Raw genomic sequence first — 179512 nt, forward strand, 5'->3', positions numbered from 1 at the left:
GTTCATCCGGCGGCGGGGGCGGTGGCTCCTCAACGTCGAACGTATTTAACTTCTCCGACACCTTTTTCACGTATTGGTACGCGAGGCCGGTGACGAAGGCATAGCCGAGCGCAAGGTGAATCGCCGCGACGATAACGATCGCGACTACCTTGCTCCCGCTCATCTTCTGGTCAGCGTAGGCCATTCAGCAGTGAAACTCCCTCATCCCTAGGGCCACTAGGGCCAGATCACCCATCCGGCGCATCGAACCGGCGACCCAGTACGTCCGTTGGCTAGAACAAGCCCGAACGCGCCACGAGTCCTATCGTGCCGTTTCCGGGCGTGCAAACGCTTTGTCTGGCGCAACAAACGTACAGTCTCCGCATGGCAGAATTATTTCTGTATCGAAAGCTCTCAATCGCGTAATCGAAAACGCATGAGATCGATTACGTTTCCTGGCGCGGTTGCGCTTGCCGCGCTTAGTTTTTCGGTAGGTTTTCCGGGTGTTGCGCAGCAACGCGCGGCCGCGGTGGAGGAAAATTCCGCGGCGCCGCCCTATGCCGACATGGCCGATCTGGTGATCGCCAGTCCGCTCGTCATTGACGCGACGATTCGTTCGACCGCCAAGATAAAGCCCGCCGAAGCACTTGGTGTCGCTCCTGGCGCAACGCGATTTTACGTCGAGGCGGACGTCAACGCGCTCGTCCGGGGGCCAGGAGCGATTCCCCCGCGCGTCGGCTATCTGCTCGACGCCGCCCCCGATCCGCTTGGCCGCGTTCCCAAATACAGGAAATCGCGGGTTCTTTTGTTTGCGCGCCCCGTGCCTGGGCGCGCAGATCAGGTTCAGCTTGTGACCCCAGGGGCGCAACTCGGCTGGTCGGCAGCGAGCGATGCGCTGGCACGGCGAATCGTCGGCGAGGTGCTGGCGAGCGATGCCCCCCCGGCAGTGACCGGCATCGGCAGCGCCTTCCATGTCGCCGGCTCACTGCCCGGCGAAGGCGAGACGCAGATATTCCTGCGCACAGCCGATCATCGCCCCGTTTCGCTATCGATCCTGCGCCGCCCGGGAGAGCAGCCACGCTGGGCGGTCGCGCTGTCCGAGATCATTGATGATTCCGCCGCCCCGCCCAAGCCGGATACCTTGCTCTGGTACCGGCTCGCCTGTGGCCTGCCGCGCGATCTTGGCGACGACAGCACAGCTTCACTCTCGGCAACAGACGCTGCGCAGGCGCGGGAGGATTATCGATATGTGCTGGAGCGACTGGGGCCGTGCCGTCGCCAGCTCAACGGCGGTAGCGCACCAGGGTGATTCCGATGGATTCGCCTGCCTCGGCAATCGCCAGCTTGACGATCTTGACCGTGACCCGCCGCACCCGCCGATCCTGAATGAACAGGGTTTCGGCGATATGATCGGCCACGCCCTCGATCAGCGTGAAATGGACGCCGGGCGGCAGCGCGGTGGTCGCGGCACGCTTCAGGTCGAGATAGTTTTTTGATGCGCTTAGCGGCGTATCCGGGGCGAAATGCGCGGACACATCAAGCTGCACGCCGATAGAGATGCGCAACGGCTGCGGAAGATGGGTTTCCTCGGAATAGATGCCGGTCAGCACCGGCACCTCCAGATCGTGCACTTCCAGTTCGAGACTATCGTCCATCGCGCGCTCGCAAGAGGTTGATCCGCCGGCGCGGATGAAGCGGCGCCTCTAGGCTCGCCGCGACATCGGGGCAAGCGAATCAGGCAGCGACGCTGGGCCGCACGCTCGCTGCGATGTGCCAGCGGCGCAGGCCGGCCGCCGATTCGGGCACCGAAAGTGTCGCCGTTCGCGCGCAATCGACTGTCGCCGGCGCGGTCATGTCGGCGAAGCGATAGATCTCGCCCGCTATCAGGGACGGGTGGCGAGATCGCTATCCCGCGCATCGACGAGTGCGAGACCGCCGGGATCCGCGCGATTTCAAACGGCGTGCCGCCGAGCGGCGCGGGATGCGGCTGCACCCCCTCGAAATAGCGGCAGATGGCCGCCGACTCGCAGATCACCTCGCCATTATCGAGCTGCAACGCCGCCGCCGCTCCCCCCGCGGATTGATCGCCAGTTATGGCTCGCCGACTTGCTCGTCCTCACGCAGCTCGATCGCTACGCGCTCGACCGTGATACCCTTCTCGGCAAGGAATATTCGCACGCGTCTGGGGCTAGGCGCCCGAACAGCATCATGAAGCTTCACGCCATCATTCCATTTGCGTTCAGCCGCACTATCGCTAATCCGCGCCGCCCTTGGCATCCATTGGGGAATAAGGCGGGTGATCGAGATTACGGCACTGGAACAGGCGGGAACGGACGCGATCGAAGCGCTGCTCGATCGAGCCTTCGGCAGTGATCGTCACAGCCGCACCGCTTATCGTCTCCGCGCCGGCACCGCCGCGATCCCGGCGCTGAGCCTCGCTGCGCACGACGGCGGCGTGCTGATCGGGACGATACAATGCTGGCCGGTCACCTTCACCGCTGACGACGGCCGTGCCGTTCCGCTCACCCTGCTCGGCCCCGTCGCGGTTGAGCCGGCGCGCCAGCGCGACGGGGTCGGCAGGCTGCTGATGTCCGCCTGCCTCGACGCGGCGGCACGCGCGGGGCTGGATGGCGCGATCATGCTGATCGGTGACCCCGAATATTACGGCCGCTTCTTCGGCTTCTCCGCCGAACGCACCGCCGGCTGGCGCCTCCCCGGGCCGGTCGAGCGCCACCGGCTCCTCGCGCGCGGCGAGCGGGTGCCGGCGGCGGACGGCACGATCGGACCGCGCATCGCGGTTTCCGCCTGACCTTTACGGGCGCCGCGCCCTCCCCTACGCGCAGGCAATGCCGATGGCGCCGCCACCCGATTTCGAAACGCTGACGATCGCCGACATCGCGCGGCTGGCGGAGGGCGATCGCCTGCCGCCGGTCGAGCGCTGGCACCCGACGCATTGCGGCGACAGCGAGATGCGGATCGCGCGCGACGGCACCTGGTATCATCAGGGCTCGCCGATCGGGCGGCAGGCGATGGTGCGCGCTTTCAGCCGCATATTGCGACGCGAACCGGATGGCGGCTATGTGCTGGTGACCCCCGCCGAAAAGCTCGACATCGCGGTGGAGGACGCGCCGTTCGTCGCCGTCGAGATGAAGGCCGAGGGCGAGGGGCGCGATGCCACGCTCGCCTTTCGCCTGAATACGGGCGATCTCGTCACCGCGTCGGCCGATCACCCGCTGCGCTTCGTCGAGCACGACGACGGCCCCCACCCCTATCTGCTCGTCCGTGGCGGGCTAGAGGCACTGGTGACGCGCGCGGTCTATTACGATCTCGCGGAGCGAGCGCTGGCCGGTGACGACGAACCGCCCGGCATCTGGAGCGCGGGAAGCTTCTTCCCGCTGATCGCTTGAGCTCGCTTGCCGATCGCCTTCACCGCGCGCTGATCGCTGGTCAGGGCGAGCATCCGGTATTGCTGACCGGCGACCGCGCGGAACTGGATCTCGGGCCGGACGATCGGATGAGCCCCGCCGCCGTGCTCGTACCCGTCACCGATCGCCCACGCCCCGGCGTTATCCTGACGCGTCGGCCCGAAACCATGCGCCGCCATGCCGGGCAGGTCGCGTTTCCCGGTGGCCGCGTCGATCCCGGCGAGGATGTGATAACGGCGGCGCTGCGCGAGGCGGAGGAGGAAATCGCCCTGCCCCGCGCCGTGGTGTCGGTGATCGGCACGGTGGACAGCTATCGCACCGTAACCGGCTATATCGTCACGCCCGTGATCGCCGTTGTCCCGCCCGATCTGCGGCTGGTGCCCAATGCGGCCGAGGTCGCGGCGGTGTTCGAGGTGCCGCTGGATTTCCTGCTCGATACCGCCAATCACGTCGAGGCGACGGTGGAGTGGCAGGGGCATGAGCGCCATTATTACGAGATCAACTGGGAAGGGCACCGTATCTGGGGCGCGACCGCTGCGATGATCGTCAACCTCGCGCGACGGCTGAGATGGGCGAGCTGAACCACGAACCGGGCACCCTGCCGCCGGCCGCATGGCGCGACCTGCCGGGGCTTGACCGAATTGCCGACGCGCTCGGCGCGAACGACGGCGAGGCGCGGTACGTCGGCGGCGCCGTGCGCGATACGTTGCTCGGCCTGGCCGTGGCGGACATCGATATCGCCACGCGCCACGCGCCGGACGAGGTGATTGCGAGGCTGGAGCGGGCGCGAATCAAGGCGATCCCCACCGGCATCGATCACGGCACGATAACCGCCGTCTCGAGCGGCACTGTGGTGGAGGTGACGACGCTGCGGCGCGACCTTGCCACCGACGGCCGACGCGCCACTGTCGCCTTCACCGACGACTGGCGCGAGGATGCTGCCCGCCGCGATTTCACGATGAACGCGCTCTATGCCGATCCGCGCACAGGCGAAATCTTCGACTGGTTCGGCGGGCTCGACGATCTTCGTGCCGGACGCGTGCGCTTCATCGGCGATCCCTACCAGCGGATCGCCGAGGATCACCTGCGTATCCTGCGCTTCTTCCGCTTTCACGCGCGTTTCGGCGATGAGATCGATGCGGCGGGGCTGGCCGCCTGCACCGATCGCGCCAACGATCTGATGGCGCTGTCGCGCGAGCGGATCGCGGCGGAGCTGCTACGGCTGCTGGTGGCGAAGAATGCGGTGCCGGTGATCGCGCTGATGATCGAGCGTGGCATCTTCCGCCCGGTCCTGCCGGAGATCACGGACGTCTCCCCGCTGGCGGCGCTCGCCGCGCGCGAGAAGGCCGAAGGGATCGCGCCGGATGCGATCCGCCGGCTCGCCGCGCTGCTGAAGCCGGGCGAAACCGAAGATGTGGGCGCGCGCCTCAAACTCTCGAATGCCGATCGCAAACGCCTTCGCGCGGCGCACGACGGCCCCGGCGACGAAGGCCCGCGCGCGCTTGCCTATCGCGTCGGCCCGGTGATCGCGACCGATCGGCTGCTGCTGGCGGGGCGAAGCGTCGCGGCGCTGACAGATTGGGAGCCGCCGCGATTGCCGATCGGCGGCGGCGAGATCGTCGCGCGCGGCGTGGCTAAGGGGCCGGAGGTCGCGGGCCTGCTCCGCGCCGTGGAGAGCGAATGGATCGCGCGCGGCTTTCCGGATGAAGCCGCCACCGTCGCGATACTCGATCAGTTGTTGCTTTCGCGCAGCAACTGATAAGCCGCGTCCCCCTCCAGCGGTCGCGAATAGGCATAGCCCTGCCCGCAGGTGCAGCCCAGCGCGGCGAGCGTCTGGCCCACTTCTACCGCCTCGATCCCTTCCGCCACGGTGCGCATATTGAGCGCGGCCGCGAGGCCCAGCACTGCGCGCACGATCGCCACCTTGTCGCGATCGGCCAGCATGCCCGTGACGAAGCTGCGGTCGATCTTGAGGATGTCGATTGGCAGCTTCTGGAGATAGGCGAGATTGGAATAGCCGGTCCCGAAATCGTCCATCGCAATCGTTGTGCCCAGCGCCTTCAGCGCGTGCAGCACCCGCGCGATCCGGTCCGGCTCCGCGACGAGCGCGCTCTCGGTCAGTTCCAGCCGCAGCCGGTGGCCGGGCAGCCCATGTTGATCGAGCGCGGCGGCAACGATCGGCGCCACCGCGTCGCGCTGCAGCTGGATCGCGGAAAGATTCACCGAGACGGAAACGCCGCAATCCCCGCCGCTGCGCCGATCCCACGAGGCGAGCGTCCGTACCGCCTCGTCAATCGCCCAGCGGCCCAAAGGTACGATCAGCCCCGATTCCTCGGCAACAGGGATGAATGTCGAGGGCGACTGTGGCACCCCGTCGCGATCCGTCCAGCGTGCCAGGGCCTCGAAGCTGACAATTCTTCCCGTCGCAAGGTCGCATATCGGCTGATAGTGCAGCGTGAGCTGAGATTCCTCGATTGCCCGCCGCAACGCCGTCTCCAGCGCAAACTCCTCGCGCGCGCGCACGAACGCCTGATTCTGATATGCCTCCGCCTGACCGCTGTGTTTCGAGCGCTTCACCGCGAACTGCGCGTGGCGGATCACGTCTTCCGCCTCGTTCACGGTCTCGTCGACGAAGGCGATGCCGATCGAGCAGGAAACATGGATTTCATAATCGCTCAGGCGGAAAGGTGCCGAAAGCACCGCGCGGATGCGTTTTGCGACATGCTCCGCCTCATCGCGGCTGTCATCGAGCGACAGCAGAATGCCGAACTCGTCGCCCCCCGTCCGCGCCAGCATGTCTCGCACGCGCAATGCGCCCTTGATCCGGCGCGCCAGCGCCATCAGCAACTCGTCGCCGGCCATGCTGCCGAGGCACGCGTTGATCCGGCTGAAGCGGTCAAGATCGACCACCATCACGGCATAATTGCTGTTGCCCGACGCGATTACCGTTTCGAGCATGTCGCCGAAACCGCTGCGATTGGGCAGGCCGGTGAGGCTGTCGGTCGCCATCTCGCGACGGAGATTCTGCTCCGTGCGCAATTCGCCGGTGTGATCGACGAAGGTGACGAGACACCGGGGCTCGGCCCGAAACGCGATGCGCGCCAGCGTCACCGTGAAGTGGCGCTGCTCAACCGAATCGCCGATGTCCCAGGTGAATTCCGCGCGGTGCTCGCCCAGATCAAGAAAGGCGGCGACCCGTGGCCCGATTTCCATGAGCGCGCGATCAAGCCCAAGGCGGCGATACGCCGTGTTCGGCATCTCGCGCACCATGCGCCCGTCGTCGAAGCCGACCATCACCGCCGCGATCGGCAGCAGTTCAAGCGCCCCCTCGGCCGCCGTCATGCCCGCGGGCATCACAGCGGGCATGGCGTTCGCAAAGGCTGCCCCGGTCAACATTCACGATCGATGTGGCACACCGATCGTTAAGGATGACCTAAATTTACAATGCGTCCCCGCTCGATGCGCTGAATTCCGATGGATCTAAATATAATTCAATAATTTGACCGAGAATTCTGAAGGACGCCTCAGAATCGGTTGTTGCGCGGAAAGCCCGTCGGCGGCATCCGGCCGGCCGCACCCCGCGCGGTGCGCCAGGGGGAGAGATCGCTCTCGGTGCGCACGCGTCCGCTCTCGCCCCCCATGGACCAGCTCAGGCCATCGGCGTAGCGGAACGCAACCGCATCGGAGAGCCCGCCGTCGCGGTAACGCTGCAACTGCACGCCCTGCCCGCGCGTCATCTCTGCCAGTTCGGAAAGCGGGAACACCACCATCTTGCGATTGTCCCCGATCGCAGCGACATAATCCGCACCGTCCGGGATCGGCCTGACCAGCATCAGCTTCGCGCCCGGGCGCGGTGTCATCACCGTCTTCCCTTTGCGCGTTTCCGCGATCACATCGCTCGCGGCGACGGCGAAGCCGCGACCGTCGCTCGCCGCGATCAGCAGCTTGCCAAGCCTTGTCGCGCTCATGAACGCCACGATGCCGACATTGCCATCCAGGTCGATCGTGGCGCGCACCGGCTCACCAAATCCGCGACCGCCGGGAAGCTTGTCCGCCGCCAACGTGTAGAAGCGGCCGTTCTCAGCCGCCAGCAGCAGCTTGTCGGTAGTCTGCGCGTGAAAGGCATAGGCCGGGCCGTCGCCTTCCTTGAACTTGAGCGTATCGGCGGAAGCGAGGTCGACATGGCCCTTCATCGCCCGGATCCAGCCGCGCTGCGACAGGATCACCGTGATCGGCTCGCGCTCGATCATCGCCTCGAGCGGGATCTCGCGCGCGGGGGCGGCCTCCTCGATCGTCGTCCGGCGCTTGCCAAGCGCCGTTTCGGGCCCGTAGCGATCGCGGACCTTCGTCAGCTCCTTCTTCATCCGCGTCCGCTGCCGCGCGTCGGAGCCGAGCAGCGCCTGCAACTCGCTCTGCTCCTTCGTCAGCGCATCCTGTTCGCGCTTCAGTTCCATCTCCTCCAGCCGACGCAGCGAGCGGAGCCGCATGTTGAGGATCGCCTCCGCCTGCCGGTCGGTCAACTGGAATTCCGCCATCATCACCGGCTTTGGCTCATCCTCGGTACGGATGATCTCGATCACCCGATCGAGGTTGAGAAACGCGATGATATACCCGGCGACCAGTTCCAGCCGGTCGGCGATCTTGGCGAGACGATGCTCGGTGCGGCGGCGCAGCACGACGAACTGATGCTCGACCCACGCCTCCAGCGCCTCCGTGAGGCTCATCACGCGCGGCGTGCGCGTCCTGTCGAGCACGTTGAGGTTGAGCGGGACGCGGGTTTCGAGATCGGACAGGCGGAACAAGCCGTCCATAAGCACCTGCGGATCGACGGTGCGGCTGCGCGGCTCCAGCACGAGGCGGATGACCTCATCGCTTTCGTCACGCACATCGGACAGAATTGGAAACTTCTTGTCGTTGATGAGCGCGGCGATCTGCTCGATCAGCTTGCCCTTCTGAACGCCATAGGGAATTTCGCTCACGACGATCTGCCAGCCGCCGCCCTTCTCGCGCTCCACCGTCCAGCGGCACCGCACCCGGAAACTGCCCCGCCCGGTGGCGTAAGCCTCGCGAACCGCCGCCGCCCCGTCGACCATCAGGCCGCCGGTGGGGAAATCCGGGCCCTGCACATAGGTAAGCGGATCGGTCGCCGGATTGTCGACCAGCGCGATCGCGGCGTCGAGCAGCTCGGCGGCGTTATGCGGCGGGATCGAGGTCGCCATGCCCACCGCGATGCCGCTCGCGCCGTTCGCGAGCAGATTGGGGAACATGCCGGGAAACAGCTCGGGTTCCTGCTCCTCCCCGTTGTACGTCGGGCGGAACGCGACAGCGTCTTCGTCCAGCCCGTCCATCAGATCGATCGCGACCTGCGTGAGCCGTGCCTCGGTGTAGCGATAGGCGGCGGCGTTATCGCCGTCGATGTTGCCGAAATTTCCCTGCCCGTCGACGAGCGGATAGCGCAGCGCAAAGCTCTGGGCGAGCCGCACCATCGCGTCATAGACCGACTGGTCGCCATGCGGATGATATTTGCCGATCACGTCGCCCACGACGCGCGCGCATTTCTTGTAGCCGGAGCTGGGATCGAGCCGCAGCAGCCGCATCGCCCACAGCAGGCGACGATGCACCGGCTTCAGCCCGTCGCGCACGTCCGGCAGGGACCGCGCCGTGATCGTGGAGAGGGCATAGACGAGGTAGCGTTCGGAAAGCGCGCTGTCGAACGGCGCGTCGAGGATGCCGATCGGCGGTTCTGCGAAGTCGGTGGCCATGAGGGAGCAGGCGTTAGCAGCGCCGTCGTTGCGATGCCAGCGCGCGACGCACGCACGTTCGCCGGCTTGCCCGCGCGACAAACGCCGCCGGATCGTTATGGTCCGGCCGGACATGCCCTCGCCGCGACTCCTGACCTGGCCCGATCTCGTCGCACGCCCGCGCCCCGCGCCGGATGCGACGATTGCTTATGGTGCCGATCCGTTCCAGAAAGTGGACCTGTGGCTGCCTGCTGACGACGGGCCGCACCCGGCGGTCGTGATGGTCCACGGAGGCTGCTGGCAGACGTCGATCGCCGACCGGACCCTGATGGACTGGATCGCCGCCGATTTGCGCGCCGCCGGCATCGCCGTATGGAACATCGATTATCGCGGCGTGGACAGGCCCGGCGGCGGTTATCCGGGCACATTCGACGATGCCGGCCGCGCCGTCGATCTGCTCCGCGATCACGCGGCGGCGTATTGTCTCGATCTGCGCCGGGTTGTGGCGGTGGGTCACTCGGCCGGCGGCCATCTCGCGCTGTGGCTCGCCGCTCGACCGCGGCTCTCCCCGGCGAGCCCGCTTCATCGAACCGAGCCATTGCCGATCGCGCATGTCATATGCCTCGGCGGCTTGCCCGATCTGGAAGCGACTGCCACCAGCCCGGACAATGGCTGCGGCGTGGAGGTGATCGAGCGGCTTGTCGGCTCCGATCGCGCCGCCCCCTTCGCGGACACCTCGATCCCGCCACTGTTGCCGCTGGGTGTGCCGCACGATCTCGTCAACGGCCGCGAAGACGCGATCATCCCCTATCGTTTCGCCGCGGACTATGTCGCCCGCGCCGCTGATGCCGGCGATCGCGTCGCGCTGCACACGATTCCGGCGACTGGCCACGTCGAATTGATCGCCCCGGAATCCGCCGCCTGGGGCGCCGCGAAGCGACTGATTCTCGCCGCCCTTTGAGCCAGGCACGCGCAGGCGCCGGCGGGCTGATTGCGCCCGCTAACCCCTTCCCCTATAGCGCGGAACGGATTCCCGCCCCGGCCGCGCGGCACGCGTCGCCGGGGCTGTTTATTTTCGAGGAACTGGCGATGGCGCGGCGGCGGCAGATCTACGAGGGCAAGGCGAAGATCCTGTACGAGGGCCCGGAACCGGGCACCCTCATCCAGTATTTCAAGGACGATGCCACCGCCTTCAACGCGCAGAAAAAGGGCACCATCAACGGCAAGGGCGTCCTGAATAACCGCATTTCCGAGCATATTTTCACGCTGCTCGATCATATCGGCGTGCCGACCCACTTCATACGCCGTCTCAACATGCGCGAGCAACTTATTCGTCAGGTTGAGATCATTCCGGTCGAGGTGGTGGTGCGCAACGTCGCCGCGGGCTCGCTGAGCACGCGCCTGGGCATCGAGGAAGGCACGCGCCTGCCGCGCACGATCCTCGAATATTATTACAAGGACGACGCGCTGGGCGATCCGATGATCACCGACGAGCATATCGCTGCCTTCGGCTGGGCTAGCCAGGAAGAGATGCACGACATCGCGGACCTGGCGATCCGCATCAACGATTTCCTTTCCGGCCTGTTCGCAGCGGTCGGCATCCGGCTGGTCGATTTCAAGCTCGAATTCGGCCGCATCTGGGACAATGATTTCGGCCGCATCATCCTGGCCGACGAGATCAGCCCGGATGGGTGCCGCCTTTGGGATATGACGACCAACGAGAAGCTCGACAAGGATCGCTTCCGCCGCGACCTGGGCGGCGAGGCGGAAGCCTATCAGGAAGTCGCGCGTCGGCTCGGCCTTTTGCCGGAGGGCGAGGATTCGGCCGTGCTGGATCTGGAATCTCACCGCAAGCGGCGCGGGAAATAGCTGTTCCGCAAATGCGCCCGACGGCATTCGATAACAGACGGCGTTGACCTTCTCTTAACCACGCACGGTTACCTTCCGCCCGAACCAATCTTGGGGGGACGGCCCGTCACCATGCGCAAATTCATCGTTCTTGCTTCCGCCACCGCGCTGACCGCTTGCGGCGGCGCCGGACCGCAGTCTGCTGGCAGTGTCGGCGCCGTGAACGCCGGCGGCTCCGGCTCGGGCACCACCGGGACTTTCGTCAATCCGGTCGACACCAAGACCTATGACGCGATCGGCGGCGCGCAGCATTTCGAATACAAGACCCGTTCGGACGGCAATTCCCAGTATAGCGAGCTTTACGCGGGCGACGCCAACAGCGCGCGCGACAGCGGCATCACGGTATCGTACAATCCGCGGGACGCGATCTTCGAAGTGACGGTCAACCGCACCAAGGCAAGCGTATCGACCGGCACGAACCGTTTCCAGGATCCCGCGCATCGCACCAATTTCGGCGGCCTGGTCCAGCCCCAGAACGGCGTGCCGCAATTGCCGGACGCCGCCGCGATCCAGTATCTTCAGTCCGGCTCGAGCAGCGGACCGATCCTGAATCCCGGCGACACGAGTCACTATGTCGTCGGCAATGACGGCTTCAGCTCTCAGGTACAGACCTTCTTCTATCAGAAGCCGGGCACGACAACCCAGTACGTCACCTATGCGGGCTATGTCCGCAACACGCTCGGCACCACCAAGATTACCGATTCGGCCACCAACGCAACCTATCTCGAGAACAGCTATTCGCTTGATCGCGCCGTCTTCGCCTATGGCGAACGAAGCGATAATTCGGTCGTCCCGAAAACGGGCAGCGCAAGCTACGCCGGCGACATGCTGGCGACGATGGTGTTCAACCCGCTGATCGATAACGATCCGCTCGCCTCCACCTATTTCCAGTGGATCACCGGCTCGCACACCACGACCATCGATTTCGCGAAGCTCTCGGTAAGCTCGACCTTCAACGGCACCGTCTCTGCCGCGGCGCTCGATGCCTATACCAATGGCAACACGGTGTTGCCGGCGGGCACGACGTTTGTCGCCCATGGTTCGGGAACGATCGATCTGGTCAACAAGGGCGGCTTCACCGGCACTGTGGGCGACGCCAAGTTCACCACGCCCGGCGGCACGGCCTATGCGGTGTCCATCGCAGGCTCCAGCCTCGACGGCGCGTTCTTCGGGCCGGCGGCGCAGGAAATTGGCGGCGGCTTCCGCATCGTTGGCGGCACGCCGGATCAGCGGATCGATATTCTGGGCGCCTACACGGGCAAGAAGTGATGCATAAGCCAGCGGCGCTTGCGCTGCTGGCGACGGCCCTCGCCCCGCTCCCGGCGGCCGCGCAGGCGCTGATCGACCAGTGCGTCGCGCATACCTGCAAGGCGCGCCTTTCGCCGGGCGAATTGCTCGACGAGGTGCAGAAGCTCGTTTCGGCGAAGCGCTATGCCGAGGCGAAGCCGATGGTGGAGGCGCTGGCGGGCATCCCGCAGCTTACCTTCCACTATCGTTTCCTTACCGGCTATATCGCGGAGCAGACGGGCGACCTGCCGCGCGCGGTGGAGATGTTCCGCGCCATTCTGGTCAATGATCCAAAACAGACCCGCGTCAGGCTGGAACTGGCGCGCGCCCTGTTCGCGATGGGCCAGACGCAGTCGGCCGACCGGGAGTTTCGGCTCGCCGAGGCGGATCGCGATCTGCCGCCGGACGTCCTGCGCACAATCCGCCTGGCGCGCAACGTGATCCGCTCGAAACGGGCGTGGACGCTCAATATCGACGGCGGCTTCGCGCCCGATACCAATATCAACAATGCCACAGGCGCGGACAGCGTGACCGTCCTGTTCGGCCCGCTCGCGATCCCGCTCGCCCTCAGCCCCGACGCGCGCGCTCGCTCCGGCACCGGGCATTTCGCGACGATCGAAAGCGGGCTGAAGCTGCCGGTTGGCGGGGGCGTCAGCATCCTCGGCGATCTGGATGCCTCCAAGACAGTCTATAGCGACAGTCGTTTCAACGACTTCTCTTATGAAATTGCAGGCGGCGCTGAAGTGGCGCTCAGCCAGACCCTCAGGGTACGGATGCAGGCTGTGGGCGCCGATCGCGTTTTCGGCCAGCATCTCATCACCCGCCAATTCGGGGTCAAGGGCGGCGCGGAGATCGATCTCGATTCCGCCTCGCGCGTCGGCGTGCAGCTCGACATCCGCCACACCGCGTCGCCTTTCGACAATAATTACAATGGTTGGCAATCGGGTCTTTATGCGACGTATGAACGCGTCGTCGCACGGTCGATCGTCGCGTCGGGCGGTGTGTTCGTGCGCCGCGATTCCTTCCGCGCCGCCCCCTATTCCAGCGTCGAGGTGGGGCTGCTCACGGGCATCGGCGGTGAACTTCCGGCGGGTTTCAATGTCGCTTTCGGTGGATCGCTCAGTCGTGCGCTCTATGATGCACCGATAACGATCTTCTCGCCCGATCCGCGCCACGACTGGCGCTATTCGCTACGCGCGACCGTCGGAAACCGGGCCTTCAACTGGAAGGGGTTCTCGCCAACGATCGGCGTGACCTGGAGCCGCATGGATTCGACCCTGCCGCTCTACGCCAATAACCGCACGCGCTTCCGTTTCGCGATCGCGCGCTACTTCTGACGAGGCGGCGCGCTTCCGGCAGGGAGCGCGCCGCCGATCATCACTTACTGGTGCGCCGGCGCCGCGCCGGGATGCGCCGCCTGCGCCTGCTTCTGCGCGGCGACATTGGCCTTGTGCTTGTAGTAATAATGCCCGGCCGCGCAGCCCGCCATCGCGCCGGCGATGGCATGGTGGCCGGCATAATGCCCGGCGACGCCGCCCGCGACCGCGCCACGGATACAGCCCTTGGCCAGCGCCGGCGAGCCACTGAGCGCGAGCGCTCCGGCAGCCGCCGCGAGCATGATCTTCGATTGGGTCATGACTTCCTCCTAAAAAAGGTGCCGTGCTTTTGCCCTCCGGCGCCTGACGCGATCGCGTCCGGCGGATGAAATCGCGGTAATCGTTACGTCGACTTCTTCGTGCCGAACAGTCGATCGAGCACCACCTCCGCTACATCGCCCACCTTGTCGGCGACACGCTGCGGATCGAAGATGCCCGGGTCACCCGGCTTGACTGCCTCGGCCTTCGCCCGCTGCTTCATCGCGGCCGCTGCCGCTGCGGCGGCGGCCATCGTGAGCCCGGAGGCGAGCAATTCCCGCCCCGCGGGCGAATTAGCCTTGTCGAGCAGCGCCTCGCCCGCGTGTCGCAGTTCCTTGGGAATCTTCACTCCGCCAATTTTCTTGGGGATTTTCTTTCCCTTCTTGCTGTCCTTCTTCGCCATGATACGATCCTGCGCCAGCCCTGTGTGCCACCAATATAATACACATTGGCCGATGCACCAGCCCCGCGGCGCGCCTTGTCGCGGCCGGCCGCCGCCCCCATCTCGCCGGGGCTGGAAAGCTTCCCCGAACAGAAGTAGAACATCCTTCATGCTGACTCATATCTCCGTCCGCGGCGCGCGCGAGCACAACCTGAAGGACGTCGCGGTGGATATCCCGCGGGATACCTTGACGGTGATCACGGGGCTCAGCGGATCGGGCAAATCGAGCCTGGCCTTTGACACGATCTATGCCGAGGGTCAGCGCCGCTACGTCGAGTCGCTCTCGGCCTATGCGCGCCAGTTCCTGGAACTGATGCAGAAGCCGGATGTCGATCATATCGAGGGGCTGAGCCCGGCGATCTCGATCGAGCAGAAGACGACGAGCCGCAACCCGCGCTCCACCGTCGCGACCGTCACCGAGATCTACGATTACATGCGCTTGCTGTGGGCGCGGGTCGGAGTTCCCTATTCGCCCGTTACCGGCGAGCCGATCGCCGCGCAAACGGTCAGCCAGATGGTCGATCGGGTGATGACCCTGCCCGAAGGCACGCGGCTGTATCTCCTCGCGCCGGTCGTGCGCGGGCGAAAGGGCGAATATCGCAAGGAGCTGGCCGAATGGCAGAAGGCCGGCTTCACCCGTGTGCGCATCGATGGCGAGATGCACGAGATCGACGAGGCCCCGGCGCTCGACAAGAAATACAAGCACGACATCGAGGTGGTGATCGATCGCCTGATCGTGCGCGACGACATCGCGACGAGACTGGCGGACAGTTTCGAAACCGCGCTGAAGCTGGCCGACGGGCTCGCCTATATCGATCTTGCCGAGGGGGTGGTGCCGGGGCGCGAGGATGAGGCCGCGGCCGGCGGTCAGATGAAAAACGCCGGCATCCCGGCCAACCGCATCGTCTTCTCCGAAAAGTTCGCCTGCCCCGTCAGCGGCTTCACGATCCCGGAGATCGAGCCGCGCCTGTTCTCCTTCAACGCGCCGCAAGGCGCCTGCCCCGCGTGCGACGGATTGGGAGAGAAATTGATCTTCGACGAGGATCTGGTCGTCCCGAACCATGACCTCAGCCTGAAGAAGGGCGCCGTCGTGCCCTGGGCGAAATCGAACCCGCCCTCGCCATATTACATGCAGGTGCTGGGCAGCCTTGCGCGTGCCTACGGTTTCAGTCTCGAGACGCCGTGGAAGGATCTGCCCGGGGAGGTTCGGCTGATCATCCTGCACGGCACCGGCGGAAAGCCGGTCACGCTTACCTTCGTGGACGGCAAGAAGTCCTACGACGTGAAAAAGCCGTTCGAAGGCGTGATCGGCAATCTCAATCGTCGCTTGCTCCAGACGGAAAGCGCATGGATGCGTGAGGAGCTGGGCAAGTATCAGTCTTCGCAGCCGTGCGAAATATGCCACGGCGCGCGCCTCAAGCCCGAGGCGCTGGCGGTAAAGATCGCGCACAAGGATATCAGCTATGCGACGCGGCTGTCGGTGGTGGATGCGCTGGCATGGTTCACCGCGTTGCCGGAGCAGCTCGGCGAGCAGCAGCGCGCGATCGCCGAGCGCATATTGAAGGAGATTCTGGAGCGGCTCGGCTTCCTCAACAATGTCGGGCTGGATTATCTCAATCTCGATCGCACGTCCGGCACGCTGTCGGGCGGAGAGAGCCAGCGCATCCGCCTCGCCAGCCAGATCGGCAGCGGGCTTTCCGGCGTGCTTTACGTGCTGGACGAGCCGTCGATCGGGCTGCACCAGCGCGACAATGACATGCTGCTCGCCACGCTGCGCCGGTTGCGCGATCTGGGCAACACCGTGCTGGTGGTGGAGCATGACGAGGATGCGATCCGCACCGCCGATTACGTGATCGACATGGGGCCGGGCGCGGGCGTGCGCGGCGGCGAGATCGTGGCGCAGGGCACGCTTCAGGAATTGCTGGAATCGACCGGATCGGTCACCGCCGATTATCTCAACGGCACCCGCGCGGTGCCCGTGCCGGCGAAGCGGCGCAAGGGATCCGGCAAGAAGCTTACCGTCCACAACGCCGCAGCCAACAATCTACGCGGGGTGACGGCGAGCATCCCGCTCGGAACCTTCACCTGCATCACCGGCGTCTCCGGCTCGGGCAAATCAAGCTTCACGATCGACACGCTCTATGCCTCGGCCGCGCGTCAGCTCAATGGCGCGCGCATCCTGGCCGGCAAGCATGACAGGATCACCGGGCTCCAGCATCTCGACAAGGTGATCGACATCGATCAATCCCCGATCGGTCGCACGCCACGATCGAACCCGGCGACCTATACCGGCGCCTTCACCCAGATCCGCGACTGGTTCGCCGGTCTGCCGGAATCACAGGCGCGCGGCTACAAGCCCGGCCGCTTCAGCTTCAACGTGAAAGGTGGCCGGTGCGAGGCGTGCCAGGGCGATGGCGTGTTGAAGATCGAGATGCACTTCCTGCCCGACGTCTATGTCACCTGCGACGTGTGCCACGGGGCGCGCTACAATCGCGAGACGCTGGAGGTGAAGTTCAAGGGTCTTTCGATCGCCGACGTGCTGGACATGACGGTCGAGGACGCCGCCGAATTCTTCAAGGCGGTGCCGCCGATCCGCGACAAGATGGCGATGCTGGCGGAAGTGGGGCTGGGCTATGTCAAGGTCGGGCAGCAGGCGACCACGCTGTCGGGCGGCGAAGCGCAGCGCGTGAAGCTGGCCAAGGAACTGTCGCGCCGTGCCACCGGCAATACCCTATACATCCTCGACGAACCAACGACGGGCCTGCATTTCGAGGATGTGCGCAAGCTGCTGGAGGTGCTCCACGCGCTGGTCGAACAGGGCAACACCGTGGTGGTGATCGAGCACAATCTGGATGTCATCAAGACGGCGGACTGGATCATCGATCTCGGCCCCGAGGGTGGCGTGAAGGGCGGCGAGATCGTCGCGGAGGGGACGCCGGAGACAGTGGCCGCGGCGAAGGGCAGTTTCACCGGCCATTATCTCGCCCCGCTGCTGGAGCGCCGCACCGCGCGCGAGCCGGAGATGGCGAAATAGGCGCGACCGCGATCAGCACGATCGGGTGAGCGCCTCCTCAAGCAGCCCGCGCCCGATCACTTTCAGTGCCAGCGTTTCCTCCGCGCCCTCGAAGATCGACAGCACGCGCGCATCGATCCAGTAGCGGCTGACGGCGCTTTCCTCGGCATAGCCCATGCCGCCGTGGATCTGCAGCGCCTCGCGCGTCACGATCTCTGCCGATCGGCACGCGATCAGCTTGGCAAGGCTGGCCTCCATCTGGCCACCGCCTTCGTCCAGCGATCGCCCCACAGCGTAGGCGAGGCTGCGGCAAGCCGCGAAGCGCGCCGCCATCTGCGCGATCTTCACCAGGGTAAGCTGATAATCGGCCAGTGGCGCGCCGAACACCTTGCGATCTCGGGCGTAATCAATCGCCGCTTTGAGCGCCGCGCGCATCACGCCGAGCGCGCGACCTGCGGTCTGGATGCGGCCGCCGGTCATCCCCGCCATCGTCAGGTAGAAGCCGCGCCCGAGACCTTCCTCGCCGCCAACGACATTCGCATCGGGGACGAAGAAATTCTCGAATGCCAGATCGAATGAATGCATCCCGCGATAGCCGATCGTCGGGATCGCACGTCCGCGCAGCACACCGCCGGCGGGTTGCTCGACCACGAATTCATGCCCGTCGAACGCGGGCTTTTCGACCAGCAACAGGCTCAACCCTCGATGCCCGAGCGAGCGGTCCGGATCAGTGCGGGTGACGACCATGAGCAGGCCCGCCTTGCCCGCGAAAGTGCACCACGTCTTTGCGCCGTTGAGCTGCCAGCCGCCGGCAACTCTCGCGCCGCGCAGGGTGAGCCCGGCGACATCCGATCCGTGGTCAGGCTCGGTGATCGCGATGGCGCAAAGCGGGTCGCCGGCGGCGATGCGCGGCAGCCAATGCGCCTTCTGCTCGGCAGTGCCGCCAGCCATCAGCGCGCGGGAAAGAATTTCCGGCCGGGTGATGAGGCTCCCCGCCGCCGCAAGCGACGCTTCGGACAAGGCCTCGGTAACAGCTATCATAAGCGGCGTATTCTCGCCCGTGTCCGGCGCGGAGCCGCCGAACCGCTCCGGGATCGACAGGCCGAAGACTCCCATTTCGCGCATCGGCCGCAGCAACGATTCGGGCACGGTCAGGTCGCGGCGGTGAATGTCCTCGGCCAGCGGCGCGACCACGTCCTTCGCAAAGCGGCGAAAGGCATCCCGCGCGATCACGGTTTGGTCATCGAGCGCGACATCGCCAAGCTCGCCGGTGGCCGCTATTACCTCTCGTCCGATCTCAGCCACCCCCCCCGGGCGCCCCGCCTCGGCGCGCAGCACCCTCACGTCCCCGGTAACCGCATCCAGCGGTTCAATGGAAAGCCCGATCGAAAGATAGGCGCCTTCCAACCGAACGAGCACCGCAGGCGCGACCTCCGCCGCGAAAGCATGGCCGAGCGCTCTATCAAGCGCAGACCGCCCGTCCGCCAGCGCCTCACGCGCGGCAAGCAGGTCAGCGTGGCACAGGGCGAGATCGTAGATCACCGACTGTTGGGCATCGAGCGCCGCGCCGTCGAGCCGCCCGCCCGGCGCACATGCCACGGCTACCGCGCGCACCACCGCCGCCAGCGCCTGCTCAAGTGCCGCCAGTGCCACGATTTTCGCCATTGGCCGCTTTCCCTCTCCGCCGCTGCCGCTCCCCGATATGGCGAACGATGGCAGAGCGCCAGTCACCAGCGCTTAGCGCGGTCTGGCGTTAGGCCGGCTCTGCCTTGGCTTGCCGCCCGCGCGCGCGCCGCTGCGCGGATAGGGCGCGCGCGCCTGACCGTGCGTCTGGGGCGCGCCGCCATGGCGATCCCCGCGCGCGGCGGGATGCGGTGGTCCGTCGGAGGGGGCGATGCGTACATCCTGCTCCTCGCCGCCGCTGCCCGCCGTTCTTGCCAGCGCGGCGTTGAACTTTGCGGCAATCGCACGTGGAATCTGGAAGTGCGTTTCCGAAGGGCCGATGCGGATCGCGCCGATCTCGTTGCGCGAGATATGTCCGCGCCGGCACAGCAACGGCAATATCCAGCGCGGATCGGCGTTCTGCCGCCGCCCCACATCCATGCGGAACCACACCACGTCGTCAAAGCCCGGGCGGTGCCGCTCCTGCTGCGCCGCACGGCGGGCATCCGGCGTATCCTCGATCATCTCCTCGGGCTCGGGCATCGCGGCGCGATACGCGCGAACCAGCGCGGCGGCGATATCCTCGGCCGACCGCTCGGCGAGCAGCTTGGCGCCGAGCAGACGGTCATCCTCGTCGAACGCCACCGGCTCCAGCAGTGTGGCGAGCAAGCGTTCACGATCTTGCGCGCGGATCGCCTCGGGCGTCGGAGCAGCAATCCACTCCGCATTTATCCGCGCCCCACGCAGCATCGCATCGACCCGGCGACGCGCTGGATAGGGCACCACCAGTACAGCCGTTCCCTTCTTCCCCGCGCGCCCGGTACGGCCGGAGCGATGCTGCAACGTTTCCGCATCGCGCGGAATTTCCACATGGATGACGAGGCTGAGGCTGGGCAGGTCGATTCCGCGAGCCGCCACGTCCGTCGCCACGCAAACCGCAGCGCGGCGATCGCGCAATTCCTGTAGCGCGCGGTTGCGCTCGGATTGCGAATGTTCACCGGAGAGCGCCACGGCGGTAAAGCCGCGCTCCAGCAGGGTGGCATGCAATCGCCGCACATTATCCCGCGTCGCGCAGAACAACATCGCCGTCTCCGCGGCGTGGAAGCGCAGCAGATTGACCACCGCCGCCTCGATCTCCGACGGCGATACCGTCACCGCCTGATAGGCGATGTCGCCATGCCCGCGCTCTTCGCTCGTCGTCGCGAGCCGCAGCGCATCGCGCTGGTAGCGTTTGGCGAGCGCGACGATCGGGCGCGGCATCGTGGCCGAAAACAGCAAGGTGCGCCGGCCCTCCGGCGTCGCGTCGAGAATCTCCTCCAGATCCTCGCGGAAGCCCATGTCGAGCATCTCGTCCGCCTCATCGAGCACCGCGACGCGCAGCGCCGACAGATCGAGCGCGCCGCGTTCGAGGTGATCGCGCAGACGTCCCGGCGTGCCGACGACGATGTGTGCGCCGCCACGCAGCACGCGCCGCTCCTTCGACGCATCCATGCCGCCGACGCAGGTAGCGATCCGCGCGCGTGCCTTGCCGTAAAGCCATTCAAGCTCACGGCTCACTTGCAACGCGAGTTCGCGGGTCGGCGCGATCACCAGTGCCAGCGGCGTTTCGGCGAACGGCATCGCCGGTTCGCCGCCCAGCAACTCATGCGTCATGGCCAGGCCGAAGGCGACCGTCTTGCCGGAGCCGGTCTGTGCGGAAACGATCAGGTCGCGCCCCTCCGCTTCGGGCGCTGTAACGGCCGCCTGCACGGCGGTAGGTGCGTCATAGCCACGGTCGGCCAGCGCCTCGGCGATCACGGGCGGAAGATTGGAAAAGGTCATTGAACTCACGGACAATCTGGCCGCGGACACGGCCTGGGGACGAAATCAGCGGCGGTCGAGGCAGCTGTGCGGCTGCTCACAAACCCGTTGAAGCGGGGTCGATTCCAGCGGGAGCAGCGCGACCACTCGGACGAGGGGCGCCAGCAGTTCGGGCTTCATCGATCGCGGCGCTTTATCACGATTGCCGCGCGCGCGCCATCGTCGATTCGCCACCACCCGGCGTTGTAGCCCGCGCGGCATAGCGGCGCGCGAGAATCGAGCAGACGATTAGCTGCATCTGGTGATAGAGGATCACGGGCAACATTATCATGCCCAGTGCGGGGCTGCCGGCGAACAATATCTTGGCGATCGGCGCACCGTTGGCGAGGCTTTTCTTCGATCCGCAGAACACCGTCGTCACTTCGTCGGGCAGGGAAAATCCCCATGCGCGCGCCAGCGCGGCGGTGAGCCACAGCACCAGCGCCAGGAGCGCGGCGGCGAACAGCGCGATCTCCGCGATCACCCACGGTGAATACTGCCGCCACAGGCCGGACGCGGTGGATTCGCAGAACGCCGAATAGACAATGAGTACGATAACGCCGCGATCGAGCAGGTTGATGATCCGCTTGTTCGCCACCAGCCACGCGGCGATCAGCGGGCGCATTGCCTGGCCGATCGCGAACGGAAGCAGCAGCGTCAACGCGATATCGAGGATCGCCGGCAGCACCGGGAAAGATGTCCCGCCCACCGCCACCACGGTGGCGATCAGCATAGGCGTGACGATCATGCCGATGATGCCCGACAGCGACGCGTCGAACACCGCCGCCGGCACGTTGCCGCGCGCCAGGCTCGTCATCGCCACCGAGGAGGAAATCGTTGACGGCAACGCGCACAGGAAGAACAGGCCAAGCCGCACCTCGTACGTCAGCAGCAGCGGCAACCCGAAGAAGATCGCGAAACCGATCAGCGGAAAAAGAACGAACGTGCTTCCCTGCACCGCCGCGTGGATGCGCCAATTCGCCGCCCCGGCCTTCAGCGCATCTCGCGACAGGTTCGCGCCATGGAGAAAGAAAACGAAGCCGATCCCCAGCGTCGTCACCAGGCCCATGTGCAGCGGCCCGCCGGGCGCGCCGAGTTCCGGCGCGACGAACGCCAGGAAGATCGCGCCCAGCATCGCCAGCAGGAAACCGTCGATCTTCATGGCTCATTCCCCGATACGCAAACTCGATGAACGGCGTTCACCTAAACCGTTGCGCGCGGATCCAAAAGCACCGGCTCGAGCGGTATCTGGACTTTCGATGAACAAATCATGCACATCTGCGTTTTGTTGGTTCCCGACGGGCTTGATGATGGCACGACGGGGGTGTGCAGTCGAACGGCGTAGCAGTTCGTCGTCTTATCAATCCCACGGATGCAAGCAAGATGACGATCGAAAGCTCGGGTCAGAATATGCGCGCCGCGCGATCCGGCTCCCGCCTTTCCGATAGCCAACTCGCCACCCGTTATGCGTCCACGCGCGCGCTAACAATGGCGTTGGCCGAGCCGCTGTCCGATGCCGATGCCACAGTCCAGTCCATGGACGATGCTTCCCCGGCCAAATGGCATCTTGCGCACACCACATGGTTTTTCGAGACCTTCGTGCTGCGCGATTTCGTGACCGGTTATCGCCTGCACGACGATCGCTTCCCCTTCTTGTTCAACAGCTATTATGAAGCGGAGGGCAAGCGCCACAGCCGCGCAGCCCGCGGGATGCTTACGCGCCCCATGCTGGACGAAATCCGCCGCTACCGCCACGCGGTGGACGAGGCGCTGCTGGCTGCGTTGCCGGCCCTTCCGGATCAGGCGCGCGAGATCGTCGAACTGGGCTGCCATCATGAAGAGCAGCATCAGGAGCTGCTTCTCACCGATATCCTGCACCTGTTCTCCCAAAACCCGCTCGAGCCCGCGATATGGCCTGTCGCCCGTCGCCGCCCGGTCGCCCTGCCCGCTAAGTCTGGCTGGATCGAGCATCCCGGCGGCGAGGCATGGATCGGGAATGACGGTGCCGGCTTCGCCTTCGACTGCGAAGGGCCGCGACATCGCACCTGGCTGGCGCCATATGCTATTTCGGATAGACCCGTCACCAACGGCGAATGGGCGGCCTTCATCGCCGACGGCGGCTATAAAAACGCCGCGTATTGGCTGTCCGACGGTTGGGCGTGGGCACAACGCGAGGGCATCGGCGCGCCGCTCTACTGGGAAAGCGGCGATGGCGTTTGGTCCCGTTTCGGATTGGACGGCCGCCAGCCGGTCGATCTCGCCGCACCCGTGACGCATATCAGCTTCTTCGAGGCGGATGCCTATGCGAGCTGGGCGGGGGCGCGCCTGCCGACCGAGGCGGAATGGGAAGTCGCGGCCGGGCGCCATGATCGTGCGGTTGGAAACCTGCTCGATGCTGCCGGCCCGGTCGAACCGCGCCCGCCGAGTGACCCTGGCTTTTTCGGCGATGTATGGGAGTGGACCGGCAGCGCCTATCGCCCCTACCCCGGCTTCCGCACTGCGCCCGGCGCGGTGGGGGAGTATAACGGCAAGTTCATGAGCGGCCAGTTCGTGCTGCGCGGCGGATCGTGCGCAACGGCTCGCGGCCATGCACGGGCGAGCTATCGCAACTTCTTTTACCCACATCAGCGCTGGCAGTTCACCGGCGTGCGATTGGCAACGGACCTTCCATGCTGAAACGCGACGACGAAATACTGGTTACGCTGAACGCGCCCGACGCGGCATTTCGTGCCGACGTCATCGATGGCCTCATGCGTCGGCCACGCGCGATCCCCGCGCGATGGTTCTACGATCATCGCGGCTCGGAACTGTTCGAGGATATCACCGCGCTGCCCGAATATTACCCCACGCGGACCGAAACAGCATTGCTCCAGACGATTGGCCAGGATGTCGTACGACACACCGGGCGTGGCCGGGCGGTTATCGAGTTCGGCTCGGGCTCGTCCGCCAAGACCCCGACGGTACTCACCGCCGTCGAAGCGTCCGCTTATGTCCCGATCGATATATCCGGCGATTTCCTGCACGAATCCGCCCGCGATCTGGCACAACTCTTTCCCGCGCTACCGGTCCATCCGCTGGTCGCGGACTTCATGACGCCCGTGACTTTGCCGTCGGAGGTTCGGGCGTTACCGAAGCTTGGCTTCTTCCCGGGTTCCACGATCGGCAACCTCATCCCATATGCGTCGACCGATCTGCTGCGGATGATGCGCCGAGCGCTCGGTGAAGGAGCGATGCTGTTGATCGGGATGGACCGAATCAAGGATCAGGCGACGCTCGAACGCGCCTATGACGATGCCGCCGGCGTCACCGCTTCCTTCAACCTCAATCTGCTCACACGGATCAATCGCGAACTGGGTGGCACGATTCCGGTCGACGCCTTCCACCACCGCGCGATCTGGAACGCCGAGCGTGCGCGGATCGAGATGCATCTGGAGGCGACGCGCGATATTGCCTTCTCGGTTGATGGCCGTGCATTCTCGATGGCGCGCGGTGAAACGATCCACACCGAAAACAGTCATAAATACGGCCCGCGCGATGCGCGGCTATTGCTCCGCGCTGGTGGATGGACACCGATCGCCGAATGGACCGATCCTGACGAGCAGTTTGCGATCTATCTCGCCGAAGCGCAGCCCGCCCGCCCCGCACCCTGAGCCGGTGCGAGCGGTGGCGCAATCGCGGGATGGGCTGTAGAGCGCGCAGGACATAACGACTGTCAGCCGGGTTTTTACGTGACCGATCCCCATCTGCCGATCTGCGTGGCGGCGCTTTATCGCTTCGCCGCCTTCGATGACTGCCCAGCGATCCGCGCGTCCCTCTACGACCGTTGCGTCGCGCTCGGTGTGAAGGGCACGCTGCTTATCGCTCCCGAAGGCATCAACGGCACGGTGGCTGGCAGCGACGATGCGATCACGCAATTGCTCGCGCTTATCCGCACCTTGCCGGGCTGCGCCGCGCTGGAGCCCAAGTTCTCGCGCGCTGCCGTGCTCCCCTTTCACCGGCTGAAGGTCCGCATCAAGCGCGAGATCGTGACGATGGGGAAGCCGGATATCGATCCGCTCGGCGATGCCGGCCACTACGTCGCCGCCGCCGACTGGAATGCGCTGATCGCTGAGCCGGGCACGATCCTGATCGACACGCGCAACGATTATGAGGTCGCGATCGGAACGTTCACAGGTGCGATCGACCCGGAAACGCCCACCTTCCGCGATTTTCCGGCGTGGTTCCGCGCCAATCGCGACACGCTGCTCCGCGGCGAGACGCAACCTAAAGTGGCGATGTTCTGCACCGGTGGCATCCGCTGCGAAAAAGCCACCGCCTTCCTCAAGTCGGAGGGTGTGGAGCAGGTCTATCACCTGGATGGCGGCATTCTGAAATATCTGGAAACGGTGCCGGCGGCGGAAAGCCTGTGGCAGGGCGAATGCTTCGTATTCGATGAACGCGTGGCGGTATCGCACGGTCTCACGCCCGGCTCCCACGAGTTGTGCCGTGCATGCCGGATGCCGCTGAATGCCGCCGACCGCGCCTCGCCGTTATACGAGGAGGGTGTCAGTTGCCCGCGCTGTCATGCCGAGCGCAGCAACGACCAGCGCGCCCGCTATGCCGAGCGGATGCGCCAGACGCGCTTTGCGGAGAAGCGTGGCGTCGCGCATATCGGCGCGTCATTCGATCCCTCAAAAGCCGGTTAGGGTATCGTGCCGTTTGGAGAAACTGAGAGATCATGCTTCCCGCACGCACGTTCAGCATCTCTATCCGCCAGGCGTCGCGCGCGTTACGAGCGTATCTGACAACCGGACTTTTTTCAGCGCTGAGCTTCGGGCCTGGTGGAATCTAATCCCCGCCGCGATCGGAACGACTAGCTCGCGAACGGCTCCGACGGCCTGATCCGCATCCGCTTCACCCCGCACACCCCTTTGGCATCATGGATAACCGGGTCGAGACGGGCGGCAATGCGCTGATTGACGTGCCGCTGCGCGTGACTGAGAAACGTGACGGCGCGGAGGTCAAGATGCCCCTGTTTAGGCAGCCGGAGACGGCCGACGCGAAATTCGCCGCCGATGCGCGGGGGTCAATCGCGACCTGAGGAAGTTCAAGGTCTTGATCGCCCGATGAGGCATCTTCCCGCCGCCAGTGCCCACCAGCAGATCAACGGCTGAACGAACAGTCGCGGATAATGATAGGCCCAACCAAGGCCCGTGCCGGTCGACAGATCGTGGACCGCGTGGGCGATGTTCGCAGGGTAGACGCACACTGCATAGAGCGCGAGCATCATGCCTGCCAGGGCGCGCGTTCGCGGCACGAAAAGGCCTACGGCTCCCAGAAGTTCGGCCACACCCGTAAGAAGCACGGCCTCATAGGGATAAGGGACGAACGACGGTGTAACCGCCACGAAGATGTCTGGCCGCGTCAGATGCAGGGCGCCCGCCAACAAGAAGAGCGGCGCGATCGTCACTCGTGCCAGATTACCGCGCAAATCCTTCACGAAGGATGATCTGCGCGCGTTCATCGCTTGGCGTTCGGGGATGAAAACAAACCCATCGCGTTATCGTTCATGGAGATATGACGGCGATCATTCGGTACACTGCGGCCATCGAACCGCAGATCGGGCCGGCACCCTAATTTTATGGCGCCGGCCCATACTACAATTACGGGATCATCACCGTATCGATCACGTGGATGACGCCGTTCGACTGCATGACGTTCGGGATGGTTATACGGCCCTTGTGGCCCTTGTCGTCAGCGACCCACCAGCCCTTGCCCGATTTGGTGAAGGTCAGCGTCTCGCCCTGCACCGTCGCATAGGTCGCCTTGCCCATATTCTGCGCTGCCTTCGCGGCGATATCGGCTGCAGTGATGCGGCCGGGCACGACGTGATAGGTCAGCACGGCAGTGAGCTGCGCCTTGTTCTCCGGCTTCAGCAGGGTGTCGACCGTGCCCGCCGGCAGCTTGGCGAAAGCCTCGTTCGTCGGCGCGAACACCGTGAACGGGCCGGGGCCGGACAGCGTATCGACCAGACCGGCAGCCTTAACTGCAGCGACGAGCGTCGTGTGATCCTTTGAATTGACCGCATTCTCCACGATGTTGTTGGTCGGATACATCGCGGCGCCGCCCACCATCGGGTTCGTCGTTGCGGCGATACCGGCGGTCGCACCGGCCGCGAGCGCGGTTGCCAACATCAGCTTACGGATTGCTTTCATGTGCCTGCTCCTGGAACACGCAGATCGCGCGTGCATAGGCAGATACGAACGTCAGCGACGATCGGATGCACTTCAGGCGAGAGAAAGTTTGCCGCTGGCCACCACTGGCCCGGTCGGCCTGCCGGTCGGCGATCCGCCATTCGGCTCGATCGAGATCGCGAGCGTGACGCCCGCGCCAAGCCGTGCGCGCGTCGCGACCGGAAGCGTCATACGCGATGGTCCGGTCGCCGCAAGCACCCCCATCGCCTCCGGCACGCCGTCGCCGCCGATCATCCAAAGCTGCGCGCTTTTGCCGCCCCGCGCTACGGCGGCCTCGCCAACACGCATCTCCCCGGTCGCCATATCGATGACCGCCGGCACCGCCGCCGTCTTGTCGTTCAGCAACAACGAGGCCGCCATCATCTGATGCGGCGCAACGGGCGAAAGTATCGGCCGGACGACGAAAAACAGCGCCAGTGCCGCTGCCATTGCGGCGAGCGTCGCGACGAACGGCCATGATGCGCGCCGTCGCGGCGATCGTGCGGCCAGTCGCTCGGCCACCCATTCGGGCGCGGGAACCTCCGCATACTCATCGAACAACCCGGCGAGGCGATGGCGCCACTCCTCCACCTCGCGCGCGAACGCGGGGTCGGACAGCGTGAGACGCAGCGCTTCCGCGCGCTCCGCGCCGTCCAGCAGCCCAAGCGCGAGTTCGGCGGCAGTCATGTCGGGGCCAGAACCGGGCGCGTCAGTCGACATCGACACACCCTCTCAGTTGCAGCAGACCCCGGCGCACGATGCTCTTCATCGTGCCCAGCGGCAGCCCCTTGCGCGCGGCGAGTTCGGCATAGGTGACGCCGTCGAAGAAAGCGGTTCGGATCGCGTCGCGCGCGCGCTCGTCCAGTGCGTCCATGCAATCACGCAGGCGCCGGGATTCCTCATCGCGCTCGATGAGCGTCAGTTGATCGGGCGATGCGTCTGCCACGTTGTCGGCCTCCTCAATCGGGTTGGATGGCCGCGCGCCGCGCGCACGCACCCAATCGATCGCCCGGTTGCGTGCGATCGTCGCCAGCCAGGAAATGGGGCTCGCCCGTCCAGGTTCGAACGCGCCAGCCCTTTTCCAGATCGTGAGATAGACTTCATGCAACACATCCTCGGCACTGCTGCGGTCTCCACAGATACGCAGGCAGATGCCGAATAGCTTCGCGGATGTCAGCCGATACACTTCCTGAAGCGCCGAACGGTCCTCCGCGCCGGTGCGCAGCAACGCCTCGGCCAGTTGCGCCCGCGCATTCGGCTGATCGGAGGAGGTTGCCACGAACGTCTCGTAACGCGGACACAGTGCGGCGGCAATCGCGTCGCCGTCTCGTTGACCTTCGGACGATATTTTGACACTGTCAGTGCCATAATATGGAGGGGCTGCATGCGCGTACTGCGAACGCCGGATGAGCGATTCGAAAATCTGACCGACTATCCGTTCGCGCCGCGCTATCTGACGGTTACCGACGCGGACGGCACCGAGCTCAGGATCCACTATCTTGACGAGGGGCCGCGCAGTGCGGCGCCGATCCTGCTCATGCACGGCGAGCCGAGCTGGTCATACCTTTACCGCAAGTTCGTTGCCTGGCTGACCGCCCGCGGACATCGCGTGATAGCGCCCGACCTGGTCGGTTTCGGCCGATCGGACAAGCCAGCCGAGCGCACCGACTATACTTACGAGCGCCACGTGGCCTGGATGAGCTGCTGGCTCGCTGCGCTCGATCTTCGGGGCATTACGCTGTTCTGCCAGGATTGGGGCGGGCTGATCGGCCTGCGGCTGGTCGCGGCATTCCCCGATCGCTTCGCGCGCCTGGTCCTGTCGAACACCGGGCTGCCGATCGGGAAGGGATCGTCCCAGGGCTTCGACGCGTGGCTTGCGTTCAGCCAGAACGTGCCTGTGTTCCCGGCTGGCGCGATCGTCAACGGCGGCACGACGCGCGAGCTTACCGCCGCCGAGATCGCCGCTTACGATGCGCCCTACCCCGATGAAAGCTACAAGGCCGGCGCGCGGCAGTTCCCTGCGCTGGTGCCGATCACCGCCAATCACGCGTCCGTCGCGGAGAACAGGGCGGCGTGGCAGGTGCTGGAACGTTTTGATCGCCCGGTCCTCGCGGCGTTCGGCGACAAGGACGCCGTGACCCGCGGCGGCGAGCGCTTGTTCATCGAAACCATCCCCGGCGCGTGCGGGCAAGATCATGTCATTATCGAGGGCGGCGGGCATTTCATCCAGGAAGACGCGCCCGAGCAACTATGCGCGCTGATCGACGGGCTGATCGCACACGATATTGGAGCGGTGCGATGAACTGCGAGAACGCTGTATTTCCGCCGGCCGAGCAGGCGGCGGCATTCTTCAGCGCCGCCGATGACGGCCCGTTTGTCATGCTCAACCTCCTGAAATTCAGGGAGCGCGCCGAATATCCGGACGGCAGTGAAGGGCATCTTTCCGGCCGCGAGGCCTATGCGCGATATGGCGCAGGCGTGCGGGCGTGCCTTCAGGCGGTAGGCGGCGAGGCACTATACGCTGGTGCCATCACCGAAATCATGATCGGCGCGGTGGACGAACTATGGGATATGGTTGCGCTGGCGCGCTATCCCTCCCGTGCGGCGATGATGGCGATGATCCAGCTCCCCGAATATCAGGCAATCGAGAAGCACCGGATCGCGGGGCTCGCAGGCCAGCTCAACATTCGAACCACCCCGGTGGCACGCGCCTGATCTTGGTCAGTCGTTTGGCGGTGTGGTACGGCGCGATGTGCCGGATGCAAAGAGCGCACCGCTTGCATCCCGATCGGGGCCTGAAACGTTAGCGTCCTGCCCGCCGGATCGCCGATCGGGAATATCCCGCCCTGCGGAGTCAGCCTGATGCCGAAGCCTACCATTGCCGATCTGTTTGCCGAAACGCTCCATCTCGCCGGGGTGCAGCGCATCTATGGCGTGGTGGGAGACAGCCTGAACGGACTGACTGACAGTCTGCGCCGCCAGGGCCGGATCGAATGGGTGCACATGCGTAACGAGGAGGCTGCCGCATTCGCCGCCGGAGCAGAAGCGCAGATAACGGGCCGGCTGGCGGCGTGCGCGGGATCTTGCGGGCCGGGCAACATGCACCTCATAAACGGATTGTATGATTGTCACCGAACGCGCGTACCGGTTCTTGCGATCGCCGCGCAGGTTCCGAGCGCGGAAATCGGCTCGAACTACTTTCAGGAAACCCGGCCGGAGGCGCTCTTCCGCGAATGCAGCGTTTATTGCGAGACGATTTCCGACGCGGACCAGATGCCCCGGACGCTCGAAACCGCGATACGCGCGGCGGTCGGCCATCGCGGCGTGTCGGTCGTGGCGATGCCCGGTGACGTGGCATTGCGCGCCGCGACTGGCACGCCCACACGATCAGCGGCGGCGTTGCTGCCGCCGGTCGCCTGCACGGTGCCCGCTGCGGCAGAAATAGCGGCGCTTGCAGCGCTGCTGAACGGTGCGGGAAAAGTGACGATTCTGGCCGGTCGGGGCTGCAAGGGCGCGCACGCCGAGCTGCTGCAGGTCGCCGAACTGCTCCAGGCCCCGATCGTCCATGCGCTGGGTGGCAAGGAGTTCATCGAATACGACAATCCCTACGACGTGGGCATGACCGGACTTATCGGTTTCTCGAGTGGCTACGACGCAATGATGGGGTGCGACGTGCTGCTGATGCTCGGCACGGACTTCCCCTACCGACAGTTTTATCCAGAAAAGGCCAAAGTCGCGCAAATCGACCTGCGGCCGGAAAATCTCGGTCGGCGCGCCGCCATTGACCTGGGGCTGGTTGGCGACATCGCGCCGACGTTGGCGGGGCTGATCCCCTCTCTGAAAGCCGGACGCGATGGCGCGTTCCTGCAATCAGCCCGCGCCGATTACGCGCAAGCGCGCAAAGGGCTGGACGAGCTGGCCCACGGCAAGGCCGGCACCGGCATAATTCATCCGCAGCATGTGGCGCGCGTCGTGAGCGCGCTGGCCAGCGAAGATGCGGTGTTCGCGTGCGATGTCGGCACGCCGACAATCTGGGCGGCGCGCTATCTGAAAATGAACGGGCGCCGCCGACTGATCGGCTCGTTCAATCACGGCTCCATGGCCAACGCGCTGCCACAGGCGATCGGTGCTCAGTCAGCCTGTCCCGATCGTCAGGTCGTGACGCTGTCTGGCGACGGCGGGCTGGCGATGTTGATGGGTGAACTCCTGACCGTTCGCCAACTTGGGCTGCCAGTGAAGATCATCGTCTTTAACAACGGCACGCTCGGGTTCGTGGAAATGGAGATGAAAACTGCGGGGCTGATCGAAACCGGCGTTTCGCTCGACAATCCCGATTTCGCGGCGATGGCGCGGGCGATCGGTCTGCACGGCGTGCGCATCACCGATCCGGGCGAGGTGGAAAACGGGGTTCGCGCGGTGCTGGAGCATCCAGGCCCCGCGTTGCTGGATGCCGTGACCGCGCGCGACGAACTGTCGATGCCACCCAAGATCACGCTGGAGCAGATGAAGGGGTTCACTCTCTATATGGCGAAGGCGATCCTGTCCGGCCGAGGCGACTCGGTGATAGAGCTTGGCAAAACAAACGCGGGACTTCTGAAGCGGCTTTTCTAGCGGCATCGGATACGGGCGCAGTGGCGCCATCTTGCCTGCCACCGCCCTAGCCGCAATCCCGATCGCTGCGCGTACCGTTATTCCCTTCCCGACGGATATACCTCCCGAGTACGGATCCGGAGGCTGTTGAGAATCAACGCGCCCAGCCTTCAGCCGCCGGTTCAAGGCTTTCGAGAAACGACGCGGCGCTCGCGCGATAGGCGTCGCGCTGCCCGGACGCCATCCGGTCCCAGTTCGCATACATTTGGGTCATCCGCCTGTTGCGCCGAAAGCGGCGCTCATGGCGCGCGAGGAAGTCCCAATAGAGCGCGTTGAAGGGGCAAGCATCTGCCCCCGTCTTCTGCTTCACGTCGTATCGGCAATGCCCGCAGTGGTCGGACATTCGATTGATGTATGCGCCACCGCCCGCATAGGGTTTTGTCGCCAGCCGCCCGCCATCTGCATGCTGGCTCATGCCGATCACATTGGGCAGCTCCACCCATTCATAAGCATCGGCATAGACCACCAGAAACCAGTCAGCGACATCCTGCGGCCGAACGCCCGCCAGCATCGCAAAATTGCCGAGTACCATCAGGCGCTGGATATGATGCGCGTAGCCATGATCGATCGTGTTGCGTATCGCCTCCGCCATGCAGCGCATGTCGGTATCGCCGGTCCAGTACAACTCTGGCAACGGCCGTTTCGCCTTTAGCGCGTTGGCGTTCGCGACATCGGGCATTTCCATCCAGTAATAGCCGCGAACGTACTCGCGCCATCCGATGATCTGGCGGATAAAGCCTTCCGCGGCGTTGAGGGGCACGTCGCCGGCGGCGTAGGCGTCGGCGGCCGCCTGCGCCACATCGAGCGGCGTCAGCAGGCCAAGATTCAGCGCCGGGCTGAGCCAGCTGTGATATAGCCAATCCTCACCGGTCACCATCGCATCCTGATACGTGCCGAAATCGGGCAGCGCGGTACGGATGAAATGATCGAGCGCACGACGCGCCTGCCCGGCGGTGACTGGCAGCGCAAACTTGTCGAGGCGCCCGAAATGCCCGGAAAAGCGCTTCGCGACCATCGCCAGCACCTCGCCCGTGATATCGTCGGGCGCGAAGTGCATCGGCGCCGGATACTTGATCCCCCGCCGGGGCGGCGCGCGGTTTTCCTTGTCGAGGTTCCACCGCCCGCCTTCGGGCTTGCCATCGGCGCTCATCAGCAGCCCGGTTTTACGGCGCATCTCGCGATAGAAGAATTCCATCGTGAGTTCGGTGCGGGCCTGTGCCCAGGTCTGAAACTCCAGAATACCGCAAACGAAGCGGTCGTCGGGCAGGATATCGACCGGCAGATCAAAGTGCGTCGACCAGCCGTCGATCATCTTCTTCACGCGCCATTCGCCAGGCTCGACGATGCGGATGGATGCCGGCCGGTGCCGTTTGATCGCCCGCGCGACCTCTCCCGTGAAGCTGCCGCTGTTGCCGGGTGCGTCAAGCTGGACATAATCCACGCTCCATCCGGCATTCCGCAATTCCTTCGCGAAATGTCGCATGGCGGAAAGGATCAGCGCAATCTTGCGTTTGTGGTGACGAACGTAGGTCGTTTCGTCCGCCACCTCCATCAGCAGTATCACGGCGTCAGCCTTGGCGACGTCGTGCAAGGAGGCAAGGCTGTGCGAGAGCTGATCGCCAAGCACGGGGATAAGGACGGTCATACGTCGGCTTCAACGTCCAGCCGGACGTGTGGATGCCTCGCAGCGAACAGCTTCGTCGGTGGGACGTCGGCCGGCATGGTCAATCCCCGCCGGCACCGCAAGGCCGTCGTCGGTGGCGCTGTTATCACTCTATTCGGCACCCGATCGGCGCGCGTGTCCGCGCCCATGTCGCACAACGCCATCTCGGCCGTGGCGGCCTAGATTTAGGTAGCTCGGGCATCAAGCGGCGCCCCTTCGTCGCGAGTGCTTTTCGCGAGCACCTTTTTTACCAAAATCGTGGTCCCGGCCAGCGCGGCGATCGGGGCCAGAAGCATGTAGAACGCCGTCGCGCCATGCGCTGCGGCGAACACATGGCCGACGATGAACGAGCCAGTCGTTCCGCCGAGCGCGGAGAATACCACGATCAGGCCCACCATCGGCGGCTGCTCGCTCGCGGGCATGGCGGAGAGAATGGCGGAATTGAGCGCCGGATAGATCGGTGCCATCGCCAGCCCGATCATCGGAAACACGAATGCGGCGATCGGGGCCCGGCTCCAGGCAGTCACCTCGCCATGATGCGCCTCAGCGAGCGGAAGGACCGCGACGATCAATATGGCCATCGCGACGAGGCAGCCGCAGACCAGCGGAAACCAGCCCGTGCGCCGTACGATCACGCCTGCGGCCAGGCGCCCCGCCGCCAGGCTCACCGCGAAGATCGAGGCCGCCTGCACGCTCATCGGCGCAGAGAGACCCAGCAACTCACGGTTGAACGTCGGAAGCCACGAGCCGATGCCCTGCTCCACCAGCACGTAGCAGAAGATCGCGGCGATGAAGCTTAACGAAAGCGGCCGCCAGGCGAGGCGAAGCATCTCGGCGAAACGGCGCTCGGGCGCGGCAGCCTTTTCATTTTGCAGCGCCCGTTCCTCGAACGGCGTTACGACAAGCAGCATCACCACAAGCAGGCAGGCGCCGGCGAGCACATAATATACGTTGAGCCACTGCAGGTTCCCGGGCGCGACCGGATCGATGAACGCGGCGAAGATCCAATAACCGCTCAGCACGCCGAGCATGAATATTCCCTCGATCAGATTGAGGAGCGATGCATGCCGCGCGCTGCCTTGCGTGAGGAGTCCGACGAAACTGTACACTGATACCTTCGCGAGCCCGAAGCCGATCCCGATCGCCAGGAAAACGAGCCGCGTTGTCCAGAATCCCGGTGCCAGCGGCATCGCGAGACAGGCGAGACCAACGCCGCTCAGCGCCACGATCAGCGCGCGACGCAAGCCGAAGCGCGGCAATTGCGCCGCCAGCAGGAAGCTTGTGGCGGCGATCGACAGATCCTTGAACCCTTCAAGCGAACTGGCGGCGCCCTTGGTCACACCGAACGACTCGATGGATTGCAGGATCACCGTCCCGACGCTGTTGAGCAGAACCGCGAAGATGGCATAGCTGAGCGCGAGCGCGATCGTGAGCCGTGTCCTGTTCATCATCCTCCCCTGCCCGGATTGCCCGGACTATGTCTTGACCATTTCCTATTATGAAATGCATATCATAAGCAAATCGGGCGAACGGTCGCCATCTTGCGGAGAGCAATGCAGTGGCGCGATCATTACCGGAAACGTCATTCGCGTCGCTCCGGTTCGCTGACGACGGCTGGCATCTTTCCGCAATAGCCGAGCGCGAGCGCCCCGGCCATGTCGCGGCGATTTTCTCGATCGGCAACGGATTCGTCGGCGTGCGCGGTCCGGGGGACGCGCCGGGCGATCCACGAGTGTATCTCAATGGCGTCTATGAGCGGGTGCCCATAGCCTATCACGAAGCGGCGCACGGCTTCGCGCGCGAGAGCGACATGCGGCTGGCGGTGGCCGATGCGACACGGCCGGCGATCCTGATCGACGGCTCGCCCCGGCGCGCGGCGGACAAGGTGGCGCTGGATCTTTCACGGGGACTGCGAACCGAGACGATCGCCGTCGACGGCGCGACGATCACGATCGAGCAGTTCGCGTCGGTGACCCGCCAGGGGCTGGTGCTCACCCGTGTTCGCCACACTGCGGGCCATCAGGTGACGGCGCTGCCCTGTGTCGCGCCGCCGCCCGGTGCTGGCGAGCCGGCGCCGCCGCCCGCCGATGCGGTCTATGACCCACGGATCGCACCCGCGCTGAAGCGCAGTCCGTGGATCGAGCAGAAAGTGCACGACGAGGCTGGGCTGGCGCTGCGCGTCGATCGACTTGATCGCAGCGGTTTCCTTGTGGCGGCGGCGATGAAGCTGATCGATCGACGCTCCATCGGCGACGATGTGCAGATTGATTTCGTATCGAGCTATCACGCCCTGCGCGATGCCGATCCGGAAAGCGGCGCGATCGAGGCCATCCGGTGCGCGAGCGCCGACGGATACGATGCGATCCTGGCCGAGCACGAGCGCTGGTTCGCTGGTTTCTGGGCCGACTGCGATGTCGCGGTCCCGGCCGATCCCAAGGCGTCGCTGGCGATCCGGTTCGCATTGGCGGAACTGGTGATGGCGGCGGGGCGCGACGGCAAGACCTCGATCGGGGCCAAGGGGCAGACCGGCGAAGGCTATGAGGGGCATGTCTTCTGGGATGCCGATCTTTACGTCCTGCCGGTGTTCGCCTTCACCCGGCCGGAGATCGCGCGCGCGATGCTGGCATGGCGGATTTCCGGGCTGGATGCCGCGCGGGACAACGCGCGGGCAATGGGTCAGACGGCGGGCGCGCTCTATCCCTGGCGAACGATCGGCGGGCACGAATGCTCGTCCTTCTTCCCGGCGGGATCGGCGCAATATCACATCAACGCGGATATCGCCTTCGCGCTGGAAACCTATGTCGCGGCCAGCGGAGACCGCACGATCCTGGCGGCCGGCGGCGCGGCGCTGCTGGTGGAAACGGCACGGATATGGCTGCAGATCGGCTTCCACGATCCGGCGCGCGACGGCGCATTCGTCATCAACCGGGTGACCGGGCCGGATGAATATTCGGCGATCGTCAACAACAACCTCTATACCAACATGATGGCCGCGCGGCACCTGCGCTTCGCCGCGCGCGAGGGCGAAGCTGCCGGGCTGATCGACGCATCGGAGGCGGCGCGGATGATCCGCGCGGCGGAAAAGATGTGGCTGCCATACGACGAGCAAAGGCAGGTTCACGCGCAGGACGATGCGTTCTTTGCCCTGCAACCCTGGCCATATGCGCAGACGCCCGCGAGCGCCTATCCGCTGCTGATGCATTTCCATCCGCTGACCATCTATCGTCACCGCGTATCGAAACAGGCGGATGCGGTGCTCGCGCTGGCGTTGATGCCGGAAGCGTTCGGTGCCGACGCGGGGCGCCGGATGCTCGATATCTACGAGGCGACGACCGTGCATGATTCGACGCTCTCGGCCAGCGCGTTCGCCACGGCTGCGGCGCGGGTCGGCGATGGTGCGCGGGCAGCGCATTATTGGCGGGTCGCGGCCTTGACCGACCTGTCCGATCTCTTCGGCAATGCCGATCACGGATTGCACATGGCGGCACTCGCGGGAAGCTGGAGCGCGCTGGCGATGGGGTTTGCGGGAATGCGTATCGACGGCGACGCGCTGACGTTCGATCCGATCGAGATTCCGGGGTTGGCGAGCTATGCTTTTACCGTGGCGTTTCGCGGTGCGCGGATCGAGGTGAGTGTTTCCGGGCGACACGCGCGCGCAACGGTGCGTGGCGACACCGCCGTCGCGGTACGCTGTCGTGGGGAAGATATCGTCACACCGGCGGACGCGGCGTGACGGTGGCATTTCGGGCGGCGATCTTCGATCTGGACGGCGTGTTGGTGGATAGCGCCAGGCTGCACTTCGTCGCGTGGAAAAGGATCGCGGACGAACTTGGCGTTCCGTTCACCGAGCATGAGAATGAGGCGCTGAAAGGCGTCGATCGCATGGGATCGCTCGACCATATCCTGGCGCTGGGCGGAATAACGCGCACGGCGACCGAAAAGGACGAGCTCGCCGCGCGCAAGAACGGCTTTTACCTCGAAGCGCTTGAAACAATGGGCCGAAACGATGTGTTGCCTGGCGCGCGTGCGCTGCTGACGGCTGCACGCGGCGCAGGATTGGCGCTGGCGGTGGCGTCTGCCAGCCGCAACGCGACCGCGGTGCTCGCGCGCGTGGGGCTGCTCGACGCGTTCGATTTCGTGGCCGACGCGGCCGCGATCGCCCTGTCCAAGCCTGCACCGGATATCTTCCTGGCATGCGCCGACGCGCTGACCACGCCGGCTGCGGCCTGTGTCGGCTTCGAGGATGCCGCCGCAGGGGTCGCCGCGATCAAAGCCGCCGGCATGACGGCGGTCGGGATTGGCGATCCGATCGTTCTCGCCGCTGCCGACCGGGTCTATGAGTCGACGGCAGCCGTCGATTTCGCGGCGGTGCTGCGGTTGGCGCCGGAAGGCGCCTAGGTTTCGCGGACGATCAGCCGGGTCGGCAGGACGCTCGACCTCGGCTTTCCTCCCTCGAGTATCTGCATCAGTTTTTCCACCAGCAGCGCTCCCGCCAGATGCGTTTCCTGTTCGATGGTGGTGATCGCGGGTGTAAAATGCGCCGCAGGCGGGATGTCGTTATAGCCGCACAGCGAATAATCGCGTGCGGCCTCAAGCCCGATTTCGCGAAAGGCGGCAATGACAGCCATCGCGGCCGTGTCCGAAAAAGCGAACACCGCATCCGGCGGTGGCGCCTTGTCGCGCAGCCGCTGCGCTACGCCTTGAAAGGTTGAGGCATAGGCCATCTGCTCCGCCGCCAGATGCTCGAGCGTGACGCCGGGATGATCGGCGGCGATTTCACGCAGGCCGGCCAGACGCATCTCGATCTCGGTATGAGCGGTGTTGCCGACGAACATCCAGCGACGTGCGCCACGCTCGACGAATAACTCGCCCGCCAGTCTGCCGCCAAGACGGTTGTCGCTGCCGACCGCGCAATAAGGCTCGGCCGGATCGACGCCGCCCCATACCACGAACGGTGCGCCAGCGCGCGCCAGGTCACGCAGCATCAGCCCTCTCGCACCCTGGCCGAGGAATATGAACCCGTCCGCAACCCGCGAACTGACAAGGTCGATATGGCTCTGCGCATCCGTAAGATTGGGCGGCGACAGCAGCAGATCCTGATTGCGCACCGACAGCGCCTCCGACACGCCCGCCAGTAACTCGAAGATGAACGGATCAGCGATGCGGCCGGCGCGATGCGAGGCAAGGTCCAGCACCACGGCGATCGTATCGTTGCGCGCCTGCCGCAGCTTCTGCGCGTTCCGGTTGATCGCATAGCCATTTTCGCGCGCGACGCGCAGCACGCGCTCTCGCGTTTCCTCGTTGACCAGCGGGCTGTTGTTCAGGACGCGCGACACCGTAGGCTTGGAGACGTTCGCCAGCCGGGCGATATCGCCCATATTCACGTCCATGCCGCGCCGACGCGTCAATATTCTCACTCCCGATAGCGGGGGCTCACGCCGAAGCCGTTGAAACCGGTTTCGCGATCACCGCCGCCGTGGCCGCTTGCCACTTTGCACGTGAGGGTAGGCTGGGGAAGGCCGTCGGCGCAACGTCAAGGCGCGCCGATGCGCGGTTTCCGTGCGTGTCGACGATTGCGAAACGCACTCTCTGACGAGGGGCCGCCGCATTGGTTTCATCCGCAGTGTTGCATCGGAGCAACGCATCTCGCCGATGTAAAATATATAACTATTTGTTATATAATGCTTATCTTCAGGTAATGGAGTTGCAACATTTTATTGAAATGCAATTCAGTGAGGCGTAGATCCTGTGCCAGGACGCGTGTCGAAAAGGATGCGTCCGCCGCAGGAGAGGAATATGACGTCGTCGCGCCATCGTAAATTCATCGCCGTTTCGGGCTTCGCCGTCGCGATGGTCCTTGCCAACGGAGCATCGGCACAGGACGCGACGACGGCCCCGGTCGCGGCGCAGGACGCCGGAAATTCTGCCGCTATGGACGACATCGTCGTCACCGGCCGCCCGGCTGGCAGCGGGATCAACAAGCTCGAGGCGGGCTATTCGATCACCACCATATCCGCCGACGACATCAAGCTGCAGGCGCCGAAAAGCGCAGGCGATGTGCTGAAATCGATCCCGGGCGTCTGGGTCGAAAGCTCGGGCGGCGTCGGCACCTCGAACGTCTTCGTGCGCGGCATCCCCAGCACCGGCGACGCGCCGTTCGTCACGATGCAGTTCAACGGCATTCCGGTGTACGGCGCCAGCAGCCTGTCGTTCATGGACCAGACCGGCATGGTTCGCATCGACGACACGATCGAGGGAATCGAAGGCGTGAACGGCGGTCCGGGATCATTGTTCTCGGACGGTCAGCCAGGCCTCACCACCAACCTGCGGCTGCGTGAGGGAGGCGAGCAGATGCACGGCAGCCTCAGCGCTTCCGTCACCGATTACAGCGCCTATCGGGTCGACGGCTATCTGAGCGGCAAGATCGCGACTGACACATATTATATGGTCGGTGGTTACCTCTCTCGTGGCGACACGGTGCGGCGCGCAGGCTTCGACACCGAGAAGGGCGGGCAGATCACCGCCAACGTCACCCACAAGTTCGACCGAGGCAGCATCAACGTGTTCGCCCGCTACACCGACGATCATGGCGAATGGTTCCTGCCGTTCGCCGCGGGCGTTCCGGGCGTCGACCTGGGCACGTACAACCAGCTCAGCCAGTATTCGCGCTATGCGACGATCATCGTTCCGGGCAGCGCCGGCAGCGGCGCCACCCAGAATGTGGATTTGAACGGCGGGCGCGGCTGGAAGGGCGTCGTCTCCGGGGTCAACCTGAATTACGATTTCGGCGGCGGCCTCTCCTTTGCCGACCGCTTCGGATTCTCCAGTGGCACGCTGCAGACGATGGGCCTCGTGCCCGCCGGTGCCGGTGCGGTGACGGTGGCGACGGCGCTCGCCTCCTCGGGCAATCCGGGCCAGACGGCGGTGCACACCATCAACACCGGTCAAACCCTCGCCCCGACCGACTATGTGCAGCAGTTCGGCGCCTGGGTGGTGGAAAAGAAGCTCCGCAACATCTCGAACGAGGCGGTGGTGACCTTCAAGAGCGGCGCCAACACGCTCAATCTGGGATATTACTTCTCACACTTCTCCTCCACCGACGCGTGGAGCCTGGGCGCGAACCGCTGGATGCAGGTCGGCGGCTCTCGCGATCTCGTCGATCTGGATAACGGCCCGCTCAGCAGCTTTGCGATCGCGGATTACGGGCGGGCAGACGTCAACGCGATCTACCTGTCCGACTCACTCAACATCACCGACGCGCTGCGCATCGATGCCGGCGTGAGGCATCAGTGGACGAACATCAAGTTCAACATCCAGGGCAACGGCCTTCCCGATTATGCCCGCATCGAGCGGCAGGCTACCCCGTGGACGGTGGGCCTCAACTATCGCGCGACCAGCACGCTGGATGTCTATGCGCGCGTTTCCCAGGGTTATCACTCCCCCTCGTTCGACGACGTTCGTTCGCAGCTTGGCAACACTGGCCCACGGCTCGACCTGAACTGGAGCGTTCGGTCGTACGAAGGCGGCGTGAAGTATCGCGATCGCGGCCTTTCGCTCGCGCTGACCGGCTTCTACGACGAGGTGGAAGGCGCGGTATATAACGATGTCGGCGTGCCGCCGCAGATCGCCGGTTCCCGAACCAAGGGCGTGGAATTCGATGCCTCCTGGCAACATGCCAGCGGCTTCGGCGTGGTCGGCAATGCGGTGCTGGAGGATGCGAGCACGCACACACCGGCGATCCCGGCGTTCGATGGCAAGCGTGCGCAGCGTATCCCCTCGTATCAGGTGCGCGTCACGCCGACTTACACGCTTACCGCTTCCGACACGTCGGATATCACCCTCTACGGCACGTTCGAGGCGATCGGTAAGCGCTACAGCGACCTCCTGAACCTGCAGGCGCTGCCCGCCTATCAGACGCTGAGCGCCGGCCTGAAGGCGCGGGTCGATGGCTTCACGCTTCAGATCGCCGGCGACAATCTCACCAACTCACACGGCCTGACCGAAGGAAATCCGCGCTTCCTGGCCGGGCCGGGTGCCGCCATCCCCGATGTGCGCCCCATTTTCGGCCGGTCATATCGGGTAACCGTCGGCTACGCGTTCTGATTGCTCAAGGGCCGGGTGGCGCGCCCGGCCCTGTCTCGTAAGCGACGACCGATCGAGGGCTCGCTGCCGCAGCGGACAGCGGAATCGCGCCTGCGGACAGAATTCGTCGGGTCATCCGTGTTCGAGCAAGCGCCTCCGGGCCATCGTTAGTGCCGGGCCGCCCGCGCGCTAACCTCACTGCGCCGTCATCCCGCCATCGACGACGAACTCGGCGCCGGTCACATAACTAGCCTCGTCCGACGCGAGAAAAAGCACGCAGTTTGCGATCTCTTCCGGCTTGCCCATCCGTGCCATCGGCACCATCGTCGCTACCCGCTGGCGCTGCTCTTCGGGATCGGGCGCGGCGAGAGGCGCCGTCATCGCGGTTTCGATCATGCCGGGATGGACGCTGTTGACGCGGATGCCGTCCCTGGCCGTCTCCATTGCCAGCGCCTTGCCGAACAGGCGCACCCCAGCCTTGCTCGCGCCATAAGCATGCGTCCGCGCGAGACCGACGATCCCGCCGACCGACGAGATGTTGACGATCGACCCGCCGTTCCCGGCCTCTCGCATTGCGGCGACCGCCTCGCGCATGCCCAGGAAGGCGCTCGTCATGTTGACCTCCATCTGTCTGGAAAAGCGCTCCAGCGACATTTCCTCGATCGGATAAAGGATCGCCACGCCCGCGTTGTTGACCAGAATGTCCAGCCGCCCGCGATCATCGACAATGCGGCGCACCGCATCGGCCCACCCGGTTTCGGAGGTGGCATCATGCGCAAGTCCGACCGCGTTCTCGCCGATTTCGGCCGCCCGCGCCCGCGCGCCCACCTCGTCCACGTCGCCGAGATAGACGATCGCCCCTTCCTGCGACAGACGCCGGGCGATGGCCTGGCCGATCCCCCCGACCGAACCGGCGCCGGTTACCAGCGCCACTTTGCCCTCGACCCGTCCCGTCATCGTCAATCTCCCCTCCGATAAGCCCAGATGCGGTGGTCGATGTTTCGAACACGAAAACGCCACCGTCGCCGCACCCCGCCCTTTCTGATCCTGCTCAGCCGCGTGGAATGCCGAGCAACATGATTATATCACGAACATCATAAATCTCCGGGCTCGCGACGCAATGAGGTGTTTTTCGCAATGCCCCGATCGACGTGATCGCACGATCCCAAATAGAAATTGACATGCGTGCGATAAAAACGTTAACCCCCGCGCAATCAGACTGAAAGATCTGCTTTTAGGGAGGGGAACATGGCCATACTGCGTATGGGGCAGGCGGGCTTTTGCCTGTCGAAATCCAATGACATTTCCGGCCGCGCGGCACGCGGATTACTCCTCTGCGCGGCGGCGCCGCTAGTGCTGGCGCTGACGCCCGCCGCCTTGGCACAGACGGCGGCGCCTCCCCCGGCCGATAGCGTTGCCGCCGCGCAACCTTTGGCGGCGGCGAATGAGCCGGGCGACGTCATCGTCACCGCGCGTCAGCGCTCCGAAACGCTGGCGACGACCCCCCTCTCCGTCAGCGCGATCTCGCCGACGCAGCTGGAAAATACCAACGCGCTGACGATCCAGGATGTCAGCGGCTCGATCCCCAATCTCGTGATCCAGCAGGTCGGGGCGGGCGCCTCGGCCGCCGCGATCGCGATCCGCGGTGTCGTCTTCGCCGATATCGAAAAGTCGTTTGACCCCGCCGTCGGCGTGCTGGTCGATGGCGTCTTCATCGGCACGAACACAGGGCAGTTGCTCGATTTCTTCGATATCGGCAGCCTTGAAGTTCTGCGCGGACCGCAAGGCACGCTCTTCGGCCGCAACACGATCGGCGGCGTCATCAACATCCGTCGCACGCGCCCGACGGGCGAGTTCGGCGGCAAGGGTGAAGTCACGTTCGGCAATTACGGGCTGTTCCAGGCGAAGGGCGTGCTGAACGTGCCGATCATCAAGGATGTGCTGGCGGTGAAGCTGTTCGAGCAGCACACCCACAGCGACGGCTATTACTACAACGTAACCTTCAAGCGCAGCGAACCGGGCATAACTTCGGACAATTTCGGCGCCGCTTTCCTTTTCACGCCAGCACCGAATTTCGAAGCGTTGCTTACAGTCGAGAAACAGACCCAACGCGGGCACACCGTCAATTCTTCCGGTAGCACGACCGGCGATCTCGTCTGCCTCGTCGCGCCCGCCAATCAGTGCAATCGCAACCTAACTACTGATCTATATACCACCTTCACCGAGTTCGATAATCCGACGCGCTATTCATCTCCGGCAGCTACGCTGGAGATGAATTGGAACGTCAGCGACGATGTGAAGCTCACGTCGATCACCGGCTGGCGCAAGAGCAACGAATCCTTCTACCAGGATTTCGACGGCACGTCGGCGCAGCTATATGAAACGATACGTGACCAATTTTATCGGCAGTTCTCGCAAGAGTTGCGCGTTTCCGCAAAAGTTAGCGAAACGTTCGATTTCGTGTCCGGCCTTTATTATTTCGATAATCGCTATACCAATCACCAGACCACCTTCCTCGGCCCGATCTTAGGCGGCACCACAGCCAATCAGTTCGCAGAACAAAACTCGAAATCATATGCGGCGTATCTTGACGCCAACTGGGCCTTTGCCGATCACTTCCGCGTGACTGTCGGCGGTCGATACACGAAAGACTCCAAAACGTTCCGCAACCGTTTCCCCGGCGCGTTCGACGTTTCGGCGAGCAAGGACTGGAGCAAGTTCACACCAAAGATTTCAGTCGACTATCGCCCCAATGAACAGGTGATGTTCTATGCCTCCTATTCGCGCGGTTATCGCGCGGGCGGATTCAACGGGCGAGCCACTTCAGTCGCCACGTCGCAGCAATCCTACGATCCGGAGACGGTGGACAGCTACGAAGGCGGCATCAAGACGCAGTTCTTCGACCGCAAGCTCTCGTTCAACATCGCGGCGTTCAAGACCAAATATGACAATAAGCAGGAATCGATCATCCGCCGCACGCCACCGGGATCGCCGAACGCGAGCGAAACTGTGGTGGCGAACGTCGCCTCTGCATCGATCAAGGGGATCGAGGCGGACTTCACGGCACGCCCTGTCCGGGGCCTGTCGCTGAACGGCTCCGTCGGTTTCCTGAAGTCGAACTACAATGACTTTCTGACGCTCAACCCGTTGACGTTGACCCCGATCGACTTCTCGGGCCTCAGCCTTACGTTCAACCCGAGCTTCACCGGATCGGTTGGCGGATCATACACCGCCCCGACAGCGATCGGCGACATCACTCTATCCACCAACTACCGCCATATCTCGACCTATTTCACCGCAATCACGCCTGATCCCTCCAACCCTAACCCGGCTGCGCCGACACTCAACGTCGTCGCCAGCCGAACGCGACCGCTGGATCAGTGGGACATGAGCGTTGCGCTTGAGCCCGATCTTGGCACCGGCAACTTCAAGCCGCGGATTAACCTCTATATGCGCAACATACTGGACAAGCGCGGGATCGCGGCCAACACGATCGTTCCGGGCCTGTTCAAGTCGCCCAACGCCCGCGAACCGCGGACATATGGTATCGAACTCGGCTTCAGCTTCTAATGAGCTGACCGGGGAGCGATCGGTGGACAGACGGCGCGGAAAAGGGGGCGCGCCGGCCGTCTGCCGGTCGTTCGACACGAGACAGACTATGACGAAAGCCCCAGACGAAGCCGCGATAGTTCAGAATTGCTATGTCGTCCACGACCTGAAGGCGGCATGCGCTCGAATGCATGGGCTATACGGAATAGGCCCCTTCGTCGGCGGCGGAGAGAACACGCTCGATAATCACATCTACCGCGGAATAAGGACTACTCCGATCATTATCAGAGGGGTGTTCGCCCAGTCGGGTGATCTGAACCTCGAACTGATCCAAATCCTCTCCCGCGGGCCCGACGCGTTCAACGACATGTTCGCAGAAGGCGCCGAAGGCTTTCATCACAGCGCGGTATTTTGCTCCGATTACGGCGCTGCGCGTGATAAGTGGATCGCCGCCGGATATTCGATCGCCAGTGAGTTTATAACGGGCTTCGGCGAGCAGATCTGCTATGTCGCCGCGCGTGCGACGCATGGTCACATGATCGAGCTATACCCGGAAAATGAAATCATCCGCGCAATGTATCGCACCGCGCGAAATGCAGCACAGAACTGGGACGGGCAGGACCTGATCGTTCCTTGGAGTCGATATGATTGATCGCGACGGGCGGAACCGGGACCAGAAATGACCACGATCGATTATCACGCAGCTATCCGCCTGTTAGTCGCGGTTCGCGGTCACCCGTTCGATCGGAACGCCTTCGCAGCGCTTTTCGATGATATGCCCGGGATCGCCGCGACATTCGTCGACCAACCAGCGGCCGCGCATATGATGCGGCCCGATCTGATCGAGGCGTTCGACGCGCTAGTGCTGTATGACATGCCCGGCCTCGACTTCGTCGCCGAGCCGCGCGCGGCGCCTGTTTCCCCTCCCCCGGGATTCGTAGAGAATTTCACCGCGATGCTCGACCGCGGCATAGGGGTACTCGCGCTTCACCACGCGCTTGCCGGCTGGCCGGGCTGGCCAGAATACGGCGAATTGCTCGGTGGCACATTCCTGTATCGGTCGGGCATCTTGCGTGGTCAGCAGCGAGCAGATTCCGGCTATCGACATCAAGTCGATTATACCGCTGAGGTCGTCACGCCGGATCACCCTGTCCTTGCCGACATTCCGGCGACCTTCCCCATGGTCGACGAACTATATCTGGGCGAGGTGTTCGAGGACGATGTGGTGCCGTTGTTGCGCGCCCGACACGCCTTTGCTCGCGACAATTTCTACTCCGCGACCGCCGCGATCGAGGGCCGCATGTTCTCGAATGAAGGATGGGAACATCCCGACGGCTCAAACCTGATCGGCTGGGCGAAGCGCGCGCGTAACAGCCCGCTAGTCTATCTTCAACCTGGCGACGATAAAGTGACGTACGACAATCCGGTATATCGAAAGCTCGTCGAGAATGCGGTTCGCTGGGTCTCATCGCCAGCCGCCCGGGAGTGGGCAAAGTGAGCATGCGGCTGGCCGGGCGCCATATACTTGTCAAAGGCGCAGGTTCGGAAATTCTGCGACGACGATTGCGCGGCTTGAGACGGACGGTGCCAAGGTATTCGGCGTGGATCGGGCACGGTGCGGTAGTTATCTCACTGAACGTCACCGAGGCCGATGCAGCGGAGCGGATCATTAACGGCGCGATCGAGGCGATGGGTCCGTTAGACGGGATGGCGCTATGCGCGGGGATCGGGGCCCGGAGAATATCGGGGCCGCCTTCACCGCCAACCCAGCCGATGCCGCATTCCGGGGGCAGAAAGCCGCGCTCGGGCGGCTGCGCAGGCCGAAGGATATCGCCGACGTCATCGCCTCCCTGATGAGCGACGCTGCGCGCTTCATCACCGGCGGCGGGATAATGGCGGACGGTGCGGCAATGGCCGCACCGTAGCCCAAACGGGCGTCAGAACTGGACGCGCTTGGTATAGCCACCATCGACGATCAGGTTGGTGCCCGTGATCCACGCCGCCGCCGGGCTGGCGAGAAAGGCGATCGCGTTCGCCACATCGGCAGTCTCGCCAAGCCGCTTTACGGCTGTCGCCTCCTCGAACGACTTGTACATGTCCGGCGCGCCTTTCCGGATGTCGTCCCAATTGCCTCCCTCGAACCAAACCGGCCCGGGCGATACCGCGTTGACACGAATTCCCTTCGGGCCCCACGCCTGGCTAAGCTGACCCGAATAGGTGAGCAACGCGGCCTTGATGGCGTTGAAGGCGTTCGGCGCGAAGAAGGTTTCCGTCGCCGCGATACTGGCGAGGATTACGATCGACGCCGCTTTCGATTCTTCGAGATAGGGCAGCATCGCCTCGCACCCGCGCACGGTTCCGAGCACGTCCATCTTGTAGCAAGCGTCCCAATCCTGCGCGAGCTTCGAGCCGGACGCGCTGGCGGATGGGATGAAGATATCGCATCCGCCAAGTTCGTCAGCGATCTCGGCCAGCAACGCGGGATAGCGATCGAGATCGGCAAGATCGCCCTGCCTCGCCACCACCTTGCCGCCATGCCGCGCATAGGCTTTTGCCGCATCGTCGATCTGTTCCCGGTTGCGGGAGAAGAAGCCGACGTCGCAGCCTTCCGCCGCGAGCAATTCCAGCGTCGCACGCCCGGTCCCGCGGCTGCCGCCGGTCAGCACCACTTTCAGGCCCTTGAGTTTCAGGTCCATGTTTCTCTCCTTAGTCGGTCGTGTGGATCATCATCAGACGCAGGCGGCCTCACACGCCCACCATCCCGGCGGTCGCCCCGCCGTCGATCACATAATCGGCGCCGGTCACGAACGCCGCATCGTCCGATCCCAGATACGCGACCAGCCCGGCGATCTCCTCCAGTGTGGCCATCCGCTTCATCGGCGATACGCCTTCGAGCATTGTGCGCGCCGCAATCGGATCGGGCGCGCCGGTAATGGCCCCTTCAATCAACGCCGTGGCGACGACGCCGGGAAGGATCGCGTTGCAACGGATGCGATAGCCGTGCGCCGCGCAATGCATCGCAATCGACTTGGCAAGCAGACGGACGCCACCCTTGGAAGTAGTATATCCGACATTGCCCGCCAGCCCCAGCATCCCGCTGATCGAGCTGTTGAGGACGATCGAACCGCCTGGCCCCTCGGGATTGTCGCGCATGATGCGGATCGCGGCCTGCGCGGTGAGCATCGGGCCGGTCAGGTTGATCGCGATGATGTCGTTCCAGGCCGCAAGCGAGATATCCTCGACATTGGTATCCCCGCCCTCCACGCCAGCATTGGCGAAGGCGAGATCGAGCCGGCCGAGCGCGCGAAGCGCCTGCTCCACCCCGGCCCATCCAGCAGTGTCCTCCACCGCGTGGCGAACGAAGATCGCGCCGGTTTCATCCGACACCCGCGCGCCCGCATTCTCGTTGCGCCCGGTAAAAACCACCTGTGCGCCTTCTCGCCGAAGGCGCGCCACGGTGGCCTCGCCGATGCCACTCGTGCCACCGGTAACGAACGCGACTTTGCCGCGATAGCGTTCCATCAGCGTACCTGAAGCACGGTGTAGCCGCGCGATGTGAAACGCCATTCGCCATCGGCATCGCGGCGCAGATCATCGTCGTAACGCCCGGATACAAGCCGCTCGGTTCCATCCGTCTGCTTGAGCATCTCCAGCATGTAACTGCGGGCGGTGGCCTTATCGCCGTCGATCGACACCGCCCCGTGCGCCACATACATACCCGCGCACTCGAAGCCGGCCATCAGTTTCACCCACAGATCGGATATTGCCTGTCGGCCTTCGGCGCGATGCTCGCCAACCTGCCAGTGCGCGTCGGCGGCCCAGCATTCGGCATAATCCTCAAGATCGCGCCGGAATACCGCATCGTTATACGATTCGATGCGCTCGCGAATGGCGAGGCGATCGGCCACGCTGCCTGTAAATCCGCGCATCAGATGACCTTCGCGAAATACGCCTGCGGCGTGCCGGTGGCGTCATAGACCTGCTCAACCGCATCGCAGCGATATTTCTGCGAACGCGCCTGGATCAGACCGGATTTGCCGACGTGATCGCGCATCGCAGCATAACTCGGATCGCGGAAGTGGCTGGCGAGCGCATCCTCGCTTTCCCATTCCTCGTAAACGTTAACGCGCCCCGGCTTGGCAGGATCAAGCGACCAGTCATAGGCTACGCAGCCCGCTTCCGCTCGCGATGCCTCGATCAGCGGCTGTGCGTCGAGCAGCGCCTGCTGTGCGCCGTCAGGCTCCAGATCGATAACCGCATTGATGATGATCGGCACGTATTCCTCCTCGTCAGGTCTGTTTAAGTTGTCCGTCGCGCACCATCGCCGGACGGGTGAATATCACCGCGGCCAGCGCGACGACGATGCCGCCCGCCAGCGCCAGGAAGGGGATGGTGAAATCGTCGGCCGCCAGCACCTTCGTGCCCGGGTCAAGCAGCACCATGGTCACCGTGGCGCCAAGACCGGTGCCGACCTGCTGGGCGGTGAAGAGCAATGCGGTGCCCACGCCCTGTTCGCCCGGGGCGAGCGGCGCGGTCGCGGCCTGCATCATCACGATGAAGGTTGTGACGCTGCCAAGCGCGCAGATGACCATGCCGGGCGCGATGCTGGTCGCATATGGCTGCCCCATGGACATCGCGAGCCACGTCAATCCGGCAAGGTTTAGCAGTCCGGCCCCCAGCACCGCCCTTCGCGCGGTAACACGCGCAAGCAGGGTCGGCGCGAGTTGGCCCGCCGCGATCACGGCGAGGGCGTAGGGCATCGCTGCCAGACCGGCCAACGCCGGCGCGAAGCCCAGTACGCGCTGCATGTAAAGCTGTGACAAGACGAGAAGACCGCCGACAGCCGCCATGAACAACGTGAGCGTGAATGCCGACAGCGCGAACATCGGTCGCCGCACCAGGGTCGCGGGCACCAGCGGCGCAGCGACACGCCGCTCGATCGCGACGAACATCGCGACCGTCACGCCCGCACCGGCCAGCATCGCGAGTGTCGTGGGCGCCACCCCGATTCGCCCGAGCAGCGCGATACCGCCGACCAGCAGCGTCATCGCGACGGTCGCGGTGATCGCTCCCGCGCCGTCGATCGCTTCGCCGCGTGTCGTCGCGACCCGCGGCAGCCAGGCCAGCGTCATGGACAATGCGATGCCGACGAGCGGCACGTTCACGAAGAACGCGCCGCGCCATCCGAATGTCGAAACGATCCAGCCACCAACGAGCAGCCCGACGATCAGCGACAATCCTTGGGTGATCCCGAATATGCCAAGCGCGCGATGACGGATCGGCCCGTCCGGCAGGAAGGCGGTGATGAGCGCGAACGCGCCGGGGGAGAGCAGCGCCACTGCGAGCCCCTGCGCAACGCGGGCGGCCAGGACGAGTTCGAAATGAGGCGCGAGCCCCGCCGCCAGCGACGCCAGCCCGAACAGCGCCAGGCCGACGGTGAGCGCGCGGCGATGGCCGTAGCGGTCGACCAGCTTGCCGCCGACGATCAGCGTCCCGGCCAGCGCCAGCGTGTTCGCGGTAACGACCCAGCCCAACGTGGCGGGCGAGACACCTAGATCGCGCCCGATCGACGGTAGCGCCAGGCTCACGATGGCGAAATCCGCCGTCAGGATCAGCTTCGTCAGCGCCATCAACGCGATTACCCGCCGGTGGTGTCTGGCGTCACTCGCCTCCATCACCCTCTCCCGCTATCGTCCGCGCTTGATGCGCGATAACATGCACAGCGTTATATATTTAGCTGCGCAACACAAGGAGAAGATGATGCCGACCAACCGCCGCTTCCTGCTCGAACGCCGGCCGAACGGCGTGCCCGGCCCTGCGGACTTCCGTTTGGCGGAAGCGCCCGTCCCGGTTCCGGGTGACGGTGAGTTCGTAGTCCGCACGATCTACGCCTCGCTCGACCCTGCGATGCGCGGCTGGCTTGACGATGCACCGTCCTACATGCCGCCGATTCCGCTGGGCGATGCGGTACGTGCCAGTACCGTGGGGCGTGTGGCAGCCTCGAAGAACGCGGACTTTCCAGAGGGAGCATGGGTCAGCGGGCTCGGCGCGATCGAGGAATATTCGCTGTCGCAGGCCGGCGGCTTCATGCGGCGGATCGACCCCGATGCGGTGCCGTCCCCCTCCAACTATCTCTCGGTGCTCGGCGCGGTCGGGATGACGGCTTATTTCGGCGTTGTGGACGTGCTGGGCGCTAAAGCGGGGCAAACTCTGCTGGTGTCGGGCGCCGCCGGTGCGGTCGGCTCGCTGGTAGGGCAGATCGGCAAGATCCTTGGCTGTCGCACGATCGGGATCACCGGAGGACCGGAGAAGGTGGCGCGGCTGACGCGGGATTATAAATACGACGTCGGCATCGACTATCGCCGCAAGGATCGCGTGACACTGGAAACGGAAATCCGCGCCGCCGCGCCGGATGGCATCGATCTGGTATTCGAGAATGTCGGTGGAGACATCCTCGATGCGACTCTGGCCTGTCTTTCCACTCATGCGACCGTCGCGCTGTGTGGCCTCATCAGCGAGTATAACTCGCCGGAGAAGATCGGCGCGCGCCAGCTGTGGCAATTGATCGTCCACCGCGCGTCGATCCGTGGCTTCCTGGTCTCGGATTATCTGGCCCGGTTCGAGGAGGGTGGCGCGCAGATGGCCGCCTGGATACGGGAGGGCAAGCTGCGGTTCGACGAGCATATCGATCGCGGCATCGAGAATGCGCTGCCCGCGTTCCTGCGCCTGTTCGAGGGGACGAACGAGGGCAAGATGATCCTCCAGATCGGCGAACCCTGATCCTTCTCATTGATGGCCTCGCCGCGCCGATCGGCACGGCGAGGCCATGCATTCAGGCGCTCATCCACTTTTCCAGATTTTCGTGGAAATAGCGCACGCGCCGCTCCTGCCAGGCAAGATAGTCGCGCTTGTAGCCGCGCGAGTGAAGCCCGCGCTGCTGCACTTCCCACACCTCTACATCCTGGGTGATTCCCGGCCCCATGTCGACCTCGCCGACCTTGCCCTGAACGTGGGGTGCCGGCACCGAGACATCGACCCATTCGGCCATGCTCTGCGAATAATAGCGCTCGGTGCCTTCGGGAAAGAGCGTCATGTACCACATATCGAAATAGCATTTCTCGGGATCGCTCTCGTGCGGGCGACCGCGCAGCCAGATGTTTCCGTCCGGCTTCAGGCTGAACGACAGGTTCGGGAAGATCGTGAAATGCCAGTGGTCGGTAAGCTGATCGTCATGATAGGTCGAGAAGTCGAAGCCCTTCTCCGCTCCCTTCTCGCGCTTGGCTTTTTGCAGCGCGGAGCGGATCTCACCGGTTTTGCCCCCCCGGAATGAATCCGGGTCCAGCCCCCAGAACTCCAGCTCCTGTTTCAGATAGCCGAGCGTCTCGTTCTCGCCGCCGCGAAGCTGCTTGGTCGGCCCGGCGCCAGGCATGAACATCCGCGCATGGCCTTCTTCATACAGGTCGAACTGGCAGTGGTGATGTGAATATTCCATCACGAATTTGGTCTGCGGATGGACGAACGGCACGTGATAGCTCTCGTTAAAATTGTCCTGGATGAGCTTCCAGTTGAAATTGCCCTCGATCGTCATCCAGTGCGTGCGGACCATCCTGTCCATCGGATAGGTATCGATCTGCGCGGCGATCGGCCCCAGGAAATCACGCAACGGTTTCGCGTTGTTATCCATGTTGATCCAGACAAAGCCGGCCCAGACTTCGCATTTCACCTCTACCATGTTCAGCTTGCCGCACGGCGAGCCCTGAATGAAGTCAGCTTCGTCGGGCACCGTCTTTAGCTTGCCGGCAAGATCATAGGCCCAGCCGTGATATGGGCACACCAATCGCTTGGCATGCCCCTGCTGGCCCACCACCACGGGCATCCCACGATGTTGGCACACGTTATAGAAGGCTCGCACCGTATCGCCCTCGCCCCGCACGCAGACGATCGTCTCGGGACCGAAATCGGCGGTCAGCCAGTCGCCCTGCTTCTGAAGCTGCGCCATGACGCCAGCGATCTGCCAGGTCTTGGTCCAGATCTTGTCCCATTCGCGGGCGGCCCATTCGCGAGAATAATAGCGATCCGGCGTTATCGCGGTATTCCTGAATTCCGGCTCGCGGAATTTGGACATGTCCGCCCGTGCGATATCGCCTTCGGGCCGGTTGATGACGGTGGCCATGGCTTTTTCCTCCTAAAAACAGATAATCAGGCGGCCCGCGCGGTGCGGGCGAAATGCGAATAGGATGCGTCGCTCGTGCCGCGATCGCCGAAGACGTAGCCGGGCGAATTCGCTCGATCCCAGATATCGGACGCGCCCGCGCTGGTGCTCCAGTCATAAACGGCGTGGCGATGCGCGATCTTCCACACGCCATGACGCCGCTCGAAACGATCGAGATACCGGCCGGCAGCCACCATGAAGCGATCGCCGCCGTCGCCCGGCAGCACGTGATGGGCAATGAAATATGCCTCACCCTGCGCCTGATCGCCATCGATCTCGACGAGAACGTTACCGATCATGTGCTGAGTGCGTCGCATCCCCTTCAGCACCTCCATCACCCACGGAACGAAATCGGCCGCCGTGCCCTTGAATCCTCCATGATCGTCGGTGGCGTCGGGATGAAAAACCTCACGCACCAGATCAGCGTCGCAGCGATCGATCGCGCGCGCGAGCTTGTGGACCAGTTCGACGCAATCCTGCTTGTCCAGCAGCCGCGCGAGTCGGGGATCGGGTGCGGTCATTCGTCAGTCTCCGGTGTAGCTCGGATCATGGGGGGCACGCGCGCCGATGCGGGACAGGCCGCCATACAGCGGCCCGTCCCATGACGCGGTGGATGGCGTGTTGCGGTTCCAGTCGTGGACGTAGCGGCGGTGCGCGATACGCCATTCGCCGCCGCGCTTTTCCAGCCGATCGAGATAGCGGCCGCCGACCTCCATCTCCTCCGGTCGCTCGGCGCCATCGACTTCATGATAGGCGCGGCAATAGGTTTCCGCCGTGGCGCGATCGCCGTCGATCTCGATCAGCATGTTGCCGAGGAAATGCTGCGTCCGCCGCATCGCCCCCAGCGCCTTCACCACGCCGCCGGACCAGTCGCCCGCATCCATGAAGCCGTTGCCGTAATCCGCCTGCGCGCCCGGCCACCACACCGCCCGAAGCACCGCCTCGTCGCAGCGATCTATCCCGCGCGCATAGCGGCAAAGCACATCCTGGATCGCCAGCCGATCCGCGAGAAGCGACATCTGGATCATCGCGTGCGCACCTCTTCGCGGCGACACGACAGATCGTGCGGCGCGCGCGCGCCGAGCGGAAAGCCAGGCTTCTCGCGCAGCAATCCGTCCGCCGCCGGCTCGGTGCGGACCCAATCGACCAGTTCGCTGCGGTGCGCGATCTTCCACGCGCCCGCGCGCCGCTCGTAGCGATCGACATAGCGACCGGATACGAACAGGTCTTCCTCGCCAACCCGGTGGAACGCCTGGAAATAAACCTCGCCGAACGCGGTATCGGCGCCCTCGAAATCGATCCGCACCTGCCCGATCATGTGATGGTTGGCGGCGTGCGCCCGCAGCACGCCCTGCGCAAACGCAACGAAGCCATCCGGGCCGCCGCGAGAGCCATCGCCGTAATCCGTCGTCGCATCATCATGGAAAACCGAGCGGTGCAGAGCCGGATCAAGCCGATCCTGCCCGCGCATGTAGTCACACGACAGGTCGTAGATCGCATGCCAGCTTTCGAGGCGGTCTATCCGGTCCATGTCAGTCACGCGCCAGATACTGATCGATGGTCTGGTGGAAGCGCCGCGTGCGCGCCTCCTGGTAATTGCCGAGCGTCTGGCCGCGTTTCGCCGATGCCTGGAAGCCGCGATATTGCATCGCGAGATTATCGGTATCCTGATCGTACACCGCGCCGAGCCCGGGACTCATACCCGGCGCATCAGCATAGGACTGATCCGCCGCAATCGGGATCGGTTCGGGCGGATAATCCAGCGGGGTCCCTTCGGACACCAGCTTCAGGAACAACAGATCGAACATCGTGCGCGATGGATCCATCTCGATCGGCCGGAAACGATAGATCATCGGCAGCGACACGCCCGGAAACAGGCACATGTTCGGGAACAGGTGATATTCGATCGAATCGAGCATCTCGCTATCGGAATAGTCGGACAGATCGACGCCGGCATCCGCGCCGATCTGCTCGCGCAGCTTTTCGGCGGCGACTGATCGCGCCGTCCGCCCCTCCGGCACCACCGCGCCGTCGACCCGCATTTTATCGAGGATCTGCTGCTCGGTCTGCGGCTCGGTATAATGCGGGCTGGGCGTGCCGATCGTGTGAACGAAGCGCGTCACATGATCGCTGAAGATGTCATAAGCCGCATTGGCGTCACCCGCCGTCGCCAGACCCTGCGCATGCGTCTCATAGACATGATATGCCTCCAGAAACGCTTCCTGCGCCGCTTTCCAATTGGTCGGCAGCTCTTTTTGCAGATGCAGCGAGATGCGGCGGTTGCGCAAATCCCAACGACCGGTGAAATGCTCGGCGAGCGGGCCGAGCTGATCGGCAAGCGGCGCGGCATCACGATCCAGATTGATGAAGACAAACCCGCCCCAAGTTTCCAGCCTGACCTGGGGCAGTGCAAACTTCTCGTCCGAAACATGCGGGAAATCCCACCGGCACGGGACGTTCTTCAGCCCGCCCTCCAGCGTCCAGCTCCAGCCATGGAACGGGCATCGCAGTTCCGGGGAGGCGCCGCTGCTCTCGGATCGTTTCAGCTGCGTTCCGCGATGCAGACAGGCGTTGGGAAAGGCGCGAATGACGTGGTCATCCCCGCGAACGATCAGCAGCGACCATGGCCCGATATCGTAGGTGATCCAGTCGCCCGGCTCGGCCACATGCTCCTCGCGGCAGGCCCATTGCCACGTCCTCGCCCACAGGCGCTCCATTTCGCGCGCGAAGAACGCCGGCGAGATGTAACGATCATAGCCGATGTCGCCGTCGCCAAGGAACGCGTAGCTCTCCGCGACCAGTGCATCCGGCACTGGCCACCCGTCCGCCAGGATGATCTCGCGCGCGCCCGGGCCGGGGCAACGCGCGACACCGGGCGCGACTGGATCATTGAGAGCCATGAGCGATCCTTTATAACACGCGCGCTATCTTTATCAGTATTTCACCGTCAGTTGAAGCTTAACCGTGCGCGGGAACGCGCCGTAGCCGATGATATCACCGGGCACCGCCGTCGGCAGGCCGGTGTTCGCCCCGGTCAGCGGCGCCGTCCCCGCGCCGACGAAATAGAATTTGTTGGTGAGGTTCTTGCCGATCAGCGCCAGTTCCCAGCGCTCGTCGGCCGAGCCGACCCGCACACCGGCATCCAGCACGGCATACGCATCCTGCCGCGTCCGGCCGTCGCCGAAGCTGGAGCCGAGATAGGAGGAGGAATAGCGGCCATCGATGCTGCCGCCGACCTTCAAGCCGCTCGCGGTGGTCGTGTCATAGGCGGCGCCGAGCGTCGCGGTCCACTCAGGCGCGTTCGCGGTCGGCGCGCCACTCAGATTCTGGAACGTCGCCGCAACGCCTGCGCCGGGCGCGACGCCGGCGGCCGTCAGCGAACAGCCATCCGTCGGGCTCTGGCCCGAATAGCAGGGCGCCAGGAATTTATCGTAGCGCGAGCGGTTGTAGTTGACGGTGCCGTGGAACGACAGCCCCGGCATGGAGAGCGGCGCATATTCAAGCTCCGTCTCGATGCCCTTCGAGCGTGCTTCGCCCGCGTTATAGGTGACGTAAGAGAATACCTGCGCGTTGAAATAATCGATCTGAAGATTGGTATATTTATAGTCGTACGCCGTGACGTTGAAGCGCACCTGATTATCCGCCAGCGTGGTCTTTATGCCGACCTCGAAGCCCTTGCCCTTCTCCGGGTTGAACGCAAGATCGCGGGAGGGATTATTGGTGACGAGCGCGGAGTTGATCGCGCTGTTCGAGAAGCCGCCCGATTTGTACGCGGTCTTGTACGCGCCATAGATCATGATCTTCGAGCTTGGCTTGTAGCTCACCGTGAAATCCGGCGACCAGTCGTTGAACGTCTGGTTGCCATAAAGCGTGCCGTCCACCGCCGCCGATTGCGGCCGGAAAAGCGTGGTGAGGAACGGGTTCACATAAGGCTGGGTGAAAAAGCTGGTCTTGGTTTCATGCGTGTAGCGCACGCCCGCCGTCCCCTCCAGGCCGGGAATGAGCTTCAGAATCAGCTGCCCGTAACCCGACAAGGTCTCACCGTCGGTGGCGGAGAGTTTGGCGTAGGAAATGAAGGTGTTCTGCGTCGCGGCGTTGGTATTCTCCGAGCCGGCGAACACCACCGCCTGATAGAAATCACGCCGCGTTTTCTGGTAAAGACCGCCCAGCATGATGTTGAACGGGCCATCGAACGTCGTCAGCCCGCGCACTTCCTCGCTGAACGCGTGATAGGTGGAATTCTCCGTCGCCCACACGTTGCCGCCCAGGAAATCGCAATCGCAGGTGAAACGATTGTTGTTCCAGTTGTAGTTCGTGACCGAGGTCAGCGTCGCATTGTCGAGCTTGTAGTTGACCGTGCCCGTCGTCTGCCACGAGGTATAGCGATTGTAGAGCTGGCCGTCGCTGCGCGCGAACGGCAGCGTCTGCGCCAGCGCGGCCGGCAGCTTGTTCTGGAAGATCGTGAACCCGCCGTTGCACGGATAGGCCGGATTCGCCGTCTGCACCCCACCCTCGCATCGCACCGCTGAATAGTTCCAGCCGTTGCCGAGCGTGTAGTTGAACGAGCCGGACGCCTTGAGATTGATCGAGAGGCGGTCGGTCGGATCCCACTTGAGCGTGACACGGCCGATCAGTTCGCGCTCGCGCGGTTCGTCGCGCGCGGCGGGCTCGGCGGTGCGCGGCGTCGTGACGAAATTGGCGGAATTGGTCGTGTTGTAGGTCGCGGTGGCGGCGTCGTTGGTATAGTAACCGCCGAACATCCGCGACGCGCGGATCGCGACGCGCAGGCCCGCGTTGTCGCTGATCGGCGTCGAGATGATCGCCTCGCCATAGACCTGCTGCGCGTTGAACTCATAGCCGACGCGACCGATTAATTCGGGCTTGTCCCCGGGATCGGCGGTGCTCAGCGAAATCACGCCGGCGGTGGCATTCTTGCCGAAGAACAGCGACTGCGGGCCCTTCAGCACCTCAACGCGCGCGAGATCGAAGAAGCCCTCGTTGATGATCCGGCCCTGCCCGTAATAGACGCCATCCACCACGACCGCGACCGACTGTTCGATGCCGATCGACGTGGCGGACGAGCCGATGCCGCGCATCGTAAGCTGCGCTCCCGCGCCGTTCGAGGCGCGCGCGACGGTGAATTGCGGGGTGGAAGCGGCGATCTTCTCCAGGCTGGTCAGGTCGCGCTTCTGAATCTGCTCGCTGCTGATCGCCTGAACGGAAACCGGAATGTCCTGCACGCTCTCCGCGCGGCGGCGCGCCGTGACGACGACATCCTCGAGGCCGCCGACCTGCGGCGCGCTTGTGGCCGCGCTCGCGGTGGCGGTGGCGGGCGGCGCTGTTTCCTGCGCGTTCGCCGGCGTCGCCAGGCAGGTGAACATGGTTCCTGCGAGCCAGCAGGCCCGCGACCGAGCAAACGCCTTCATCCCATCTCCTCCACACAGTGCCTCGTGGGCAGCCGCATTTTTGCGCGCTGAAGTCATGTATCAAATTTTGGGCCGGGTGCAATCTTTTTGCATTGCGTATTCATTTTAGTCGCCAGTGGACAAAACCGCGCGCGCAGGGCAGAGATGGTGCATGCCGCAAACGGAAACCCGCGGCGCGCTCGACGCGCACCCCGACAAGCCACTGCTCTATTCGAGCCCGCTCATCATAGAACGGCGGCGACGGCTGCTGCGTGAGGCGCGGCAGATGATCGGCGAAGGCGGTGTCGAGAATTTCAGCGTGCGCCGCCTGTGCCAGCGCGCCGAGGTTGCCCAGCGCACGTTATATAATGCGTTTCACAACAAGGATCGGGTGATCGCGCTCGCCATTCGCGAGGCGTATGACGAATTCAACCTCAACGTCCGTTACCGGACGGACGCCAACACGCTGCCGGGCGTGCTCGACCGCACGATCGCGATCAACCGCCGCAACTTCCGCGTGCGAAATTACACGCGGGCGGTGGTGTCGATCTATTTCGCGCCCACGACACCGCGCGACGTGTGGGAAACGCTGCGCGACATGTCGGTCAACGCGATCCACGAGTGGTTGGTCGTGATGCAAAGCCGTGGCGAATTGCGGCCGTGGGTGGATATCAATCACTTCGCGACGACGATGGCGAACGTGCAATATTCGGTCATCAACGACTGGTGCCTCGGCCGCCTTTCCGACGAGCAGTATCTCTCCCGGCTTGCCGAAAGCATGCTGCTGCTGCTGATCGGCGCCGTGCAGGGCGCCGTGCGCGACGAAGCCGAAGTGTTCCTGATCGATCTGCGTCGTTCCGGCGAGGTGCCGAAGTTCCCCAACATGGTCTGGGTGCCGCAACCCGCGGCGGCCGAAGCGGCTGCGCCGGGCGACGCGGCGGCGAAATAACGCGGCGACGCCTGCTATCGCAGCCGCACATGCAGCGCCGCCAGCCCGCGCAGCAGCCGGTTCGGCACATGGCGAAAATCGTTCGCTCCCTCCGTCAGCTCGAAGCGGTCGTAGCGCGCGAACAATTCCTCGAACGTCACCGCCAGCTCCTTGCGGGCGAGCATGTTGCCGACGCACATGTGGATGCCGCGCCCGAAGGCCAGATGGCTGCGCGCATTCTTCCGCTCCACATCGAAGCGGTCCGGCTCGGGGAAAACCGCCGGATCGCGGTTCGCCGCCGCGAAGCGCAGCATCACCATTTCGCCGCGCTTGACCGCGACGTCGCCAACCATCGTGTCTTTCGCGGCGACGCGCCACAGCCCGGCGGTCGGCGACAGGAGACGCAGCATCTCTTCGACCATATTCGGGATGAGCGAGCGATCCGCGCGCACCTTCGCCTCCTGCTCCGGGTTTCGGATCAGCAGCAGCAGGCCGCCGGCGATCGTCGAGGTGGTCGTCTCGTTGCCGGCGACCATCAGCTGCTGGACGACCGAGAGAATCTCGGCATCGTCCAGCGGTCGCTCGCCCTCGATCGTCGCGTTGACGATCGCGCCGAGCAGGTCGTTCGGCCCGTTGCCGTCGCGCCGCGCATCGATCAGCCGCTTAACCTGCTGCTGGAATTCCACCACGAGATGCGCGCATTCCAGCTCCCGCTCCCGCGTCGCCATGCCGCCCAGCCGGTCCGCGAACGCGTCCGACCAGCGCTTCACGTTCGCGGCCTCGTCGCGGTTCATTCCGATCTGGGCGGCGATCACCGCGACCGGTAGCGGGACCGCGAAATCGTGAACGATCTCGATCGACTCGCGCCCGGCGAGCGAATCGAGCAATCCGCCCACCACACCGCGGATCTCATCCTCCATCGCGTTCACGCGCGGCATCGAGAACGCCAGGTTCACCAGCTTGCGAAACCGCGTGTGCACGGGCGGGTCGGCGGTAAGCATCGTATCGACCTGCGGCCATCCATCCGCCTCGATCGCCGCGATCTGCGCGTCGTCGGCGCGCGCGCCCCGCATCATCGCGCCGAAATCGCTGGAGAGCTCATCGGGCCGCCCCGCCGCCTCCGACACGATCTTGTGCGAGAGGAGCAGGTGAACCGTGCCCCCGCCCGCCGTGGCGACCGGGCCGCGCGCGAGCGCCTCCTGATACCAGGCGAACGGCTCCTCCAGCATATCGGGATCGAAGAATTCCGGCAATGTCCCGGCTGTCGTCACCACTCGCCCCTCCCCTCGGATAATTGCGCGGCTCAGCCCTGCGCGCTCGGCCGTGCCGCAACCCGGGCGCGCCATGCCGCCAGCCTGTGGAGATCCTCGCGCAGCGGCTGGCCGACCAGCGCGCCGAACTCCACGAACGAGAACAGCAGAATGTCAGCCAGCGTGAAGCGGTCGCCCACGATCCACTCGCGCTCGCCCAGTTCCCCGTCGATCCATGCCAGGCCGTCTGCGGCGATTTCCTTCAGATCGGGCGCGGCGGCGCTGGAAACCACGCGCACGCGCGGCTCGAACATCGGCCGCCCCTCCGCGCCGCGGAACCCGGTCGTCATCGGCTCCGCCACCCTCAAATCGATGCGCCGCACCCACATACGCGTGTGCGCGCGCTCCTCCGGCGTGGTGCCGATCAGAGCCGGCTGCGGCTGCTTCTCCTCGAGATATTCGCAGATCGCGACCGTCTCGGACAGCATCGCGCCGTCGTCGAGCTCCAGTGCGGGCGTCGTGCCGCCGGGGTTGACGCGCCTGTAGGCATCCTGCCGGTTCTCGCCGGCCATGATGTCAACGGAGCGGCGCTCGATCTCCATGCCCTTTTCGGCAATGAACATGGATACCACGCGCGGGTTGGGCCCGACCGAATCGTACAGGATCATGTCTCTCTCCTATTGTCGCAGCAGATGTACGATCGATGCGATGATCGTGCCCAGCACGAAAATGTAGATCGGCGGCATGCTGATATAGATGCCGATGCGGCGCTTCTCCGCCGCACGGTGGTATCCCATCGCATAGGCAAGCCGCGCCGGCGGCCAGACCGCGCCGACCGCCGCCGCCCACACCGGCGAAACGGTCAGCGCGAACAGCCACATGCCCGGCAGGAAAAGCGCCAGATGCTCCAGCGTATTCTGATGCGCACGGACGCGGCGGACATAGTCCTCCGGCCCGTCATGCGAGGGCGCTGGCACCTTGAAACGCACCCGCGCCACGCCCGCGATCAGCAGCGTGAAATAATAGGTCAGCAGCGCGAAGCCGCTGACCAATGTGACCCACCAGTAATCTGGCGACAGCATCCCGCTCAACCCGCCGGGGGGCGCTTGCCGTTGGTGTTGCGCCAGTCCTGACGCTTTGCCCAATCGGCGAAGGTTTCCAGCTCGATCGGGATGCGCCGCAGCATCTCATCGGTGTCCACCTCGAACGGGCGCGTCGGCGCATTGACGTTATATTCGTAGAAGTCGCCGATGCCCTTCGCCATCACCTCGCCCTCCTCGGGCCCCATCTCGTCCCCATAAGCATTGACGAGATGACGGCCGAACTCGGCCGGTGAACAGGCGTCATACCGGATTTCGCGCCCCAGCACGCTGGACAGCGAATCGGCAAGCTGGCCGGGGCGCAGCCGCTCCGGCCCGCCGATATTCATCCACGCGCCTTCCATATCCGGGCGATCGAGCGAGTGGATCATGATCCGCGCCACATCGTCCAGGCTGATCCAGTTCGCCTCGGTGGTCGGCTTGTGCGCATAAACGAAGCGCCCCTCGTTGACGATGAACGGGCGTGCCCAGTTCGTCAGCAGGTTGTCCATGAACAGCACTGATCCGAACACCGTGGCGCCCACGCCCGAACGCCACAGCGCGTTGATCCCCTCCGTGTTGCCGGCATAGGTGAACGCATCGCCCGGGCGATCGGGAATCCAGCTGGACGTGTTCCACACGACGCGCTTCACACCCGCTTCCTTGGCCGCCTTGCCGACCGCACCGGCGATCGCCGCACGATCGGCGCGCGCGCGCAGCGGGTGCGTGTGAAACACCCCTTCCGCACCATCGAACGCCCTGACCAGCGAATCGTGATCGTAAAGGTCCGCCGCGACCACCTCGACGTTCGCGGGCTTCTCCTCGCCATAGAAAGGATCGTCGCTGCGCGAGAGCGCCTTCACGGCAAATCCGGCCTTGCTCAATTGCCGTACCTGCGCGCCACCTTGCCGGCCGCTCGCGCCGATCACCGCTACCGTTCGCATTGATCTCTCCTCGTTTTATTATTGTCGTTCTTACTGGTCGTCCCGCGCCATCCGCTCGAGGTGCCATGCGGCCGTGCCGAACTGGCTCTGCATCGTGGTGGCGCGCTTGAAATAGTGGGAAATGGCGATCTCCTCGGTCGTGCCGATGCCGCCGTGAAGCTGGATCGCGCTCTCGCCGACGGTCTTGAGCGCGTGGCTGATGAACGCCTTCGCCGCCGATACCGCGCGTCGCCGCTCCGGGGCCGGCGTATCCAGCGCCAGCGTTGCCATGATCGCCATCGAGCGCGACCGTTCCAGCAGCGTCAGCATATCCGCCATGCGATGCTGGAGCGCCTGAAAGCTGGCGATCGCGACGCCGAATTGCTCGCGCTGCTTCGTATAGTCCACCGTCCGCACAATCATCGCATCGATCACGCCGACCGCTTCGGCGGCGAGCGCAGCGATACCCTCGTCGATCGCCTGCTCGATGCGTGGCATCGCCCCGCCCGCCGCGCCGATCCGCGTAGCCGGGACCGCGGCGAACGCCAGATCGGATGCCGGGCGACCATCGATCAATTGATAATCGCGCCGCTCGATACCTTCGGCATGGGCATCGACCAGGAACAGCGAGACACCGCCTTCCTCCTGTGCCGATACCAGAAAATGCGTGGCGATCGGCGCGGCTGCCACCACCACCTTCGTGCCGTGCAGCCTCGACCCATCGCCCGAACTGGATGCGGTGGCAGCCACCAGGCCGGGGCTCGACCTGCCCTTCGCCTCATAGAGCGCCGGCGCAACGATCGCATCGCCCGCCACGATGGCCGCGCGTAGCGGCTCGGCCGCACCGCGCTCATCGCGCAGCAATGCCGTCGCGACGACGATGCTCTCGATGTAAGGCTCCATTACCAGCGCGCGGCCCAGCTCCTCCGCGATCACCATCGTCTCGACGGGGCCGCCGCCCAGGCCCCCGGCCTCCTCGCCAAGCGATGCGCCGAACAGCCCGAGCTCGTCGGCGAACCTGCGCCACACCTCCGCGCGCCAGCCGCCGTTCTGCGCCGCCGCGCGACGCGCGTCGAAATCATAGCCGCGGGCAAGATAACCGGCGAGCGATTCGCGCAGCAGCCGCTGCTCGTCGGAGAGAGAGAAGTCCATGTCGCCCCAAAAGTAATTTGCGCGCTACTTTTACGTAAAGCTCCCCATCAATCAAGAGGCGATGATTGCCAGTTGCGCCAACGCCTTCGCTGCGCCACTCTCGGCGCAGGGACATCGGGAGGCGAAGCGGGGGATGGCTGCGAAATTCGGACGGGGCGAACTGGCACCTCATCCTGAAAAGCCCCTGCTTTATTTCAGCCCGATGATCATCGCGCGGCGGCGGCGGCTGCTCAAGGAAGCGCGCCACATGATCGCCGAAGACGGATTGGAGGGCTTTTCGATCCGCAAGCTGTGCCAGCGCGCCGGGGTTGCGCAGCGCACGCTCTACAACGCTTTCCAGAACAAGGATCGGCTGATCGCCTTTGCTATCCGCGAGGCGTTCGACGAATTCAGTGCCTATGTACGGTCCGGCTCGGATCCGGCGTCACTGTCCGGGCTGCTCAGCCGGACGATCGCGATCAACCGCCGCAACTTTCGCGTGCGCAATTATACCAAGGCGGTCTGCGCGATTTATTTCGCACCCACCACCCCGCGCGACGTCTGGCAGACGCTGCAGGACATGGCGTTGCGCGGCAACGGCGACTGGCTCTCGCACAATGCCGCCAGCATCAATCCGTGGATCGAGATCGACCATTTCAACCACAGCCTTGCAAACGTTGAATATTCGACCATCAACGACTGGTGCCTCTCCCGCCTTACCGACGAGGAGTATCTTCCGCGTCTTGCGGAAAACATGCTGCTGCTCATCATCGGTGCGGTGCGCGGCGCGCTGGCTGACGAGGCCGCGCATTACCTCGACGAGATCAAGCGGACCGGCGACACGACCAGCTTCGCAAGCCCCATCGCTGACCCGCCCGCCCGAACGCGCGCCGCGGATAACGAGGAGATTGTGACGGCTGCCAAGCCGCGCCGCCGCGCGCCGCGCGCCGCCGAGTGACATTTTCCGGGATCGGCGGTGGGCCGATGCCGCGGCGCCGGCGCTCGTGCGATCAATCCACCGTCGCGATCAGGTGGCCGACCTCATACACTTCGCCCGCCGCGGCGATGATGCGGAGCTTGCCCGATACGGGCGACTGCACCTCCTGCACGCTCTTGTCGGTTTCGATCGCGTAGAGATCCTGCCCTTCCGCAACTTCGCCGCCATCCGCGACGAGCCATTCCACCAGCGTCGCCTCGGTCATGCTCATGCCGAGCTTCGGAATCGAAATATCTGCCATCTGTATTCCCCCGGTCAGCCGCGCGCGCGGCGGTCGATCGTGCCGCGCACCGCGGCGGCGATCTGATCCTGGCTGTAGATCCACGCCTTTTCGAGCGGCGGCGAGAAAGGCACCGGCGAGTAGGTCGAGCCGACCCTGCCGACAGGCGCCTTCAGCGTATCCCACAGTTCCTCGGTGATCCGTGACGCGATCTCCGCACCGGTGCCATAGGCTTTCACCGCCTCATGGACCACCACGGCGCGCCGCGTCTTGCCGACCGAAGCGAACACCGTCGCCTCGTCGAACGGCGCGATCGTGCGAAGGTCGATCACCTCCGCCGAGACGCCTTCGCCCGCCAGCTTCTCGGCCACCGCAAGCGCATCGAGCACCGCGCGCCCATAAGCGATGATCGATACGTCGCTGCCCTCGCGCGCGATCGCCGCCTTGCCCAGCGGAACGCGATAGCCCGCTTCGGGCGCCGGCCCCATCTGACCATAGGCCATGATATTTTCGATCATGATGACGGGATCGTCATCCTCGATCGCGGAGGCGAGCAGCCCTTTCGCATCGGCGGGGTTGGACGCCATCACGATCTTCAGGCCCGGCACGTGCGCGAACCACGCCTCGAGCATATCGGAATGCTGCCCGCCAAAGCCGACGCCCGCACCGGTGGTGGTGCGGATGACGAGCGGCACGTTGGTTTGCCCGCCGGACATGAAGCGCAGCTTCGCGGCGTGGTTGACGATCTGGTCCATCGCCACCGTCACGAAGTTCATCAGCATGATCTCGGCGACCGGACGCATGCCGACGATCGCCGCACCGACAGCCGCGCCGATGATCGCCTGCTCGGAAATCGGGGTGGAGCGGATGCGGTTCCTGCCGTATTTCTCGGTCAGCCCCTTCGTCACCTTGAAGATGCCGCCGCCCTGTGCGTCACCGATATCCTCGCCCAGCGCGATGACATTCTCATCCGCCGCCATCGCCTCGTCCAGCGCCTGGTGGAGACCCTGAATGAAATTGATCTTGCTCGCCTTCACGGCCGTTTCCGCGTTCATGCCGCGATCTCCTGCTTGACGACGTCGACGCGCAGTTCGTCCACTTCGGGGAATGGGCTCGCGAGGGCGAATTCGACAGCCTCATCGATCTCCTTCTCGATGTCGGCGACGATCGCGTCGAGCTCGCTTTCCGACACGTGCGTATCGAGCAGCAGCTGGCGGAAACGGGGTATCGGATCCTCCTTCGCCCCCTGTTCCGCGATTTCCTTCGGCACGTAACTGAAATCCGCGCCGAACAGATGCCCGAGCATGCGGAACGTCATCGCCTCGATCAGCGTCGGGCCTTCGCCGCGCCGCGCACGATCGACCGCTTCCTTCGCGGTATTATACATGTCGACCGGATCATTGCCGTCGCATTGCACGCCGCGCATTCCATAACCGGCGGCGCGGCTGACGATCGACTCGCTGTCGGTATGCGCCGCGAACGCGGTGTGTTCGCCATACTTGTTATTCGAACACAGGAAAATGACCGGCAGCTTGTAAAGCTGCGCCATGTTCATCGCTTCATGGAAAGCGCCGATGTTCGACGCGCCGTCTCCGAAGCATACGACCGTTACCTTGCCGTCGCCGCGGTTCTGCGACGAGATCGCAAGGCCGTTGGCGATCGGCAGGCCGGAGCCGACGACACCCGTCGTCACCATAACCCCCGTTTCCGGGTGGGTTATGTGCATCGGGCCGCCCTTGCCTTTGCACGTTCCCGTCGCGCGGCCGGTGAACTCGGCCCACAGCAGCTTTGACGGAATACCCTTGGCGAGCTGGTCCGCCACGCCGCGATAGGTGGTGATTAGATAATCGTCCGAGTTCAGCGCAGCCATCATCCCGGCGGAAACCACTTCCTGACCGCGGACGGGATAATAGACGATCGCGAGCTTGCCCTGTGTCAGCAGGGCGCGAAAGCGTTCGTCGCTGCGATGGATCAGCATCGTGCGGCGATAGATATCGAGCAGCGTTTCGCGGCCCGGGGCCGATGTCGAACCGGTCATTCTTCCCCTCCTTGAGGATATTGCTGTAATCGTCGTCGAACGCTCGTGATCCGTGGACTAGGCTTCCAGCAGCACACAGCCCGACAGGCCCGGCGCGCCATAGACCTGGCTGTAGCCGATCCGTGCACCTTCCACCTGACGTTCGCCGCCGCGGCCGCGCAATTGCTCCACATTTTCATATACCTGCCGAAGCCCGGACGCACCGATCGGCTCGCCGCACGCAAGGCAGCCGCCATCCGTATTGACCGGCAAGCGGCCACCGATCCGGGTCTCGCCATCGGCGATCATCCGCTCCTGCTCGCCATCCTGGCAGAAACCGTTCTCGGCCATGTGCATGATCTCGGCGCCGCTCTCGGTATCCTGAAGCTGGGCGACATCGACATCCTCCGGCCCCAGCCCCGCCATCTTCCACGTCGCGGCAGAGGCCAGCTCGACCGCCGATTTTCCGCGCTCGATCTCAAGTGATGGGGCGAACACCTCGAAGCTGCCGACCGGCCGCGTGCGGATCGCGGCGCCGCGCACCTTCGGCCCGCTGAGACCAAGCTCGCGCATCTTCCTGTCGGAAGCGAGGATCAGCGCGGTGCCGCCCTCCGCGGGCGAGCAGAACATGTATTTGGTGAGCGGATCGGAAATCATCGGCGCGTTCATGATCGTATCGAGATCGACCGGGGAGCGGCGCCACGCATGCGGTGTCCTGGCGCCGTTCTCGAACGCCTTTTCAGCGACGCGCCCAAGCGTCGTCGCGCTGATGCCGTGGAGCGCCATGTAGCGCGTGATCTTGTTGGCGAAGAACTGCGTCGTCAGCATCATGCCCGTCTCGCCATACCAGCGCGGCAGGCCGGATGCCTCGGGATCGGCGTTGAAAGCGCCCCGCGGATGCTTGTCGAAACCCACCACGATGCCGATGTCGAACTCGCCGGACTTGATCGTGGAATAACCCGAAAGCAGCGCCGAGCCACCGGTCGCGCAGCCGTTGTTGACGTTGATGAACGGGATTCCGGTAAGTCCGAGGTGCGGCAGCACCGCATCGGCGGCGCCGGCGGCGGAAGAGCCGCCATAGGCGAACTGCATGTCCTCCCACTCCAGGCCGACATCGGCGAGCGCCTGACGGATCGCGAAGATGCCCTGTTCGCGCCCGCTGCGGCTGTCCGTCCGCCCGAACGGGTGAATGCCTGCGCCGATTATATGTACGTCGGTCATGCCGCTTTTCCTTCCCTGACGGCCGCGAAAGCATAAGTGAGCACCGGCTCGCCGCTCTCATCGGTGCGATAGGCTTCGGTGGTGATGCGCATCGTCTCGCCGATCGTGAGGCTCTCCAGATCGTTGCCGACGAGGCGGGATTCGACGATCAACTGCCCGGGCAGCTCGATATAGCCGACGCCATATGGCTTGAAATTCTGCTCATCGCCGTCGCCGTTGAACGGGGTCTTCGGGCGGAAGCGCTGGATCGTGTATGACCAGAGCCTGCCCTCCTGCGCCAGTTCCACCGCTTCATACTCTTCCGCATCAGCCCCCGCCGGCATCGGGAAGCGCAGCCGCCCGGTTTCCCGCGATCTGCCCGCCAGCAGCCGCGTTTCGGCCCCCTCGCCGGTGAACAGCTTCTCAGCTACTGGCCGTGCCATTGTCTCTCTCCCAAACCCTCAGAGCCCGAGGCCCGCCTTGGCGATGATGTTGCGCTGAACCTCGCTGGACCCGCCGAAGATCGTCGCCGCCCGGGTGTTGAGGTAACGGGCGGTTGGCGTCAGCGCGTAGGCGGGCCCGACCACATCCTCGTTCGCGCCCATGCCGAGCGCGTGGCGCTGATCCACCGCCGCATATGGCCCGAGCGCCTCGGAGGTAAGTTGCGCCAGCCGCTGGATCGCCTCGCTCACCGTGAGTTTCAGGATCGATGCGGTGACGTTGCTGGTGATCTCACCCGTGCCACGGCTCGCGATCTGGCGCCGTTCCGTCCAGTCGATCGCGAGTATCTCGGTTTCGAGCCGCATGATGCGATGCCGGAAATCGGCATTGTCCCACAGCACGCCGCCATCGTCGTCGGGCTCGCTGCGCGCGATCCGTTTGAGGCTGGCAAGCTGCGCATTGAGGCGGCCGGCAGCAGAGCCGCCGCCGCGCTCGAACGTGAGAAGGTATTTGGCGATCGTCCACCCTTCACCTTCCGCGCCGATCCGGTTGCCGACCGGCACGCGGACATTATCGAGAAACACCTGATTCACCTCGTGCTCGCCCGACATCGAGACGATCGGCGTAACGGTGAGGCCAGGCGAATCGATCGGTGCGAGCAGGAAGCTGATCCCCGCCTGCCGCGGCCCTTCCCGCCCGGTACGCACCAGCAGGAAAATCCAGTTCGCCTCGTGCGCGTGCGTCGTCCAGATCTTGGTGCCGTTTATGACATAGTCGTCGCCGTCGCGCTCAGCGCGCGTCTTCAGCGACGCGAGGTCGGAACCGGCGCCGGGTTCAGAGTAACCCTGGCACCAGTAATGTTCGCCCGACAGCATCTTCGGCAGGAAGAAATCCTTCTGCTCCTGCGTGCCGAACTCCATGATGACCGGGCCGCATAATGCCAGCCCCATCGCGGGCAGTGTCGGCGTGCCGGCAAGCCCGCATTCGCGATCGAAGATGTAGCGCTGCATCGCCGTCCAGCCCGGGCCGCCATATTCCTTCGGCCAGGTGGGGGCGATCCAGCCCTTTTCGAACAGGATGCGATGCCATTCGCGCGCCAATGCGCCTTCGGCGAAAACGGCCGCCTGCTTCGCAGACGCCGCGCGCAACGCAGGCGTGAATTTCTCGGCCAGGAACTGGCGTACCTCGGTTTCAAAAAGCAGATCGTCGGGGGTTGGCGTGGTATCCATCGCTACATCCTCACTTGAGGTTGCCGGCATCGGCGACTAGCGCTGCAAACGCCTGCAGCCAGCGCGCGCCAGTGGCTCCGTCGATGACGCGGTGGTCGCAGGTGAGCGTCACGGTCATCATCCTGGCGACGCCGGGCGCACCATCCACCGGCACCACCCGATCCTCGACCGCGCCAACCGACAGGATGGCGCCATGCGGCGGATTCAGGATCGATCCGAAGCTGGACACGCCATACATGCCCAGATTCGATATGCAGAAGCTGCCGCCGTTATATTCGTCGGGTTTCAGCCGTTTACGTCGCGCTCGATCGGCAAGGTCACGCACCTCAAGGGCGATTTCGCGCGCCGCCTTCGTCTCGGCATCGCGCACGATCGGCGTGATAAGCCCACCGGGAATAGCGACCGCCACGGCAACATCGGCATGATGATGCCGGACGATGCCATGCTCGGTGAAGCTGGCATTCACGTCAGGCACCGCGACCAGCGCCTGCGCAACAGCCGCAATCAAAAGGTCGTTTACGGAAACCTTGCCCGCATCACCGGGGTTATAAGCCGCTCTCGCATCTATCAGCGGCTGCGCCGCGATATGCGCGACCAGCGGAAAGTGGGGAATGTCGCGCGCCGCCTCGGTCAGCCGTTTCGCCACCACCCGCCGCACGCCATCGAGCGGCGCGAGATCGTAACGCCCGCGCGCGATGCCAAGAAGCTCAAGCGCCTCCGCCTTGGGATCGTCCTGCGGCGGAATCGAGATCGGTGCTTGCGTCGCCATGACTCTTGCTACACAACATTTTGCATCACGCATCAACTTTTTTCGGAGAAGCCATGCGCTGGAGAATTGCCGCCCGCCCAAACGGACGGGCGCTGCGCCTCGATGACTATGAGCGCGACGAATCCCCCCTCGATCGGAAACCAGCGCCGGGCGAATTGAAAGTCCGGGTGCTCATGCTCTCCTGCGATCCCGCGCAAAAGGGGTGGATGGAGAATGCGGGTGGCTATGCGGCGCCGACCGAGATCGGCGACATCATGCCGGCGGGGGGAATCGGGCAGGTGGTCGAAAGCGCGGCGGAGGGCTTTTCGCCGGGCGACCTCATACAGGGCTCGCTCGGATGGTCACATGAGATGATCGTGCCCGCGAAGGGAATGCGCATCGTTCCGCGCGAACCGGATGCACCGCGCCTCAACCTGGGGCTGCTCGGATCGAGCGGGCTCACCGCTTATTTCGGGCTCACCCGCATCGGCGAGCCGCGCGCGGGGGACACACTTGTCATAACGGGCGCAGCCGGCGCGGTCGGATCAATCGTCGGGCAGCTTGGCAAGATCGCGGGCTGCCGCGTGATCGGCATCGCTGGCGGCCCGGACAAATGCCGCTGGCTGACCGACGAGCTCGGCTTCGACCATGCGATCGACTACAAGTCGGAGAAGGTGAAGCATCGCATCAAGGAGCTGGCACCAGACGGCATCGACGTTCTGTGGGACAATGTCGGCGGCCCGATGCTGGACGATCTGATGGCGCGGATCGCGCGCCGCGCACGCATCGTGATCTGCGGCGGTATCGCGCGGTATCAGCAGCAAGGGCGGCCACCGGGCCCCGGCAATTATTTCAACATCGTGTTCAAGAGCGCCCGCATGGAGGGTTTCCTGCTGTCCGACTTCCAGGGCGATATGGACATCGGCCGCGATCGGCTGAGACGCTGGCTCGCAGAAGGACGCATCATCCAGCGCGACGAGGTCGTGGACGGGCTCGAGAACGCGCCTGAAACGCTGATGCGGCTGTTTGCGGGCGACAATGTGGGCAAGCTCCTCATCAACGTGGCGGAGCCATCGTAAGCAAATGATCGCGATCGAATTCGTCCAGCCGGACGGCACGCGGGACAAGGTGTTCAGCCGCGAAGGATATACGTTGATGGAGGCCGCCGTCCGCAGCGGCGTGGCTGGCATATTGGCCGAATGCGGCGGCTCGTGCGCGTGCGCGACATGCCATGTGATCGTTGATCCCGGCTGGACTGAAACCGTCGGGCCGCCGAATTCGATGGAAGAGCAATTGCTCGAAATGCTGGATAACCGGCAAACGGCGTCCCGCCTCGGCTGCCAGGTGAAACTGAAGCAGGTTTTCGACGGGCTGGTAGTTCGGGTGCCGGCGATCGATTGACAGAGCGTGGTGCGTCGCTCCCCACGCGCAACGCGCGGGGAGCGATATCTCAGAACTGCACGCGTTTTGTGTAGCCGCCATCGATCACCACATTGGTCCCGGTCGTGTAAGACGACGCGGGGCTGGCGAGGAAAACGACCGTTCGCGCCACCTCTTCCGCACCGCCGAACCGGCCAAGCGCCATCTGCGCCTCGGTCGACTTGTAGAAGTCCGGCATGCCCGCTTCGATCTTCGACCAGTTGCCGCCATCGAACCTGATCGGGCCGGGCGACACCATGTTCACGCGGATGCCCTTCGGCCCCCATGCCTGGCTCAGCTGCTTGCCGTAAGTGATAAGCGCAGCCTTCAGCGCATTGAACGCCTGCGGCTGGATGAACGTTTCGAACGCGGCCGTGCTCGACATCAGGATGACCGATCCCGTGCCCGACTTTTCCAGATAGGGCTCGAGCGTCTGGCAACCTTCGACCGCGCCCTTCAGATCATATTGGAAGGTCATGTCCCAGTCACCCGTTCCGCCGGCGCCGGACGAGCTGACGTTGTGGACGAAGATATCCACGCCGCCCAGCGCCTCGGCGGCCTTCTTCAGCCAGTCGAGATAGCCGCCGGATGCCATGTCCAGGCTGTCCCCGATCACCTTGCCACCATGCTTCTCAAGCGCGGCCCTGGCCTCCGCCACCTGGGCTGCATCGCGCGAGAAGAAAGCGACATCGGCGCCCTCCGCCGCAAAGATTTCCAGTGCGGCGCGGCCAAGCCCACGGCTGCCACCGGACAGGATCACCTTCTTGCCTTTAAGTCCGAGGTCCATGCTCATTCTCCCTTCATGCGTTGGATGGCCGGCGCCTTCGCCCAATCGAGCCCGCGCCGCAGCAGCTCGTAATAAACGTCAAGTTCCCAGGAGCAGCGATCGACGGTGGGCCACCAGTCGCTCAGCGGCTGAAGATCATAATGCCCCCGGCAATGGCCCAGCGCGTTGTAGAGCACCGCGCCATCGCCGAGCGGGCGAAGATAGACGACCGGATGTCGTGCCCTGGCCCAGGTCGAATCCACGAAGCCGGGCGTCTCGCCGCCAAATTCGGTATCGAGCAGGACATGCAGATCAGCGCGCGGACGGCTGAGATATAGTTCGTCGGTCGTCTCGAATGGTTCGATCCCGGCGGAAACCGGATGCGTCGCATCGGCTATCTCGATCCTGAACGGCTCGATCGGCGGATGCGAGGCGAAGGCGGACCCGAGCGTTTCCATGAAATGCGGCGCCCAATCCGGTGTATCGACCAGGCCGTTTTCCAGGAAGCGCAGAATGGAGTTGGTGCCGTGCAGCGCATAATATCGGCCGCCCCCAGCGACAAAGGCGCGGATCGCTTCCTGCGCTTGCAGGCTCGGCGTGACATCGCAGGTGTAGCTGACCAGCAGGTCGCACGCCGCGATCGCCTCCACACATTCGAAATCCTCGAACACGCGCGTTCGCACCCGTTCGTCTTCGGCAAGCAGCTTGAGGAGCTCCAGCCGGGCGAAATCGATGTCATGGTATTTGCCGCCTGCGATCAGCACGCAATCGATGCGCCGCTGGTCAGGCTTCTGTTCCTCGGCCATTATCGCCCCCTTACCGGATCGGTGCCATCCCAATCACGATGCGCCGCGCGCATCATGGCAAAACCCTGCTTTCCGGCCTCGCCGATCTGAAGATATTCCATCACCGTGCCAGGGCCGCCGCCCGTATCGACATAGATCACGGCCCCGATGCCGCCGGGAAGCGTGCCTTCCTGAACCACCACGCCGCCCTGCTGCGCAACACGCCGGCGTGCCTCGTCGATATCATCGACCAGTACGCACATATGCTGGACGCCCTCACGGCCCTGCGCGCGCCATTCGGTGTACATCGATGGCGCGTCATTGTGCTGCCGGATCAGCTCGATCTGGATGTCGCCGAGATAACCGAGCGCCATCGAGAAATCGATATCGCTAGGCTGGCCGCGGAACTTCACATCCTCCAGCCTCACATGATGGTTCTCGAAGAACGGCCCGGCACCGAGCGACACCCAATGCGCCAGCGCCGCATCATAGTCCGCCGGGCAATAGGATAGCTGCATCACCGGCCCGAGCGCAGCGACGCTGTCGCCCACACCCGGCCCTTCGCGCAGGTCGCTCATTGCGCGGCCTGCATCGCTGCCATTACCGACGCCTGGATTTCGTGCTTCCACGGATTGCGACGGAGCGTGAGCCCGCCGTTCACCTGAAGGTTCTGCCCGGTCATGAAGCACTCGTCGGAGGAGAGCCAAACGGCCGCTGCGGCGATATCGTCGGAAGTGCCGACGCGCCCCAGCGGATAGCTTGGCACGAACGCTTCCCACAGCCCGGGCGTCTTGCCGTTCGCCGCCGTCATCGGCGTTTCCGTGAGGCCGGGAGAGATCGAATTCGCCTTGATCCCGCGATCGCCGAACTCGTTGGCGATACAGCGGATGACGTGATCGGTCCCCGCCTTCGTCCCCATGTAGGCCGCGTGATCGTTGAGCATGATCGTTGCGGTGGCGGAGGAAATCTGGATCAGCGAGCCACCATTCCCCATCGCCTCGATCATCGACTGGAAGAACAGAAAAGGCCCTTTGAACTGGAGGTCGCCGATCTGTTGCAACTCCTCCGCGGTTGTTTCCAGGAACGGTTTCAGCAAGCCCCAGCCGGAGGCGTTGATCGCGATATCTACGCCGCCCATCTGCTCAACCGCGGATTTAGCCAGCGCGTCATTGTCGGCCTTGCTGGTGATGTCGCAGGTCGCCATGAACGCCTTGCCCGGATGCGCGGCGACGAACTGCTCGAGGAATTCTTTCTTCCGCCCGGCGACCAGCACGCTGGCACCCTCGGCGATCAGGCGGTGGCCGATCACCTGCCCCATATTGTCCTTGCCGGCGGCGCCGAGCACGACCGCGCGCTTGCCCTGAAGCCTCATTATCCCTCTCCTCTCGATATTATCCGATCGTGCGATCGGACGGCCAGAACGGCCGACGCAACTCGCGCTTGTTGACCTTTCCCATCGCGTTGCGCCCGACGCTGTCCACCAGATCGATGCTGCGCGGGCGCTTGTAACCGGCCAGCTTTTCGCGGGCGAAGGCGAACAGCTCGTCGCTCGTAACCGCGCTGCCTGGCTTCATGACCACTAGTGCCTTGACCTCCTCGCCCATATCGGCGCTGGGCACACCGACCACCGCCACATCCTCGACACCGGGATGGGCGATCAGCACCTGTTCGATCTCGGCGGGGTAGATGTTGACGCCGCCGGAAACGATCATGTCGGACGAACGGTCGGTGATGAACACATAGCCTTCGTCATCGACATAGCCGATCTCGCCAAGCGTAAAGACACCGGGCGCGATGTGCGCGGCAGCGGTTTTCTCGGGATCGTTGTGATAGATGATGCCGCGCCCGGTGGGATCGCGGAAATAGAGCTGGCCGATCTGGTTCGGGCCGAGCTGTTCACCATCCTCGCCGATCACCACCATCTCGAACGGCGGCATCGCTTTCCCGACCGAACCGGGTTTGCGCAGCCATTCTTCCGACGAGATCATGTTGGTCGATCCCGCCTCCGTCGCACCATAGGCTTCGAGCAGGACCGGCCCCCACCAAGCGATCATCGCATGCTTCACATCGACGGGGCACGCCGCCCCGGTGTGCGACACCAGCTTGAGGCTGGAAACATCATATCGCCCCCGCACTTCCGCAGGCAGCGCCAGCAGACGCTGAAAATGCGTCGGCACCATCACGGAAGTCGCGACGCCGTATCGCTCGATATTGACCAGGATCTGCTCCGCATCGAACCTCGGCATCACGACCAGAGGTCGTCCGCCACCCAATTGACGCATCGAGCCGAGCGGCCCGGTATGGTAGTTCGGGCCAACGAGAATCCCCGGCCCCGGCGCCCCCGCTGCAACCTGTTCCTCCAGCACGGCGAACAGCCGCGCAACATCATCCTCGCGCGGGAACATGTTGGGGGGCGTCTCCGTGCCCTTTGGGCGGCCGGTCGTGCCCGAGGTGTAATGCATGTACGGCAAAGGCCGCATGTGCGTGGGCGGCTCCGCACCGCTCGCGCCCGCCAGCCACTCGTCCCATGAGTGCAGGCCCGCGATCTCGCCGCAGCGCCAGCCAATCACCCGTTCGATGCCCACCGCCTTCGCCGCAGCGAGCCCCGCCTCGGCGGTCTCCGGCCCGACGAACAGAAGCCGTGCGCCGCTGTCCTTCAGGATATAGGCGAGTTCTTCGGCGGTGAGGTGGAAGTTCGCCGGCACGCCCGATACACCCGCGTGAAGCAGCGCCAGATAAGCCAGCGCCATCTCGGTCGAATTATGCGCAAAGACCGCGGCGCGTGGTGGCCCTGCACCGAAATCTTCGCCAAGCAGCGCGTTGGTCGCGCGGTTCATGATCGGGTCCAGCGCGGCCCAGGTCAGCGTCATCCGGCCGTCGGTCACGGCCATCGCATTGCCCTGAATTTTGGCGCGGTTTGCGGCGGCAAGCGACATTTTCTCTCCTGTCAGGCGGCGCGCCACGCCTCGGCCTGGCCGAGCGCGGTGCGGAAATGTGAAAGGCAGCGCCAGATGCAGAAGGCGCCGATCGGATAATTTACCGCAGCCATCAGCGCGAGCGTGCCGCCAAGCGACTGGCCGTGGAAAACCTGATCGCTGATGAGCCCGCCCAGCAGCGGCCCGAACGAATAACTGAGGAAATTCACGATCACGAAGTAGAGCGCCATCACCTGCCCGCGCAGCTCATTCGGCACGATCAACTGCAACGCCGCCGCGCCCAGCCCGTTGGGCCAGCCCATGAAGAATACCGCCGCCGCGACGAGTGTCATCGCCAGCGCGTAACCTGGCACGAGGAACGCGGCGACACCCAGCGGGATCAGCAACAGTGTAGCGCCGAGCACGAGCCGCAGCGTCGCATCGGTGCGCCCGAGGCGCATCATCCGCGCGGCGACCTCGCCGGCAAAGATTCCCCCGCTGGTCCCCAGCAGCAACGCGATGAGACCGAAGGTGAAACCGACCTGCGCGCGGCCCGCACCATGTTCGCGCAGGAAGAACTCCACGACCCAATAAAACAAGGCCCAGCCCTGCATCGCCAGCGCGGTGAAGCCAATGAAGTGATAGGCGAGAAACCGGCGGCGTCCGGCGAAGAACCGCGCCGCCTCCGCCACCGTCATTCCGGCGGCATCCGTCTTGAGCCGTCCGCTTCGCAGCGGTGATTTGATCGTCAACGTCGCGACGGACAACAACAAGCCGGGCGCACCGACTATGACGAACATCGCCTGCCACGATCGCATCTGGCCAAACACGGGCAGCGCGATGTGCGGCAGCGCCTCCAGATGGCTCACGATCGCGCCGCCCAACAGATTCGCAAGCCCGAGGCCGATGAACGGCGCAGCGCCGAATATTCCCATCGCCAGCGGCAGCCGCGAGCGATCGAAATAATCAGATAACATCGATATCGCGGCAGGAGACAGCGTGGCTTCGCCCACCCCGACGGTCGCACGCGCCACGAATAGATGCGTGAACTTCGTGGCAAACCCGCAGGCCATCGTGGCCAGGCTCCAGAAGAAGATACCCAGCCCGATGATCCTGCGGCGATTCGCCCGATCCGCCAGCCATGCCATCGGGATCGTCAGGACCGTATAGAAACAGGTGAAGGCCAGCCCGCCCAGCAGGCCCATCATCGTGTCGCTGATGCCGAGATCGCGCTTCATCGGCCCGATCATCACCGACAGGATCTGCCGGTCGATAACCGATACGGTTGAGGCCAGCGTCAGAAAGCCGCAGACATACCACCGGTGAAAGACGGTGCCCTGCGAACCATGCGCCGATATTGCCGCAACATCGGCGCCCGGAAGGACGACGACGCTCACCGATGCGATCCCGCGGTGGCGGAACGGGAAAGCAGGCAGATAATCACGAACTCACGCCCTCCTCTCGCCCGGATGCATCAAATCATCCGGCGACCCGCGGTGCGCGTCGCCGGTGTCTGGCGTTTCGAAATCGCCCGCGTCAGCGCGCGGCGGCCGCAGCCTGCTCGATGCCTTCGGCCATCACCTGATCGAGCATCTGTTGCATCTTTCGGATGCGCAGCTCGGCATATTTGCCGAAGTGCAGCACGCCGGTTGCCGACGCCTCCATTCCCGTCTGGACGTGCGGGAGATTGCTCATGTCCTGTTCGAACACCGCCGCGAGGCCCGCCGACATTCCGCTGTTCGGCGCCAGTTCGACCATGCTTTCGTCGACACCGATCTCGAACACCGGCGATGGCTTTGGCCGCGGCTTACCCTTGGGCACGCGCTTGAGCATGTAGATATCCATGATCGAGGTCGTGTGATCGTGCCCGTTCGGCCGCCAGCGATACGTCAGGTTCGGCATGAACCCGGCCCAGAAGCTCATATGCGGGAAAACATTGTAAAGAAGCGCATCCACCATCTCTGCGTCGGAGGCGTGGCTGTAATCGTGGCCATCCTCGGCGGAGAGCGTCTTGCGGGTGACCTCAGCCATAAAAGTCCGTGCGGTTTCACCGTCCGGCACCTTCATCTCCCCCGGCTTGGCGCCGGCCCCAGCCGCCGATCGCGAGCCCACGCCCAGCAGCGCTTCGACAATCTCGTCCTCGCTGTAATCGCGCTGGTTGAACGGGCTGGGCACCATCTGCGCGGAGAATTGCCGCGTCACATAGTCCGACAGGATATCGTACTGGCTATTCACGTCTGCCAGATAGGGCAGAAGCTGCGGATGCGTGGTGATCGCGTGGTGGCTTTCCATGAACGCCTCAGCCGCCGTTTTCCAGTTACACGGCACGATCTTCTGCACGTGGAAATGGATGTAGCGATCCTCGTTCTCGTACCGTGCGAAATGCTCCTTGATCGGCCCGAGCACCTCGTCCAGCGGAACGGCGTTGCGATCCATGTTGATGAACACGAAACCCGCCCAGGTGCCGACGAGCGCCTCAGGCAAGGATACGTCCGTGCCCTCCCATTGCGGGAAATCCCACGAGATCGGATTGTCCTTGAAACTGCCGTCAGTGTTCCAGGCGATGCCGTGATAAGGGCAGCGGAACTCGTTCTTGCAGCCGCCCAGGGTCGCCAGTTTGCGTCCGCGATGCAGGCACGAATTGTGAAAGGCACGGATCGCGCCATCCTGCTGTCGCACGACCAGCAGCGATTTCCCGGCGATTTCGTACACGAGTGTGTCGCCGGGGTTGGGGATCTCCTCCTCGCGGCATGCCATCTGCCAGATGCGCGGCCACAGGTATTTTTCCTCCAGCCGGGCGAAAGCGGGGTCGATATAGCGATCAACCGGGATAGCGTCGGTGCCAATATCGGGAACCGGGCCTTCGCGGAGATGCTCCGGAATAGGGCGCGTATCCCGCTCGAGGATTTCCTCGTAGGTTTCAGCCGGGTGACGGTCTGGGCGGAATTCTTTGGCCTGGACGTTCATGGATCACCTCTGACGCTTTTGCGTCATCCTCTCTCGCTAGAAACTAACACAATCTGCAATCTTGCCAAGTCTTATCGACCCTCCGGCACCCACGAGGCGCGCCCGCCGAGCACTACCGTCTCGCGCTCTATCGCAGCGCCGAGCGCGGTGGCCATTTCCGCGAAGTGCGCATGACTTCGCAAAGCGGCCAGGCCACGCTGGTATGATTCGAGATCCGGCAGCCGCCAAACGTCGATAGCGGTGTGGAGGCGCCCGGTGATCTGCTCGATCGCCGCGACCAGGTGCCACCCCTCCGCCTCGACGATCGCGACCAACTCGATCATCGTCGCGCGAAACCGCGTGAGATCGGCCGGCCGCAGTTCGAGGGTGGATTGCATGTAGATCGTCATTGCCCCTCCCCGGTGAGCCTGAGCAATTGCTTGCCGACGTTCGCGCCCGAGAACAGGCGCATCAGCGTGCGCGGCGCGTTCTCGAACCCTTCCTGAATATCCTGGCGCGCGATCAGTCGGCCATCGGTCAGCCAGTTTGACAGGCGCTTGCGGGCGACGGGAAACTCCGCCTCGTAGTCATTGAGAAGGATGCCCTGCATCGTCGCACGCTTGAACACGAGATTGAAGTAGTTCGCCGGCCCGACCGGCATCCCGCCGGTCTTGGAGCGCGATATCCCGCCGCAGATCACAACGCGCGCGTGGAGTGCCAGATGGGCGAGGATATCATTCAGGATTATGCCGCCGACATTGTCCCAGACGATATCCGCGCCATCGGGCGCCAGCCGTGCCAGCTCAGCACCGATATCCTGAGATTTATAGTCGATCGCCGCGTCGGCACCGAGTTCACCGGTCAGCAACGCGCATTTCTCTGCTCCGCCAGCGATGCCGATCACGCGGCAGCCAGCGATCTTCGCCAGTTGGACCACGATCGCACCGACGCCGCCGGCCGCGCCCGTCACCACCACGGTGTCGCCGGGGAACGGACGCCCGACATGCTTCATGCCGAAATAGGCGGTGAGCCCGACCACGCCGAGCACGTCAAGCTGCGCGGAGGGATGGGCCTCGCCTTCCAGAGACTGGAGTTGATCGCCGGGCAAGGTGGCATATTCCTGCCAACCGAACGGACCCAGCACCTTCTCGCCAACCTTCAGATGCGGCGTCCGGCTTTCCAGAACGGTGCCGATGCCCGATCCCCGCATCATGTCGCCGATCTCGGTGCGGGCGACATAGCCGCCGATATTCTCCATCCAGCCTTTCATCGCGGGCTCGAACGCCAGCATATCCACCTGAACGAGAACCTCGCCCTCGCCCGGCGACCGAACCTCGCTCTCCGCAAGTGCAAAGTCACTTTCGTTCACATCGCGCCCGGCAGGCCGCCCGGCGATCGTCCAGCGGCGATTGATTCGGCTCATGCTCTCTCCTTTTGCCAACCTAATGCCGTGATTTGCGGAAAAGATCGACAACTTTAACACGCGCGGCATAATAAGCGGATGCAACTGCTATCGCTCGCCGCCGGCGTCCTGCCAGAACACATGCCGCAAACCACCGCCCGCGCGGCCGCGGCGGCCGGTTATGATGCGACGGGCGTGTGGGTCGATCTGGCGAGCTGGACAGATGGGACGACCCGCGAGTTGAAGGCGGTGCTGGCCGATCACGCGCTTCTCGCGCTCGATGTGGAGGTCGTCTGGCTGATGCCCGGTCCACCCGAAGACAACCATCGTCGCATCGTCGATATCGGGCGAGAGATCGGCGCCGCGAATGTGCTGTGCGTCAGTTCCGATCCGGACGATGGCGCGACCGCGGCAAAGCTGGCGGCTTTGTGTGAGCATGCCGCCGGCGACATTCGAATTTCCTTGGAGTTCGCGCTGTTCACCGAGGTGAAGTCCATCGCGCAGGCAAGTGCGATCCTGCGCGCGGTTGGCGATCCCGCAATTGCGATGCTAATCGACCCGCTGCATCTTGCGCGCTCGGGCGGCACACCTTCCGATGTCGCGGCGTTACCCGCGAAATGGCTGCCTTACGCGCAATTCTGCGATGCCGGGCCGCTGACCTTCGACACTGACGATCGCACCGCGATCATCGAGGAGGCGGTCGACCGGCGGTTGCTGCCCGGTGAGGGCATATTGCCGCTTCGAGAACTTGCTTCGGCGATGCCGCCGGCACTGCCGCTGAGCATCGAGCTTCGATCGAAAGCCTTGCGCGATGCCTATCCCGATGCCGAGGATCGGGCACGGGCCGTACTGGCGGCGACCACCCGCTTTTTCGATACTAACTGAGGGAATAGCGATCATGGATCTTGGCTTGAGAGGAAAGCGCGCGCTGGTTGCCGGATCGAGCGCCGGCATGGGGTTTGAGGCGGCGCGCGCCCTTGCGGCCGAGGGCGCAACGCTCGTCATGTCGGCGCGCGGCGAGGAGCGATTGCACGACGCGGCGCGACGACTGGCCGCCGATACCGGCGCCACCATCAACGCGGTGGTCGCCGATCATGGCTCACCGGAAGGCCGCGCGCGATTGCGCGAGGCCTGTCCCACGCCCGACATATTGATCGTCACCTGCTCGCCGCCCCGTATGACCGACGGATTCGATGACGTCGAAGCGGAAGAGTGGATGGAAACGCTGGAAACCACCCTCGTCGGCCCGATCGAGCTAATTCGCATGATGCTCGGCGGCATGGTGGGCAGACGCTTTGGCCGGATCGTCAATATCGGAACCGGCGCGGCCAAGAACCCGCACGTCATGCGCTTGCTGTCAGGGCCTGCCCGCGCTGCGCTCGCCAATTACTCGGTGGCGATCTCGAAGCGGCTCATACGTGACAACGTGACCATCAACAGCATTCTGCCAGGCATGTTCGACACGCCCGGCTCACGCACCACCTTCGAAGCGCGCGCGGCAAAAAACGGCACAAGCTACGATGAGGAGGTGCGGCGCTTCATCGACTCGATCGGTATCCCGGCAGGGCGCTTCGGCGATCCCGCCGACATCGGAGGGTTCTGCGCGATGCTGTGCGGGCGTTACGGCAGCTTCATCACCGGGCAGAGCATCGTCATCGACGGCGGGCTGACGAACAGCGTCTTCTGACGCGAGCTACTCCGCTGCTTCCTGCAACGGCAAACCGTCAAGCCGTGGATCGTTCGGCACGATCCAGTCGGGGCCGATCACGGGCGAGACGCGCAACTCCGCGGGGATCCGCTCGGCCCCGATCATCGCGTCGGCCTGCTGATGCCAGTGATAGATCCGCGCTTCCTGATAGCTGAGCGGGACGCCTTCGAAGCCATAGCTTTCCTGGCTTTTCTGGATCCACTTGCCGAATTCCGTATCCTCCTCCAGCACGCTGTTGAGATAGGTGATCGTGGCGTCCCAGAAGGCCGGGCGCGGCCCTTCACCCCAATCAGGCCCGAACCACCAGACTTCCATCTTGGATCGGGTCGGCCCGTTCGGCCAGAAATTCAGCACGAAATACCCGGTTGGTCCCAGCGGAGAGACCCAGTTCGGGAAGAGGTTGTAGGATTGCGTGCAGGTGCGACCGATCTCGCCCACGCCATCGATCTCAGGTCGCGGGCAATCGCCGACATTGGCGGCGCGATAATTCTCACCTTCCTTCTTTTCCCAGCCGGGCGCGATCATACGGCCATGGCCATGGGGATAGAGGCTGTTCACGTTCCGGCGATGATCCAGCCCGAGGGCAACCGTGGAGGGATGGATATTGGGGACATGGTAGACCTCCATGTTCGCCTCCATCGCGATCTTCCAGTTGCAGTCGAGATCCCAGACGTAATGATCCACCAGCCGGGTCGCGTCGAAACGGAATTCCGCCCACTCATCCGAGATCGGCCCAAGCCATTCGGCAAGCGACGGCGCATCCGCGCTGAAATTGACGAAGATCAGCTTGCCATATCGCTCGCACCGCACCTGGCGCAGCGAACGACAGGAAAAATCGAGATCAACGAAATCCTCCGGATCGCGGACGGATACGAGCTTTCCCTCGTCATCATAGACCCATCCGTGGTATTTGCAGGTGAGCCGCGCGCGCCGCCCGCTCTCCTGCGTGACTACCGGCGCGCCGCGGTGACTGCACGTATTGTAAAAAGCGTTGACCTCTCCCGAACGCGCATGGACCAGAACGATCGGCTGGCCCGCGGCTTCCCACAGCTTGAAACAGCCGTGCTGCGGAATCTCGTCCATATGACCGGCAAACAGCCAACTTTTCCGCCAGAGCTGATCGCGCTCAAGCTCGGCGAAACGCGGATCAGTGTAACGACCGCCCGGCACGTCGGGCAGCCTCGGAAACGTCGGCGGCGGTGCCGCGCGCGCCGCTTCATATTCCATCAGCGCCCGCAACTGATCGACCGTCGCCTGATCCATCGCTTCACTCCCGCCTATTCGGCCGCCTGCAATTGCGGCCCGGTGAACAGGCCGGCGAGGTCATCGTCATCCGCCGCAATGATGCGATCGGTCCATTTGTGGAAGGCTTGCGCGCCGCCCTCGTTACGGCCGAAAAGCACCTTGTCGAGCGTGCCGTGATCCAGCGCGCGCTGCTGGCGCAGGCCAGTCGCGTAATCCTCATCCTTCACGACCGTTTCAAGGAAGGCGAATTGAGCGTGCGCGGCCTCCTCCTGCTCTTCCGTCGGGCGGCGCTCCATCAGATACATCTGACGCGTCCAGGACTCGCCGACCTCATCGCCGGGCAGAAGCTGCGAGATCATCACGCCGCGCCCGCCGCCGTTGAAACTGGCGATCGAGATACACGGGAAGATCGTCCACACCCCGTTGAGCACGAGATCGTCGGACCATTGTTCCTCGGGAAGATCGGCAAGCTCGCGCGCCGCACGGTCGGGCGCGACGAGTCGCTGATGCGGGCCCCAGGCGTGATAATGCGCGCGGTTGCCGAGCATGTTGTTCGCGTTCAGCGTGTCTTTGTGGAGCACCGGCAGGTGATAGAAATCGAGATAGCCGTCATAGGCAATCTTCCAGTTCGGCCCGCGCAGCACGCGGCTGGAAAAGAAGAACCAGTCCTTGAAGTTGAACGCCTCCAGCAGCGCATCATAGCCGGACAGAAAATCGTCAATATCCAGCTGCAGCTTCGGATCGACGCTGCCGAAAATCAGCCCCGCGCGCTCGGCCACGGGCAGCGCAGTGAGGCCAAGGCACGATTTATCAACCTTGCCGAAATCGCTCGCCGCCGCGACCGCGATCAGCTCGCCCTGCTGCCCGAAGGTCCAGCCATGGTAGGGGCAGACGAAGCGTTTTGCGTTGCCGGTCGGATCGACCGCGACATTCGTGCCCCGGTGAGTGCAACTGTTGATGAACAGCCGAACCACCCCATCCTGTCCGCGTACCAGCAGCAGCGGGATCCCCGCGACTTCCATCGTCTTGAAGTCGTTCGGACTTGGGATCTCGCATGAAGGCGCAAGCATCAGCGGCAGGCGCTTGAAGATGCGGTCGACCTCCAGCTTGAAGCGGCCGGGGTCTGTATAATTTTTCGCCGGCACCTCAAGCACGTCGTCAACGAGTTCGAACGTATTCTCACGCGCGTGTTTGACGCTGTGGCGCATCATTGCCGCGATCTCGGCATTCGCCATGGCTTTCATCGGGCGGCCCTCTCCTGCAAATGTAGCAAGTGTTATACCTTCTTCGTCGACGTCGCGTCAATTCAGATCGTGGCGCCGCCGTCCACCACCATCGCCGCGCCGGTGACAAACTTCGACCGCGCGGAGGCGAGATAGAGCACCATCTCGGCGATATCGTCCGGCTCGCCGATGTGCCCGATCGGATGGACGGCGACGAAGCCCTCCATCAATTCCCGCGGATTCGGAACCTGCGCCATGACCTTGTCGAGCATCGCGGTCCGGATGACGCCCGGGTGGACCGAATTGACGCGAATGCCCGTGCCCGTGGTCGCGCAGTGCATCGCGATCGATTTTGTCATCAGCGTCACGCCGGCCTTCGCCGCATTGTATGCGACCAGGTTCGCCGACGCCTGAAGACCCGCTATCGACGCGATATTGACGATCGACCCCCCGCCCGACCGCGTCATCAGCGGTATCGCGAGCTTGCAGCCGATGAATGTGCCGACCAGGTCAACATCGAGCGTGCGGCGGAACCCGGCTAGATCCATTTCCTCGACCGATCCCATCAGCGTGATACCGGCATTGTTCACCAATATGTCGAGCCTGCCCTGAGATCGCTCCACGGCGTCGATGGCAGCCGTCCAGTCGGCCTCACTGGTTACGTCATGGCGAACGAACGTCCCGCCAATCGCGCCCGCCACCGCCTCGCCGGTCGAGACCTCGATATCGGTCACGACCACGCTCGCGCCCGCCTCAGCGAGCTTGCGCGCCGCTGCTTCGCCCAGTCCCGCCGCCGCGCCGGTGACCAGTGCGACCTTGCCCTGCAACTCCATGTTTCACTCCCCTATCGCGCGACTGGCTGTTCGTCGGGTCCCGGCGCGTCATCCGGCACCGAGACGGTGATCCACCCATCCATTTCTTTCACCGGGAACGTGCGCAGCGGTCGATAAAGGCTGCCGATGCACTTGCCGGTGACGGTGTCGAACCGCGCGCCGTGCGCCGGGCACATCAGCACCCCGCGACGCACGCGCCCGCCTGGCGCGAACGCGGCCGCCGCATGCGTGCAGCGGTTGATCGTGGCGCGTACGGTTCCCTCGCTGCGCACAAGCAGCACGGGCCAGCCACCAATCACCACCGCCTCGATCCCACCTTCGCGCAAGGCGGCACTTTCCAGCGCCAGATTGATTGCCCTCTCCCCGAATCGATTGCGCGTGTCAGTATTGACCGGACCCTCCCCCTCTGCAAGCCTTGGAGGTGAGGAGAGAATGGATGAAACAGGATGACCGCGATCTGATACTTGTCGATCGCCCGGCGGAAGCGGTGCTGCGGCTGACGCTGAACCGCCCCGAAAAGCGCAATGCGCTGTCGAACAGCCTGCGGCACCGGCTCTTCACACTGCTGGAGGATGCGGATCGCGATTCCGAAACCCGCGTCACGATCATCCGGGGAGCCGGCACCTGCTTTTCGGCCGGCTATGATCTTGGCGGCGGGACAGCGCCGCCCTTTCCCTATCACACCGCCCCCGGCGCCGGTCACTGGCCGCGCCACGTTGTCGAGGGCGCATTCCGCATCTGGGATCTCGCCAAGCCGGTGATCGCACAAGTCCACGGCTGGTGCCTGGCCGGCGGCTCCGAACTCGCGACCGCGTGCGACCTCGTTTACGTCGCCGAAGATGCGCAGATCGGCTATCCGCCGGTGCGGATGATGAGCCCGCCCGACAACCAGTTTCACGCCTGGTTGTGCGGGATGCGCGCAGCGATGGAGATGATGCTCACCGGCGATGCGATCGACGGGCTGGAGGCGGTTCGCCTCGGGTTCGCCAACCGCGCCTTCCCGGCTTCCGAGCTGGACGCTGCGGTCGTCGAGCGTGCCGAGCGGATGACGCGCATCCCCACAGACGTTCAGGCGATGAACAAACGCTCGGTGCATCGGGCAATGGAAATAATGGGGCTGCGGGCAGCGATTCGCGCCGGCACCGAAATACAGGCGCTCGCCATGACAACCGAAACCAGCCAAGCGACCTTTGCCAAATTCCGCGAAAACGTCACCCGCGCCCTCGATGCGCGCGATGGCCTGTTCGGCGATTATCGCACGACGACCTCGTCTTCGGTCGAGGAGAAGCAGCAATGATGGACGATATTCGAGTGGTGCGGGAAGGAGCCGTTGGCCACATCGTTCTGGCGCGCGGCAGCGGCAACACGATCCGCCCCCAGACCATGCGCGAAATCGGCGCTGCCATCGACGAATTGGAGGCTGATCCCGCGATCCGCTGCCTGATCCTGCGCGCGGAAGGGAAGCATTTTTCGGCAGGCGCCGATTTCGCCTTTCTGGATGCGCTGGTGGAAACGCCAGCCATCGATGTGCAAACCCAGGTCTACGCGCATTTCCAAGGTGCGGTCCGGCGCTTCTATGCCTGCGCGAAACCGACGATCGCGCTGGTGCAGGGGGCCGCGGTCACCGTCGGCTGCGAACTGGCGCTGGCGGCGGATTTTCGCGTCGCTTCCGAGGATGCGATGTTCCAGGAAAGCTGGATCAGGCTCGGCATCATGCCGCCGCTGCGCGGCACGTTTCTGCTTCCGCGTATCATCGGCATGGGGCGTGCGGCCGAGATGTGCCTGCGCGGCCGCGCCGTGCGGGCGGAAGAGGCGATGACGATCGGTCTGGTCGGCGAAGTGGTCGCTCGCGACGCCCTCATGACGCGCGGTAACGAACTGGCGCTTGAACTGGCCGCGGCAGCGCCACTTGCCTATGCTGCTGTAAAGCGGGCGCTCCACCGCGGCCTTGAAACGAGCATGGAAACGGAGTGGGCGGCGAACCTGCCAACGCAAGCGATACTGCTTGGCAGCGACGATTTCCGGGAGGGCCTGTCATCTGCGAAGGAGCGGCGGGCGGCGGCATTCGTCGGCCGCTAGTCGCACGGGCTCAATCGGGATCGCTGCCGGCTATGCTGATCGTGACGCGCGTATAATCATTCTGGCGGAAAAGATTGGCGACCTCGATCGCCGATCGTTCATCATCGGCGCGCAGGACCAGTATGGCACCGGTTTCGTTCGTGGCAGACACGATATAGTCAGCCGTCATTTCCCTTGTGCTGGTCAATCGGATCAATCCCTATCGAAAGAATACTCAAAGACGCGGGTTTCGAGATCAGCCAGCCCCCTCCGCCGGCTCCCATAGTTCAAGCGGGTTCCCTTCCGGATCATGGATGCGCGCGAAGCGACCGATTTCAGGCGCATCCCAGTTCGGATCGGTTTCAACCGCTACGCCGGCCAGGCGTAGCGAGGCCAGCAAGGTATCCAAATCCGTGACACGAAAGTTCATCATCCACTGCTTGTTGCCCGGCCAGTAATCCGTGTCATGCGCGAACGGCATGAACACCGTGGGGCCGGCCTGCTGGTTCCAGTGCATCTGCCCCTCAACCGCTATGCCGAGGTGGGTGCGATACCATTTAAGCAACGCTTCGGGATCTTTGGCGCGGAAGAAAATGCCGCCTATGCCGGTCACAACCATGAGGCTCTCCTAACCAAACTGTCGGCAGGTTACCCTGGCCCGGGCAAAAGCCAAGCACAGGCCGGAGGGGAATGCGGGCTTGCCCCCTCGTGATCCAGCGCCCTAGTAGATGCCTCAGTCCGTGGAGACCCAAATTTTGGCAGCGGTATCGATCGTCCTGTTTCTTCTTCTGGCGGTCGTGGTCAGCGGCGCCTTGTCGAGAATGTTGCCGATTTCGATTCCGACCCCGCTGGTCCAGATCGCGCTCGGCGGGGTAGTCGGCCTGTCGACCTCTTATCGCGTCGAGCTCGAACCGGAGCTATTCCTTCTCTTATTTCTTCCCCCGTTGCTGTTCTTGGATGGCTGGCGCATCCCGAAGGACGAACTGCTCAAGGACGTGTCGACCGTGGTCGAACTCGCGCTTGGCCTCGTTCTCATCACAGTGATCGGCATGGGACTGTTCATCCACTGGATGATCCCGGCGATGCCGTTGGCGGTCGCCTTCGCGCTGGCGGCGGTGATCTCGCCGACTGATCCGATCGCCGTGTCGGCGATTGCGGCACGCGCGCCGATTCCGAAACGGATGATGCACATTCTCGAAGGGGAATCGCTGCTGAACGATGCCTCGGGCCTCGTTTGCCTGCGCTTTGCCATCGTGGCCGCGCTGACAGGCACCTTCTCCGCCGCGGGCGCGGCGCTGAATTTCCTTTGGGTTGCCGGGGCGGGTATCGCTGTGGGGGTCGGGCTTACGCTGACGGTAACCCGCGCCAAGGCATGGGTGACGAAGCACTGGGGCGAGGATACCGGCTCACAGATACTGGTGAGCCTGCTCATCCCGTTCGGCTCCTATATGCTGGCCGAACAGGTGCATGCCTCGGGCATCCTCGCCGCGGTCGGCGCCGGCGTCACGATGACCTTCGCAGAGATATCGCGTCAGGCGTTGCCGATCACGCGGATGCGGCGCAATTCGGTGTGGGATACGCTGCAGTTCTCGCTCAACGGGATCATTTTCGTGCTGCTGGGCGAGCAATTGCCGACGATCCTCGCAGGCGCGAGCCGCACGGTCGCTCTTACCGGGCATAGCTCACCATGGTGGCTCGCGGCCTACGCGCTCGCGATCGTCGCCGGATTGATCGTCCTCCGGTTCGTGTGGGTCTGGGCGTCGCTTAAACTCACTATCCTGCACAACCGTCTGCCGGACACAGATCCGCGCAGTCCCGACTGGAGACTGGTGGCGGCGATGTCTCTCGCCGGCGTGCGCGGCGCGATCACGCTTGCGGGCGTCTTGACGCTGCCGCTGGCGCTGAACGACGGCACCCCCTTCCCGGCGCGCGACGTGGCGATTTTCCTGGCGGCCAGCGTCATCATCGTCTCGCTCGTGATCGCCAGCATCGCGTTGCCGATCCTGTTGAAAGACCTGCGCATGCCGGCCGAGCCATCGAAGCAGGCGGAAGAAGATGCAGCACGCATTGCCACCGCACAGGCTGCGATCCGGGCGATCGAGCGCAAGCAGCACGACCTGGCGCAGAACGACAGCGAGGCTGATCGCTACGCCCAGATCGGCGCGCGTGTCATGGATCTCTATCGCGAGCGGATAGAGGGATTGAGCGGTGGACGCTCCGACGATCTTCGCTCGCAGGACCGCCTTTTCCGCGATCTGCGATTGACCGGGGTGCATGCCGAACGAGCGGTCCTGAGGAAACTGGCACAGGAGCGGACAATTGGCAGCGCCACTGCACAGAAACTGACACGCGAACTCGATCTCGCGGAGGCCCGGCATCGCGGATGACCGTCACAAAGCGTCGATCTGCTCCTCCAGCGCGGCGATGACGAGGGCGGGATAATCCGCTTTTCCCGTCGTCCGCGCGACCACCGGGAGGCCTGAGAGAAAGCCCGTAAGGCTGCAAATCATCAGCACAGCGCGCACCTGTGCACCTGCCTCACCGAGCCTTCCAGCGCTTGTCTGGGTTATAAGCTCTGTCGCCAGTTCGATCCCCGGCCGCCACAACTGCGCGTAGAGGATTTCGAACGCCGGGCCAGGGTTAGCGATCTCGCGCTGAACGAACAGGCTCCGATCGGGCGAGCCATGCGATGCGAGTAGAAAGCGCGCCAACGCCGCGAACAGCTGCTTCAGCAACGCGCGCGCCGCATCGGGCTCCAGCCCGTCGCGCAGCGCGGCCAATTTGACACCGGCGACAGCCCCCATCCCTTCCCGATAGCTGGCGACGATTTCATGGGCGCAGGCGAGGTACAAGCCGCGCTTGTTCCCGAAGTAATACGTAAGCGCCGGCAGGTTGACGCCGGCATCTCTGGCGATCTGCCGCGTCGTCACCGCGGCGAACCCGCTGCTGCCGAACGCGCCAAGTGCAACATCCAGAATGCGCGCGCGCGTTTCCTCACCCTTGCGATAGCCACCATCGGACGTGCGCGACGGCACGGCTGGTTTCGCCTTCATCGTCAATCGAACCTGATCACCACGCTTGAAAATATATCAGATGATATATATCTTGTGACCAAGAACGTCGAGAGAGGATGGCCGGTCATGACACGTGAGGCGCTCGATACCCTCTGGGCCAAAGTTGAATCACAACGCGCGCACGTGCCCGCCCTGTATGGCAGGGTGGATTTCCGCACGCTCCCGGAGCGGTTCGCGGGATCGCCGGGCGACGCCACATTGCTCACCGGCAAATACGCGGCTGAACGCGACAGGCTGCTGGCCGACCCGGATCGCATCGAATTCATGCGCGCTTACACGATGATGGGCGATGGCGTCGCGGATGCATATGCCGCGCTGATGCGCGAATATGGCTTCCGTCACCTGGTCGATATGCTGACCCGCGCCTGCGACGACGGGGTCGAAAACGTGCCGGATGCGCCACCCGAACTGGTCGATTTCATCCGCGCGATGGAGCGTATCCCCGACTGGCTGGACATGAGACTGGTGGAGGAAGGTGCGCGGATCGATCGCAATGCGGCCGCCAATCTAAGCCCGTTCGTGATACGTGGCGCGTTCATCGCGACCTTCATGAACAAATATGCTGCGCTGCCGATGGCGATCACCAATACGCTGTCGAGCGAGACGGCCGGAAAGCGCGTGAAAGAGACCGCGACTTTCTTCAGCACGTCGGTGTTGCCCGGCGCGCTCGAACGCTTCGGCCCCGGCTTCAAATCAGCGGCGATGGTGCGATTGATGCATTCAATGGTGCGCGCGAATGTGCTGCGCCGCCCGGCGGATTGGGACTGGAGCATCTATGGCTTCCCGATCCCGCAGGTCGATCAGATGCCCGCCGGGCTGATTTCGATATTCCTGCTGTCGTACAAGATGCAGGAAGAGGGGCGCGAGCAATTTACTCCCGCAGAACGTGCGCAAGTTGAACTGGCGCGTTACCGCTGTTTCCTGCTCGGGCTGCCCGAGGAACTGCTCGCCGATACGCCGCAAGGCATCGTCGACCTGATGAACGCTCGCAGTGGCACGTTGCGCGCAGGCTATGATGATGCCACTTGCGGCGAATTGCTCCGCGCGACGATGGCCGCAGATCTGCGCGCGGACGGCTCGCGTCGCGCACGCATCCACGATCGCTTCGAGCGCGCTTTCGCAAAACTGTTCTTCGTCAAGAATTTCATGGCCGGCGATAAAGCGAAGGCTGCAACAATCGGCGTGTACCTGACGGCGTGGGATACCATGTTGGCAGCGCTCGCGGGCATTTTCATCTACGCTCGCCTGCGCCTTTATGGCGTCGCCGAGCGGATACCCTGGTTGCGCGACTTGGCGGATCGCCGGCTCGTCGCGAAGATCAAGGCGCAACTCGCCAGCTATGGCCATGCCGAATTCACTACGGACGCCGCACGTTACAGGTCGTCACCGACGTCACTAGCGGCGGCGTAAAGCATATCGTCAAATATACGGGACTGGCGGCCCGCCCGCCGCTTGAACCGGCAGAAATGGGCGGGCCGGTTTATCAGGCCGTTGCGCGCTTCCTGCGCACGACCGTCTGTGCATTGGTATATTCAAGCAGCCCCTCGACGCCGCCCTCCACACCGACGCCTGACTGCTTCATGCCGCCGAACGCCGCGGTCGGCGAAAGATGCTGGGTCTCGTTGACCCAGACGGTGCCGCTCGCGATCCGCTGGGCGATCTCGAGCGCCTTGTCCTCGTCATGGCCCCACACCGATCCGCCGAGGCCATATTCGGTCGCATTCGCGCGGGCGATTACATCTTCATAATCGTCGAACTTCAGCAGCGGGAGGACAGGACCGAACTGTTCCTCCTGAACGATGCGCGCATCCTCCGGCGGATTGTCGAGGATCGTGACGGGGATGAAGTAGCCCGGCACGTCAGCCTTGTCGCCGCCGACCAGAAACTCATAGCCGTTGTCTTTCGCGTCCTGGATCAGATCAAGCACGCGCTGATATTGCTGCCTGTTGTTCAGCGGGCCGATCTGCGTTCCCTGCTCCGCGCCATCGCCGACCTTCACGGTCTTCGCATAGGCAACCAGTGCGTCGCGAAGCGGCTCATAAATGTCCTTGTGGACATACATGCGCTTGGTTGCGATGCAGATCTGGCCGTTGTTCCGGAACGCTGCCCAGAACAGTTCCTCGGCCACCTTCGCAACATCCACATCCGGCATCACGATCGCGGCGTCGTTGCCACCCAGTTCCAGCGTGACGCGCTTCAGCGTCGGCGCGGCGGACTGCATCACCCGTCTGCCGGTGGCGGTCGAGCCGGTGAAACTGATCTTGTCGAAGCCCGGGTGCGAGGTTATCCACGGCCCTAGATCGTCGCCGCCGGTAACGATGTTGAGCACCCCGGGCGGAAGAATTTCCGCTGCCAGCTCCCCGAACTTCAGCGTGGTAAGCGGCGTGAAGGGCGACGGTTTCAGCACCATCGTATTCCCAGCGAGCAACGCCGGCCCGATCTTGAACATCGCCAGAACCATCGGGAAATTCCAGGGTGCGATCGCGCCGACGACGCCGAGCGGGACATGCCGCGTCTCGCTGTACCGCTCATCGGAATCCTCGTTCACCGTAACCGGCAGATCGAGCCCGGCCGCGCCCAGCAGCCAATAGCCGGCGCCCATGATCTCGCCCTGCGCCTCGGCATGGGGCTTTCCCTGTTCCTTGGTGAGCAGGCGCATAAGCGGATCGACCTGTGCAAGAACCGCCTGACCGAGGGCGGTGAGTTTCGCCCTGCGTTCCGCAATCGGAGTGGCAGCCCAGCCGGAAAACGCACGACGCGCGGCATCGATTGCCCGATCCAAATCCTCGCGCGTTGCATCGGGCGCGGTGGCGAGCACCTCCTCAGTCGCAGGATTGACGACCTCGAACGTCGCTGATCCCCTCTCCAGCTTGCCGTCGATCAGCATGCGATAATCGTGGTCGAAGTTCACGCCGTCTCTCCTGAGTCTCTTTATCAACCGTACGTAACATATGTTACGGCAACAATACCACCTTGATGCATTCCCCCCGCGCCTGCGCCGCGACCGCCGCGTTGATCTCCGAGAGGGGGAACGTTGTGATCAGTCGATCGAAAGGAAAACGGCCGGCAGCGTGATGCGCCAGCAACTCCAGAATGAAAGTCTGCTGGTCGCTGTCGCCCTCGATTATGCCGATGATGCGATGGCCCGGCGTCATCAGTGCACCGATATTGACCGTGATCGCGGCGTTCATGTCCTTCGGCACGCCCACCAGCCCGAGCGCGCCGTGGCTGCCCAGCACGGCGAGCCCAGCCTCGATCACGCTCACAACGCCGGTAGTGTCGAACGCAAAATCCACGCCATCGGGCATGATCGCGCGGATCGCGGCTACCAGATCGCCCGCGCCCGGATCGATGACGTGTGTCGCGCCCAATTCACGGGCGAGTTCGCGCCGCGCAGCGACCGGCTCGACCAGCACGATCGGCGCGCAGCCACGAATCTTCGCCGCCATCACGGCTGCGAGCCCGACCGGGCCGCCCCCGAACACCACCAGGCTCGATCCGGCCGGACAGTTGAAGGTGCGCATGATCGCCCCCGCCCCTGTCTGGAACCCGCACGCCAATGTGCCGAGGATCGCGAGCGGCGCATCGCTTTCCACTTTAACCACGTTGCGCGCGCGGGTGATCGCCCGGGTCGCAAAGCTCGACTGGCCGAAGAAGTGCGACGAGACCCGATCGCCGCCCGAGGCATAAGCCGTCGATCCGTCCTCCAGGCGCATTCCCGCATAGTTCAAGGGGACGAAGCTGCGGCAGTAACTGGGCAGATTCTCTTCGCAGCGTGGGCAAATGCCGCAACTGGAAAAGCCGACGATGACGGTATCGCCCGGGGCCAACCCTTCGACACCCTCGCCAATCTGCTCGACCGTCCCGGCGCCCTCATGGCCGAATATTGCCGGAAAGGCGTAGGGCACTTGGTCGCGGAAGACGAGATCGGTGTGGCACAGGCCAACACCAGCGATCTTCACCAGCACCTCGCCCGCCCGCGGCCCGTCGATGCTCACCTCTTCAAGCACGAAATCCGTGTGGGGGCCGTGTGCGACGGCGGCGGTACAGGTCGTCATCCTTCCTCCTGACATCGATTTTGACGCAGCATCGCCGCATCGCGCACCCGAACGCAAGGTCATTGCGGGGAAGTCGACGGATTCGAAGGGAAGTGGGGAGCTTCTGTTGCCCGGTGCTCCCCGTACCGCTGGAATCCGCTTCTGTTGCCCGGTGCGGCCCAACCGCGCTTTTGTTCGAGTAACCTTAGGCCGTTAGGCCGTCAGTTACGCGGCAATCGCGAGTGCTTCGTTATCGTTGGCACTTGTGTATGGGCCGTCACGGTGGTCCCATTCCGAGCAAAAGCCAGTGCCTTTCAACACACGTCGATCCTGGTTCGGCCCCGTCATCATCCGCCCGGCAGGACGGTTGGTGGTGGAGCCGCCGGGTACTGCCCCCGGGTCCGCTGCGTCTATTATTCACCGGCGTTTATCGCCATAGCCGTGGGGCAAGCCCCGCGAGCATCCCCGATATAGGCGCGCCGGACGAAAACTGAAAGCCCGCCTTTTGCTCGCCATAATGCAGGTACATAGAATAGAATATCATGTTGACGCAGCGTTCCCGCTACGCGCTCCGCGCGATGCTATTCCTGGCCGAAGCTCCGGCCGCCAGCCCACCGATCCCGATGAATCGCATCGCTGCGGGGGCGAATGTACCGCGCAAGTTCCTTGAGCTTATCCTGGCCGACCTACGCGATGCAGGTTTCCTCATCAGCCATCGCGGCAAGATGGGTGGTTATCAGCTCGCGCGATCAAGCCATATGATATCGCTTGGTGAAATCATCCGCGTGATCGAAGGGCCGCTCGCGCTCGTACCCTGCGTCAGCCGCACCGCCTATCGCCCGTGCAAGGATTGCAAGAGCGAGGCTGACTGCGCGATCCGCCACGCGATGATGCGCGTCCGCGACGAAACCGCGCGTATTCTGGACGGCACCAGCCTTGCCGATGCCACCGCCGAGGATCTGGCCGCCGCGTAACGCCTGTCGCCGCCCGGCCGCGGCCGGGACGGCAACATCTGTTCACGCGCCGCGTCGTGCGCGCAGCTCGTCGCGGATCTCGCGCAGCAAAACCACATCGGCCGGATCGGCGGCTGGCGCTGCTTCGGGGCGCGGCACGACACGATTAACGGCGCGCACGATCAAGAAGATGATGAAGGCGATAATGAGAAAATTGACCGCTTGGGTAACGAACTGGCCATAGCCCAGAAGCGGGACGCCAGCCTTTTTCAGTGCGGCATAATCGGATGATCCCTGCAGTTTTTCGGGCACCGCGCCGAGCACAACGAAGTAACTGGAAAAATCGAGACCACCGAAAACCTTGCCGATCACCGGCATGATGACGTCCTCGGTCAGCGAGGTCACGATCTTGCCGAACGCCGCACCGATAATCACCGCCACCGCGAGATCGAGCACATTGCCGCGCGCGATGAACGCCTTGAATTCACTGAACATGGGCCGACACTCCTGTTGCGGGGAGGCAGATTAACCACACGATTGCCTCTTCGCCAAGCGCGACAAGTGTCCTATATGCCTAGGACAGAACCAGGAGGAACCCCGCCGATGACGTCTCGTTCGTTTGCCCCGCGCTCGCTCGCTGTTGCCGGCCTCGCGTTGACGCTTGGCGCATGCGGGATCAACACGATCCCAACGGCGGAGGAAAACGCCAAGGCGCGCTGGGCCGATGTGCAGAATCAATATCAGCGCCGCGCCGATCTCATCCCCAATCTCGTTTCGACGGTGAAGGCAGCCGGCGCGCAGGAGAAGGACATTCTCGTCGAGGTGACGCAGGCGCGCGCATCGGCGAGTCAGGTAAAGCTATCGGGCGACCAGCTCACCGATCCCGCCGCCGTCCAGCGTTATCAAACCGCGCAGGCGGGGTTGACCATGTCGCTCCAGCGCCTTCAGGAAGCGTATCCCGAATTGAAGAGTCAGGGCAATTATACGACGCTGATGAGCCAGCTCGAAGGCACTGAGAATCGCATCACTATCGCCCGCAACGATTACAACTCGGCGGTGCAGCAGTACAACACCACGATCCGCACCTTCCCCAACGCGATTGGCGCGAAGATATTCTATGGCGCCAAGCCGATGGTGCCTTTCGCCGCAACCACACCGGGAGCCGACACCGCGCCCAAGGTCAATTTCGGAAGCTGACGTGATGACGCGCGCCGGCCTTACTGCCCGCCACACCCGGGCCGGCGTCTGCCCTTGGATCCAGCTGCTATTAGCGCTGGCGGCAACGCTGCTCGCGACGCTGTCGATGCCGGCAGCCGCGCAAACTTTCCCGAAGTTCACCGGTTTCGTGGTGGACGATGCAGGGATTTTGCCAGCGGCCGTGCAAGCTGATCTCTCGCAGAAACTCGATGCGTTGCAGCGTGATACGAAGCGCCAAGTCGTCGTCGTCACGGTCAAAGACCTGCAAGGCTATCCGATCGAGGAGTATAGCAACAAACTGTTTCGTGCCTGGGGTATCGGGCTGAAAGACGTCAATAACGGCGCGCTGTTCGTCATTGCCCCCAACGAGCGCAAGTTGCGTATCGAGGTGGGCTACGGACTGGAACCCTTCCTGACCGACGCTTTGTCCAGCGTCATCATCAACAGCGATGTGCTGCCACGTTTCAAAGCCGGCGACATGCCCGGTGGCGTTGTGGCGGGGACTGATGCGATCATCACTCAGCTTCGCGCCTCACCCGAGGAGGCTAAGGCGCGGCTCGATGCGGCGGTGAAACAGTTCGACCAGACGCATCGCGCGCAGCGATCCGGCAGCAAAGGTGTGCCGATCGGCCTCATCTTCTGGGGCATGGTGCTGCTGTTCGTGCTGCTCTCCTTCGTGCGACGGAGCGGGCGTGGACAGCGCTATGGCGGCGATGGATCCGGAGCGCTGCCGATCGTCCTTTGGTCGATCGCAAGCGAGATGATGCGCGGCGGTGGTGGGGGCGGCTGGGGTGGCGGCGGCGGTTGGGGCGGCGGCGGCTTTGGTGGCGGCGGCTTTGGTGGCGGCGGTGGTGGATCGAGCGGCGGCGGTGGCGCTTCGGGGGGCTGGTGATGCAGATGACAGCTGAGGATCGCGATCGCGTAACGGCGGCCGTGACGGCGGCGGAGGCAAGCACCGATGGTGAGATCGTAACGGTCGTCGCCCGCGCCTCCGATGCCTATCACGACGTCGCGCTGCACTGGACGCTGCTCGTGATGCTGCTGATGGTGGCGCTTCTAGCCACATTCCCGCAGATCATCGAACAAATCCACCTGCTGACCGATCCGTGGGCGCCCGTAGTATCCATTCGCGCGGCGGTGACCATCACGCTGTTCGTCGCCGTGATTACGTTTCTCACCGCACGCCTGCTCTTCGCATGGCGCCCGCTGCGGCTGGCGCTGACACCGGGTGCAACCAAGGCGCGCCGGGTCCGTGCGCGCGCACTGGCGGTGTTCCGTGCAGCCGCCGAGAAGCGCACCATAGGCTCGACCGGCGTCCTGCTGTATCTCAGCCTTGACGAGCATCGCGCGGAGATCATCGCCGATGCGGCGATTCACGATCGCGTGCCGGACAGCACATGGGGCGCTGCGATGGCGGCGCTAGTCGGTCCGCTGCGCAAAGGCCATCCAGCAGACGGCATGGTCGCGGCGGTCAGCCAGATCGGGCTCGTGCTGGGCGAGCATTTCCCGCGCACGCCCGGCGACACCAACGAGCTTCCGGATCGCCTCATCCTCCTATGACCGCCGAAGCCGTTTGGGAGGGCCGTTTCATCCGCATGATGAAAGACGGCAAATGGGAATATGCCTCTCGCACGAGAGGCATCGGCGCGGCGGTGATCCTGGCGATCACGGCCAATGGTGAAGTGATTCTCGTCGAACAATATCGCGTGCCGCTGGGACGCAACTGTCTCGAACTGCCTGCGGGGCTGGTGGGCGACGAGAATCCGGGCGAGGATATAGCTCCGGCCGCCATCCGCGAACTGGAAGAAGAAACCGGCTATAGGGCCGGCCGCGTCGAGCCGCTTGGCGTCTTCTATTCCTCGCCGGGAATGGTCAGCGAGGGCTTCATGCTGGTGTGCGCGCATGATCTGGTTAGAATGGGCGATGGCGGCGGCGATGGTGACGAGAATATCATCGTCCATCTCGTGCCGCGCGAAAAGATTGCCGCCTTCGTCGCGAGCAAGCGCGACGAAGGCGTGGCGATCGACGTAAAGATGCTACTGCTGCTCGCCGATACGATCATATAGCTTGGCGGGTATCGCGCCGGGCGACAATCAGCGGAAATTGTCCGCGTAAGCCTGCAGCTTGAGCTTGCGTTGCGGCGCCGGAATGACGGTGAAGGCCAGCCCCTCGCGCTTGGCATGGGCGATCGCCGCCTCGCTCGACGGGAACATGATCCGCACTTGGTCACGGGTATCGCCGCTGCCCGCCCAGCCGGTGAGCGGATCGGGCTGCTTGGCCTCGGCCGGTTCGAACTCAAGCACCCAATTGTCGGTGCGATACTTCCCCGATTGCATGGCGTTCTTCGGGCGCTGATAGATGCGAGCGGTAGGCATAGGTGCCCCTTAACCCGTTTGGCCGCGCCTTGCATCGGCATTTTTCGTGCGCAGTGTCGCGCTGGCGCTGGCGGGATCGTTGGGCCACGGATGGCGCGGATAGCGTCCTCGCATCTCCTTCGCCACAGCCGCCCAGCTTCCGGCCCAGAAACCGGGAAGATCCCGCGTCATCTGGATCGGGCGCCCCGCGGGCGAGGTGAGGGACAGGACAAGCGGCACGCGCCCCTCCCCCACCACCGGATGCTCGGCCAGCCCGAACAACGCCTGCACGCGAAGCTCGACGCGCGGGCCGCCCTCTGCGCCATAATCGATCGCGTGCGATGTGCCCGCAGGGCTGGTGAAATACGCCGGGGCGACGCGGTCGATACGCTGAAGATCGTCCCACCCCAGCATATTGCGGAGAGCGTGTGTTAGGGTGGCTGAGGTAGTAGCGGCGAGCCGGCGCTGCCCCTCCACGAGCGGGGGCAGCCATTCGTCGAGCCGGTCGAGCAGGGTCGCATCGTCGAGGGGGACGCCCGCATAGCCAGCGCGTACGCGGAACGCGCGCGCGCCATCGCCCCATGGCAGCAGGTGCAGACCATGGCGGCGCACGCCCTCCACCAGCGCCGCGGCGATCAGCGCTGGCGAGGCGTTCGAGTCGGGCCCGCTCGCCAGCCGAATGGCGCCCAGGCGGCGCTCACGCAGCGGCCGCACGGCCCCGGTCGCGGCGTCGAACTCGGCAATATGGCGCGTCTCGATCCGCGCGGCGAACAGCGCCTCGACCGTCTCGGCATCGACCGCCGCCGCTGACAGGATGCGCGCGCCGGCCGCCATCCCCTGCGTCTCGGCGACCGCCAGCCATTCATTGCGGGCGAGCGGCGCGGTCGGATCGAGCCTGAAGCCACGCCCGCCGACCGAGGCCCAGCGCTCCCCCGAGGCATCGCGCCGGCGCGCCACCCGATCCGGGAAGGCGAGCGCGATGCAGGTAGCGACACGCTGCCCCTCCCCAAGGCTCGCAACCTCGACAAAAGGCGCCTGACTGCCGCCGACCAGCCGCGCCCAGCGGGCGGCGAGGCTGCGCGCCGCTTCGGCCTTGCGCGATCGATCCCCGCGCCAGCGCCGCAACCTGAGTTCCAGATCGGCGTCATTCCCGCCCAGCCCGCGCTCGCCCAGCAGCACAGCCACATCGGCAGCCGTCGCTGCAAGCCCCATCCCGGCCGCACGCACCAGCATGTGCGCGAGCCGCGGGGGCATCGGCAGCGACGCGATGGCGCGGCCGTGCACGGTCGGGCGCCCATCGGCATCGATCGCGTCGAGCATGGCAAGCCGCGCACGTGCCTCAGCCACGGCTGCCTCGGGTGGGGGATCGATCCACGCCAGATCGCGCGGATCGGCGACGCCCCAGATCGCGGCGGCAAGCACCAGCGCGGAAAGATCGGCCTCCAGCATCTCGGGCGGGTCGAAACGCGGCAGGCCAGCAGTTGCCGCTTCCTCCCACAGGCGATAGGCGATGCCCGGACGCTGCCGCGCCGCGCGACCGGCACGCTGGATGACCGCAGCCTGGCTGGCGCGTTCCGTGACCAGCCGCGTCATCCCCGCCGCGCGGTCATAGCGCGGGCGACGCGCCAGCCCCGAATCGACGACCACGCCGATCCCATCCAGCGTGAGGCTGGTTTCGGCGATCGAGGTGGCGAGCACGAGCTTGCGTGCGCCATCCGGCTCGGCCCGGATCGCGGCGCGCTGCGCGGCGGGATCGAGGGCGCCGTGAAGCTTGTGAAGGGTGACGCCGGGGATGCCCTCCAGCCGCTCGGCGGTGCGCTCGATCTCCGCCACGCCCGGGAGGAACGCCAGCACCCCGTCCGCCGTTTCGCGCAGCGCCAGACGCACGGCGCCGGCCACCGCATCCTCGATCCGCGCATCGCCGCCACGCCCGAGATAACGCAGCTCGAGCGGCCAGCTTCGTCCCGCGCTCTCGATCACCGGCGCGTCGCCCAGCAGCCTGGCGAAGCGCGCGCCATCGAGCGTGGCGGACATCGCCACCAGCCGCAGATCGGGCCGTAATCCAGCCTGCGCGTCGATAGCGAGCGCCAGGCCGAAATCTCCATCGAGGCTTCGCTCGTGCACCTCGTCGAACAGCACGGCGGAAATACCATCCAGTTCCGGGTCGTTCTGGATGCGCGCGACGAAGATCCCCTCCGTCACCACCGTGACCCGCGTCGCCGCCGAGCGCTTCGTATCGAGCCGGGTGGCATAGCCGAACGTGCGCCCCACCGGCTCGCCCGCCAGCGCCGCCATCCGCTCCGCCGCCGCGCGCGCGGCAAGCCGGCGGGGCGACAGGAGCAGCACCTCCCCCGCGCACCAATCCTCCGCGATCAGCGCGGGGGCGACCGCGGTGGTCTTGCCCGCACCCGGCGGCGCGACCAGCACCGCTCCCGATCGCTCGCGCAACGTGGCGAGCAGATCGGGCAAAACGGCGTGGATGGGCAGATCGTCAGCCAAGCGTCTCCGCCGCCAGCTTCTTCAGGTCCACCTGCGGCCGCGCGCCGAAATGGCTGATGATCTCCGCCGCGCATGCCGCGCCGAGCCTGAGCGATTCGGCTACGCCGCGCCCTTCGGCCTGCGCATGCAGGAAGCCGGCCGCGAACAGATCGCCGGCGCCCGTGGTATCCACCACTTTCTCGACCGGCGCGGCGGCGACCAGAACGCGCTCGTCCCCGGCTATCGCCATCGCGCCCTTTTCGCTCAGCGTCACGACGAGCAGCGGCACCTTCGCCTGCAACGTCGCGATCGCGGCATCGACATCGGCCGTTTCGGTGAGGCACATGATTTCAGCCTCGTTCGCGAACAATACGTCGATCAGGCCGTGATCGATCAGATCGTGGAACGCGCCGCGATGGCGCTCGATCACGAATTCGGCCGAAAGCGTGAAGGCGACCTTGCGCCCCGCCGCGCGGGCAACGTCGATCGCGGCGCGCATCGCGGCGCGCGGCTCCTCCGGATCCCACAGATAGCCCTCGAGATAGAGATATTGCGCATCCGCGATCAGATCGCGATCCAGCGCCTCCGCCGGAAGATAATGCGAGGCGCCCAGGAAGGTGTTCATCGTGCGCTGCCCATCCGGCGTCACGAAGATCAGGCAGCGGCCGGTGGTCGGCTGGCCGGGGCGCGTCGCGGTGTCGAAACGGATGCCGGCGGCGCGGATATCGTGCGCGAAGACCTGGCCGAGCTGATCGTCCGCGACCTGCCCGATGAAGCCGCACTTGCCGCCGAGCGACGCGATGCCCGCGATCGTGTTGGCCGCCGAGCCGCCCGACATCTCCTGCCCCGGCCCCATCTTGGCATAAAGCGCGTCAGCGTCCTCGGGCGAGAAGACGAGCTGCATCGCGCCCTTCGTCATGCCGTTGCCGGCAATGAAATCATCGGCGGCGGGGGCGAGAATGTCGACGATCGCATTGCCGATCGCGACGACCGCGTAGGTAGGCTGGGTCAAGTATGGAAACCCCAAACGAATGGAAAGCTGGCGAGCGCCGTAGTGAGAGCGCCCGCCTTGCGCAACCGCCCGTGACCGCGCATCTCCTGCTACAGATGTTCCGCGCGCTATCCCTTTCGCTGTCGCAATTGGGCGATCCGCGCATCCTGCGGGTGCTGGGCAAGAGCCTGTTGGCGACCATTGCGCTGTTCCTGCTGCTGGGCCTCGGCGTGTGGTGGGGCGTGGAACAGGCGCTCGCCCGATCCGAGTGGCATGACGAGCTGGCATCGGCTGCGACCATCGTCGCGCTGGTGCTCGCCTTCTGGTTCCTGTTCCGCGCGATCGCGGTGGCCGTGGTCGGGCTGTTCGCGGACGATGTGGTGGAAGCGGTGGAGGCGAAGCATTATCCTGCCGCACGTGCCGCCGCACGCCCGGTGGCGATGCATCGCGCCGCGCTGATGGGGCTGCGGTCCGCCGGGCGATTCCTGATGGTGAACCTTCTGCTGCTGCCGCTCTATGGCGTGCTGCTGTTCACCGGCATCGGCACCGCGGCGCTGTTCTTCATCGTCAACGGCTGGCTGCTCGGGCGCGATCTCGGCGATATGGTGGCGGCGCGACACATGGACGATGCGGCGATGCGCGCGTGGCGCCGGACGAACGGGGGCCAGCGCCTGCTGCTTGGCCTTGCCGCGACCGGGCTGTTCGTGGTTCCGCTGCTCAACATTCTCGCGCCGGTGCTGGGCGCGGCGATGGCGACACATCTGTTTCATCGGGGACGACAATGACGCGCGGGCTTGGCATTTTGGCGACGGCTGGGTTGCTCGCGGGCTGCGCCACGACCGGCGCCAACCCGCCGGGGTCCGGCGCGTCGGCCGTGGCCGTGCCGTACAGTTCGACCGGGCTGGAGCGCGTTATCGGGCAGGACAGCGCCGCGCTCGTCAAGCTGTTCGGCAAGCCCGACGCCGACGTTCAGGAAGGGACGGCGCGCAAGCTTCAGTTCCAGAGCCGGATCTGCGTGCTCGATGCGTATCTTTATCCGCGCGGAAACCAGGAACCGCGCGTCACCTATATCGATGCGCGCGAGCCTGACGGCAGTTCGATCGACCGCGCGAGCTGCGTCGCGGCGCTCACCCGGCGCGAGGGCGTACGCTAGGCACCGGCTATGCCAGCAGAAACGTGCCCTCGACCACGGTGACGCAATCGCCGCCCAGCATCACGCGATCGCCCGCGAGCCGGCATGACAGGCGACCGCCGCGCGCGCTGGCCTGATATGCGCTGAACGTGTCGCGGCCCAGCCGCTTCGCCCAATAGGGCACCATCACGGCGTGGGCGGAGCCGGTGACCGGATCCTCGTCGATCCCCGCGCCCGGCGCGAAGGCGCGGCTGATGATGTCGCTGTCGTCGCCCGGGGCGGTGACGATCGTGAGCGTGTCGCCCTCCTTCGCCAGCGCGCGAAAGTCCGGCTCCAGCGCGCGGACGGCATCGGCATCGCTGAGGACAACCAGCGCATAGCGGCTTTCGTGCCAAAGGGTTTCGACCGCATCGTCCAGCCCGAGCGCGGCAATCACCGAGGGCAAGGGCTTCGCCGCCGGCGCCCAGGCCGGCAGCGCCATCTGATAGCCAGCCCCGTCGCGCTCGACCTCCAGCACACCGGCTTTGCGCGTGCGGAAGCGCACGCGTTGCCGCGCATCCTCCGCCGAGAGCACGAAATGCCCGCTCGCCAGCGTCGCGTGGCCGCACAGCGCGACTTCGGCAACGGGGGTGAACCAGCGCAATTCGAAATCCGCCTCTCCGCTGGAATCGGGAATGAGAAAGGCGGTTTCGGACAGGTTGTTTTCGGCGGCGATCGCCTGCAGCGTCGCATCGTCAAGCCACGCGGCGAGCGGCATCACCGCCGCCGGATTGCCCGCGAACGGCGTGCTGGCAAAGGCATCGATCTGTGCGAAACCCAATCTCATCAATACCGCTCCATTCAAACGCGCTTGCCGAACCAGTGCGGCGTCACATCCGCCTCGACCAGCGGATTATCGGTATCGACATGCCCCTCCGGATCGAGGTGGATCAACACCTCAACCTTCGGAAACGCATCGCGCAGCCGCCGCTCGACATTCTCCACGATCGTGTGCGCGTCGGCGACCGTGATTTCCCGCGCCACCTCCATGTGGAATTGCGCGAAATCGAGGCTGCCGGAACGCCGGGTGCGGAAATCGTGGATTCCGCGAATCCCCGGCTGGCGCGCGGCGACCTCGATAAAGGCGGCGCGCTGATCTTCCGGCCATTCCTTGTCCATGAGCTGATCGATGGCCTGGCTTGACGCCTGAAACGCCCCCCAGGCCAGCCACGCCGCGATGACGATGCCGAACACGGGATCCGCCCAGCTCAGCCCCACGAACTGATCGAGCGCCAACGCGACGATCACGGACCCGTTGAGCAACGCATCGGACTGATAATGCAGATTATCCGCGAGGATCGCGATCGATCCGGTGCGGCGGATGATCGTGCGTTGATACCACAGCAGCACCAGCGTGGCGGCGATCGCGATCGCGGAGACGGTGATTCCCAGCCCGGCGTCGTGCGTCGGCTGCGGATCGCGCAGCGCCAGCACCGCGCGCCAGGCGATCGCGGCGGCCGATGCGGCAATGAGCGCGACCTGAAACAGCGCGGCGAGCGCCTCTGCCTTGCCATGGCCAAAGCGGTGATCGTGATCGGCCGGCTCGGCGGCGAGCTTGACGCCGTACAGGGTGACGAGGCTCGCGAGCAGATCGAGCGCGGTATCCGCAAGCGAGCCGAGCATCGCCACCGAGCCCGTCTGCCACGCGCCGAACGCCTTCAGCAGCAGCAGTGATGACGCCATCGCCACGCTCGCCAGCGCGGCGCGCATGGCAAGCGGGATGACGCGGCGGCGTTCTTCACCAGTCACGGGTAGAGCAATCCTTCACGCCAGCCGCCGGCCCCATCCGGCAGGAACAGGCGGCGTTCATGCAGCCGGTGCGCGCGATCCTGCCAGAATTCGATTCGCTCCGGCGTGACGCGATAGCCGCCCCAGTAAGCGGGTCGGGGCACGTCCCTGCCGTCGAAGCGCGCGCGCATCTCCTCGAACCTCGCCTCGAAGGTCGCGCGGCTGTCGAGCGGGCGGGATTGATCGGATGCCCAGGCGCCGAGTTGCGAATCGCGACTGCGCGTCGCGAAATAGGCATCGCTCTCCGCATCGCTCGCTACCGACACCGGGCCTTCGATGCGGATCTGGCGGCGCAGCGATTTCCAGTGAAACAGCAGTGCCGCCTGTGGATTGGCGGCGAGATCGGCGGCCTTGCGCCCCTCGCGATTGGTGTAGAACACGAAGCCATCGGGGCCATGCCCCTTCAGCAGCACCATCCGCACCGTCGGGCGCGCCCGGGCATCCGCCGTCGCCAGCGCCATGGCATTGGAATCGTTCGGCTCGGTCGCCCGCGCTTCGGCATACCAGGCATCGAACAGCTCGAAAGGATCGTCGCTCATGCGCGATCCCATAGCGCGGCGCCTCGCCAAGCGCCATCGCGCGCGTCTTGAGCGCGCTCGCCCACGCGCCTAGAGGGAGCGCCAGGAGATTTGCGGAGTCCACATGGCAGGCCATTCAAAGTTCAAGAACATCATGCACCGCAAGGGCGCGCAGGATAAGAAGCGCTCTGCGGCATTTTCCAAGCTGAGCCGTGAAATCACCGTCGCGGCGAAGATGGGCACGCCCGACCCGGACATGAACCCGCGCCTGCGCGCCGCCGTCAACGCGGCCAAGGCGGCGTCGATGCCGAAGGACAACATCGCCCGCGCGATCGACAAGGCGAGCCGGGGTGACGGCGAGAATTACGAGGAAGTGCGCTACGAGGGCTTCGGCCCCGGCGGCGTGAGCCTCATCATCGAGGCGCTGACCGACAACCGCAACCGCACCGCGACCAACGTGCGCACGGCGGTGAGCAAGAACGGCGGAAACCTCGGCGCGTCCGGCTCGGTGAGCCACGGGTTCGATCGCATGGGCCTCATCACCTACCCGGCAAGCGTCGGCGATGCGGAAAAGGTGTTCGAGGCGGCGCTGGAGGCGGGCGCGGAGGATGTGCAGTCCAGCGAGGACGGACATGAGATCTGGACGGCGCAGGCCGATCTTCACGAAGTGGCCCGCGCGCTGGAACCGGTGCTCGGCGAGTTCGAGGGGGCGAAGCTCGCCTGGCGCCCGCAGACCAGCGTGCAGGTTGACGAAGGCGACGCGGCTACGCTGTTCAAGCTGATCGACACGCTGGACGACGACGACGACGTTCAGCAGGTGTGGGGCAATTACGAGGTTTCCGACGAGGTCATGGAAAAGCTGGGCCAGTGAGCCCGGCGCGATGATTATCCTCGGCCTGGACCCGGGCCTCGGCACCACCGGCTGGGGCGTGATCCGGGCGGAGGGGAACCGTCTGTCGCATCTCGCCAACGGCCGGTTCAAGACCGATACCGGCGAGCCGCTCGCGCGGCGGCTTGCCCATCTCGACACCATGCTCGCCGCGCTGCTCGCCGATCACGCGCCACATGCCGCGGCCGTCGAGGAGGTGTTCGTCAACAGCAATCCGCAGTCGACGCTGAAGCTTGGGCAGGCGCGCGGCGTGATCCTGCTCGGCGTGGCGCGCGCCGGGATCGAGCCGGGCGAATATGCCGCGCGGCTGGTCAAGAAAGCGGTGGTAGGCGTGGGCAACGCCGAAAAGGCGCAGGTGCACGCCATGGTCTCGCGGCTGCTGCCCGGCGTGAAAATCGAGGGCGCGGACGCTGCCGACGCGCTGGCGGTGGCGATCACCCACGCGCATCACCTGGCCGGGCGGCGCGCGGGGATCGCCTGACCGCGATCAGTAGCGGCGGTCGCGATATCTCCATCCGCCATGATAGCGATAACCGGGGCGGCCATAGCCCGGCCTGCCATAGCCCGGCCGCCCATAACCGAAATGGCTATAGTAGAACGTCCGATACGGATACGGCCGATAGACCCAGCGCTGGTCGACAAACACCCATGGCCGATACCAGGCCGGCGCGGCATAATAATAAGGCTCGCCATAGCCCTCATAATAAAAGGCCGGCGCGCCGCCGCGCACGACATAGCCTGGCGGGCATCCCGGGCTGGTGGCGTTGCCGCTCGCACTGCCCACCGCCGCGCCGCCAGCCGCGCCGGCGATGCCACCCACCACCAGCCCGGCGCCCCGATCGTGACGCCCGGCGACGCTCGATCCGAGCAATGCACCGAGCAATCCGCCGATCACGGCGCCGGTGCCGGCATTGTTGCCCGATCGCACGCAATAACGCTGCGCCCAATCCTCGGCATAAGCTTCGTAATGGCGATCCTGCTCCAGTTGCTGGGCGTAGGCGGGATCGGCCTGATAGCCGGGCGGTGGCGGGGGCGGGCGCGATCCGTCGTAACCCGGCGGCGCGGTATTGACGTAGCTGTCATAGGCGGGTGCCTGATCGTAGCCGGGCGCCTGCGGATCATAATATTGGCCGTTCGCAACTGGCGGGTAAGCCTGCTGCGAGGGATATCCCGGCTGCGAAGGGTAGCCTTGCTGCGACGGGTAGCCCTGTTGCGAAGGGTAGTTTTGCGACGAGGGATAGGCCGGTTGTGGCGGATAATCCTGTGCCGAGGGATAGCCCTGCTGTGAAGGATAGTCCTGTGACGGGGGATAACCCTGCGGCGGCGGGTAATTCTGCGCCGAAACGGCTGCCAGCGGGGTCGCGACCGCGACGACCCCCGTCATTACCCGCAATCCCGTTACACGCCACTTGATAGCCATGGGACCAGCCTTATCGATATAGGGGACAAACGCTTTATCGCCGGCAATGTGAACCGTCGCTGACGCCTGTTGCCGGCGTATGTCTCCCAAAGACGCTTCCGCCGCCCGTTCGTTCCGATTATGTCCGCGGCCATGCGTCACGCCATTCGCACCCTGCCGCCTCGATGATCGCGCATCTCAAGGGCCGGCTCGATTCCACCGGGATCGATCATGCGGTGATCGACGTCGGCGGGGTCGGCTATCTTGTCGGTGCGTCGTCCCGGACGCTCGCGGCGATCGGCCCGGTCGGCGAGGCATGCGTGCTGTTCACCGAAATGCTGGTCGGAGAGGAATTCATCCGCCTTGTCGGCTTCGCCCGCGCCGAGGAGCGCGACTGGTTTCGCCTGCTCACCGGGGTGCAGGGCGTCGGCGCGCGGGTGGCGCTGGCGATCCTTTCCGCGCTGGAGCCGGCCGATCTTTCCCGCGCGATCGCGGCGCAGGACAAGGCGATGGTTGCGCGCGCCAACGGGGTTGGCCCGAAGCTGGCCGAGCGCATCGTGCGTGAACTGAAGGACAAGGCCGGCGGGATCGTGCTGGGTCCGGGCGGATCGGCAGCCGCGACAACAGGCGCAACGGGGGCTGGCGCGGATGCCGTTTCCGCGCTGCTCAATCTTGGCTTCCGCCCGGCGGAGGCGAGCAGCGCGGTGGCGGCGTCCGAGGAAGAGCTTGGCGCGGGCGCGACACTGGACGCCCTCGTCAGGCTGGCGCTGCGCAAGGCAGCGCGCTGACGCGAAACCGCCGGGTTCGCGACGGGCCGGATCCACTGCTGGTCAACACCCGGACCGGGCGGGCCGGCGACGTGATCCACGGCGCATTCCGCCAGCCGCCGTGCGGGGAAGCGGCGCGCATGACCGCTTCACCGCCCCGATTTCGCTTTCCCCGGTTGTCGTGTTCCGTTTATGTCCCTCGCGATGACCGATGCCGACCGCCTGCTGACCCCCGCCCGCCGGCCGGAAGACGTGGACGCAGCGTTGCGCCCGCGCACGCTGGACGAGTTCGTCGGGCAGAAGGCCGCGCGCGAGAATCTGCGCGTCTTCATCCAGGCGGCACGATCCCGGGGCGACGCGCTCGACCATGTCTTGCTGTTCGGGCCGCCCGGGCTGGGCAAGACCACGCTCGCGCAGATCGTCGCGCGCGAGATGGGCGTGGGATTTCGCGCTACTTCCGGGCCGGTGATCGCGAAATCGGGCGATCTGGCGGCGCTGCTCACCAATCTCGAGGATGGCGACGTGCTGTTCATCGACGAGATCCACCGCCTCCAGCCCGCCGTAGAGGAAGTGCTCTATCCGGCGATGGAGGATCGCGCGCTCGATCTGATGATCGGCGAGGGGCCATCGGCGCGCTCCGTGCGGATCGATCTGCCGCGCTTCACGCTTGTCGGCGCGACGACCCGGCAGGGGCTGCTCACGACCCCGCTGCGCGATCGCTTCGGCATTCCGGTGCGCCTGCAATTCTATACGGTGGACGAACTGGAGCATGTCGTGTCACGCGCGGCACGGTTGCTCGATCTTCACATCGCGCCGGACGGCGCCGCGGAGATCGCGCGCCGGGCGCGTGGCACGCCGCGCATCGCCGGCCGCCTGCTGCGCCGGGTGCGCGATTTCGCCAATGTCGCGGGCACGCTGGAGGTGGACGCGACCGCCGCCGATCGCGCGCTGAACCGGCTGGAAGTGGACCACCTTGGCCTTGACGCGATGGACCGGCGCTATCTGACGATGATCGCGGACATTTATCGCGGCGGCCCGGTGGGCGTGGAAACGCTTGCTGCCGGATTATCGGAACCGCGCGACACGATCGAGGAGGTGATCGAGCCGTATCTGATCCAGCTCGGCCTCGTCGCACGCACCGCGCGCGGGCGCTGCCTAAACGCCGGTGGCTGGAAGCACCTCGGGCTGAACCCGCCGGCCGGGAGCGAGGGCGACCTGTTCGAATAGATGGCGCGGGGCTGATGCCGGCAGGTCTGGGTCCGGCCGAATGATCGCACGTCAATATCCGCTACGATACGCCGAACGATCCCGTTCGAATTTGCGTTCTCGAAAACCACCCGGTCATGCCCATGGAAATCGGCATCGGGCGCATAGAATATGACTTTGCCGGGCACCTTCTGTCGATCGCAGGCGACACGCGGATCGGGCGGCGTGACATTGGGATAGAACGACTCATTCGGATCCACAAAGAACTCGTCAAGCAGCCGGCCAGTACACGCCGTCCGATTCTTCCAGGCGCCATTTTTCCCTTACCCTTTCGGTGATGCGGCGAGATTATCGGGCCCCGAAGTTCGCTCACGCGACATTACGGATAATTCATCCATAATTTCGGTTGTGAGCACTGCCAGAAAATGCTGCGTGGCACCCAACGCCCCGGTCTGATAGCGCTGTCCCATGCCCGTTTCCGCCGCCGCTTCCGCCCGCGAGATCCTTGTCCGCCTCCACGATGTGATGGCGGCGCGATCGAACGCGCAGGCGAAGCTCAATCAGGTGGTGGAGATCATCGGCGAAGCACTGGATAGCGAGGTGTGCTCGATCTACCTGCTGCGCGAGGGCGTGCTGGAGCTGTTCGCGACGCGCGGGCTGGATGCGAGCGCGGTGCACGTGACGAAGCTTGCGCTCGGCGAGGGGCTGGTCGGCACGATCGCGAGCGATGTCGAGGTGCTCAACCTGGACGAGGCGGCCAGCCATCCGCATTTCGCCTATCGCCCCGAAACGGGGGAAGAGCGCTTCCAGAGCTTTGCCGGCGTGCCAATCATCCGCCGCGAGCGCGCGGTGGGCGTCCTTTCGGTGCAGCACACCGAGGCGCGCAAATATGCCGACGTGGAGATCGAGGCGCTCCAGACGGTCGCTATGGTGCTGTCCGAGCTTATCGCCAACGCAGGGCTGATCGACGAGGCGACCGGCCCCGGCGGCGACCGGCCGCAGTCCACCGCCAGCGTGCGTATCGCGGGCCAGAAGCTGGTCGACGGGATGGCGGCGGGCTATGCGGTGTTCCACCAGCCGCGGATCACGATCGAACACACTGTCGCGGAGGACACCGAGGCGGAGCGCCATCGCGTCTATGCCGCCTTCGACAAGATGCGCGAACAGATCGAGCGCATGACGCGCGAGGCAGAGTTCGGCGTCGGCGGCGAGCATGACGAGGTTCTCGCCACCTACAAGATGTTCGCCTATGACGAGGGTTGGGCGCGGCGCATCAACGAGGCGATCGACAGCGGCCTTACCGCCGAGGCGGCGATCGAGCGCGTCCAGCAGCGCACCCGGCAGCGGATGCGCCAGATCGATGACCCGCTGCTGGCGGACCGGATGCACGATCTGGAGGATCTGGCGAACCGCCTGCTGCGGATCGTTTCCGGTCAGATGGGCACCGCCGCGCAACTCGGCCTGCGCCGCGACACGATCCTCATCGCGCGTAACCTGGGCCCCGCCGAACTGCTCGAATATGATCGCCGGCGGCTCAAGGGCGTGATCCTCGAGGAAGGATCGCTGACGGCGCACGTCACGATCGTCGCGCGGGCGATGGGGGTGCCGGTGCTCGGCCGCGTGCGCGACGTGCGCCGGCTGATCGCGGACGGCGATCTCCTGCTGCTCGACGTGAACGAGGGAACGGTGGTGGTGCGCCCGTCCCCCGCGATGGAGGAGGCGTTCGATTCAAAGCTCGCGCTACGCCAGAAGCGTCGCGCCGCTTATGCCGCCTTGCGCGAGGTGGCGCCCGAAACGACGGACGGGCACCGCGTAAAGGTCATGGTCAACGCCGGGCTGCGCGACGATGTCGCCGCGCTCGACCTGACCGGCGCGGACGGGATCGGCCTGTTCCGCACGGAATTCCAGTTCCTCGTTTCCGCCACCCTGCCCTCGCGCGAGCGTCAGCAGCGGCTCTATCGCGAGGTGCTGGATGCCGCGGGCGAGCGCCCGGTGGTGTTCCGCACCATCGATATCGGCGGGGACAAGGCGCTGCCGTATCTGAAGGACAATCCCGCCGACGAGGAGAACCCGGCAATGGGCTGGCGCGCGCTGCGCCTCGGCCTAGAGCGCGAGGGGCTGATGAAGGTGCAGGCCCGCGCCCTGCTGGAGGCCGGGGCCGGGCGCACATTGAACGTGATGTTTCCGATGGTGTCGGAGGCGTGGGAGTTCGACGAGGCGCGCGCGCTGTTCGAAGCGCAGCGCGAATGGCTGCTCAATCGCGGCCGCCGTCTGCCCGCCGATATCCGCTACGGCGCGATGCTGGAGGTGCCGAGCCTTGCCTATCAGCTCGATCTGCTGCTGCCGAAGTTGCAGTTCATCTCGGTGGGCACCAACGATCTGACCCAATTCCTGTTCGCCGCCGATCGCGCCAATCCGAAGCTGGCGGACCGCTATGACTGGCTCTCGACATCGATCCTGCGCTTTCTCGCGAGCGTCGTGGAGCCAGTACGCGCGGCGGGCGTGACGCTCACGATCTGTGGCGAAATGGGCGGGCGGCCGCTGGAGGCGATGGCGCTGATCGGCCTCGGCATCGAGCGGCTGTCGATCACCCCGGCGGCGGTCGGCCCGATCAAGGCGATGATCCGTTCGCTCGATCGCAGCGCGGTGATGGCGGAAATGCGGCGCCTGCTCGCGACGCCCCCGCGCGACTTTCGCGGCGCACTGGCCGCGTTCGCCGCCGCGCAGGGCGTCGAATTGGGGTAGATCGTGGACTAACACAGGTAAGTGTGATTGACACGCAACCCGGCCTTTGGGACACGTCATTGGAATAGCGGGCCCGAAACAAATACATGGTTGCGGCCCGCAGCCGGAGATTTCAATGACCGACGCCGCCACCGGCGATCAGACGACACTGTTTCCCCGTCCGGTCGGGGAGCGATTGCGCATCGCCCGCGACGCGCAGGGGATGACGCTGGCGGAAATCGCCGCGCGCACCCGCGTGCCGCAGCGACATCTGGAAGCGATCGAGAACGGCGGTTACGCGTCCCTTCCCTCTCCGACCTATGCGGTGGGGTTCGCCCGCGCCTATGCCCGTGCGGTCGGCGAGGATGAGGTGGCGATCGCACGCGAAACGCGTGAGGAAGTGGCGCGGCTCGGCCGGCCGGTGGCGCAATATCAGCCGTATGAGATCGCCGATCCGGCGCGCGTCCCTTCGCGCGGCGTGGTGATCGTGGCCGCCGGGATCGCGCTTGCGGTGATAGTGCTGGCGGTGCTGTGGTTCGCGGTCGGCAAGTGGCGCAGCGACAACGACCATGCCGCACCCGGCGCCGCACCGGCCGTCGCGGTGGCGGTGCCGGCGGCGCAACCATCGGCTGCGGTGCCCGCCCAGGCCCACGTCACGCTCACGGCCTCCGACGATGTATGGTTGCGCGTCTATGATGCCGACGACAAGTCGCTGTACCTCGGCACCATGAAGGCGGGCGATCGTTTCGACGTGCCGGCGGACGCGAAGGACCCGAAGATCAACGTCGGGCGGCCGGACAAGCTGACGGTCACGCTGAACGGGTCCGCGCTGCCGCCGCTTGGCGACGGATCGCGGCCGATCAAGGGCGTGGCGGTAAGCGCCAGCGCACTGGCGGCGCGGGTCGCGGGCAAGCCGGCGGCGACGCCGACCGCCGCCGCGACACCATCCGCGCGGCCGACCGCCACCGCGCCGGCACCGACCAAGCCACCCGCCGCCTTCGCAAATCCGGCGCCGGAAGCGGCCGGCAATGCGACGACGCCGGATGCGGGAAATTGATCGCGTTCACGGTTTGACATCTTGATTGAGGGGAGCCCGCGCGCTCCGGGGGATGACGGCGATGCGTAAGTTACTGTTGTTGGCTGGCGTGGCGATGTGCTGGGCGCTACCCGCCACCGCGCAATCCGGCCTGGAAGGCCGGGTCGGCAAGCTTGAAGGTGAGATGCGCGCCGTGCAGCGCAAGGTTTTTCCGGGCGGCGCGGGCGCAATCCCTTCCGTCGAACCGCAGATCACCGGAGCGCCTGCGCCGGGTCGCGATATCGGCTCGCCCGCGACAACGCCGATCACCGACCTGACCCAGCGCGTCAGCTCGCTCGAACAGCAGGTCGCCTCGATGACGGGACAGATCGAGCAATCGCAATATCGCCTGCGCCAGCTTGAGGAGCAGTTCGCCGCCTATCGCAAGGAGATGGACGCGCGACTCGCCGGCACCGCGCCAATCTCCGACACCGGCGGCCCGGCCGAGGGCTCCGGCGGACCTGCAACCTCCACGCCGGCCAGCAGGCCCGAAACGCCCGCGAGGAAGCCGGAAGCCGCTGCCCCCGCCCCCGGCAAGGACCCTGCCCGCGCCAAGCTGGTCGCGGCAGTGGAAAAGCCCGCGTCGGGCCAGGCCGATGAGGACGATTACATCTACGGTTATCGCCTGTGGCAGGCAAAGCTCTACCCGGAGGCCGCGGCGCAGCTCAAGAAAGTGGTCGCGGAATATCCCAAGTCGCGGCGCGCGAGCTTCGCGCAGAATCTGCTCGGCCGCTCCTATCTCGACGATGGCAAGCCCAGCCTTGCCTCGATCGCTTTTTACGACAATTACAAGAAGATGCCCGATGGCGAACGTGCGCCGGAAAGCCTTTATTATCTTGGCCAGTCGCTGATGAAGCTCAACAAGCCCGCCGACGCCTGCAAGGTCTATGGCGAGCTGGCGGATGTGTATGGCGCGAAGATCGGGGCCCAGATGCAGGCCGACATCACCCGCGCACGCACCGCCGCGAAGTGCAAGTGATGGCACGTTTACGGGACTGGTGAGGCATGATGGTTGAGGCGGGCGACCTCGACCGTTTTCGCACCGATCTCGATCGCCTGGCCCCCGGCGCGGGCATCATCGCGCTTGCCGTGTCGGGCGGCCCGGATAGCATGGCGCTGCTCGCGCTGGCCCATGCCGCGCGGCCGGACAGCGTTATCGTCGCAACCGTCGATCACCGCCTTCGCTCCGCCTCCGGCGAAGAGGCCGCGATGGTCGCGCGATATTGCGCTGCGCTCGGCCTGCCCCATGCGACGCTAGCCCCCGAAAAGCCGATCGCAGGCGCCAGCATCCAGGCGCTTGCGCGCGAGGCGCGTTATGCGCTGCTTGCGGACTGGGCGCGGGCGCGCGGTGCACGCGCGCTTGCCACCGCCCATCATGCCGACGATCAGGCCGAAACCTTCCTGATGCGCGCCGCCCGTGGCTCGGGTGTGTCCGGTCTTGCCGGGGTGCGGCCGCGCGCGGAGATCGCCGGCATGCCGGTCGTCCGCCCGTTGCTCGGCTGGCGGCGCACGGAGCTGCGCCAGATCGCAAGCAGGGCCGGGGCGCCGTTTGTCGACGATCCTAGCAATCAGGATACGCGATACGATCGGGTGAGGTTCCGCGCGTTGCTGGCCGACGCGCCCGCGCTGGACCCGGCCGCGCTCGCCCAGTCCGCGGCCGCCCTTGCCGAAGCGGAACAGGCGCTGTCATTCGCCGTCGACCGCCTCTGGTCGGAGCGCGCGAACGGCGATGTCACGCTTCGTCTCGACGTGGGCGGACTGCCGCGCGAACTGCGCCGCCGACTCGTCCGCCGCGCGATCGGGCTGGTTCGCACGCATCATGCGATCGCCCTGCCCCCGTGGGGCGATGCCAGCAATGTCGAACCGCTGCTCGATTCGCTCGCGGCCGGCAAACGGGCCACCCAGGCCGGCGTGATGCTCACGCCGCGCGGCGATATGTGGAAAATCGAAAAAGCACCGTCCCGTCGATCACTCTGACCGCTCTTGTTCCATTGCCATTAACCTCCTGTCGCCTACATTGGGGGACGTGAAAGGTAGCGCATGATCGACAAGGACAAGCAGCCCGGCTCCGAGAACAACGGTGGCGGCCCGAACCCGTGGATGAAGAGCCTGCTGATCTGGGTCGGCATTCTGCTCGCGCTCGCGCTCGTCGTCACGATGTTCGACGGCAAGACGCCGGCGGCGCAGGGCAATACGATCGCCTATTCGACTTTCCTCGACAAGGTGGATCAGGGCTCGGTCAAGGACGTGAACGTCAGCCGCGATCTGATCACCGGCACGCTCAAGTCCGGTGACAAGTTCAAGACCTACCCGGTCAGCGACCCGCAGCTCACGGACAGGCTCCGCAAGTCCAGCGTCGCAATCTCCGGCAAGCCGGAGGAAGGCCCGTCGATCTGGCAATATGTGCTGGTGCAGGCGCTGCCGTTCCTGCTGTTCGTCGGCATCGCCTTCCTGGTGATGCGTCAGATGCAGAAAGGCGGCGGCGCTGGTGGCGCGATGGGCTTTGGCAAGAGCCGCGCGCGGATGCTGACGCAGAAGGAAGGCCGGGTCACGTTTGACGATGTCGCCGGTATCGATGAGGCCCGCGAGGAGCTGGAGGAAATCGTCGAATTCCTCAAGGATCCCACCAAATTCGCGCGGCTTGGCGGCAAGATTCCGAAGGGCGCGTTGCTGGTTGGCTCGCCCGGCACCGGCAAGACCCTGCTTGCGCGCGCGATCGCAGGCGAAGCGGGCGTGCCGTTCTTCACCATTTCGGGTTCCGACTTCGTCGAGATGTTTGTCGGCGTGGGCGCCAGCCGCGTACGCGACATGTTCGAGCAGGCAAAGAAATCGGCGCCCTGCATCGTCTTCATCGACGAGATCGACGCGGTCGGCCGCCATCGCGGCGCGGGCCTGGGCAATGGCAACGACGAGCGCGAACAGACCCTCAACCAGCTTCTGGTTGAGATGGACGGGTTCGAAGCGAACGAAGGCATCATCATCATCGCGGCGACCAATCGCCCCGACGTGCTCGATCCGGCACTGCTGCGGCCGGGCCGATTCGATCGCCAGGTCGTCGTGCCGCGCCCGGATATCGAGGGCCGCGTGAAGATCCTCGAAGTTCACATGAAGAAGGTGCCGCTCGCGCCGGATGTGGATGCCCGCACCATTGCGCGCGGCACGCCGGGTTTCTCGGGCGCGGATCTTGCCAACCTCGTCAACGAAGCGGCGCTGACCGCCGCGCGCAAGAGCAAGCGGCTCGTCGCGATGGCCGAATTCGAGGAAGCCAAGGACAAGGTCATGATGGGCGCGGAACGGCGCTCCATGGTTATGACCGAAGATGAGAAGCGGATGACCGCCTATCACGAAGCCGGCCACGCCATCGTCGCGCTGCACGAGCCGGCATCCGATCCGATCCACAAGGCGACGATCATCCCGCGCGGCCGCGCGCTGGGCATGGTGATGCGCCTGCCGGAGCGTGACAGTTACAGTTATCACCGCGACAAGATGTACGCCAATCTCGCCGTCGCCATGGGTGGCCGCGTCGCGGAAGAGGTGATCTTCGGTTACGACAAGGTTTCATCGGGAGCGTCGGGCGATATCCAGTACGCGACCGGCCTCGCACGCGACATGGTCACGAAATGGGGCATGTCGGACAAGGTCGGCCCGGTCGAATATTCGCAGCCGGAGGGCGAGAGCTTCCTTGGCTATTCAAATTCGCAGCCGGCGCGCATGTCTAACCAGACGCAGCAGCTGATCGATGACGAGATCAAGTCGATCGTCGAGGGTGGTCTGTCGCGCGCCAAGCATGTGCTGAGCGAGCATATCGATCAGCTTCACACGCTGGCCGGTGCGTTGCTCGAATACGAAACCCTTTCGGGCGACGAGATCAAGAAGCTGATCGCCGGCGAGGAGATCGGGCGCATCGATAACGGCCCGAAGGCCGCGGGCCTGCGCGCCGCGGGCACCTCGATCCCCAAGACGCGCCGGCCATCCGGCCCATTCGGTACGCCGTCCCCCGCCGGCGCGTGACCGGCGGAATTGCGATTAAAAACGCCCCGGCTCGACCGCCCGGGCGTTTTATTTTGAATCGCGTGCACGCAAAAGCCATGCCGGCAAAACGCCATTTGCGCGGGTCGGGCCCCTGCCGGCAGCCAGTTAGCAGGAGCCGTCAGTAACGGCTCAACTCGACGGGCAGCTTGCGATAGCCGTGGACGAAACACGCCGATACGCGCTCCGGCTCGCCGACGACGTTCACGCGCATCCGGCGCTTGGCCATTTCCTCCAGCAGGATACCGACCTGGAGCTCCGCCAGTCGTGCGCCGACGCAGCGGTGGATGCCGTGGCCGAACGCCAGATGCCGCCGCGCATTCTCGCGATCCACGACGATCTGGTCGGCATTGTCGCCGAACACCGTCTCGTCGCGATTGGCGGAAATATACCAGAGGGCCAGTTTGTCACCGGCCTTGATCTGGTGCCCCATCAATTCGGTATCGGCGGTTGCGGTGCGACGCATGTGTGCGAGCGGCGTCTGCCAGCGGATAATTTCGCTCACGGTATTCGGGATGAGCGAGGGATCAGCCTCCAGCCTCGCGCGCTGATCCGGGAATTTATCCAGGCCGTAGGCGAGCGCCGACATCGTGTTGCGCGTCGTATCGTTGCCGCCGACGATCAGCAGGATCAGATTTCCGATAAATTCGAAATGATCCATGTGGCTCATCGCATCCGAATGAATCATCATGCTGATGAGATCGGGCGTCTGCGGTTTGCCGACCTTCTGGTTCCACAAATTCTGGAAATAGGCGCCGCATTCATACATGTGCTGAAGCCGCTGCTGGCGCAGTTCCTCGCTTTTGACGATCTCGATATCACCAGCCCAATCGGACCAGAAGGTCAGCTTCCGGCGATCCTCCCACGGAAAATCAAACAGGATCGCCAGCATCTGCGTGGTGAGCTCGATCGAAACGGTATCTACCCAGTCAAACGTTTCGCCAAATGTCAGACTGTCTAGCACCTCTTCCGTACGGCGGCGGATATCGGCGGACATGCGCGTCATCTCTGACGGGGTGAACGCAGGGGATACGGTACGTCGCTGGCCGGTGTGCACCGGTCGATCGCGCGCGATGAACATCGGCATCTTCACATCCGAATTCTCGATGAAATCGGCGAGCGTTATCCCACCCACCTCGGACGAATAGAGATCCGGGAGCGACTCCACTTCGACGATCGGCTTGTACGTGGAGACGGACCAGTAAGCGCCGTATTCCGAATTCTCCACCTTGTGCACGGGCGCGGTGGCACGCAGCGTCGCGAATGGCACCTGCCAGGTATCGTCGCGATATAGCTCGGCGCGGCTGACATCGAGCGGGTCGATGGCCGGAAAATCGCTCACATTCTTCGCCAGCGTAGCCATGAGTCTCTCCTATTCTTTGATGCGAGAAAACTCCTAGCTGACATGAATGTCAATAGCCGGCGCGATCGGCCCTCTGCTCCGCCTGGTTGAACAGCTTGCGCCACGCGCCCGCCGGGCTGCCGGACTGGAGCACACCCCGCCGGAACAGTCGCGCCCCGACCATGACGAAGATGGCGACCCACAATGCCTGCCATCCCAGCGCGAGGAGATGCGGCCACAAGTCCGGGCTGTTCACCGCGCGGCCCGCCATTGCGAAGGGTGAGGAAAGCGGGAAAATCTCCGCAAGCGTCGCCACCCACGACCCGGGATGCGATACCGCCGCAGAGGATAGACCGAACATCGCCACCTGAACGATCGTGATCGGAAGCGACAGCATCTGTATCTCGCGCATCGTCGATGCCTGCGCACCGACGCCAAGGAATACTGAGCCGAGCAGGAGATAGGCCATCGCGAAATAGGCCGCGAACAGGAAGGCGAACACGCCAGTACCGACCGCCGGCGCCATTCCCGCGAGCCCGCCACCGGGCAGCAGCGCGCTGACCTGACTCAGCACCACGCCCCAGAAAGTGACGAACAATACCGCCACCCCGAACATGCCGACCAGCTTGCCCAGGAATACGCTTTCCAGCGGCACGGCGGCAGCGAGCACCTCGATCACCTTGTTGTTGCGCTCCTCGGCCATCGTGCCGACCACCTGCCCCGATAGAAACAGGGTGAGGAAAAAGATGCCGAACACGGCAAAGAAGGCAGACGCGTTGCGCTTGCCGGCGTTTGGCTGCACGCGATCGACGACGCTGACGCGCGGCGCCGAATGCACCCGCGGATCGCGCGAGACACGAAGCGCGCGATCGGCCAGCGCAGCCAGATAATCGCCCGAGCGTCGCGCATCGGCGGCACGCAGGATCTGCGGGCGTTCCAGCGAACCTGCCATCACCGCCACGACATCCACGCCCGGCGTCGCGAGCGCCGCCCGCGCCTGAACCATCGCGTCGCCGCCCGGCCGGTGCAGTTCCAGCGCCGGCGGGCCCCCATCGCCGGGGAACAATGGCCGGAGCGCAGCATCCGCATCCCGCAGCAACGCCGCCTCGCGCGGCGCCGCGATCGCCACCACGCGCGTCCGATCTGCAGCGCCCGCCGTAACGCTCGCCGCGCCCAGGCCGCCGATCGCGCCGAACGATCCCATGATGACCGGCGCGAACAGGAAAATCAGGAAGATCGGCGTGAACACCGTTGCGATGAAATCGCGCCGTGCGATCGTCAGCGTCTGGCGCAAGGCACGCGGCAGCCGCGTCATGCCGCATCCTCCAGCGCGGCATCGCCGACAATGCGGACAAACGCCTCATGAAGGCCTGGCCGCTCGATCGACAGGCCCGAAATGCCATGCCCGGTATCGATCAGTCGCCGGAGCAACCCCTCGATCCCCTCGCGTGGCAGTTCGAAGCGCCACCCGGCTCCGGTCGGCACGGCATCCGCCGGTAGCAGCGCGCGGATCGTGCCATCGGGGAAGTGCGGGGTGTAGAGCACCTGCTGCGGCAACAGACCGCGCGCCTCCTCCACCGTTCCCTCGAACCGCCGCCGGCCGCCGGCGATAATCGCCAGCCGGTCGCACAAACGCTGCGCATGAGCCATCACATGCGTGGAAAACAGGATCGTCGCGCCGCGATCGCGCTCCCCCAGGATCAGCGCCTCCAGCCGCTCCTGATTGACCGGATCGAGGCCGGAGAAGGGCTCATCCAGCACCAGCAGCTTCGGTCGATGCACGACCGAGCCCAACAACTGAACAAGCTGCGCCATGCCCTTGGAAAGTTTTCTGATTTTCTGGTCCGTCGCTTGGCCAAGGCCGTTCGCCTCCAGCAGTTCGCCCGCGCGCCGGCGCCCCTCCGCCCACGGCAGGCCACGCAGCGCGCCCATGAAGGCAATAGCATCACGCGCCTTCATTGCGGGGTAGAGGCCGCGCTCCTCCGGCAGGTAGCCGACCAGATCGCTCGCATCGCGCGGGTGGCTGAAGCCAAGCAGGGCCCGGCTGCCCTCGTCCGGCTCGATAATGCCGAGCAATGTGCGCAACGTCGTGGTTTTGCCGGCGCCGTTTGGCCCGAGCACCCCGTAGATCATGCCCTTCGGTACGACCAGATCGACACCGTCGACCACCCGGCGCCCGCCGAAACGCTTGACCAGACCGCTTGCGGTGATCGCTGGATTGTCGCTCATGCCGTCCCCGTTTGTGGTAGCGATAGCCGGTGGAAGTAAACAAGTCTCTCGAATCCCGCCTCAAGAGGAAGGCAGCGGAACTGGGGTTCGCCGCATGCGGCATCGCCAGCGCGGATGCCGCGCCACGCGCCGCCGAGCGGCTGCGCGCGTGGCTGGCGGCGGGCGCGCACGGCGACATGCTGTGGATGGAGGCACGCGCCCATCACCGCGAAAGCCCCGCTGGCCTGTGGCCGGACGCACGAAGCGTGATCGCGCTCGGCATGAGCTACGCCCCGCGCGACGATCCGATGCGGCTTGCGGATGAGCCCACACGCGGGCGCATCTCGGTCTATGCGCAGGGGCAGGATTACCATGACGTCGTGAAGAAAGCGCTGAAAGCCCTTGCCCGCTGGCTGGTGGCCGAGGGTGGCGGAGACCTGAAAGTGTTCGTGGATACCGCGCCCGTCATGGAAAAGCCGCTGGCGGAGGCGGCAGGGCTTGGATGGCAGGGCAAGCATACGAATCTTGTCAGCCGCTCGGAGGGAAGCTGGCTGTTCCTCGGCGCGATCTACACCACGCTGGCGCTGGAGCCGGATGCGGCCGGGCAAGACACCTGCGGCTCGTGCGATGCCTGCCAGCGCGCCTGCCCTACGGACGCCTTTCCGGCGCCCTATCGCCTGGATGCGCGGCGCTGCATCTCCTATCTCACGATCGAGCATGCGGGGCCGATCCCGGAAGAGTTCCGCGCCGCGATCGGCAACCACATATACGGCTGCGACGATTGCCTCGCGGCGTGCCCGTGGAACAAGTTTGCCGCGGCGGCACGCGCCAACATGGCCTTTGCCCCGCGCGCCGAACTTACGGCACCCTATCTCGACGAATTGCTGGGGCTGGACGACGCCGGCTTCCGGCAGGTTTTCGCCGGCTCCCCCATCAAGCGGATCGGTCGTGACCGGATGGTGCGGAACTGCCTGATCGCGGCTGGCAACAGCGGGGATGCCACGTTGATTGCGGCAGTCGCGCCGTTGCTCGACGATGCGAACGATGTGGTGCAGGACGCGGCACGCTGGGCAATGGCCCGGCTTACGCCGCCTTCCTGATCTCCAGCCGGTCCCAGATCTCGGTCAACGCCTGCGTGAGATCACGCATCATCGCCTCGTCATGCGCCGGGCCGGGCGTGAAGCGCAACCGCTCCGTGCCGCGCGGCACGGTGGGATAGTTGATCGGCTGGACGTAGATGCCATATTCAGCAAGCAGGATATCGCTGATCTTCTTCGCCTTCACCGGATCGCCGACCATCAGCGGCACGATGTGCGTTTCCCCGATCATCACCGGCAGCCCGGCATCCGCGAACATGGCCTTCAACGTCTTCGCCGCCGCCTGCTGCGCGTCACGCTCGGCGGTCGATTGCTTCAGATGGCGCACGCTCGCCAGCACGCCCGCGACGAGCACCGGGGACAGCGACGTCGTGAAGATGAACCCAGGCGCATAGGAACGGATCACGTCGATGATGACCTTGTCGGCCGCGATGTAGCCGCCCATCACGCCGAACGCCTTGCCAAGCGTTCCCTCGATGATCGTCAGCCGCCGCGCGACATCGTCCCGCTCGGAAATGCCGCCGCCGCGCGCGCCGTACATGCCGACCGCGTGGACCTCATCGAGATAGGTCAGCGCATTATATTTGTCGGCAAGGTCGCAGATCGCCGCGATCGGCGCGACATCGCCCTCCATCGAATAGACGCTCTCGAAAGCGATCAGCTTCGGCAGCGAGGGGTCGGCCGCCGCCAGCAACTCCTCAAGATGCGTCAGATCGTTGTGGCGGAAGACGTGCTTCTCGCATCCGGCATTGCGAATGCCAGCAATCATCGAGGCGTGGTTCAATTCGTCGGAAAAGATGATGCATCCCGGCAACACCTTCGCCACCGTCGCCAGCGTCGCCTCGTTGGAGACATAGCCGGACGTGAACAGCAGCGCGCCTTCCTTGCCGTGCAGATCGGCAAGCTCGCCCTCAAGGTCCACGTGGTAGTGTGTGTTGCCGCCGATGTTGCGCGTTCCGCCGGAGCCGGCGCCGACGTCATGGAGCGCCTCCTCCATCGCCGCGATAACCTTCGGGTGTTGGCCCATCGCGAGATAATCATTCGAGCACCACACGGTGATCGGCTTCGGGCCGTTATGGCCGGCGAAGCACCGCGCATTGGGATAGGCCCCCTTGTTGCGCAGAATATCGATGAACACGCGATATCGGCCTTCGGCATGGAGCCGGTCGATCGCCTGGTTGAACACGCGTCCGTAATCCACCGGGCGCGCATCGTTATGGTCGATGCTCATGGCGGGCTCGCTTACTGCGATGTACGCAGCGGCGCCAGCGGAAAACGGTCAGAGCGTAACGATCTGCCACGGGTGTTGCGCGCGTACATCTAGGCGGCACAGGCCGGAGATGCCATGGACGCGAGCATAGAATTGCACGCGGCGCTCGTAATCGGGATCGAGCGGCCGGTCGAACTTCCAGTCGATCGGAGTGAAGGTCGCCCAGCCGTTGATCGTCGGCAACCGCCAGTGCTCCGCCAGCAGCATCGCATCCACGTTGTGCGCAAGTTGCGCATGCTTTTCCGGCGAGCGGAAGATCGGCTCGCCGATGCGCGCCGCGACGACATAGAAGCTTCGGCATGCCGGCGGCGGAGCGGGAATTGCCCACAAGGCGGCGCGCTGCGCGGGCGCATCGAGCGCGGCTGCGGCCGGATCCAGGTTGATCTGCTCCGCCACGAGGAGAAATACGACCACACCGGCCCGCCACGGATGCGCCGCCGAAAGCGCGGCGAGCCGATGCCGCCATACCGCCGCGACCAGCAGCAGCACCGGCAGGATCAGGAAAAGCTGGAAGCGCAGCACAACGCGAAGGCCGGAGGCGCCCGGGACCAGATAGAATATCAGGCCCCAGGGCGAAAGCAGCCAGAACTGAAGCGTCAGCGCCCAGGCCACGACCAACGTCAACGCATAGGTGCGCAGCAGCGGTGGAAACGAGCCGCTGCCGCGCAACACGCGCCATGCGGCCATGATCGTGAGCGCGAACAGTAACAGCGGAAAGCCGGTGCTGTGCTCACCACCGACGACGCGAGCAGGCAGCCCCGGATCGCCCGGCGCAAAATGGCCGATCAGCGCCTCCAGCCCACGCCAGATCCACCCCCACATCAGATTGTGCGGCCCGACATTCACCATGTCGACCAGCGGCGTCACGAGATAACCTGCCATCGCTGCGTAGTGGTGCTCCCCCGTCTCCCGCGCCTTCGGCAGATAGGTGAGGAGAAACGGCAGTGCCGCTGCAATGAATACGACGGCGCCGGTTATGATCGGCGCGACATGACGGCGCAACGCCGCGATCGCGGGGCCGGGCAGCACACGCCGACGCTGCACCAGCCAGCATGCCGTGAACAGGCAGCCGAACCACAACGTGAACCATGCCATGTAGTAAGCAGTGAGCAGCCACAGCGCGATGGTCAGCGCCAGCGCCCCCGCCAGCGCGATCGCCCTACCCCGCGACCCGCGAGCCGAGGCGCGCGCCGTCACGATGGCGAGCGCGAACACCAGCGGCACCAGCGCCACTGTCTGAAGCTGTGCGTGGACCGCCTGCACGGCCATGCCGTTGGCGATCGTGAACAGCACCGCAACCAGCAGCGCTGTCCCCCGCCCCCAATACAACACCCGCGCGATCAGGACGTAACTTGCGAAGAATCCTATCGTTTTCCACGTCGCCGCGGTCAGCGTATCAGCGAGAAAAGGGTCCGCGATCGCGCGGGAGGCGGTGTAGATCAGGCCGGAGAGGAAATAGCCGTCGTTGTACCCGAGCACGCCCGGATGGGGATAGAAATAGAACGGCGCGTTCCACATTGCGGCGCCGGTCAGCACGTTGCGCCAGTGTTCGAGCAGGCTGATCTCGATCATCGCGTCGACCCGATCGCCGAAGCCGAGCGCGAAACCGCTGGCGATCGGCTGGGCGAGCGCGATGCCGAGCGCGAGCAGCCACGCGAGGACGACGAGCAGCGGCCGCCGGATCATCACAGCCGCTCGATCATCGGGAAGCCGTAGCGCGCCAGCGCGGGAGCCAGGGCCTCGCCGCCGCTTCCGGTGAACAGCGCCACATCGGGCGCCACGCGCGCGAAATCCTGACCCTGCGTCAGATGCGCGATCCGCCGCGCGATACCGGCACCCCCATCGACAAATCGCACGATGTGCGGCGCGGCAGCGGCGGTCAACTCTTCCTCGACCAGCGGAAAATGCGTGCAGGCGTTGACGATCACGTCGATCGCCGCGCCGCCCGGCTGATCGAACAGGCCCGCCAGCACCGCCCGGTAACGCGCAGGATCCGTCACCCCGCCGCGCAGCTTCGCCTCGGCAAGCTGCACGAGTTCGGCGGAGCCGTGACGGATCACCCGGCAATCGCCCGCGAAGCGCTCCGCGAGATCATCGACATAGGCCTGCCGCACCGTCGCCTCGGTGCCGAGCACGCCGATCACGCGCGTTGCGCTGACCGCCGCCGCCGGCTTGATCGCCGGCACGGTGCCGACGATCGGCACATCCAGCGCCTGCCGCACCGCCGGCAACGCGATGGTGGAGGCGGTGTTGCACGCAATCACGATCAGGCGCGGATCATAGCGTTCCGCAAGGCGCCCGAGCAACGCCGGCACCCGCGCCGCAATCTCCGCCTCGGTCTTCGTTCCATAGGGGAAGCCGGCAGAATCAGCCACGTAGATGAAGCGCGCGTCGGGCACCGCCATGCGTGACGGAACCACGATCGACAGGCCGCCGACGCCCGAATCGAAAAACAATATTGGCCGCGTATCGCTCATGCCGTGATCCCCTAGCGACGAACGCGAAGTTGATACAGGTCAATGGCGCGATCGTTACGCTTGCGCTAAACCGTTGCGCGACGGATTTGGGGGAAACACTCTGGATACAGGCAACGTCTGGATGGCGCCGGCGGCGGCAATGCTGATCGGCTATCTGCTCGGGTCGATCCCGTTCGGGGTGATCCTGACGCGCGCGTTCGGCGCGGGCGATCTGCGCCAGATCGGCTCGGGCAATATCGGCGCGACCAACGTGTTGCGCACCGGGCGCAAGGGGCTGGCCGCCGCGACGCTGCTGCTCGATCTCGCCAAGGGTTTCGCGGCGGTGCTGATCGTCGAGAAGCTTTTTCCGGGCAACACCGTCCTTGCCGCGGCAGGCGCGTTCTTCGGCCATTGCTATCCGATCTGGCTCGGCTTTCGCGGCGGCAAGGGTGTCGCCACGCTGATGGGCATCGTGCTCGCGCTCCACTGGGAGCTGGGGCTGATCTACGCGGTCGTATGGCTCGGGCTGCTCGCGATGCTGCGGATATCCTCGCTCGCAGGCATGGCGGCCGCGATCGCCGCGCCCGTGGCGGCGGCGGTATTCGGCTGGTTCGATATCGTGCCGCTGCTGATCGCGCTTACGGTGATCGTGCTGTGGAAGCATCGCGCCAATATCGCCAGGCTGATCGAGGGAACGGAGCCACGGGTCGGCGGCACGCGTGAGTGATGCGGATCGGCTGCGGCTGATCCGCACCCCTGGAATCGGCCCCGTCACCTATCGCCAGCTTGTCGCGCGGTTCGGCGACGCGACGCGCGCGCTGGAGGCGCTGCCAGAGCTTGCGCGGCGGGGCGGCGGTCGCGCGCCGACCCCACCCGATATCCGCGCCGTCGAGGAGGAAATCAGGCAGGTCGCGGCGCTTGGCGCGCGCCACCTGTTCATCGGGGACGCCGATTATCCGCCACTGCTGGCCGAACTGGAGAATGCGGCGCCAGCGATCGTCGTGCGCGGGGATATAACGCTGGCCGCCCGACCGACCGTCGCCATCGTGGGCGCGCGCAACGCTTCCGCCGCCGCCTGCCGCTTCGCGCGTCAGCTCGCACATGATCTGGCGGCCGCAGGCGCATCGGTCGCCTCCGGGCTGGCGCGCGGGATCGACACCGCCGCGCACATGGGCGCCGGCCCCGCCACGATCGCCGTGGTCGCCGGCGGGATCGATATCGCCTACCCGCCCGAAAACGCGACGCTGCAGGAACGGATCGCGCAGGAGGCGCTGCTGATCGCGGAAATGCCGCCCGGCACCGAGCCGCGCGCGCGCCACTTCCCGCATCGCAACCGCATCATTGCCGGGATCGCCGCGGGCACGGTGGTGGTCGAGGCCGCGCCGAAATCCGGCTCGCTCATCACCGCGCGGCTGGCGAACGAGGCGGGGCGCGAGGTGATGGCGGTGCCGGGCAGCCCGCTCGATCCGCGCGCGCAGGGCTGCAACCTGCTGATCCGCGAGGGCGCGATCCTGGTGCAGACCGCGGCCGACGTGCTCGAGCAGATCCGCCCGATCGATGCGTGCGCGGTGCGCTCACCCGCCGCGCCCTTCGCCGCGGCTCCGCCGGCCGATGCGGACGATGGCGCGCGGCGCGATATCGCCAGCCTGCTCGGCCCGGTGCCGGTCGCGGTGGACGAACTGATCCGCCAATCCGGCCTCGCCCCCGCGATCGTGCAGACGGTGCTGCTCGAACTCGAGCTGGCGGGCCGGCTTGAACGCCACGCCGGCGGGCGGGTGAGCCTTGGCTGAAATTACGGAGCGGACGGATGCGGTGACGCCGAAATGGGTGTCGCTGTGGTTCCGGGGCGCGGCGATCTATGGGCTGATCGTGCTGCTCCCGCAATATCTGCGCGCGCCGCAGCCGGGGGCGGAGGCGATCGCCTATGGCTTCCTGGGCACGGCGAGCGTGTTCCAGCTTGCGTTCTGGATCATCGGGGGAAATCCGGCGCGCTATCGCGCGCTGATGCCGGTCGGCGTGCTGGAGAAACTGGTTTTCGGCGTGCCCGTCGCAATCCTCTACACCCAGGGGCGGGCTCCCGCCGCGCTCCTGCCATTCGCGCTGATCGACCTGCTGCTCGGGCTCGGCTTCTTCATCGCCTGGCGGGCGACGCAACGGACTTGACGGCAGCGCCGCCACCTCTCCACCCTCGCGCATACGTGTGAAGGACCAGAACGAAACCGCAATGCAGCTTGTCATCGTCGAATCGCCAGCGAAGGCGAAAACCATCGAGAAGTACCTCGGCTCGGATTATCGCGTCCTCGCGAGCTACGGCCATGTCCGCGATCTGCCGCCAAAGGACGGATCGGTCGATCCCGACGCCGGCTTCGCGATGGAATGGGAGAATTACGCGGACAAGACGAAACAGCTGAAGGCGATCGCCGACGAGGCCAAGAAGGCCGACCGCCTGATCCTCGCCACCGACCCGGATCGCGAGGGCGAGGCGATCTCGTGGCACGTGCGGGAGGTGCTGCGCAACCGCAAGGCGCTGCCGGACAAGGTGGAGCGCGTCACCTTCAACGCGATCACCAAGGCCGCCGTGACACAGGCGATGGCGGCCCCGCGCGAGCTGGATACCGATCTGATCGATGCCTATCGGGCGCGGCGTGCGCTCGATTATCTCGTCGGCTTCACGCTGTCCCCCGTGCTGTGGCGCAAGCTGCCGGGGGCGAAATCGGCTGGGCGTGTGCAATCGGTGGCGCTGCGGCTCATCGTCGAACGCGAGCGTGAGATCGAGGCGTTCCGGGCGCAGGAATATTGGTCCGTCACCGCCGCGATGGAGCATGACGGCACACCTTTCGCCGCGCGCCTGGTGCAGTGGGAAGGCAAGAAGCTCGATCGCCTGTCGATCGGTGACGAAGGCACGGCGAACCGGGCCAAAGCCGATGTCGAGGCCGGGCGCTTTGCCGTCCAGACGGTCGAAACCAAGCCGGCGACGCGCAACCCGCCGCCGCCCTTCACCACTTCCACGCTGCAGCAGGAAGCGGCGCGCAAGCTCGGCTTCTCCGCCAGTCACACGATGCGGATCGCTCAGGGCCTCTACGAGGACGGCGCGATCACCTATATGCGGACCGACGGCGTGCAGATGGACGGCTCCGCCATCTCCGACGCGCGCCGCGCGGTCGCCGATCGGTACGATGCCAGCTACGTGCCGGACAAGCCGCGCCAGTATCAGACCAAGGCGAAGAATGCACAGGAAGCGCACGAGGCGATCCGCCCGACCGATTTCTCGCGCGATCGCGCCGGCAGCGGCGATCACGGGCGGCTGTATGAACTGATCTGGAAACGCGCGCTGGCGAGCCAGATGGCCTCCGCCCGGATGGAGCGCACCACGATCGAACTGGCCGACGGCACCGGCCGCAACGTGCTGCGCGCGACCGGGCAGGTCGTGCTCTTCCCGGGCTATCTCGCGCTCTATGAAGAGGGCGTGGACGATGCCGAGGGTGATGACGCGCGCCGCCTTCCCCGAATGCGCGAAGGCGATGCGCCGGCGAAGAAGGCGGTGGATGCCGAGCAGCATTTCACGCAGCCGCCGCCGCGCTTCTCCGAAGCCTCGCTCGTCAAGCGGATGGAGGAACTCGGGATTGGCCGCCCCTCCACCTACGCATCGATCATTCAGACGCTTAAGGACCGTTCTTACGTCCGCATCGAGAAGAACCGTTTCTTCGCCGAAGAGAGCGGACGACTGGTGACGGCGTTCCTGGAGCGCTTTTTCGAGCGCTATGTCGGCTTCGATTACACGGCCGAGCTTGAGGAAGAGCTGGACGACGTTTCCGGCGGCCGCGCGCAATGGCAGGCGGTGCTGGAAGCGTTCTGGCGCGATTTCAAGCCGCGCACCGTGGAGGTGATGGAGCAGAAGCCGTCGGACATCACCGCCGCGCTCGATCAGTTCCTCGCGCCGTATCTGTTCCCGGAGCGTGCCGACGGCGGCGATCCGCGCACCTGCCCCAATTGCGGCGACGGCAAGCTCGCGCTGCGCGGCGGGAAGTTCGGCGCGTTCATCGCCTGTTCCAATTATCCCGAATGCAAGTACACGCGTCGCTTCGCCCAGCCGGGCGGCGAGGGCGCCGAGGATAGCGGGCCGGAAGCGCTGGGCCGAGATCCCGAAACGGGGCTGGAGGTCGAGCGCAAATCCGGTCGCTTCGGCCCCTATATCCAGCTCGGCGAGGGCAAGGAGGCGAAGCGCGCCTCGATCCCCAAGGATATCGGCGAACTCGATCTGGAATGGGCGCTGAAGCTGCTCAGCCTGCCGCGCACGATCGGCACCCACCCCGACAGCGGGCATCCGATCACCGCATCGATCGGGCGTTACGGGCCATATCTCGCGCATGATGGGAAGTATGCCCGGCTGCAATCGACCGCCGAGGTGTTCGAAACCGGCATGAACGCCGCGGTGGTGAAGCTGGCCGAGGCCGCGGCGGGCGGTGGCCGTCCGCAGCGCGGCAGCCGCGAGCCGCTCAGGGTGCTGGGCGCGCATCCGCGCACCGAGGCGGAGATCAAGCTGATGGAGGGCCGCTACGGGCCTTACGTCACCGACGGCGAGACCAACGCCACCCTGCCCAAGACGATTGCGCCGGATCAGCTGACGCTGGAAGAAGCCGCGCAATTGATCGACGCGCGCGCCGCGGCGCCATCGAAGGGCAAGAAGAAAGCCGCACCCAAGAAGAAGGCGGCCGCAAAGAAGCCCGCCGCGAAGAAGGCCGCCGCAAAGAAGTGATGGTCAGCCCGTCCCCCTCCCGAGGGGATGGGCGAGCCGGCGTCAGGCAGCGCGCGCGCGGTTCATCCCGAGCCAGTCCCGCGCGGCGCGCTGCGCTGCCGCCACTTCGCGTGCCGTCATGTCTTCCGCGATCTCGGCCCGCGCCGCCTGCGCGGCCTCGTCACCGCTCATCGCCGCCAGGTTGAACCACTTGTGCGCCTCGATCAGGTCGAACATCGCGCCGGCCGTGCCGGTGGAATAGGCCACGCCGAGATCATAGCATGCCGTGAAATCGCCGCGCGCCGCATCGCGCAGCCGACTCTCCATCAGGAAATTCGCGCTCTTGAGACTGTTCCCCATCGCATCGCCCCCTCGGTTCACAATGAACCGATCACGGGATCTGCGGCAGATAGTCTTCAGAAATGGTTAACGGCGTTAAGGCTGTTCATTCGCCTTCATCGATCGCGATATTGTCGATCAGCCGCGTGCCGCCCATGCGCGCCGCCGCCAGCAACCGGCGCGGGCGCCCCGCGTGCGGCGTGACGCTCAGCGTTTCGGCATCGACCAGCGTGACATAATCGACCACGAAGCCCGCCCCGACCAGGCTCACCCGCGCTTCGGCAAGCGCGGAAACGATATCGTCGCCCCGCCCGATCGCGCGCGCGGCGATACCCAGCACCCGCGGCAGCGCGACCGCCTTCTGGCGCTCCGCTTCGTCCAGGTAGATATTGCGCGACGACAGCGCGAGCCCATCGTCATCGCGCTGCGTCGGCACCGCGACGATCTCGATATCGACGTCCAGATCCGCCACCATGCGACGAATTACCTGAAGCTGCTGATAATCCTTCTCGCCGAAATAAGCCGCATCCGCTCCCACCTGGTTGAACAGTTTCGACACCACCGTGGCCACGCCATCGAAATGGCCCGGCCGCGAGGCGCCATCCAGCCCTTCGGTGACGCCGGCGACATGCACGGTCGTCGCAAAACCCTCGGGATACATCGTCTCGACCGCCGGCAACCACGCGAGATCGCAGCCGGCATCGGCAAGCATCGTCAGATCCGCCTTCTCACGACGCGGATAGCGGGACAGATCCTCGTTCGGCCCGAACTGGATCGGATTGACGAAGATCGACGCGACCACCTTCGTGCCGGGACGCTTGGCCGCCTCGACCAGCGCGATATGCCCGGCATGCAGCGCGCCCATCGTCGGCACGAGCGCGACGCGCAACCCCTCTGCACGAAATTCGCTCACCGCATCTCGCAATGCGGCAAGGTCACGAACGGTCAACACTCGATCATACCCCCTCGTCCTCGACGGACCGGGCTTCTATGGGTGGCTATCCAGGGGATCAACAAGGGATTCGACGAATTGCCCAGCGGTAATGGACAGACTCACGTCATCGTCTTCGCGAACGAGAAGGGGGGAACGGGCAAATCGACCACGGCGGTGCACGTGGCGATCGCGCTGGCGGCTCAGGGCGCGCGAGTCGCGTGCCTCGATCTCGATCATCGCCAGCGCACGATGGGGCGCTATCTCGACAATCGCGCCGAAACCGTGCGGCGCACCGGGGCCGAGCTGGCGGTGCCGCGCCACGCCACCGGCGACGGCCAGGACGGCGGCAATTTCGATGCGCTGTTCGCGGACCTCGCGGCGGGCAGCGACTATCTGGTGATCGACACGCCCGGCCGCGACGATCCGGTCGCCCGCCTCGCCGCGACGCGCGCGGATACGCTCGTCACCCCGATGAACGACAGTTTCGTCGATTTCGACCTGATCGGTCAGGTCCATCCCGAAACCTTCAAGGTGACGCGGCCGAGCTTCTATTCGGAACTGATCTGGGATGCGCGCAAGGCGCGGGCGAAGGCTGACGGCACGACGATCGACTGGGTGGTGCTGCGCAACCGGCTCCAGCATATCGAGGCGCGCAACATGCGCCGCGTTTCCGAGGCGCTGGACCAGCTTTCCAAGCGCGTCGGCTTCCGCATCATCCCGGGCCTTGGCGAGCGCGTGATCTATCGCGAGCTGTTTCCGGCCGGCCTCACGATGCTGGATGCCAAGGAGTTCGGCGCGATGGGCCTGAGCCATGTCGCCGCCAGACAGGAATTGCGCGAAATGATGGCGGGGCTGGCGTTGCCCGAGCCGGCAATGCCGCTGTTCGCCTGATGGCGAAATTCGTCCTCGCGCTGCTCGTCGCCTATGCCGGCTGGCGGTTGTGGAAGGATGCGCTGGGCTACAAGCCGAAGCGCAGGCCGGGCCCGCCCGTCACGAACGATGACCGACGCCCGGCGGCGCGCGCGACGCTGGGTGTCGGCCCGGCGGCGGACGAGGCGGAGATCCGTGCCGCGCATCGCCGGCTGATGAGCGAGGCACACCCGGATCACGGCGGATCGGAGGCCCGTGCGCGAGAACTCAACGCCGCGCGCGATCTGCTGATCGGGCGCACCGGCTGAGCCACGCATGGCGCACCGCTTCGATCCCGCGATCCTGCGCGACTATGACATTCGCGGCGTCGTCGGCCGGACGCTCGGACCGGCGGATGCGGTGGCGCTCGGGCGCAGCTTCGGCACGCTGGTGCGGCGCGCAGGCGGACGGGCGGTGGCGGTCGGCTATGACGGCCGGCTGACGTCTCCGATGCTTGAAGCCGGGCTGGTCGAGGGGCTGACGGCGAGCGGGGTGGACGTGGTGCGCATCGGGCTCGGCCCTTCGCCGATGCTCTATCACGCCGCCGCGACGCTACCAGTGGATGGCGGCATACAGGTAACCGGCAGCCATAATCCCGGCGACCACAACGGCTTCAAGATGCTCCACCAGTGCCGCCCGGTGTTCGGCGCGGCGATCCGGGAACTGGCGGCGATGGCGACGGCTGGCGACTGGGAAACCGGAGCGGGCGGCGTCTCCACCGTCGATGTGCTCGCCGGCTATGTCCGCCGCGTCATGGGGAAGTGCACCGCCGCCTTCCGCATCGGCTGGGACGCCGGCAACGGCGCCGCCGGCCCGGTGATCGAGCAGCTCGTGAAGCTGCTGCCGGGTGAGCATCACCTGTTGTTCACCGATGTCGACGGCAATTTTCCCAATCATCATCCCGACCCGACCGAGGACGCCAACCTTGCCGACCTGCGCGCGCTGGTCGCCGCAAAACAGCTCCATTTCGGCGTAGCCTTCGACGGCGACGGGGACCGGATCGGCGTGATCGACGGCGAAGGCCGCGTGCTGCGCGGCGATCAGATCCTGTCCATTCTGGTCGAGCCTGTTCTGCGCGCCTTCCCCGGCGCGCCGATCGTCGCCGACGTGAAATCCAGCAGCGCGCTGTTCGATCGCATCGCCGCGCTGGGCGGCCGGCCCGTGATGTGGAAATCGGGCCACAGCAACATCAAGGCGATGATGCGCGAACTGGACGCCCCGATCGCGGGAGAGATGAGCGGGCATATCTTCTTCGGCGGGGACTGGCTCGGCTTCGACGATGCGCTCCATGCGGCGGTGCAGCTGATCGAGGCGGTGGCGGAATCGGGCAAATCGCTGGCGGCGCTGCGTGATGCCATGCCCGCGCTGGTCAGCACGCCGGAGCTGCGCTTCGCGGTCGATCCGGCGCGGAAGGATGGCGTGGTGGCGGAGGTGGTCGCGCGGCTGCGTGCGTCGGGCGCGCGCGTCGACACCACCGATGGCGCGCGCGTTTCCACCGCCGACGGCTGGTGGCTGCTGCGCGCCTCCAATACGGAGGACATGCTTACCGCGCGCGCCGAGGCGGGTGACGCCGACGCACTCGCCCGCACCGTCGCCGCGATCGACGCCCAGCTTGCACTGAGCGGAGTCGCTCGACATGACGCGCGAGACGCCCCACATTGAAGCGATGCGCCCCTCGCCAAGCATCATCCGCGTCATCGATCTTGAAACCACCGGCCCCACACCGCCGCAGCACGGCGTGTGCGAGATCGGTTGGCAGGACGTGGCGCTGGGGCCGGACGGTCGCTGGGAAATTTCCGGCGACGGCGGCAACCGGATGGTCAATCCCGGCCGGCTGATGCCGCCGATCACCCAGGCGATCCACCACATCCTTGACGAGGATGTCGCCGATGCGCCGTGGTGGCACGACGTGGCCCGCCCGGTGCTCGATCCATGGCCGCGCCGCGTGGCGCTCGCCGCGCATCGCGCCGATTTCGAACAGGTGTTCTGCACCCCCGCCCTTACCCACGGCGCGGAGTGGATCTGCACCTGGAAATGCGCGCTGCGGCTGTGGCCGGATTCGCCCAGCTTCTCGAACCAGGTGTTGCGTTACTGGCGCAAGCCGGAAGGGCTGATCCACGAACGCGGCCTGCCGGCGCATCGCGCCTTCCCGGACGCCTATGTCACCGCCTTCCACCTGCGCGACATGCTCAACGAGGTGGGCGTGGAGCAACTGCTCGAATGGTCGCGCGTTCCCGGCCTGCTGCCGCGGGTGCGCTACGGCCCCGATCGCGGCAAGGATTGGCGCGAGATCGAGGAAGAGAGCCTGATCGGCTTCCTCAGCGACCGCGATCCCGACGTGCGCTTCACCGCCGAGACCGAGATGGCGCGGCGGCGCGGCGGCGGCAATGTCGGCCGCCCAAGCCCGCAGGAGCTGCTCTTCTGAAATTCAGCCCGGCACGAACTTCATGAGGTTGGGCTGCCCGGTCCATGCCGTCTGGCCGCCGTCTGCGACGATCACCGCCCCCGTGACATAGGATGCCGCGTCCGACGCGAGGAAGGCCACAACCTCGGCCATTTCCTCCGGTGCCGCCGCGCGGCCGAGCGGGATCGTTTCGTGCCACGCCGCCTCCAGCCCGGGCAATGCCTTGGCACCGGCGGTGAGCGGCGTCGCGACCAGGCCAGGGCACAGCACATTCGCCCTGATCCCTTCGCGCGCATGATCGATCGCGAGGCTGCGAGTGTAATTGATGACCGCCGCCTTCGCCGCATTGTAGGCGGTGAAGCCGTAATCCCCCGCCAGGCCGGAGATGGATGCGGTGTTGACGATCACGCCGCCCGGCTTTGGCATGTGCGGGATCGCCGCGCGACAGGCATAGAATACGGCGTTCAGGTCGATGCCGATCACCCGCTCCCACTCCGCCGGGTCCAGATCAGGCGTGCGCCCGAAGCAGCCGATGCCGGCGTTGTTGAAAAGGATGTCGATTCGCCCGTGTCGCTCCACGGCGGCGGCGATCGCGGCCTCCAGCTCGGGGCGCTTCGCAACGTCTGCGGTCAGCGCGATCCCGCCGGTCTCTTCGGCCACGGCGCGTGCCGCGTCCGCCGCCAGATCGACGACCACCACCTTCGCGCCCTCACGGGCCAACAGGCGCGCGGTCGCGGCGCCGATGCCCGATCCGCCGCCGGTGATGAACGCCACCCTGCCATTGAAGCGCATGTTCCCCTCCGTCCGCCATGCACGGTTGATTCATGCGCCGGCTCGGGCCATCATAACTTTGGTTATGGACGCTGGACAAGCCGGCGCGCGACGGGAGAGGCGACAACATGGCGGAGGGCAAGAGTGTCTGCATCATCGGGGCGGGCTGTTCCGGCTTCACCACCGCCAAGCGGCTGAAGGACGAGCGCATCACCTTCGACTGCTTCGAGATGTCCGACGAGATCGGCGGCAACTGGTATTACAAGAATCCGAACGGCAAATCCGCCTGCTATCAGTCGCTCCATATCGACACCTCGAAATGGCGCCTCGCATTCGAGGATTATCCGGTTCCCGCCGACTGGCCGGATTTCCCCAGCCACGCGCAATTGTTCCAGTATTTCAAGGATTACGTCGCGCATTTCGGGTTGCGCGAGCATATCACCTTCAACACGGCGGTGACGAAGGCAGCGCGCCGCCCCGGCGGCGGCTGGGAGGTCACGCTGTCGACCGGCGAGACCCGGCGATACGACACGCTCGTCGTGTGCAACGGGCATCACTGGGATCCGAAGGTGCCGGACTATCCGGGCGACTTCCACGGCGCGCATTTCCACGCGCACGATTATCGCGATCCCTATGATCCGGTCGATCTGCGCGGCAAGAACGTGGTTGTGGTGGGCATGGGCAATTCCGCGATGGATGTCGCGAGCGAACTGTCGCAGCGGCACCTTGCCGCGAACCTGTGGGTCGCGGCGCGGCGCGGCGTGTGGGTCTTGCCCAAGATGGCGGGCGGCAGACCGCTCGACAAATCCGCGCCGCCGACCTGGCTTCCGCGCAAACTGGGCAAGGCGCTCGCCCGCCGCGCGATCAAGAAGATGGTCGGGCGGATGGAGGATTACGGCCTGCCCAAACCCGATCACGAACCGCTCGACGCGCACCCATCCGTGTCAGGCGAATTTCTGACGCGGGCAAGCTGCGGGGACATCAAGTTCAAGCCGAACATCAAGGCGCTTGAAGGCGATCATTTCCGTTTCGAAGACGATAGCGTGGAGCGTGTGGATGCGATCATCTATGCCACCGGCTATCGCATCAGCTTTCCGTTCTTCGACGATCCCGCGCTGAAGCCCGACCCGCAGAATCGCTTCCCGCTGTTCAAGCGAATGGTGGTGCCCGGTGTCGATGGCCTGTTCTTCATGGGCCTGGCGCAGGCGCTTCCCACGCTGGTGAACTTCGCGGAGCAGCAGTCCAAGCTGGTCGCCGCCGCGCTTTCCGGCCGCTATCGCCTGCCCGATACGGAGGAGATGAAACGCATCACCGCCGATGACGAGCGCGTCGAACTGGGCGATTATTATCAGTCGACGCGCCACACGATCCAAGTCGATTTCTCGCGCTACGTCGCCGATCTGAAGAAGGAGATCGCGAAGGGCGAGCGCCGTGCGCAGGCATCCACGCGGCAGCGCGCCGCATGAATCGGATCGCCGCGGAACGGGTTACCCAGGACATAACCGTCGAGGATCGCACGGCGCTGCTCGATTCAGTCGCGCGGCTGCTTGCCGATCGCTGCACCGAAAGCGACGTGCGCCGGATCATGGCGAGCGATTCCGGCCACGATCCGGCCTTGTGGCGCGCGCTCGCCGATCTCGGCGTGGTCGGGCTGACGGTGCCGGAGGCGCATGGCGGCGCGGGGCTGGGTCCGGTCGAGCTGGAATTGGTGATGGAAGCAGCCGGCGCCGCGCTGTTGCCCGCCCCGCTGCTCTCCACAGCGATCGCCGCGACGCTGGTCGATGGCGAACGGCTCGCGGCGCTCGCGAGCGGTGACAGCATCGCGGCGGTCGCCTTTGCCGGGCGAGACGACTGGACCGGGCGATGCGACGTGCGCGCCGACGGCGAGCGGCTGAGCGGCACCGCGCGCTTCGTGCCCGATGCCGGGATCGCCGACACGATCGTCGTCACACTCGACGATGCCGTATTCGCGGTCGCGCGACAGGATGCGACGATCGCCCCCCTCCCCGTGTTCGATACCACGCGCCGCCTCGCCGACGTGACCTTCCACGGCCCCGCCACCCGCATCGGCAATGGCAGCCGGATCGCCGCCGCCCGCGCTGTCGCGATGACTGCGCTGGCGGGCGAGCAGGCCGGCGGGGCGCGGCGCGTCATGGATATGGCGGTCGATTACGCGCGCGAGCGTCACCAGTTCGGCCGCGCGATCGGCAGCTTCCAGGCGGTGAAGCACATGGCCGCCGATCTGCTGCTTGAGGTGGAAAGCGCCACCAGCGCCGCGCGCGATGCAGCGCGGCAGCTGGCGGAGGGGCGCTCCTCGCGCGACGCCGCGATCGCGCTCGCCGCGTTCGCCTGCGGCGATGCGTTCGTCCGCTGCGGCAAGGATGCGATCCAGATGCACGGCGGCATCGCTTTCACCTGGTCGCATCCGGCGCACCTTTACCTGCGCCGCGCCCGCTCCGCCGCACAGCTCTACGGCGACGGCAATCATTGGCGGGAACGCTACATCCGCGCGCTGGAGGTGCAGGCATGACCGACGAACAGCTCAAGGCGGAGGTCGAGGCATGGCTGGCCGCCAACTGGCAGGGCGCAGCGGCGCATCACGAAAGCTTCGGCCGCGATCCGCGCAGCGCCTGGCTCGCGAAGGTTCGTGACGCCGGCTGGGCCGCGCCGCGCTGGCCTGCGGAATGGTACGGCCGCGACCTTTCGGGCGATCAGGCGAAGATCGTCGAGCGTGCCTTCGCCGCCGCCGACGCCCCCGGCGCGGGCCAGGATCGCAGCAACCTGTGGGCCAATACCGCGCTCGCCCACGCTACCCCGGCGTTCAAGCGCGTGATCGTCCCGCAACTGCTCGCCGGCGAAGTGGGCATGTGCCTGCTCTATTCCGAGCCGGGGGCGGGCAGCGATCTCGCCGCCGTTCGCACCCGCGCCGACAAGGTGGATGGCGGATGGCGCGTGACCGGACAGAAGGTGTGGACATCGGGTGCGGCTGTCGCCGACTATGGAATGCTGATCGCCCGCACCGATTGGGACGTGCCGAAGCATCGCGGCATCAGCTTCTTCTTCCTGCCGATGAAGCAGGACGGCGTGGAAGTGCGCCCGCTGCGCCAGATCACCGACGAATCCCACTTCAACGAGGTGTTCATCACGGACGCCTTCGTGCCGGACGAGAATCTGCTCGGCCCGCTCAACGGCGGCTGGGGCGTGTTGCAGACGGCGCTGGCCTACGAACGCTCGGTGATGGGGGATCGCGCGCGCGGGCCGCGCTCCGGCGCGGGTGGACCAAAGGGCGATTATTCGCTGCTCGGGCTTGCGCGGGAGGCGGGGCGGCTGGACGATCCGGTGATCCGGCAGGAACTGGCGCAGGTGATCGCGTGGCGCGTGCTGAACAAGCTCAATACCCAGCGGGCCAAGGCCGAGCTGCAACAGGGCACCTCATCCCCGATCATGTCGCTCGGCAAGCTGGCGATGAGCCGCATCCTGCATGAGGAGGCGCGCGTCCGCACGTTGCTGCTCGGGCCGGAGAGCCTGTTGCAGGGGCCGGATCATCCCCGCGGGGAGGACGCCAATTTCCTGACGCTCAACGCCTATTTCACATCGATCGGCGGCGGGACCGACCAGATTCAGCGCAACATCATCGGCGAACGCGTGCTGGGCCTGCCCAGGGAGCCGGAGGTCGATCGCACCATTCCATTCCGAGAGGTACGTGCAGGATGAGCAAGACCATCTTCATCAGCGGCGGCGCATCCGGCATCGGGCTCGCCGCCGCGCGCCGCTTCCATCGCGAGGGCTGGCGGATCGGCATCGGCGATATCGACACGGCCGGCATGGCGCGGGTGGCGCAGGAACTGAACGCGTTTACCACGCCGCTCGACGTGCGCGATGCGGCGCAATGGCACGCCGCGCTCGCCGATTTCGTCGGGGAAACGGGCCGCCTCGATGCGCTGCTCAACAATGCCGGCATTGCCCGTTATGGAATGTTCGAGGATATCACGCCGGACGAATCCGAGCTTCAGGTCGATATAAATCTTAAGGGCGTCATTAACGGCGTCTATGCGGCATTGCCGCATCTGAAGGCTACGCCCGGCAGCCGCCTCATCAACGTGGCGTCGGTGGCGGGCATTGTCGGGTCACCCGGCCTGGCGGTTTATTCAGCCACCAAGCATGCGATGCGCGGTCTTTCCGAAGCGCTCGACGCGGAGTTCACGCGCCACGGAGTCGCCGTGACGTGCGTGATGCCTTTCTTTGTCGAAACCCCGATCCTCGACGCGGGATCGAAAGGCAGCAACCGATCGATCCGCGATGCGATCGGCAAGGCGCCGATTTACACGGTGAACGATGCCGCGGAGGTGATCTGGCAGGCAGCGCACGGCAGCGAGCGGGAATATATCGTCGGCAAGGCGGGGCGGCAGGCGAACTTCGCACGCCGCTTCATGCCGGGCCGCCTGCGCAAGCGGATGAAGGCAGCGTTCGCGCGATAAATCAACGCGCCGGCTTCTGCTTCGGGGCCGGCGTCTTTGGCTTGTAGGCGCACAAATCCGCCTCGATGCAGCGCCAGCATTCCGGCTTGCGCGCCTTGCAAACGTAGCGGCCATGCAGAATCAGCCAGTGATGCGCATGGACGCGGAACGGCTGCGGCGTATTCTTGTCGAGCCTTTTCTCGACTGCCAGCGGCGTCTTGCCCCTGGCCAGGCCGGTGCGGTTACCGACCCGAAAGATATGCGTGTCCACCGCGAACGTTTCCGCGCCGAAGGCGACGTTCAGCACGACATTGGCGGTCTTGCGCCCCACGCCGGGCAGCTTCTCCAGCGCGTCGCGATCTTCCGGCACCGTGCCGCCATGCTCCGCCACGAGCGCGCCGCTCAGCGCGATGACGTTCCTGGCCTTGGTGTTGAACAGGCCGATCGTCTTGATATGCTCCTTGAGCCCCGCCTCGCCGAGGGCGACCATCTGCGCCGGGGTCCTCACCGTCTCGAACAGCCGGCGTGTCGCCTTGTTGACGCCGGCATCCGTGGCCTGCGCGGACAACACCACCGCGACCAGCAACTGATAATCGTTGCCCGATTCAAGCTCGGTCTCCGGGTGCGGATTGGCCTCTGCCAGCCGGCGATAGAATTCGAAGATGTCGGCCTTCTTCAAATCCCCAGCACCTCCGCCATGCCATAACGCCCCGCCGGCTTGCCCGCGAGCCACAGCGCCGCCTTCAGCGCGCCGCGCGCGAAGATCGTGCGATCCTCGCCGCGATGGCCGAGTTCGATCCGTTCGCCCTCGCCCGCGAAAACCACCTGATGATCGCCCACCACCGATCCGCCGCGCAGCGATGAGAATCCGATCGTCCCTTCCGTTCGCGCGCCCGTCAGCCCCGCCCGGCCATCCACGCGCACCTCGCCCAGCGTCGTGCCGCGCCCGGCCGCCGCCGCATCGCCCAGCAGCGTTGCCGTGCCGGAGGGGGCATCCACCTTGTGGCGGTGATGCATCTCCACGATCTCGATATCCCATTCCGCGCCGAGCCGCTGCGCGGCTTCCCGCACCAGCACCGCCAGCAGGGTGACGCCGAGCGACGTATTGCCCGTCTGGAGCACCGCGATCGATTGGGACGCCTTGTCGATCAACGCATGGTTCGCGGCGTTCAGGCCGGTGGTGCCGATGACGATCGGGGTGCCGGCCGCGACCGCCGCCGCAAGGTTCGCCTCCAGCGCAGCGGGAGCGGAGAAATCGACCAAAACGTCGGCGGCACGTGCCAGCGGCGCGGGATCGTCACCGGCGTCCACCCCGCCCGCGACGACGGCGCCCTCCTCCGCCGCGATCGTTGCGATCACGCGCCCCATGCGCCCCGCGCTGCCATAGATGCCGATCTTCGTCATATGCTCCCCGGGGTGTGGCCTTTTCGGTCGCGCTCTTGGCACAGTTCACACGGATGCGCGACACATTCGCCCCGCCTTGCACGGCGCTTCCGGCGCTGCCAAACACCATGAAACCGATCCTGATGCGGAGCCTGTGATGCGTTCTCGACTGCCTCTCTTCCTTCTCGCCACCGCGCTCGCCGCGCCAGCCTTTGCGCAGACCTTCTCGATCGACACGCTGAAGACGGTGACCAGGGAGCTGTCCTCCGATGCGTATGAGGGCCGCGCACCGACAACGGAGGGCGAGAAGAAAACGGTCGCCTATATCATCGAGCGGATGAAGGCTGCTGGCCTACAGCCGGGCAACAAGGGCCAGTGGACCCAGGACGTGCCGATGGTGGAGATCGAGGCAAAGAACATCAAGCCGTTCGTCGTATCCGGCGGGAAGACGCCGATCGCGCTGGCCTATCGTGACGATATCGTCGCCGGCACCTATCGCGTCGTGCCGCAGATTTCGCTGAAGAACAGCGACATGGTGTTCGTCGGCTACGGCATCAATGCGCCCGAAAAGGGCTGGAACGATTACGCCGGCGTCGACGTGAAGGGAAAGACGGTCGTCATCCTCATCAACGACCCCGACTGGCAGACAAAGGACGCCGGCCCCAAGGCCGGCCCGTTCGAAGGCCGCGCGATGACCTATTACGGCCGCTGGACTTACAAATTCGAGGAGGCCGCGCGGCAGGGCGCCGCCGCCGCGATCATCGTGCACGACACAGAGCCCGCCGCCTACCCGTGGGCGGTGGTCCGCTCGTCCTGGACCGGGGCGCAGCACGAGCTGGACGAGGCCGGCAACCATATAGACCAGAGCCAGATCGTAAGCTGGATCCAGCTGAACCGCGCCAAGGAGATCTTCGCCGCCGCCGGAAAGGATTTCACCGCACTGTCGGAAGCCGCGAAGCACAAGGGCTTCAGCGCCGTGCCGCTGGGCCTCAAATTCTCCGGCGGGTTCGACAACACGATCCGGCGCAGCATGTCCAAGAATGTGGTCGGGCTGCTCCCGGGCAAGACCGCCCCGGGCGAGACCGTGCTCTATTCGGCGCACTGGGATCATCTGGGCCATTGCGATCCGGTCGACGGCGACGGCATCTGCAACGGCGCGGTGGACAACGCTTCGGGGGTCGCCGGGTTGATCGCCATGGCAGAGGCGCAGGCCAAGGCCGGGCCGGCGCGGCGCTCGATCGCGTTCCTCGCCGTGACGGCGGAGGAAAGCGGGCTGCTCGGCTCGGCCTATTACGCGCAGCACCCGGTATTCCCGCTCGGCAAGACGGTGGGCGGCGTGAACATGGACGTGCTGAACGTGATTGGCGCCACCAAGGATTTCGAGCTGACCGGCGCGGGAAAATCGCAGCTGGAGGATATGGTGAAGCCGCTGCTCGCCGCGCAGGGCCGCACGATCGCGCCGGAATCGACCCCCGAGAAGGGGCATTATTATCGCTCCGACCATTTCTCCTTCGCCAAGCTCGGCGTGCCGATGCTGTCGGGGGGCAGCGGGGAGAATCTGGTCAACGGCGGCGTGGCGGCAGGCCGCGCGGCGGCACAGGATTATGTCGAGCATCGCTATCACAAGCCGCAGGACGAATATAACCCGAACTGGGACTGGTCCGGCGCGGTGCAGGATCTGACGATCTATTATCAGCTTGGCCGCGAACTGGCGGACGGCAGCATGTGGCCGAACTGGTATCCCACCGCCGAATTCCGCGCGATCCGCGACAAATCCCGGAGCGACGCGAAGTGACGAGCGCCCCGCCACCGGAATGGGCGCGCCACAAGGCGGTGTGGATCGGTTTTCCATCCCACCCCGAGCTGTGGCAGGATGATCTCGATCAGGCGCGCGAGGAAGTCGCCGCCTTCGCCCGCGCGGTGCATGCCGACGGGCGCGGCGAGAAGGTGCTGCTTGTCGCCGCCGATGCAGAGGCCGGCGTTGCCGCCGGCGAGCTGGCCCCGTTCGCCGACGTGGTGGTCGAGCCGTTCGGGGACATCTGGCTGCGCGATACCGCCGCGATCATCACCGGCGATGGCACCGCGCGCGATTTCGCGTTCAACGGCTGGGGCGGGAAATACGATCTGCCCGGCGATGACGATATCGGGGCGCGCCTCGCGCGGCGGCGCAACAAGCGCATCGTGCCGTGCGACTGGGTGCTGGAGGGTGGCGCGATCGACGGTGACGGCACCGGGCTTGTCGTCACCACCGAACAATGCCTGCTAAACCCCAATCGCAACGGCCTGATCGGAAAGGCGGAAATCGCCGAACGGCTGGAACGCGATCTCGGCTTCGATCGCGTGCTGTGGCTGGGCGACGGCCTGCTCAACGATCATACCGATGGCCATGTCGACAATCTCGCGCGCTTCATCGGCGAAGGCCGACTGGCGATCCCGGTCGCCGCCGACAATGATCCCAACTGGCAGGTCTATCAGCTCGCCGCTGATCGCGCGCGCGCATTCGGCGTTAGCGTCGTGCCCGTGCCCTCCCCCGGCCGCGTGATGCGCGATGACGAGATAGTGCCGGCCAGCTACATGAATTTCTACATCGGCAATGCCAGCGTCGTGGTGCCCATCTACGGCGCACCCGACGACGACGTTGCGGTGCGCGAATTCCAGGCGCTGTTTCCTGACCACAAGGTCATCGGGCTGCGCGCGGATGCGATCCTCACGGGCGGCGGCAGCTTCCATTGCATCAGCCAGCAGATACCGGGGTGATCGAACGCCAGGGGTTGTGGAGGACAGACGGGGGCGCTTCTGAGCGAAAGCGGGCGTCAAGGTCGCGCTTCTCCAGCGGCTCCGGGATGTGCGCCCGCTCGCTGCGGAGCAAGCAGGATGAGCAACAGGATCGCGCCGGCAAGAACGGCTGTCGCGAGCGGCCTGCTAAGATCGAGGCCGCCCTTCGCTACTGGCTTGTCGAGAAAATCACCCACGGTCGCGCCGAGAGGCCGCGTACCAATGAACGCCATCCAGAAGAGCAGGACGCGCGAGATGCTTGTGAAATAATAGAACACGGCGAGAACCGACAGCACGCCAGCAAATATCAATGCGGCACCGGCATACCCAAGCGCACCATCCGAAACCCAATCACCCAGCGCCGTGCCCAGAGTTTGTGAAAAGGTGATCGTGATCCAATAAAATATCTCTGCGCCCCTGGTTTCGATACGGTTGATATCCACGCCCCCGAACGTGCGATGCCAGCAAAACAGCGACAGGAGGACCAAACTGGCCAACAGGAGCGAGCCGCCCGGGTAGCCCAGGCCCGATGGATCGGGTCGAAAAATCGGCGAGCGTGGTTCCTGCCGTCGTGGAGGCGATGATTGTGGCCCAATACAACCAGGGGTTGAAGCGGCGTGCGCTGACCTGAAGCCAGATCAGTGCGATCAGCACGACGCCGAATATCGCGGTGCCGACAAGATAGCCATTCACGCCGCTGCTGGCCCCGGCCGGCGTGGTTTCCCCCAGCCATGTCATGCTCACCGCATCGCCACCGGTTTCTCCCAGGGTGGTGGCGAGGATTTTGATGATCCAGAAGGTGAAGGTCACGGCGGGAACCTTGCCGCCCGCTTTACTCATCCGTGCCTCCGCGACAGCGACTGGCTCTCAATGAAGCCTTATCGGCATGTCCGCAATCGCAGCCGGCGCCCTCCCCACCGATCCGCGACCATTGGATCATCGCCGCGCATCGCCTACATGCGCCCGCATGACCGATATCACCGTCGCCGCGCTGCAACTCGCTTTCTCCGATGATCTGGAGCGAAACATCGCCAACGTCTCGCGCCTCGTCCGTGAGGCGGCTGCGCGGGGCGCGCAGGTGATCCTGCCGCCGGAATTGTTCGAGGGCGAGTATTTCTGCCGCGTCGAGGATGAGGGATTGTTCGCCAACGCCCGGCCCACCGCGGAGCATCGCGCGGTGCTGGCGATGCAGGCGCTCGCATCCGAACTGAAAGTCTGGATTCCGACAAGCTTTTTCGAGGCGGACGGCCCGCATCATTATAACAGCCTCGCAATGGTCAACCCGGACGGAAAGGTCGCCGGCGTCTATCGCAAGAGCCATATTCCCGATGGTCCGGGCTATGAGGAGAAATTCTATTTCCGCCCCGGCAATACGGGATTCAAGGTGTGGGACGGCCCGGCGGTGAAGCTCGGCATCGGCATCTGCTGGGATCAATGGTATCCTGAAACGGCGCGCGCGCTGATGCTGATGGGGGCGGAGGTGCTGTTCTACCCCACCGCGATCGGCAACGAGCCGCATGACGCGGGACTGGACACCGCGCGATTGTGGCGACGCGCGATGATCGGCCACGCGGTGTCTAACGTGGTGCCGGTGATCGCCGCCAACCGCGTCGGAACCGAGCACGGCCAGACGTTCTACGGCACCAGCTTCATCTGCGATGAGCGCGGCGACATTCTGGCGGAACTGGATCGCAACGAGGAGGGCGTCATCACCGCGACCCTGGATATCGATCGCGTCAAACGTCACCGCGCCGCTTTCGGCTTCTTCCGCGATCGCCGGCCGGAACTGTACGGGCGCCTCGTGCACGATATCTGATCGCGCGCCGAACATGCTGTCGCAGCGTGGGTTTTTCTGCCACGCTCTGCCGCGATGACCCGCCTTCGCCCTGACGACGCCGACGCCCGCTTCATCCGGCGCCTGTTCATCACCGCGCTCATATTAGGCGTGCTCGCCGCGCTTTACGTCGCGGCAAACCTGCTGATCCTCGCCTTCGGTTCGGTGCTGGGCGCGATCGTGATCCACGCGATAGCGGAAATCTATCGCGAGCGGGTGCGGATGCCCGCCAGGGTCGCGCTGGGCATGGCGGTCTTGACGATACTGGCGCTGATCGCGTTTCTCGGCTGGCTTTTTGCCGTAGCGTTTCGCGAGCAGGTCAATCTGTTCGTCGCGCGGCTGCCGCTGATGATCGACCAGCTCGGCGGCTATATGGCGCAGACGCCGGTCGGGGCGAAGATCGCCGATGCCGTGCGTGCCGCCTATGCGGGCAGCCGGATCGCGCAGGATATCGGCGGGCTCGCACAGGGTGTCGGCGAGATATTTCTCAACGCCCTTCTGGTGCTGGTAGGATCGATATTCTTCGCGGTCGATCCGGGGGTGTACGAGCGCGGACTGCTGCTGCTCATGCCACCATCGAAGCGCAAGGCGATCGACGACGCGCTCGTCGATGTCGCCTCCACGCTGCGGCTGTGGCTGCGCGCGCAGCTGATTCAGATGACCACGATGGGCGTTCTCGTCGGGCTCGGGCTCTGGGCCGTGGGCGTGCCCTCCGCCGCCGCGCTGGGCCTGCTGACCGGCCTTTCGGAATTCATCCCCTATGTCGGCCCGGTTGCGGCGATGCTTCCCGCCCTCGGCCTCGCCGCGACGCAGGGGCCGCATGCGCTGCTGTGGACATTCGCGGTGTTCGCGGCGGTCCGGCTGGTGCAGACCAATCTCATCACGCCATTCGTTACCAGCCGGGTGATCGCGATCCCGCCGGCGGTAACCCTGTTCGCGATCCTCGCGATCGGCGCGGTATTCGGCATCTTCGGCCTGTTCTTTTCCGCTGCGCTCCTCGTCGTCATCTTCACTTTGGTCCGCAGTCTTTACCTGCGAGAAACCCTTGGGGAGGATATGCCGTTCGGCACGCGCTGAATGGCCCGAATCGCCTCACAGGCCCTGCGACTCGCGGGAAACCCTCGCTTAAGTCGAAATTAACCTTTTGCCTTCAGAAAGTATTTGGTTAATCATTCTGTCGCGTTCGGGCCTGGGAGGGACCGTAACGCGGTGTCGAACGGGGAAATCAGATGCGGGTGTTGCTGATCGAGGACGAGCCGACGACCGCGAGGGCGATCGAACTCATGCTCACCACGGAGGGGTTCAACGTCTATGCGACGGACCTGGGTGAAGAGGGTTTGGACCTCGGCAAGCTATACGATTACGACATCATCCTGCTGGATCTGAACCTGCCCGACATGCATGGCTATGACGTGTTGAAGCGGCTGCGCGTCGCCCGCGTCACGACGCCGGTGCTGATCCTTTCCGGCATCAACGAAATGGATTCCAAGGTGCGCTCGTTCGGCTTCGGCGCCGACGATTACGTCACCAAGCCATTCCACCGCGAGGAGCTGATCGCCCGCATTCATGCGGTGGTGCGCCGCTCGAAGGGGCATTCGCAATCGGTCATCAAGACGGGGAAGCTTGCCGTCAACCTCGATGCCAAGACTGTCGAGGTCGATGGCGCACGCGTGCATCTGACCGGCAAGGAATATGCGATGCTGGAGCTGCTCTCGCTCCGCAAGGGCACGACGCTGACGAAGGAGATGTTCCTCAATCATCTCTATGGCGGCATGGACGAGCCCGAGCTGAAGATCATCGACGTGTTCATCTGCAAGCTCCGCAAGAAGCTGAGCCTCGCATGCGACGGCGAGAATTACATCGAAACCGTGTGGGGCCGCGGTTACGTCCTGCGCGAACCGGAAGAGGCCGTGCAGGTCGCCTGACCTGACCACGCTTCGTTACCGGTAGACGGCCGCGACATCGGGGGGTGTCGCGGCCGTTTTCTTGTCCGGTCGGTAGTTGGCGGCTGGTATGTCAGATTGCGATTTGCCGGCTTTCGCCGCCATTATCTGGCACCATTGCGGACACCGGCGCGCCAGGAGCGCGACCATCCACGCGGTGCGATCACACAATCGTCGATCGTCATTTTCCACCGGCGGGCTGGCAGAAACATGTTGTACCATTCGGGACAACTGTGTACCGAAAGGTCAATCACCTCTCGCGATCGCTCACGACCGATCGCACGCCGAAGGGAAAAACGATGTCTCGTCCTCCGTTTCCACCATTCACTCATGAAACTGCGGTCGAAAAGGTTCACCTGGCGGAAGACGGGTGGAACACGCGCGATGCGGCCAAGGTAGCGCTCGCGTACACGCTCGATACCCGCTGGCGTAACCGGGTGGAATTCGCGACCGGCCGGGATGAGGCCCAGGCATTTCTCACCCGGAAATGGAACAAGGAGCACGAATACCGGCTCATCAAGGAGCTCTGGGCCTTCACGGGCAATCGCATCGCGGTGCGCTATGCGTATGAATATCGTGACGATGGCGGACAATGGTTTCGCGCTTACGGGAACGAGAACTGGCTTTTCGCGGAGGACGGTCTGATGTCCAACCGCCATGCGAGCATCAACGAGATGCCGATCACGGAAGCGCAGCGAAAGTTTCGCTGGCCGCTCGGTCGCCGTCCGGATGACCATCCGTCGCTGAGCGATCTGGGCTTGTGAGCGCCAAACGCGTCCTGACCGATCGCCAGAGCGCGTTGCCCGCATTGGCCGAAGCATTCCGCGAACACGGCTTCGCGGGGGCAAGCCTCGCCGTGCTCTCGGCGGCGACAGGTCTTGGCAAAGGCAGTCTCTACAACTTCTTCCCCGGCGGGAAGCAGGAGATGATGGAGGCGGTGCTCAAGGACATAGAACGCTGGTTCACCGCTGCGATCTTCACGCCGCTGGAGCATGTCTCGGAGCCGCGTGCGGCCGTTACGGCCATGATAGACGATGTGACGACGTACTTCCTGTCGGGAAGGCGCGTATGCATCGTCGGCAGTCTCGGCCTCAATTCTGCCGGCGATGCATTCGCGGCAGCAGTGAAGCAGTATTTCGCCCGCTGGATTGCCGCCCTGGCGCTTTGCCTTGAACGAGGGGGTGTGCCACCCGCGCCGGCATTGGAACTCGCCGAAGAGGCCGTTTCCGGCATCCAGGGCGCCATTGTCCTGTCGCGGGCGCTTGGTGACGAGGCGACCTTTCAGCGGATCGTCGGGCGGCTCAGAACGTCTCTGCTCGGGGCGCTGGACCGCAACGGCTGAGCGGGGGCGGGCGCTGGAAATGGCCTTTGCAGGGAAGCGTTGATCACTTTTCCCCGCACTCAGATCGTTTTCGGGATAGGTGCTGCGTCGCTACCGAAACCACTGCCATCGGCGCTCGGTCAGGCTGCCCGCTTCCACATCACTCGCTCGCTGCGTTTCACGCTCGCGGCTCACAGATCACATCGTTCCGATATCGCCTGTCCAGCGTTCGCTCAATACCTGTTCTGAGCCGCTTCAGCGTGCCGAGCATCGGCCGCTCTATGAGCACATAGACGCGAAGGCTCACCACGATTGATATGATGAGCAGAGCGACCGCGAGCATTTCCGGGTTCGCTCGCGCATCGTCCGGTAGCGTCGCACGCGCGACCTCCAGCACGATCGGGTGAACCAGATAGAGCGAATAGGAAGCGTTGCCCGCGCGCTCGAAAAACCTGGGTAGCCGCCCGTACGCCTCTCCGCATCGCACAGCCCCTGCGACGATCAGCGCATACGGCACGCCCAGGAAGAGCAGCCGGCTGGAGCTGGCCGTTCCTGAAACCACGCCCTCGGGGTGGACCGAAATCGTGATCGACCACGGGGTCACGATCAGCAGGAGCAGCAGCATCGCGCCGACGGTGAGTGAATTGCGCGATATCCAGCGCCACCTGTCGCGCCAGCTCATCCATACGAGCAAGCCCAGCGCGAATTCCCCCATGATGGGATTGAACACGATCGGCGCGCGCGCATGAAAAGCCGAAAAGCTGCCGGCGATCGCCAGCAAAGCAAGCGAGAGCAGCAAAACGCGATCAGGACGAGTTGGGCGCACGGCGATGATGATCGCCGCCAGGGCGTAGAATGCCAGCTCGAACGCGAGCGTCCAGCCAGCATAGAGCGCGGGAAAGCGATAACCGCCATCCGCATCCCACGTCACCGGCAGCACCGAGTTGATATAGGCGCCGGGCGGAAAGCTCGCGCCGCGCCAGAGCATCCAGCCGATATAGACAGCACTCGCCAGCCAGAACATCGGCAGGATGCGGATCGCGCGATCTGCGAGAAAGCGCCCTGCCCCCGCATGCGTGCGCCGACTGACGACATCCGCCATGATGAAGCCGCTGATGATGAAGAACAGATCGACGCCGGTCGCGCCAAAATTGGCAAGCCCCGGAAGCTGCGGGAAATACCCGGCCCTGACCAGCCCCGGGTGATCGCGCATCGTCATGAATATGTGATGCACGACGACGCCCATCGCCGCGATGCCGCGCAATATCTGTATCGCTTGCAGGCGCTCCCGTTCCATCGCCGCCGACAATGGACGAGCCGGGTTAGAAGATGATGAAGGCTATTTGCGTTCCCACACCTTCTCGCCCCCGATCCAGGTCTGCTCAACCACCGTCTTGCGCAGGTCGGCGGGGCTGGCGTTGAGCGGATCCCGATCGACGATGATGAAATCGGCGCGCTGACCGGGGGCGAGTATCCCGAACTTGCTCTCGGCGAATCCGGCATATGCCGCACCGCCGGTATAGGCCCACCACGCCTGTTCGCGCGTCACCGCCTCCTCCGGCCGCCAGCCGCCATAGGGCTGGCCATTCGCGTCCTGCCGGGTGAAGGCCGCGGCCCAGCCCGCCCAGGGATCGGGCCGCTCCACCGGCGTATCGGAGCCAAAGGCGAGCTTCGACCCGTTCGCCAGCATCGATTTCCACGCATAGGCCCCCGCCAGCCGCTGCGGGCCGAGACGCGCCTCGGCCATTGTCCGGTCGCTCGTCTGGTGGACGGGCTGCATCGAGGCGATCGTGCTGTATCGACCAAAGCGCGGGAGATCGGCGGGATCCACAACCTGGGCATGTTCGACACGCCAGCGGCGATCGCCCGTGTAAGTATCCGAGAGCGACTGGATCGCGTCCAGCACCTGCTGGTTGGCGCGATCGCCGATCGCGTGGACGGCCACCTGGAAGCCATCCATCGCCGCTCGGCTCATCTGGTTCTGGAGTTGCGTGTCGCTGTTGAAGCCAAGTCCGCGCTCCCCCGGTGCATCAGCATAAGGCGCCTTCAGCCACGCCCCGCGCGAGCCGAGCGCGCCATCGGCGTAGAGTTTCACTCCGCCCATCCGCAGCCGATCGCCGTAAAGCCACGGCGTCGGTCCCTTGCCACCGACCCGGCTCGCCGTTTCCACGCCCATCGCATAGCTCATCACCCGAACACGCAATGCGCCGATATCGGCCATACGGCGGAAGCTGAGCCAGTCGTCGAGCGTCGTTCCCATATCCGCGATCGCCGTGACGCCATAGCCGAGCAGCACCTGCTGCGCCGCCAGGAAGGCCGCGTCTCGCTCCTTGGGCAACGGCTGCGGCAGAACCTTTTCGATAATCTTGGTGGCGGCATCGACGAACACGCCGGTCGGCTGGCCATTTGCGCCTTTTTCGATCCGCCCGCCCGTGGGCGTGGGCGTGGCGACGGTGACGGCCGCCTCGCGCATGGCCACGCTATTGGCCCAGCCGGCATGGCCGTCCGCCCGCTCCAGCCAGACCGCGCGGCCATTGGCAACCGCGTCCAGATCGGCCGCCGTGGGGAAACGGCCCAGCCCCCATTTCTCCTGATTCCAGCCGCGCCCGACGATCCACTTCCGATCCGGGTTGGCCGCGATATAGGCCGCGATCTTGGCCTTCGCTTGATCGAGCGTTGTCGTGTCCGACAGATCGAGCGACAGTGCCGCGAATCCGAGGCTCTCGACATGGCCATGCGCATCTATGAAGCCCGGCAGCAGCACTTTGCCCTTCAGATCGGCGCGCCAGTCATAGCGCGGGCCGGGATCCTTCTTCGTCGGCTTGTGCGGCGGCTCGTTCATTGCGACGAGGCGAACGACCTTACCGTCCCTGTCCATGACGATCGACTTGAAGCGGACGACCTTGCCGTCGCGATCGAGCGTGATGCCCTGCACATTGTCGATCAGCGCGTCCGCCAGGGCGGGCAATGGAAAAAGAATGGCGACGGCCGCGAGCAGCGCGGCCCTCACCGCGGCAGCCTCCGCACGAGCGCGCTGGTATCCTGTCGCCCGCCGCCCAGCTTCTGCACCTCGGCATAGAATTGATCGACCAGCGCCGCCGCCGGCAGCACCGCGCCGTTCCGCTTCGCTTCGTCCAGCGCGAGGCCCAGATCCTTGCGCATCCAGTCGATCGCGAAGCCGAAATCGAATTCACCCTTCGCCATCGTGCCCCAGCGATTGACCATCTGCCAGCTCTGCGCCGCCCCGCCGGACACCGCCTCGAACACCTTGTCGAGATCGAGATCGCTCGCCTGGGCGAACCGCAATGCCTCGCTCAGCCCCTGCAACACGCCGGCGATGCAGATCTGGTTGACCATCTTGGTCTGCTGCCCCGCGCCGGCCGAACCGACATGGACGATGCGCGCGGCATAAGGCTCCATCACCGCCCGCGCCTTCGCCATCGCGGCGTCGCTGCCGCCGCACATGATCGAAAGCTGGCCCTTCTCCGCACCAGCCTGACCGCCGGAAACCGGCGCATCCACGCTCAGCCCGCGCGCCGAGGCGAGCCGCCGCGCAATATCCGCGGAAACCGTGGTGTGATCGATGAACACCGCATCCGCCCGCATCGCCGCGAATGCGCCGTCGGCGCCCAGCGTGACCTGCTCCAGATCGAGGTCGTTCCCGACGCAGGTGACGACAGCATCCGCCCCCGCCGCCGCAAGCGCTGGCGTGTCCGCGACGCGCAGCCCCGTCGCCTCAGCCTTGGCGCGGGTGCGGTTATAGACGGTTACGTCATGTCCGGCGCGGGCGAGGTGCCCGGCCATCGGGGCGCCCATGACGCCAGTGCCAATGAATGCGATCTTCATAGCCCGTCGATTAGGCGTAGTTTCCACGGCGCGCCAGATGGTCTAGGCGGCTTCCCTCGCCGCCGCCCCAGTTGCGGCGCGAACAGGAGGTTATGTTGGCCACCGCCGCGACGAACGACGAATCCCTTCCCGTCTCCATCGACGACGTGCGCGCGGCGCACATGCGGATTCGCGACTCGATCGTGCGGACGCCGACCCTTATCAGCAAGACGCTGTCGCAGCTCACCGGCGCGCGCGTCTATCTCAAGTTCGAGAACCTGCAGTTCACGGCCGCCTACAAGGAGCGCGGCGCGCTCAACACCTTGCTCCAGCTTTCCGACGAGGCGAAAGCGCGCGGCGTGATCGCGGCGTCCGCAGGCAACCATGCGCAGGGCCTCGCCTATCACGCGAACCGGCTCGGCGTGCCGGCCACGATCGTGATGCCCACGACCACGCCGATCGTTAAGGTGACGCAGACGCAGGGCCACGGCGCGACGGTCGTGCTCGAAGGCGAAACCTTCGACGCGGCTTATGCCCACGCGCGCACGCTCGAGGCGCGCGACGGCTACACCTTCATCCATCCGTTCGACGATCCGCGCGTTATCGCGGGCCAGGGCACGGTCGCGCTGGAAATGCTTGAAGACGTTCCGCAGATCGACACCTTCGTCACGCCGATCGGGGGCGGCGGCCTCATTTCGGGCATGGCGACCGTCGCGGCTGCGGCGGGCCGCCCGATCGAGGTGATCGGCGTGCAGGCCGAGCTTTTCCCGTCGATGTACAATCGCCTCAACCACACCAATCTGCCATGCGCGGGCGACACGCTGGCGGAGGGCATCGCGGTGAAGGAACCGGGCGGCCTCACCGCGCGGATCGTGGCGGCGCTGGTGGGCGAGATCGTGCTGGTTTCCGAACGAAGCCTCGAACAGGCAGTCAGCCTTCTGCTCCAGATCGAGAAGACGGTGGTGGAGGGCGCGGGCGCCGCCGGCCTCGCCGCGCTGATGGAGCATGGCGATCGCTTCAGGGGCAAGACGGTCGGCGTCGTGCTGTGCGGCGGCAATATCGACACGCGATTGCTCGCCAACGTGCTGCTGCGCGATCTGGCGCGGTCCGGCCGCCTCGCGCGGCTGCGCATTCGACTGCAGGACCAGCCCGGCTCGCTCTATAACGTCGCGAAGATATTCGACGAGCAGCGCGTCAACATCATCGAGGTGTATCACCAGCGCGTGTTCACCTCGCTTCCGGCGAAGGGGCTGATCGCAGAGATCGAATGCGAGGCGCGTGATCGCGCGCATCTCGATCGGCTGGTGGGCGCGCTGCGCGAGGGCGGCTATGAGGTAAGCCAGGTCGAGCCCGCCTGAATCTGGCCTCTGGAACGATCGGCGGGAGCGGGTTAACCTCCTATTCGTGGTTAACGGGCTTTTCACATTTGCGCCAAGGATTCATATCCTGTCGATGCGGCGTGAATCATCGCGCCGCTCGCAAGGATTACGTCGGTGACGGCGCCATTTCGCTTTCCGCGCTTTTTCGTGACCAGTCCCGCGCCGTGCCCCTATCTGCCGGGGCGGCAGGAGCGGAAGGTGTTCACCGAGCTTTCCGGCCCACATGCGAGCGAACTCAACGACGCGCTCGGCCGGATCGGTTTCAGGCGGAGCCAGTCGGTTGCCTATCGCCCGTCGTGCGCGGGGTGCACGGCGTGCGTTTCCGTGCGCGTGGTGACGCATGAATTCGAGGCCAACGCCACTCAGCGCAAGCTGATCCGCCGCCACGCCGATCTGGAGGTGACGGCGTGCCGCCCGTGGGCGACCGACGAGCAGTTTCAGCTCCTGCGCCGCTACCTCTCCTCGCGTCATCCCGGCGGCGGGATGGCGGGCATGGACGAAACGGATTACGCCGACATGATCGAGCAATCGCCGGTCAATTCGGTGATCGTCGAATATCGCGAGCCTTCGGTGAACGGCGCGCAGGGCAAGCTGATCGGCGCATGCCTCACCGATCGACAGGCCGACGGGCTATCGATGATCTACAGCTTCTTCGCTGCCGATCGCGAGGACCGGCCGGGGCTGGGCAATCTCATCATCCTCGATCACATCCTGCGCGCGCGCGCCGCAGGGCTGCCCTATGTCTACCTCGGTTATTGGGTGAAGGGATCGTCGCGGATGGAATACAAGACGCGCTATCGCCCGCTCGAAATCCTCGGCCCGCGCGGCTGGGCGCTGCTGGCCGAGCACGACGCGGTCATCTGATCGCCCGCTTCACGTGCCGGCCAGACCGGTGAGCATGTCCGGCGTCAGCAACTGCGGCAACAAGCGCGGCTCTCGTGCGCCGGGTGCGTACCACAGATAGAGCGGCACGCCGGCGCGATTGTTCGCCTCGATAAAGCGGCCGAGCGCGGGGTCGCCATCGGTCCAGTCGCCAACCAGCACCGCAACCTTCCCCTTGCTGAAAGCACGCGCGACCCTTTCGGTTTCGATCGAGGTCTTTTCGTTGACCTTGCAGGTCAGGCACCAGTCGGCAGTGAAATAGGCGAACACAGGCCGCCCTTCCGCGCGCAAAGCTGCCAGGCGCGCCTCGCTGAACCGCTCGGCACCGGCGATCGTGGTTGCCGGCCGCGCCGCGCCCGGATGGAGCAGCGCCATCGCCATCAGCGCCGCCGGTATCGCCGTCAGCCCCGGCCACCACGCCCGCTCCCTGCCCTGCCCCTGCATCCAGCCGGTCCACCACAGGCCAAGCGCCAGCAGGATCAGCGCGATCGCGGCGAGCACCAGGCCAATGCCGCCCGCCTGCCGCCACAGCACCCAGCCCAGCGCCGCCGCGGTGAGGAACATCGGAATCGACAGGATATGACGCAGCCGCACCATCCACGGCCCCGGCTTCGGCAGGCGACGCCGAAACGCCGGGACGAAGCCGATCAGCAGGAACGGCAATGCGATGCCGAAGCCCAGCCCCGCGAAAACCATCAGCGCGGCAGCCGTGGGCAGCACGAGCGCCGCGCCAAGCGCCGCGCCCATGAACGGGCCGCTACATGGTGTCGCGACGAACGCTGCCAGTGCGCCGGTGGCAAATGCCCCGGTGGTCCCGGATTTGCCGGCGAATCGCGGCGTGGGGAGTTCGAACAATCCGGCAAGGTTGAGCGCGAGGCCGGCCACGAGCAGCAGCAACACCCCGATCACGCGCGGATCCTGCAGCTGAAACGCCCAGCCGACGGCCGATCCACCGGCGCGCAACGCGAGCAACCCGCCGCCCAGCGCGAGGCACACGAGGATCACGCCCGCCGCATAGGCAAGCGATTCACGCCGCGCGATAGCCTCCGTTTCGCCCGCCCGCGCCAGGCCAAGCGCCTTCAGGCTCAGGATCGGAAAGACGCACGGCATGATATTGAGCAGCAGGCCGCCCAGCACCGCGCCGGCAAATGCCAGCAGCGCGCTTCCCCACACGCCGCCGGCCGCATCGGCAGGCGCGACGACGCCAGGATTCGCGAGGATCGCCAGCCCGCGTCCCTCGCCCGTCGCCAGCACGCCGGCAATCCTGCCGCTGGCCGGCACCGCCGCCAATTTCGCTTCAACCACGAGCCGGTCGCCGTCACGCGCGATCTTTTGCGGCGCGGCATAGTCCACCGCGCCGCCCGCGAGCGGATAGAAATAGGCATCCCTTATCGGAGCAGCGGCGGGAAACGGCACGCCCAGCCTGAATACGCCTGCGGCCGCTTGCCAGGTCGCGCTCGCGCCGAGCGGCTGCGGCAGGGCGCGCCGCCACGCATCGAATCTGGCCCGCAACGCCGGATCGGCCGCGCCGTCGCCCACAATAAGCGCGGTCTGAAGCGTCTGCGTTTCCGGCACGCACAGATCGGCGGTGCAGACGAGGTAATCCGCCTTCACGCTGATCGGCAGGGGCGTGCCCGGCGCGAGACCCGCAGGTATCTGAACATCGACGAGCATGGCGAAGGGGCGCTCGAACACATAGTTCATCAGCCCCGCGATCAGCAGCCGTTGCGGCACCGGATAACGCAGTTCCCCCGCACGCGCGCCGGAAGGCAGCGTCCAGGCGAGCCTCGTTCCCACGCCCGCGTCGCCGGGATTCTGCCAGTAAGCATGCCAGCCCGGCGCCGGCACGGCATCGAACGCCAGCGTCACGGTGCCGCCAGCTGCCGGGCGCGGCGTTTCCGCGACCAGCCGCATCGCGACATGCTGGTCGGCTGCAGCGGGCTGCGCGACCATTGTCATCAACCCGACCAGAAGCGCCACTATGCGCCGGAACCATGCTTGCCTCGCCATCATGGCGCGGACATACCGTGCCCGCCACCGCTTTGCACCAAGGACCGAAGATGAAACTGCGGATCGCCGCCACCGCCGCCCTGATCGCCGCCGCCCTTACCACGCCGGCATTCGCGCAGCGGGCCGCGCCCGCCGCCGCGGTTGCGGCCGATGCAGCCGGCCCGCGCGCCGCGCCCAAGCTGATCGTCGCGATCTCGGTCGATCAGTTTTCGGCCGATCTGTTCGCCCAATATCGCAACCACTTCACCGGCGGATTCGCGCGCCTGTTGCAGGGAGTGGTCTTTCCGGCCGGTTATCAGAGCCATGCCGCCACCGAGACGTGCCCGGGCCACTCGACGATCCTGACGGGGATGCGCCCGGCGCATACCGGGATCATCGCCAATAACTGGATCGACCAGAAGATCGGCCGCGCCGACAAGACGGTCTATTGCGCCGAGGACGAGCGCGTCCCCGGCACCGATCACAACAGCTACACCGCCGCGGACCTCCATCTGAAGGTGCCGACGCTGGGCGAGATGATGAAGGCTGCCAATCCCGCCACGCGCGTCGTCTCCGTCGCGGGCAAGGATCGCGCGGCGATCATGATGGGCGGTCACAAGGTGGACGAGCTGTGGTTCTGGGACGGGAAGGATTTCGTTTCCTATGCCGGTCGCGCCGTGCCGCCGACGATCGCGCGCGCGCGCGCTGCCGTGGCGGGGCTGATCGCCAGCCCGCAGGGCCCGCTTCCGCTGCCGGGGTGGTGCGCGGCCATCTCGCGCCCGATCCAGGTCGGCGGGCAGACGCTCGGCACCGGCCGGTTCGAGCGCGCGGCGGGCGACGCCAAGGCTTTCCGTGCCTCCCCCGCGATCGACAGCGCCGTGCTCGGCATGGCCTTTGGGCTTGCCAAGGATATGAAGCTCGGCACTGGCGGTACGCCCGATCTGCTGATCGTCGGCCTTTCCGCGACGGACTATATCGGGCATGCCAATGGCACGCAGGGCAGCGAGATGTGCATCCAGATGAACGAGCTGGATCTGTCGCTGGAGAATTTCTTCGATGCCCTCGATGGTCTGGGTATCGATTACGAGGTGGTGCTGACCGCCGATCACGGCGCGCATGACCTGACCGAGCGCCAGGCGCAGCACGCCATGCCGATGGAGACGCGCCTCGATCCGGCAGCCGCGCCCAAGCTGGTCGGCGCGGCGATTGGCAAGGAACTCGGGATCGCCGGCCCGGTGCTGATCGGCGGCGAAGGCGACGTTTACGTATCCAGCGACGTGCCGGCAGGAAAGCGTGCAGCCGTTATCGCCGCGGCCGTGAAACGGTACGCCGCAATGCCTCAGGTCGCCGCCGCGCTCACCCGCGAGCAGATCGCCGCCACCCCGATGCCAAAGGGCCCGCCGGAAAACTGGACGCTGGCGGAGCGCGCGCGCGCCTCCTACGATCCCGAGCGCTCGGGCGATTTCCTGCTGTTGTTCAAGCCCCGCGTCACCCCGATCCCCGTGCCGGGGCCGGGCTACGTCGAGACGCACGGCAGCCCGTGGGATTATGACCGGCGGGTGCCGATCCTTTTCTGGCGCAAGGGGATTGCCGGGTTCGAACAACCGCTGTCGGTAGAAACGGTGGACATCGCACCGACGCTTGCCGCCACCATCGGCCTGCCGGTGAGCGGCCTCGACGGGCGCTGCCTCGATCTGGATGCTACCGCCGCCTCGACGTGCCCGCGCTGAGGCTGGCAGGGCTGGTCAGCGCGGTTTTATCCCGTTGAACCACGCGCCGGAAATCAGCTCGCCAAGTCGCCGGGATATCGCCCCGGCGGCAAAGGGCTTCTGGATCACCGCATCGTCACCGACATGGGCCAGCGCGCGCAGATCGGCATAGCCGGTGACGAACAGCACCGGCAGGCCCGGCCGCAGCCCGCGCGCCTGGGCGGCGAATTCCGCGCCGTTCATGCCGGGCATCGCGAAATCGACCACGGCGCCGTCGAGCGCGATGTCCCGCTCCACCACGCTCAGCGCGCGCATGCCATCCGCCGCCTCGATCACGACTGCGCCGGCGTCGCGCAATTCCTGCGCCGTCACCGCGCGGACATGATCGTCGTCGTCGAGCACCAGCACAGTGCGGCCGGCGATAGAGACTTCGCCAGTCGTCAGCGATTCGGTCGCCTGCGGATGATGATCCGTCATCGCGCGTGGCAGGTACACGGTGACAGTCGTCCCCTTCCCGGGGGCCGTCTCGATATTGATCCCGCCGCCCGACTGTTTGACGAAGCCGTAGACCTGCGCCAGCCCGAGCCCCGAGCCCTTGCCCACTTCCTTGGTGGTGAAGAACGGCTCGAACACCCGCGCGCGCACCGCTTCGGTCATTCCCTCGCCCGTATCGGCGACCGACACCATCACATAGTCGCCAGCGCGCGGCGCATCGGGTGACACAGGCTCACCCAATGTGACATTCGCGGTGGTGACGCCGAGTTTGCCGCCGGCGGCGCCCATCGCATCGCGGGCGTTGATGGCAAGATTGAGCACCACCAGCTCGAATTGCGTGGGATCGACGAAAGCCTGCCACAAATCGGGCGCCAGCCGCGCGTCGATCGTGATCGCGCGACCGAGCGTGCTTTCCATCAACGGGCGCATCCCGACTATCGACGCATTGAGTTCGACTGCCTTGGCCTCCAGCCGCTGGCGGCGCGAGAAGGCGAGCAACTGCGCCGTCAGCGCGGCGCCGCGTTCGGCCGCCATCCTCACATGCTCCAGCCGCTGGCGGGTGCGCGCGTCGCCTGCCTCGCCAAGCGTGCGCTCCAGCATCGCAACATTGCCGAGCACGACGGTGAGCAGATTGTTGAAATCATGCGCGACGCCAGAGGTGAGCTGACCCACCGCCTCCAGCCGCTGCATCTGGTGAAGCGTCGCCTCGACCCGCTCGCGCTCGGCGATTTCCTTGAACAGTTCGCGGGTGCGTTCGGCCACCCGGCGCTCGGACGCCTCCCCCGCGAGATGCGCCTCGCTCACGTCGACCGCGCAGCAGATGAACCCGCGATACACGCCGTCGATGATGCGCGGCCTGGCTTCGGCATGCACCCAGCGTGGCTCGCCGTTCGGCCCCATCAGCCGCAGATCGCCGCCCATCGGTGCGCGCGATTCATGCACCCGCGCGCGAACGATCCCGAGCGCCTTGCGATCCTCCGGCAGGTACAACCGGGTCCAGCCCTCCCGGATAACCTCAGCGGGCGCCACGCCCAGGAAGGTTTCGAAGAACTGGTTCGCGAAGATGATCTCGCCCTGTTCGTTTGTCTGCCAGATCAATGCCGGCAGCGAATCCGAAAGGTCGCGGAACCGTGTCTCGCTCTCGCGCAACGCCTCGCGCTCGTGACGACGACGGGAGATGTCGATCACCGTCCCCGCCGCGCGGACACACTCGTCGTTCTCGAAAATGCCGCGCCCTGTCGCCGCGAACCAGCGCGTCTCGCCATTGTCGGCACGTATCGCGCGAAACTCGATATCGATCGGTGCGCGGCGTGCCGGATCGACCGCCGCCGCCAGACTGGTGCGCACCATCCCGATATCCTCCGGGTGAAGCAGCGCATAATATTGATCGAGCGTCAGTTCACGATCGGGCGGCAACCCATACATCGCCTTCGCCCGATCTGACCATATGCCGCGACGGGATCGCACGTGAATATCCCATATGCCGATCTCGGCCGCCTCCGTCGCCAGTTCCAGCGATTCGCGGCTCAAGGCCAGCGCGCGTTCGGCACTGTACCGGTCGGTGACATCGGCGCCCTGCACGAATATGCCGCTGACCGCGCCGGTCGCATCCCTGATGGGATGAAAGAGAAAATCGAGATGGCGGGTTTCCGGCTCGGTATCGGGGTGTCGCCGGAGCAACGCGGTCGCGCCGTTCTCGCGATGCGGCTTGCCCGCGGTCCGTACCGCGTTGAGCAGACGCCAATATCCTTGCTGCTCGATCTCCGGCAGCACCTCGTGCGCTGCACGGCCGATGATCCCGCCGGGCCGCTCCCCGATCAGTTCGCGAAAGGCCTGATTGGCGTGCTCGATCACGTGATCCGGGCCGCGCAGCACGACGATGAAGCCCGGCGCATCCTCGAACAACTGTGACAAGCGCTGCTTCTCGTCAGTCAGGGTTCGTTCCGCCCGCACGCGCTCGGTCGTCTCCGAGACGATGCACATCACCCCGCCGATCGCGCCATCGTCCAGCCGGATCGCGGAATAGGAAACGTCGAAGAACACTTCCTCGTCGAACCCCGCGCGATCGGTATGGAAAGGGCGGTTGCGCGCATTAAAGGTTTCGCCGGTGGTGCGCACATGATCGAGCAGCGGCGCCAGATCATCCCAAAGCTCACCCCAGGTTTCGCGCGCCCGACGGCCAAGCGCGCCCGGGTGCTTGTCCCCGATCGTCGGGGCATAGGCGTCGTTGTAGAGCGCGACATGCTCCGCCCCCCAGAACAGCACGATCTCGGAAGCGGCGGGAAGTATCAGGCTGACGGCGTTGACCAGCGCGGACGGCCACTGATCGATCGGCCCCAGCGGCGAATCCGACCAATCCTTCGCCAGTATCAGCGCGCCCAGCGCCCCGCCACCGGCGAACTGGCGCGCAACCTCACGCACGTTGTTGGCCGGGCCGTCCATCACCATTATTACTATATCTTTCAGTTCGCCCCGCAAAGCCGGAACGATGGCATACCGGTGCAAAGCACGTTATCCGCGTAACGGATGAAGCCAGCGTTCCGTTCAATCCACGCCCATCGCCTGCTGCGTGTCGCGGCGGCCACCCCACGCGCCTCTGTCGGCGATGCTGCCGCCAATGCCGAAGCGACGATATTGCTCGCCCGCGAGGCGCATGATGCGGCAGTCGACCTGGTGGTGTTCCCGGAACTAAATCTCACCTCCTATGCAATCGACGACCTGCATTTGCAGACGGCGCAACAGGCGGCCACTCTCGACGCGATCGCCAAGGTTACCGGGGCGACTCGCGATCTGCGCCCGGTGCTGCTGGTGGGCGCGGCGCTGGCGAGGAACGGGCGGCTGTACAATTGCGCGGTCGCAATCGCGCGCGGGCGCGTGCTGGGCGTCGTGCCCAAGACGTTTCTGCCCAATTACCGCGAATATTACGAAAAGCGCTGGTTCGCCAGCGGCGCAGGGCTCACCGGGCTGACGATCTCAGTCGGCGATGAGGAGGTGCCGTTCGGCACCGACCTGATCTTCGCCGCGAGCGATCTGCCGCAATTCGTCTTCCATGCCGAGATCTGCGAGGATTATTGGGCGCCGACGCCGCCCTCCACGCTGGGCGCGCTGGCGGGCGCGCTGGTGTGCTGTAACCTTTCCGCATCGAACGTCACGATCGGCAAGGCGCGCGAGCGGGCTATGCTGTCGGCGGCGCAATCGGCGCGCGCAACCTGTGCCTATGTCTTTTCGGCGGCGGGATCGGGGGAGAGCACCACCGATCTCGCGTGGGACGGCCAGGGCACGATTCACGAGCTGGGCGAGATGCTTGCGGAATCCACGCGGTTCGGGGGCGGCCCCGAACTCTGCATCGCCGATGTCGATTGCGAGCGGCTGGAACAGGAACGCAGCCGCTTCGGCACATTCAACGACGCCGCCGCGCTCGCCGGCCATCCGGAGGCGCGGTTCCGCCGCATCCCCTTCGCGCATCAGCCCGATTTTGCCGATATCGGCTTGCGGCGCGCCGTCCGGCGCTTCCCGTTCGTGCCCAATACCCCCGACAAGCTGGATGCCGACTGCTACGAAGCCTTCAACATTCAGGTGGAGGGGCTCGCGAAGCGGTTCGAGGCGACCGGCGCCAGGCGGCTGGTGATCGGCGTTTCGGGCGGCCTCGATTCGACGCATGCGCTGATCGTCGCGGCAAAGGTGCTCGATCGGCTCGGGCGGCCGCGCGCGGATATCCTGGGCATCACCATGCCCGGCTTCGCGACCAGCGACGCGACGAAGGCCAATGCGTGGAAGCTGATGCAGGCGCTGGGGGTGACGGCGGAGGAGATCGACATCCGCCCCGCCGCGCGCCGGATGCTGGAAGACATGCGTCACCCGTTCGCCAACGGTGAACCCGCCTACGACGTGACGTTCGAGAATGTGCAGGCCGGCTTGCGCACGGATTATCTGTTCCGTCTCGCCAATCAGCGCGACGGCATCGTCGTCGGCACGGGCGACCTTTCCGAACTGGCGCTGGGTTGGTGCACCTATGGCGTGGGTGACCAGATGAGCCATTACGGCGTTAACGCCGGCGTGCCCAAAACGCTGATCCAGTTTCTGATCCGCTGGTGCATCGCGACCGATCAATATGATCGTGCGACCGATGCGGTACTGGAAGATATCCTCGCAACCGAGATCAGCCCCGAACTGGTGCCAGCCGGGGCGGATGGCGTGATCCAGAGCACGGAGGCACGGATCGGCCCCTATTCGCTCAACGATTTCTTCGCGCATCACGTGATCCGCTATGGCCTTGCGCCGTCCAAGATCCTGTTCCTCGCATGGCACGCCTGGCGCGATGCCGAAGCCGGGCGCTGGCCGGAGGGCATGCCGGAGGCGGCGCGGGTCGCCTATGATCTCGATACGATCCGCGGCTGGCTCGAGAAATTCCTCACCCGCTTCTTCCGCACCAGTCAGTTCAAGCGATCGGCATTGCCGAACGGGCCGAAGGTTTCACCCGGCGGCGCGCTCAGCCCGCGTGGCGATTGGCGTGCGCCGAGCGACGGCACCGCCGCCGCGTGGCTCGCGGAGCTGGCACGGTGGGATTGAGGCGCGCGCGTCAGCCGGCAGTCCATGTCTCGGCGAACACCCGCTGAAAGTTCGTACCGAGTATCTTCTCGATCGCGGCGCTGCGCACGCCGCGCTTGGCCAGCGCGCGGGCGATGACCTCCATCCTGTCAGCGCGATTGAGCCCCTCCACGAATGGCGGCGGCCCCTCACCCGGCGCACCCACGCCTGATGCCTTGCGGCGTGCGATATCCGCGTTCCACATCTTCATGTTCGCCGGCGAGGTATCGAAACGGCCCACCAGCGCGTCGCTGCCGATCCCCACATGGTCCTCGCCCGCAACCTTTAAGGCATGCGTCAGGTGCGCCAGATAATCGTCGAGGGACTGCTGCTTCCGCCCGCCCGCGATAAACGAAAGTTCGTAGATGCCGATCACACCGCCACTGTTCGCCAGCGCGCGGATCAGGGCATCGGACTTGTTGCGCGGATGCGGATGCACCGCCCCGCACCCCGCATGGGTGACGAGCGTCGGCCGGCGAGAGGCGGCGATCGCCGCGAGGCTGGACGGTTCATCGCTGTGGCTCACGTCGATTGTGACGCCCTGCGCGTTCATGCGCGCCACCGCCTGCCGCCCAAGTTCGGTCAGCCCGGTCGATTGCCTGGACAGGACGCCGGACGCGAATGGCGTGGTCACGTTATAGCTGAGCCCCATCACCAGCACGCCCGAGGCGCGAAAGGCGTCGATCGCCTCGATCTTGCCTTCGAGCATGCTCGCACCCTCGAACGAATAGATGATCCCCACGCGCCCTGCCCGCTTCGCGGCGGCGATATCGCCCACGTCGCGGACCTTGACGAACAGATCCCTGTTGGCCGCGATCGCCGCGTCGAAGAACGCGATTTCCTCGATCGTATCCGCGCGATTTGATCCCGAGCCGCCCAGTGTCGTCTTGAACGCGGTGATTCCGGACTGCCTGATCTCTTTTGCGTCCCTCGCCGGCAGCGGCTTGGTATCGCTGAACGGGCCGGCAAGATTACCGTTGAGAACGATCGCCTGGCGGTAGAGCCGGTCGGCCGGCGACGGCGCGGCCGCAGGTGATCGGGCCGCGGCGCGGAGTGCGGGCAATGCCATCATTCCCGCCAGCATCGATCGTCGACCGAAAGTCTGCATTTATCGCCCCCGCTGTGAAAGCCCGTTCATAGCGCGCCGTGCCAGGATCGCGCTACTGCCCCTTGAACGCAGGTGCCCGCTTTTCGAGGAAAGAGGCCATGCCCTCGCGAAAATCCTCGGAGCGAAACAGCGGCAGCAATTGCAGATAGACGTGCTGGACATGCGTGTCGAACGGCTCGTCCAGCCCCATGCGCATCATCCGCTTTGCCGCCTGCACCGCGAGCGGCGCGTTGGCGGCGATCTCCGACGCCAGCGCACGCGCAACGGCGGCCACCTCGACGGCCGGCACGATACGGTTGACCAGCCCCTCGGCAAGACATTCCGCCGCGCCGAGCGTGCGCCCGGTAAACACGATTTCCGCCGCCTTCGCCCAACCGAGCATGCGCGGAAGGAACCACGTGCCGCCGGATTCCGGCAGCACGCCACGCTTCACGAAGGCCGGTGCCAGCTTCGCGTCCTCCGCCATCACACGGATGTCGCAGCCGAGTGCGAGGTCCATGCCATAGCCCGCCGCCGATCCGTTCAGCGCGCAGATCACCGGCTTGTCCATCGCGAACAAGACAGTGGGCGGTGTGTTGCGCAGGTCGATCGTCGCGCCGAACGTGGCGGAGGAAGAGCCGATCCCCTCGGCGCTGGACGCCGCGTTGAGATCGAGCCCGGCGCAAAAGGCGCGGCCGGTGCCGGTCAGCACCACGACGCGCGCCTCCTGATCGCTGTTGGCGCGTACCAGCAATGCGGTCAGTTCGTCCAGCATCGGACCGGAGATGGTGTTCATCCGCTCGGGTCGATCGAGCGTGATCGTGGCGATGCCGTCCGCCACTTCATATCGTACATCCGCCATCATAAGCCTCCCGCCATGTGCGTTACCGTTGCTGCATAATCCCGCATCGTTTCGTCGAGGATCTGCGCGACCGGCTTCACATCGTGGATCCGGCCAGCGACCTGCCCGGTCAGCGCGATGCCCGCTTCCAGATCGCCCTCGAAATAGACGCGCCGCGTATCTGCGAACTCACCGAAGATATTGACCGAGCCCTCCGCCGCGATCCGGGCCGAGCGCGCGGTGCGGAGCGCGCGGAGCGCCGGCCCCGGCCCCTTGCGATTGAGGAATACGGTGTCGGTCGCGTCGGCGTGAACGATCGCCTGCTTCCAGTTCTCGTGCACCGGGCTTTCGGAGGCGGTGAGGATGCGCGTGCCCATCAGCACGCCCTCCGCGCCGAGCGCGAAGGCCGCCGCCATCGTCTTGCCGTCCATGATGCCCCCCGCGGCCACCACGGGCACGTTCACGGCTTCCGCCACCTGCGGCACGAGGACCATCGTCGATACGTCCTTCGGGTTCTTGAAGCCGCCGCCCTCGCCGCCCTCGACGATCAGTCCGTCCACCCCGGCCTCCACGGCGCGCAGCGCGCCGGCGAGATTGGGGACGACGTGAAACACCGTCAGCCCGGCATCCTTGAGCATCGCGGTATATTTCATCGGATCCCCGGCCGAGGTGGTGACGAACTTCACCCCCTGATCGATCACGAAACGAATGATATCGGGATCGCGGACGAATGCCTGAGCCACGTTCACGCCGAACGGCTTGTCGGTAAGCTGGCGCATCTTGAGGATCTCCTCGCGCACGGCGTCAAGCTCGCCCGAGGATGTCTCGATGATCCCCATGCCCCCGGCATTCGAAACTGCCGAGGAAAGCTGGGCGCGGGCGATCCAGCCCATCGCCGCCTGGATGATCGGCTTTTCGATCCCCAACATCTCCGTGACGCGCGTCTTCACCGCCATGCGGCGCACTCCTCTCCGCCTGTTTTCGAAGAACGGGTTGGCATGAAGCGCACGGCGGCGCCAGCCCGAAACGAGCCGGCGCCGAAACACGGGTATGTTATTCGGCGGCCTCTGCCGTCGCCACAGGCTCCTGCCACACCAGCTTCGGCTTGCGTGCCGCGAGCGTTTCGTCGAGCCGGCTGCGCGGGGCGAAATGCGGCGCGGTGCGCAGCGAGGGATCGCCCGCGCGCGCGCGCTCCGCCACCGAGCGCAGCGCCCCGATAAACTGATCGAGCGCTGCCTTGCTCTCCGTCTCGGTCGGCTCGATCAGCATGGCGCCATGAACGACGAGCGGAAAATACATCGTCATCGGATGGAAGCCCTCGTCGATCAGCGCCTTCGCGACGTCGATCGTGGAATAGCCCTCCGCGAAGCCCGCATCGGAAAAGATCGCCTCGTGCATGCACGGGCCGGAAGCGGCGAACGGCGCGTCGAGCACGTCGCTCAGGCTGCGAAGGACATAATTGGCGTTGAGAACGGCATCTTCGGCGACCTGGCGCAAGCCATCCGCTCCGTGGCTGAGAATATAGGTCAGCGCGCGCGTGAACATGCCCATCTGGCCATGGAAGGCAGTCATCCGGCCGAAACTGTCCGGGTGCCTCTCCTCGACCGTCTCCTCCTCCACCAGCGTGATATGGCCGTCGCCGTATCGCTCGGTGAACGGCAGCGGGCCGAACGGGCTAAGCGCTTCGGACAATACGACCGGGCCGGAGCCGGGGCCGCCGCCGCCATGCGGGGTGGAGAAGGTCTTGTGCAGATTGATATGCATCGCATCCACGCCCAGGTCGCCCGGGCGGACGCGCCCGACGATCGCGTTGAAGTTCGCGCCGTCGCAATAGACATAGCCGCCAGCGGCATGAACCGCGTCGCTGATCGTCTTCAGATCACGCTCGAACAGTCCGCAGGTGTTGGGGTTGGTAATCATCACCGCGGCGACATCGGGCCCGAGCCGCGCCTTCAGCGCTTCGGTATCGATCCGGCCGTCGGCGTTGGCGGGAATGTCCTCCACCGTGAACCCGGCGAAGGCAGCGGTCGCGGGATTGGTGCCATGTGCCGACTCCGGCACCAGCACCACCTTGCGATGCCCCTCGCCGCGCTTCTCAAGCGCCGCCTTGATGCACAGGATTCCGCAAAGTTCGCCGTGCGCGCCGGCCTTGGGCGACATGGCCACGCCATGCATCCCGGTCAGTTCGATCAGCCACACCGCAAGCTCGTTGATGACGCCGAGCGCGCCCTGCACGGTATCGACAGGCTGGAGTGGATGAACATCCGCGAACCCCGGCAGCCGCGCCATTTTCTCGTTGAGCCGGGGATTATGCTTCATCGTGCACGAGCCGAGCGGAAACAGCCCAAGGTCGATCGCGTAATTCTGGCGGCTGAGGCGCGTGTAATGGCGCACCGTCTCGGGCTCGGACAAGCCGGGCAGCCCGATCGGCGCTGTGCGCGCGAGGCTGCCAAGCTTTGACGTGGTGCCGACGGGCGCCGCCACCTCCACGCCGGTCGTGCTGGTATCGCCGATCTCGAAGATCAGCGCCTCTTCCAGCATCAGCGCCTTGTTGCCGGTGAATGTCGGCGGCGCATCATTGCCCTTCGCTGGCGCGCTCGGACGCCAGCCGCTCTGGTTGATCGCGCTCATGCCAGCTCCTCCTCAAGCGCGTTCGCCAGCGCCTCGACATCTTCCATGGTCGTCGTCTCGGTAACGGCGACGACCAGCCCGTTGGCGAGCGCCGCCTCGCCCGGATAGAGGCGGCCGAGCGATACGCCGGCAAGGATGCCGCTGTCTGCCAGCGCGCGGACGATCGGCCGCGCCTCCTTGCCCAGAACGAGGGTGAATTCGTTGAAGAACGTCTCGTTCACAAGGCGCACGCCGGGCACCTGCTGCAACCGCTCCGCCGCCGCCACCGCGCCGCCATGATTGGCCGCCGCGAGCGCCCGCAGGCCAGCTTCGCCGAGCAGCGTCATGTGGATCGAGAACGCCAGCGCGCACAGGCCGGAATTGGTGCAGATGTTCGAGGTCGCCTTTTCGCGCCGGATATGCTGTTCGCGCGTGGAAAGCGTGAGCACAAAGCCGCGCCGCCCGTCGGCATCCACCGTCTCGCCGCACAGCCGCCCCGGCATTTGCCGGACGTACTTTTCCTTGCAGCCGAACAGGCCGACGTAAGGGCCGCCGAATTGCAGCCCGACACCGAGCGACTGGCCTTCGCCGACGACGATATCGGCGTCCATCTCACCGGGCGATTTGATCGCGCCCAGCGCCACCGGCTCCGTCACGACCGCGATCAGCAACGCCTTTCTGGCGTGGCAGGCATCCGCCAGCGCGCCAAGATCGGCGATGCGGCCGAGGATATCGGGATATTGCACCACCACGCAGGAGGTGTCCGCATCGATCTTTCCGATCAGCGCGTCGAGATCGGTTTCCGCCGTAAGCGCCGGCACCGACACGTCGAGCGCATCGCCGGTATATTTCGCCATCGTCTTGGCTACCGACACATAATGTGGATGCAGCCCGCCCGAGAGGATCGCCTTGCCGCGCTTGGTGATGCGCCGCGCCATGCCGATCGCCTCCCAGCACGCGGTCGAGCCGTCGTACATGCTGGCGTTCGCCACATCGGTGCCGAGCAGACGCGCCACCTGCGTCTGGAACTCGAACAGCATCTGCAACGTGCCCTGCGCGATCTCGGGCTGATAGGGCGTATAGGCGGTGAGGAATTCGCCGCGCTGGATCAGATGATCGACGCTCGCCGGCACATGATGGCGATATGCGCCGCAACCGAGGAAGAAGGGCGCCTCGCCCGCCGACAAATTCTGCCGCGCCAGCGCCGTCATGTGGCGCTCGACCGCCAGTTCGCTGGCGTGGCCGGGGAGGCCACGGACCGGGCCGGCGAGGCGGACGGGCTCGGGCACATCGACGAACAGGTCATCGATCGAGGATACGCCGATCGCCGCGAGCATCGCCTCGCGATCCGGCTGGGTAAGCGGGAGATAACGCATCAAAGTGGCTTTCTCATCGTGAAGCGCAAGCGGACGTAATCGGCGACCCACCCGCCATCCGGCCCGCGCAGCCGATCGGCGACACGCGCGTCGATCGCCTGGGCGATCTCGCTTTGGGTAGCGGCGGATATGCCGGTCGCATTGAACGGGCCGGTCATGAAGGTTTCGATCCAGCCCTTGGCGCCGGTGGGGAGCGGCGTGGGGCGCGGGATCAGTTCGGCGGCGATATCGGTGAACCCGGCGTCGGCATAGACGCGGGTGAAATCACCGACCGTCGGATACCAGTGCAGTTCCCCGGCGGGCAGCGACAGGCCCCGCGCTGCCAGCTCGGCATGGATGCCATCCCACAGTGTCGCGCAATTGCCCGCGCCGCCCATCTCGCCCACGAAGCGCGCGCCCGGCTTCAACGCGCGAAACACGCCGCGCGCCACCGCGCCGCTGTCACGCATCCAGTGCAGCACCGCATTCGAGAAGGCGGCATCGAACGCGTCGGTGAAATCCAGCGCCTCGCCATCCATCACCCGCGCATCGAGCCCGCGCGCGCGCGCTGCCGCGACCATCGCGGGCGACGCATCGACGCCGACCACCGCCGCACCAGCCTGCGCGATCGCGGCGGTGAGCACGCCATCGCCGCAGCCGATATCAAGGATCCGCTCGCCCGCACGCGGCCCGAGCAGGTCCACAACGGGCTGCCCCATCGCCGGCACGAAGGCGGCGTTGGCGGCATAGGCCTGCGGGTTCCAGTCGGAAGCGGGCGAGACGGCCATTGCGCCGATCAGAGCTTTGCGACGAACGCGTCGTAAGCGCTCTCGTTCATCAGCTCGTCCAGTTCGGACGGGTCCGACAAGGTGATCTTGAAGAACCAGCCCTCGCCTTCCGGGTCCGTATTGACCAGCGAGGGATCGTCGGCGAGCGCGGCATTGCCCTCGATCACCGTGCCGGATACCGGCGAATAGACGTCGCTCGCCGCCTTGACGCTCTCGACCACCGCGGCATCATCGCTTTTGGACAGTTCCTTGCCGTCTTCCGGCACTTCCACGAACACGATGTCGCCAAGCTGGCCCTGCGCATAATCGGTTATTCCGACGATGCCGATCTCGCCATCGACGTCGATCCATTCATGGTCTTCGCTGAAATAGCGGCTCATCTTATTTCACTCCTCGAAAATACCGGTGGGGAACGAAAGGCATCGGCGTCACGGTCGCGCTGTGGACCTTGCCGCGTTGGGTGAGCTGGACGCGCGTACCGGGCGTGGCGAGCGCCGCGGGAACATAGGCCATCGCGATCGGCGCACCGACCGTTGGCGCGAAACCACCGGACGTGACCTTGCCGACATCGCTGCCGTCCGCATCGAGCACGGACGCCCCCTCGCGCACCGGCTGGCGGCCCTCCACAAGCAGGCCGACGCGCTTCGCGGCTGGCCCGCTCTCACGCTCCAGCAGGATGCGGTCGGCACCCGGAAAATCGCGCGCTTCGCGGCGCCGCTTGAACAACGCGAAGCCGAGATCGGCCATCACCGGCGTCGTTTCGGGCGAAAGGTCGTGGCCATAGAGCGGCAGGCCCGCTTCCAGCCGCAGCGAATCGCGCGCGCCAAGACCGATCGGCTTCACCTCCGGCTGCGCGACGAGCGCGTCGGCAAGCGATGTCGCGGCTTCGGCTGGGATCGAAATCTCGAAACCGTCCTCGCCGGTATAGCCGGAACGACTGATCCACAGCGCGTGGCCCTGCCACTCGAACGGCGCGGCCTGCATGAATACCAGGCCCTCCACGCCTGGAACGACGCGCGCCAGCGCATCGACCGCTTTCGGGCCCTGCAGCGCGAGCAGGGCGTGATCGTCCATCAGATTGAGCGTCACCTCGTCGGGCAGATGCTCGATCATATGCCCGATATCATCATATTTGGTCGCGCCGTTCACGACCATGTACACCCGGTCGTCGGCCTGGCGCGTCAGCATCAGATCGTCGAGGATGCCGCCCGCCTCCGTCAGCAGCAGCGAATAACGCGCACGATTGAGGGCGAGGCCGGCGATATCGGCGGGCATCAGCGCCTCCAGCGCCGCCACCACTCCTGCGCCGGTGAAGGTCAGCTGGCCCATATGGCTGACATCGAACAATCCGGCGGCGTCGCGGGTCCATAGATGCTCGGCCATGATGCCCTCGTACTGAACGGGCATGTGATAGCCTGCGAACTCGACCATCCGGCCGCCCCTGGCGCGGTGCCACGCGTCGAGCGGCAGCGTCTGGATCTGCGGCTCCTCGAAATCGTCGTCGCTTGGGCGTGGGTCGGTCATGGGGGGCGTCTTCCGGCAGAAAGGGCGACAGACGCGGGAACGCGCCCGCGATCGATCCGTTCACCCCCTCTGTCACGGGAACCTGAGAGCTTCCCCCGGTGGCGCGGCGCCGCGGCTGCGCGCGCGGGGTTACCCCTTCGGTGAGGCGCGGCTGAAAGCCATGCCTGCTTTCCAGAGTATCGTTTGGCCCGTGCGGTCCTTTTGCCTGAGAGTTTCCGGGGCGGTTGCTCCTTCGGCGGCCCCCACCGCCGTCCTTGAAGGATGGCGATGGCGGCTCTCTCCCGCGTGTGCCTTGCCGGTTGCCCGGATCACGATGGCCCAGGCTGTGACCGCGCGGCGCGCACGAGTCAATCGCGTTTCGGTGCGCAGACGATCATTTGCCGGTCAGTCGGAACAGGCGCCCCTGGCCGCCGCGTTCGGCATCTTCGACCAGCCAGATCGCGCCGTCGGGCGCCTGTGCCAGCCCACGGATGCGCAAGCCCATTTTCCACTGATCGGCCGGATACGCCTTGTCGCCCTTCAAGGTGACGCGGACAAGCGACTCGCCAGACATGCCGGCGATCAGCAGCGATCCTTTGTACTGCGGGAATAGCGCACCTGAATAGGCGATCATTCCCCCCGGCGAGATCGTAGGCGTCCACCATAATTTCGGCGCGGCGAATTCGGGCCTGGAGGGGTGCGCCGGGATCGGAGCGCCGGAATAATTGATGCCGTTCGACACGATCGGCCAGCCATAGTTGCGGTTTGCCTCCAGCAGGTTGAGCTCGTCGCCGCCCTTCGGCCCCATCTCCACTTCCCACAATCGGCCGTCGCCGGTGAAGGCCAGGCCGTAGGGATTGCGATGCCCGGCCGTCCAGGTCTGCGCGCGCACCCCGCCCGTCTTGTATTGCGGATTGCCCGGCCACGCCGCGCCGTCCAGCGTCAGCCGCAGCACCTTGCCGAGCGCCTGTTCCGGGTCTTGCGCCGGCGTGAAGCGCTGGCGCTCGCCGGATGCCAGGAACAGCGACCTGCCGTCCGGCGCGAAGGTGATCGCGGCGCCGAACTGGCCGCCCGGCCCGTCGGATCCCGCCCGCCAGATCACGCGCTGGCCCGACAATCTGGCGCCGTCGAGCGTCGCCTTCATCAGCGCGAGGCTCGAACCGCCATTCGGGCGCGCCTCGGCATAGCTTAGGTAGATCGTGCGGCTCTTCGCGAAATCGGGAGCGAGCGCCACGTCCAGCAGGCCCCCTTGCCCGCCATAGGCCACCGCCGGCACCCCGGCCACATCGCGCACGCCGCCGTCCGCCGCGCGCAGCTTGAGGTGGCCCGGCTTTTCGGTGACGAGCGCAGCGCCGTCCGCCAGCAGCGCGATCGCCACCGGTTCGTCGAACCGCCCGATCTCCGTGACGGTGAACGGCGGCGGCGTCAGCGGCAGATTCGCGCGGCCGGTGGTCGCCGGGATGTTCCTGATTCCCGGCTCGGCCGGGGAATTTCTCGGCACCGGATTGTTCGCCCCCGCCGGCTGCGGCCCCTGCGGGCCTTCCAGGAGAGTCTGGCGATCGGCCGGCTGCTGCGCGGCGCAGGCGCTGCCGGTCATGAGCGCGAGAACGAAAAACTGGCGGCGAATCATCGATATCTCCGGGAATTGTGCTTCTCATGCATAACGCCGCTATCGGCTGTCGGTGCCAGCTTGCGTCGCGGCGAGGTTCGGCATATATCGCCCGTGCTTTCTCTACATCGCCAGATGAAGAGGTCGCGGGGAACCCCTCGCGGCGGCCTTAACCCACGCGTGGAGCAACGATGGCGGATCTCGCCGCACTGACCGGATTGATCGCACCCGAGGCGCAGGCGCTCGGCTTCGACCTCGTGCGCGTGCGGCTGCTCGGCAAGGGCGACGATCGCACGTTGCAGGTGATGGCGGAGCGCCCGGATACGCGGCAGCTCACCATCGATGATTGCGCCGCGCTGTCGCGTCGCCTTTCGGACATGCTCGACGAAAAGGATCCGATCGAGGATGCCTACCGGCTGGAGGTATCGTCCCCCGGCATCGATCGCCCGCTGACCCGCCGCAAGGATTTCGCCGATTGGGCGGGGCATGAAGTGCGGATCGTGCTGGCTGCGCCGATCGATGGCCAGAAGCAGTTCAAGGGCGATCTGGCCGGCATCGAGGGCGAGACGATCGCGGTGGTGCAGAAGAGCGGCGCCATCGCGCATGTGCCGTTCGCCGGCGTGGTCGATGCGAAGCTGGTGCTGACCGACAAGCTCATTCAGGCAACCGTCCCGCTCTCTGCCGAGGGCGCGGAAGAAGAAATCGAAGCAGAGGAAACCGAATAATGGCCACCGGGGTGACCGCCAACCGCGCGGAGCTGATCGCGATCGCGAATTCCGTCGCCAGCGAGAAGATGATCGACAAGGCGATCGTCATCGAGGCGATGGAGGATGCGATCCAGCGCGCCGCCCGCACCCGCTACGGCCAGGAAATGGATATCCGCGCGAAGCTCGATCCGAGCAATGGCGATCTGCGCCTGTGGCGCGTCGTCGAGGTCGTGGAGCTGGTCGACGACATCTACAAGCAGGTCGATGTGAAGGGCGCGCAGAAGCTGCAGCCCGGCGCGGTGGTCGGCGATTATCTCGTCGATCCGCTGCCCCCGATCGAATTCGGCCGCATCCAGGCGCAGGCCGCCAAGCAGACCATCTTCCAGAAGGTCCGCGATGCGGAGCGCGAGCGCCAGTATGAGGAGTTCAAGGATCGCGCCGGGGAGATCATCACCGGCGTCGTCAAGCGCGTCGAATTCGGCCATGTCGTGGTCGATCTCGGCCGCGCGGAGGGTGTCATCCGCCGTGACGCGCAGATCCCGCGCGAGGTGGTGCGCGTCAACGATCGCATCCGCTCGCTGATCCTCAAGGTGGTGCGCGAGAATCGCGGGCCGCAGATTTTCCTCAGCCGCGCGCATCCCGATTTCATGAAGAAGCTGTTCGCGCAGGAAGTGCCGGAAATCTACGACGGCATCATCGAGATCAAGGCCGCTGCCCGCGATCCGGGCAGCCGCGCCAAGATCGGCGTCATCAGCCATGATTCGAGCATCGATCCGGTGGGCGCGTGCGTCGGCATGAAGGGCAGCCGCGTGCAGGCGGTCGTGCAGGAGATGCAGGGCGAGAAGATCGATATCATTCCCTGGTCGCCGGACACCGCCACCTTCGTGGTCAATGCGCTTCAGCCCGCGAACGTCAGCCGCGTGGTGATCGACGAGGAAGAGGATCGCATCGAGGTGGTGGTGCCGGACGATCAGCTTTCGCTGGCGATCGGCCGGCGCGGCCAGAACGTGCGGCTTGCCTCGCAACTCACCGCCAAGGCGATCGACATTCTCACCGAAACCGACTCGAGCGAGAAGCGTCAGCAGGAATTCGTCCGCAACTCCGAACTGTTCCAGAACGAACTGGATGTGGACGAGACGCTGGCTCAGCTGCTCGTCGCCGAAGGCTTCAGCGAACTGGAAGAAGTCGCCTATGTCGAGCTGGACGATCTGTCCGCCATCGAGGGCTTTGACGAGGATCTCGCGCAGGAATTGCAGAGCCGCGCGCAGGAAGCGTTGGAGCGCCGCGACGCTGCCGCACGCGACGAGCGCCGCGCCCTTGGTGTCGAAGACGCGCTGGCCGAGCTGCCCTATATGACCGAGGCGATGCTGGTCACGCTCGGCAAGGCCGGCATCAAGACGCTCGACGATCTCGCCGATCTCGCGACCGACGAACTGGTCGAGAAGAAGCGCCAGGAACCGCGCCGTCGCAACGAGGACGCGCCCAAGCGCCCCGAGCACAAGGGCGGCGTGCTGGCCGAATATGGCCTTACCGACGAGCAGGGCAACGAGATCATCATGGCGGCGCGGGCGCACTGGTTCGAGGACGAGGACCAGGCTGGTGACACCGCGGAGGCGAGCGACGCCTGATGCCGTTCGTGTCGATCCGAATGGCGGGCTCCGCGTCCAGGGAGCAGAAGGCGGGGCTGGTGGCTGACGTCACCGCCGCGCTCGTCGCGCGGCTGGGCAAGAGCCCGGCCGCGGTGCAGATCGTGATCGAGGAAATCTCACCCGAGAATTATGGCGCGGCCGGCATCCTGATCGCCGATCGCAAACCCGAGGGAGACGCTCATGCGGAACCCTCGCAATGATGCTCTAGAGCCGCCCACCCGCACCTGCATCCTGGGCCGTGCGCAGGCCGCGCGGGAAGAACTCGTGCGGCTTGCACTTGCACCGGATGGCCGCGTGCTGCCGGATGTTCGCGCGAAGGCGCCGGGGCGCGGCGCGTGGATCGGGGTCGATCGCACCGGCCTCGAAACCGCGATGGGGCCGAAGGGGAAGCTGCGCGGCGCGCTGGCCCGCGCGTTCAAGACGAGCGATTTCGCCGTTCCCGACGACTTGCCGGCGCTGGTCGCCGCCGCGCTGGAACGTAACGCGCTCGATCGGCTCGGGCTGGAATCGCGCGCGGGTACGCTGCTGACCGGATCGGAGCGGATCGAGGCGGCGGCGCGCGGCGGGCAGTTGCACGCGCTGTATCACGCCGCGGATGCCGCTGCCGACGGGCGCGGAAAGCTCGCGCAGGCGTGGCGCGTCGGCACCGATCGTGAAGGAAGTGACCTCAAGGGGTTGGCCTTGCCGCTGGAACGCACCATATTGTCGATGGCGCTGGGCCGCGAGAACGTGGTACATATCGGCGTTACCGACCGCTTGGCGGCCGCGCGATTGGGCGAAGCGCTCGATCGCTGGCTGCATTTTATCGGCCCTGATCTGATTTCCGTGCCTTGCGAAACGGCCTCGCAAGGCGCATCGACGCCCGGATCATCCGGGCAACCGGCCGTGACGACGCACGAGGAATTTGAGTGAGCGAAACCGACAACGACAAGCCGAAACTTGGCATGCGCGCGCCTTTGGGGCTGAAGCGCACGGTCGAGACCGGCAAGGTGAAGCAGAGCTTCAGCCACGGCCGTTCGAACACGGTGGTAGTCGAAGTGAAGCGCCGTCGCGTGATCGGCCCCGGCGGCGTTCCCGCGCCGGAACAGACGGCGGCGGAGTCCCCCGCCCCCGTTCAGCAGGCCCCGGAACCGCCACGCCCGGCGCCGCCGCGCGCGCCTGCCGGTGAAACCCCGCAGGAGCGCCAGGCCCGCATGCTGCGCGAGGCTGACGATCAGCGCATGCAGGCGCTGGAGGATCAGCGCCGCCGAGAGGAGGCAGAGCGTCAGCGCGCTGCTGCCGAAGAAGCGCGTCGCATGGAGGAAAAGCGCGAGGCCGAGGCAAAGTCCGCCGCCGCGCCCGCGCCGGAACCCACGCCCGCGCCGGAACCGAAGCCTGTTCCCGAAGCAGCAGCGCCGGCCACGCCCGCCCCGCCCGCGCCGCCGGCTCCGGTAGCCGCCAGCACGCCCGCGCCGGCGCCGGCGAAGGCCGAGCCTGTCGCGCCGCCGCCTGCCCCTCCCGCTC

The 179512-nt window shown here is 65.3% G+C and carries 170 protein-coding genes, 1 other RNA gene, 2 pseudogenes and 1 riboswitch; of the genes and pseudogenes, 80 read left to right on the forward strand and 93 right to left on the reverse strand.

Annotated features, from left to right (window positions below):
* Positions 1 to 184, reverse strand: a pseudogene (locus FFS35_RS11615) (energy transducer TonB); the annotation flags it as partial.
* A 231-nt stretch (positions 185 to 415) separates the two neighbouring features.
* Here FFS35_RS11615 and FFS35_RS11620 point away from each other — a divergent pair.
* Positions 416 to 1288, forward strand: coding sequence for a hypothetical protein (locus FFS35_RS11620; RefSeq protein ID WP_137787265.1), 873 nt, complete (start codon positions 416 to 418; stop codon positions 1286 to 1288).
* Here FFS35_RS11620 and FFS35_RS11625 read toward each other — a convergent pair.
* The gene (locus FFS35_RS11625) at positions 1263 to 1634 is read right to left on the reverse strand and encodes a dihydroneopterin aldolase (RefSeq protein ID WP_137787266.1); all 372 of its coding nucleotides are present in this window, start codon (positions 1632 to 1634) and stop codon (positions 1263 to 1265) included. The two genes, FFS35_RS11620 and FFS35_RS11625, sit on opposite strands and share 26 nt — an antisense overlap.
* Positions 1635 to 2275: 641 nt before the next feature.
* Between FFS35_RS11625 and FFS35_RS11635 the strand changes: the two genes are divergently transcribed.
* Genes FFS35_RS11635 through FFS35_RS11650 form a run of 4 tightly spaced genes read left to right on the forward strand, consistent with a single transcriptional unit; the run spans position 2276 to position 5163 of the window.
* Complete coding sequence (locus FFS35_RS11635) at positions 2276 to 2788, forward strand: N-acetyltransferase (protein WP_137787267.1); 513 nt, start codon at positions 2276 to 2278, stop codon at positions 2786 to 2788.
* A 37-nt stretch (positions 2789 to 2825) separates the two neighbouring features.
* Entirely contained in the window at positions 2826 to 3386 is a 561-nt protein-coding gene (locus FFS35_RS11640) for a DUF1285 domain-containing protein (protein ID WP_137787268.1), read from the forward strand.
* Complete coding sequence (locus tag FFS35_RS11645; protein ID WP_137787269.1) at positions 3383 to 3985, forward strand: CoA pyrophosphatase; 603 nt, start codon at positions 3383 to 3385, stop codon at positions 3983 to 3985. The genes FFS35_RS11640 and FFS35_RS11645 overlap by 4 nt, the downstream gene beginning before the upstream one ends.
* The gene (locus FFS35_RS11650) at positions 3973 to 5163 is read left to right on the forward strand and encodes a CCA tRNA nucleotidyltransferase (protein ID WP_137787270.1); all 1191 of its coding nucleotides are present in this window, start codon (positions 3973 to 3975) and stop codon (positions 5161 to 5163) included. Before FFS35_RS11645 ends, FFS35_RS11650 begins: the two co-directional genes overlap by 13 nt.
* On the opposite strand, the gene FFS35_RS11655 is transcribed toward FFS35_RS11650, so the two are convergent.
* The gene (locus FFS35_RS11655) at positions 5136 to 6674 is read right to left on the reverse strand and encodes a bifunctional diguanylate cyclase/phosphodiesterase (protein ID WP_249341603.1); all 1539 of its coding nucleotides are present in this window, start codon (positions 6672 to 6674) and stop codon (positions 5136 to 5138) included. The two genes, FFS35_RS11650 and FFS35_RS11655, sit on opposite strands and share 28 nt — an antisense overlap.
* Positions 6675 to 6928: 254 nt before the next feature.
* Entirely contained in the window at positions 6929 to 9166 is a 2238-nt protein-coding gene (parC, locus tag FFS35_RS11660) for a DNA topoisomerase IV subunit A (RefSeq protein ID WP_137787272.1), read from the reverse strand.
* Between the two features lie 112 nt (positions 9167 to 9278).
* Between parC and FFS35_RS11665 the strand changes: the two genes are divergently transcribed.
* The 4 genes from FFS35_RS11665 to FFS35_RS11680 all read left to right on the forward strand — a co-directional run bounded on the left by FFS35_RS11665 (position 9279) and on the right by FFS35_RS11680 (position 13677).
* Positions 9279 to 10106, forward strand: a complete 828-nt coding sequence (locus tag FFS35_RS11665) for an alpha/beta hydrolase (RefSeq protein ID WP_137787273.1) — start codon at positions 9279 to 9281, stop codon at positions 10104 to 10106.
* Positions 10107 to 10234: 128 nt separating this feature from the next.
* Complete coding sequence (gene purC / locus FFS35_RS11670; RefSeq protein WP_137787417.1) at positions 10235 to 11014, forward strand: phosphoribosylaminoimidazolesuccinocarboxamide synthase; 780 nt, start codon at positions 10235 to 10237, stop codon at positions 11012 to 11014.
* 111 nt (positions 11015 to 11125) lie between these two features.
* The gene (locus tag FFS35_RS11675; protein WP_137787274.1) at positions 11126 to 12322 is read left to right on the forward strand and encodes a transferrin-binding protein-like solute binding protein; all 1197 of its coding nucleotides are present in this window, start codon (positions 11126 to 11128) and stop codon (positions 12320 to 12322) included.
* The gene (locus FFS35_RS11680; RefSeq protein ID WP_137787275.1) at positions 12322 to 13677 is read left to right on the forward strand and encodes a porin family protein; all 1356 of its coding nucleotides are present in this window, start codon (positions 12322 to 12324) and stop codon (positions 13675 to 13677) included. Before FFS35_RS11675 ends, FFS35_RS11680 begins: the two co-directional genes overlap by 1 nt.
* 44 nt (positions 13678 to 13721) lie before the next feature.
* Here the strand turns inward: FFS35_RS11680 and FFS35_RS11685 are convergent, their stop codons facing one another.
* Complete coding sequence (locus FFS35_RS11685) at positions 13722 to 13976, reverse strand: hypothetical protein (RefSeq protein WP_137787276.1); 255 nt, start codon at positions 13974 to 13976, stop codon at positions 13722 to 13724.
* An 83-nt stretch (positions 13977 to 14059) separates the two neighbouring features.
* The gene (locus FFS35_RS11690) at positions 14060 to 14377 is read right to left on the reverse strand and encodes a hypothetical protein (RefSeq protein WP_137787277.1); all 318 of its coding nucleotides are present in this window, start codon (positions 14375 to 14377) and stop codon (positions 14060 to 14062) included.
* Positions 14378 to 14525: 148 nt separating this feature from the next.
* Between FFS35_RS11690 and uvrA the strand changes: the two genes are divergently transcribed.
* Positions 14526 to 17450 carry an excinuclease ABC subunit UvrA gene (gene uvrA, locus FFS35_RS11695; RefSeq protein ID WP_137787278.1) on the forward strand — a complete coding sequence of 975 codons (2925 nt, stop codon included), beginning with the start codon at positions 14526 to 14528 and terminating at the stop codon, positions 17448 to 17450.
* Positions 17451 to 17462: 12 nt separating this feature from the next.
* On the opposite strand, the gene FFS35_RS11700 is transcribed toward uvrA, so the two are convergent.
* From FFS35_RS11700 to FFS35_RS11710, 3 genes are all read right to left on the reverse strand, one after another.
* Positions 17463 to 19094, reverse strand: coding sequence for an acyl-CoA dehydrogenase (locus FFS35_RS11700; RefSeq protein WP_137787279.1), 1632 nt, complete (start codon positions 19092 to 19094; stop codon positions 17463 to 17465).
* Positions 19095 to 19166: 72 nt separating this feature from the next.
* Positions 19167 to 20912 (reverse strand): DEAD/DEAH box helicase, encoded by a 1746-nt coding sequence (locus FFS35_RS11705; protein WP_137787280.1) that lies wholly within the window; start codon positions 20910 to 20912, stop codon positions 19167 to 19169.
* Positions 20913 to 21087: 175 nt separating this feature from the next.
* Positions 21088 to 22092, reverse strand: a complete 1005-nt coding sequence (locus FFS35_RS11710; RefSeq protein ID WP_137787281.1) for a bile acid:sodium symporter family protein — start codon at positions 22090 to 22092, stop codon at positions 21088 to 21090.
* A gap of 248 nt (positions 22093 to 22340) precedes the next feature.
* On the opposite strand from FFS35_RS11710, the gene egtB reads away from it, so the two are divergent.
* The 4 genes from egtB to FFS35_RS20335 all read left to right on the forward strand — a co-directional run bounded on the left by egtB (position 22341) and on the right by FFS35_RS20335 (position 26010).
* Positions 22341 to 23606, forward strand: coding sequence for an ergothioneine biosynthesis protein EgtB (gene egtB, locus FFS35_RS11715; protein WP_137787418.1), 1266 nt, complete (start codon positions 22341 to 22343; stop codon positions 23604 to 23606).
* Entirely contained in the window at positions 23600 to 24580 is a 981-nt protein-coding gene (gene egtD, locus FFS35_RS11720) for an L-histidine N(alpha)-methyltransferase (protein WP_137787282.1), read from the forward strand. Before egtB ends, egtD begins: the two co-directional genes overlap by 7 nt.
* A gap of 78 nt (positions 24581 to 24658) precedes the next feature.
* Positions 24659 to 25615, forward strand: coding sequence for a rhodanese-related sulfurtransferase (locus tag FFS35_RS11725; RefSeq protein ID WP_137787283.1), 957 nt, complete (start codon positions 24659 to 24661; stop codon positions 25613 to 25615).
* Between the two features lie 233 nt (positions 25616 to 25848).
* Positions 25849 to 26010, forward strand: a complete 162-nt coding sequence (locus FFS35_RS20335; protein WP_249341592.1) for a hypothetical protein — start codon at positions 25849 to 25851, stop codon at positions 26008 to 26010.
* Positions 26011 to 26016: 6 nt separating this feature from the next.
* Here the strand turns inward: FFS35_RS20335 and FFS35_RS11735 are convergent, their stop codons facing one another.
* The 4 genes from FFS35_RS11735 to FFS35_RS11750 all read right to left on the reverse strand — a co-directional run bounded on the left by FFS35_RS11735 (position 26017) and on the right by FFS35_RS11750 (position 28421).
* Positions 26017 to 26433, reverse strand: coding sequence for a DoxX family protein (locus tag FFS35_RS11735; protein WP_137787284.1), 417 nt, complete (start codon positions 26431 to 26433; stop codon positions 26017 to 26019).
* Between the two features lie 139 nt (positions 26434 to 26572).
* Positions 26573 to 27103: a fasciclin domain-containing protein gene (locus tag FFS35_RS11740; RefSeq protein WP_249341605.1), complete on the reverse strand. Its 531-nt coding sequence runs from the start codon at positions 27101 to 27103 to the stop codon at positions 26573 to 26575.
* 93 nt (positions 27104 to 27196) lie between these two features.
* Positions 27197 to 27862 carry an anti-sigma factor gene (locus FFS35_RS11745; protein WP_137787286.1) on the reverse strand — a complete coding sequence of 222 codons (666 nt, stop codon included), beginning with the start codon at positions 27860 to 27862 and terminating at the stop codon, positions 27197 to 27199.
* Positions 27852 to 28421: a sigma-70 family RNA polymerase sigma factor gene (locus FFS35_RS11750; protein ID WP_171007606.1), complete on the reverse strand. Its 570-nt coding sequence runs from the start codon at positions 28419 to 28421 to the stop codon at positions 27852 to 27854. The genes FFS35_RS11745 and FFS35_RS11750 overlap by 11 nt, the downstream gene beginning before the upstream one ends.
* A gap of 105 nt (positions 28422 to 28526) precedes the next feature.
* Between FFS35_RS11750 and FFS35_RS11755 the strand changes: the two genes are divergently transcribed.
* From FFS35_RS11755 to poxB, 3 genes are all read left to right on the forward strand, one after another.
* A complete protein-coding gene (locus FFS35_RS11755) occupies positions 28527 to 29444 on the forward strand; it encodes a haloalkane dehalogenase (protein WP_137787287.1) in 918 nt (305 codons plus the stop codon).
* Complete coding sequence (locus FFS35_RS11760; protein WP_137787288.1) at positions 29441 to 29857, forward strand: DUF1330 domain-containing protein; 417 nt, start codon at positions 29441 to 29443, stop codon at positions 29855 to 29857. Before FFS35_RS11755 ends, FFS35_RS11760 begins: the two co-directional genes overlap by 4 nt.
* Positions 29858 to 30004: 147 nt before the next feature.
* A complete protein-coding gene (gene poxB / locus FFS35_RS11765; protein WP_137787289.1) occupies positions 30005 to 31753 on the forward strand; it encodes a ubiquinone-dependent pyruvate dehydrogenase in 1749 nt (582 codons plus the stop codon).
* Between the two features lie 133 nt (positions 31754 to 31886).
* On the opposite strand, the gene FFS35_RS11770 is transcribed toward poxB, so the two are convergent.
* Together FFS35_RS11770 and FFS35_RS11775 are read right to left on the reverse strand one after the other, a co-directional pair.
* On the reverse strand, positions 31887 to 33437 hold the full coding sequence (locus FFS35_RS11770; RefSeq protein ID WP_137787290.1) for a cryptochrome/photolyase family protein: 1551 nt from the start codon (positions 33435 to 33437) through the stop codon (positions 31887 to 31889).
* A gap of 203 nt (positions 33438 to 33640) precedes the next feature.
* A complete protein-coding gene (locus FFS35_RS11775) occupies positions 33641 to 34903 on the reverse strand; it encodes an MFS transporter (protein WP_137787291.1) in 1263 nt (420 codons plus the stop codon).
* A 110-nt stretch (positions 34904 to 35013) separates the two neighbouring features.
* On the opposite strand from FFS35_RS11775, the gene FFS35_RS11780 reads away from it, so the two are divergent.
* Together FFS35_RS11780 and pgmB are read left to right on the forward strand one after the other, a co-directional pair.
* Positions 35014 to 37188: a glycosyl hydrolase family 65 protein gene (locus FFS35_RS11780; RefSeq protein ID WP_137787292.1), complete on the forward strand. Its 2175-nt coding sequence runs from the start codon at positions 35014 to 35016 to the stop codon at positions 37186 to 37188.
* Entirely contained in the window at positions 37185 to 37853 is a 669-nt protein-coding gene (pgmB, locus tag FFS35_RS11785; RefSeq protein ID WP_249341593.1) for a beta-phosphoglucomutase, read from the forward strand. The genes FFS35_RS11780 and pgmB overlap by 4 nt, the downstream gene beginning before the upstream one ends.
* On the opposite strand, the gene FFS35_RS11790 is transcribed toward pgmB, so the two are convergent.
* Positions 37850 to 38863 carry a LacI family DNA-binding transcriptional regulator gene (locus FFS35_RS11790; protein ID WP_249341594.1) on the reverse strand — a complete coding sequence of 338 codons (1014 nt, stop codon included), beginning with the start codon at positions 38861 to 38863 and terminating at the stop codon, positions 37850 to 37852. The genes pgmB and FFS35_RS11790 overlap by 4 nt on opposite strands.
* Positions 38864 to 39251: 388 nt before the next feature.
* Here FFS35_RS11790 and FFS35_RS11795 point away from each other — a divergent pair, with 388 nt between their 5' ends.
* Entirely contained in the window at positions 39252 to 41558 is a 2307-nt protein-coding gene (locus tag FFS35_RS11795) for a TonB-dependent receptor (RefSeq protein WP_137787293.1), read from the forward strand.
* 174 nt (positions 41559 to 41732) lie between these two features.
* Here FFS35_RS11795 and FFS35_RS11800 read toward each other — a convergent pair whose 3' ends face one another.
* On the reverse strand, positions 41733 to 42494 hold the full coding sequence (locus FFS35_RS11800; RefSeq protein WP_137787294.1) for a glucose 1-dehydrogenase: 762 nt from the start codon (positions 42492 to 42494) through the stop codon (positions 41733 to 41735).
* A gap of 291 nt (positions 42495 to 42785) precedes the next feature.
* On the opposite strand from FFS35_RS11800, the gene FFS35_RS11805 reads away from it, so the two are divergent.
* The 4 genes from FFS35_RS11805 to FFS35_RS11820 all read left to right on the forward strand — a co-directional run bounded on the left by FFS35_RS11805 (position 42786) and on the right by FFS35_RS11820 (position 47011).
* Positions 42786 to 45107, forward strand: a complete 2322-nt coding sequence (locus FFS35_RS11805) for a TonB-dependent receptor (protein WP_137787295.1) — start codon at positions 42786 to 42788, stop codon at positions 45105 to 45107.
* A gap of 88 nt (positions 45108 to 45195) precedes the next feature.
* Positions 45196 to 45738 (forward strand): VOC family protein, encoded by a 543-nt coding sequence (locus FFS35_RS11810; RefSeq protein ID WP_283214571.1) that lies wholly within the window; start codon positions 45196 to 45198, stop codon positions 45736 to 45738.
* A gap of 27 nt (positions 45739 to 45765) precedes the next feature.
* Positions 45766 to 46584, forward strand: coding sequence for a ThuA domain-containing protein (locus FFS35_RS11815; RefSeq protein ID WP_137787297.1), 819 nt, complete (start codon positions 45766 to 45768; stop codon positions 46582 to 46584).
* A 217-nt stretch (positions 46585 to 46801) separates the two neighbouring features.
* A complete protein-coding gene (locus tag FFS35_RS11820; protein ID WP_137787298.1) occupies positions 46802 to 47011 on the forward strand; it encodes an SDR family oxidoreductase in 210 nt (69 codons plus the stop codon).
* 12 nt (positions 47012 to 47023) lie between these two features.
* Here FFS35_RS11820 and FFS35_RS11825 read toward each other — a convergent pair whose 3' ends face one another.
* From FFS35_RS11825 to FFS35_RS11845, 5 genes are read right to left on the reverse strand one after another with little or no spacing between them, the layout of a single operon-like run.
* Positions 47024 to 47782, reverse strand: coding sequence for an SDR family oxidoreductase (locus tag FFS35_RS11825; protein WP_137787299.1), 759 nt, complete (start codon positions 47780 to 47782; stop codon positions 47024 to 47026).
* Positions 47783 to 47831: 49 nt separating this feature from the next.
* Entirely contained in the window at positions 47832 to 48608 is a 777-nt protein-coding gene (locus FFS35_RS11830; RefSeq protein WP_137787300.1) for an SDR family oxidoreductase, read from the reverse strand.
* Positions 48608 to 49015, reverse strand: a complete 408-nt coding sequence (locus FFS35_RS11835; protein ID WP_137787301.1) for a nuclear transport factor 2 family protein — start codon at positions 49013 to 49015, stop codon at positions 48608 to 48610. The genes FFS35_RS11830 and FFS35_RS11835 overlap by 1 nt, the downstream gene beginning before the upstream one ends.
* Complete coding sequence (locus tag FFS35_RS11840; protein ID WP_137787302.1) at positions 49015 to 49362, reverse strand: putative quinol monooxygenase; 348 nt, start codon at positions 49360 to 49362, stop codon at positions 49015 to 49017. The genes FFS35_RS11835 and FFS35_RS11840 overlap by 1 nt, the downstream gene beginning before the upstream one ends.
* A 13-nt stretch (positions 49363 to 49375) precedes the next feature.
* The gene (locus tag FFS35_RS11845) at positions 49376 to 50761 is read right to left on the reverse strand and encodes an MFS transporter (RefSeq protein ID WP_137787303.1); all 1386 of its coding nucleotides are present in this window, start codon (positions 50759 to 50761) and stop codon (positions 49376 to 49378) included.
* 85 nt (positions 50762 to 50846) lie between these two features.
* Between FFS35_RS11845 and FFS35_RS11850 the strand changes: the two genes are divergently transcribed.
* The gene (locus FFS35_RS11850) at positions 50847 to 51866 is read left to right on the forward strand and encodes an NADP-dependent oxidoreductase (protein ID WP_137787304.1); all 1020 of its coding nucleotides are present in this window, start codon (positions 50847 to 50849) and stop codon (positions 51864 to 51866) included.
* Between the two features lie 52 nt (positions 51867 to 51918).
* Here FFS35_RS11850 and FFS35_RS11855 read toward each other — a convergent pair whose 3' ends face one another.
* The 6 genes from FFS35_RS11855 to FFS35_RS11880 are packed head-to-tail and all read right to left on the reverse strand — an operon-like array spanning position 51919 to position 58724.
* Positions 51919 to 53259 carry an aromatic ring-hydroxylating dioxygenase subunit alpha gene (locus FFS35_RS11855; RefSeq protein ID WP_212742200.1) on the reverse strand — a complete coding sequence of 447 codons (1341 nt, stop codon included), beginning with the start codon at positions 53257 to 53259 and terminating at the stop codon, positions 51919 to 51921.
* Positions 53260 to 53285: 26 nt separating this feature from the next.
* Entirely contained in the window at positions 53286 to 53819 is a 534-nt protein-coding gene (locus FFS35_RS11860) for a nuclear transport factor 2 family protein (protein ID WP_137787305.1), read from the reverse strand.
* A gap of 3 nt (positions 53820 to 53822) precedes the next feature.
* Complete coding sequence (locus FFS35_RS11865; RefSeq protein WP_137787306.1) at positions 53823 to 54326, reverse strand: nuclear transport factor 2 family protein; 504 nt, start codon at positions 54324 to 54326, stop codon at positions 53823 to 53825.
* Positions 54323 to 54829: a nuclear transport factor 2 family protein gene (locus FFS35_RS11870; protein ID WP_249341606.1), complete on the reverse strand. Its 507-nt coding sequence runs from the start codon at positions 54827 to 54829 to the stop codon at positions 54323 to 54325. Before FFS35_RS11870 ends, FFS35_RS11865 begins: the two co-directional genes overlap by 4 nt.
* A gap of 1 nt (position 54830) precedes the next feature.
* Entirely contained in the window at positions 54831 to 56198 is a 1368-nt protein-coding gene (locus tag FFS35_RS11875; RefSeq protein WP_137787308.1) for an aromatic ring-hydroxylating dioxygenase subunit alpha, read from the reverse strand.
* A 33-nt stretch (positions 56199 to 56231) separates the two neighbouring features.
* On the reverse strand, positions 56232 to 58724 hold the full coding sequence (locus FFS35_RS11880; RefSeq protein WP_249341596.1) for a TonB-dependent receptor: 2493 nt from the start codon (positions 58722 to 58724) through the stop codon (positions 56232 to 56234).
* 151 nt (positions 58725 to 58875) lie between these two features.
* On the opposite strand from FFS35_RS11880, the gene FFS35_RS11885 reads away from it, so the two are divergent.
* Complete coding sequence (locus tag FFS35_RS11885) at positions 58876 to 59652, forward strand: TetR/AcrR family transcriptional regulator (protein WP_137787310.1); 777 nt, start codon at positions 58876 to 58878, stop codon at positions 59650 to 59652.
* A 14-nt stretch (positions 59653 to 59666) separates the two neighbouring features.
* Here FFS35_RS11885 and FFS35_RS11890 read toward each other — a convergent pair whose 3' ends face one another.
* The 5 genes from FFS35_RS11890 to FFS35_RS11910 are packed head-to-tail and all read right to left on the reverse strand — an operon-like array spanning position 59667 to position 64035.
* Complete coding sequence (locus FFS35_RS11890) at positions 59667 to 60902, reverse strand: cytochrome P450 (RefSeq protein WP_249341597.1); 1236 nt, start codon at positions 60900 to 60902, stop codon at positions 59667 to 59669.
* A gap of 32 nt (positions 60903 to 60934) precedes the next feature.
* Complete coding sequence (locus FFS35_RS11895; protein ID WP_137787312.1) at positions 60935 to 61549, reverse strand: glutathione S-transferase family protein; 615 nt, start codon at positions 61547 to 61549, stop codon at positions 60935 to 60937.
* Positions 61550 to 61558: 9 nt separating this feature from the next.
* Complete coding sequence (locus tag FFS35_RS11900; protein ID WP_137787313.1) at positions 61559 to 61963, reverse strand: MAPEG family protein; 405 nt, start codon at positions 61961 to 61963, stop codon at positions 61559 to 61561.
* A gap of 5 nt (positions 61964 to 61968) precedes the next feature.
* Positions 61969 to 62904 carry an NmrA family NAD(P)-binding protein gene (locus FFS35_RS11905; protein WP_137787314.1) on the reverse strand — a complete coding sequence of 312 codons (936 nt, stop codon included), beginning with the start codon at positions 62902 to 62904 and terminating at the stop codon, positions 61969 to 61971.
* 30 nt (positions 62905 to 62934) lie between these two features.
* Positions 62935 to 64035 (reverse strand): acyl-CoA dehydrogenase family protein, encoded by a 1101-nt coding sequence (locus FFS35_RS11910; protein ID WP_137787315.1) that lies wholly within the window; start codon positions 64033 to 64035, stop codon positions 62935 to 62937.
* A gap of 133 nt (positions 64036 to 64168) precedes the next feature.
* Here FFS35_RS11910 and FFS35_RS11915 point away from each other — a divergent pair, with 133 nt between their 5' ends.
* Entirely contained in the window at positions 64169 to 64972 is an 804-nt protein-coding gene (locus tag FFS35_RS11915) for a TetR/AcrR family transcriptional regulator (protein ID WP_171007608.1), read from the forward strand.
* Positions 64973 to 65024: 52 nt separating this feature from the next.
* Here the strand turns inward: FFS35_RS11915 and FFS35_RS11920 are convergent, their stop codons facing one another.
* Genes FFS35_RS11920 through FFS35_RS11950 form a run of 7 tightly spaced genes read right to left on the reverse strand, consistent with a single transcriptional unit; the run spans position 65025 to position 70887 of the window.
* Positions 65025 to 65252 (reverse strand): lipoyl domain-containing protein, encoded by a 228-nt coding sequence (locus FFS35_RS11920; RefSeq protein WP_137787317.1) that lies wholly within the window; start codon positions 65250 to 65252, stop codon positions 65025 to 65027.
* Positions 65253 to 65266: 14 nt separating this feature from the next.
* Positions 65267 to 66286 carry an alpha-ketoacid dehydrogenase subunit beta gene (locus FFS35_RS11925; RefSeq protein ID WP_137787318.1) on the reverse strand — a complete coding sequence of 340 codons (1020 nt, stop codon included), beginning with the start codon at positions 66284 to 66286 and terminating at the stop codon, positions 65267 to 65269.
* Positions 66283 to 67269, reverse strand: a complete 987-nt coding sequence (locus FFS35_RS11930; RefSeq protein ID WP_137787319.1) for a thiamine pyrophosphate-dependent dehydrogenase E1 component subunit alpha — start codon at positions 67267 to 67269, stop codon at positions 66283 to 66285. Before FFS35_RS11930 ends, FFS35_RS11925 begins: the two co-directional genes overlap by 4 nt.
* 57 nt (positions 67270 to 67326) lie before the next feature.
* The gene (locus tag FFS35_RS11935) at positions 67327 to 68469 is read right to left on the reverse strand and encodes a thiolase family protein (protein WP_137787320.1); all 1143 of its coding nucleotides are present in this window, start codon (positions 68467 to 68469) and stop codon (positions 67327 to 67329) included.
* On the reverse strand, positions 68466 to 68891 hold the full coding sequence (locus FFS35_RS11940; protein ID WP_137787321.1) for an OB-fold domain-containing protein: 426 nt from the start codon (positions 68889 to 68891) through the stop codon (positions 68466 to 68468). The genes FFS35_RS11935 and FFS35_RS11940 overlap by 4 nt, the downstream gene beginning before the upstream one ends.
* 18 nt (positions 68892 to 68909) lie before the next feature.
* The gene (locus FFS35_RS11945; protein ID WP_137787322.1) at positions 68910 to 70118 is read right to left on the reverse strand and encodes an acyl-CoA dehydrogenase family protein; all 1209 of its coding nucleotides are present in this window, start codon (positions 70116 to 70118) and stop codon (positions 68910 to 68912) included.
* 10 nt (positions 70119 to 70128) lie between these two features.
* Positions 70129 to 70887, reverse strand: a complete 759-nt coding sequence (locus tag FFS35_RS11950; protein ID WP_171007609.1) for a 2-oxo acid dehydrogenase subunit E2 — start codon at positions 70885 to 70887, stop codon at positions 70129 to 70131.
* 53 nt (positions 70888 to 70940) lie between these two features.
* Between FFS35_RS11950 and FFS35_RS11955 the strand changes: the two genes are divergently transcribed.
* Entirely contained in the window at positions 70941 to 71945 is a 1005-nt protein-coding gene (locus tag FFS35_RS11955) for an NADP-dependent oxidoreductase (protein ID WP_137787324.1), read from the forward strand.
* 4 nt (positions 71946 to 71949) lie between these two features.
* Positions 71950 to 72267: a 2Fe-2S iron-sulfur cluster-binding protein gene (locus tag FFS35_RS11960; RefSeq protein WP_137787325.1), complete on the forward strand. Its 318-nt coding sequence runs from the start codon at positions 71950 to 71952 to the stop codon at positions 72265 to 72267.
* A 49-nt stretch (positions 72268 to 72316) separates the two neighbouring features.
* Here the strand turns inward: FFS35_RS11960 and FFS35_RS11965 are convergent, their stop codons facing one another.
* The 9 genes from FFS35_RS11965 to FFS35_RS12005 all read right to left on the reverse strand — a co-directional run bounded on the left by FFS35_RS11965 (position 72317) and on the right by FFS35_RS12005 (position 81120).
* Positions 72317 to 73072, reverse strand: coding sequence for an SDR family oxidoreductase (locus FFS35_RS11965; protein WP_137787326.1), 756 nt, complete (start codon positions 73070 to 73072; stop codon positions 72317 to 72319).
* Between the two features lie 2 nt (positions 73073 to 73074).
* Positions 73075 to 73857 carry a ThuA domain-containing protein gene (locus tag FFS35_RS11970; RefSeq protein ID WP_137787327.1) on the reverse strand — a complete coding sequence of 261 codons (783 nt, stop codon included), beginning with the start codon at positions 73855 to 73857 and terminating at the stop codon, positions 73075 to 73077.
* Positions 73857 to 74414: a VOC family protein gene (locus FFS35_RS11975; protein ID WP_137787328.1), complete on the reverse strand. Its 558-nt coding sequence runs from the start codon at positions 74412 to 74414 to the stop codon at positions 73857 to 73859. The genes FFS35_RS11970 and FFS35_RS11975 overlap by 1 nt, the downstream gene beginning before the upstream one ends.
* Positions 74411 to 75211, reverse strand: coding sequence for an SDR family oxidoreductase (locus tag FFS35_RS11980; RefSeq protein WP_137787329.1), 801 nt, complete (start codon positions 75209 to 75211; stop codon positions 74411 to 74413). Before FFS35_RS11980 ends, FFS35_RS11975 begins: the two co-directional genes overlap by 4 nt.
* 16 nt (positions 75212 to 75227) lie before the next feature.
* A complete protein-coding gene (locus tag FFS35_RS11985; RefSeq protein WP_137787330.1) occupies positions 75228 to 76772 on the reverse strand; it encodes an AMP-binding protein in 1545 nt (514 codons plus the stop codon).
* Positions 76773 to 76783: 11 nt separating this feature from the next.
* The gene (locus tag FFS35_RS11990; protein WP_171007610.1) at positions 76784 to 78148 is read right to left on the reverse strand and encodes an MFS transporter; all 1365 of its coding nucleotides are present in this window, start codon (positions 78146 to 78148) and stop codon (positions 76784 to 76786) included.
* 139 nt (positions 78149 to 78287) lie between these two features.
* Positions 78288 to 79718: an aromatic ring-hydroxylating dioxygenase subunit alpha gene (locus tag FFS35_RS11995; RefSeq protein ID WP_137787332.1), complete on the reverse strand. Its 1431-nt coding sequence runs from the start codon at positions 79716 to 79718 to the stop codon at positions 78288 to 78290.
* A 71-nt stretch (positions 79719 to 79789) separates the two neighbouring features.
* Positions 79790 to 80107: a hypothetical protein gene (locus FFS35_RS12000; protein WP_137787333.1), complete on the reverse strand. Its 318-nt coding sequence runs from the start codon at positions 80105 to 80107 to the stop codon at positions 79790 to 79792.
* On the reverse strand, positions 80104 to 81120 hold the full coding sequence (locus tag FFS35_RS12005) for an NADP-dependent oxidoreductase (protein WP_137787334.1): 1017 nt from the start codon (positions 81118 to 81120) through the stop codon (positions 80104 to 80106). The genes FFS35_RS12000 and FFS35_RS12005 overlap by 4 nt, the downstream gene beginning before the upstream one ends.
* Positions 81121 to 81198: 78 nt before the next feature.
* On the opposite strand from FFS35_RS12005, the gene FFS35_RS12010 reads away from it, so the two are divergent.
* Together FFS35_RS12010 and FFS35_RS12015 are read left to right on the forward strand one after the other, a co-directional pair.
* Entirely contained in the window at positions 81199 to 81984 is a 786-nt protein-coding gene (locus FFS35_RS12010; RefSeq protein WP_137787335.1) for a TIM barrel protein, read from the forward strand.
* A gap of 13 nt (positions 81985 to 81997) precedes the next feature.
* Positions 81998 to 82786, forward strand: coding sequence for an SDR family oxidoreductase (locus FFS35_RS12015; RefSeq protein WP_137787336.1), 789 nt, complete (start codon positions 81998 to 82000; stop codon positions 82784 to 82786).
* Between the two features lie 6 nt (positions 82787 to 82792).
* Here the strand turns inward: FFS35_RS12015 and FFS35_RS12020 are convergent, their stop codons facing one another.
* The 4 genes from FFS35_RS12020 to FFS35_RS12035 all read right to left on the reverse strand — a co-directional run bounded on the left by FFS35_RS12020 (position 82793) and on the right by FFS35_RS12035 (position 86461).
* Complete coding sequence (locus FFS35_RS12020) at positions 82793 to 84070, reverse strand: aromatic ring-hydroxylating dioxygenase subunit alpha (protein WP_137787337.1); 1278 nt, start codon at positions 84068 to 84070, stop codon at positions 82793 to 82795.
* Positions 84071 to 84084: 14 nt separating this feature from the next.
* Positions 84085 to 85296: an aromatic ring-hydroxylating dioxygenase subunit alpha gene (locus FFS35_RS12025; RefSeq protein ID WP_137787338.1), complete on the reverse strand. Its 1212-nt coding sequence runs from the start codon at positions 85294 to 85296 to the stop codon at positions 84085 to 84087.
* Positions 85297 to 85358: 62 nt separating this feature from the next.
* The gene (locus FFS35_RS12030; RefSeq protein WP_137787339.1) at positions 85359 to 86108 is read right to left on the reverse strand and encodes a glucose 1-dehydrogenase; all 750 of its coding nucleotides are present in this window, start codon (positions 86106 to 86108) and stop codon (positions 85359 to 85361) included.
* Between the two features lie 11 nt (positions 86109 to 86119).
* Positions 86120 to 86461, reverse strand: a complete 342-nt coding sequence (locus tag FFS35_RS12035; RefSeq protein ID WP_137787340.1) for a Rieske (2Fe-2S) protein — start codon at positions 86459 to 86461, stop codon at positions 86120 to 86122.
* An 83-nt stretch (positions 86462 to 86544) separates the two neighbouring features.
* Here FFS35_RS12035 and FFS35_RS12040 point away from each other — a divergent pair, with 83 nt between their 5' ends.
* Together FFS35_RS12040 and FFS35_RS12045 are read left to right on the forward strand one after the other, a co-directional pair.
* Complete coding sequence (locus tag FFS35_RS12040) at positions 86545 to 87405, forward strand: enoyl-CoA hydratase-related protein (RefSeq protein WP_137787341.1); 861 nt, start codon at positions 86545 to 86547, stop codon at positions 87403 to 87405.
* The gene (locus FFS35_RS12045) at positions 87402 to 88187 is read left to right on the forward strand and encodes an enoyl-CoA hydratase/isomerase family protein (RefSeq protein ID WP_137787342.1); all 786 of its coding nucleotides are present in this window, start codon (positions 87402 to 87404) and stop codon (positions 88185 to 88187) included. Before FFS35_RS12040 ends, FFS35_RS12045 begins: the two co-directional genes overlap by 4 nt.
* A gap of 10 nt (positions 88188 to 88197) precedes the next feature.
* Here the strand turns inward: FFS35_RS12045 and FFS35_RS20005 are convergent, their stop codons facing one another.
* Positions 88198 to 88374, reverse strand: coding sequence for a hypothetical protein (locus FFS35_RS20005; protein WP_171007611.1), 177 nt, complete (start codon positions 88372 to 88374; stop codon positions 88198 to 88200).
* 48 nt (positions 88375 to 88422) lie between these two features.
* Complete coding sequence (locus tag FFS35_RS12050; RefSeq protein ID WP_137787343.1) at positions 88423 to 88785, reverse strand: VOC family protein; 363 nt, start codon at positions 88783 to 88785, stop codon at positions 88423 to 88425.
* Positions 88786 to 88921: 136 nt separating this feature from the next.
* On the opposite strand from FFS35_RS12050, the gene FFS35_RS12055 reads away from it, so the two are divergent.
* Positions 88922 to 90553: a Na+/H+ antiporter gene (locus tag FFS35_RS12055; RefSeq protein ID WP_171007612.1), complete on the forward strand. Its 1632-nt coding sequence runs from the start codon at positions 88922 to 88924 to the stop codon at positions 90551 to 90553.
* Between the two features lie 3 nt (positions 90554 to 90556).
* Here the strand turns inward: FFS35_RS12055 and FFS35_RS12060 are convergent, their stop codons facing one another.
* The gene (locus FFS35_RS12060; RefSeq protein WP_137787344.1) at positions 90557 to 91219 is read right to left on the reverse strand and encodes a CerR family C-terminal domain-containing protein; all 663 of its coding nucleotides are present in this window, start codon (positions 91217 to 91219) and stop codon (positions 90557 to 90559) included.
* Between the two features lie 144 nt (positions 91220 to 91363).
* Between FFS35_RS12060 and FFS35_RS12065 the strand changes: the two genes are divergently transcribed.
* Positions 91364 to 92650: an oxygenase MpaB family protein gene (locus FFS35_RS12065; RefSeq protein WP_212742201.1), complete on the forward strand. Its 1287-nt coding sequence runs from the start codon at positions 91364 to 91366 to the stop codon at positions 92648 to 92650.
* 73 nt (positions 92651 to 92723) lie between these two features.
* On the opposite strand, the gene FFS35_RS12070 is transcribed toward FFS35_RS12065, so the two are convergent.
* The 3 genes from FFS35_RS12070 to ssrA all read right to left on the reverse strand — a co-directional run bounded on the left by FFS35_RS12070 (position 92724) and on the right by ssrA (position 95777).
* Positions 92724 to 94151 (reverse strand): aldehyde dehydrogenase family protein, encoded by a 1428-nt coding sequence (locus tag FFS35_RS12070; RefSeq protein ID WP_137787346.1) that lies wholly within the window; start codon positions 94149 to 94151, stop codon positions 92724 to 92726.
* A gap of 43 nt (positions 94152 to 94194) precedes the next feature.
* The gene (locus FFS35_RS12075; RefSeq protein WP_137787347.1) at positions 94195 to 95298 is read right to left on the reverse strand and encodes an NAD(P)-dependent alcohol dehydrogenase; all 1104 of its coding nucleotides are present in this window, start codon (positions 95296 to 95298) and stop codon (positions 94195 to 94197) included.
* 91 nt (positions 95299 to 95389) lie between these two features.
* Positions 95390 to 95777: a transfer-messenger RNA gene (gene ssrA, locus FFS35_RS12080) on the reverse strand.
* 42 nt (positions 95778 to 95819) lie between these two features.
* Between ssrA and FFS35_RS12085 the strand changes: the two genes are divergently transcribed.
* A complete protein-coding gene (locus FFS35_RS12085; protein WP_137787348.1) occupies positions 95820 to 96251 on the forward strand; it encodes an Rrf2 family transcriptional regulator in 432 nt (143 codons plus the stop codon).
* Between the two features lie 42 nt (positions 96252 to 96293).
* On the opposite strand, the gene mscL is transcribed toward FFS35_RS12085, so the two are convergent.
* Positions 96294 to 96725 carry a large conductance mechanosensitive channel protein MscL gene (gene mscL / locus FFS35_RS12090; protein ID WP_137787349.1) on the reverse strand — a complete coding sequence of 144 codons (432 nt, stop codon included), beginning with the start codon at positions 96723 to 96725 and terminating at the stop codon, positions 96294 to 96296.
* A 108-nt stretch (positions 96726 to 96833) separates the two neighbouring features.
* Between mscL and FFS35_RS12095 the strand changes: the two genes are divergently transcribed.
* Genes FFS35_RS12095 through FFS35_RS12110 form a run of 4 tightly spaced genes read left to right on the forward strand, consistent with a single transcriptional unit; the run spans position 96834 to position 99493 of the window.
* Positions 96834 to 97427 (forward strand): LemA family protein, encoded by a 594-nt coding sequence (locus FFS35_RS12095; protein WP_137787350.1) that lies wholly within the window; start codon positions 96834 to 96836, stop codon positions 97425 to 97427.
* A 4-nt stretch (positions 97428 to 97431) separates the two neighbouring features.
* Positions 97432 to 98319: a TPM domain-containing protein gene (locus FFS35_RS12100; RefSeq protein ID WP_137787424.1), complete on the forward strand. Its 888-nt coding sequence runs from the start codon at positions 97432 to 97434 to the stop codon at positions 98317 to 98319.
* Complete coding sequence (locus tag FFS35_RS12105) at positions 98319 to 98987, forward strand: TPM domain-containing protein (protein ID WP_137787351.1); 669 nt, start codon at positions 98319 to 98321, stop codon at positions 98985 to 98987. The genes FFS35_RS12100 and FFS35_RS12105 overlap by 1 nt, the downstream gene beginning before the upstream one ends.
* Positions 98984 to 99493: an NUDIX hydrolase gene (locus tag FFS35_RS12110; protein ID WP_137787352.1), complete on the forward strand. Its 510-nt coding sequence runs from the start codon at positions 98984 to 98986 to the stop codon at positions 99491 to 99493. Before FFS35_RS12105 ends, FFS35_RS12110 begins: the two co-directional genes overlap by 4 nt.
* A 27-nt stretch (positions 99494 to 99520) precedes the next feature.
* Here the strand turns inward: FFS35_RS12110 and FFS35_RS12115 are convergent, their stop codons facing one another.
* From FFS35_RS12115 to FFS35_RS12125, 3 genes are read right to left on the reverse strand one after another with little or no spacing between them, the layout of a single operon-like run.
* Positions 99521 to 99802, reverse strand: a complete 282-nt coding sequence (locus tag FFS35_RS12115; protein ID WP_137787353.1) for an ETC complex I subunit — start codon at positions 99800 to 99802, stop codon at positions 99521 to 99523.
* Positions 99803 to 99811: 9 nt separating this feature from the next.
* The gene (gene hrpB, locus FFS35_RS12120; RefSeq protein WP_137787354.1) at positions 99812 to 102280 is read right to left on the reverse strand and encodes an ATP-dependent helicase HrpB; all 2469 of its coding nucleotides are present in this window, start codon (positions 102278 to 102280) and stop codon (positions 99812 to 99814) included.
* On the reverse strand, positions 102273 to 103271 hold the full coding sequence (locus FFS35_RS12125) for an adenosine kinase (protein WP_137787355.1): 999 nt from the start codon (positions 103269 to 103271) through the stop codon (positions 102273 to 102275). Before FFS35_RS12125 ends, hrpB begins: the two co-directional genes overlap by 8 nt.
* Before the next feature lie 71 nt (positions 103272 to 103342).
* Between FFS35_RS12125 and FFS35_RS12130 the strand changes: the two genes are divergently transcribed.
* On the forward strand, positions 103343 to 104035 hold the full coding sequence (locus FFS35_RS12130) for an EI24 domain-containing protein (protein WP_349290325.1): 693 nt from the start codon (positions 103343 to 103345) through the stop codon (positions 104033 to 104035).
* The gene (locus tag FFS35_RS12135; protein WP_137787356.1) at positions 104032 to 104403 is read left to right on the forward strand and encodes a hypothetical protein; all 372 of its coding nucleotides are present in this window, start codon (positions 104032 to 104034) and stop codon (positions 104401 to 104403) included. Before FFS35_RS12130 ends, FFS35_RS12135 begins: the two co-directional genes overlap by 4 nt.
* 7 nt (positions 104404 to 104410) lie before the next feature.
* Here the strand turns inward: FFS35_RS12135 and FFS35_RS12140 are convergent, their stop codons facing one another.
* The 3 genes from FFS35_RS12140 to pdxH are packed head-to-tail and all read right to left on the reverse strand — an operon-like array spanning position 104411 to position 106748.
* A complete protein-coding gene (locus FFS35_RS12140; protein ID WP_137787357.1) occupies positions 104411 to 105208 on the reverse strand; it encodes a PhzF family phenazine biosynthesis protein in 798 nt (265 codons plus the stop codon).
* 14 nt (positions 105209 to 105222) lie between these two features.
* Positions 105223 to 106170 (reverse strand): cation diffusion facilitator family transporter, encoded by a 948-nt coding sequence (locus FFS35_RS12145; protein WP_249341599.1) that lies wholly within the window; start codon positions 106168 to 106170, stop codon positions 105223 to 105225.
* Positions 106167 to 106748 (reverse strand): pyridoxamine 5'-phosphate oxidase, encoded by a 582-nt coding sequence (pdxH, locus tag FFS35_RS12150; protein WP_249341600.1) that lies wholly within the window; start codon positions 106746 to 106748, stop codon positions 106167 to 106169. Before pdxH ends, FFS35_RS12145 begins: the two co-directional genes overlap by 4 nt.
* Positions 106749 to 106851: 103 nt before the next feature.
* On the opposite strand from pdxH, the gene FFS35_RS12155 reads away from it, so the two are divergent.
* Positions 106852 to 107598 carry a YebC/PmpR family DNA-binding transcriptional regulator gene (locus FFS35_RS12155; RefSeq protein WP_137787359.1) on the forward strand — a complete coding sequence of 249 codons (747 nt, stop codon included), beginning with the start codon at positions 106852 to 106854 and terminating at the stop codon, positions 107596 to 107598.
* A gap of 10 nt (positions 107599 to 107608) precedes the next feature.
* Entirely contained in the window at positions 107609 to 108097 is a 489-nt protein-coding gene (gene ruvC / locus FFS35_RS12160) for a crossover junction endodeoxyribonuclease RuvC (protein WP_137787360.1), read from the forward strand.
* Positions 108098 to 108103: 6 nt separating this feature from the next.
* Here ruvC and FFS35_RS20180 read toward each other — a convergent pair whose 3' ends face one another.
* Positions 108104 to 109036: a hypothetical protein gene (locus tag FFS35_RS20180; protein WP_212742202.1), complete on the reverse strand. Its 933-nt coding sequence runs from the start codon at positions 109034 to 109036 to the stop codon at positions 108104 to 108106.
* Between the two features lie 164 nt (positions 109037 to 109200).
* Between FFS35_RS20180 and ruvA the strand changes: the two genes are divergently transcribed.
* The 7 genes from ruvA to ftsH all read left to right on the forward strand — a co-directional run bounded on the left by ruvA (position 109201) and on the right by ftsH (position 118798).
* Positions 109201 to 109803 carry a Holliday junction branch migration protein RuvA gene (ruvA, locus tag FFS35_RS12170; RefSeq protein WP_137787361.1) on the forward strand — a complete coding sequence of 201 codons (603 nt, stop codon included), beginning with the start codon at positions 109201 to 109203 and terminating at the stop codon, positions 109801 to 109803.
* Positions 109804 to 109986: 183 nt separating this feature from the next.
* Entirely contained in the window at positions 109987 to 111009 is a 1023-nt protein-coding gene (ruvB, locus tag FFS35_RS12175; RefSeq protein ID WP_137787362.1) for a Holliday junction branch migration DNA helicase RuvB, read from the forward strand.
* 447 nt (positions 111010 to 111456) lie between these two features.
* A complete protein-coding gene (gene ptsP, locus FFS35_RS12180) occupies positions 111457 to 113733 on the forward strand; it encodes a phosphoenolpyruvate--protein phosphotransferase (RefSeq protein WP_137787363.1) in 2277 nt (758 codons plus the stop codon).
* 115 nt (positions 113734 to 113848) lie between these two features.
* Complete coding sequence (locus FFS35_RS12185; RefSeq protein WP_137787364.1) at positions 113849 to 114769, forward strand: helix-turn-helix domain-containing protein; 921 nt, start codon at positions 113849 to 113851, stop codon at positions 114767 to 114769.
* A 61-nt stretch (positions 114770 to 114830) separates the two neighbouring features.
* A complete protein-coding gene (locus FFS35_RS12190) occupies positions 114831 to 115766 on the forward strand; it encodes a YbgF trimerization domain-containing protein (protein WP_137787365.1) in 936 nt (311 codons plus the stop codon).
* 29 nt (positions 115767 to 115795) lie between these two features.
* Positions 115796 to 116764, forward strand: coding sequence for a tRNA lysidine(34) synthetase TilS (gene tilS, locus FFS35_RS12195; protein ID WP_137787366.1), 969 nt, complete (start codon positions 115796 to 115798; stop codon positions 116762 to 116764).
* A 63-nt stretch (positions 116765 to 116827) separates the two neighbouring features.
* Positions 116828 to 118798 (forward strand): ATP-dependent zinc metalloprotease FtsH, encoded by a 1971-nt coding sequence (ftsH, locus tag FFS35_RS12200; protein WP_137787367.1) that lies wholly within the window; start codon positions 116828 to 116830, stop codon positions 118796 to 118798.
* A 139-nt stretch (positions 118799 to 118937) separates the two neighbouring features.
* On the opposite strand, the gene FFS35_RS12205 is transcribed toward ftsH, so the two are convergent.
* Genes FFS35_RS12205 through FFS35_RS12215 form a run of 3 tightly spaced genes read right to left on the reverse strand, consistent with a single transcriptional unit; the run spans position 118938 to position 122387 of the window.
* Entirely contained in the window at positions 118938 to 120179 is a 1242-nt protein-coding gene (locus FFS35_RS12205) for a cytochrome P450 (protein WP_137787368.1), read from the reverse strand.
* A gap of 49 nt (positions 120180 to 120228) precedes the next feature.
* Positions 120229 to 121473: an ABC transporter permease gene (locus FFS35_RS12210; protein ID WP_137787369.1), complete on the reverse strand. Its 1245-nt coding sequence runs from the start codon at positions 121471 to 121473 to the stop codon at positions 120229 to 120231.
* Positions 121470 to 122387: an ATP-binding cassette domain-containing protein gene (locus FFS35_RS12215; protein ID WP_137787370.1), complete on the reverse strand. Its 918-nt coding sequence runs from the start codon at positions 122385 to 122387 to the stop codon at positions 121470 to 121472. Before FFS35_RS12215 ends, FFS35_RS12210 begins: the two co-directional genes overlap by 4 nt.
* Before the next feature lie 29 nt (positions 122388 to 122416).
* On the opposite strand from FFS35_RS12215, the gene queG reads away from it, so the two are divergent.
* Positions 122417 to 123466, forward strand: a complete 1050-nt coding sequence (queG, locus tag FFS35_RS12220) for a tRNA epoxyqueuosine(34) reductase QueG (protein WP_137787371.1) — start codon at positions 122417 to 122419, stop codon at positions 123464 to 123466.
* Here queG and hemA read toward each other — a convergent pair.
* From hemA to murI, 3 genes are read right to left on the reverse strand one after another with little or no spacing between them, the layout of a single operon-like run.
* Positions 123450 to 124694, reverse strand: coding sequence for a 5-aminolevulinate synthase (gene hemA / locus FFS35_RS12225; protein ID WP_137787372.1), 1245 nt, complete (start codon positions 124692 to 124694; stop codon positions 123450 to 123452). The genes queG and hemA overlap by 17 nt on opposite strands.
* A gap of 48 nt (positions 124695 to 124742) precedes the next feature.
* A complete protein-coding gene (locus tag FFS35_RS12230; protein ID WP_249341601.1) occupies positions 124743 to 126419 on the reverse strand; it encodes a hypothetical protein in 1677 nt (558 codons plus the stop codon).
* Positions 126419 to 127210, reverse strand: a complete 792-nt coding sequence (gene murI / locus FFS35_RS12235; RefSeq protein WP_137787373.1) for a glutamate racemase — start codon at positions 127208 to 127210, stop codon at positions 126419 to 126421. The genes FFS35_RS12230 and murI overlap by 1 nt, the downstream gene beginning before the upstream one ends.
* 121 nt (positions 127211 to 127331) lie before the next feature.
* Between murI and plsY the strand changes: the two genes are divergently transcribed.
* The 4 genes from plsY to topA all read left to right on the forward strand — a co-directional run bounded on the left by plsY (position 127332) and on the right by topA (position 131945).
* Complete coding sequence (gene plsY / locus FFS35_RS12240; RefSeq protein WP_137787374.1) at positions 127332 to 127916, forward strand: glycerol-3-phosphate 1-O-acyltransferase PlsY; 585 nt, start codon at positions 127332 to 127334, stop codon at positions 127914 to 127916.
* Complete coding sequence (dprA, locus tag FFS35_RS12245; RefSeq protein WP_137787375.1) at positions 127909 to 128979, forward strand: DNA-processing protein DprA; 1071 nt, start codon at positions 127909 to 127911, stop codon at positions 128977 to 128979. The genes plsY and dprA overlap by 8 nt, the downstream gene beginning before the upstream one ends.
* Complete coding sequence (locus tag FFS35_RS12250) at positions 128972 to 129352, forward strand: hypothetical protein (protein WP_137787376.1); 381 nt, start codon at positions 128972 to 128974, stop codon at positions 129350 to 129352. Before dprA ends, FFS35_RS12250 begins: the two co-directional genes overlap by 8 nt.
* A gap of 61 nt (positions 129353 to 129413) precedes the next feature.
* Positions 129414 to 131945 carry a type I DNA topoisomerase gene (gene topA / locus FFS35_RS12255; RefSeq protein ID WP_137787377.1) on the forward strand — a complete coding sequence of 844 codons (2532 nt, stop codon included), beginning with the start codon at positions 129414 to 129416 and terminating at the stop codon, positions 131943 to 131945.
* Positions 131946 to 131987: 42 nt separating this feature from the next.
* On the opposite strand, the gene FFS35_RS12260 is transcribed toward topA, so the two are convergent.
* Entirely contained in the window at positions 131988 to 132284 is a 297-nt protein-coding gene (locus tag FFS35_RS12260) for a hypothetical protein (RefSeq protein ID WP_137787378.1), read from the reverse strand.
* An 85-nt stretch (positions 132285 to 132369) separates the two neighbouring features.
* The gene (gene panC / locus FFS35_RS12265; RefSeq protein ID WP_137787379.1) at positions 132370 to 133215 is read right to left on the reverse strand and encodes a pantoate--beta-alanine ligase; all 846 of its coding nucleotides are present in this window, start codon (positions 133213 to 133215) and stop codon (positions 132370 to 132372) included.
* 78 nt (positions 133216 to 133293) lie between these two features.
* On the opposite strand from panC, the gene FFS35_RS12270 reads away from it, so the two are divergent.
* The 4 genes from FFS35_RS12270 to FFS35_RS12285 are packed head-to-tail and all read left to right on the forward strand — an operon-like array spanning position 133294 to position 136531.
* Positions 133294 to 134088: a division plane positioning ATPase MipZ gene (locus FFS35_RS12270; RefSeq protein WP_137787428.1), complete on the forward strand. Its 795-nt coding sequence runs from the start codon at positions 133294 to 133296 to the stop codon at positions 134086 to 134088.
* Positions 134088 to 134375 (forward strand): DnaJ domain-containing protein, encoded by a 288-nt coding sequence (locus FFS35_RS20340; RefSeq protein WP_249341602.1) that lies wholly within the window; start codon positions 134088 to 134090, stop codon positions 134373 to 134375. Before FFS35_RS12270 ends, FFS35_RS20340 begins: the two co-directional genes overlap by 1 nt.
* A 7-nt stretch (positions 134376 to 134382) precedes the next feature.
* The gene (locus FFS35_RS12280; protein ID WP_137787380.1) at positions 134383 to 135768 is read left to right on the forward strand and encodes a phosphoglucomutase/phosphomannomutase PgmG; all 1386 of its coding nucleotides are present in this window, start codon (positions 134383 to 134385) and stop codon (positions 135766 to 135768) included.
* Positions 135769 to 135772: 4 nt separating this feature from the next.
* On the forward strand, positions 135773 to 136531 hold the full coding sequence (locus FFS35_RS12285) for a 3'-5' exonuclease (protein ID WP_137787429.1): 759 nt from the start codon (positions 135773 to 135775) through the stop codon (positions 136529 to 136531).
* Between the two features lie 3 nt (positions 136532 to 136534).
* Here the strand turns inward: FFS35_RS12285 and FFS35_RS12290 are convergent, their stop codons facing one another.
* Positions 136535 to 137302 (reverse strand): SDR family NAD(P)-dependent oxidoreductase, encoded by a 768-nt coding sequence (locus tag FFS35_RS12290; RefSeq protein ID WP_137787381.1) that lies wholly within the window; start codon positions 137300 to 137302, stop codon positions 136535 to 136537.
* Between the two features lie 107 nt (positions 137303 to 137409).
* Here FFS35_RS12290 and FFS35_RS12295 point away from each other — a divergent pair, with 107 nt between their 5' ends.
* From FFS35_RS12295 to FFS35_RS12310, 4 genes are read left to right on the forward strand one after another with little or no spacing between them, the layout of a single operon-like run.
* Positions 137410 to 138747 (forward strand): NAD(P)-binding domain-containing protein, encoded by a 1338-nt coding sequence (locus tag FFS35_RS12295; protein WP_137787382.1) that lies wholly within the window; start codon positions 137410 to 137412, stop codon positions 138745 to 138747.
* The gene (locus tag FFS35_RS12300; protein WP_137787383.1) at positions 138744 to 139811 is read left to right on the forward strand and encodes an acyl-CoA dehydrogenase family protein; all 1068 of its coding nucleotides are present in this window, start codon (positions 138744 to 138746) and stop codon (positions 139809 to 139811) included. Before FFS35_RS12295 ends, FFS35_RS12300 begins: the two co-directional genes overlap by 4 nt.
* On the forward strand, positions 139808 to 140995 hold the full coding sequence (locus FFS35_RS12305; RefSeq protein WP_137787384.1) for an acyl-CoA dehydrogenase family protein: 1188 nt from the start codon (positions 139808 to 139810) through the stop codon (positions 140993 to 140995). The genes FFS35_RS12300 and FFS35_RS12305 overlap by 4 nt, the downstream gene beginning before the upstream one ends.
* Positions 140992 to 141759 (forward strand): SDR family oxidoreductase, encoded by a 768-nt coding sequence (locus tag FFS35_RS12310; protein ID WP_137787385.1) that lies wholly within the window; start codon positions 140992 to 140994, stop codon positions 141757 to 141759. The genes FFS35_RS12305 and FFS35_RS12310 overlap by 4 nt, the downstream gene beginning before the upstream one ends.
* A gap of 1 nt (position 141760) precedes the next feature.
* Here FFS35_RS12310 and nth read toward each other — a convergent pair whose 3' ends face one another.
* Together nth and dapB are read right to left on the reverse strand one after the other, a co-directional pair.
* Positions 141761 to 142417 (reverse strand): endonuclease III, encoded by a 657-nt coding sequence (nth, locus tag FFS35_RS12315; protein WP_137787386.1) that lies wholly within the window; start codon positions 142415 to 142417, stop codon positions 141761 to 141763.
* Positions 142414 to 143142 (reverse strand): 4-hydroxy-tetrahydrodipicolinate reductase, encoded by a 729-nt coding sequence (gene dapB / locus FFS35_RS12320; protein WP_137787387.1) that lies wholly within the window; start codon positions 143140 to 143142, stop codon positions 142414 to 142416. Before dapB ends, nth begins: the two co-directional genes overlap by 4 nt.
* 136 nt (positions 143143 to 143278) lie before the next feature.
* Between dapB and FFS35_RS12325 the strand changes: the two genes are divergently transcribed.
* A complete protein-coding gene (locus FFS35_RS12325; protein WP_137787388.1) occupies positions 143279 to 144916 on the forward strand; it encodes a M28 family metallopeptidase in 1638 nt (545 codons plus the stop codon).
* The gene (locus FFS35_RS12330; protein ID WP_137787389.1) at positions 144913 to 145878 is read left to right on the forward strand and encodes an agmatine deiminase family protein; all 966 of its coding nucleotides are present in this window, start codon (positions 144913 to 144915) and stop codon (positions 145876 to 145878) included. Before FFS35_RS12325 ends, FFS35_RS12330 begins: the two co-directional genes overlap by 4 nt.
* 56 nt (positions 145879 to 145934) lie before the next feature.
* Here the strand turns inward: FFS35_RS12330 and FFS35_RS12335 are convergent.
* Positions 145935 to 146736, reverse strand: a pseudogene (locus FFS35_RS12335) (hypothetical protein).
* 127 nt (positions 146737 to 146863) lie between these two features.
* On the opposite strand from FFS35_RS12335, the gene aguB reads away from it, so the two are divergent.
* The 5 genes from aguB to FFS35_RS12360 all read left to right on the forward strand — a co-directional run bounded on the left by aguB (position 146864) and on the right by FFS35_RS12360 (position 151015).
* The gene (gene aguB / locus FFS35_RS12340; protein ID WP_137787390.1) at positions 146864 to 147712 is read left to right on the forward strand and encodes an N-carbamoylputrescine amidase; all 849 of its coding nucleotides are present in this window, start codon (positions 146864 to 146866) and stop codon (positions 147710 to 147712) included.
* A gap of 54 nt (positions 147713 to 147766) precedes the next feature.
* Entirely contained in the window at positions 147767 to 148807 is a 1041-nt protein-coding gene (locus tag FFS35_RS12345) for an AI-2E family transporter (protein WP_137787391.1), read from the forward strand.
* A gap of 152 nt (positions 148808 to 148959) precedes the next feature.
* Positions 148960 to 149655 (forward strand): response regulator transcription factor CtrA, encoded by a 696-nt coding sequence (gene ctrA / locus FFS35_RS12350; RefSeq protein ID WP_137787392.1) that lies wholly within the window; start codon positions 148960 to 148962, stop codon positions 149653 to 149655.
* A 317-nt stretch (positions 149656 to 149972) separates the two neighbouring features.
* A complete protein-coding gene (locus tag FFS35_RS12355; RefSeq protein ID WP_137787393.1) occupies positions 149973 to 150437 on the forward strand; it encodes a DUF1348 family protein in 465 nt (154 codons plus the stop codon).
* On the forward strand, positions 150434 to 151015 hold the full coding sequence (locus FFS35_RS12360; RefSeq protein ID WP_137787394.1) for a TetR/AcrR family transcriptional regulator: 582 nt from the start codon (positions 150434 to 150436) through the stop codon (positions 151013 to 151015). Before FFS35_RS12355 ends, FFS35_RS12360 begins: the two co-directional genes overlap by 4 nt.
* Before the next feature lie 157 nt (positions 151016 to 151172).
* Here the strand turns inward: FFS35_RS12360 and FFS35_RS12365 are convergent, their stop codons facing one another.
* Genes FFS35_RS12365 through FFS35_RS12375 form a run of 3 tightly spaced genes read right to left on the reverse strand, consistent with a single transcriptional unit; the run spans position 151173 to position 154840 of the window.
* The gene (locus FFS35_RS12365; protein WP_137787395.1) at positions 151173 to 152291 is read right to left on the reverse strand and encodes an acyltransferase; all 1119 of its coding nucleotides are present in this window, start codon (positions 152289 to 152291) and stop codon (positions 151173 to 151175) included.
* A 42-nt stretch (positions 152292 to 152333) separates the two neighbouring features.
* A complete protein-coding gene (locus FFS35_RS12370) occupies positions 152334 to 154004 on the reverse strand; it encodes an amidohydrolase (RefSeq protein WP_137787396.1) in 1671 nt (556 codons plus the stop codon).
* Positions 154001 to 154840 (reverse strand): NAD(P)-dependent oxidoreductase, encoded by an 840-nt coding sequence (locus tag FFS35_RS12375; RefSeq protein ID WP_137787397.1) that lies wholly within the window; start codon positions 154838 to 154840, stop codon positions 154001 to 154003. The genes FFS35_RS12370 and FFS35_RS12375 overlap by 4 nt, the downstream gene beginning before the upstream one ends.
* Before the next feature lie 92 nt (positions 154841 to 154932).
* Between FFS35_RS12375 and FFS35_RS12380 the strand changes: the two genes are divergently transcribed.
* Both FFS35_RS12380 and FFS35_RS12385 read left to right on the forward strand, forming a co-directional pair.
* On the forward strand, positions 154933 to 156177 hold the full coding sequence (locus tag FFS35_RS12380) for a threonine ammonia-lyase (RefSeq protein WP_137787398.1): 1245 nt from the start codon (positions 154933 to 154935) through the stop codon (positions 156175 to 156177).
* Between the two features lie 135 nt (positions 156178 to 156312).
* Positions 156313 to 157062, forward strand: a complete 750-nt coding sequence (locus tag FFS35_RS12385; RefSeq protein WP_137787399.1) for an arginyltransferase — start codon at positions 156313 to 156315, stop codon at positions 157060 to 157062.
* 9 nt (positions 157063 to 157071) lie between these two features.
* Here FFS35_RS12385 and FFS35_RS12390 read toward each other — a convergent pair whose 3' ends face one another.
* Positions 157072 to 159090, reverse strand: coding sequence for a protein-disulfide reductase DsbD domain-containing protein (locus FFS35_RS12390; RefSeq protein ID WP_137787400.1), 2019 nt, complete (start codon positions 159088 to 159090; stop codon positions 157072 to 157074).
* 50 nt (positions 159091 to 159140) lie between these two features.
* Between FFS35_RS12390 and FFS35_RS12395 the strand changes: the two genes are divergently transcribed.
* Complete coding sequence (locus FFS35_RS12395; RefSeq protein WP_137787401.1) at positions 159141 to 160799, forward strand: alkaline phosphatase family protein; 1659 nt, start codon at positions 159141 to 159143, stop codon at positions 160797 to 160799.
* 15 nt (positions 160800 to 160814) lie between these two features.
* Here the strand turns inward: FFS35_RS12395 and FFS35_RS12400 are convergent, their stop codons facing one another.
* Entirely contained in the window at positions 160815 to 163721 is a 2907-nt protein-coding gene (locus FFS35_RS12400; RefSeq protein ID WP_137787402.1) for a PAS domain S-box protein, read from the reverse strand.
* A gap of 78 nt (positions 163722 to 163799) precedes the next feature.
* Between FFS35_RS12400 and FFS35_RS12405 the strand changes: the two genes are divergently transcribed.
* On the forward strand, positions 163800 to 165842 hold the full coding sequence (locus tag FFS35_RS12405) for an NAD(+) synthase (RefSeq protein WP_137787403.1): 2043 nt from the start codon (positions 163800 to 163802) through the stop codon (positions 165840 to 165842).
* A 10-nt stretch (positions 165843 to 165852) separates the two neighbouring features.
* Here FFS35_RS12405 and FFS35_RS12410 read toward each other — a convergent pair whose 3' ends face one another.
* From FFS35_RS12410 to FFS35_RS12450, 9 genes are all read right to left on the reverse strand, one after another.
* Positions 165853 to 166968 carry a membrane dipeptidase gene (locus FFS35_RS12410; protein ID WP_137787404.1) on the reverse strand — a complete coding sequence of 372 codons (1116 nt, stop codon included), beginning with the start codon at positions 166966 to 166968 and terminating at the stop codon, positions 165853 to 165855.
* Positions 166969 to 167020: 52 nt separating this feature from the next.
* Positions 167021 to 167809 (reverse strand): enoyl-CoA hydratase/isomerase family protein, encoded by a 789-nt coding sequence (locus tag FFS35_RS12415; protein WP_212742203.1) that lies wholly within the window; start codon positions 167807 to 167809, stop codon positions 167021 to 167023.
* Entirely contained in the window at positions 167809 to 168744 is a 936-nt protein-coding gene (locus tag FFS35_RS12420) for a nitronate monooxygenase (RefSeq protein ID WP_137787406.1), read from the reverse strand. Before FFS35_RS12420 ends, FFS35_RS12415 begins: the two co-directional genes overlap by 1 nt.
* A 97-nt stretch (positions 168745 to 168841) precedes the next feature.
* Complete coding sequence (gcvPB, locus tag FFS35_RS12425; protein ID WP_137787407.1) at positions 168842 to 170419, reverse strand: aminomethyl-transferring glycine dehydrogenase subunit GcvPB; 1578 nt, start codon at positions 170417 to 170419, stop codon at positions 168842 to 168844.
* Positions 170416 to 171774 carry an aminomethyl-transferring glycine dehydrogenase subunit GcvPA gene (gcvPA, locus tag FFS35_RS12430; protein WP_137787408.1) on the reverse strand — a complete coding sequence of 453 codons (1359 nt, stop codon included), beginning with the start codon at positions 171772 to 171774 and terminating at the stop codon, positions 170416 to 170418. Before gcvPA ends, gcvPB begins: the two co-directional genes overlap by 4 nt.
* Positions 171774 to 172541 (reverse strand): class I SAM-dependent methyltransferase, encoded by a 768-nt coding sequence (locus tag FFS35_RS12435; RefSeq protein WP_137787409.1) that lies wholly within the window; start codon positions 172539 to 172541, stop codon positions 171774 to 171776. Before FFS35_RS12435 ends, gcvPA begins: the two co-directional genes overlap by 1 nt.
* Before the next feature lie 8 nt (positions 172542 to 172549).
* A complete protein-coding gene (gene gcvH / locus FFS35_RS12440; RefSeq protein ID WP_137787410.1) occupies positions 172550 to 172921 on the reverse strand; it encodes a glycine cleavage system protein GcvH in 372 nt (123 codons plus the stop codon).
* 1 nt (position 172922) lies between these two features.
* Positions 172923 to 174065 (reverse strand): glycine cleavage system aminomethyltransferase GcvT, encoded by a 1143-nt coding sequence (gene gcvT, locus FFS35_RS12445; protein WP_137787411.1) that lies wholly within the window; start codon positions 174063 to 174065, stop codon positions 172923 to 172925.
* Between the two features lie 183 nt (positions 174066 to 174248).
* A riboswitch (glycine riboswitch) is annotated at positions 174249 to 174359 on the reverse strand.
* A gap of 79 nt (positions 174360 to 174438) precedes the next feature.
* Positions 174439 to 175674, reverse strand: coding sequence for a PQQ-dependent sugar dehydrogenase (locus FFS35_RS12450; protein ID WP_137787412.1), 1236 nt, complete (start codon positions 175672 to 175674; stop codon positions 174439 to 174441).
* A gap of 170 nt (positions 175675 to 175844) precedes the next feature.
* Here FFS35_RS12450 and rimP point away from each other — a divergent pair, with 170 nt between their 5' ends.
* The 5 genes from rimP to FFS35_RS12475 all read left to right on the forward strand — a co-directional run.
* Positions 175845 to 176378 (forward strand): ribosome maturation protein RimP, encoded by a 534-nt coding sequence (gene rimP, locus FFS35_RS12455; RefSeq protein ID WP_137787413.1) that lies wholly within the window; start codon positions 175845 to 175847, stop codon positions 176376 to 176378.
* Positions 176378 to 177988: a transcription termination factor NusA gene (gene nusA, locus FFS35_RS12460; RefSeq protein ID WP_137787414.1), complete on the forward strand. Its 1611-nt coding sequence runs from the start codon at positions 176378 to 176380 to the stop codon at positions 177986 to 177988. Before rimP ends, nusA begins: the two co-directional genes overlap by 1 nt.
* The gene (locus FFS35_RS12465; RefSeq protein ID WP_137787415.1) at positions 177988 to 178209 is read left to right on the forward strand and encodes a 4-oxalocrotonate tautomerase family protein; all 222 of its coding nucleotides are present in this window, start codon (positions 177988 to 177990) and stop codon (positions 178207 to 178209) included. The genes nusA and FFS35_RS12465 overlap by 1 nt, the downstream gene beginning before the upstream one ends.
* Complete coding sequence (locus FFS35_RS12470) at positions 178190 to 178921, forward strand: DUF448 domain-containing protein (protein WP_137787416.1); 732 nt, start codon at positions 178190 to 178192, stop codon at positions 178919 to 178921. The genes FFS35_RS12465 and FFS35_RS12470 overlap by 20 nt, the downstream gene beginning before the upstream one ends.
* The coding region (locus FFS35_RS12475) for a translation initiation factor IF-2 associated domain-containing protein (protein ID WP_212742204.1) at positions 178918 to 179512 on the forward strand (595 nt) is incomplete at its 3' end. The genes FFS35_RS12470 and FFS35_RS12475, both read left to right, overlap by 4 nt.

The organism is Sphingomonas sp. 3P27F8, from assembly GCF_005502745.1.
Lineage (GTDB): Bacteria > Pseudomonadota > Alphaproteobacteria > Sphingomonadales > Sphingomonadaceae > Sphingomonas.

What these genes read in the sequence shown, in the direction of transcription:
- hemA (WP_137787372.1), bottom strand. Translation starts at nt 124,694, where the DNA reads ATGAGCATCGACCATAACGATGCGCGCCCGGTGGATTACGGACGCGTG.
- FFS35_RS11945 (WP_137787322.1), bottom strand. Translation starts at nt 70,118, where the DNA reads ATGGATACCACGCCAACCCCCGACGATCTGCTTTTTGAAACCGAGGTA.
- FFS35_RS12030 (WP_137787339.1), bottom strand. Translation starts at nt 86,108, where the DNA reads ATGGAGTTGCAGGGCAAGGTCGCACTGGTCACCGGCGCGGCGGCGGGA.
- FFS35_RS12050 (WP_137787343.1), bottom strand. Translation starts at nt 88,785, where the DNA reads ATGGTTGTGACCGGCATAGGCGGCATTTTCTTCCGCGCCAAAGATCCC.
- FFS35_RS12140 (WP_137787357.1), bottom strand. Translation starts at nt 105,208, where the DNA reads ATGAGATTGGGTTTCGCACAGATCGATGCCTTTGCCAGCACGCCGTTC.
- FFS35_RS11650 (WP_137787270.1), top strand. Translation starts at nt 3,973, where the DNA reads ATGGGCGAGCTGAACCACGAACCGGGCACCCTGCCGCCGGCCGCATGG.
- FFS35_RS12230 (WP_249341601.1), bottom strand. Translation starts at nt 126,419, where the DNA reads ATGATCCGGCGGCCGCTGCTCGTCGTCCTCGCGTGGCTGCTCGCGCTC.
- ptsP (WP_137787363.1), top strand. Translation starts at nt 111,457, where the DNA reads ATGCCCGTTTCCGCCGCCGCTTCCGCCCGCGAGATCCTTGTCCGCCTC.
- FFS35_RS12355 (WP_137787393.1), top strand. Translation starts at nt 149,973, where the DNA reads ATGTCTCGTCCTCCGTTTCCACCATTCACTCATGAAACTGCGGTCGAA.
- FFS35_RS11665 (WP_137787273.1), top strand. Translation starts at nt 9,279, where the DNA reads ATGCCCTCGCCGCGACTCCTGACCTGGCCCGATCTCGTCGCACGCCCG.
- FFS35_RS11835 (WP_137787301.1), bottom strand. Translation starts at nt 49,015, where the DNA reads ATGCGCGGATTTACAGGCAGCGTGGCCGATCGCCTCGCCATTCGCGAG.
- nusA (WP_137787414.1), top strand. Translation starts at nt 176,378, where the DNA reads ATGGCCACCGGGGTGACCGCCAACCGCGCGGAGCTGATCGCGATCGCG.
- FFS35_RS11845 (WP_137787303.1), bottom strand. Translation starts at nt 50,761, where the DNA reads ATGGAGGCGAGTGACGCCAGACACCACCGGCGGGTAATCGCGTTGATG.
- gcvH (WP_137787410.1), bottom strand. Translation starts at nt 172,921, where the DNA reads ATGAGCCGCTATTTCAGCGAAGACCATGAATGGATCGACGTCGATGGC.
- FFS35_RS11860 (WP_137787305.1), bottom strand. Translation starts at nt 53,819, where the DNA reads ATGACCGCACCCGATCCCCGACTCGCGCGGCTGCTGGACAAGCAGGAT.
- FFS35_RS12085 (WP_137787348.1), top strand. Translation starts at nt 95,820, where the DNA reads ATGTTGACGCAGCGTTCCCGCTACGCGCTCCGCGCGATGCTATTCCTG.
- topA (WP_137787377.1), top strand. Translation starts at nt 129,414, where the DNA reads ATGCAGCTTGTCATCGTCGAATCGCCAGCGAAGGCGAAAACCATCGAG.
- FFS35_RS11855 (WP_212742200.1), bottom strand. Translation starts at nt 53,259, where the DNA reads ATGGCCACCGTCATCAACCGGCCCGAAGGCGATATCGCACGGGCGGAC.
- FFS35_RS11935 (WP_137787320.1), bottom strand. Translation starts at nt 68,469, where the DNA reads ATGACCGACGTACATATAATCGGCGCAGGCATTCACCCGTTCGGGCGG.
- FFS35_RS11745 (WP_137787286.1), bottom strand. Translation starts at nt 27,862, where the DNA reads ATGTCGACTGACGCGCCCGGTTCTGGCCCCGACATGACTGCCGCCGAA.
- ruvC (WP_137787360.1), top strand. Translation starts at nt 107,609, where the DNA reads ATGATTATCCTCGGCCTGGACCCGGGCCTCGGCACCACCGGCTGGGGC.
- FFS35_RS11690 (WP_137787277.1), bottom strand. Translation starts at nt 14,377, where the DNA reads ATGGCGAAGAAGGACAGCAAGAAGGGAAAGAAAATCCCCAAGAAAATT.
- FFS35_RS11680 (WP_137787275.1), top strand. Translation starts at nt 12,322, where the DNA reads ATGCATAAGCCAGCGGCGCTTGCGCTGCTGGCGACGGCCCTCGCCCCG.
- FFS35_RS12345 (WP_137787391.1), top strand. Translation starts at nt 147,767, where the DNA reads ATGACCCGCCTTCGCCCTGACGACGCCGACGCCCGCTTCATCCGGCGC.
- FFS35_RS12405 (WP_137787403.1), top strand. Translation starts at nt 163,800, where the DNA reads ATGAAGCCAGCGTTCCGTTCAATCCACGCCCATCGCCTGCTGCGTGTC.
- FFS35_RS12465 (WP_137787415.1), top strand. Translation starts at nt 177,988, where the DNA reads ATGCCGTTCGTGTCGATCCGAATGGCGGGCTCCGCGTCCAGGGAGCAG.
- ftsH (WP_137787367.1), top strand. Translation starts at nt 116,828, where the DNA reads ATGATCGACAAGGACAAGCAGCCCGGCTCCGAGAACAACGGTGGCGGC.
- FFS35_RS11865 (WP_137787306.1), bottom strand. Translation starts at nt 54,326, where the DNA reads ATGATCCAGATGTCGCTTCTCGCGGATCGGCTGGCGATCCAGGATGTG.
- dapB (WP_137787387.1), bottom strand. Translation starts at nt 143,142, where the DNA reads ATGACGAAGATCGGCATCTATGGCAGCGCGGGGCGCATGGGGCGCGTG.
- FFS35_RS12015 (WP_137787336.1), top strand. Translation starts at nt 81,998, where the DNA reads ATGGATCTTGGCTTGAGAGGAAAGCGCGCGCTGGTTGCCGGATCGAGC.
- FFS35_RS12005 (WP_137787334.1), bottom strand. Translation starts at nt 81,120, where the DNA reads ATGAGCCGAATCAATCGCCGCTGGACGATCGCCGGGCGGCCTGCCGGG.
- FFS35_RS12375 (WP_137787397.1), bottom strand. Translation starts at nt 154,840, where the DNA reads ATGAAGATCGCATTCATTGGCACTGGCGTCATGGGCGCCCCGATGGCC.
- FFS35_RS12280 (WP_137787380.1), top strand. Translation starts at nt 134,383, where the DNA reads ATGGCGCACCGCTTCGATCCCGCGATCCTGCGCGACTATGACATTCGC.
- FFS35_RS11700 (WP_137787279.1), bottom strand. Translation starts at nt 19,094, where the DNA reads ATGGCGAAAATCGTGGCACTGGCGGCACTTGAGCAGGCGCTGGCGGCG.
- FFS35_RS12300 (WP_137787383.1), top strand. Translation starts at nt 138,744, where the DNA reads ATGAATCGGATCGCCGCGGAACGGGTTACCCAGGACATAACCGTCGAG.
- FFS35_RS12400 (WP_137787402.1), bottom strand. Translation starts at nt 163,721, where the DNA reads ATGGTGATGGACGGCCCGGCCAACAACGTGCGTGAGGTTGCGCGCCAG.
- FFS35_RS11805 (WP_137787295.1), top strand. Translation starts at nt 42,786, where the DNA reads ATGGCCATACTGCGTATGGGGCAGGCGGGCTTTTGCCTGTCGAAATCC.
- FFS35_RS12205 (WP_137787368.1), bottom strand. Translation starts at nt 120,179, where the DNA reads ATGGCTACGCTGGCGAAGAATGTGAGCGATTTTCCGGCCATCGACCCG.
- FFS35_RS11905 (WP_137787314.1), bottom strand. Translation starts at nt 62,904, where the DNA reads ATGCGAACGGTAGCGGTGATCGGCGCGAGCGGCCGGCAAGGTGGCGCG.
- FFS35_RS12100 (WP_137787424.1), top strand. Translation starts at nt 97,432, where the DNA reads ATGACGCGCGCCGGCCTTACTGCCCGCCACACCCGGGCCGGCGTCTGC.
- FFS35_RS11910 (WP_137787315.1), bottom strand. Translation starts at nt 64,035, where the DNA reads ATGGACTTCTCTCTCTCCGACGAGCAGCGGCTGCTGCGCGAATCGCTC.
- FFS35_RS12410 (WP_137787404.1), bottom strand. Translation starts at nt 166,968, where the DNA reads ATGCAGACTTTCGGTCGACGATCGATGCTGGCGGGAATGATGGCATTG.
- FFS35_RS12470 (WP_137787416.1), top strand. Translation starts at nt 178,190, where the DNA reads ATGCGGAACCCTCGCAATGATGCTCTAGAGCCGCCCACCCGCACCTGC.
- FFS35_RS12190 (WP_137787365.1), top strand. Translation starts at nt 114,831, where the DNA reads ATGCGTAAGTTACTGTTGTTGGCTGGCGTGGCGATGTGCTGGGCGCTA.
- poxB (WP_137787289.1), top strand. Translation starts at nt 30,005, where the DNA reads ATGCCGAAGCCTACCATTGCCGATCTGTTTGCCGAAACGCTCCATCTC.
- FFS35_RS11825 (WP_137787299.1), bottom strand. Translation starts at nt 47,782, where the DNA reads ATGGACCTGAAACTCAAGGGCCTGAAAGTGGTGCTGACCGGCGGCAGC.
- FFS35_RS11735 (WP_137787284.1), bottom strand. Translation starts at nt 26,433, where the DNA reads ATGAACGCGCGCAGATCATCCTTCGTGAAGGATTTGCGCGGTAATCTG.
- pdxH (WP_249341600.1), bottom strand. Translation starts at nt 106,748, where the DNA reads ATGAGCGACGATCCTTTCGAGCTGTTCGATGCCTGGTATGCCGAAGCG.
- ruvB (WP_137787362.1), top strand. Translation starts at nt 109,987, where the DNA reads ATGACCGATGCCGACCGCCTGCTGACCCCCGCCCGCCGGCCGGAAGAC.
- FFS35_RS12010 (WP_137787335.1), top strand. Translation starts at nt 81,199, where the DNA reads ATGCAACTGCTATCGCTCGCCGCCGGCGTCCTGCCAGAACACATGCCG.
- FFS35_RS12020 (WP_137787337.1), bottom strand. Translation starts at nt 84,070, where the DNA reads ATGGATCAGGCGACGGTCGATCAGTTGCGGGCGCTGATGGAATATGAA.
- FFS35_RS12040 (WP_137787341.1), top strand. Translation starts at nt 86,545, where the DNA reads ATGAAACAGGATGACCGCGATCTGATACTTGTCGATCGCCCGGCGGAA.
- FFS35_RS12450 (WP_137787412.1), bottom strand. Translation starts at nt 175,674, where the DNA reads ATGATTCGCCGCCAGTTTTTCGTTCTCGCGCTCATGACCGGCAGCGCC.
- FFS35_RS11965 (WP_137787326.1), bottom strand. Translation starts at nt 73,072, where the DNA reads ATGGACCTCGGACTTAAAGGCAAGAAGGTGATCCTGTCCGGTGGCAGC.
- FFS35_RS12290 (WP_137787381.1), bottom strand. Translation starts at nt 137,302, where the DNA reads ATGCGCTTCAATGGCAGGGTGGCGTTCATCACCGGCGGCGGATCGGGC.
- FFS35_RS11930 (WP_137787319.1), bottom strand. Translation starts at nt 67,269, where the DNA reads ATGACCGGTTCGACATCGGCCCCGGGCCGCGAAACGCTGCTCGATATC.
- FFS35_RS12285 (WP_137787429.1), top strand. Translation starts at nt 135,773, where the DNA reads ATGCGCCCCTCGCCAAGCATCATCCGCGTCATCGATCTTGAAACCACC.
- FFS35_RS11685 (WP_137787276.1), bottom strand. Translation starts at nt 13,976, where the DNA reads ATGACCCAATCGAAGATCATGCTCGCGGCGGCTGCCGGAGCGCTCGCG.
- FFS35_RS11775 (WP_137787291.1), bottom strand. Translation starts at nt 34,903, where the DNA reads ATGAACAGGACACGGCTCACGATCGCGCTCGCGCTCAGCTATGCCATC.
- FFS35_RS11940 (WP_137787321.1), bottom strand. Translation starts at nt 68,891, where the DNA reads ATGGCACGGCCAGTAGCTGAGAAGCTGTTCACCGGCGAGGGGGCCGAA.
- tilS (WP_137787366.1), top strand. Translation starts at nt 115,796, where the DNA reads ATGGTTGAGGCGGGCGACCTCGACCGTTTTCGCACCGATCTCGATCGC.
- FFS35_RS11915 (WP_171007608.1), top strand. Translation starts at nt 64,169, where the DNA reads ATGGCTGCGAAATTCGGACGGGGCGAACTGGCACCTCATCCTGAAAAG.
- FFS35_RS12025 (WP_137787338.1), bottom strand. Translation starts at nt 85,296, where the DNA reads ATGAAAGCCATGGCGAATGCCGAGATCGCGGCAATGATGCGCCACAGC.
- FFS35_RS12215 (WP_137787370.1), bottom strand. Translation starts at nt 122,387, where the DNA reads ATGAGCGACAATCCAGCGATCACCGCAAGCGGTCTGGTCAAGCGTTTC.
- FFS35_RS12395 (WP_137787401.1), top strand. Translation starts at nt 159,141, where the DNA reads ATGAAACTGCGGATCGCCGCCACCGCCGCCCTGATCGCCGCCGCCCTT.
- FFS35_RS12060 (WP_137787344.1), bottom strand. Translation starts at nt 91,219, where the DNA reads ATGAAGGCGAAACCAGCCGTGCCGTCGCGCACGTCCGATGGTGGCTAT.
- FFS35_RS11830 (WP_137787300.1), bottom strand. Translation starts at nt 48,608, where the DNA reads ATGGAACGCTATCGCGGCAAAGTCGCGTTCGTTACCGGTGGCACGAGT.
- FFS35_RS12095 (WP_137787350.1), top strand. Translation starts at nt 96,834, where the DNA reads ATGACGTCTCGTTCGTTTGCCCCGCGCTCGCTCGCTGTTGCCGGCCTC.
- plsY (WP_137787374.1), top strand. Translation starts at nt 127,332, where the DNA reads ATGGCGCCGGCGGCGGCAATGCTGATCGGCTATCTGCTCGGGTCGATC.
- purC (WP_137787417.1), top strand. Translation starts at nt 10,235, where the DNA reads ATGGCGCGGCGGCGGCAGATCTACGAGGGCAAGGCGAAGATCCTGTAC.
- FFS35_RS12075 (WP_137787347.1), bottom strand. Translation starts at nt 95,298, where the DNA reads ATGACGACCTGTACCGCCGCCGTCGCACACGGCCCCCACACGGATTTC.
- FFS35_RS20340 (WP_249341602.1), top strand. Translation starts at nt 134,088, where the DNA reads ATGGCGAAATTCGTCCTCGCGCTGCTCGTCGCCTATGCCGGCTGGCGG.
- FFS35_RS12155 (WP_137787359.1), top strand. Translation starts at nt 106,852, where the DNA reads ATGGCAGGCCATTCAAAGTTCAAGAACATCATGCACCGCAAGGGCGCG.
- FFS35_RS12000 (WP_137787333.1), bottom strand. Translation starts at nt 80,107, where the DNA reads ATGACGATCTACATGCAATCCACCCTCGAACTGCGGCCGGCCGATCTC.
- FFS35_RS11760 (WP_137787288.1), top strand. Translation starts at nt 29,441, where the DNA reads ATGAACTGCGAGAACGCTGTATTTCCGCCGGCCGAGCAGGCGGCGGCA.
- FFS35_RS12435 (WP_137787409.1), bottom strand. Translation starts at nt 172,541, where the DNA reads ATGGCCGTCTCGCCCGCTTCCGACTGGAACCCGCAGGCCTATGCCGCC.
- FFS35_RS11655 (WP_249341603.1), bottom strand. Translation starts at nt 6,674, where the DNA reads ATGGTGCGCGAGATGCCGAACACGGCGTATCGCCGCCTTGGGCTTGAT.
- FFS35_RS11625 (WP_137787266.1), bottom strand. Translation starts at nt 1,634, where the DNA reads ATGGACGATAGTCTCGAACTGGAAGTGCACGATCTGGAGGTGCCGGTG.
- mscL (WP_137787349.1), bottom strand. Translation starts at nt 96,725, where the DNA reads ATGTTCAGTGAATTCAAGGCGTTCATCGCGCGCGGCAATGTGCTCGAT.
- FFS35_RS12390 (WP_137787400.1), bottom strand. Translation starts at nt 159,090, where the DNA reads ATGGCGAGGCAAGCATGGTTCCGGCGCATAGTGGCGCTTCTGGTCGGG.
- FFS35_RS12135 (WP_137787356.1), top strand. Translation starts at nt 104,032, where the DNA reads ATGACGCGCGGGCTTGGCATTTTGGCGACGGCTGGGTTGCTCGCGGGC.
- FFS35_RS12310 (WP_137787385.1), top strand. Translation starts at nt 140,992, where the DNA reads ATGAGCAAGACCATCTTCATCAGCGGCGGCGCATCCGGCATCGGGCTC.
- FFS35_RS12420 (WP_137787406.1), bottom strand. Translation starts at nt 168,744, where the DNA reads ATGGCGGTGAAGACGCGCGTCACGGAGATGTTGGGGATCGAAAAGCCG.
- FFS35_RS11950 (WP_171007609.1), bottom strand. Translation starts at nt 70,887, where the DNA reads ATGGCGACGCAAGCACCGATCTCGATTCCGCCGCAGGACGATCCCAAG.
- gcvT (WP_137787411.1), bottom strand. Translation starts at nt 174,065, where the DNA reads ATGACCGACCCACGCCCAAGCGACGACGATTTCGAGGAGCCGCAGATC.
- FFS35_RS11880 (WP_249341596.1), bottom strand. Translation starts at nt 58,724, where the DNA reads ATGAAGGCGTTTGCTCGGTCGCGGGCCTGCTGGCTCGCAGGAACCATG.
- FFS35_RS12115 (WP_137787353.1), bottom strand. Translation starts at nt 99,802, where the DNA reads ATGCCTACCGCTCGCATCTATCAGCGCCCGAAGAACGCCATGCAATCG.
- FFS35_RS11895 (WP_137787312.1), bottom strand. Translation starts at nt 61,549, where the DNA reads ATGATCCTGTACGATTCGGTCGGGCCCAACCCGCGCGTGGTATCCATG.
- FFS35_RS11995 (WP_137787332.1), bottom strand. Translation starts at nt 79,718, where the DNA reads ATGAACGTCCAGGCCAAAGAATTCCGCCCAGACCGTCACCCGGCTGAA.
- FFS35_RS11820 (WP_137787298.1), top strand. Translation starts at nt 46,802, where the DNA reads ATGCGCGGGGATCGGGGCCCGGAGAATATCGGGGCCGCCTTCACCGCC.
- FFS35_RS11740 (WP_249341605.1), bottom strand. Translation starts at nt 27,103, where the DNA reads ATGTTGGCAACCGCGCTCGCGGCCGGTGCGACCGCCGGTATCGCCGCA.
- FFS35_RS12105 (WP_137787351.1), top strand. Translation starts at nt 98,319, where the DNA reads ATGCAGATGACAGCTGAGGATCGCGATCGCGTAACGGCGGCCGTGACG.
- ctrA (WP_137787392.1), top strand. Translation starts at nt 148,960, where the DNA reads ATGCGGGTGTTGCTGATCGAGGACGAGCCGACGACCGCGAGGGCGATC.
- FFS35_RS11770 (WP_137787290.1), bottom strand. Translation starts at nt 33,437, where the DNA reads ATGACCGTCCTTATCCCCGTGCTTGGCGATCAGCTCTCGCACAGCCTT.
- FFS35_RS11900 (WP_137787313.1), bottom strand. Translation starts at nt 61,963, where the DNA reads ATGCTGTCGCCAGATTACTGGTGGGTCACATTGGTCAGCGGCTTCGCG.
- gcvPA (WP_137787408.1), bottom strand. Translation starts at nt 171,774, where the DNA reads ATGCGTTATCTCCCGCTTACCCAGCCGGATCGCGAGGCGATGCTCGCG.
- FFS35_RS12295 (WP_137787382.1), top strand. Translation starts at nt 137,410, where the DNA reads ATGGCGGAGGGCAAGAGTGTCTGCATCATCGGGGCGGGCTGTTCCGGC.
- FFS35_RS11970 (WP_137787327.1), bottom strand. Translation starts at nt 73,857, where the DNA reads ATGGCCGAGGAACAGAAGCCTGACCAGCGGCGCATCGATTGCGTGCTG.
- FFS35_RS11920 (WP_137787317.1), bottom strand. Translation starts at nt 65,252, where the DNA reads ATGGCAGATATTTCGATTCCGAAGCTCGGCATGAGCATGACCGAGGCG.
- FFS35_RS11985 (WP_137787330.1), bottom strand. Translation starts at nt 76,772, where the DNA reads ATGTCGCTTGCCGCCGCAAACCGCGCCAAAATTCAGGGCAATGCGATG.
- FFS35_RS11850 (WP_137787304.1), top strand. Translation starts at nt 50,847, where the DNA reads ATGCCGACCAACCGCCGCTTCCTGCTCGAACGCCGGCCGAACGGCGTG.
- FFS35_RS12365 (WP_137787395.1), bottom strand. Translation starts at nt 152,291, where the DNA reads ATGGAACGGGAGCGCCTGCAAGCGATACAGATATTGCGCGGCATCGCG.
- murI (WP_137787373.1), bottom strand. Translation starts at nt 127,210, where the DNA reads ATGAGCGATACGCGGCCAATATTGTTTTTCGATTCGGGCGTCGGCGGC.
- FFS35_RS11815 (WP_137787297.1), top strand. Translation starts at nt 45,766, where the DNA reads ATGACCACGATCGATTATCACGCAGCTATCCGCCTGTTAGTCGCGGTT.
- FFS35_RS20335 (WP_249341592.1), top strand. Translation starts at nt 25,849, where the DNA reads ATGGATAACCGGGTCGAGACGGGCGGCAATGCGCTGATTGACGTGCCG.
- FFS35_RS11925 (WP_137787318.1), bottom strand. Translation starts at nt 66,286, where the DNA reads ATGAACGCGGAAACGGCCGTGAAGGCGAGCAAGATCAATTTCATTCAG.
- ruvA (WP_137787361.1), top strand. Translation starts at nt 109,201, where the DNA reads ATGATCGCGCATCTCAAGGGCCGGCTCGATTCCACCGGGATCGATCAT.
- FFS35_RS12045 (WP_137787342.1), top strand. Translation starts at nt 87,402, where the DNA reads ATGATGGACGATATTCGAGTGGTGCGGGAAGGAGCCGTTGGCCACATC.
- FFS35_RS12305 (WP_137787384.1), top strand. Translation starts at nt 139,808, where the DNA reads ATGACCGACGAACAGCTCAAGGCGGAGGTCGAGGCATGGCTGGCCGCC.
- FFS35_RS11800 (WP_137787294.1), bottom strand. Translation starts at nt 42,494, where the DNA reads ATGACGGGACGGGTCGAGGGCAAAGTGGCGCTGGTAACCGGCGCCGGT.
- rimP (WP_137787413.1), top strand. Translation starts at nt 175,845, where the DNA reads ATGGCGGATCTCGCCGCACTGACCGGATTGATCGCACCCGAGGCGCAG.
- FFS35_RS11885 (WP_137787310.1), top strand. Translation starts at nt 58,876, where the DNA reads ATGCCGCAAACGGAAACCCGCGGCGCGCTCGACGCGCACCCCGACAAG.
- FFS35_RS11755 (WP_137787287.1), top strand. Translation starts at nt 28,527, where the DNA reads ATGCGCGTACTGCGAACGCCGGATGAGCGATTCGAAAATCTGACCGAC.
- aguB (WP_137787390.1), top strand. Translation starts at nt 146,864, where the DNA reads ATGACCGATATCACCGTCGCCGCGCTGCAACTCGCTTTCTCCGATGAT.
- FFS35_RS11710 (WP_137787281.1), bottom strand. Translation starts at nt 22,092, where the DNA reads ATGAAGATCGACGGTTTCCTGCTGGCGATGCTGGGCGCGATCTTCCTG.
- FFS35_RS12380 (WP_137787398.1), top strand. Translation starts at nt 154,933, where the DNA reads ATGTTGGCCACCGCCGCGACGAACGACGAATCCCTTCCCGTCTCCATC.
- FFS35_RS12325 (WP_137787388.1), top strand. Translation starts at nt 143,279, where the DNA reads ATGCGTTCTCGACTGCCTCTCTTCCTTCTCGCCACCGCGCTCGCCGCG.
- FFS35_RS11640 (WP_137787268.1), top strand. Translation starts at nt 2,826, where the DNA reads ATGCCGATGGCGCCGCCACCCGATTTCGAAACGCTGACGATCGCCGAC.
- FFS35_RS11870 (WP_249341606.1), bottom strand. Translation starts at nt 54,829, where the DNA reads ATGGACCGGATAGACCGCCTCGAAAGCTGGCATGCGATCTACGACCTG.
- FFS35_RS11675 (WP_137787274.1), top strand. Translation starts at nt 11,126, where the DNA reads ATGCGCAAATTCATCGTTCTTGCTTCCGCCACCGCGCTGACCGCTTGC.
- FFS35_RS11795 (WP_137787293.1), top strand. Translation starts at nt 39,252, where the DNA reads ATGACGTCGTCGCGCCATCGTAAATTCATCGCCGTTTCGGGCTTCGCC.
- FFS35_RS20180 (WP_212742202.1), bottom strand. Translation starts at nt 109,036, where the DNA reads ATGGCTATCAAGTGGCGTGTAACGGGATTGCGGGTAATGACGGGGGTC.
- FFS35_RS11705 (WP_137787280.1), bottom strand. Translation starts at nt 20,912, where the DNA reads ATGACCTTTTCCAATCTTCCGCCCGTGATCGCCGAGGCGCTGGCCGAC.
- gcvPB (WP_137787407.1), bottom strand. Translation starts at nt 170,419, where the DNA reads ATGAGCGCGATCAACCAGAGCGGCTGGCGTCCGAGCGCGCCAGCGAAG.
- FFS35_RS11620 (WP_137787265.1), top strand. Translation starts at nt 416, where the DNA reads ATGAGATCGATTACGTTTCCTGGCGCGGTTGCGCTTGCCGCGCTTAGT.
- FFS35_RS12185 (WP_137787364.1), top strand. Translation starts at nt 113,849, where the DNA reads ATGACCGACGCCGCCACCGGCGATCAGACGACACTGTTTCCCCGTCCG.
- egtB (WP_137787418.1), top strand. Translation starts at nt 22,341, where the DNA reads ATGCGCGCCGCGCGATCCGGCTCCCGCCTTTCCGATAGCCAACTCGCC.
- FFS35_RS11810 (WP_283214571.1), top strand. Translation starts at nt 45,196, where the DNA reads ATGACGAAAGCCCCAGACGAAGCCGCGATAGTTCAGAATTGCTATGTC.
- FFS35_RS12110 (WP_137787352.1), top strand. Translation starts at nt 98,984, where the DNA reads ATGACCGCCGAAGCCGTTTGGGAGGGCCGTTTCATCCGCATGATGAAA.
- FFS35_RS11875 (WP_137787308.1), bottom strand. Translation starts at nt 56,198, where the DNA reads ATGGCTCTCAATGATCCAGTCGCGCCCGGTGTCGCGCGTTGCCCCGGC.
- parC (WP_137787272.1), bottom strand. Translation starts at nt 9,166, where the DNA reads ATGGCCACCGACTTCGCAGAACCGCCGATCGGCATCCTCGACGCGCCG.
- FFS35_RS12260 (WP_137787378.1), bottom strand. Translation starts at nt 132,284, where the DNA reads ATGGGGAACAGTCTCAAGAGCGCGAATTTCCTGATGGAGAGTCGGCTG.
- FFS35_RS12210 (WP_137787369.1), bottom strand. Translation starts at nt 121,473, where the DNA reads ATGACGCGGCTGCCGCGTGCCTTGCGCCAGACGCTGACGATCGCACGG.
- FFS35_RS12415 (WP_212742203.1), bottom strand. Translation starts at nt 167,809, where the DNA reads ATGGCGGATGTACGATATGAAGTGGCGGACGGCATCGCCACGATCACG.
- uvrA (WP_137787278.1), top strand. Translation starts at nt 14,526, where the DNA reads ATGCTGACTCATATCTCCGTCCGCGGCGCGCGCGAGCACAACCTGAAG.
- FFS35_RS11955 (WP_137787324.1), top strand. Translation starts at nt 70,941, where the DNA reads ATGCGCTGGAGAATTGCCGCCCGCCCAAACGGACGGGCGCTGCGCCTC.
- FFS35_RS11975 (WP_137787328.1), bottom strand. Translation starts at nt 74,414, where the DNA reads ATGAGCGACCTGCGCGAAGGGCCGGGTGTGGGCGACAGCGTCGCTGCG.
- egtD (WP_137787282.1), top strand. Translation starts at nt 23,600, where the DNA reads ATGCTGAAACGCGACGACGAAATACTGGTTACGCTGAACGCGCCCGAC.
- FFS35_RS11960 (WP_137787325.1), top strand. Translation starts at nt 71,950, where the DNA reads ATGATCGCGATCGAATTCGTCCAGCCGGACGGCACGCGGGACAAGGTG.